197 protein-coding genes and 11 pseudogenes (2 of these 208 only partly in view) are annotated in these 227585 nt (G+C 71.0%); 95 read left to right on the top strand and 113 right to left on the bottom strand.

Translation table 11 applies throughout. The annotated features are described in order from the left end of the window. Both ACFVXA_RS01470 and ACFVXA_RS01465 read left to right on the top strand, forming a co-directional pair. A protein-coding gene (locus ACFVXA_RS01470) for a cryptochrome/photolyase family protein (protein WP_383744625.1) crosses the window boundary here: on the top strand, positions 1–43 show its final stretch. It extends 1331 nt beyond the left edge of the window; only the last 43 of its 1374 coding nucleotides appear in the window; its start codon lies beyond the left edge, outside the window; its stop codon occupies positions 41–43. Positions 44–241: 198 nt separating this feature from the next. Then, positions 242–982 (top strand): DUF4142 domain-containing protein, encoded by a 741-nt coding sequence (locus ACFVXA_RS01465; RefSeq protein WP_383744623.1) that lies wholly within the window; start codon positions 242–244, stop codon positions 980–982. A 10-nt stretch (positions 983–992) separates the two neighbouring features. Here the strand turns inward: ACFVXA_RS01465 and ACFVXA_RS01460 are convergent, their stop codons facing one another. Further along, entirely contained in the window at positions 993–2186 is a 1194-nt protein-coding gene (locus ACFVXA_RS01460; RefSeq protein WP_390023404.1) for a MerR family transcriptional regulator, read from the bottom strand. Positions 2187–2317: 131 nt separating this feature from the next. Between ACFVXA_RS01460 and ACFVXA_RS01455 the strand changes: the two genes are divergently transcribed. Further along, a complete protein-coding gene (locus tag ACFVXA_RS01455) occupies positions 2318–2911 on the top strand; it encodes an RNA polymerase sigma factor (RefSeq protein ID WP_390023402.1) in 594 nt (197 codons plus the stop codon). Between the two features lie 38 nt (positions 2912–2949). Here ACFVXA_RS01455 and ACFVXA_RS01450 read toward each other — a convergent pair whose 3' ends face one another. Further along, the gene (locus tag ACFVXA_RS01450; protein WP_390023400.1) at positions 2950–3765 is read right to left on the bottom strand and encodes an MBL fold metallo-hydrolase; all 816 of its coding nucleotides are present in this window, start codon (positions 3763–3765) and stop codon (positions 2950–2952) included. A 128-nt stretch (positions 3766–3893) separates the two neighbouring features. Between ACFVXA_RS01450 and ACFVXA_RS01445 the strand changes: the two genes are divergently transcribed. After that, entirely contained in the window at positions 3894–4496 is a 603-nt protein-coding gene (locus ACFVXA_RS01445) for a TetR/AcrR family transcriptional regulator (protein WP_362019436.1), read from the top strand. Between the two features lie 185 nt (positions 4497–4681). After that, positions 4682–5122, top strand: a complete 441-nt coding sequence (locus ACFVXA_RS01440) for an SPW repeat protein (RefSeq protein ID WP_362019433.1) — start codon at positions 4682–4684, stop codon at positions 5120–5122. 168 nt (positions 5123–5290) lie between these two features. Here ACFVXA_RS01440 and ACFVXA_RS01435 read toward each other — a convergent pair whose 3' ends face one another. Beyond that, the gene (locus ACFVXA_RS01435) at positions 5291–6058 is read right to left on the bottom strand and encodes an ArsR/SmtB family transcription factor (protein WP_389467666.1); all 768 of its coding nucleotides are present in this window, start codon (positions 6056–6058) and stop codon (positions 5291–5293) included. 169 nt (positions 6059–6227) lie between these two features. On the opposite strand from ACFVXA_RS01435, the gene ACFVXA_RS01430 reads away from it, so the two are divergent. The 3 genes from ACFVXA_RS01430 to ACFVXA_RS01420 are packed head-to-tail and all read left to right on the top strand — an operon-like array spanning position 6228 to position 8397. After that, complete coding sequence (locus ACFVXA_RS01430) at positions 6228–7487, top strand: aminoglycoside phosphotransferase family protein (RefSeq protein WP_390023397.1); 1260 nt, start codon at positions 6228–6230, stop codon at positions 7485–7487. After that, positions 7487–7846 (top strand): hypothetical protein, encoded by a 360-nt coding sequence (locus ACFVXA_RS01425; RefSeq protein WP_390023395.1) that lies wholly within the window; start codon positions 7487–7489, stop codon positions 7844–7846. Before ACFVXA_RS01430 ends, ACFVXA_RS01425 begins: the two co-directional genes overlap by 1 nt. Then, positions 7843–8397, top strand: coding sequence for a hypothetical protein (locus ACFVXA_RS01420; protein ID WP_384016847.1), 555 nt, complete (start codon positions 7843–7845; stop codon positions 8395–8397). Before ACFVXA_RS01425 ends, ACFVXA_RS01420 begins: the two co-directional genes overlap by 4 nt. A 91-nt stretch (positions 8398–8488) precedes the next feature. Here the strand turns inward: ACFVXA_RS01420 and ACFVXA_RS01415 are convergent, their stop codons facing one another. Further along, the gene (locus ACFVXA_RS01415; RefSeq protein WP_383903249.1) at positions 8489–9943 is read right to left on the bottom strand and encodes an APC family permease; all 1455 of its coding nucleotides are present in this window, start codon (positions 9941–9943) and stop codon (positions 8489–8491) included. A 181-nt stretch (positions 9944–10124) separates the two neighbouring features. Here ACFVXA_RS01415 and ACFVXA_RS01410 point away from each other — a divergent pair, with 181 nt between their 5' ends. Together ACFVXA_RS01410 and ACFVXA_RS01405 are read left to right on the top strand one after the other, a co-directional pair. Beyond that, positions 10125–11324, top strand: a complete 1200-nt coding sequence (locus ACFVXA_RS01410) for an ROK family transcriptional regulator (protein WP_362019419.1) — start codon at positions 10125–10127, stop codon at positions 11322–11324. Between the two features lie 453 nt (positions 11325–11777). Further along, positions 11778–14504: a sugar-binding domain-containing protein gene (locus tag ACFVXA_RS01405; RefSeq protein ID WP_390023393.1), complete on the top strand. Its 2727-nt coding sequence runs from the start codon at positions 11778–11780 to the stop codon at positions 14502–14504. A gap of 54 nt (positions 14505–14558) precedes the next feature. Here ACFVXA_RS01405 and ACFVXA_RS01400 read toward each other — a convergent pair whose 3' ends face one another. Then, positions 14559–16004 (bottom strand): hydrolase, encoded by a 1446-nt coding sequence (locus ACFVXA_RS01400; protein ID WP_390023391.1) that lies wholly within the window; start codon positions 16002–16004, stop codon positions 14559–14561. Positions 16005–16236: 232 nt separating this feature from the next. Between ACFVXA_RS01400 and ACFVXA_RS01395 the strand changes: the two genes are divergently transcribed. Further along, complete coding sequence (locus ACFVXA_RS01395) at positions 16237–16500, top strand: GlsB/YeaQ/YmgE family stress response membrane protein (protein ID WP_362019410.1); 264 nt, start codon at positions 16237–16239, stop codon at positions 16498–16500. Between the two features lie 234 nt (positions 16501–16734). Further along, positions 16735–17616, top strand: a complete 882-nt coding sequence (locus ACFVXA_RS01390; RefSeq protein WP_390023389.1) for a GNAT family N-acetyltransferase — start codon at positions 16735–16737, stop codon at positions 17614–17616. A gap of 255 nt (positions 17617–17871) precedes the next feature. On the opposite strand, the gene ACFVXA_RS01385 is transcribed toward ACFVXA_RS01390, so the two are convergent. Then, positions 17872–18645: a GNAT family N-acetyltransferase gene (locus tag ACFVXA_RS01385; protein WP_384016831.1), complete on the bottom strand. Its 774-nt coding sequence runs from the start codon at positions 18643–18645 to the stop codon at positions 17872–17874. Between the two features lie 489 nt (positions 18646–19134). Here ACFVXA_RS01385 and ACFVXA_RS01380 point away from each other — a divergent pair, with 489 nt between their 5' ends. Next, positions 19135–20406, top strand: coding sequence for a glycosyltransferase (locus ACFVXA_RS01380; RefSeq protein WP_389514738.1), 1272 nt, complete (start codon positions 19135–19137; stop codon positions 20404–20406). 177 nt (positions 20407–20583) lie between these two features. Here the strand turns inward: ACFVXA_RS01380 and ACFVXA_RS01375 are convergent. The 3 genes and pseudogenes from ACFVXA_RS01375 to ACFVXA_RS01365 all read right to left on the bottom strand — a co-directional run. Next, positions 20584–20937 (bottom strand): annotated as a pseudogene (locus tag ACFVXA_RS01375) (MFS transporter); the annotation flags it as partial. A 378-nt stretch (positions 20938–21315) separates the two neighbouring features. After that, positions 21316–22029, bottom strand: a pseudogene (locus tag ACFVXA_RS01370) (PIG-L deacetylase family protein); the annotation flags it as partial. Between the two features lie 202 nt (positions 22030–22231). Continuing rightward, a complete protein-coding gene (locus ACFVXA_RS01365) occupies positions 22232–22882 on the bottom strand; it encodes a GntR family transcriptional regulator (RefSeq protein ID WP_362019368.1) in 651 nt (216 codons plus the stop codon). A gap of 237 nt (positions 22883–23119) precedes the next feature. Here ACFVXA_RS01365 and ACFVXA_RS01360 point away from each other — a divergent pair, with 237 nt between their 5' ends. Further along, complete coding sequence (locus ACFVXA_RS01360; RefSeq protein ID WP_390023387.1) at positions 23120–23254, top strand: hypothetical protein; 135 nt, start codon at positions 23120–23122, stop codon at positions 23252–23254. Positions 23255–23434: 180 nt separating this feature from the next. Here the strand turns inward: ACFVXA_RS01360 and fusA are convergent, their stop codons facing one another. Both fusA and ACFVXA_RS01350 read right to left on the bottom strand, forming a co-directional pair. Further along, the gene (gene fusA, locus ACFVXA_RS01355) at positions 23435–25534 is read right to left on the bottom strand and encodes an elongation factor G (protein WP_384396803.1); all 2100 of its coding nucleotides are present in this window, start codon (positions 25532–25534) and stop codon (positions 23435–23437) included. 491 nt (positions 25535–26025) lie between these two features. Further along, a complete protein-coding gene (locus ACFVXA_RS01350; protein ID WP_390023385.1) occupies positions 26026–28032 on the bottom strand; it encodes a ricin-type beta-trefoil lectin domain protein in 2007 nt (668 codons plus the stop codon). 257 nt (positions 28033–28289) lie between these two features. Here ACFVXA_RS01350 and ACFVXA_RS01345 point away from each other — a divergent pair, with 257 nt between their 5' ends. Continuing rightward, positions 28290–29039 (top strand): MBL fold metallo-hydrolase, encoded by a 750-nt coding sequence (locus tag ACFVXA_RS01345; RefSeq protein WP_383745137.1) that lies wholly within the window; start codon positions 28290–28292, stop codon positions 29037–29039. Between the two features lies 1 nt (position 29040). Here the strand turns inward: ACFVXA_RS01345 and ACFVXA_RS01340 are convergent, their stop codons facing one another. After that, positions 29041–29439, bottom strand: a complete 399-nt coding sequence (locus tag ACFVXA_RS01340) for a MerR family transcriptional regulator (RefSeq protein WP_362019350.1) — start codon at positions 29437–29439, stop codon at positions 29041–29043. 188 nt (positions 29440–29627) lie between these two features. Here ACFVXA_RS01340 and ACFVXA_RS01335 point away from each other — a divergent pair, with 188 nt between their 5' ends. Together ACFVXA_RS01335 and ACFVXA_RS01330 are read left to right on the top strand one after the other, a co-directional pair. Further along, positions 29628–30938 carry an MFS transporter gene (locus tag ACFVXA_RS01335; RefSeq protein WP_390023383.1) on the top strand — a complete coding sequence of 437 codons (1311 nt, stop codon included), beginning with the start codon at positions 29628–29630 and terminating at the stop codon, positions 30936–30938. 134 nt (positions 30939–31072) lie between these two features. Then, on the top strand, positions 31073–31546 hold the full coding sequence (locus tag ACFVXA_RS01330) for a carboxymuconolactone decarboxylase family protein (protein WP_362019344.1): 474 nt from the start codon (positions 31073–31075) through the stop codon (positions 31544–31546). 243 nt (positions 31547–31789) lie between these two features. Here ACFVXA_RS01330 and ACFVXA_RS01325 read toward each other — a convergent pair whose 3' ends face one another. Beyond that, positions 31790–32647: a GNAT family N-acetyltransferase gene (locus ACFVXA_RS01325; protein WP_384396805.1), complete on the bottom strand. Its 858-nt coding sequence runs from the start codon at positions 32645–32647 to the stop codon at positions 31790–31792. A gap of 243 nt (positions 32648–32890) precedes the next feature. Between ACFVXA_RS01325 and ACFVXA_RS01320 the strand changes: the two genes are divergently transcribed. Continuing rightward, positions 32891–33076, top strand: a complete 186-nt coding sequence (locus ACFVXA_RS01320; protein WP_384396808.1) for a GNAT family N-acetyltransferase — start codon at positions 32891–32893, stop codon at positions 33074–33076. 59 nt (positions 33077–33135) lie between these two features. After that, positions 33136–34602, top strand: a complete 1467-nt coding sequence (locus ACFVXA_RS01315; RefSeq protein ID WP_390023380.1) for a glycoside hydrolase family 76 protein — start codon at positions 33136–33138, stop codon at positions 34600–34602. Between the two features lie 67 nt (positions 34603–34669). On the opposite strand, the gene ACFVXA_RS01310 is transcribed toward ACFVXA_RS01315, so the two are convergent. After that, positions 34670–35320 (bottom strand): chaplin, encoded by a 651-nt coding sequence (locus tag ACFVXA_RS01310; RefSeq protein WP_362019334.1) that lies wholly within the window; start codon positions 35318–35320, stop codon positions 34670–34672. A gap of 278 nt (positions 35321–35598) precedes the next feature. Here ACFVXA_RS01310 and ACFVXA_RS01305 point away from each other — a divergent pair, with 278 nt between their 5' ends. Next, positions 35599–37167 (top strand): alpha/beta hydrolase, encoded by a 1569-nt coding sequence (locus ACFVXA_RS01305; protein WP_390023377.1) that lies wholly within the window; start codon positions 35599–35601, stop codon positions 37165–37167. Positions 37168–37349: 182 nt separating this feature from the next. After that, positions 37350–37919 (top strand): DUF4232 domain-containing protein, encoded by a 570-nt coding sequence (locus tag ACFVXA_RS01300; protein WP_389757687.1) that lies wholly within the window; start codon positions 37350–37352, stop codon positions 37917–37919. Here the strand turns inward: ACFVXA_RS01300 and asnB are convergent. Then, the gene (asnB, locus tag ACFVXA_RS01295; protein ID WP_390023375.1) at positions 37912–39753 is read right to left on the bottom strand and encodes an asparagine synthase (glutamine-hydrolyzing); all 1842 of its coding nucleotides are present in this window, start codon (positions 39751–39753) and stop codon (positions 37912–37914) included. The two genes, ACFVXA_RS01300 and asnB, sit on opposite strands and share 8 nt — an antisense overlap. Positions 39754–40115: 362 nt before the next feature. Here asnB and ACFVXA_RS01290 point away from each other — a divergent pair, with 362 nt between their 5' ends. The 3 genes from ACFVXA_RS01290 to ACFVXA_RS01280 all read left to right on the top strand — a co-directional run bounded on the left by ACFVXA_RS01290 (position 40116) and on the right by ACFVXA_RS01280 (position 44329). Beyond that, complete coding sequence (locus ACFVXA_RS01290; RefSeq protein WP_383745279.1) at positions 40116–41684, top strand: FMN-binding glutamate synthase family protein; 1569 nt, start codon at positions 40116–40118, stop codon at positions 41682–41684. Between the two features lie 472 nt (positions 41685–42156). Continuing rightward, entirely contained in the window at positions 42157–43254 is a 1098-nt protein-coding gene (locus ACFVXA_RS01285; RefSeq protein WP_384016795.1) for a chemotaxis protein, read from the top strand. A 61-nt stretch (positions 43255–43315) separates the two neighbouring features. Beyond that, complete coding sequence (locus tag ACFVXA_RS01280; protein WP_390023372.1) at positions 43316–44329, top strand: Gfo/Idh/MocA family protein; 1014 nt, start codon at positions 43316–43318, stop codon at positions 44327–44329. 39 nt (positions 44330–44368) lie between these two features. Here ACFVXA_RS01280 and ACFVXA_RS01275 read toward each other — a convergent pair whose 3' ends face one another. Then, a complete protein-coding gene (locus tag ACFVXA_RS01275; RefSeq protein WP_390023370.1) occupies positions 44369–46405 on the bottom strand; it encodes a phosphocholine-specific phospholipase C in 2037 nt (678 codons plus the stop codon). A gap of 185 nt (positions 46406–46590) precedes the next feature. On the opposite strand from ACFVXA_RS01275, the gene ACFVXA_RS01270 reads away from it, so the two are divergent. Continuing rightward, positions 46591–47208 (top strand): MBL fold metallo-hydrolase, encoded by a 618-nt coding sequence (locus tag ACFVXA_RS01270; protein WP_362019313.1) that lies wholly within the window; start codon positions 46591–46593, stop codon positions 47206–47208. 82 nt (positions 47209–47290) lie between these two features. Here ACFVXA_RS01270 and ACFVXA_RS01265 read toward each other — a convergent pair whose 3' ends face one another. Further along, entirely contained in the window at positions 47291–47755 is a 465-nt protein-coding gene (locus ACFVXA_RS01265) for a zinc-binding dehydrogenase (protein WP_390023367.1), read from the bottom strand. Between ACFVXA_RS01265 and ACFVXA_RS01260 the strand changes: the two genes are divergently transcribed. Then, complete coding sequence (locus ACFVXA_RS01260; RefSeq protein ID WP_390023365.1) at positions 47682–47981, top strand: TetR-like C-terminal domain-containing protein; 300 nt, start codon at positions 47682–47684, stop codon at positions 47979–47981. The two genes, ACFVXA_RS01265 and ACFVXA_RS01260, sit on opposite strands and share 74 nt — an antisense overlap. Positions 47982–48365: 384 nt before the next feature. Continuing rightward, entirely contained in the window at positions 48366–49823 is a 1458-nt protein-coding gene (locus ACFVXA_RS01255) for a SpoIIE family protein phosphatase (protein WP_362019310.1), read from the top strand. Positions 49824–49896: 73 nt separating this feature from the next. On the opposite strand, the gene ACFVXA_RS01250 is transcribed toward ACFVXA_RS01255, so the two are convergent. Then, positions 49897–51396 (bottom strand): hypothetical protein, encoded by a 1500-nt coding sequence (locus tag ACFVXA_RS01250; protein ID WP_362019307.1) that lies wholly within the window; start codon positions 51394–51396, stop codon positions 49897–49899. Positions 51397–51629: 233 nt separating this feature from the next. Here ACFVXA_RS01250 and ACFVXA_RS01245 point away from each other — a divergent pair, with 233 nt between their 5' ends. Next, positions 51630–52772, top strand: coding sequence for an aminoglycoside phosphotransferase family protein (locus ACFVXA_RS01245; RefSeq protein WP_390023362.1), 1143 nt, complete (start codon positions 51630–51632; stop codon positions 52770–52772). Between the two features lie 301 nt (positions 52773–53073). Then, on the top strand, positions 53074–55053 hold the full coding sequence (locus ACFVXA_RS01240; protein ID WP_390023360.1) for an N-acetylmuramoyl-L-alanine amidase: 1980 nt from the start codon (positions 53074–53076) through the stop codon (positions 55051–55053). 82 nt (positions 55054–55135) lie between these two features. On the opposite strand, the gene ACFVXA_RS01235 is transcribed toward ACFVXA_RS01240, so the two are convergent. The 9 genes and pseudogenes from ACFVXA_RS01235 to ACFVXA_RS01195 form a co-directional block, all read right to left on the bottom strand. Next, positions 55136–55633 carry a hypothetical protein gene (locus ACFVXA_RS01235; RefSeq protein WP_362019298.1) on the bottom strand — a complete coding sequence of 166 codons (498 nt, stop codon included), beginning with the start codon at positions 55631–55633 and terminating at the stop codon, positions 55136–55138. Between the two features lie 103 nt (positions 55634–55736). Continuing rightward, complete coding sequence (locus ACFVXA_RS01230) at positions 55737–58625, bottom strand: ATP-binding protein (protein WP_390023358.1); 2889 nt, start codon at positions 58623–58625, stop codon at positions 55737–55739. A 168-nt stretch (positions 58626–58793) separates the two neighbouring features. Further along, positions 58794–59393 (bottom strand): ABATE domain-containing protein, encoded by a 600-nt coding sequence (locus ACFVXA_RS01225; RefSeq protein ID WP_362019293.1) that lies wholly within the window; start codon positions 59391–59393, stop codon positions 58794–58796. 251 nt (positions 59394–59644) lie between these two features. Next, positions 59645–59781, bottom strand: a pseudogene (locus ACFVXA_RS01220) (universal stress protein); the annotation flags it as partial. 85 nt (positions 59782–59866) lie between these two features. Next, positions 59867–60109, bottom strand: coding sequence for a DUF397 domain-containing protein (locus ACFVXA_RS01215; RefSeq protein WP_362019286.1), 243 nt, complete (start codon positions 60107–60109; stop codon positions 59867–59869). An 83-nt stretch (positions 60110–60192) separates the two neighbouring features. Continuing rightward, positions 60193–61359 carry a thiolase domain-containing protein gene (locus tag ACFVXA_RS01210; RefSeq protein WP_362019283.1) on the bottom strand — a complete coding sequence of 389 codons (1167 nt, stop codon included), beginning with the start codon at positions 61357–61359 and terminating at the stop codon, positions 60193–60195. Further along, positions 61356–62411: a thiolase domain-containing protein gene (locus ACFVXA_RS01205; protein ID WP_383745181.1), complete on the bottom strand. Its 1056-nt coding sequence runs from the start codon at positions 62409–62411 to the stop codon at positions 61356–61358. Before ACFVXA_RS01205 ends, ACFVXA_RS01210 begins: the two co-directional genes overlap by 4 nt. Beyond that, on the bottom strand, positions 62412–63353 hold the full coding sequence (locus tag ACFVXA_RS01200; RefSeq protein WP_390023356.1) for a Zn-ribbon domain-containing OB-fold protein: 942 nt from the start codon (positions 63351–63353) through the stop codon (positions 62412–62414). 22 nt (positions 63354–63375) lie between these two features. Then, positions 63376–64176 carry a crotonase/enoyl-CoA hydratase family protein gene (locus ACFVXA_RS01195; RefSeq protein WP_389932781.1) on the bottom strand — a complete coding sequence of 267 codons (801 nt, stop codon included), beginning with the start codon at positions 64174–64176 and terminating at the stop codon, positions 63376–63378. Positions 64177–64371: 195 nt separating this feature from the next. Between ACFVXA_RS01195 and ACFVXA_RS01190 the strand changes: the two genes are divergently transcribed. Then, complete coding sequence (locus tag ACFVXA_RS01190; RefSeq protein WP_390023353.1) at positions 64372–65994, top strand: acyl-CoA synthetase; 1623 nt, start codon at positions 64372–64374, stop codon at positions 65992–65994. Positions 65995–66027: 33 nt separating this feature from the next. On the opposite strand, the gene ACFVXA_RS01185 is transcribed toward ACFVXA_RS01190, so the two are convergent. After that, complete coding sequence (locus ACFVXA_RS01185) at positions 66028–66816, bottom strand: IclR family transcriptional regulator (protein WP_390023350.1); 789 nt, start codon at positions 66814–66816, stop codon at positions 66028–66030. A gap of 106 nt (positions 66817–66922) precedes the next feature. Here ACFVXA_RS01185 and ACFVXA_RS01180 point away from each other — a divergent pair, with 106 nt between their 5' ends. From ACFVXA_RS01180 to paaK, 4 genes are all read left to right on the top strand, one after another. Beyond that, a complete protein-coding gene (locus ACFVXA_RS01180; protein ID WP_389932773.1) occupies positions 66923–67897 on the top strand; it encodes a 5-dehydro-4-deoxyglucarate dehydratase in 975 nt (324 codons plus the stop codon). Between the two features lie 133 nt (positions 67898–68030). After that, positions 68031–69368 carry a gluconate:H+ symporter gene (locus ACFVXA_RS01175; protein WP_362019265.1) on the top strand — a complete coding sequence of 446 codons (1338 nt, stop codon included), beginning with the start codon at positions 68031–68033 and terminating at the stop codon, positions 69366–69368. A gap of 42 nt (positions 69369–69410) precedes the next feature. Next, positions 69411–70754, top strand: a complete 1344-nt coding sequence (locus ACFVXA_RS01170) for an enolase C-terminal domain-like protein (RefSeq protein WP_389932768.1) — start codon at positions 69411–69413, stop codon at positions 70752–70754. Positions 70755–70942: 188 nt separating this feature from the next. Then, on the top strand, positions 70943–72247 hold the full coding sequence (gene paaK / locus ACFVXA_RS01165; RefSeq protein ID WP_389932765.1) for a phenylacetate--CoA ligase PaaK: 1305 nt from the start codon (positions 70943–70945) through the stop codon (positions 72245–72247). On the opposite strand, the gene ACFVXA_RS01160 is transcribed toward paaK, so the two are convergent. The 4 genes from ACFVXA_RS01160 to ACFVXA_RS01145 form a co-directional block, all read right to left on the bottom strand. After that, a complete protein-coding gene (locus ACFVXA_RS01160; protein WP_389932762.1) occupies positions 72248–73744 on the bottom strand; it encodes an acyl-CoA synthetase in 1497 nt (498 codons plus the stop codon). 33 nt (positions 73745–73777) lie between these two features. After that, positions 73778–73891, bottom strand: coding sequence for an NAD-dependent epimerase/dehydratase family protein (locus ACFVXA_RS01155; RefSeq protein ID WP_383903482.1), 114 nt, complete (start codon positions 73889–73891; stop codon positions 73778–73780). Positions 73892–74018: 127 nt separating this feature from the next. After that, entirely contained in the window at positions 74019–75569 is a 1551-nt protein-coding gene (locus tag ACFVXA_RS01150) for an acyl-CoA synthetase (RefSeq protein ID WP_384397003.1), read from the bottom strand. A gap of 20 nt (positions 75570–75589) precedes the next feature. Continuing rightward, on the bottom strand, positions 75590–76717 hold the full coding sequence (locus ACFVXA_RS01145; RefSeq protein WP_390023348.1) for a nitronate monooxygenase: 1128 nt from the start codon (positions 76715–76717) through the stop codon (positions 75590–75592). 205 nt (positions 76718–76922) lie between these two features. Between ACFVXA_RS01145 and ACFVXA_RS01140 the strand changes: the two genes are divergently transcribed. Beyond that, positions 76923–78710 carry a serine hydrolase gene (locus ACFVXA_RS01140; protein WP_384396858.1) on the top strand — a complete coding sequence of 596 codons (1788 nt, stop codon included), beginning with the start codon at positions 76923–76925 and terminating at the stop codon, positions 78708–78710. 66 nt (positions 78711–78776) lie between these two features. Here ACFVXA_RS01140 and ACFVXA_RS01135 read toward each other — a convergent pair whose 3' ends face one another. From ACFVXA_RS01135 to ACFVXA_RS01100, 8 genes are all read right to left on the bottom strand, one after another. Further along, positions 78777–80333 carry an NAD(P)/FAD-dependent oxidoreductase gene (locus ACFVXA_RS01135; RefSeq protein WP_362019249.1) on the bottom strand — a complete coding sequence of 519 codons (1557 nt, stop codon included), beginning with the start codon at positions 80331–80333 and terminating at the stop codon, positions 78777–78779. Positions 80334–80618: 285 nt separating this feature from the next. Beyond that, positions 80619–82898, bottom strand: coding sequence for a tetratricopeptide repeat protein (locus ACFVXA_RS01130; RefSeq protein WP_390023345.1), 2280 nt, complete (start codon positions 82896–82898; stop codon positions 80619–80621). Between the two features lie 62 nt (positions 82899–82960). Beyond that, entirely contained in the window at positions 82961–83758 is a 798-nt protein-coding gene (locus ACFVXA_RS01125; RefSeq protein WP_362019789.1) for an oxygenase MpaB family protein, read from the bottom strand. 323 nt (positions 83759–84081) lie between these two features. Then, the gene (locus ACFVXA_RS01120; RefSeq protein ID WP_384396863.1) at positions 84082–85716 is read right to left on the bottom strand and encodes an amidohydrolase; all 1635 of its coding nucleotides are present in this window, start codon (positions 85714–85716) and stop codon (positions 84082–84084) included. A 43-nt stretch (positions 85717–85759) separates the two neighbouring features. Next, positions 85760–87115 (bottom strand): amidohydrolase family protein, encoded by a 1356-nt coding sequence (locus ACFVXA_RS01115; RefSeq protein ID WP_383745216.1) that lies wholly within the window; start codon positions 87113–87115, stop codon positions 85760–85762. Between the two features lie 37 nt (positions 87116–87152). Continuing rightward, the gene (locus tag ACFVXA_RS01110) at positions 87153–88124 is read right to left on the bottom strand and encodes an MBL fold metallo-hydrolase (protein ID WP_383745219.1); all 972 of its coding nucleotides are present in this window, start codon (positions 88122–88124) and stop codon (positions 87153–87155) included. Positions 88125–88144: 20 nt separating this feature from the next. Next, the gene (locus tag ACFVXA_RS01105) at positions 88145–89131 is read right to left on the bottom strand and encodes a zinc-binding alcohol dehydrogenase family protein (RefSeq protein WP_362019235.1); all 987 of its coding nucleotides are present in this window, start codon (positions 89129–89131) and stop codon (positions 88145–88147) included. 65 nt (positions 89132–89196) lie between these two features. Beyond that, a complete protein-coding gene (locus ACFVXA_RS01100; RefSeq protein WP_384396865.1) occupies positions 89197–90072 on the bottom strand; it encodes a dioxygenase in 876 nt (291 codons plus the stop codon). A gap of 122 nt (positions 90073–90194) precedes the next feature. Between ACFVXA_RS01100 and ACFVXA_RS01095 the strand changes: the two genes are divergently transcribed. The 10 genes and pseudogenes from ACFVXA_RS01095 (at position 90195) to ACFVXA_RS01050 (ending at position 101392) form a co-directional block, all read left to right on the top strand. Beyond that, positions 90195–91118 (top strand): LysR family transcriptional regulator, encoded by a 924-nt coding sequence (locus ACFVXA_RS01095; protein WP_362019230.1) that lies wholly within the window; start codon positions 90195–90197, stop codon positions 91116–91118. Positions 91119–91743: 625 nt separating this feature from the next. Continuing rightward, positions 91744–92037 (top strand): putative quinol monooxygenase, encoded by a 294-nt coding sequence (locus ACFVXA_RS01090; protein ID WP_383745226.1) that lies wholly within the window; start codon positions 91744–91746, stop codon positions 92035–92037. Positions 92038–92048: 11 nt separating this feature from the next. Further along, positions 92049–92570, top strand: a pseudogene (locus tag ACFVXA_RS01085) (ATP-binding protein); the annotation flags it as partial. Between the two features lie 370 nt (positions 92571–92940). Continuing rightward, positions 92941–93831, top strand: coding sequence for an ABC transporter substrate-binding protein (locus ACFVXA_RS01080; RefSeq protein ID WP_362019224.1), 891 nt, complete (start codon positions 92941–92943; stop codon positions 93829–93831). Beyond that, positions 93831–95435, top strand: a complete 1605-nt coding sequence (locus tag ACFVXA_RS01075) for an amino acid ABC transporter permease/ATP-binding protein (protein WP_390023342.1) — start codon at positions 93831–93833, stop codon at positions 95433–95435. Before ACFVXA_RS01080 ends, ACFVXA_RS01075 begins: the two co-directional genes overlap by 1 nt. Further along, complete coding sequence (locus ACFVXA_RS01070) at positions 95432–95863, top strand: RidA family protein (protein ID WP_383745232.1); 432 nt, start codon at positions 95432–95434, stop codon at positions 95861–95863. The genes ACFVXA_RS01075 and ACFVXA_RS01070 overlap by 4 nt, the downstream gene beginning before the upstream one ends. Beyond that, positions 95860–96975 (top strand): acetamidase/formamidase family protein, encoded by a 1116-nt coding sequence (locus ACFVXA_RS01065; RefSeq protein WP_383903154.1) that lies wholly within the window; start codon positions 95860–95862, stop codon positions 96973–96975. Before ACFVXA_RS01070 ends, ACFVXA_RS01065 begins: the two co-directional genes overlap by 4 nt. Before the next feature lie 104 nt (positions 96976–97079). Further along, positions 97080–97817, top strand: coding sequence for a FadR/GntR family transcriptional regulator (locus ACFVXA_RS01060; protein WP_362019215.1), 738 nt, complete (start codon positions 97080–97082; stop codon positions 97815–97817). 364 nt (positions 97818–98181) lie between these two features. Beyond that, entirely contained in the window at positions 98182–99558 is a 1377-nt protein-coding gene (locus ACFVXA_RS01055) for an acetamidase/formamidase family protein (RefSeq protein ID WP_390023340.1), read from the top strand. A 193-nt stretch (positions 99559–99751) separates the two neighbouring features. Next, positions 99752–101392 carry an amidase family protein gene (locus tag ACFVXA_RS01050; protein ID WP_390023337.1) on the top strand — a complete coding sequence of 547 codons (1641 nt, stop codon included), beginning with the start codon at positions 99752–99754 and terminating at the stop codon, positions 101390–101392. A 206-nt stretch (positions 101393–101598) separates the two neighbouring features. Here ACFVXA_RS01050 and ACFVXA_RS01045 read toward each other — a convergent pair whose 3' ends face one another. After that, positions 101599–101886: a hypothetical protein gene (locus ACFVXA_RS01045; protein ID WP_390023334.1), complete on the bottom strand. Its 288-nt coding sequence runs from the start codon at positions 101884–101886 to the stop codon at positions 101599–101601. A gap of 311 nt (positions 101887–102197) precedes the next feature. Then, complete coding sequence (locus ACFVXA_RS01040) at positions 102198–102761, bottom strand: dihydrofolate reductase family protein (RefSeq protein WP_390023331.1); 564 nt, start codon at positions 102759–102761, stop codon at positions 102198–102200. Positions 102762–103187: 426 nt separating this feature from the next. Here ACFVXA_RS01040 and ACFVXA_RS01035 point away from each other — a divergent pair, with 426 nt between their 5' ends. The 4 genes from ACFVXA_RS01035 (at position 103188) to ACFVXA_RS01020 (ending at position 106048) form a co-directional block, all read left to right on the top strand. After that, positions 103188–103658 carry a GNAT family N-acetyltransferase gene (locus ACFVXA_RS01035; RefSeq protein WP_383745248.1) on the top strand — a complete coding sequence of 157 codons (471 nt, stop codon included), beginning with the start codon at positions 103188–103190 and terminating at the stop codon, positions 103656–103658. 234 nt (positions 103659–103892) lie between these two features. After that, the gene (locus tag ACFVXA_RS01030; protein ID WP_389516217.1) at positions 103893–104126 is read left to right on the top strand and encodes a hypothetical protein; all 234 of its coding nucleotides are present in this window, start codon (positions 103893–103895) and stop codon (positions 104124–104126) included. A 486-nt stretch (positions 104127–104612) separates the two neighbouring features. Beyond that, positions 104613–105101, top strand: a complete 489-nt coding sequence (locus ACFVXA_RS01025; protein ID WP_389754230.1) for a hypothetical protein — start codon at positions 104613–104615, stop codon at positions 105099–105101. A gap of 230 nt (positions 105102–105331) precedes the next feature. Further along, positions 105332–106048, top strand: coding sequence for a tetratricopeptide repeat protein (locus ACFVXA_RS01020; RefSeq protein ID WP_390023329.1), 717 nt, complete (start codon positions 105332–105334; stop codon positions 106046–106048). 308 nt (positions 106049–106356) lie between these two features. On the opposite strand, the pseudogene ACFVXA_RS01015 reads toward ACFVXA_RS01020, so the two are convergent. The 4 genes and pseudogenes from ACFVXA_RS01015 to ACFVXA_RS01000 all read right to left on the bottom strand — a co-directional run. Continuing rightward, a pseudogene (locus ACFVXA_RS01015) lies at positions 106357–106467 on the bottom strand (IS481 family transposase); the annotation flags it as partial. 18 nt (positions 106468–106485) lie between these two features. Beyond that, positions 106486–107676, bottom strand: a complete 1191-nt coding sequence (locus ACFVXA_RS01010) for an acyl-CoA dehydrogenase family protein (protein WP_362019195.1) — start codon at positions 107674–107676, stop codon at positions 106486–106488. A gap of 158 nt (positions 107677–107834) precedes the next feature. Next, positions 107835–108236 (bottom strand): ferredoxin, encoded by a 402-nt coding sequence (locus tag ACFVXA_RS01005; protein WP_362019191.1) that lies wholly within the window; start codon positions 108234–108236, stop codon positions 107835–107837. A gap of 138 nt (positions 108237–108374) precedes the next feature. Beyond that, complete coding sequence (locus ACFVXA_RS01000) at positions 108375–108806, bottom strand: nuclear transport factor 2 family protein (protein WP_362019188.1); 432 nt, start codon at positions 108804–108806, stop codon at positions 108375–108377. 95 nt (positions 108807–108901) lie between these two features. Between ACFVXA_RS01000 and ACFVXA_RS00995 the strand changes: the two genes are divergently transcribed. From ACFVXA_RS00995 to ACFVXA_RS00985, 3 genes are all read left to right on the top strand, one after another. After that, positions 108902–109465, top strand: coding sequence for a PadR family transcriptional regulator (locus tag ACFVXA_RS00995; RefSeq protein ID WP_362019186.1), 564 nt, complete (start codon positions 108902–108904; stop codon positions 109463–109465). A 222-nt stretch (positions 109466–109687) separates the two neighbouring features. Continuing rightward, entirely contained in the window at positions 109688–110383 is a 696-nt protein-coding gene (locus ACFVXA_RS00990; protein WP_362019183.1) for a type 1 glutamine amidotransferase domain-containing protein, read from the top strand. Positions 110384–110388: 5 nt separating this feature from the next. Next, complete coding sequence (locus ACFVXA_RS00985) at positions 110389–110958, top strand: TetR/AcrR family transcriptional regulator (protein ID WP_383903134.1); 570 nt, start codon at positions 110389–110391, stop codon at positions 110956–110958. Positions 110959–110980: 22 nt separating this feature from the next. On the opposite strand, the gene ACFVXA_RS00980 is transcribed toward ACFVXA_RS00985, so the two are convergent. After that, positions 110981–112006, bottom strand: coding sequence for a LacI family DNA-binding transcriptional regulator (locus ACFVXA_RS00980; RefSeq protein WP_390023325.1), 1026 nt, complete (start codon positions 112004–112006; stop codon positions 110981–110983). A 219-nt stretch (positions 112007–112225) separates the two neighbouring features. On the opposite strand from ACFVXA_RS00980, the gene ACFVXA_RS00975 reads away from it, so the two are divergent. Both ACFVXA_RS00975 and ACFVXA_RS00970 read left to right on the top strand, forming a co-directional pair. Next, complete coding sequence (locus ACFVXA_RS00975) at positions 112226–113380, top strand: Gfo/Idh/MocA family protein (protein WP_383745259.1); 1155 nt, start codon at positions 112226–112228, stop codon at positions 113378–113380. Further along, a complete protein-coding gene (locus tag ACFVXA_RS00970) occupies positions 113377–113502 on the top strand; it encodes an LPXTG cell wall anchor domain-containing protein (RefSeq protein ID WP_362019170.1) in 126 nt (41 codons plus the stop codon). The genes ACFVXA_RS00975 and ACFVXA_RS00970 overlap by 4 nt, the downstream gene beginning before the upstream one ends. 16 nt (positions 113503–113518) lie before the next feature. Here ACFVXA_RS00970 and ACFVXA_RS00965 read toward each other — a convergent pair whose 3' ends face one another. From ACFVXA_RS00965 to iolC, 6 genes are all read right to left on the bottom strand, one after another. Further along, positions 113519–114319, bottom strand: a complete 801-nt coding sequence (locus tag ACFVXA_RS00965; RefSeq protein WP_384016707.1) for a GntR family transcriptional regulator — start codon at positions 114317–114319, stop codon at positions 113519–113521. A gap of 80 nt (positions 114320–114399) precedes the next feature. Further along, positions 114400–114630, bottom strand: a complete 231-nt coding sequence (locus tag ACFVXA_RS00960; RefSeq protein ID WP_383903124.1) for a hypothetical protein — start codon at positions 114628–114630, stop codon at positions 114400–114402. Positions 114631–114660: 30 nt separating this feature from the next. Further along, positions 114661–116532 carry a 3D-(3,5/4)-trihydroxycyclohexane-1,2-dione acylhydrolase (decyclizing) gene (iolD, locus tag ACFVXA_RS00955; RefSeq protein ID WP_390023323.1) on the bottom strand — a complete coding sequence of 624 codons (1872 nt, stop codon included), beginning with the start codon at positions 116530–116532 and terminating at the stop codon, positions 114661–114663. After that, positions 116532–117416 (bottom strand): 5-deoxy-glucuronate isomerase, encoded by an 885-nt coding sequence (gene iolB, locus ACFVXA_RS00950; RefSeq protein WP_389744593.1) that lies wholly within the window; start codon positions 117414–117416, stop codon positions 116532–116534. The genes iolD and iolB overlap by 1 nt, the downstream gene beginning before the upstream one ends. Before the next feature lie 83 nt (positions 117417–117499). Then, entirely contained in the window at positions 117500–118378 is an 879-nt protein-coding gene (locus ACFVXA_RS00945; protein WP_362019163.1) for a deoxyribose-phosphate aldolase, read from the bottom strand. Between the two features lie 360 nt (positions 118379–118738). Continuing rightward, entirely contained in the window at positions 118739–119725 is a 987-nt protein-coding gene (iolC, locus tag ACFVXA_RS00940) for a 5-dehydro-2-deoxygluconokinase (protein WP_384016698.1), read from the bottom strand. Between the two features lie 293 nt (positions 119726–120018). Between iolC and ACFVXA_RS00935 the strand changes: the two genes are divergently transcribed. Genes ACFVXA_RS00935 through ACFVXA_RS00915 form a run of 5 tightly spaced genes read left to right on the top strand, consistent with a single transcriptional unit; the run spans position 120019 to position 124988 of the window. After that, complete coding sequence (locus ACFVXA_RS00935) at positions 120019–121038, top strand: sugar ABC transporter substrate-binding protein (RefSeq protein WP_389932707.1); 1020 nt, start codon at positions 120019–120021, stop codon at positions 121036–121038. A gap of 6 nt (positions 121039–121044) precedes the next feature. Further along, positions 121045–122118 (top strand): ABC transporter permease, encoded by a 1074-nt coding sequence (locus ACFVXA_RS00930; protein WP_383735274.1) that lies wholly within the window; start codon positions 121045–121047, stop codon positions 122116–122118. An 8-nt stretch (positions 122119–122126) separates the two neighbouring features. Then, a complete protein-coding gene (locus ACFVXA_RS00925; protein ID WP_389744587.1) occupies positions 122127–123041 on the top strand; it encodes an ATP-binding cassette domain-containing protein in 915 nt (304 codons plus the stop codon). A 1-nt stretch (position 123042) separates the two neighbouring features. Continuing rightward, entirely contained in the window at positions 123043–123945 is a 903-nt protein-coding gene (locus ACFVXA_RS00920; RefSeq protein WP_390023320.1) for a sugar phosphate isomerase/epimerase family protein, read from the top strand. Between the two features lie 23 nt (positions 123946–123968). Then, entirely contained in the window at positions 123969–124988 is a 1020-nt protein-coding gene (locus ACFVXA_RS00915) for a Gfo/Idh/MocA family oxidoreductase (protein WP_362019145.1), read from the top strand. 551 nt (positions 124989–125539) lie between these two features. On the opposite strand, the pseudogene ACFVXA_RS00910 reads toward ACFVXA_RS00915, so the two are convergent. Then, a pseudogene (locus ACFVXA_RS00910) lies at positions 125540–126311 on the bottom strand (diaminopimelate decarboxylase family protein). Next, entirely contained in the window at positions 126308–126727 is a 420-nt protein-coding gene (locus ACFVXA_RS00905; RefSeq protein ID WP_384016687.1) for an SAV_915 family protein, read from the bottom strand. Before ACFVXA_RS00905 ends, ACFVXA_RS00910 begins: the two are co-directional and overlap by 4 nt. A gap of 552 nt (positions 126728–127279) precedes the next feature. Here ACFVXA_RS00905 and dhaK point away from each other — a divergent pair. The 3 genes from dhaK (at position 127280) to ACFVXA_RS00890 (ending at position 129471) form a co-directional block, all read left to right on the top strand. Beyond that, positions 127280–128272, top strand: a complete 993-nt coding sequence (gene dhaK, locus ACFVXA_RS00900; protein WP_362019139.1) for a dihydroxyacetone kinase subunit DhaK — start codon at positions 127280–127282, stop codon at positions 128270–128272. 190 nt (positions 128273–128462) lie between these two features. Beyond that, a complete protein-coding gene (gene dhaL / locus ACFVXA_RS00895) occupies positions 128463–129062 on the top strand; it encodes a dihydroxyacetone kinase subunit DhaL (RefSeq protein WP_362019136.1) in 600 nt (199 codons plus the stop codon). After that, positions 129055–129471: a PTS fructose transporter subunit IIA gene (locus tag ACFVXA_RS00890; protein WP_362019133.1), complete on the top strand. Its 417-nt coding sequence runs from the start codon at positions 129055–129057 to the stop codon at positions 129469–129471. The genes dhaL and ACFVXA_RS00890 overlap by 8 nt, the downstream gene beginning before the upstream one ends. Before the next feature lie 616 nt (positions 129472–130087). Here ACFVXA_RS00890 and ACFVXA_RS00885 read toward each other — a convergent pair. After that, positions 130088–130786, bottom strand: coding sequence for a glycoside hydrolase family 75 protein (locus ACFVXA_RS00885; RefSeq protein WP_362019130.1), 699 nt, complete (start codon positions 130784–130786; stop codon positions 130088–130090). A 204-nt stretch (positions 130787–130990) separates the two neighbouring features. Then, on the bottom strand, positions 130991–131194 hold the full coding sequence (locus ACFVXA_RS00880; protein ID WP_362019127.1) for a hypothetical protein: 204 nt from the start codon (positions 131192–131194) through the stop codon (positions 130991–130993). A 105-nt stretch (positions 131195–131299) separates the two neighbouring features. On the opposite strand from ACFVXA_RS00880, the gene ACFVXA_RS00875 reads away from it, so the two are divergent. The 3 genes from ACFVXA_RS00875 to ACFVXA_RS00865 all read left to right on the top strand — a co-directional run bounded on the left by ACFVXA_RS00875 (position 131300) and on the right by ACFVXA_RS00865 (position 134110). Continuing rightward, the gene (locus tag ACFVXA_RS00875; RefSeq protein WP_383735288.1) at positions 131300–132310 is read left to right on the top strand and encodes a fibronectin type III domain-containing protein; all 1011 of its coding nucleotides are present in this window, start codon (positions 131300–131302) and stop codon (positions 132308–132310) included. A 141-nt stretch (positions 132311–132451) separates the two neighbouring features. After that, positions 132452–133381 carry a LysR family transcriptional regulator gene (locus ACFVXA_RS00870; RefSeq protein WP_383903090.1) on the top strand — a complete coding sequence of 310 codons (930 nt, stop codon included), beginning with the start codon at positions 132452–132454 and terminating at the stop codon, positions 133379–133381. Positions 133382–133570: 189 nt separating this feature from the next. Continuing rightward, positions 133571–134110 carry a hypothetical protein gene (locus tag ACFVXA_RS00865; RefSeq protein ID WP_362019121.1) on the top strand — a complete coding sequence of 180 codons (540 nt, stop codon included), beginning with the start codon at positions 133571–133573 and terminating at the stop codon, positions 134108–134110. Between the two features lie 99 nt (positions 134111–134209). On the opposite strand, the gene ACFVXA_RS00860 is transcribed toward ACFVXA_RS00865, so the two are convergent. The 5 genes from ACFVXA_RS00860 to ACFVXA_RS00840 form a co-directional block, all read right to left on the bottom strand. Beyond that, on the bottom strand, positions 134210–134755 hold the full coding sequence (locus ACFVXA_RS00860) for a PadR family transcriptional regulator (RefSeq protein WP_383735290.1): 546 nt from the start codon (positions 134753–134755) through the stop codon (positions 134210–134212). Positions 134756–134842: 87 nt separating this feature from the next. Continuing rightward, positions 134843–136858: an FAD-dependent oxidoreductase gene (locus ACFVXA_RS00855; RefSeq protein WP_383735292.1), complete on the bottom strand. Its 2016-nt coding sequence runs from the start codon at positions 136856–136858 to the stop codon at positions 134843–134845. Positions 136859–137081: 223 nt separating this feature from the next. Further along, positions 137082–137882 carry an alpha/beta fold hydrolase gene (locus tag ACFVXA_RS00850; RefSeq protein ID WP_383735294.1) on the bottom strand — a complete coding sequence of 267 codons (801 nt, stop codon included), beginning with the start codon at positions 137880–137882 and terminating at the stop codon, positions 137082–137084. A 177-nt stretch (positions 137883–138059) separates the two neighbouring features. Next, positions 138060–138833, bottom strand: coding sequence for a putative protein N(5)-glutamine methyltransferase (locus tag ACFVXA_RS00845; RefSeq protein ID WP_362019109.1), 774 nt, complete (start codon positions 138831–138833; stop codon positions 138060–138062). Between the two features lie 209 nt (positions 138834–139042). After that, positions 139043–140152, bottom strand: a complete 1110-nt coding sequence (locus tag ACFVXA_RS00840; RefSeq protein ID WP_390023530.1) for a hypothetical protein — start codon at positions 140150–140152, stop codon at positions 139043–139045. 289 nt (positions 140153–140441) lie between these two features. Between ACFVXA_RS00840 and ACFVXA_RS00835 the strand changes: the two genes are divergently transcribed. Then, positions 140442–140858 carry a MarR family winged helix-turn-helix transcriptional regulator gene (locus ACFVXA_RS00835; RefSeq protein WP_390023528.1) on the top strand — a complete coding sequence of 139 codons (417 nt, stop codon included), beginning with the start codon at positions 140442–140444 and terminating at the stop codon, positions 140856–140858. A gap of 109 nt (positions 140859–140967) precedes the next feature. Here ACFVXA_RS00835 and ACFVXA_RS00830 read toward each other — a convergent pair whose 3' ends face one another. Continuing rightward, positions 140968–141699: a GNAT family N-acetyltransferase gene (locus tag ACFVXA_RS00830; protein WP_383735649.1), complete on the bottom strand. Its 732-nt coding sequence runs from the start codon at positions 141697–141699 to the stop codon at positions 140968–140970. A gap of 191 nt (positions 141700–141890) precedes the next feature. Continuing rightward, on the bottom strand, positions 141891–142820 hold the full coding sequence (locus ACFVXA_RS00825; protein WP_390023316.1) for an NADP-dependent oxidoreductase: 930 nt from the start codon (positions 142818–142820) through the stop codon (positions 141891–141893). 256 nt (positions 142821–143076) lie between these two features. Between ACFVXA_RS00825 and ACFVXA_RS00820 the strand changes: the two genes are divergently transcribed. Further along, on the top strand, positions 143077–143682 hold the full coding sequence (locus ACFVXA_RS00820; RefSeq protein ID WP_362019103.1) for a sulfite oxidase-like oxidoreductase: 606 nt from the start codon (positions 143077–143079) through the stop codon (positions 143680–143682). Continuing rightward, positions 143675–144430, top strand: coding sequence for a ferredoxin reductase (locus ACFVXA_RS00815; RefSeq protein ID WP_362019100.1), 756 nt, complete (start codon positions 143675–143677; stop codon positions 144428–144430). The genes ACFVXA_RS00820 and ACFVXA_RS00815 overlap by 8 nt, the downstream gene beginning before the upstream one ends. A 28-nt stretch (positions 144431–144458) precedes the next feature. On the opposite strand, the gene ACFVXA_RS00810 is transcribed toward ACFVXA_RS00815, so the two are convergent. Beyond that, positions 144459–145352: a universal stress protein gene (locus tag ACFVXA_RS00810; RefSeq protein WP_383735302.1), complete on the bottom strand. Its 894-nt coding sequence runs from the start codon at positions 145350–145352 to the stop codon at positions 144459–144461. Positions 145353–145648: 296 nt separating this feature from the next. On the opposite strand from ACFVXA_RS00810, the gene ACFVXA_RS00805 reads away from it, so the two are divergent. Continuing rightward, positions 145649–146614 (top strand): acetylxylan esterase, encoded by a 966-nt coding sequence (locus ACFVXA_RS00805; RefSeq protein WP_390023313.1) that lies wholly within the window; start codon positions 145649–145651, stop codon positions 146612–146614. A 39-nt stretch (positions 146615–146653) separates the two neighbouring features. Here the strand turns inward: ACFVXA_RS00805 and ACFVXA_RS00800 are convergent, their stop codons facing one another. Then, positions 146654–146935, bottom strand: coding sequence for a helix-turn-helix transcriptional regulator (locus tag ACFVXA_RS00800; RefSeq protein ID WP_390023310.1), 282 nt, complete (start codon positions 146933–146935; stop codon positions 146654–146656). A gap of 139 nt (positions 146936–147074) precedes the next feature. On the opposite strand from ACFVXA_RS00800, the gene ACFVXA_RS00795 reads away from it, so the two are divergent. Both ACFVXA_RS00795 and ACFVXA_RS00790 read left to right on the top strand, forming a co-directional pair. Then, positions 147075–148241: a serine hydrolase domain-containing protein gene (locus ACFVXA_RS00795; RefSeq protein WP_390023308.1), complete on the top strand. Its 1167-nt coding sequence runs from the start codon at positions 147075–147077 to the stop codon at positions 148239–148241. 163 nt (positions 148242–148404) lie between these two features. Next, complete coding sequence (locus ACFVXA_RS00790) at positions 148405–149130, top strand: GntR family transcriptional regulator (protein WP_362019089.1); 726 nt, start codon at positions 148405–148407, stop codon at positions 149128–149130. Between the two features lie 227 nt (positions 149131–149357). Here ACFVXA_RS00790 and ACFVXA_RS00785 read toward each other — a convergent pair whose 3' ends face one another. From ACFVXA_RS00785 to ACFVXA_RS00775, 3 genes are all read right to left on the bottom strand, one after another. Next, complete coding sequence (locus tag ACFVXA_RS00785; protein ID WP_390023306.1) at positions 149358–150824, bottom strand: MFS transporter; 1467 nt, start codon at positions 150822–150824, stop codon at positions 149358–149360. Further along, complete coding sequence (locus ACFVXA_RS00780; protein ID WP_389754272.1) at positions 150814–151713, bottom strand: acyl-CoA thioesterase; 900 nt, start codon at positions 151711–151713, stop codon at positions 150814–150816. The genes ACFVXA_RS00785 and ACFVXA_RS00780 overlap by 11 nt, the downstream gene beginning before the upstream one ends. A gap of 138 nt (positions 151714–151851) precedes the next feature. Further along, complete coding sequence (locus ACFVXA_RS00775) at positions 151852–152766, bottom strand: class I SAM-dependent methyltransferase (RefSeq protein ID WP_390023303.1); 915 nt, start codon at positions 152764–152766, stop codon at positions 151852–151854. A gap of 54 nt (positions 152767–152820) precedes the next feature. Between ACFVXA_RS00775 and ACFVXA_RS00770 the strand changes: the two genes are divergently transcribed. After that, positions 152821–154458 (top strand): alpha-amylase family glycosyl hydrolase, encoded by a 1638-nt coding sequence (locus tag ACFVXA_RS00770; RefSeq protein ID WP_389464299.1) that lies wholly within the window; start codon positions 152821–152823, stop codon positions 154456–154458. On the opposite strand, the gene ACFVXA_RS00765 is transcribed toward ACFVXA_RS00770, so the two are convergent. Further along, entirely contained in the window at positions 154403–155107 is a 705-nt protein-coding gene (locus tag ACFVXA_RS00765; RefSeq protein ID WP_383903058.1) for an alpha/beta fold hydrolase, read from the bottom strand. The genes ACFVXA_RS00770 and ACFVXA_RS00765 overlap by 56 nt on opposite strands. Before the next feature lie 178 nt (positions 155108–155285). On the opposite strand from ACFVXA_RS00765, the gene ACFVXA_RS00760 reads away from it, so the two are divergent. Continuing rightward, on the top strand, positions 155286–155564 hold the full coding sequence (locus ACFVXA_RS00760) for an SDR family oxidoreductase (protein ID WP_362019071.1): 279 nt from the start codon (positions 155286–155288) through the stop codon (positions 155562–155564). On the opposite strand, the gene ACFVXA_RS00755 is transcribed toward ACFVXA_RS00760, so the two are convergent. The 8 genes and pseudogenes from ACFVXA_RS00755 to ACFVXA_RS00720 form a co-directional block, all read right to left on the bottom strand. Then, positions 155539–156996: an MFS transporter gene (locus tag ACFVXA_RS00755; RefSeq protein ID WP_390023301.1), complete on the bottom strand. Its 1458-nt coding sequence runs from the start codon at positions 156994–156996 to the stop codon at positions 155539–155541. The genes ACFVXA_RS00760 and ACFVXA_RS00755 overlap by 26 nt on opposite strands. 52 nt (positions 156997–157048) lie before the next feature. Next, complete coding sequence (locus ACFVXA_RS00750; RefSeq protein WP_390023526.1) at positions 157049–158305, bottom strand: RNA polymerase sigma factor; 1257 nt, start codon at positions 158303–158305, stop codon at positions 157049–157051. Further along, complete coding sequence (locus ACFVXA_RS00745; RefSeq protein ID WP_362019065.1) at positions 158296–158637, bottom strand: YciI family protein; 342 nt, start codon at positions 158635–158637, stop codon at positions 158296–158298. Before ACFVXA_RS00745 ends, ACFVXA_RS00750 begins: the two co-directional genes overlap by 10 nt. Beyond that, positions 158634–159380, bottom strand: a complete 747-nt coding sequence (locus tag ACFVXA_RS00740) for a nuclear transport factor 2 family protein (protein WP_390023298.1) — start codon at positions 159378–159380, stop codon at positions 158634–158636. Before ACFVXA_RS00740 ends, ACFVXA_RS00745 begins: the two co-directional genes overlap by 4 nt. 253 nt (positions 159381–159633) lie before the next feature. Next, positions 159634–160857, bottom strand: coding sequence for a cytochrome P450 (locus ACFVXA_RS00735; RefSeq protein ID WP_390023524.1), 1224 nt, complete (start codon positions 160855–160857; stop codon positions 159634–159636). Between the two features lie 306 nt (positions 160858–161163). Beyond that, complete coding sequence (locus ACFVXA_RS00730; protein WP_362019056.1) at positions 161164–162141, bottom strand: aldo/keto reductase; 978 nt, start codon at positions 162139–162141, stop codon at positions 161164–161166. Between the two features lie 26 nt (positions 162142–162167). Beyond that, positions 162168–162581, bottom strand: coding sequence for a cupin domain-containing protein (locus ACFVXA_RS00725; RefSeq protein WP_362019764.1), 414 nt, complete (start codon positions 162579–162581; stop codon positions 162168–162170). 173 nt (positions 162582–162754) lie between these two features. Beyond that, positions 162755–163421 (bottom strand): annotated as a pseudogene (locus ACFVXA_RS00720) (aldo/keto reductase). Between the two features lie 212 nt (positions 163422–163633). On the opposite strand from ACFVXA_RS00720, the pseudogene ACFVXA_RS00715 reads away from it, so the two are divergent. Continuing rightward, positions 163634–164602 (top strand): annotated as a pseudogene (locus ACFVXA_RS00715) (helix-turn-helix transcriptional regulator). Between the two features lie 41 nt (positions 164603–164643). On the opposite strand, the gene ACFVXA_RS00710 reads toward ACFVXA_RS00715, so the two are convergent. Beyond that, positions 164644–165309, bottom strand: coding sequence for an SDR family NAD(P)-dependent oxidoreductase (locus ACFVXA_RS00710; protein WP_383903040.1), 666 nt, complete (start codon positions 165307–165309; stop codon positions 164644–164646). Between the two features lie 374 nt (positions 165310–165683). On the opposite strand from ACFVXA_RS00710, the pseudogene ACFVXA_RS00705 reads away from it, so the two are divergent. The 4 genes and pseudogenes from ACFVXA_RS00705 to ACFVXA_RS00690 all read left to right on the top strand — a co-directional run. Further along, a pseudogene (locus ACFVXA_RS00705) lies at positions 165684–166379 on the top strand (helix-turn-helix transcriptional regulator); the annotation flags it as partial. A gap of 145 nt (positions 166380–166524) precedes the next feature. Continuing rightward, positions 166525–167361 carry a class I SAM-dependent methyltransferase gene (locus ACFVXA_RS00700; protein ID WP_362019044.1) on the top strand — a complete coding sequence of 279 codons (837 nt, stop codon included), beginning with the start codon at positions 166525–166527 and terminating at the stop codon, positions 167359–167361. 301 nt (positions 167362–167662) lie between these two features. Then, positions 167663–168805, top strand: coding sequence for a transcription termination factor Rho (rho, locus tag ACFVXA_RS00695; protein WP_390023294.1), 1143 nt, complete (start codon positions 167663–167665; stop codon positions 168803–168805). A gap of 124 nt (positions 168806–168929) precedes the next feature. Next, positions 168930–169787: pseudogene (locus ACFVXA_RS00690) on the top strand (D-alanyl-D-alanine carboxypeptidase family protein); the annotation flags it as partial. Positions 169788–169870: 83 nt separating this feature from the next. Here the strand turns inward: ACFVXA_RS00690 and ACFVXA_RS00685 are convergent. From ACFVXA_RS00685 to ACFVXA_RS00630, 12 genes are all read right to left on the bottom strand, one after another. Beyond that, positions 169871–171253, bottom strand: coding sequence for a glycosyltransferase 87 family protein (locus ACFVXA_RS00685; RefSeq protein ID WP_390023522.1), 1383 nt, complete (start codon positions 171251–171253; stop codon positions 169871–169873). A gap of 56 nt (positions 171254–171309) precedes the next feature. Then, entirely contained in the window at positions 171310–172698 is a 1389-nt protein-coding gene (mptB, locus tag ACFVXA_RS00680; RefSeq protein WP_390023292.1) for a polyprenol phosphomannose-dependent alpha 1,6 mannosyltransferase MptB, read from the bottom strand. A 236-nt stretch (positions 172699–172934) separates the two neighbouring features. Beyond that, the gene (locus tag ACFVXA_RS00675) at positions 172935–173876 is read right to left on the bottom strand and encodes a glutaminase (protein ID WP_384016624.1); all 942 of its coding nucleotides are present in this window, start codon (positions 173874–173876) and stop codon (positions 172935–172937) included. A gap of 33 nt (positions 173877–173909) precedes the next feature. Further along, positions 173910–175325 (bottom strand): aspartate ammonia-lyase, encoded by a 1416-nt coding sequence (gene aspA / locus ACFVXA_RS00670; RefSeq protein ID WP_390023289.1) that lies wholly within the window; start codon positions 175323–175325, stop codon positions 173910–173912. Between the two features lie 70 nt (positions 175326–175395). Further along, positions 175396–176415 carry an asparaginase gene (locus tag ACFVXA_RS00665; protein WP_384397014.1) on the bottom strand — a complete coding sequence of 340 codons (1020 nt, stop codon included), beginning with the start codon at positions 176413–176415 and terminating at the stop codon, positions 175396–175398. 8 nt (positions 176416–176423) lie between these two features. Then, positions 176424–177872, bottom strand: a complete 1449-nt coding sequence (locus ACFVXA_RS00660; protein WP_390023286.1) for an amino acid permease — start codon at positions 177870–177872, stop codon at positions 176424–176426. After that, a complete protein-coding gene (locus tag ACFVXA_RS00655) occupies positions 177869–178546 on the bottom strand; it encodes a FadR/GntR family transcriptional regulator (protein ID WP_362015983.1) in 678 nt (225 codons plus the stop codon). The genes ACFVXA_RS00660 and ACFVXA_RS00655 overlap by 4 nt, the downstream gene beginning before the upstream one ends. A 227-nt stretch (positions 178547–178773) precedes the next feature. Further along, positions 178774–179610 (bottom strand): undecaprenyl-diphosphate phosphatase, encoded by an 837-nt coding sequence (locus ACFVXA_RS00650; RefSeq protein WP_362015926.1) that lies wholly within the window; start codon positions 179608–179610, stop codon positions 178774–178776. Positions 179611–179694: 84 nt separating this feature from the next. Then, a complete protein-coding gene (crcB, locus tag ACFVXA_RS00645; RefSeq protein ID WP_362015924.1) occupies positions 179695–180069 on the bottom strand; it encodes a fluoride efflux transporter CrcB in 375 nt (124 codons plus the stop codon). Further along, complete coding sequence (locus tag ACFVXA_RS00640) at positions 180066–180524, bottom strand: DUF190 domain-containing protein (RefSeq protein WP_362015922.1); 459 nt, start codon at positions 180522–180524, stop codon at positions 180066–180068. Before ACFVXA_RS00640 ends, crcB (ACFVXA_RS00645) begins: the two co-directional genes overlap by 4 nt. Further along, positions 180521–180997, bottom strand: coding sequence for a fluoride efflux transporter CrcB (gene crcB / locus ACFVXA_RS00635; protein WP_390023284.1), 477 nt, complete (start codon positions 180995–180997; stop codon positions 180521–180523). The genes ACFVXA_RS00640 and crcB (ACFVXA_RS00635) overlap by 4 nt, the downstream gene beginning before the upstream one ends. A 343-nt stretch (positions 180998–181340) precedes the next feature. Next, positions 181341–181628 carry a winged helix-turn-helix domain-containing protein gene (locus ACFVXA_RS00630; protein WP_362015981.1) on the bottom strand — a complete coding sequence of 96 codons (288 nt, stop codon included), beginning with the start codon at positions 181626–181628 and terminating at the stop codon, positions 181341–181343. 199 nt (positions 181629–181827) lie between these two features. Here ACFVXA_RS00630 and ACFVXA_RS00625 point away from each other — a divergent pair. The 3 genes and pseudogenes from ACFVXA_RS00625 to ACFVXA_RS00615 form a co-directional block, all read left to right on the top strand. Further along, a pseudogene (locus ACFVXA_RS00625) lies at positions 181828–182360 on the top strand (LacI family DNA-binding transcriptional regulator); the annotation flags it as partial. 661 nt (positions 182361–183021) lie between these two features. Continuing rightward, positions 183022–183375 carry a VOC family protein gene (locus ACFVXA_RS00620; protein ID WP_362015977.1) on the top strand — a complete coding sequence of 118 codons (354 nt, stop codon included), beginning with the start codon at positions 183022–183024 and terminating at the stop codon, positions 183373–183375. A 78-nt stretch (positions 183376–183453) separates the two neighbouring features. Then, complete coding sequence (locus ACFVXA_RS00615; RefSeq protein WP_390023281.1) at positions 183454–183858, top strand: MarR family winged helix-turn-helix transcriptional regulator; 405 nt, start codon at positions 183454–183456, stop codon at positions 183856–183858. Here ACFVXA_RS00615 and pqqB read toward each other — a convergent pair. Together pqqB and ACFVXA_RS00605 are read right to left on the bottom strand one after the other, a co-directional pair. Continuing rightward, on the bottom strand, positions 183855–184787 hold the full coding sequence (gene pqqB, locus ACFVXA_RS00610) for a pyrroloquinoline quinone biosynthesis protein PqqB (RefSeq protein ID WP_390023279.1): 933 nt from the start codon (positions 184785–184787) through the stop codon (positions 183855–183857). The genes ACFVXA_RS00615 and pqqB overlap by 4 nt on opposite strands. 61 nt (positions 184788–184848) lie before the next feature. Further along, positions 184849–185961 (bottom strand): hypothetical protein, encoded by a 1113-nt coding sequence (locus tag ACFVXA_RS00605; RefSeq protein WP_362015909.1) that lies wholly within the window; start codon positions 185959–185961, stop codon positions 184849–184851. On the opposite strand from ACFVXA_RS00605, the gene ACFVXA_RS00600 reads away from it, so the two are divergent. Then, the gene (locus ACFVXA_RS00600) at positions 185960–186616 is read left to right on the top strand and encodes an FAD-linked oxidase C-terminal domain-containing protein (RefSeq protein WP_383735352.1); all 657 of its coding nucleotides are present in this window, start codon (positions 185960–185962) and stop codon (positions 186614–186616) included. The genes ACFVXA_RS00605 and ACFVXA_RS00600 overlap by 2 nt on opposite strands. Before the next feature lie 18 nt (positions 186617–186634). Here the strand turns inward: ACFVXA_RS00600 and ACFVXA_RS00595 are convergent, their stop codons facing one another. The 6 genes from ACFVXA_RS00595 to ACFVXA_RS00570 form a co-directional block, all read right to left on the bottom strand. After that, entirely contained in the window at positions 186635–187054 is a 420-nt protein-coding gene (locus ACFVXA_RS00595) for an SseB family protein (protein ID WP_362015905.1), read from the bottom strand. Positions 187055–187310: 256 nt separating this feature from the next. Further along, positions 187311–188225: a PfkB family carbohydrate kinase gene (locus ACFVXA_RS00590; protein WP_390023277.1), complete on the bottom strand. Its 915-nt coding sequence runs from the start codon at positions 188223–188225 to the stop codon at positions 187311–187313. A gap of 4 nt (positions 188226–188229) precedes the next feature. Continuing rightward, positions 188230–189246 (bottom strand): ADP-ribosylglycohydrolase family protein, encoded by a 1017-nt coding sequence (locus tag ACFVXA_RS00585; RefSeq protein WP_362015901.1) that lies wholly within the window; start codon positions 189244–189246, stop codon positions 188230–188232. A gap of 44 nt (positions 189247–189290) precedes the next feature. Continuing rightward, positions 189291–189998 (bottom strand): GntR family transcriptional regulator, encoded by a 708-nt coding sequence (locus ACFVXA_RS00580; RefSeq protein WP_362015898.1) that lies wholly within the window; start codon positions 189996–189998, stop codon positions 189291–189293. Then, positions 189995–190558 carry a cysteine hydrolase family protein gene (locus tag ACFVXA_RS00575; protein WP_383735357.1) on the bottom strand — a complete coding sequence of 188 codons (564 nt, stop codon included), beginning with the start codon at positions 190556–190558 and terminating at the stop codon, positions 189995–189997. The genes ACFVXA_RS00580 and ACFVXA_RS00575 overlap by 4 nt, the downstream gene beginning before the upstream one ends. Next, positions 190555–192060 (bottom strand): purine-cytosine permease family protein, encoded by a 1506-nt coding sequence (locus ACFVXA_RS00570; protein WP_390023272.1) that lies wholly within the window; start codon positions 192058–192060, stop codon positions 190555–190557. Before ACFVXA_RS00570 ends, ACFVXA_RS00575 begins: the two co-directional genes overlap by 4 nt. Before the next feature lie 190 nt (positions 192061–192250). Between ACFVXA_RS00570 and ACFVXA_RS00565 the strand changes: the two genes are divergently transcribed. Together ACFVXA_RS00565 and ACFVXA_RS00560 are read left to right on the top strand one after the other, a co-directional pair. Then, positions 192251–193270 (top strand): permease, encoded by a 1020-nt coding sequence (locus ACFVXA_RS00565; protein WP_390023269.1) that lies wholly within the window; start codon positions 192251–192253, stop codon positions 193268–193270. Beyond that, positions 193267–194160, top strand: coding sequence for a TIGR03943 family putative permease subunit (locus ACFVXA_RS00560; RefSeq protein ID WP_390023267.1), 894 nt, complete (start codon positions 193267–193269; stop codon positions 194158–194160). Before ACFVXA_RS00565 ends, ACFVXA_RS00560 begins: the two co-directional genes overlap by 4 nt. Before the next feature lie 147 nt (positions 194161–194307). Here the strand turns inward: ACFVXA_RS00560 and pknB are convergent, their stop codons facing one another. Further along, positions 194308–196398, bottom strand: a complete 2091-nt coding sequence (pknB, locus tag ACFVXA_RS00555) for a Stk1 family PASTA domain-containing Ser/Thr kinase (protein WP_390023264.1) — start codon at positions 196396–196398, stop codon at positions 194308–194310. A 520-nt stretch (positions 196399–196918) separates the two neighbouring features. On the opposite strand from pknB, the gene ACFVXA_RS00550 reads away from it, so the two are divergent. Then, positions 196919–198658, top strand: a complete 1740-nt coding sequence (locus tag ACFVXA_RS00550) for a xylosidase (protein WP_383905847.1) — start codon at positions 196919–196921, stop codon at positions 198656–198658. 173 nt (positions 198659–198831) lie between these two features. On the opposite strand, the gene ACFVXA_RS00545 is transcribed toward ACFVXA_RS00550, so the two are convergent. Further along, positions 198832–199392 carry an NADPH-dependent FMN reductase gene (locus ACFVXA_RS00545; RefSeq protein WP_362015877.1) on the bottom strand — a complete coding sequence of 187 codons (561 nt, stop codon included), beginning with the start codon at positions 199390–199392 and terminating at the stop codon, positions 198832–198834. 214 nt (positions 199393–199606) lie between these two features. Between ACFVXA_RS00545 and ACFVXA_RS00540 the strand changes: the two genes are divergently transcribed. Together ACFVXA_RS00540 and ACFVXA_RS00535 are read left to right on the top strand one after the other, a co-directional pair. After that, on the top strand, positions 199607–201052 hold the full coding sequence (locus tag ACFVXA_RS00540; RefSeq protein WP_383735371.1) for a glyceraldehyde-3-phosphate dehydrogenase: 1446 nt from the start codon (positions 199607–199609) through the stop codon (positions 201050–201052). Positions 201053–201366: 314 nt separating this feature from the next. Further along, positions 201367–203379: an N-acetylmuramoyl-L-alanine amidase gene (locus tag ACFVXA_RS00535; protein WP_390023261.1), complete on the top strand. Its 2013-nt coding sequence runs from the start codon at positions 201367–201369 to the stop codon at positions 203377–203379. A gap of 255 nt (positions 203380–203634) precedes the next feature. Here the strand turns inward: ACFVXA_RS00535 and ACFVXA_RS00530 are convergent, their stop codons facing one another. After that, positions 203635–204114, bottom strand: coding sequence for a MarR family winged helix-turn-helix transcriptional regulator (locus ACFVXA_RS00530; protein ID WP_390023259.1), 480 nt, complete (start codon positions 204112–204114; stop codon positions 203635–203637). A 137-nt stretch (positions 204115–204251) separates the two neighbouring features. Between ACFVXA_RS00530 and ACFVXA_RS00525 the strand changes: the two genes are divergently transcribed. From ACFVXA_RS00525 to sbnA, 6 genes are all read left to right on the top strand, one after another. After that, a complete protein-coding gene (locus tag ACFVXA_RS00525) occupies positions 204252–204599 on the top strand; it encodes a hypothetical protein (protein WP_390023256.1) in 348 nt (115 codons plus the stop codon). 446 nt (positions 204600–205045) lie between these two features. Then, a complete protein-coding gene (locus ACFVXA_RS00520; RefSeq protein ID WP_390023253.1) occupies positions 205046–207580 on the top strand; it encodes a Pls/PosA family non-ribosomal peptide synthetase in 2535 nt (844 codons plus the stop codon). A 17-nt stretch (positions 207581–207597) separates the two neighbouring features. Next, a complete protein-coding gene (locus ACFVXA_RS00515) occupies positions 207598–210888 on the top strand; it encodes an amino acid adenylation domain-containing protein (RefSeq protein WP_390023250.1) in 3291 nt (1096 codons plus the stop codon). Positions 210889–210924: 36 nt separating this feature from the next. After that, on the top strand, positions 210925–211929 hold the full coding sequence (locus tag ACFVXA_RS00510; RefSeq protein WP_390023248.1) for a TauD/TfdA family dioxygenase: 1005 nt from the start codon (positions 210925–210927) through the stop codon (positions 211927–211929). After that, positions 211926–212984: a 2,3-diaminopropionate biosynthesis protein SbnB gene (gene sbnB, locus ACFVXA_RS00505; protein ID WP_390023245.1), complete on the top strand. Its 1059-nt coding sequence runs from the start codon at positions 211926–211928 to the stop codon at positions 212982–212984. The genes ACFVXA_RS00510 and sbnB overlap by 4 nt, the downstream gene beginning before the upstream one ends. Before the next feature lie 205 nt (positions 212985–213189). Further along, positions 213190–214275 (top strand): 2,3-diaminopropionate biosynthesis protein SbnA, encoded by a 1086-nt coding sequence (gene sbnA, locus ACFVXA_RS00500; protein WP_390023243.1) that lies wholly within the window; start codon positions 213190–213192, stop codon positions 214273–214275. Between the two features lie 45 nt (positions 214276–214320). On the opposite strand, the gene glpK is transcribed toward sbnA, so the two are convergent. Beyond that, on the bottom strand, positions 214321–215817 hold the full coding sequence (glpK, locus tag ACFVXA_RS00495; RefSeq protein ID WP_390023240.1) for a glycerol kinase GlpK: 1497 nt from the start codon (positions 215815–215817) through the stop codon (positions 214321–214323). A 57-nt stretch (positions 215818–215874) separates the two neighbouring features. Next, entirely contained in the window at positions 215875–216642 is a 768-nt protein-coding gene (locus tag ACFVXA_RS00490) for an IclR family transcriptional regulator (protein ID WP_362015844.1), read from the bottom strand. 197 nt (positions 216643–216839) lie between these two features. On the opposite strand from ACFVXA_RS00490, the gene ACFVXA_RS00485 reads away from it, so the two are divergent. After that, positions 216840–217265 (top strand): ATP-binding protein, encoded by a 426-nt coding sequence (locus tag ACFVXA_RS00485; RefSeq protein WP_390023238.1) that lies wholly within the window; start codon positions 216840–216842, stop codon positions 217263–217265. Between the two features lie 187 nt (positions 217266–217452). Here the strand turns inward: ACFVXA_RS00485 and ACFVXA_RS00480 are convergent, their stop codons facing one another. From ACFVXA_RS00480 to ACFVXA_RS00460, 5 genes are all read right to left on the bottom strand, one after another. Continuing rightward, entirely contained in the window at positions 217453–217902 is a 450-nt protein-coding gene (locus ACFVXA_RS00480) for a DUF1801 domain-containing protein (protein WP_362015838.1), read from the bottom strand. Between the two features lie 380 nt (positions 217903–218282). After that, positions 218283–218840 carry an FABP family protein gene (locus tag ACFVXA_RS00475; protein ID WP_383735390.1) on the bottom strand — a complete coding sequence of 186 codons (558 nt, stop codon included), beginning with the start codon at positions 218838–218840 and terminating at the stop codon, positions 218283–218285. 91 nt (positions 218841–218931) lie between these two features. Then, positions 218932–219378 (bottom strand): hypothetical protein, encoded by a 447-nt coding sequence (locus ACFVXA_RS00470; protein ID WP_383735392.1) that lies wholly within the window; start codon positions 219376–219378, stop codon positions 218932–218934. A 33-nt stretch (positions 219379–219411) separates the two neighbouring features. Then, positions 219412–219882 carry an SHOCT domain-containing protein gene (locus ACFVXA_RS00465; RefSeq protein ID WP_383735393.1) on the bottom strand — a complete coding sequence of 157 codons (471 nt, stop codon included), beginning with the start codon at positions 219880–219882 and terminating at the stop codon, positions 219412–219414. Positions 219883–220042: 160 nt separating this feature from the next. Then, complete coding sequence (locus ACFVXA_RS00460) at positions 220043–220714, bottom strand: HdeD family acid-resistance protein (protein WP_390023235.1); 672 nt, start codon at positions 220712–220714, stop codon at positions 220043–220045. Positions 220715–221095: 381 nt separating this feature from the next. On the opposite strand from ACFVXA_RS00460, the gene ACFVXA_RS00455 reads away from it, so the two are divergent. Then, positions 221096–222505, top strand: coding sequence for a DUF2252 domain-containing protein (locus ACFVXA_RS00455; protein WP_390023233.1), 1410 nt, complete (start codon positions 221096–221098; stop codon positions 222503–222505). Positions 222506–222648: 143 nt separating this feature from the next. On the opposite strand, the gene ACFVXA_RS00450 is transcribed toward ACFVXA_RS00455, so the two are convergent. The 4 genes from ACFVXA_RS00450 to ACFVXA_RS00435 form a co-directional block, all read right to left on the bottom strand. After that, on the bottom strand, positions 222649–222846 hold the full coding sequence (locus ACFVXA_RS00450) for a hypothetical protein (RefSeq protein ID WP_362015820.1): 198 nt from the start codon (positions 222844–222846) through the stop codon (positions 222649–222651). A 237-nt stretch (positions 222847–223083) separates the two neighbouring features. Next, positions 223084–223602: a hypothetical protein gene (locus ACFVXA_RS00445; RefSeq protein ID WP_362015818.1), complete on the bottom strand. Its 519-nt coding sequence runs from the start codon at positions 223600–223602 to the stop codon at positions 223084–223086. 17 nt (positions 223603–223619) lie between these two features. Further along, entirely contained in the window at positions 223620–225248 is a 1629-nt protein-coding gene (locus tag ACFVXA_RS00440) for an MFS transporter (RefSeq protein WP_390023230.1), read from the bottom strand. Between the two features lie 183 nt (positions 225249–225431). Then, positions 225432–227585 carry the 3' portion of a LuxR C-terminal-related transcriptional regulator gene (locus ACFVXA_RS00435; RefSeq protein WP_390023227.1) on the bottom strand. It continues 540 nt past the right edge of the window, so the window shows 2154 of its 2694 coding nt (coding positions 541–2694); its start codon lies beyond the right edge, outside the window — the gene reads right to left on this strand; it ends in the stop codon at positions 225432–225434.

Here is a 227585-nt window from a genome sequence, read left to right as displayed (position 1 = left end):
GGACGGGCTGGCCCGGTTCAGGAGCGCTCGGGGGCTCGGGTGAGTGGGCGGCAGGGGCGGCCGAGTCGGCGGCACCCGCTGAGCAGGGGGCGCCGAGGATTTTACCCGCAGTAGAGACTTCTTACCCGCGTACGGCCGTACTGGTGGGCGTCCGACACCCGTACCGGATCCGCCGACCTCGGATCCACACGCGGCGGAGCAGAGCGTCCGGCTCTGGGCCGCCGCCCCGCCAGGAGGCTCAATGCGCATTGCACGGAACGTGGGAACCCTCTTCGTGGCCGGTGCGTTGAGCATGACCGTCGCGGCCCTCGCCTACCCCGCCATGCTCGGGTTGCAGACCACGGCCAGTGCCCCGACGCGCGTGATCGCCCACACCTCGACGGGTCCGCTGACGGAGGCCGACCGCGACTTCGTCGTCAAGGTGCGGGCGGCCGGGCTGTGGGAATACCCCTCCGGACAGCTGGCCCTGCAGAAGGGCACCACCCCGTCGGTCAGAACCGCCGGTCAGCACCTGGTCACGGGCCATGCCGCCCTGGACGCCACCTGCCGCAAGGTCGCCACCCAGCTCGGCATCACCCTTCCCAACAAGCCGTCCCCGCAGCAGCAGGGCTTCGTGGCGACCCTGAGCGGGGACAGCGGCAAGCAGTTCGACACCGACCTGGCCAACATCCTGCGCGTGACGCACGGGCAGATCTTCCCGGTCATCGCGAAGATCCGGGCCTCGACCGAGAACACGTTGGTACGTCAACTCGCCGACCAGGCCAATGACACGGTGCTGGACCACATCACGGTCATGGAGAAGACAGGGCTGGTCAACTTCGATCAGGTGCTGTTCCAGGAGACCGCGAAACCGAATCTGCCCGCGCAGAACGTCACACCTCCGGCGCCCCAGCCCGGCGAACCGACCGTGGTGCTGACGCCGCCCGCGAACGGCTCCTCGGCGCCGCCGGCGACGCCCACGCCGACACCGACGGTGGGCTGAGCGGTTCCCGTCACGGCCCGACGGGCAGGCGGTTCCGAAGGACAGGACCGCCGGGCCCGTACAGGCTCGCGAGGGTGACGAGCGCGTCCCGCAGCCCCGGCGGGCGGAGCATGCCCGGCACCGGGCGCCCCGCCCAGCCCGGGCCGCCGAGCACGACGGCGGGGTGGTTGCGGGCCCCCTTGACGCCCCAGTGGGTGGCCGCGATGTGCCGGGCCAGCGGGCGGTCGGCCGTGGAACGCGTCTGGGCCCACAGCACGACGGCCATCGGGCCCAGCCGCCGTACGACCGCGGTGAGCGCCTCCACGGGGACGGCCGCGCCGAACATCCGTGTGGGCAGGCCGAGTTCGAGGAGTCCCGCGTGGAGCGCTTCCAGCGGGAGGCTGTGCTGTTCGCCCGGGACGCACGCCAGCACCACCGGGCCCGTCCCGGTGGCCGGGGTGCCGGGCCCCTCGGGTTCGACGGCCCGGTGGAGCACGCGGGAGATGTGCCAGGACAGCAGGTGCTCCACCTCCACGTAACGGTCGCCCGAGGACTCCCACTTGCGGCCGACCGCGTGCAACGTCGGCACCATCACCTCGTCCCAGGCCACGAGCAGGCCGTGCCGCGCCACCGCTGAGGTCAACTGGTCGTCCACGGCGGGCGCGTCGAGGCGCACCGCGGCGCGGGCGAGGCCCTTGCACTCCTGCCGGACATCACCGAGCGGCAGCGCGCCGGCGGCCCGCGAACGGTGACCGCCGGCGGCGAACGGAGTCGGACCGGCGGACGGCCGCTCGGTTCCCTCCTTGGCGGCTCGGGCGGCCTCGGCGGGTGGCACCCCTGCCGAGGTCAGGCGGCACATCTCCTCGAGCATCGCGACGTCCCCGGGCGTCCAGCGGCGGTGCCGCCCGTCGGACCGGACCTCGGGCCCTATGCCGTACCTGCGGTCCCAGGAACGCAGCGTGGTGGGCGACACCCCGAGACGACGAGCCAGAGCACCCGTGGTGAGCGCGGGCGGTGCGACCGGCCCACGTCGCTCCGGCGGGTGCTTCTCGCCCCTACGGCGACCGGTCGCCGGGCGGTCCTCGCCGGTACGGCGGCGACTGGTCGATGGGTACTTCTCGCCGGTACGGCGACTGGCCGGCGGGTGCTTCTCGCCCATGTGGCGACTGGCCGACGGGTGCTTCTCACCCGTACGGCGACTGGCCGGCGGTCGGTCCTCGCCCATACGGCGACTATACGACGCAGAATCGATGCGAGTTGTCGGGAATGTGCCCCTGTTCACACGATGGGGCTCACCGGGCGCGTCGAGGGAGGCGCCCGGTGACCGGAGCCCTCCCGAACCGAGGAGCCGTGGCCATGACCGCAGATCCGATCCTTGTCCGGCCCGTCGCCGGGCGGGAGGAGACACCGAGCGACGCGCAGACGGTGCAACGTCTCCAGAACAGCGACGAGGCCGGTCTCGCCGCCGCCTACGACCGCTGGGGTCCGCTCGTGCACACACTGGCCCGGCGTTCACTGGGCGACGCGCGGGAGGCCGAGGACGTCACCCAGCAGGTGTTCCTGGCCGCCTGGCGCGGTCGGCGGGGCTACCGGCCCGAGCGCGGCCCGTTCCCCGGGTGGCTGGTCGGCATCACCCGGCGCAAGATCGCCGACGCGCTGTCCGCACGGACCCGCCGCACCGAGCTGGTCCGCGCGGCCGGCGCCCTCCTGGCACTCGCCGACGACACGCGCGTCCGGCCCGAAGCCGCGCTGGACCGGGTCCTCATCCGGCAGGAGCTGGCCAGACTCCCCGCACCCCAGCGGCTGGTCCTCCGTCTCGCCTTCTACGAGGACCTGACCCAGACGCAGATCGCTCAACACACCGGCTGGCCACTGGGCACGGTCAAGAGCCACCGCAGACGCGGTCTCCACCAGTTGCGCCGCTGCCTTCGGCCGGAGTCCGACCGCTGAGGGCCCGCGCACGCCCGCCGCTGTCAAGGCCCGGCCGGTCAACCGCCCGTGTACCGGGCCAGTTCCCACGGGTCGTGGGCACTGAAGACGTCGACCTCGTCGCCGTGCAGCCGCACCAGCTCCCGCAGCCGGGCGTGGTTGCCGAGCCGCAGCGGCCGGTCCACCTCGGTGATCTGCTGGAGGACGTCCATGCCGGGGTGGCCCTGCGGGTGGTCGGGGTCGATCTCGCGGTGGAAGTAGTAGGCGTCGCCGCAGTGCAGGAGCCAGCGGCCGGAGTCCTCGACGGCTGTCGCGCTGTGTCCTGCGGTGTGGCCGCCGAGCGGGACGAGCAGGATCTCCGCGTCCAGGCCTTCCAACGGACGAACCGCGTCGAATCCGAACCAGGGATCGCCCTGCGGCTGGGCGTACGTCACCCAGTGCGGCCGGTGCGCCCACTGGGCGGGGCGGTAGCGGAGCCGGTCCTCGGGGTGGGCGCCGGGCGCCGCCATCGCCGCGCGGTGTTCGACGTCGCTCACATGGACCGTGGCCCAGGGGAAGTCGGCGAGGCCTCCGGCGTGGTCGAGGTCGAGATGGCTGAGCACGATGTGCCGGACATCGTCGGGCCGGAAACCCAGCGCCATGACTCGGTGCAGCGCGGTCTCCCCCAGGTCGAGGAGCGGCTGTGCCCGGCCGAGGAACTCCGCGCCGAGGTTCTCCTCGGGCCGTGCCACATCGGCCGTACCGATGCCGCTCTCGACAAGGACGAGTCCGTCGCGGTCGGTCTCGACGAGCAGGCAGTGACAGACCGCGGGCAGACTCCCCTCCTCGGTGTCGATCGTCCGCAGGGAACCGCAGTTCAGGTGGTGGATCTTCACGATGAGTCCCTTCGCGCGCCCAGGAATGCCGCTCCGGCACCGACGCGCCGTCGCCGCAAGGAAGCCCACTCTTAGATTACGAACGATCGTAAGCTAATGGCGAACGATCGTGAGGTTAAAGTGGCGGCATGACCCCGCGCAAGTCCGTCGCCGAGACCGCCGCCACCCGCGACCGGATCATCGAGAGCGCCCTCGCGCTGGCCTCGGCCGAGGGGCTCGAAGGCCTCACCATCGGCCGGCTCGCGGCCGATCTGGAGATGAGCAAGGCGGGTGTGATCGGCCACTTCGGCAGCAAGGAGGCGCTTCAACTCGCGGTGCTGGACGCGGCGATCGAGCGGTTCCGGCTGCGGGTGCCGGCCCGCGCCACGGGCGCCAGGCCCGGTGCCGAGCGGCTGGCGCGCGCCTTCGACGAGTGGATCGACTACATGGCCGAGGGCGAGGGGCACGGGGGCTGTTTCCTCACCTCGGTGGCGAGCGAGTTCGACGGCCGCCCGGGCCCGGTCCGCGATGCGGTACTCGAAGCGCTCGCCGCCTGGTCCGCGTATGTCACGTCGGAGCTGAACACCGCGGTCGAGAACCGCGAACTCCCGGAGCGCAGCGACGTGGACCAGCTCGTCTTCGAGCTCAACGGCGTTGCCCTGGCGGCCAATCAGTCCATCCAGCTGCACCGCGACCCACAGGCACCCACGCGCGCCCGGCGGGCCATAGCCCGCCTGCTCGTCGCCCCCTGAGGTTGTCCGCGGAGCGCCGCAGCGCGACGGCGCGGCCCATTCACGGCCCAGCGCACCGTCCAGCTCTACACATAAAGAAGAAATAAGAGCAGAATGGACGTACGCGACGCTCACCGCATATCGCACCGGAAGCGGTCGTGTCGCGGAGATCGGAAGAACTCGAAGGAGATCGAAGGAGACGAGTCATGGCCAACGTCTCGCACCCCAGGGGTGACATCACCAGCCACCCCGACGCATCCGAAATGCGGGCTCGCTACGACCGCATGCTCGGTGGTCGCGATGTGGCACTCGTGGACGGACCGGTGTTCCTGCTCGGCCTGTACTGCGCCGTGTCCCCGTGGATACTTCACTACACGACAAGCCAGCCCGCCCTGGTGACCCACAACCTGGTCATAGGCATCGCGATAGCCCTGCTGGCCCTCGGATTCACCGTCACCCCGGAGAGGATGTACGGATTGAGCTGGGCCATCTGCGCGATGGGCACGTGGATGATCATCTCGCCGTGGATCGTCGGCACCAGCCCGGACGCCGGAGTCGTAATCAACAGCATCATCATCGGCGCACTGGCCGTGGTGCTGGGGGCGTTGTGCGCGGTCACGGCAACGAAGAGCGTCTCCCGGGCGTAGACCCGGAAGCACCAGGCGACCGGGCGCGGGCCCGGCAGCACGGAAGGATTCGCAGGTCAGCAGCCCAGGCTGCATGAATGCGGCAGATGACCGCACATCTCAGCCGACGGCTGCGGGAAGAACCCGGCCGGCCCGCCGTGCGCGGACCGGCCTCGCCGTTGCCGTTCTTCAACGGCTCGGCATCAGCCACGGCTCCTGCGGCAGCGGGCTGCCGGTCTCCAGGAACGACTTCAGGTTGGAAAGGACCGCGGCCCAGCCGGCGGCCGTGTCCCTCAGCATGGCCTCGTGGGCGAGATCCTCATGGGTCACGGTGAGCCGGACGATGTCGCCGTGCGGCTGGATGTCGAAGGTGGCCCGGGAGTACTTGTCCTCCTGACCCTCTTCATCGGGCGCGACCCAGCTGGTCACCAGCCGGGTGGGGCGCTCGCTCTCGACCACGGTGCCGACCACGTCGGCGATGCCCGAGCCGTCCGTACGCCGGTGTTCCCACCGGGATCCGGGCTTCCAGTCCGAGACATTGCTGTGGCCCCAGTAGGCGGCGGTCATGTCGGCGTCGGTGAGCGCGTCCCAGACCCTCTCGGGTGTGCTCTCGATGTAGATGACGTACACGAAGGTCGGCTTGTCGGTCATGGTGTCCTCGGCTCGTCGCTTGAGGGAGCTGAGCGCGCGCAGCCGCGGGCGCTCGAACTTGTCGATCCACCGCTCCTGGATCTCATGGAGCGGCACGGGATTGAGGTAGTGCAGCTTCTCCCGGCCCCGCCGCACGGTGCTGACGAGGTTGGCGGCCTCCAGGACGGCCAGATGCTGGGTCACCGACTGTCGTGTCATGTCGATGCGCTCGCACAGCTCTCCGAGCGTCTGCCCGTTGTGCTCGTGCAGCCGGTCGAGGAGCCGCCTTCGCGTCCCATCGGCCAGCGCCTTGAAGACCTGATCCATCGCGGAGTCGCTGTCTGATCGCACACCCAACGTTATGCAGGCAGTTACTTGCATGTCAAGCCGGACCCACTGGGGGCTGCTCGAAACGCGTCGCGTGTACGTCGAACGGGCCGCCGGGAGCCGGGATATTCACTCGCCGGGGACGATCGCCGCCCCTCACACTGACGCCGTGAGCAGAACGGTGAGCGCGTGCGTGACTTCGGGCGAGGACTTCCTCGGTGTCATCGGCCCCTTCCCCGTGGACATCCCGTGGTGGTCGGAGGTGGAGCCGGTCGTCGGCCGCCTGGAGGGGGCGCTCGGCGTTCCGGTGCTCGTCCTGCGTCTCCTGCACGTGGAGGGTGGCGCGGGCGGGCGGGACGGCCATGTGACGTATCACGTCGAGGCGTTGGGGCGTCCGGAGGCGCGGTTGCTGGAGCAACGGCCCGTCGATCAGGGCTTGTTGCGAGAGCCGCACGTGCTGCGATCGCCATGGGCGCGGGCCGACGGTCTGCGCGACCTGCTCGACTGGGCGAGCGACACGCTGGCCTCGGCGGGACGGCCGGTGACCGGACCGGTCGAGCAGCGCCGTACATGGAACCTGGCCGGGCTCTTCCGCCTGCCGACCGCCCGGGGCACGGTCTGGCTCAAGACGACACCGCGCTTCGCGGCCGACGAGGCCACGGTCGTCGGCGCGTTCGCGCGCGTCGACCCCGGTCTGGTCGCGACGCTCGTCGGCTCCGGTGAGCACCGCGTGCTGATGGAGCACATCCCCGGGGAGGACTGCTGGCAGGCGTCGTCGGACACGGTGGCCGCCATGATGGAGCGCTTCGTGGCGGCGCAGGCCGCGCTCGCTGCTGGAGCGTCGGGGCGCCCGCCGGGCATCCGGGACTGGCGCGCGCCGGTTCTCGTCGCACGGGTCCACGAGCTGCTGGACGGACCGGTCGCGCGGGAGCTGAGTGCTCAAGATCTGGCCACGGCCCGCGAGTTGACGAACCGCTGGGACCTCCTCAGCGAGTGCGGGCTGCCCGACACGCTCGTGCACGGCGACTTCCATCCCGGCAACTGGCGCGGTGACGGCGGTCCTCCCGTGGTCGTGGACTTCGCCGACGCGCACTGGGGCAGCCCGGTCCTGGACGGACTGCGCGCCCAGGACTTCCTTCCCGAGTCGCGCCGTCCGCAGGCCGCCCGCGCCTGGATCGAGGCGTGGCAGGAGCGGGTCCCCGCCGCCGACCCGGCGCGCGCCCTCGCTCTCGCCGAGCCGCTCGCCCATCTCACGTACGCCGTCCGCTACCAGGAGTTCCTCGAGGGCATCGAGCCTTCGGAACGGCCCTACCACCAAGGCGATCCGGCGGTCGTGATCCGCGCGGCGGTGCGCTGCGCCAGGAAGCCGAGCCCGCACCTCACGGGGCCTTCTTGGCCACCGCCCGTTCCGCGCGGCACGATCAACTGATGGGCAGCCGACCGACGTTCGACTTCTCCTGGCCGCTGCGCATCGACGGCCCGGGGCTTCAGCCGCGCGCGTGGTCCGCCGACGGCGTGGCGGAACTCGTCGCGCTTGCGGGGGCGCGGGCCGGCGACCCGCGCGGTCCGGCTCGCGGTGGACCGCGCGAACCGTCGGGTCGGTGGGCGCCGCGTGGTGCCGTGTATCCAGAACGGGAACGCGGCGAGCGAAGGGTCGCCGAGGCCACCGGCTTCGTGCCGGCCGACGACGAGCCGGTCGTCCGCGAGGCGAAGGGGCGGGCGGTCGTCCTGCGTGCCTGGCGCCATCCGGAAAGCGACGACGTGCTGAGCCGAGGGCTCCGCCGATGACCCGCCGCCCGACCGGCCCCGCGGAAGCACTGCTCATCGGCGGCCGTGCGGGGGTCGGCAAGACCACCGTGGGCTGGGAGGTCTCGGCACAACTGCGGGCCGCGGGGGTCGCCCACGCGGTGATCGAGGGCGACTTCATGGGCCAGGTGCATCCGGCCCCGCCGGGAGACCCGCACCGCGCCGGGGTCACCGAGCGCAATCTCCGAGCGGTGTGGGGGAACTACACCGAGCTCGGCCACCGGCGTCTCGTCTACACCAACACCGTGAGCGTGCTGGCCGAGTCGGCAGGTCTGTTCGAGGGGGCGCTGGGCGCGGACGTACGACTCGTACGGGTGCTGCTGACCGCCACCGACGAGACAACCGCCGGGCGGCTCGAGCGGCGGGAGATCGGCTCTGAGTTGGGGCGCGAGCTGGAGAACAGCGTCCACAAGGCGCGACTGTTGGACGAACGGGCGACCGCGGACACCGTGCGGGTGGCGACCGACGACCGCGCGGTGACCGACATCGCACGTGAGATCGTGGCCGCCACCGGCTGGCTCACGGAGGGCTGACGGGCCCTCGCTCAGGCACCGGCAGCTCGCGGAGGGCTGACGGACCCTCGCTCAGGCACCGGCAGCTCACGGAGGGCTGACGGACCCTCGCTCAGGCACCGGCAGGTTCCACGTCCGGTGTCGGCACCGTCAGGTACTCCTCCGTGATCTCCTTCGGTCCGAAGGGCCACACCTTCTCGACGCGGGCCCAGAGGACGAAGGCGACACAGCCGAGGGCGAGCCAGGCCAGGGACCACTCGATGGGGTGGCGGCCCGGGGAGTTCTTGTCCGCGTATCCGTAGATCGTGAGCCAGCCCACCAGGGCGATGAGGCTGGGCACGGGGTAGAGCCACATCTTGTACGGGCGGTGCAGGCCCGGTTGCCGCTTGCGGAGCACCGAGAGGGCGACGATCTGGGCCAGCGCCTGGACGATCACCATGACGGTGGTGAGCAGTTGGATGAGCGTCGCCAGATCGGTGTGGCGGCCGATGAGGAAGCCGATCGCCGTGATGACGCCCATGGTCGCGAGGCCCAGCATCGGGAAGCGGTGCTTGGGGTGCAGCTTGGCGTACGGGCGGAAGAAGACACGGTCGCGGGCGGCGTCGTAGGGGACCCGGGAGCCGCCGAGCAGGCCGGTGAAGACCGAGGCGAACGCCGTGATCAGGATGAGGACGGTGACCGTGTCGGCGGCGCCCTTGCCCCAGGTCTTCTCCAGGACCGCGGAGGCCACCGACGTGGAGGCGATGTCGCCCGGGTCGGTCATCCGGTGCCAGTCGATGACGCCGAGGGTGCCGATCTGGAGCAGCAGGTAGATCGCCATGATGCCGAGGATGGAGAAGATGACGGAGCGGGGCAGGGTGCGGCCCGGGTCTTTGATCTCGGCCCCCATGTAGGCGGTGGTGTTGTAGCCGAGGTAGTCGTAGATGCCGATGGTCAGGCCCGCGGCGAAGCCGACCCAGAAGTGGCTGCCGGACAGCTCGAAGGCGTGCGCGGGGTAGGTGAAGGCCAGGTCGGCGCTGAAGTCGCTGGCCGCGGCGACGATCACCAGGAGGACGGATGTGATCATGACCGCCCACATCACGGCGGTGATCCGCGCGATGTGCTCGATGCCCCGCCACAGCAGGAGCACCACGAGGGCGACGATGCCGAGGCCGATGAGGTCCCCGGTGGTCTTGCCCATGCCGGGGGCGAGATAGCCCAGGTACTGGACGAAGCCGACCACACCGGTGGACATGATCAGCGGGATGAAGAGCATCGCCGTCCACACGAACAGGAACGGCATCAGGCGGCCGGTCCGGTACTGGAAGGCCTGGCGCAGATAGACGTAACTCCCGCCGGAGCCCGGCATCGACGCGCCCAGCTCGGCCCAGATGAGCCCGTCCGCGAGCGCCAGCACGGCGCCCGCGACAAAGCCGATGACCGCCTGCGGGCCGCCGAACGCGGCGACCATCAGCGGGATCGTCACGAACGGTCCGATGCCGCACATCTGGCTCATGTTGATGGCGGTGGCCTGGAACAGGCCGACGCGGCGGACGAAACCGCCGGTGGGTGGCGGGCTGCCGGACATGGGTCCTCCTGAAGCAAGACGCGGGGAGAGGTACGAAGTGACGGCCGACGACGAGCGGCGGCCGACGGATCAAGGGCGGCGGGCGACCGGCCGACGCTGGGCTCCCCTTGGCTCGCCCGGCGAGGCTGACTGGGCGATAAAGTTAAGGAGCCTTACTAGATGCGTCAAGAGGGTGTCATGAATGCGTGAGAATGGTGCGATGCCCGCCGTCGACGCCGCAGACCAGCCGGAACAGCCCTGGAACCGCCGACGGCTGCGCAGCACCAACGAGCGGCTGCTGCTCGACCGGCTGCGCACCGGCGGCGCCGCCTCGCGCGCCCAACTCGCCCGCGAGACGGGCCTGTCGAAGCCGACGGTCTCCAGCGCGCTCGCCGCCCTGGAGACGGCGGGGCTGGTCCACGAGGTCGGCACCCACGCGCCGGAGCGCGGCCGGGTGGCCGTCCTCTACGCCCCTGACCCCGCGGCCGGACACGCGCTCGGCATCGACATCGGCCGCGGCTGGCTGCGGGTGGCCCTCGCCGACCTGGACGGGTCGGTGGTCGCGCGCGCCGACGTACGCAACCGGGCCCGCAGCTCCGGCGCCATGGCCGAACTGGTGGTAGCCACGGCCCGGCAGGTCGTGGCCGGCTCCGGCGTCAAGGCGGACGAGGTGGCCCACGCGGTGGTGGGCACGCCGGGCGTGTACGACGAGAAGCGGCGCCGGGTGCGGTACGCGATGCATCTGCCCGGGTGGGGTCGTGCGGGGCTCTTCGACCGGATGCGCGAGGAGCTGGGCATCCCGCTGGAGGTGCACAACGACGCCAACCTCGCGGCGCTCGGCGAGTACACCTACGGGGTCGGCGCGGGCAGCCGGCTGTTCACGTACATCATGATCGGCACGGGTCTCGGCATGGGTGTGGTCAGCGAGGGGCGGCTGTTCACGGGCGCGCACGGCGGCGCCGGTGAGATCGGGTTCCTGCCCTGGCCCGGGCGGCAGAAGCCGGAGACGCTGGAGGACGCGGTGTCGGGCGTGGCCGTCGTCGAGGCGGCGCGGCACTTCGGCATGACCGGGCAGCTCACCGCGAAGGCCGTCTTCGACGCGGCACGCGAGGGACATCCCGCCGCGGTCCAGGCCGTTCAGCTGGAGGGCGAGCGGATCGCGCACACGGTGGCCGCGGCGGCCGCCGTGCTCGACCCGGATCTGGTGGTGCTGGGCGGCGGGGTCGGCCACAGCGTCGATCTGCTGTTGCGTCCCATACGCGAGACCTTGCGCACCCTCACCCCGCTGCGCCCCAAGATCGTGCCCAGCCGACTGGGTGAGGACGCGGTGCTGCTCGGCGCGGTGGCGACGGCGCTGGGGACGGCGCGTGATGTGGTGTTCGAGCGTCGGTCGGCGTATTGAGCGGGGTTCACCGCGCCGCCCTACGGAGCGGGTGGCTGTCGGTCCATTGGCGCGGGGCACGCTTCCGGTGGGGGCGTCGAGGCGACTCTCGTACCTGGCAAGCCCGGTGACCTCACATACGGTGGCCGACTTCCGAGCCGGGCAAGGCCGCCGACAGCACGAACGGTGGCCGACTTCCGAGCCGGGCAAGGCCGCCGACAGCACGAACGGTGGCCGTTCCCGAGCGGGCACGCCACCCGGTGACGGGAAGGACGTCCGGCTCCCCCGGCCTGGGCCCGCCCCCTGGCGACGGGACATACGGTCGGCCCCAACACGGAGGCTCGCCCCCGGCGGTGATTGACATGAATCACTCGCCCCCCTACCTTGTGGGACCAGTTAGTAAAGTTTCCTAACTTGCGGTCGGACTTGCAGTGCCGAAGCGCGGATGCTCCCCCACCTCCCAAGGAGACCACCGTGTTCCACCGCCCTGCCTCAAGACGGCGCAACACCACGGCCGCCGTCGCTCTGGGCCTCCTGTGCTCCCTCTCCACGAGCGCGTGGGCCGGAGCCCGTGACGCCGGGCCGGCCACCGCACCGCGCGCCCACGGCACCACCGTGAGCTCCGCACCGGGCGGCACCACCGCGCTCTCCGGATACACGATCCAGTCGACGGCGAAGGTCACCGACTCCGCGGCGGCCGTCTCGTCCCCCGGCTACCCGGCGAGCGGCTGGTACCCGGCGGGCTCCCGCTCCACGGTTCTCGCGGCACTGCTCGCGAACGGGAAGTACGCGGACCCGTTCTACTCGGCCAACCAGCAGAAGATCCCGAAGGCCGACTTCCAGGTTCCCTGGTGGTACCGCTCGGACTTCACGGTCGCCGACACCTCCGAGCGCAGCTATCTGGACTTCAGCGGGGTGATCTCGGCGGCCGACGTCTACGTCAACGGCCATCGGGTCGCCAAGGCCGCGGAGGTGACCGGCGCGTACACGCACCACGAACTCGACATCACCTCACTGGTGCGGGAGGGCACCAACACGGTCGCCTTCCGTATCCACCCCAATGAGCCCGACAAGGACCTGACGATGGGCTGGTTGGACTGGCTCCAGCCGCCGCCCGACGAGAACATGGGCATCGTCCGCGACGTCCTCGTCCGCCGTGGTGGCCCGGTGGCCCTGCGCGACGCACACGTGGTGACCGAGCTGGCCGTCCCGTCGCTCGCCTCGGCCGATCTGACGGTCAAGGCGACAGCGCGCAACGAGACGGGCGAGGCCCTCACGGCCACGGTCTCCGGCACCATCGGGTCGACGTCCTTCGCGAAGACCGTGCCCCTCGCCGCGCACGAGACGAAGACGGTCACCTTCGTCCCGGCCGACTTCCCCGGTCTGCACCTGACATCGCCGCAGGTGTGGTGGCCCGCGGGCATGGGCGGGCAGCCGCTGTACGGCCTCGACCTGACCGCCTCCGTCGCCGGCGCCCCCTCCGACACCGCCCACGAGGACTTCGGCATCCGTGAGGTGAAGGCGCCGCTCAACTCCGACGGCGCCCGGCAGTACAGCATCAACGGCCGCAGACTGCTGATCAAGGGCGGCGGCTGGTCACCGGACGAGTTCCTGCGCTGGGACCGGACGTACGTCGAGGACCGGCTGAAGTACGCGCTCGATCTTGGCCTCAACACCATCCGGCTGGAAGGGCACATCGAACCGGACGAGTTCTTCGACCTCGCCGACCGGTACGGCGTCCTCACGCTGCCCGGCTGGGAGTGCTGCGACAAATGGGAGGGGAACGTCAACGGCAGCGAGCGGGGCGACAAGTGGACCGCCGCCGACCGTCCCGTCGCCAAGGCGTCGATGACCGCCGAGGCCACGCGACTGCGCGACCACCCCAGTGTCATCTCCTTCCTCATCGGCAGCGACTTCGCACCGGACGCCACGATCGAGAAGAGCTATCTCGACGCGCTGAGGGCGGCCGACTGGCCGACCCCCGTGGTCGCCGCGGCCTCCGACAAATCCTCACCGCAGTTGGGCAGTTCGGGCATGAAGATGACCGGGCCGTACGACTGGATCCCGCCGAACTACTGGTACGCCAAGCGCGAGGGCGGCGCCACCGGGTTCAACTCCGAGACCAGCGCGGGCCCCGACATCCCCACCCTCGACACCCTGCGCCGCATGATGTCCCCCGCCGACCTGGAGACCCTCTGGAAGAACCCGGCCGCCAAGCAGTACCACCGCTCACCCTCGTCGACCTTCGCCACCCTCAAGATCTACGACGCCGCCCTGACCGGCCGCTACGGCGCGCCGACCGGCCTCACGGACTACGTACGCAAGGCCCAGCTCGCCCAGTACGAGAACGTGCGCGCGCAGTACGAGGCATACGGGCGCAACGCCACCGACTCCTCCAAACCCTCGACGGGAGTCGTCTACTGGATGTTCAACAGCGGATGGACCTCGCTGCACTGGCAGTTGATGGACCGCTACCTCGACCAGGGCGGCGCCTACTTCGGCGCCAAGAAGGCCAACGAGCCGCTGCACATCCAGTACTCGTACGACAACCGCTCGGTCGTGGTGGTGAACAGCCGGCACGCGTCAGCGTCGGGCCTGACGGCCCGCGTCACGCTCTTCAACACCGACGGCACCCAGAAGTACGACAGTACGGCGACCGGTGTGAGCGTGGGCGGGGACGGAGCGCGCAGCACCGCGCTCACCGTGCCGTCCTCGGTGAGCGGACTGTCGACGACCTATCTCGCGCGCCTGGTCCTGACCGACGCCGAGGGCGAGGAGGTGAGCCGCAACGTCTACTGGCTGTCCACCAAGCCCGACACGCTGGACTGGGCCCATTCCGACTGGTACTACACGCCCACGACGAGCTACGGGGACCTGAAGGGGCTCAACTCCATGGCGCGGGTGCCGGTTTCGGCCTCGGCGTCGACCTCCGCCGGCCCGGACGGCACCTCCACGACGACGGTCACCGTCAGGAACACGGGGACCGGCAAGACGCCGTCGCTCCTCACCGATGTGCACCTCGTGGACGCCAAGGGCAAGCCGGTGCTTCCGGTTCAGTGGTCCGACAACCAAGTCAGCCTGTGGCCGGGTGAGTCGACAACCGTGACGGCCACGTACCGGACGGCCGATCTGCACGGATCCGCACCTCAGGCGCGGGTATCGGGGTGGAACACGGCCGAGCAGACGGTTCCTGCGGCCTAGGCGGAGCGGGAAGGCAGGATGCGGGTCCGGAACCGGACCCGCCCCTTCGCGTGCTCAGCTCACGTTGAGCGCCGTGTCGTCGATCACGAACGACGTCTGGAGGGTGGAGCCTTCGGTACCGGTGAACTTGATCGTGACCGTCTGCCCGGCATAGGTGGTGCCGAGGCTGAAGGTGCGCTGCGCGTACCCCGACGCCGCATTCAGGTTCGAGTACGTGGCCAGGGTCGACAGGACCGTGCCGCTGCTGTTGACGACTTGGGCCTTCAGGGTGTCGTACGCCGTGCTGGTGCTCGTCTCGGCCGTATCGACGTGGAGGTAGAAGCTCAGGGTGGCGGAGCAGCCGGACGGGATGGTGACCGCCTGGGAGAGCGTGTCGGTGTTGGCCGATCCATAGCCGTTCAGCCAGGCCTTGTACGAGCCGGTGCGGGCAGCCTCACTGGTGCTGTTGGTGATGACGCCGCTGGTGGCGGTCCAGGAGGTGCTGCCGGACTCGAAGCCGGGGTTGGCGAGCAGCTGGGCCGCCGTGCAGGTGCCGCCGCCTCCGCCACCACCGCTGCCGCCGGCGCCCGCGAGCCATTCGGTGGCGTTCAGGGCGAGCGCGGCGTTGGTCGCACCGGTGTCGTTCCAGCCGTCGTACAGCGTGTTGCCGGACTGGCCGGTGCCGTCGTCGATCGGCGAACTGTCGCCCCAGAAGGCGACCTTGCCGCTGCCGAAGGTGCTCGTCGCGAAGAACGCGCCGGTGTTGCCGGAGTAACCGGTCCGGTAGAGCAGGCCCTTGACGGCCGAGTTGTCGGCGGGCTTGAGAGTGGCCGTCGTACCACTGGCGATCAGGCTCTTCGTCACGGTGCCGAACGAGCCGTGCAGAATCGTGTTGGTGCTGTCGCTGATAGCGCTCGGGTAGTCGGAGCTGATGCTCAGCGAGTCGATGGAGAAGCCGAACGGGTCGGTGCTGTCGACGCTGTTGTTGGTCATCAGGTCGTTGAAGATCTCGACCGCGTCATAGCCGTCGTTGTTGCGGTCGGCGCCCGTGTGGTCGGAGATCATGAACAGACCGCCGCCGTTCTTCACGAACGTCATGATCGCGGTCTTCTCGGCCGTGGTGAACAGCGTGTTGGGCTCGGGCAGCACCAGCTCGTCGAACTTCGACAGGTCGGTCGCGGCGGAACCGCCGTAGGTGAGATTGGAGCCCGAAGGCAGCGTCTTCAGGCTGTAGTTGCCGGTCTTCTGCAGGGCCACGCCCCAGGACGACAGGGCGCCGGTCCAGTCCGTCTCGGCGGACGGGGTGGAGTCCTGGCCGAGCGGGTCGGGCTGGCTGGTGGAGATGATCCAGTCCGCGTTGCCGGCCGTCTCGGCGTGGCCGTTGTCGAACAGGACCCGGTGCGTGGTCGCCGCGTGGGCGGGAGCGGCGGTGGCGCCCTGGACGGCGGCGCCCGTGACGAGGAGTCCGAACACGGCGAGCGCCGTGGTGAGTCTGTGGCGGGATCTTCTGAATCCGAGCATCCGGCGAACCTCCGTGAGGGGTGGGGAGAGGCGGTGGGGGCGCCAAGTCTGCGCGCGTAGAACGGGAGTTGGCCTACTACCACGCGACAGATTCTTGAACGGTACATGGCGAGATGGCGACTGAACAGGAGGGCGCCGGAGCGCATCCCGGGGCGCGCGAAGCGGAGCGGACTGCCTCCGCGTCAAGGGGGCACATACATAACTGCGGGGGAACCGACCAAGAGGGGCGGAGATGGAGATCTCAGGCATCATCAGTGCCATCCTCATCGGCATCATCATCGGCGTACTGGGCCGGCTGGTCGTCCCGGGGCGCCAGCGCATCGGCATCCTGTGGACGATCGCCGTCGGCATCGTGGCCGCGTTCATCGGCGCGGCAGTCGCCGCCGCGTTCGGCGTCGCCAACACCAAGGGGGTCGACTGGATCGAGTGGCTCATCCAGATCGGCCTCGCGGCGCTGGGCGTCGCGGCGCTGGACCGGGCGAAGGCGCGCCGCTGACGGACGCGCAGGACCCGCGATCATGGGGCCCCGTGTGGACGTGGGTGCCCATGTGGACGGTGGGTGCCATGAGGACGGTGGGTGCGGGCGCGGGTCGGTGTGCCGACGTGCGGGATCAAATTCTGTTGCGGGTGGCAGGTCAGCGCGGCTACGTTCTGCGAGCTTCGCCCCGCCCCCCGCAACCCCGCACCGCGCACCGCGCACCGCGCACCGCGCACCCGCCACGGAGAATCCTTGCCGCCGCGTATCACGCCGTTGACCGATCCCGAGCCCACACCGTCGAGCCGCCGGCTGGCATGGCTGGCCGCCGGGACCGAGGGAGCCCCCGTGGGCTCGGCCTTCCTGCGACTGTTCATCAAGGAGGGGCAGGAGCATCTCGCCGAGCTGCAGATCGCCGTGCACCCCGCCGAACGGCGACAGGGCGTCGGCAGCGCTCTACTGGAAGCGGCGGTCGTCGCGGCGCGCGGCGACGGACGCCGGTCACTGGTCGCGCAGGCCGAAACCGGGTCCCCCGGTGACCTCTTCCTGGCGGCGCGCGGCTTCCGCCGGGTGCTGGCGCTGACGTACGCGCGGCTCCCGATGGCCGACGTCGATCTCGCACGGATCACCGCGCTCGTCGACCAGCCGCACCCCGGTTATGAGTTGACGCACTGGGAGGGCGTCGTGCCGACGGAGCTGGCGCAGACCTTCGCGGACTCACGGCGCGCCATGGACGACATGCCGATGGAGGGCACCGACTACGGAACCGTCGCATGGGACGTGGAGCGGGTGGTGTCGGCGGCCGAAACCGTCGCGAAGCGTGGGGAGTTGCTCCACACGGTCGCGGTGGTGGACCGCTCGGACGGCACGATCGCCGGCTTCTCCGAACTCGTCGTGCCCGGCGACGGCCGGGGCGACGGCCAGCACTACGGCACCGGTGTGCTGCCCGAGCATCGCGGTCACGGCCTGGGGCTCTGGATGAAGGCGGAGTCGATACGCCTGGCGCGGCGTACGTATCCGGGACTCGGCGGCCTGCTGACCGACACCGCCGACAGCAACACCCCCATGCGTGGTATCAACGACGCGCTCGGCTATCTGCCCACGCACCGGGCGGTGGAGCACCAGCTCGATCTCTGACGACGTGCGGCAACCGGGCCGTGTCAGATCGGGTGGGTCGGGTTGTGCCGAGTCGCGGCGGGCCGGGTCGCGGCGGGCGATGCCCTCGGATCCCCGCCCTGCGGGGTTCGTTCACCACCTCAGGCGACTTGTTGGGCGGCCGGGGCCGGGATGTGACATCGCCTCCCGGGCCCCCCGGTATTGGCCCCCGAGTTGACGCGCAGCCGGCAGCGTTCCTCGATCGCTCGTACTACCCGTACAACCCGTACACCCGCACTACCCGTATACGTACGGCGTCGTCGTGGTCAGCGGCTGGAAGCCCAGGCGGGCGAGGATGGGGCGGCTCTGGCTGGAGGCGTCGACCTGGACATAGCGGTAGCCGCGCTCGGCGGCGACGCGGGCGCGGTGGGCGACGAGGGCACGATAGATGCCGCGGCCGCGCCAGGCCTCGACGGTGCCGCCGCCCCACAGCCCGGCGAACCGGGTGCCGGGCAGGAGTTCCATGCGGGCCGCGCTGACCGGTACGTCACCGGCGAGGGCCACGACCGCGACGACGGTGTCCGCGTCGCCGGTGAGCTGGGCGAGCAGTTGGTGGCGCAGGCGCGTGCCGTCCGTACCGAAGGCCTGTTCGTGGACGTCGGCGACGAGGTCGACGCCCACGCGGTCGGTCACGGGCAGCAGCCGTACGCCCTCGGGCGGCTCGGCGTCGAGGGCCAGATCGCCCAGTTCGGCGACCATCAGCGTTTCCTCGGGCTCGGCGGTGAATCCGGCCGTTCGCAGCCGGTGCCCGAGATCCTCCGGCTTGTCGTGCCCGTACAGCTTCCACTCGAACGCGCGCCCGAGTTCGGCGAAGTACCGGATCTGGTCGGTGATCGCCGCGTCGGCGCTCGCCTCGTCCAGGTCCGACCAGATCACCCCGTTCCACCCCTGTTCGGCGCCGACCTGGCGCACCACCTTGCCGACGCGCTCCACCCGGGCGTCCGGGGTGTCGGGCCGCGCCCCCTCCCGCATGTCCCGGTCGAACAGGGCCAGTACCGCCACGTGATCCATGGGATCACTCCAGCACCATGAGGCGACCGGGGCAATGGATATTCAGTAGCCCACAGTGAACCGATGGCCCAAGCGTTCGGGCTTCTCGTCCTCGCCGGCCGACGCGACCGCACAGTCAGGTTCTTCCTCACCTCGGATTCGGCCACGAGGCGACGGGGATTCGCGTTCCGGGCCAGGGCTGCATCCGACCGCAACTCCCGGTGCACAGCGCCTACTTCGGGTCCCGAGCCGTATCGCGGTGCCCGTCGGCCGGGCGGCTGCGATCGCATCCGGCCACCGGGCCGCCACCTCTCCGCGAATTCCCAGGTCACTGTCGCGAAGTTCCCTGCTTGGACCGCAATGGTTTCCACGGCTCGCATCTCCGGCCGGCGATCCGCGTCCCTGGGCCCTCGCGCCTTCTCCGCTCCTGCCCGGAGCCGCCCCCGCCCTCCCCCACTCCCGGCCGGACGACGCGCCACCCCCTCCGCCCCCACTTCGTACGAGGAATCCATGCCCCAGATCTCCAGCGACCCGAGCACCGCTCGCGACTTCCAGCCCGCGGCCCGGCCGGGGCCGGCCGAGGTGTCCGGCACGCACACCCCCACCGTCGAGATCGTCGTCCCCGTCTACAACGAGGAACGGGCACTGCCCGGCTGCCTGCGCACCCTGCACGCCCGGCTGCGCGACCAACTGCCGTTCCCCTGGCGGATCACGGTCGCGGACAACGCCAGCGTCGACCGGACCTTCGAGGTGGCGACGGAGCTGGCCGCCGAACTGCCCGGCGTCGGAGTGTTCCACCTGGACCGCAAGGGGCGCGGGCTCGCGCTGCGTACCGTCTGGGGCGCCAGCGAAGCCGACATCGTCGTGTACATGGACGTCGATCTGTCCACCGGGCTCGACGGACTGCTGCCGCTGATCGCGCCGCTCGCCAGCGGCCACTCCGATCTGGCCATCGGCAGCCGTCTCGCGCCGGGCGCGCGGACCGTCCGCGGGCCCCGCCGGGAGCTGATCTCGCGCTGCTACAACGGGATCATCCGGCTGACGCACGGAGCACGCTTCAGCGATGCGCAGTGCGGTTTCAAGGCCGCCCGTACGGAGGTGTTGCGGCCGCTCCTGGAGAAGACCCAGGACGACGCCTGGTTCTTCGACACCGAACTCCTGCTGCTGGCCGAGCACAACGGGCTGCGCATCCACGAGGTCCCGGTCGACTGGGTGGAGGACGTGGACACCCGGGTCGACGTCGTCGGCACGGCCACCGACGACCTGCGCGGGCTGTACCGGATGGCCCGGCTGAAGGCGTCCGGTGCCGCCCGGGTCCCGCTCCCCCGTCGTCCCGCCCCGGCCGCCGAGCACCCGGACGCGGTGCTGGCCCCCGACACCGGCCGTTCGCGGTTCACCTGGGAGGTCGGCTGTTTCATGGCGATCGGTGTCGCCTCGACCGCGGGGCAGGCGCTGCTCTACTGGCTGTTGCGCGGCTGGTGGCCGCCGGCCCTCGCGAATCTGGTGTCGTTGCTGGTGCTCACCGTGTTCAACACCGAGGCCAACCGTCGCCTGACCTTCCGCTGGTCCGGCACCGGAGTGGGGCGCGCGCACCTCGGGGCGGGCGGCCTGTTCCTCCTCGGCTACCTCGTCACCTCGGCGGCCGTCCTGCTGTTCCGGGCGAGCAGTCCGGACGCCTCGGCCGGAGCCGAGACCCTGGTGCTGACGGCCTCTTCCGTGCTGGTGACCGCCGTGCGCTTCCTCGTGCTGCGGCTGGCCGTCTTCCGGCGCCCCACGTCCTGAGCCCGTTTGGGAAGCCGGGCCGGAGCTGTCCGCTCCGGCCCGGCTTCCCGGGGGTGGTGCTGCGCCCCTCGTGTGTCCTGCCGCCCTCTCCGTCAGCCGGTGACGGTCAGTTGCTGCTGGGGGCCGCCCTGCGGGACCGCCGACTGGACGCGGCGCAGGCCGGTCAGGCTGACGAAACACCAGGGAGAAGACGCCCGCGAGGGCGAAGGCGGTGAAGCCCGCAGTGGTCGAGCCGGTGGCGAGCAACTGGCCGCCGAGCCACGGGCCGAAGACGGCGCCGAAGCGGCCCATGCCGGAGGTCCACCCGACCGCGGTGGCCCGGTTGTCGTCGTGGGAGCGGGCGGCCACGGTGGCGTAGATCATCGCCTGGGCGCTGAAGAGGAACATGCCGGTGAGGAAGACGACGGCGTAGGTGAGGGCCAGCGGCATGTGGACGCTGAGCGAGTAGATGCCGACGGCGGTGGCGCCGAACCAGATGGCGGAGATGCGCGAGCCGCCGAACCTGTGGGTGAGCCGGCCGCCGACCAGCATGCCGACGATGCCGCCGAGGTTGATGACGATGGCGAAGCCGATCGAGGATCCGAGGTCGTAGCCGTTGGCCTTCATCAGCGAAGGCAGCCACGGGGAGACGCCGTAGACCAGCAGGAGGCCGCCGAAGGAGGCCACCCAGAAGAGCAGGGTCTGGACCCATAGGCCACCGCGGAACAGGGCGGCGAGGGCGCTGAAGCGGTCCGCGGCGGCCGGGTGCTCCTTGTCCCGGGCGGCCAGTTCCACGCCGTAGCGGTCGGCCAGCGCCAAGGCCTCCGTGTCCCGGCCCTTGGCCTGCAGGAAGGCCATCGACTCGGGCAGGAACCTGACGGCCGGCGGAACACCGATGAAGAGCGGGATCACGCAGATCCAGAAGGAGACCCGCATGCAGGCCTCGGCCAGGCTCTTGTGGGCCAGGCCCAGTGGGCCGGCGTTGCGCTTGAGCTGGACCCCCCGGCGGACCGCGAGGTCGGTGTAGTAGTCCCACAGGTGCTGCTGGGCGCCGAGACATTCCATCGCCTTGCGCTTGGTCTCCCACACCTCGGTGATGTCGAGGAGGACCTCGGGCTTGAAGCCGCTCATCTCGGGCTGGTGCGGCTCGAAGTAGAAGACCGGAGCAGCGCCGATGATCTCGCCCGGGCCCGGGTAGCCGATGGCCTGGGCGAGGACGCGGGCCTCCAATGCCATCCGGTTGGCGGCCGGGTGGTCGCCGTTGTACGGGTCCTCGATGGGGTGCGTGAGGACGATGTCGGGCTGGGTCTCGCGGTAGACGGCCAGCAGTTGGTCGGTCAGCTCGGCGGTGGGGACCAGCGGGTAGTCGCCCGCGTCGAAGAAGCGGACCTCGGCGCCGAGGGCGGCGGCGGCCCTCTCGGCCTCCGCACGGCGAATCACCTTGATCTCCTCGACCTGCTTGCCCTCGCGCCACGCCTTGGCGGATTCGCCGCGCTCGCCGAAGGTCAGGCACACGATGGTGACCTTCTCCCCCCGGGAGGCGGCCAGGGCGATGGCTCCCCCGGCACGCCACACGAAGTCCCCGGCGTGCGCGGTCACGACCAGGGTCGATCGTGGGCCGGCGGGCGCTTTGCCGTGCGTCATTGCGGAAATCACTCCTCTTTCAGGCGGTTCGCCTCCGGGGTGCTCCAGCCGGTGTCGGGAGCGCGACCGTGCTCAGCCCTGCGGGCTTCCGCGTGGTCGTGCTCTCGCCTCCGGTGCGCCCCTTCGGCTCACTCGGCGTGGTGGACAGGTGCGCGCCCACCTCGGCTTCGCCTGTCGCACAGCGCGTCAGCCACGCGGTACGTCAGTCGCGCAGCGCGTCGATCACGCTGCCGAGGTGAACGCGGACGGCCGCTTCGGCCGCCTGCGGGTCCCTCGCCTGGATCGCTTCGATCATGGCCAGGTGTTCACTCAGGGACTGCTGGGACCGCCCCGGCCTGAGCGCCAACTGGAAGCGGTGGCGTACCAGTTGGGCGTTGAGGCGCTCCAGGAGCTCCACGGCCGTCTGCTGACCGGAGAACTCCCTGATCCGGGCGTGCACTTCGTGGTTGAGCTCCGAGTACGTCACCGGCTCGCCGTCGGCGACCGCCTTGGCCATCGCCTCGCCCAAGTCGCCCAGCTCGGCCAGCTGTTCGTCGCTGGCCGCGATGGCCGTCTTGGCCGCGCACAGCCCTTCGAGGGCCATGCGGCACTCGGTGATGGCCACCGCTTCCTCGACCGTCACCACCCGCACCCGCGATCCGCGGTTGCGGATCCGTTCGACCAGTCCCTCCGATTCCAGCTCGATCAGCGCCGCCCGGACGCTGGCCCGGGTGACACCGAACTGCTCGGCGAGTTCGTTCTCCACCAGCCGCTGGGCCGGTGCCATCTCGCCTTGCAGAATCGCCTGCCGCAGCTGCACCAGTGCGTGCTGCTTGGCCTGCTCTCCGGTGCCTGGACGGGCCTCCTTCTGCATTGCGCCCTCCCTGAGTGAGTGCCTGTCAAACGTAAATCTAGTCCAACAAGATTGTCAACAATTTTGTTCTCCATACTGCCGACATGTTTCGATGGTGGAGCGGACCTCTTCATGAACACGACGCGCCCACCGGCTTCGGCCGGTGGGCGCGTCGTGTTGAGGAGTGCCTCGCGCGTGCCCTACCGGCCGACCAGCTCACCCTCCGCCGCGTGCCCCGGCCCAGACCTTCGGCCGGTCATGAGCGTCAACCCGGTCCTCGCAGCCATGGTGGGGTGGATCGCCCTGGGCCGGCACCTGGACCGGCTCGACTGGACCGCGATCACGACCGTGGTCTGCACCAACGCGCTCAGCATCCGCACATCGCGCGGGTGACCCGTCGTCATACGGGCTCCGAGCGTACGGCGGCCGGGACCGCCCCGCCCTGGAGAGGGCGGGACGGCCACCGGGCGGCCTACCGGGCCACGGTCGTCGAAGCCACCGGGCCACGGTCGTCAGGCCTGCCGGGCCACGGTCGTCGGGCCGCGGTAGGCCCGACGGGCCGCGCTCATCGGGCTACCGGGCCGGTGTCTCGTGGGACGCCGGGCCAGGTGCCGGGGCGTAGCCCGCGGGTCGGGTGGTGAAAACCCCCCGGCCCTGGGTCCGGCTGCGCAACCGGGTCGCGTAGCCGAACAGTTCGGCCAGCGGCACGGTCGCGGTGATCACCGTCGCGCCCACGCGGCTGAGCGACCCGGAGACCCGGCCGCGCCGTGCCGCCAGGTCGCCGAGCACGCCGCCCACGGCGTCGTCGGGCACGGTGACGGTGACCTCGACCACGGGCTCCAGGAGTGCCATCGCGCAGGTGCGCAGTGCCTCGCGGAGCGCGAGGCGCCCGGCCGTGCGGAACGCCATCTCCGAGGAGTCCTTCGAATGGGTCGCCCCATCGGTCAGGGTGACGCGCAGCCCGGTCACCGGGTGTCCGCCGAGCGGGCCCTCGGCGAGCGCGTCCCGGCAACCGGCCTCCACCGCACGGACGTACTCCTGCGGCACCCGGCCGCCCACGACGGTCGAGCGGAACACGAAGCCCGTCGCGCTCCCTTCGCCGGCGCCCTCGTCGGCGTCCAGTGCCTCGACGTCGATGACCACATGGGCGAACTGACCGGCGCCACCGTCCTGTTTGACGTGTCGGTACACCAGCCCCGACACCCCTCGGAGGACCGTTTCCCGGTAGGCCACCCTCGGCCGGCCGACACCGACCTCCAGACCGTGGGCGCGCCGGATCTTCTCCACCGCGACCTCCAGATGGAGTTCTCCCATGCCCGACAGCACCGTCTGTCCGGTCTCGGGGTCGGTGCGCACGACCAGCGAGGGGTCCTCCTCGACCAGGCGCGCGAGCGCAGACACCAAGCGGTCGGTGTCCGTGCCGCGGCGCGCCTCGACCGCCATGGACACGACCGGATCGGCGACGGACGGCGGTTCGAGGAGCAGCGGCGCCGTGGCGGCGCACAAGGTCGCCCCGGCGCGGGCCGACTTCGGCCCGATCAGCGCGACGATGTCGCCGGCCACCGCGTGTTCCAGTTCCGCGTACCGGTCGGCCCTGACCCGCAGGATCCGGCCGATCCGCTCGGTGCGCCCCGCGCCCACGTCCCACACCGCCTCTCCCTTGCGAACCGTTCCCGAATACACCCGCACATACGTCAGCCGTCCCGTGGCGGTCGCGTTCACCTTGAACACCAGCCCCGCGAACGGCGCCGCCGGATCGGCGTGCCGCTCCTGCTCCGTGCCGCGGTGTGTACCGCGTACGGCCGGCACGTCCAGCGGCGAGGGCAGGTAGGCCACGACGGCCTCCAGCAGCGGCTCGATCCCGCGGTTGCGGTAGGCCGAGCCGCACAACACCACCACGCCCTCGCCGCTGTGGGTCAGGTCGCGCAGCGCGGCAGCCAGCGTCGCGGCGGAGACCGAGGAGTGGGCACAGAACTCCTCCAGCGCTGCCGGGTGGAGTTCCGCCACCGCTTCCTCCAGCATCCTGCGCCGCCGGTGCGCCTCGTCGCGCAGGGCTTCGGGTACCGGGCCCTCCTCGACCGTGTCGCTGCCGTCCGCCCAGACCGACGCCCGCATCCGCAGCAGGTCCACGACCCCGGTGAAGGCGTCCTCCGTGCCGATCGGCAGCTGGACGACCAGCGGGGCCGGGTGCAGGCGCTCCCTGATCGACTCGACGGCGCTGTCGAGGTCGGCACCTGCGCGGTCCAGCTTGTTGACGAAGGCGATCCGCGGCACCCCGTACCGGTCGGCGCGCCGCCAGACCGACTCGCTCTGCGGTTCGACTCCCGCCACGGCGTCGAACACCGCGATCGCGCCGTCGAGGACGCGCAGCGAGCGTTCCACCTCGTCGGAGAAGTCGACGTGGCCCGGCGTGTCGATCAGGTTGATCCGGTGGCCGTCCCAGGCGCAGCTCACGGCCGCGGCGAAGATGGTGATCCCACGGTCGCGCTCCTGGGAGTCGAAGTCGGTGACGGTCGTGCCGTCGTGGACCTCGCCCCGCTTGTGGGTGGTCCCGGTGACGTACAGGATCCGTTCGGTGACGGTGGTCTTGCCGGCGTCGACGTGGGCGAGGATGCCCAGGTTGCGGACGGCGGTCAGCGGACTGGTGAGGTGACGGTGCAGGTCGGTACGCACGGCCCATGGCCTTTCGGATGATGCGGAACGGGCGGCGCAATTCCCGGACGACAGGCCCGCGTTCGGGTGGCAGGCGGACCGAGGCGGCGCACCGCGTGGAGATACGCGAGTACGGCCGAATCGGCATCCGCCCGTACGGCAGGCCGAGGTCGGGTCAGAGGGTCGTCGCGGGCATCCGGTCCCGGCCGCGCAGCCGGTACCGGGCGGACGAGGACACGAGGATCACCTCGTACTGTGACCGGGGAACGACGACAGCGGTGCGGTAACGCACGGCCGGGCTCCCCTCATTCGTCACGACGCGCACCGCCGTGTCGGCGGCGCGCGCTTTCGTGGCGAGTCTAGGGAGCCCGACGCGGGCGGCGCACCGCATTTATCTCCGGCCGCCGGCGCCGATCGACGGTCTGCACGGGCCGACCGCCTGCACGGGCCGACCGCCTACACGGGTCGACCGCTCTCATCTCTCAATCCGGTCAATCCGGTTCAGCCGCCGCTCAGTTGCGGCTCCATTGCTGGTTCGTTCCTCCATTGCACGTCCACAGGTCGATCAACGTGCCGTTCGCCGTGCCGTTGTTGATCGCGTCGAGGCACAGGCCCGAGACGTTGTTGGTGAGGGTGCCGCCGGAGTTGAAGGTCCACTTCTGGTTGGTGCCGCCGTTGCAGTCCCACAGGACCACCTTGGTGCCGTTGGCGGTGCCGCTGTTGTAGGCGTCGAGGCATTTGTTGCCGTAGACGACGAGTTCGCTGCGCGCGGTGTAGGTGAAGGTCTGGTTCTGCCCTCCGCCGCAGTCCCAGAGTTCGGCCTGGCTGTTGTTGGAGATGGTGTTCCGGAAGAAGTCCAGGCAGCGGCCGGATCCCGCGCCGACGATCGCCGTGCCGTTGGTGCCGGGGACCGCGCGGACGGCGACGGCGTCGATGTCGGGCGCCGTGCCCGAGGTCCCGAAGGTGAGCTTGTTGGAGCCCTTCGCCAGGTGGGCGAGCACGGAGACGGTGCGGTACGTGCTCGCCGACCCGGTGGGCGGGAAGGCGAGCGTCTGCGGGTACTGGCCGTTGACCTGGAGGGTCGCCTTGCGGGCCGCGGAGCCGCTGTTGGCGTAGGTGACGTCGATCAGCTTCGTGCCCGCGGCGGCCGCGCTGACGCCGGTGAACGTCGGAGTCGTCGCCGAAGTCGTGTCCTCGTACGTCGTCCCGGAGCCCTCCGTGCCGGAGACGGTGAGCAGGACGGCCTCGCCCGCGGGCACGCCGGTGGTGTAACTCGTCGTGTACGAGCCGACGTCGGAGGCCGACCACACGTTGCGCACGGCGGCGGACGCGGTGGTCAGGCCCATGTCCTGCCAGCGGGCGGTGATGTTCGCCGCGGCGGACGTACGGTTCAGCAGCAGGACCGCGCGCTTGCCGGTGCCGGAAAGGATCTTGCTGTAGACCTGCAGCCCGGTGCTGTCCTCGGCGACCTTGACGCCCTGCAGACCGCGCGCGTCCTGGTCGATGGCGATGACCTCGGAGTTGGTGAGGACCGCGGCGGTCGAGGAGCTCATGGTGGCGAGGTTGTTGCCCGCGAGCAGCGGTGCGCCGGAGATCGCCCACAGACCCATGTGGGTCCGGTTCTGGGCGGCGCTCAGCCCGGTCATGCCGACCGTCATCATGTCCGGGTCGTTGTAGTAGCCGGTGTGCTGGGCGGCCGGATGCAGGGACTTGTCGAAGTTCGCCAGGATGCCGGACATCGAGGGGTTGTTCCCCCAGTAGACGATGTCGGTGCTGGTGCGCCACAAGTCACCCGTGCCGGCGGCCCAGTTCCAGGGATTGCCCGTGCCCCACTCGCACAGCGACAGGACGAGCGAGCGGCCGGTGACGGCGGTCGCCGCCGCGTTGGCGTCGCGGATCGCCTTGTACGTCGTCTCCTGATCGAGGCCCTCGGCGTCGCCACCGCACCAGTCGATCTTCACGAAGTCGAAGCCCCAGTTCTGGAAGGCCTCCAGATCCTGCTGGTTGTGGCCCTCCATCCCGGTGTTGGGCGTGGCGGGCGTCGTCGATGGCGTCGGGTAGTAGTAACCGCAGCCGTTCCTCCCCGCGTCGGTGTAGATCCCGGCCTTGAGGCCCTTGCTGTGGATGTAGTCGGCGATGGCCTTCATGCCGCCGGGCCACTGGGCGGTGTCGACGGTGATGTTGCCGCCGCTGTCGCGGGCCCCCTGCCACCAGCCCTCGTCGATGTCGACGTACCGGTAGCCCGCTGCCGCCATGCCCGAGGAGACGAGGGCGTCGGCCTGGGCCTTGATGGTGGCGTAGTCGATGGTGCCGGCGAAGCTGTTCCAGGACGCCCAGCCCATCGGGGCGGGGGTGACCCCGATCTGATGGGTGCTGACGGCGGTCGGCTCGGCGGTGAGCGGCGCTGCCGAGCGGCCGAGACCGGTCAGCCCGGCGACGGCGAGTAGCAGGACGGCGCATGGGATGCCCGCGCGTCTCAGGAGGCAGGCGAGACGCCTGGTGTTCGAAATAGGGGACATACGGCTCTCCCTTGAGCGGTTTGTTCGCAGACTCGAACAAAAGTCAACGAGACTCGCCATATAGGAGCGGTGTTGTCTGAGCCGCGTCAAGTCCCTTGCCCGAATGGGCCGTTCACCTTCGGACAGCGGCCGTTCACCTTCGGCCACCGGAGCTTCCGCCATCCGAGGGCGAAGGTGGCGTTCCCCCGCTCTCGCGGTACCTTCGCCCTGACACGGCCATGTCCGGCCGCGAACAGATCTCAAGCGTGGGGATGATCATGCGCGAGGATGCGATCGTCGAGGCGGCCGCCGGAGTACATCTGGTGCACGGCAGCAACACGAACTGGGTCGTCCTGACCGAGGGCGACGCCGTCACCCTGATCGACACCGGTTACCCCGGCGACCGCCAGGACCTCCTCGCGTCGCTGCACGCGCTCGGGCACGCGCCCGAGGCCGTCGGCGCCGTCCTCATCACGCACGCGCACAACGACCACCTCGGTTCCGCCGAGTACCTCAGCAGCACCTACGGCACCCCCGTCCACCTGCACGAGGCGGAACTCCCGCACGCCCGCCGCGAGTTCCTGCACCAGGTGAGCGTGGGGCAGGTGATGCGGCAGGCGTGGCGCCCCGGCGTGCTGCCCTGGGCGGTGCACGCCATCCGGTCGGGCGGCACGGCGGACGTCCGGATGACCCGGCCCGAGCCGTTTCCCGCCGAGGGCCCGCTCGACCTGCCCGGCCGTCCGATCCCCGTGCACACGCCCGGCCACACCCCGGGCCACTGCGTCTACCACCTGCCGGAGGCGGGAATCGTGATCTCCGGCGACGCCCTGGTCAGCGGCCATCCCACCTCACGCGTGCGGGGTCCGCAGCTGCTGCCCGCCATGTTCGACACCGAGCGCACCGGCGCGCTCGCCTCGCTCCAGCGCATCGAGGCGCTCGCGGCGGACGTCCTGCTGCCGGGGCACGGTCCCGTGCATCGCGGTCCGGTGCGCGAGGCGGCACAACAGGCGCGGGAACTCGCCGGTTGACCTACGGTCCCTCCGGCCGCGCGGGACTGGCGGGACTGTCCGGCCGCACGGCGGCCAGATAGGTCCGCAGCGCGTCCCGGTTGCGGGCCAGGCAGTCGATACGCCGCTGGATGCGGTCGATCTCGCCGCGCAGCAGGGCGGTGGTCTCCGGGGTGACGCACTCGGGGTGGAGATGGATGTCGCCGGGGCCGGACAGGAACGGCAGAATGGCGCGGATGATCTCGGTGGTGAGTCCCGAGTCGAGCAGCCCGCGGATCTGCTGGACGCACTGGACGGCTGAATCGCCGTACGCGCGATACCCGTTGTCCGCCCGCGCGGGATGGAGCAGGCCCTGCTCCTCGTAGTAGCGCAGCATCCTGGTCGGGACGCCGGTGCGGCGGGACAGTTCACCGATCTTCATGGCTCTCCTCGGGGGGCGCACTCGTCGCGGGGCGCACTGCCACGGCTACGGGCCACGCCTGGGGCGGGGGGCGCGCGTCGCAGGGCACGCGTGACATGGCCGCGCATCGCAGGGCCCGCGTGACATGGGCCGCGCTGTCGCAGGGCACCCTTGCCCTCACACTGATGTGAATGTTTCAGCATGGTCGCATGTCCGTCGCATCGCCTGCGCGGGGCACCGCCGTGCCCGCCGCCGCGCTCCCGCTGTCAGGGTTGCTCGCCCTGTCCACGGCCGCCTTCACCGCCGTCATGACCGAGCTGCTGCCCGCGGGCCTGCTGCCGCGGATGGCCTTGGCCCTCGGCGTCTCCGAAGGGCGTGTCGGGTTCCTCGTGACCGGTTATGCGCTCGCCTCCTTCCTCGCCGCCGTCCCTGTCACCACCGCGCTGCGCGGGCTGCCGCGCCGCCAGGTGCTGATCGGCACCCTCGTGGGCTTCGGCTGCTGCAACGCCGTCACCGCCGCCTCCTCCTCGTACGCGCTCACCTTCGTGGCCCGGCTGGCGGCCGGGGTGATGGGCGGCACGCTCTGGGCGATGCTCGTCGGGTACGCGGCCCGGATGGTGCCCGCCGAACGGCGCGGCCGCGCCATCGCGATCGTGCTGGCGGGGATCACCCTCGCGCTGTCCCTGGGTGTGCCCGCGGGCACCGCGCTGGCCGACGCCGTCGGCTGGCGGGCCGCCTTCGCCGTACTGGCCGTACTCGCCCTCCTGCTCGTGCTGTGGGTGCGGTGGCGGGTGCCCGCCTTCCCGGGAGAGACCGCGGGGGCACGCCTGCCGCTGCGACAGGTCACCGCGCTGCCGGGGATCGCGACCGTCCTGTCCGTCACCTTGCTGCTGCTCCTGGGACATCAGGTGATGTACACGTATGTGGCCCCCTTCGCGGACCATGCGGGTTTCGGCCGCACGGGAGTGGTCCTGCTCGTCTTCGGCATCGCCACCGTCGCCGGCATCTGGATCACCGGCGTACTGGTCGACGCGTACCTGCGCCGGACGCTGCTGGCCGCGCTCGCGCTGATCGCCTGCGCCCTGCTCGCGCTGGGGCTGTACGCCGCCGCCCCCGCCGTGCTCCTCGCCTCGGTCGCCCTGTGGGGCGCGGCGTTCGGCGGAGCGCCCACCCTGATCCAGACCGCCCTGGTGGACGCCTCGGGCCCCGCCCGCGCGGACGTGGCCACGTCGCTCCAGACCACGGTGTACAACGCGGGCATCGCGGCCGGCTCCCTCACCGGCGGGCTCGTCCTGGAGAGCTCGGGCGCCGGAGCCCTCCCCTGGACCTCGCTACCGCTGATCGCGGGCGCGCTGACCGTGGTGGCCGTGGGACGCCGGCGGGCCTTCCCGGCTCGTCGCCCCTGCGACAGTCACGCCCAAGCAGTTTCGTCCGGGCCGGGTGGAGGAGGAGCAGATGCCCGCGCGGGGAGTCGAGCCGGCGGGGGCGTCGGGGATCGTGGTGAGAGCGGGGTGGCCTGACGGCGGTACGGAACGTCGCCGTGGGTCTGCGCCGCGGTGCGACAGGGAGACGAGCGTCACATTCGCCGATGTCACATCCCACCGCGCTGTCTCGTCATAGAGATGTATCCGCCCACAACGGCAAGGAGTGCACCATGGAAGCCCGTTTGAACGTGCTCGGCAGCCCGCTCGCAGCCAAGTCCTTGAAGCACCTCATCTCGGCGGGCACGGTGTTCGCGGACTCGACGCTGCCGGTCGCGACCCAGGAGCTGGTGAAGCTCCGCGCCAGTCAGATCAACGGCTGCGGCTTCTGCACGGACATGCACACCAAGGACGCCGCGCACGCCGGGGAGACCTCGGTGCGCCTCAACCTGGTCGCCGCCTGGCGCGAGGCCACGGTGTTCACGGACGCCGAGCGCGCGGCCCTCGAGCTGGCGGAGCAGGGCACCCGCATCGCTGACGCGGCGGGCGGGGTCACGGACGAGGCCTGGGCGAACGCCGCCAAGCACTATGACGAGGAGCAGCTCGCCGCCCTGGTGTCGATCATCGCCATCATCAACGCCTTCAACCGCCTCAACGTCATCGTCCAGCAGCCCGCCGGCGACTACCAGCCCGGCCAGTTCGGATGACGAGGAGTGGCCGGCCGCTCGGCTGTGGTGCGGCCGGCCACTGCTTCTCGATCGAGGGAAAACAGCTCGCGGGGCCCTTCACGGTGTCCGTCACGTCGTGCTGTCCCCGGCCGTCCAAGCGGAGACGATCTTGGCGCGATCACCGCGCCTGCCGATACGACCGCGCGGGGCACGAGAACGCATGGCTCCGGCGCCGAGGAGGCGCGGCGCCGGTCCCGACGGACCGATCCAGGCCCGCAGGGCCTAGCCGAGTTCCAGCGTCGTGACGCCGTAGACCTGCTCCTGGGCGAACGGCCTGACCGGTCCGGTGTACATGCGGGCCGTTTCGAAGGAGGGGGCGAGACCGAGTCCCTCGACGAGCGCGATGGCCGGCGCGTTCGTCTCGGGCACGTCGACGGCGACCTCGCGTCCGTCGGCGTCGGCGGCCAGCGCGGAGAACAGCGCCCGGGCGTCGTCGGCGGTGTCCGCGAACAGCGGGCCGACGCGCAGCGAGTCGCGGGCCGGGCGGAGCACCCCGTAGCCGCTGAGGTGCCCGTCGGCGGCGCGACGGACGAAGGTGCGGTGCCCCGGGCCGGTCAGCCAGCGCTCCAGGAACGCCGGACGGTCGGCGGGGTAGCACGCACTGTCGTACGCCGTGATCGCCGCGAGGTCCGCCGCCTCGGCGGCCCGGACTCCCGACGGGGTCTCCCCCAGGGGGACCACTCCCCCGAACCGGACCGTACGGTAGGCGAGTTCGAAGCCGGACTGACGGTAGTTGTCCTGCTGCGCGACCACCCCGTCGAGCCCGACGGTGCGGCCGCCGGCGTGGGCCAGGGCGGTCTTCCAGGTGGTGATGCCGTAGCCGCGGCCGCGCAGATCGGGGCGTACGAGGTAGAAGCCCAGGAAGGCGTAGTCGGCGCCGTAGTTGACCACCGAGACGGCCGAGACGGGTTCCCCGCCGATCCGGCCGATGAAGAAGCCCTCGGGGTCCTGCGCGAAGAAGCTCGCGCTGTCGGACAGCCCGGGATTCCACCCCTCGTCCGCCGCCCATCCGCCGACCACCTTCCAGTCGTCGAGCGAGGCCTGGGAGACGACGAGGTCTGCGGGTCCCGGAGAGGTCATGGGGGCGCTCCATTCCATACGAGGTCGCTGCGGGTGCGACGGTCGGTCGCACCCGCAGCATCCTTCCCGATCTCCACGCCGTTCGCAGCGGCAACCACCCGGCGTGGGAGGTGATTTGGCCAGGATCCCCGCACCTGTGACGGGGTCCGGCCCGGCCACTGCCGACCGTCCGTCCGGCCCAGGGTTGCCCTTCATGAGCCTCGAACGCGTGACCTTGCACCCGGTGGCCGAAGACGACCTGACATGGTGATGCGCATCGAGGCCGACACCCAGACGGACAACATCGCCGAGCAACGCGCCCTCGGGAAGGCCGGATTCACCCGCGAGGGCGTGCTGCGCAGTGTCGTGTTCCGCGACGGGCGGTGGCGCGACGGCGTGAAATACAGCATCCTGCGCGACGACATTGACGCGGACGCGTCACGCGACTAGCTTCCGAGAGCGCTCTCATCCCTTCGCTCGCCCCTCTCTCGATCAGAGGCCGACTCAAGATGACAACGTTGTCTCACCTGTCGCACTGTTTACGAAGAGCTCTACCCCTCCTCCTCGCGATCTCCGCAGGAGTCGCCCTCCCCCAACCCTCCTCCGCCGCCCCCGCGGCGACCGTCTGCAACACGTACTGCGACGCCCGCGATCCCGCCCGCTCCCCGCAGGACCGCACCCCGGTCTCCACCACTCTCTTCTCGCGCTCCGTCACCCTCCACTTCGACGACACGGACGCGATGGGCTGGGCGTCGCTGGACAACGGCAGTCCGGGGGACGAGGTGTGGCTCGACCGGTCCTTCGACGGAGGGCGCACCTGGAGTGCGGGCAGCCGCCTCGGCGACACCACCGTGCCCGCGGGGCAACGGGGTTGGCGCACCCTCATGTACAACGTCGACGACTGGAACAACCACGGCGTCGGCGCCCTGCGCGCCTGCGGCAAGGCGGGCGACCGCAGCGACATCGCGTGCACCGCCTGGGCGCGTACGACATGGAACGCGGGCGAACGGCGTACGGCTGCCGCGACGGCCCAGATGATGTTCTACGACAACTCCACCGGCCTCTTCACCACGACCGGCTGGTGGAACTCGGCGAACGCGCTGACCGCCCTGATCGACAACATCCAGGTCACCGGCATGGGCAGTTACCGGTATGCCCTCGCCACCACCTACGATCGCCAACTGGGCGCCCAGGGCGGCCAGTTCCGCAACGACTACCTCGACGACACCGGATGGTGGGGTCTCGCCTGGGTGGCGGCGTACGACCTGACCGGGGAAAGCCGCTATCTCGACACCGCGCGGGCCGACGCCGACCACATGGCCGCGTACTGGGACACGACGTGCGGCGGCGGCGTGTGGTGGAGCACCGCGAAGACATACAAGAACGCGATCGCCAACTCGCTCTACATCCAGCTCAACGCGGCCCTGCACAACCGGGTCCCCGGCGACAGCGGCTACCTCGCGCGCGCCAGGGCCGGCTGGTCGTGGTTCCGGTCGACGGGCATGGTGAACTCCGCGCATCTGGTGAACGACGGCATCAGCCTGTCGACGTGCCGCAACAACGGCGGCACAGTGTGGTCGTACAACCAGGGCGTACTGCTCGGTGCGCTCACCGAGCTGAACCGTGCGACCGGCGACACCGCGCCGATCGGCACGGCACGACAGATCGCCGACGCGGCCACCACCTCGTCGGCGCTCAACACCGCGGACGGCATTCTGCGGGACCCCTGCGAGAGCGGGGACTGCGGGGCGGACGGCCCGTCCTTCAAGGGCGCCCATGTGCGCGGCCTGGGCAGGCTCAACTCCGCCCTGCCCGACCATCCGTACACCGCGTATCTGAGGAGGCAGGCCGACGCCGCGTACGGCCGCGACCGCAACGCTCTCGATCAGTACGGTCTGCGCTGGCCGGGCCCCCTGGACCGGATCGACGCGGCCCGGCAGCAGAGCGCTCTCGATCTGCTGAACGCCGCCGGGTGACGGTGTGCCCCGGAGGCCCCACCGGTCGCCGGCCCGGTGGGGCCTTCCGTCCTCGGTGGGCCAGGGGTCAGCGCACCGCGCCGGGCCGGAACCGCCGGTACAGCACGGCGCCGCTCAGGACGAGGGCCGCGCTGCCCGCGATCGCGGGCAAGGTCTGGTCCGCGCCCGTGTGCGCGAGGGAGGCCACGGGCCGCGCCGGGGCGTGCCGGAGCGGCGCGGGGCGTGGGTGCGCCTTGGGCGGGGCGGCCGGCTTGGGGGCAGGCTCGGGGGGCCGGCCGTCGGAGGTGTTCGCGGACTCATTGCCCACGGCCCCGTTGCCGACGCCGACCACCGACACGGAGTTGCCGCTCACGTTCACCGGCAGATGTACCGGGAGCTGGAGGCCGTTGCCGGAGAGCACGCCCGGCGAATCCTTTCCGCTGCTGTGTGCGACGGCGCCGCCGCTCGTCCGAGTGGACGCCGCCTGCCCGTCGCCGCCGCTCTCGTTGGCGCAGCTGTTGCCCGCCGCCGGATTGAGAAGTCCGACGACGTTCACGGTGTTCCCGCACACGTTCACGGGAACGTGCACCGGGAGCTGGATGGTGTTGCCGGAGATCAGCCCGGGTGAGCCGGCCGCGGCACCGTCCGCCGCGGAGTCGGCGTGCGCCGGCATGGTCACGGCCAGCGCGCCCGAGGCGGCGGCCGCGGCGATCAAACCATTTCGGGTAACCCGTTTCATAGGTTCCCTGCCTTCCAGACATGGTCACGAGCACTCGCCCGCATGGCGTAAAACGCGAGAGAACCATCCGAGTTATGGCTTATCGGCCTTTCACCCCTTCGAGCGTCTCCGTTTTCGAACGGGCTCACGGGCTCACGGGCGGGGCGGCGCGCCGTGCCGGCGGGCAGGGTAGGGCACGCCGCCCCGGTCCGCTCGCCCGGAGGCGTGGCCCCGGACCCGCGCTTATCGTGAGCGAGGGGGTATCGCCGGTCCACCGCCGGGGGTCCCTGGAGGCATGCATGCTGTCCGTGCACCAACGCTGGGCGTTCGCCGGAGCCGCGACCGCGACGCTGGCCCTGCTGGCGGCCGGACTCCCCGCGGTGGCGACGGCCGCCGACGGCCCGGATCTGACCCGGTTCTACCACCAGAAGATCAAGTGGGCGGCCTGCGAGGGCGACAGCATGCCCAAGGACCTGCGGTGCGGGAAGGTGACGGTCCCGCTGGACTACGCGCAGCCGGGTGCCGGGACCCTGGACGTGGCGCTGGCCCGCTATCGGGCGACGGGCACGTCGCGGGGTTCCCTGCTGCTGAACTTCGGCGGCCCCGGAGCCGCGGGCATACCTGAACTCGCCCTCGGCGGCAAGGACTTCATGGGCCTGACGAACGCCTACGACGTGGTGACCTTCGACCCCCGCGGCGTCGGCAGATCCTCGCCCGTCAGCTGCGGTGAGGGCGCCGACCAGGCCGCCGCCGCGACCGTCGACAGCGTGGACAGCCGCGATCCCCGGGCCGCCCTCAAGGTGGTGAAACAGGCCGCCGACCTGTGCGCCAAGCACTCCGGCCCCGTGCTGCCGCACATCGGTACGGTCAACGCCTCCCGGGACATGGACGTGATCCGGCAGGCGCTGGGCGACAAGAAGCTCAACTACCTCGGCTTCTCGTACGGGACGCGGCTCGGCGCGGTGTACGCGACCCAGTTCCCGAAGAAGACGGGACGGCTGGTGCTCGACGGCGTGGACACGCTCACCGAACCGCTGGCCGAGCAGGGGCTGGTCAGCGCCGAGGGGCAGCAGACCGCCCTGGAGGACTTCCTCACGTGGTGCACGAAGGACATGGCCTGTCCGTTCGGGCAGGATCGGCGGAGCGCCCGGGACCAGGTCGTCCAGCTCGTCCACTCGCTCGACGCGGACCCGGTCCCGACCGACCTGGGACAGCAGTTCTCCGGTCAGGACCTGGTCGGCGCCATCGGTCAGGCACTGTTCAGCGAGCAGCTCTGGTCCACCCTCGAACTGGCCCTCAACCAACTGGTACAGGACGGCGACACCCGTGGACTCACACAGTTGTCGGGAGGCATCGCCTTCCCCGGCGACGGCCCGGTGGCCCGTCGGAGCGGCGGCCTCGTCGACGAGCAGAACATCCCCGTCGACAACCTCCCCGCAGCCCTGATGGCGATCAACTGCGCGGACGACCCCGACCGGCCCACCGCCGACCGGATCGCCCAGGACATGGACAAGCTGCGCGCCTCGTACGAGGAGGCGTCCCCCGTTTTCGGCCGGTACCGGCTCACCCAGGTACTGATGTGCTACGGCCGCCCCAAGGGCACCGACTTCATACGGGACGAGGTGCGTGACGTGCACACCTCGAAGATGCTGCTGGTCGGCACCCGGGGTGACCCCGCGACGCCGTACCGCTGGACCGTGGAGACCGCCAGGCGGCTGGGCTCGTCGGCCGTCGTGCTCGACAACAAGGGCGAGGGGCACACCGGGTATTCGTCCTCCAAGTGCGTGCACCAGAAGGTCGACGACTTCCTGCTGTACGGCTCCCTGCCGGACAACGGCAGCTCGTGCGCGCCGGACTCCGAAGGCTGAACCCGGGCGGGCGTGCGTGCCGGCCCGCGCGTGCCACAACCGCGTAACACGGACATGCCGCCTACAACCCCTCGTACCCCCCGGCCGTCACACTGAGCAGGCGCCGCCCCGACCGGGCACGCCGCACCGCACCCGCACGTGACCACACCAGGCACGTGACCACACCAGGGGGAACACCACCGATGCGCATCCGAACCGTCCTTGCCCTGTCGACGGCGGCCACCGCCCTGCTCCTCGCCGTGCCGCAGACCGGCACCGCCGCACCGCAGACCGGCTCCGCCGCACCGCGGTCCGCGCAGGCGCCCACCCAGCCCGCGAAGGCCGCCGCTCAGCCCGCGAAGTGCGCGCAGAATGTCCTCAAGCTGCGGGCCGAGCAGTCCGCCGACCCCACCGTCGTGCACATCAGCGTCACCAACCGTTCTGCCCGCGCCTGCACTGTCGACCGTATCCCCACGGTCACCTTCGGTGACCTCGACGGCGCGGCCTTGCCGACGCCGGCCGGGGAGAGCGGGCCGTACCGGATCGGTGCGGGCAGGACGGTCTACGCGGCCGTGCGGACGATCGTCGACCCGGCGGACCCCGAGGCCCGCCGGGTGGACTCGATCACCGTCTCCGCCGATCCGGCCCGCTACGGGCGTTCCTTCACCGCGCGTGAGCTGGGAGCCGGTGACGCCGTCCTGGTGTGGGAGCCGGTGACGACCTGGTGGAAGCCGTCCGTGGCCGCCGCGGACAAGGCGCTCGGGCTCAGCTGAGCGACACCTCCGGCGCGTAGAGGTCCATCCAGAGCGCCAGGTCGAGGGTCCGTTCGAGGCCGCGCCGCGACGCCTGCGTGATCTGCGGGGTGTCGCGGAGGGCGGCCCGCTGGACCGCTTCCCGGTCGACCAGGTCGAAGACCGGGTGCGAGGGACTGGCCAGCAGGTCCTTGACGTGGTCCTGGAGGGCGATCGCGTACTTGGGGTCCTGGGTGGACGGATAGGGGCTCTTGACCCGGTCGTAGACGGACCGGGGGATCAGGTCCGCGGTCGCCTCCCGCAGCAGGCTCTTCTCCCGGCCGTCGAAGGACTTCAGGGACCAGGGCGTGTTGTAGACGTACTCGACGAGCCGGTGGTCGCAGAACGGCACCCGGACCTCGAGGCCGACGGCCATGCTCGCGCGGTCCTTGCGGTCGAGCAGGATCCGCACGAAGCGGGTCAGGTGGAGGTAGCAGATGCGGCGCATCCGGTACTCGAAGTCGCTCTCGCCGTCGAGGCGCCGGATCTCCGCCACGGCCGCGCGGTAGCCGTCGGCGATGTACGCCTCCAGGTCCAGCTTGTTGGTCAGGTCCGGGCGCAGGACGTCGGAGTCGTCCCCGAAGTGCTCACCGAAGCGAACCAGCCAGGGGTAGGTCTCGGCGCGGCGGGCCTCCTCGTCGAAGAACTGGAGATAGCCGCCGAAGACCTCGTCCGCCGACTCTCCGGAGAGCGCGACCGTCGAGTGCGCGCGGATGGCCTGGAACAGCAGATACAGCGAGGCGTCCATGTCGCCGAAGCCCATGGGGAGGTCCCGGGCGCGGATCATCTTGGCGCGTACGTCCGGGTCGGCGAGGGCGTTCGAGTCGAGGACGATGTCCTGGTGGTCGGTGCGGGAGGCGCGGGCCACGTCGTGCACGAACGGGGTGTCGGGGGTGCCGCGCAGCTCGTCGGCGACGAAGTGGTCGGCCTGGCCGACGAAGTCGACGGCGAAGCTGCGGACCTTCTCCCCGTGTTCGGCGAGCTGCCGCGCGGCGAGCGCGGTCATGGCCGAGGAGTCGAGCCCCCCGGAAAGCAGGGTGCAACGCGGCACGTCGGCGACCAGCTGGCGGCGCACGATGTCGTCGAGGAGCGAGCGGACGGTGGCGATGGAGGTGGCACGGTCGTCGGTGTGCGGCCGGGTCTCCAGCCGCCAGTACACGCGGCGGCCCAGGCCCGAGCGGTCGACGGTGACGAGGGTGCCGGGCTCGACCTCGTGCATACCGTCCCAGACGGCGTGTCCGGGCGTCTTGACGAAGGCGAACAGTTCCCTGAGGCCGTCGAGCCGCACTCGGGCCCGGGCGAGCGGGTTGGCGAGGATCGCCTTGGGCTCGGAGCCGAAGAGGACGCCGTCGGGGGTCGGGTAGTAGTAGAAGGGCTTGATGCCCATGCGGTCGCGGATCATCACGAGCTTGTCGTGGCGGCCGTCCCAGACGGCGAACGCGTACATGCCGTTGAGCCGCTCGGGCAGCTCCTCGCCCCATTCGAGGTAGCCGCGCAGGACGACCTCGGTGTCGGAGTCGGTGGAGAAGCGGTGCCCGCGGTCGGCGAGCTCGCGGCGCAGCTCGGTGAAGTTGTAGGTCTCCCCCGAGTAGACGAGCGCGACCGTGCCGTCCGGCGTCTCGGCGGTCATCGGCTGGCGGCCGCCGGGCAGGTCGATGATGGCGAGCCTGCGGTGTCCGAGGGCGGCGGGCCCTTCGGCCCAGGTGCCCCGGTCGTCGGGCCCCCGGCAGGACATCGTCTCGGTCATCGCATCCAATGTCGTGGCTTCGGCGCGCAGGTCACGGTCGAAGGAGACCCATCCGGTGATGCCGCACATGCGTTACCTCCTGCGTCCGGTTCGTGTGAAGCGTGGCGCCCACCTGCGGTTTTCAGGGGCATGGGCCACGTCCGCAAAACCAGTTGTATCTAGCAGCTATATGACAAGGCTGTTTCATGTACGGAGGTCCGTCAACACGTCCGTAACCTGCCCGGAGCGGCCACCCCCACGTTTCGGCCGCGCTTTGCCCGCACCGGACCCGCGGATTCCGCCGGCGCCAGGCCTCCGTCGGCGGGAATCGGCCATGGGCAAAGACTTGCTCAACATCCGGGGACGCCACCTGGGGCGTCCTGGGACACCCGAGCGGCACCTCCGCGATCGCCACTTTCCTCCTCGTGGGTTTCACTCATGGTGTGCGCCGGATGCTGTTGCTGCTACTCGTCGCCCTCGGTGCGGCCGGGGCGCTGGTCCTGGTGTGGGCCGTCTCGCCGTGGTGGTGGTGCGCGGCGGGCGTGCTGCTGGCGCTGACCGCGCTCGGCGGGTGGGACCTGGTGCAGCGCCGTCACTCGGTGCTGCGGAACTACCCCCTGCTCGGCCATCTCCGCTTCCTCCTGGAGACACTGCGACCGGAGCTTCAGCAGTACTTCGTCGAGCGGAGTTTCGACGGGCGCCCCTTCGACCGCGACGTGCGCAGCATCGTGTACGAGCGTGCCAAGGGCGTCGCGGCCGAGGAGCCGTTCGGCACCGAGCGGGACGTGTACGTGGACGGCTACGAGTTCCTGGAGCCGTCGATGCGCCCGGTCGACATGCCGGACGAGCCCCCCGTGGTCCGTGTCGGAGGCCCCGACTGCAGCCGGCCGTACGACATGGCCCTGCTCAACGTCTCCGCGATGAGTTTCGGGTCGCTGTCCTCGAACGCGATCCTGGCGCTCAACAAGGGCGCGGCGCTGGGCGGATTCGCGCACGACACGGGTGAGGGCGGCCTGTCGGAGTACCACTTGCGGGGCGGCGGCGACCTCATCTGGGAGATCGGCACGGGTTACTTCGGCTGCCGCACCCGCGATGGAGGCTTCGAGGAACGGGAGTTCACCGACAAGGCGGCGCTGCCGGAGGTCAAGTGCGTCTCGCTGAAGCTTTCCCAGGGAGCGAAGCCGGGCATCGGCGGGGTCCTGCCCGGCGCCAAGGTGAACGCCGAGATCGCCCGGACGCGCGACGTCCCGCAAGGCGAGACCGTGACCTCACCGCCGTACCACCGGGTGTTCTCGACCCCGCGGGAAATGGTCCGCTTCCTCGCCCGTATGCGGGAGTTGGCGGGCGGCAAGCCGACCGGCTTCAAGCTCTGCGTCGGCTCGCGCCGGCAGTTCCTCGCCGTCTGCAAGGCGATGCTCGCGGAAGGCGTCACGCCTGACTTCATCGTGGTCGACGGCTCGGAGGGCGGTACGGGGGCCGCGCCGCTGGAGTTCGCCGACAATCTCGGTACGCCGCTCACCGAGGGGCTGATCACGGTGCACAACGCGCTGGTCGGGACCGGCTTGCGCGACCGTGTCCGGATCGGCGCGAGCGGCAAGGTCGCCACCGGGTCGGACATCGTCAAACGGCTGATCCAGGGCGCGGACTACACGAACGCGGCCCGCGCGATGATGTTCGCCGTCGGCTGCCTCCAGGCCCAGCGCTGCCACACCAACACCTGCCCGGTGGGCGTCACCACCCAGGACCCGCGCCGGGTCCGCGCCCTGGACGTGGCCGACAAGTCCGAGCGCGTCCACCGCTACCAGCGGGCGACCGTGCGCAGCGCGAGCCGGATCATGGCCGCCATGGGGGTACGGGACCCGGGCGGTCTCACACCGCACCAGCTCCTGCGGCGTACGGACCCGACGACCGTCCGGTCGTACGCGGAGCTCTACGAGTGGCTCGCGCCCGGTGTCCTGCTCCAGGAGCCGCCGCCGTCGTGGGACGCGGACTGGGCGGCCGCCGATCCGGACGCCTTCTGAGGGGTGATGGTCGGGCAGCGCCGTGCTGACGCGCAGGAGCGAGCGCACCGCCTTCGCCGACAGTGAACCGGTCGCCCCCCCGTTGCCGACCGGCACGGTGTCATCGCCCTCGAACGTCGCCTGGCCCCAGTCCCGTTCAGGCGCGCCCCACCACACGGCGGAGCCCGCGCGTCCGCCGGTCGGCGCGCGGGCCGGCGCGAGGTAAGACTCCGGCCCCGGCCATCGGGCCCACGACCGTCGCGGTGAGGGTCGACGGCGTCCGTTTCACCGGCCGCGGCGCCTGGCTCTCGGTACCGGCCCGCGTCATGGGCGTCCTGCGTCATGGGCGTCCCGCGTCATGCCATCCAGCGTCAGCGGAGGCGGGCATCGTCATGCGGCCACCGCGGTGCGGAGCGTCATCCGGCGACCCGATCCACGCTGACTGCGGATTGCCCCAAATGCCCGACGGGCGAATCGGTCCTATGGTGCTGATATGGAGCACGCACTCAGCCCCGCGACCCTCACCGAGCTGCGCAGGCCGCGGCCCTATCCGGCGGTGTCCGTGCTGACGCCGACGCACCGCCGCGAGCCCGACAACGCGCAGGATCCGGTCCGGCTGCGCAATGTGGTGGCCGAGGCCAAGAAGCAGCTGGAGGCCGATCCCTCGGTCACCCGCGAGCGACGTACCGATGTCGTCGACCAGCTCGAACGTGCCCTGGCCGAGGTCGATCTGGCGCACGCCGAGGACGGTCTGGCGATCTTCGCGGCGCCGGGTGAGCACCAGGTCTGGTCGCTGGCCCGCACCGTGCCCGAGCGCGTGGTGCTCTCGGACACCTTCCTGACCCGCAACCTCGTCGCCGCACAGGCCTCGGAGCGGCCGTTCTGGGTGCTCTCGGTGTCGGCCGACCGGGTCACGCTGTGGAACGGCGGCGGCGGTCATGTCGTCGAGGATCACGCGGGCGGCTTTCCGCTGACCAGGGACCGCGAGAACTTCGACGCGGAGCGCCAGGAGCGGATCGGCGACATGCCGAGCACCTTCCGCGACGAGGGCACCCGCCGCTTCCTGCGCGAGGCGGACACGGCCGTCAGCGCCGTCCTGCGCGAGAATCCGCGACCGCTGTACGTCACCGGTGAGACCGCCGCCCTCTCGTGCCTCGACGAGGTCGGCACGGTCTCCAAGGACGCGGCGCACGTCCCGCACGGCGGCCTCGCGCACGGCACCCCGGACGCCGTGTGGCAGGCGGTACGTCCGCTGATCACCGCCGAGGAGCGCAAGCACACCGACGAGGTGGCCCGGGAACTCGAATCGGCCCGCGGACGCAAGGCGTTCGCCGCCGGTGTCGACGAGGTCTGGCAGAGCGCGTCCGAGGGCCGGATCCGGCTGCTCGCCGTCGAGGAGAACTTTCGCGTGACGGTCCGCGACGACGGCGGCGACCATCTCGTGCCGGCGGAGAGCGCTGACATGGACTCCCGGGAGGACATCGTCGACGAGATCGTCGAACAGTGTCTGGAGACCGGCGCGGAGGTCCGTTTCGTGCCCGACGGCAGCCTCGGGGACGCGAAAGGCATCGCCGGAGTACTGCGTTACTGATCTTTCCGGCCGACAATCGGATCACCAGGACAGGAATTGTCGGCGGAGAGGTGCGGAGCGCGTGAGCGAGCTGTTGGGAGTGGCAGTACTGGGTGCCGGTCACATGGGGGCCGACCATATACGGCGGCTCGACCGCGTGGTGAGCGGCGCTAGGGTCGCCGCGGTGGCGGACCCCGAGACCGGCCGGGCCGAGGACGCCGTGGCCGGAATCGACGGCGTCTCGGTCCATGCCGAGGCGTCGGCCGCGCTCGACGCACCCGGCGTACAGGCGGTGTTGATCGCCTCTCCCGGACCCGCGCACGAGGAGGCGCTGCTCGCGGCCTTCGCGCGCGGCCTGCCGGTCCTGTGCGAGAAGCCGCTGGTTCCGGACTCGGCCGGGGCGCTGCGGGTCGTGGAGGCCGAGGCGCGGCTCGGCCGACGGCTGACACAGGTCGGGTTCATGCGCCGCTACGACGCCGCGTACCAGCGCCTGAAGTCCCTGCTGGACGGCGGACGGCTGGGCCGCCCGCTGATGCTGCACTGCACGCACCGCAATGTGTCGTCGCCGCCCGGCTTCACCTCGGCGATGCTGGTCAACAGCTCCGTCTCGCACGAGATCGACGCGGCCCGCTGGCTGCTGGGCCAGGAGCTCACGGCGGTGACCGTGCTGCGCCCGCGCCCGTCCTCGCACGCCCCTCAGAGGCTGCTCGACCCCCAGTTCGTGGTGTTCGAGACCGACCGGGGCGCGCTGGTCGACGTGGAGATCTTCGTCAACTCCGGGTTCGGCTACCAGGTGTGCTGCGAGGCGGTCTGCGAGGCGGGGAGCGCGCGGATCGGGGACGAGCACACGATGGTGGTGACGGCGGCGGGCGGCGCGTACGAGGAGGTCGCCCAGGACTACCTCGTACGGTTCGCCGACGCCTACGACCGTGAGGTGCAGGCCTGGGTGGACGCCACCAGGGAGGGGCGGGTCACCGGACCCGGCGCATGGGACGGGTACGCGTCCTCCGCGGTGGCCGAGGCGGGGGTCCGGGCGCAGGAGAACGGCGGCCGGGTGACCGTCGAACTCGCCCCGCGCCCGGACCTGTACGCGTGAATCGCGGCGGCGGCCGCTCGGGCCCGCCGTCGTACCGGGTCAGCCGCTGACGCTCGCCGCGCCCGTCTCGATGTGCCCGGTGAACCGTCGCGACCAGCTCGCATCGGAGTCGACCGTGACCGTGAAGTCGTACCAACCGTCCTGGTAGGCCACCGCGTTGAAGAAATCCTCCGTCGAACCGCCCGCGGAGACGGTGTACGTCCAGGGGCCGTCACCGCGGTAGTGGTTCGAGGTGATGGTGAACTTCACCGACGAAGCCGAGGAGTTGGCCATCTTGAAGTAGAGGGCCGTCTTCCCGGTGCCGGGTTCGGTCGCGTAACGGGTGCTGACCTCGGCCGACTTGCCCGCCTGCGTCGCGTCGCCCCTGAAGCGGCGCAGGAAGCGGTTGGGGCCGACCATCGAGATGTCGTACTTCCCGTCGCCGTACCCGGAGCCGATGTTGAAGTAGTCGGAGGCGGTGCCGCCCGCGTCGACCGTGTACTGCCAGGGCGTGGTGTCGCGGTAGGCGTTCGGGTGGATGGAGAAGTGCGCGGCGCTCTTGGCCGGGGTGCCCTGGTTGGCCATGGTGAACCAGGCGAGGATCTTGCCGCTCGCGCCGAACTCCAGGTGGTCCAGATAGCCGGCCGGCTGGTAGGGCAGCGCGCGGGCGGGCCGGGTGCCGGGCTCCTGGGCGGGCAGCGCGTTGGTGGTGGGCACCGGGTTGGGCAGGGGGCCGCAGGTGTCGTACCCGATGACGCTCGTCGCGGGCAGCGAGGCCGCTCCGTGGACCGGATGCGCGAAGTCGAAGACGCCGGTCAGGTCGCCGGTGACCTTACGGCGCCAGGCGCTGATGTTGGGGCAGGCGGCGGGCTTGCCCAGGGCACTGGTCCAGGTCTCCAGGAAGCGCAGGACGGAGGTGTGGTCGAAGACCTCCGAGGAGACCCAGCCACCGCGCGTCCAGGGCGAGATGACGAGCATGGGGACCCGGAAGCCGAGACCGTACGGGACGCCGTTGAGGAACTCCCCGGCCGTGTTCGCCGGCGGGGCCGGGGGCGGGACGTGGTCGAAGAAGCCGTCGTTCTCGTCGTAGTTGAGGAACAGGACGGTCGAGTCGAAGACGTTCGAGTCGGCGGCGAGCGCCTTGTACACCAGGTCGACGAAGTGGGCGCCGTCGCCGGGCGGGGCGTACGGGTGCTCGGAGAAGGCCTGGTTGGCGACCACCCAGGAGACCTGCGGCAGGGTGCCGGCGACGACGTCGGCCTTGATGGCGGCGGCGATGTCGTCCGGGGTGGAACCGGTGACCTTCGGCACGGACGCCATGCCGCGGTCGTACAGCGGGTCGCCCGCCTTGGCGGCGGCGAACTTCTTGAAGTAGGCGCAGCCGTTGTCGCCGTAGTTGTCCTGCGCGTTCTGGTAGACCTTCCAGGTCACTCCGGCCGCCTGGAGCGCCTCGGCGTAGTTCTGCCAGGTCAGTCCGGACTCGTCGCCGCCGTCGTAGCTGGTGCTGTCGACCTTGCCGCTCCACAGGTAGGTGCGGTTGGGGCCGGTCGCGCTGAGCGTGGAGCAGAAGTAGGCGTCGCAGATGGTGTAGGTGTCGGCGAGCGCGTAGTGGAACGGGATGTCGGAGCGGTCGAGGTAGCCCATCGTGCGGATGTTGCCGACGCCCGAGACCCAGTTGTCGAGGCGTCCCTTGTTCCAGGCGGAGTGCTGCGAGGACCAGGAGTGCGGGAGGTCCCCGTTGCACTGCGCGAGGGTCTCGCCGTCCTTGCCGCCCGCGGCGGGCGTGGAGCTGAGCTTCCACGGGTACTGCCTGCCGCCGCCGTTCGGCTGGCTGAAGACCGAGTTGCCGCCGGACAGAGTGATGCCGCTGCGGTCGTCGAAGCCGCGGACACCCTTGAGACGGCCGAAGTAGTGGTCGAAGCTGCGGTTCTCCTGCATGAGGATCACGACGTGCCGTACGTCCGAGATGGTGCCGGTCGCCGTGGCCGACGCCGCGGTGGCGGCGGCCGCCGCCGGACGCGAACCGACGCCCATGGCGGCGCCTGCCGCCACGGATGCGCCGAGCCCCACAAAGCCTCTTCGGCTGATCGGTGTCATTCGCCCGCCCTCGTCACTGGAGTGCCCCTGCGGCACACCGCGCGCCAGCGTGCACGTGGTGATCGTCAAGGTCCATAGCCGTGCGGTGAGACGTGGGTGAACAGCCGTGGAACCTCACCGGTGGGGTCGCCCGGCCGGTTGGTGTCCGTGGCCGGGCTGATCGGCCGCGTCTGTAGATTGATCGCATGCGTCTGACGAAATACGGCCACGCCTGTGTTCGCCTCGAAGACGGCGACCGAGTACTCGTGATCGACCCGGGCACCTACTCCGAAGCGGAGTCCCTGGCCGGCGCCACCGCCGTCCTCATCACCCACGAGCACGCCGACCACATCGACGTCGACAAGCTCAAGGCGGCGCGCGACGGCAACCCCGCGCTGACCGTCCACACCCATCCCGCCCTGGCCGCGAGCCTTGGTGACGGTGTGATCCCCGTGGAGGTGGGTGACACCTTCAGCGCGGCGGGATTCACCGTCCGGGCGGTCGGCGGCGAGCACGCGGAGATCATCGACGGCCTGCCCGGCTGCCCCAACCTCGGCTTCCTGGTGGACGGCGTCTACCACCCCGGCGACTCGTACTTCGTGCCCGCCGAGTCCGTCGACACTCTGCTGGTCCCCGCGTCCGGCCCCTGGGCGAAACTCGGTGAGGCCATCGACTTCGCTCGTGCGGTCCGTCCCACGCGCGCCTTCCCCATTCACGACGCGCACTTCGGCGACATCGGGCTGGACTCCTTCGACTGGTGGCTGGAGACGAAGGGCGGGACGGACTACGCCCGCGTCCCGTCGGGCGAGTCGGTCGACCTCTAGTCAACGCGCCAGGCCGGTGTCCAGGGTCTCCTGCGGGGAGACCGGCGTCGGGCCGTGCGCGGCGCTGCGCCGCAGGGAGATGTCACTGGGCGTGGGGCGTGTCCTGGGTCGGGTCCGGGACAAGGATCACCTCGCCGGTGACGGTGCCGGACTCGGCCGGACTCATGGCTTCCGCGGCCCGGCTGAGCGGGATGCGGGCCGCGACCTGCGCGGTGATCGCACCGTCGGCGAGCAGGGCGAAGACCTGGCCCAGGTCGGTGCGCAGACGCTCGCGGAAGGCGGCCGAACGGCGCTTGCCGGCCCAGATGTTGTAGAAGTGCGTACGCCGGCCGTTGGGCAGGAGCCTCCAGAGGAAGAGCCGTCCGACGAGCTGGAGGATCGGCAGCTTGGAGGATCCGGCGACGTCCCGGGTGGCCGCGCTGCCGTACGAGACGAGTGCGCCGCCCCGGGTCGGCAGCCGGAAGGAGTCGACGATGCCGTCGCCTCCGACGCGGTCGAAGAGGGCGTCGACGCCGTCCGGCGAGGGGGTGGTGGGCGCCCTCGCCATGCCGGGTACGGCGGTTCCGGAAAGGCCGGCCGCACAGTTCCGGGAGTGGATGAAGCACCGCGGAATCGAGGACGTCTCGGAGGCGGTCGCCGCGCGGACCACGATGCTGTGGGCTCATCTGCACGGCCTGGTCGGCCTGGAGATCGAGGGCAACTTCGGCTCGATGGGCATCGACCCGGCCGCTCTCTACGAGACCGAGCTGGAGGGTTTCGTGCGGTCGCTCTGAGTACCGGCTCGGCCACCCCGATCCCCGGCTCGGCTCGCTCCGCGCACGGATTCGGCTCGCTCCGAGCGCCGGCTCGAACCCATCTCCGTTTGACAGACCCCGCAATGGAGCAGGCTTCGCACAAACGCCCCTCGAACAGAAGAATGAAATGCGGCCCCGCGCACTCCACGGACCGTCAAGTCACGTACGCCGTCTACGACTTGACCACGCCCGACGCGTACCGAATCAGGCCCATGCACCCGGTCCGTGAGGACTGCGGCATATGCCAGAAGCACCACCGTATCGTGTGTTGCCAAATCCCTTACAGCGCGTCGCAGGCTGTGCAACAGTCGTAACGGTCCTTCCGTCAGCCTTGGTCGTACCGTCCCCGCATCGGAGTACGTCATGCCCTCCCATCTCTCTGCGGACCGCTCCGCCGCCCAGCCGCCCCCGCGCGGCACGGTCGACGCGCTCATCTCGCAGACGCGGCGGCTGCGCGGCGAGGTGGACGCCGTACGGCGTGACGCGCCCGTCGACGGCGAGGACCCGCAGGGACGCTGGCAGCGCGCGCTGTGCAATCTGGCGATGCACCAACTCAACGATCTCGATGAGCACTTGGCCCAGCTGCGGGACGGTCCCCCGCCGGTGCCCCTGCAGCCCGTAGCCGCGCCCGCCGCCCACGCTGTGCCGCCCGCACCCCGGCGCGGCTCGTTGCTGAGCCGGGTCGGCAGCGCCGAGTGGAACCTGCAGACGGACGAGGCCAGTTGGTCCGGCGAGCTCTACCAGATCCTGGGCCGCGACCCGGCGGCTCCCCCGCTCACCCTCGACGAGCTGCCGTCACTGGTGCTCGACGAGGACCGGCCGATGCTGACGGCGATGGTCACGGACTGCCTCATCGACGCCAAGCCCATCGACGGCGAGTTCCGTATCGTGCGCCCCGACGGTGGTGTGCGGACCGTGCACATGATGGGCGAGCCCGTGCTCGACGCCGACGGCAGCACCGCCTCGATGTGGGCCGTGCTGCGTGACGTCAGCGAACTGCGGCGCAGCCAGCGGACGGTGCACGAGACCCGTGACTCGCTGCAGCGCGAGCGGCACTTCGCGCAGACCGAGCGCCGGCTCGCGGTCCAGCTCCAGGAGGCCGTGCTGCCGCCGTGGCGTGGCTCGCTGCGTCTCCCGCACCAGGGTCCGGAGACCCTGGACCTCGCCGCCCACTATCTGCCGTCCTCGACCAGCGCGCTGATCGGCGGCGACTGGTACGACGCTCTCGAACTCCCGGGCGGGGAGACCCTGTTGAGCGTCGGCGACCTCACCGGGCACGGAGTCGCCGTGACCTCGGGCATGGCGATGCTGCTCGGCGCCCTGCGCGGCATGGCCGTGACGGGCACCCAGCCGGGCCAACTCCTCTCCTGGCTCAACCAGTTGTTGGACGCCTCCGTCCAGCCGGCCCTGGGCAGCGCCGTCTGCTGCCGCTACCGGCCCGAGACGCGCACCCTCAGCTGGGCGCAGGCAGGACACCCCGCCCCGCTGCTGTTCCGCAACGGGACGGGGCGCGCGCTGGCCACACCCGACGGCGTGCTGCTCGGAGCGACATCGGGTGCCGTCTACGGGCAGGCCGAGGCGACCCTCGAAGAGGGCGACCTGCTGCTCCTGCACACCGACGGACTGGTGCCGTGGCGATGGGGGTCCCCCGAAGCAGGTAATGGGGGAGGAACGGCGGCCGCCCAGAGGCTGCTCGACCTGGCCCCGCGCTTCGACGGGGCCCGTACGGCCCAGGACTGTGTACGGATGGTTGTCGAGGAATTCGGCGAGACCGAGCGCGAGGACGACGCCTGCGTGCTCATCGCCCGGGTCGGTTCCTGACGACGCTGTCAGACGGAGTCATGCCGGCGACCCCGGATGGACAACCGACCCGTGTTGCCGACACGGGACCCCCTTACGCCCGCGCGCTGTTGCCGCCCCTGGGCTTCAACGAGCCCTTGGGAAGCGCGAGTTTGATCTCCTCACGCAGGTCGTGGATCTTCGGATAGCTGGAGTACTGCCCGGTGAGCCGGTACATCTCGCGCAACCGGTCCCAGGTGCGGTGGGAGGAGTTGGCCCCCATCGACGTCAGGGCCAGTCGCGCGTACCGGTCGGCCTGTTCGGGGTCGTCGGCGATGAAGCAGGCCGAGGCGAGGGAGATGTGGTCGAAGATCTTCGACCGCTCCCGGCCCGACTCGCGCAGCCTCAGGGCTTCCTTGGCGTGACGCTGAGCGGTGGCCGCCGCGGCCGGTTCGTGTTCGGCGAGGGTGCGGTAGGCGAGGGCCTGCATGCCGTGCATGTCGGCCTCGTCGAACAGCTGCATCCAACTCGGCGGAGGTACGTCGCCCCGGTCGGAGACGAACAGGTCCTCCGCCTGGCCGAGGGTGCGCCGCATGGCCTGGCCCTTGCCCATGGACGCCTGTGCCCAGGCCTCGATGGTGTAGAGCATGGCCTGGGTGCGGGGCAGCACCTCGTCGCCGGAACCGGACTTGGCGAGCTTCATGAGATCGAGTGCGTCGTCGGGCCGGCCCAGGTGCACCATCTGGCGAGCCGCTCGGGAGAGCGCCTCTCCGGCGCGGGGCCGGTCTCCGCCTTCTCGGGCCGCGTGGGCGGCGATGATGAAGTACTTCTGGGCCGTGGGCTCGAGGCCGACGTCGTGCGACATCCAGCCCGCGAGGACGGCCAGGTTGGCGGCGACGCCCCAGAGGCGCCGCTGCAGATGGTCGGGGTGTCGGTAGGAGAGCATGCCTCCCACTTCGTTGAGCTGGCCCACCACAGCCTTGCGCTGGAGGCCGCCACCGCGGGCGGCGTCCCAGGCCCGGAACACCTCGACCGAACGCTCCAGTTCCTCGATCTCCTGCGACCCGATGGGGGCGGCCTCGTAGCGGTCGAACCCAGCGGGGTCGGCGTGCAGGGGATCGTCGAACTGGGGAGCGTCGGCGGACAGGGTCGGATCGGTGTGCAGCCAGTCGTGCATGGCAGTACTGAGTGCGGATCCCGCGGCGAGCGCGGCACCCGCGCCCACCAAGCCGCGTCGGTTGAGCATGAGGTCCATTCCCGTGAATTCGGTGAGGACCGCAGCAGTCCGCTCGGGCGCCCACGGCACTCCGTCGGGATGTTCCGCATTCCCGCCGCTCTGCCGTTTCCCCACGCGCCCGTGCCGGACCAGACCGAGGTCCTCGATGGTCACGACACGGCCGAGATGCTCGGTGAACAGAGCCGCCAGCACCCGCGGCACCGGATCGCGCGGGATCTCTCCCATGTCGATCCAACGCCGTACCCGTGAGGTGTCGGTCGCCAGTTGGGGGTGGCCCATGGCCGCCGCCTGCCGGTTGACCATCCTCGCGAGTTCGCCCTTGGACCAGCCGGCCAGGCCGAACAGGTCCGCCAGGCGGGTGTTGGGTTGTCCGTTCACGTCAAGCCCCCAGGTTCTCGGCTGATTTGACAGTAACCGCCTGTCAGTTGCTGAGCGACTATTCGCCAGGGTTCGCCAGGGTGCGCCAGATGGTGTGCCAGTGGACATCGGGTGTCAGGTAGGAAAGCGCCACCCCGACCCGGTTGCCGCAGGGACATTCCCCAGGGTGCACCAGGGCGGCCGGGGCGGGTAGCGCGGCAACTTGCAGGCACACGAAGGGATCTGTTTCGCCCATGTACACAGCATCGTCCTCCGTGTCCGCTCCGCCCCGGTCGCTGCACCCCCGCCCGGCGGGCAGCGGCCCCTACCTCGACCCCGTGCGCCCGGCGGCGGCCCCCGTGCTCGGTGCCGGCAGGACGCGGCGCGTTCCAGGGCTCGGCACCCAACCGCTCAGCGGGAGACTCGACTTGTCCGGCCCCCAGGGCGCGCAGCTGCGCACGGCGATCGCGTCGGTGCACCGGATCTGCCCGGAGTTCGCTCCGGTCCAGGTGTTGCGCCGCAGCGGACGGTCCGTGCTCCTCGTCGGCACGACGGGGCGCAGCACGGCCGTCGCCAAGTGTTTACTGGACCACTCCCCTGTCTGGGCCGAGCGGTTCCGGCATGAAATAGCTGCCTACCGCTCGTTCGTCCGGCACCGGCCACCGGTCCGGGTGCCTCGGCTGATCGCGGCGGATCCGGACAACTGCACCTTGGTGATCGAGCGGATGCCGGGCCGGGTGGCCGCGCTGCAGCGGCATCCGGCAGAGGCCCCGCCCCGCGCGGACATCCGGGCGGCGCTGGGCTCGATCTGCCGGCTGAACGCGTGGCGGCCTCCGGCGGGGACGTTCGACGCCCCGCTGGACTACGCGGAACGGATCTCCCGTTTCCACGAGCTGGGTCTGCTCACGGACCGGGACATGGGCGATCTACAGAAGCTGGTGCACGGCATCGCCCATTCGGCGGGCCGGCAGGGCATGGGCCAGTTCTGTCACGGCGACGCACTCCTGTCGAACATCCTTCTCTCACCGGCCGGTCCAGTGCTGGTGGATTGGGAGCACGCGGGCTGGTATCTGCCGGGGTACGACCTGGCGACGCTCTGGGCGGTGCTCGGGGACGCTCCGGTGGCCCGGCGGCAGATCAGCCAGTTGGCGCAGTCGGCAGGGCCCGCGGCGCGTGACGCGTTCCTGGTGAACCTGATGCTCGTCCTCACCAGGGAGATCCGCACGTACGAGACGGCCGTGCAGCGTTCGATGCACGACACGACCCCGGCGGCACCGGGACCGGCCCACCCGGGTGCTGCGCCGTCCGGCGAGGAACAGCGGCTGCTGCTGAGGCGGCTGCACGACGACTGCCAGATGGCCCGGCGGGCCGTTCGAGCGGCGGTCGGCACTCGCTGAGGGGGATGACGGTCCGCGGTGCGCCTGGGACAGCGGCGCACCGCGGACCTTCGTCATGTCCGGACACCGCACGCGACGGGCGGGATCTCCTGTCCGGGCGTCCTCCGTTCGGGTTATTGGTCCACTCCACTGACGCCTCGCAGGCCGGGTCACCGCCGCCACGAAAACCCTTTCAGCCGCCGCTGACGTGGGAAATCGTCTCCCTCTGGGCATGATTGACGGATCGTCGGAGAGCGGGTACCACTGACGCACGTTCGGCCCCCGCACGCCCCACCGCGCTCGACCGTCCCAGGAGGCTGCTTTGCGAGGATCCGCCCCCGCCCCGAAGGCCACCGCCGGGCACAGACGCGCGCGCAGGACCGCGGGCGCCGTCGCCTCGGCCGCGCTGCTGCTGCCGCTGCTCGGCGCGGCCCCCTCCGGCACCGTCGAGGAGGCGTCCTCCGCACAGCTGCAGAGGGCCTTCGCCGGCGCCGCCGCCGAGTACCACGTGCCACAGAGCGTCCTGCTCGCCGTCTCTTATCTGCAGTCCCGCTGGGACGCGCACGCCGGTGCCCCGAGCGTCAGCGGCGGCTACGGCCCGATGCACCTGACCGACGCCCGCACGGCGATCGCCGAGGCACCACACCACAGCGAGGGCAAGGAGGACGCCCGCGGCGACAGTTCGCGCGCGGCCCTCGCCCCCGAGACGAAGGTGCCCCAGAACTCCGAACTCCCGGCCCGGCTCAAGACATTGACGAAGGCGGCCGAGCTCACGGGTCTCCCGGCTGATCGGCTGCGTACGGACACGGCGGCGAACGTGGCGGGCGGCGCCGCGCTGCTCGCCGCCGCGCAGAAGGACCTCGGCGAGCCGCTGAGCGACGACGCGGCCGACTGGTACGGGGCGGTGGCGCGCTTCTCGGGCGCGGACGACACCGCGACGGCGGCGACGTACGCCAATGACGTGTACGAGGTGCTGCGAGGCGGCGAGGAACGCACCACCGACTCCGGTCAGCGGCTGGCGCTCGCCGCCCAGCCCGGTCTGAGCCCCGACACGGCGCAACTCCGGCGGGCGGGGCTGCGGACCACCTCCGCCGCCGGCACGGAGTGTCCCAAGGACGTGTCCTGCGAATGGGTCCCGGCCCCGTACGCGGAGTTCGGCGAGGGCGACTACGGCAACCACGACCTCGGCGACCGGCCGGCGTCGCAGACCATCAAGTACATCGTCATCCATGACACGGAAGGCACCTGGGACGGCGTCCTGAAGCTGGTCCAGGACCCCACCTATGTGTCGTGGAACTACACCCTGCGCTCGACCGACGGTCACATCGCCCAGCATGTGAAGGCCAAGGACGTGGCCTGGCACGCGGGCAACTGGTACATCAACGCCAAGTCGATCGGCCTGGAGCACGAGGGCTTCCTGGCCTCGCCGGACGCGTGGTACACGGAGGAGATGTACCGGGCCTCGGCGCGGCTGGTGAAGTACCTCTCCGAGAAGTACGCCGTTCCGCTGGACCGGCAGCACATCCTCGGGCACGACAACGTGCCGGGCCCGACGACCTCCACCATCCCGGGGATGCACACGGACCCGGGTCCGTACTGGGACTGGCAGCACTACTTCACGCTGCTGGGGCACCCTTTCCAGCGCACCGTCAAGAAGGGCGGCGGGCTGGTCACCGTGCTGCCGGACTTCACCGACAACCGGCCGGTGTACACGGGCTGCGTCACCAGGGGCGAGCCCTGCGCGGCCCACGGCTCCAGCGAGGTGCGGCTCTACTCGCAGCCGGACGAGACCTCGCCGCTGATCAAGGACATCGGTCTGCGGCCCAATGGCGACAACTCGACGATCGACGTGAACGACGTCGGTTCACGGGTCTCCACCGGTCAGCAGTACGCGGTCGCCGACCGTGACGGCAACTGGACGGCGATCTGGTACCTGGGCCAGAAGGCGTGGTTCAAGAACCCGGAGAAGGAGCCGACGGCGGTGAGCGCCTCGGGTCTAGTCGTCACGCCCAAGGCCGGCCTGAAGGAGATCCCCGTCTACGGGCGCGCGTACCCGGAGAAAGCGGCGTACCCGACGGGTGTCCCCGTCCAGACGGTCTCGTCACTGCCGTACAAGCTCCTCGCCGGCCAGGAGTACGCGGTCGGCGAAAAGGTGCCAGGCGAGTACTTCTACGCGCCGACCTTCGACACGGCACCGCACAAGATCGTGATCGGCAAGGACATGTACTACGAGATCCAGTTCGGGCACCGGGTGGCGTTCGTACGTGCCGCGGACGTCGAGGTGGGTTCGTCCCACTTGTGAGAGTGACCGGGGCCGGGTCCGTGCGCGACGGGCCCGGCCCCCGGCCTGCCAGGCGCGGCCGGCCTGAACCGGTGTCAGGGGATCAGCCCTGCTGGAAGAGCTCCGCCGGGAGCGGCTTCAGCAGCGCGTACAGGTCGTCGGTGATGGGGCGGTCCCAGGCGGCGATGGTCACCAGGACGTTGTCGCTGCGGTCGAACTGGACGCACGAGATGCGGGTCTCGGAGAGCTTGAGGCGCCGCACGATCAGCAGGTTGTCGCCCTGCATCACCGGCATGTCCTCGGTCCCGGTGACGGTGACCTCCTCCTCGTTCTCCAGCGCGAGGAGCAGCTGGGCCACCTCGAAGGGGATCTCGCCCTCGGCGACGTCACGGGCCGCGGAGCCCTCCGGCAGATTGCCGATGATCATCGCGGGGCCGCGGCCGCCGAAGAGGTCGTAGCGCAGGAAGACGCCCTGGCAGCTGCCGTCGGGGGCGGGCAGCAGGCCCGCGCCGAGATTGCCCGGCCAGTCGCCCGGGTCCATGGCCAGAACATCGAAGTCGGGCCCGGCGGGGGTGGCGCTGCGGCGGCGGAGGAAGGACATGCCGCAATGGTACGTGCAGAGCCGTGAACCGGACCTCGGGGGCGCCCCCGGTGAGCGCCCAGGAAGATGGCCGCCCACCGGTGTTGGCGACCGCTGTGTCCGGCTACGGGGCCGGTGGTTCTCCCAGTGCGGCGGCGAGTCCGGTACGGTCCGTGCCGGCCTTGCGGTAGACCGCCGACAGCAGGCGTACGACGGTGGGCTCGTCGGTGCGCAGGTCCTTGGCGATCTCCGCCGTGCCGCGTCCTCGGACGGTGAGCGTCGCGGCGGCGCGCTCGCGGGCGGTCAGCGCCTCCGTCTCGGTGCCGTGCAGGCGACGCGGCCGCAGCCCGGCGGCGGCGAGCTCGTCACGGGCCTCGTCGACGAGTCCGTCGGCTCCGCACTGCACGGCGGCGTCGAGCCCGCGGTAGAGGTGTTCGGCGGCTTCCTTGGGGCGTCCGGCGCGGCGCAGTTCGGTGCCGAGCGCCACCAGGGCGCAGGCGAGTTCGTACGCGGCCGGGGAGCGCTCCAGGTGGCCGACGGACTCTTCGAGGTACCGGACGCGGGCCGGTCCGCAGGAGACCTCGGCGGCGGTGCGCAGGGCCTGGCCGATCGCGGAGGGCGTGCCGTACTGGCGTGCGCGGTGCACCGCTTCGAGAGCGGTGGTGACGGCTCGGTCCGGGGCGTCGTGGCTCTCGGCTCGGGCGAGGTGGAGCTGCCAGGGGCACCAGGCGGGATTGCGCATACCGCGCGGGTCGAGGCGGCGCCCGGCCGAGGCGAGCTCGGCGGCGGCGTCCTTGGTCAGGCCGCGGGCGAGCAGCAGCTCGCCGTGCACGGTCTGGACGTCGGGGAAGGTCACGGCGGCCGGGAAGGGCGCGCCGAAGGCGTGGTCCTCGGCGGTCCGCGCGGCCTCGGTGACCCGGCCGCGGGCGAGCAGCACCTCGATGAGCACGCCGACGGCGTACCAGTGCACGGGGGTGCCGGGCCCGACCCGCTCGGCGAGCCGGAGACCGGCGCGGACGAAGTCCTCGGCCTCGGCGAGCCTGCCGCGGCGGTAGCGGACGTACGCGAGCAGGGTGTACCCGAAGGAGAGGTGGGCGCCGTGCCAGCCCTGGGATTCGAAGTCGGCGATCCCGGCGGCGAACAGTTCCTCGGTGCGCCCCGGCCGGTCCGCGTACATGAAGGTGAGGGCGACCAGGACCGGCACCTCGAAGCCGCGGTCGGCCTCGGCCCAGCCGAGTCCCCCGGCCAGCGCGCGTTCGGCGTGGTGGAGGGCGACGGAGGCGGGTTCGCCGCGCAGGGTGGCATCCCAGGCGCGCAGGCCGATGACGTAGCGCTCGGTGAGGTCGCGGCCGGTGAGCCGGTCGGCGAGGCGGGTCAGCCGGCGGGAGCGGGCGGGCGAGTCGGGTTCGTCGGCGCGGAACGCGTCCCACATGAACTGCTCGGACTGCATGCGCAGCCTTACGCGGGCGTCACCGGTCACGCGGATCTCGCGGGCCAGCGTCTCGGAGGCCTCGGCGAGGCGGTCGCTGTGGGCGAGGACCTGGGAGAGGCGGTAGACGATGTGGTGGCGCAGTTCGGGGTCCGTGATGGGTTCTTCGAGGGCGGCGCGCAGATGGTTGACGGTGGTCGCCGGTTCGGTGAGCAGGGAGGCGCAGCCCAGTTCGTACAGGACGGCGGCCCGGTCCTCGAACGGCGGTGGTTCGCGCAGGGCGCGGGCGAGGTAGCGGCGGGCGGCGTCGGGTGCTCCGGCGCGCAGGGTCTCGCGGGCGGCGGCGCGCAGGTGCTGGACGATCCAGGTGTCGCCGTCGGGGTGGGTCTCCAGCAGGTGGCGGGCGGCTGCCGAGGCGCCGAGTCCTGCGTCGACCACGCACCAGGCGGCCTGGCCGTGCAGGGCCACGCGGACGCCGCCGGGGATGGCACGGTAGACGGCGGTGGCGATCAGCGGGTGGACGAACTCGAGGGTGTCGGCGCCGGTGAGGATGCGGGCGCCGCGCAGGGCATCGGCGGCGTCGGCGGCCTCCTCGGAACCGAGGCCCGCGACGGCGGCGGCGAGCGGGGGCGGGATCTCGGTGCCGAGCACCGCGCAGGCCCAGGCGAAGCGGACGGTCGAGGTGCCGAGGCGTTCCAGGCGGGCGACCAGGCCGCTGCCCTTGACGGCCGCTGCGAGGTCGCGCAGCAGATGGGCCCCGGCTTCGGTCGGTGTCAGCCCCCGGTCGCGGACCTTCGCGGTGAGTTCGACCGCCTCGAACGGGTTGCCCGCGGTGACCGCCCAGCACTCGCGGCAGAACGCGTCGTCGGCCTGGGTCCCGAGATCCTCGCGGACGAGACGGGCGACGGCTGCCGCGCTGAGCGGTTCGAGGTCGATGGGGCGTTGCCCGGCACGTCCCGGCAGCCCCCTGAACGCCACGGCGTGGCCTGGGAGTTCGTCGGGACGGTAGGCGACGACGAGCAGCAGCGGGAGTTGTTCGGCGCGTGGCGCGAAGGCGGCGAGCCAGCTCAGCGATTCCGGGTCGGCCCAGTGCGCGTCGTCGAGGACGAGCACCATCGGAGCGCGTCGCACCGCGAGATGTGTGAGCACCCAGTCGAGCCCGTCGCGCAGGCCCTGCTGGTCGGGCGGTGCGCCCTCGGCGGCCGCGCACAGGCCGAGTGCGGGGCCGACGATCGCGTACCAACTCCCCAGCCGGGCACGGACTTCTGCCTCCGGGGCCCCGGCGAGCTGCGGTTGCAGGAGCTGGCGGGCGACGTGGAAGGCGACACGCTGCTCCTGGTCGCCGCCGCGCGCGGACAGCACGGTGCAGCCTTCGGCGGCGGCGCGCCGCCGTACCTCTGCGAGGAGGGTCGTCTTGCCGATGCCGGCGCGTCCGGCGAAGGCGAGGAGCGCGCCGCGAGGGCGCTCCGGTTCTCCGCTGCTTCCGCGCGCTCCGGTGAGTTCGCTCAACGCCTCGTCGGCGGCGGCGAGTTCACTCTCGCGCTCGAATAGCGTCCGTCGACTGCGTACGCTGCGCTGCCCCATGGTGCACCCCCTGCCACGGTGACGCAGCGGCGCGGGGAGCGGGTGCGCACCGTGACCTACAGGCACCTCAGCGTACGCCGGGAGCGTGCCGACCGCGCCCGCCCGACCACTACTGACCGGAACGGTCGCTCACCTGCTCGCCCCAACGGTCGGGCAACGCCCGTCGGGCTACACCGAGTTCTTGTGCCGCTCGTGGTGCCGGGCCACGCGCGCCCGGTTGCCGCAGGACGGTTTGCACCATTCCTGGCGCGGATGTTCCTTGAGGAAGTAGCGCACGCAGCGCGGTGCGTGACAGGCACGCAGGCGCTGCCGGTCGGGGCTCGCGAGGAAGGCGATCGCGCCGCGGGCGAGCGCTGCCGTGAGCTCCGCGCGACCGTCCGCGGGCTCCTGTCGTACGACAGGGTCGGCGCCCTCAGCCCAGGTCAGGACGGGGACGGTCGGGGTGAGGGCGGCGGCCGCGTTGAGGAAGGCCACGGCGTCGGCCACGGGCAGCAGCCTCGCGGCGTCGGCGGGACTGGGCTCGCCCGGACGCACCGCGCGGGCGAACAGAGCGCGGACGGCGGCGCGCACGTCGCGGACGGCACGGAGCGCGGAGTCGTCGGCGACGTACGTCCCGGCGCCCGGCAGCGCTTCGGGACGGGCCCGCACCCAGGTGGTGAGCCCGGCCGCCTCGCTGAGATCGTCCGCGACTCCCCCCTCGCCGTCGTGCCGAATGGTCAGGGCGAGGTCGAGGGCGAGCCGCGCGTCCCTGTTGATCGAGTCGTCCATGGCGCTAATGATAGGTTCGCGGCCATCCATTAGGGCAGGAGGGGGAGAGCCGGTGGAGGAGCTGCGTCAGCTGCTGCGGGGTCTGGAAGTGTTCGCAGGCGAACTGCCCGTCTTCGACCCGGTCGCGACGCCGGACACGCCGTCCGAGCTGTTCATGGAGCGGCTCCGCCTGGACGAAGCAACTGCTGTGGGCGTGAACCGGTCCGCCCGCCGAGCGCTGATCCCCGGCGCGCCTCACCCTACCGCTCGGTCCTGCCCGCCCCGTGGGCGCGCGTCTGGTCGAGCACGGGGTCGTCGGCCGGGTCCGGCGGCCCGGCCACCAGGACGTCGGGCTGCCCCGGAACGCGTACTGCCGCGCATGGACCACCCGCAGGGGCGTCTCGCGTCTGCCACACTCCCGAAGGACGCATGGCGGCCGCGACTGCCGCCCCTCCCCCGTACGCGGGAGGCGGGGCGGCCAGGCCGCTGTCGGCTCAGGTCAGATCGAACTCGCCCTCACGCGCGCCCGACACGAACGCTCCCCACTCCGCGGGTGTGAAGATCAAGGAAGGGCTTTCGGGGCGGCCGCTGTTGCGCATCGCGATGAAGCCCTCGACAAAAGCGATCTGGACGTCTCCCCGCCCTCGGCTGCTGGACTGCCACTCGGCCTTGCTCAGGTCCAGCTCCGGCTTGTCCCAGCCCTTGAGCGGGTGCTGCTCGATGGTGCTCTCGGCCACGTCCGTGCTCCTCCCGGTTCGTCGTCCGCCGCCAGCCTAGCGATCGGGTCGGGCGGCGGACAGGCCACGTGAGGGGGTCGGTCTCAGGAGGCGGGCGGAGCGGCCCCGACCAGCCACATGGAGAAGAACTGGGATCCGCCGCCGTAGGCGTGCCCGAGCACCCTGCGAGCCCCGTCCACCTGGTGTTCTCCGGCCTGGCCGCGCACCTGGAGGGCCGCTTCGGCGAAGCGGATCATGCCGGAGGCGCCGATCGGATTGGTGGAGAGGACGCCGCCCGACATGTTGACGGGCAGGTCGCCGTCCAGCTCCGTCACCCCGGACTCGGTGAGTTTCCAGCCCTCGCCCTCCTCGGCGAAACCGAGGTTCTCCAGCCACATGGGTTCGTACCAGGAGAACGGCACGTACATCTCGACGGCGTCGATGTCCCGGCGCGGATCCGCGATGCCCGCCTGCCGGTACACGTCCGCCGCGCAGTCCTTGCCCGCCTGCGGCGACACGAAGTCCTTGCCCGCGAAGAGCGTGGGCTCACTGCGCATCGCCCCGCCGTGCATCCAGGCGGGTGGCCTGGGCGCACGGGCGGCTCCCGCTCGGTCGGTGAGGATCATCGCGCACGCTCCGTCCGAGGACGGGCAGGTCTCGGAGTAGCGGATCGGGTCCCACAGCATGGGCGAGGCCTGGACCTTCTCCAGCGTGATGTCGTGCTCGTGGAGATGCGCGTACGGGTTCTTCAGCGCGTTGCGCCGGTCCTTGTACGCGACGAGCGAGCCGACCGTGTCGGGCGCGCCGGTGCGCCGCATGTACGCGCGCACGTGCGGCGCGAAGAAGCCGCCCGCGCCGGCCAGCAGCGGCTGCTGGAAGGGAACCGGCAGGGACAGCCCCCACATCGCGTTGGACTCGGACTGCTTCTCGTAGGCCAGGGTCAGGACGGTGCCGTGGACGCGGCCCGCGATCAGGTTCGTGGCGACGAGGGCCGTCGATCCGCCGACCGAGCCCGCCGTGTGCACCCGCAGCATCGGCTTGCCGACCGCGCCGAGCGCGTCGGCGAGGTACAGCTCGGGCATCATGACGCCCTCGAAGAAGTCGGGCGCCTTGCCGATGACCACGGCGTCGATGTCGGCCCAGGTCAACTCCGCGTCTTCCAACGCCCGTCGGGCTGCCTCTCGGACGAGTCCCGCGATGGAGACGTCCCGTCGCGCCGCCACGTGCTTGGTCTGGCCGATGCCTACGACGGCCACGGGCTCCTTGCTCATCGGGCGTCCCCTTCGAGTACGGCGACCAGGTTCTGTTGGAGGCAGGGCCCCGACGTGGCGTGGGCGAGCGCCCGGTCGGACGCGCCGCGATGGATGCGCGCGGCGGCCTCACCGATGCGGATGAGCCCGGCCGCCATCACCGGGTTGGCGGCGAGTGCTCCTCCGGAGGGGTTGACGTGCACGCTGTCGTCGAGCCGCAGCGCCTTGCGCAGGACCACTTCCTGGGAGGTGAAGGGGGCGTGCAACTCGGCGGTGTCGACGGGTCGTTCGAAGGCTCCCGCCCGCTCGGCGGCCCCGCGGGTGGACGGCGAGTCGGTCAGATCGCGTACGCCGAGGCTGTGCGCCTCGATGCGGTGGTCGATACCCCGTATCCAGGCGGGCCGTTCGCACAGCTCACGCGCCCGGTCGCCCGCCGCGAGGATCACGGCGGCGACACCGTCGCCGATCGGCGGGCAGTCGCCGGTGCGGAGAGGCCGTACGACATAGTCGCCTTGGGGCACCGAACCGCGCAGCTGGGCATGGGAGTTGGCGTCCGCCGACGCTCGGCTGCGCGCCGCGATCCCGGCGAGCGCGGGCTCGTCGGTCTCGCCCGCGTCGATGAGCGCCTGCGCCTGGAGCGCCGCGAGCGCGACGGAATCCGGCCACAGGGGCGCCATGTAGTAGGGATCGAGTTGCCGGGTCAGCACGTCGCGTACGGAACCGGGCGACGACTTGCCGTACGCGTACACGAGGGCGGTGTCGGCGTCCCCGGTCAGCAGCTTGGTCCATGCCTCGTACAGCGCCCATGCCCCGTCCATCTCCACGTGCGACTCGGAGATCGGCGGCCAGGCGCCCACGCCGTCGAGCGCCATCGTGAAGGAGAAGGCGCGTCCCGCGAGATAGTCGGTGGAGCCGGAGCAGGTGAAGTCGATGTCGCTGGTCCTCAGGCCGGTCTGGTCCAGGACGTCGTGCAGGACCGGGAGGAGCATCTCCACCTCGGAGAGCTCGTCACTGGTGCGCCGGTGGTCGGTCTGCGCGAAGGCGACGACGGCGATGTCCCTGATGGGCGGCATCTACAACAGCTCCTTGTACGTCTCGTAGTCCGCGTCCGGTTCACCGGTCGGCCGGTAGTGGTCGGGGTGGCGGCCGCGCTCGGTCCACACCGGCTCCACGCGCAGTCCCATCCGCACCTGGTCGTAGGGGATGCCGCCGATCCGGCCGTGCAGCGCGAGGTCGGCGCCGTCGAGGGCGATGTGCGCGTAGACGTACGGCACCTCGATGTCGAGGTTCTTCGCCTTGATGTTGACGATGCAGTACGTGGTGACGGTGCCGCGCGGTCCGACCTCCACCCGTTCCGATGTGGCGACACCGCAGGTGGGACACGCGCCCCTCGGCGGGACGTACACCTTGCGGCAGGACGGGCAGCGTTCGCCGACGTTGCGTTGCTCGGAGAGGGCGTTGATGTAGCCGCTCTGGGCGCGACCGGGCGAGTGGACGTAGTCGAGGCGGGCGGGGGCGACGATGCCGGTCACCATGTCCGCGAACCGGCCGTCGTGACCGGCGGGCTTTCCCGGGTCGCCCTCGTACGGTTCGAAGCAGGCGATGTCCGTGATGGCTCCGGAGCGGTCCTCGGCCCAGCGGATCCGGACGCGCATGCCGGTGCGCACGGCGTCGGGGCCCGGGGCGTCGAGGGCGTGCAGAAGTGCGGTGTCGGCGCCGTCGAGTCGCACCAGGACCCAGGCGAAGGGGGTGTCGAGGGGCTGGCCGCGGCGGGGTTCATGGTTCCAGGCCCAGGTGGTGACGATGCCGGTCGGGGCGACCTCGACCAGGTCGCGTATCTCCTCGGCGGTGACCGGGTCGTACTCGACGGGCGGGACGAGCGTGCGGCCGTCACCGGTCCGCACGCCGAGGACGACGCGCTCGCGCAGTCCGGTGAGGAAGGCGCTCTGGACGGGGCCGAGCGAGCGGGTGAAGGGGAACTCGACGACGAGGGGGGCTTTGAGGACTTCAGGCATCCCGGATGTCTCCTTCGGAGGGTCAGGCGCGCCGGTAGACGGGCGGGCGCTTCTCGGCGAAGGCCCGGGAGCCCTCCTTGGCGTCGGCGGTGTCGAAGACCGGCCAGCCGCGCTCGAGTTCGGCGGCGAGTCCGTCGGTCTCGGTCATCTCCGCGGTCTCGTACACGGACGCCTTGACGGCCTCGACGGCGAGCGGGCCGCAGGCGTTGATCTGCTCGGCGAGGGCGAGGGCCTTGTCGAGGGCGGTTCCGTCGGGGACCACATGCCCGATCAGCCCGATGCCCGCGGCCTCCTGAGCCGAGTACGGGCGCCCCGTGAGCAGCATTTCGAGGGCGTGCGTCCGCGGGATCTGGCGTTGCAGCCGGACCGTGGAGCCGCCGATGGGGAACAGGCCGCGTCTGACCTCGAAGAGTCCGAAGGTCGCGGACGCGCCGGCGACGCGGATGTCGGTGCCCTGGAGGACCTCCGTACCGCCCGCGACACAGTGGCCCTCGACGGCCGCGATCACGGGCTTGCGGGGACGGTGGTGGCGGAGCATCGCCTTCCAGTGCAGATCGGGGTCGGCCTTGAGCCGGTCCCGGTACTGCTCGCCCGCCATGCCCTGTCCGGCGAGTGCCTTGAGGTCCATCCCGGCGCAGAAGGCACCGCCCGCGCCGGTGAGCACGATCGAGCGGACCGTGTCGTCCTCGTCGGCCTCGATCCAGCCGTCGTACAGGCCGACCAGCATCGGCAGCGAGAGCGCGTTCTTGGCCTCGGGCCTGTTGAGCGTGAGCACCAGTGTGGCGCCTTCGCGCTGCACGGTGAGGTGTTCCGTCCCACCCATCGCCGTCCTCCCGTCTCGGACCGTCGCGGACCGTCTCGGATGCGAGAACAGGTTGCAGGAGGCGCGGAGCCAGTACAAGGGTTTTCTGACAGTCAGTCAGATTTCTTCTGCCGGGCCCCTTCACAGTTGGGTGCGGCTTTGCTCTGATGACCGTCGAGCCGGGTGAGCCACGGACGTTCGGGGTCAGGAGGAGCGGTGGAGTACAACCTTGCCGACCTGTTCGAGTCGGTCGTCGACGCGGTCCCGGGCCGTGAGGCGCTCGTGTACATCGACCACCCCGGCACGGGCGCGGAGCGCCGGCTCACCTACGCGCAGTTGGACGCCGCCGCGAACCGCATCGCGCACCACCTGATCGACACCGGCGTCCGCCCGGGCGAGCACCTCGGGCTCCACCTCTACAACGGCGTCGAGTACGTGCAGACCCTGCTGGGCTGCCTGAAGGCGCGGATCGTGCCGGTCAACGTCAACTACCGCTACGTCGAAGAAGAGTTGGCCTACCTCTACCGGGACGCCGATCTGGTGGCGCTGGTCTTCGACGCGGAGTTCACGGACCGGGTGGCGGCGGCGCTGCCGCACGCGTCGGCGCTGCGGCATCTGATACGGGTGGGGACCCCAGCGTCCGACGTCGACGCGCCGCCTGCGGTGGATTTCACGGACGCCGAGGCGACCGGCTCCCCCGAGCGGGGCTTTCCGGCGCGCTCGGCGGACGACCAGTTCATCATCTACACCGGCGGCACGACGGGGATGCCCAAGGGGGTGATGTGGCGGCAGGAGGACCTGTTCTTCTCCGGCCTCGGCGGTGGCGCGCCGACGGGCGAGCCGGTCAAGAAGCCCGAGGAGCTCGCGGAGCGCGTGGCGGCCGGCGGCGAGGGCATCACGTTCTTCCCCACTCCCCCGCTGATGCACGGCACTTCGACGCTGACCGCCTTCATCGGCTTCAATTTCGGCCAACGCGTGGTGATCCACCGCAAGTTCGTGCCCGAGGAGGTCCTGCGCACGATCGAGAAGGAGAAGGTCACCAGCGTGTCGCTGGTCGGCGACGCGATGCTGCGCCCCCTGATCGACGCGCTGAACGGGCCCATGAAGGGCACGGACTGTTCCTCCGTGTTCAGCGTGTCGTCCTCCGGCGCGATCATGTCGGACACGGTGCGCGAGCAGTTCCAGGCGCTCGTCCCGAACGTCATGCTCCTGAACAACTTCGGTTCGTCGGAGTCCGGCTTCAACGGCACCGCGACGGCGGACTCGGGCCCGCGGCGCGGCTTCCGGGTGCGTGTCAACTCCCGTACCCAGGTGGTGGATCCGGCCACGCACGAGCCGGTCGCGGTCGGTGAGCCCGGGCGGGTGGCCCAGCGCGGTCACGTACCCCTCGGCTACTACAACGACCCCGAGAAGACCGCCGAGACCTTCTTCCAGAAGGGCGACGAACGGTGGGTGCTCCTCGGCGACATGGCCACCGTCGACGAGGAGGGCATCGTCACCGTCCTCGGCCGCGGCTCCCAGTGCATCAACACCGGCGGCGAGAAGGTCTATCCGGAGGAGGTCGAACAGGCCCTCAAGTCACACCCGGACGTGTACGACGCCCTGGTCGCCGGGGTGCCCGACGAGAAGTGGGGCAACCACGTCGCGGCGGTCGTCCAGCTCCGCGAGGGCGCCGGCCATCCCTCCCTGGAGGACATCCAGACGCACTGCCGCACCCACCTCGCGGGCTACAAGATCCCCCGCCAGCTCGTCATCACGGACGCCATCCAGCGATCGCCGAGCGGGAAGGCGGACTATCGCTGGGCGCGGTCGGTGGCCGCGGAGGCGGCGGCCGGCTGAGGAACCCTCCGGCGCGGACGGGTCGGTCCCGGGTCAACGCCAGTCGGGCGTGCCCGAGGCCGGCGGCAGCAGGGACTCGATCTTCGCCCGGATCTCGCGCATGACGGCGACGATGCGGGCCTCGTGGTCCGCGGTGAGGCGGTTCACGGGCACCGAGCAGCTGATGGCGTCGGTGGCCGGGGTGGCGTAGCGCAGGGCGAATCCGAAGCCGGCGATGCCGGGCACGGTCTCTTCGCGGTCGAGCGAGTAGCCGCGGGCGCGCACTCCGGCGAGGTCGGCGAGCAGGGTCACGCGGTCGGTGTGCGTGTTCTCCGTCAGCGCGGTGAACGGCACGAGGGGAAGCGGCAGTTCGTCGTCGGGGCGCTCGGCGAGGAGTGCCTTTCCGAGGGCGCCGGCGTGGGCCGGGACCCGGCGGCCGACGCGGCTTAGGGTGCGCGGGTACTCGTGGGACTCCCGGGTCGCGAGGTAGACGACGTCCGAGCCGTCGAGCCGCGCCAGGTGGATGGTCTCGCCGAGCGTGTCAGAGGCCTCGTCGAGGTAGGGACGGACCATCCGTACATACCGGTCGCTGTCCAGGTAGCTGGTGCCCGTGAGCAGCGCGCGGATCCCGATGCCGTAGAGGGAGCCGGTGGTGTCGGAGCGCACCCAGCCGCAGTCGACGAGCGTCTGCAGCAGCTGGTACATGCTGCTGCGCGGCACGCCCAGTTCGGCGGCGAGCTCGTCCAGGCGCGAGGGCCGGTCGCCGCGGTCGGCGAGCAGCTCAAGCAGCGCGACGGTTCGGGCCGCCGACTTCACTCCACGGACCCCTGTGCTCTCCGGCATGCGGCCCATCGTAAATCCGCGCTGTCGCACCCATTGACCTCTCACGGTTCACCGACCTAGCCTCAATTCTCATATATAGACGCCATCTGCATACAGGGATGAGATCATGACAGGGTTCAGCGTGGGGGCCATAGGCGTGCGCACCGAGGATGTGATGCGGCGGCTGCGGGAGGGCATGACCGGCGGGGTGCTGTCCTTCCCGCTCACGAGCTTCCGGGACGACGGCGGCCTCGACCTGGACTCGTACCGGACGTACCTGACCGCCCAGCTGGCCACCGCGCCGGGCGCCGTGTTCCCCGCCTGTGGCACCGGCGAGTTCAGCGCGCTGGACGAGGACGAGTACCGCGCCGTCATCGAGGCCACGGTCGAGATCGCCGGCGGCCGGCTGCCCGTGGTCGCGGGCGTCGGCTACGGCTGGGCGCAGGCGGTGCGGTTCGCCCGGATCGCGGAGGAGGCGGGCGCGGACGCCGCGTTGGTGCTGCCGCACTATCTGGTCGAGGCCCCGGAGGACGGCCTGGTGGAGCAGCTGCGCCGGATCGCCGCCGGCACCCGGCTGCCGCTCATCGCCTATCAGCGCGGCCCGGTCGCCTTCACCCCCGACGGCGTGCGCCGGATCGCGGAGATCCCCACCGTCATCGGCCTCAAAGACGGGCACAGCGACCTCGACCGGCTCCAGCGCCTCACGCTCGCCGCCCCCGACGGCTTCCTCTTCTTCAACGGCGCCGCCACCGCCGAGATCCAGGCGCGCGCGTACGCCACCGTCGGCGTCCCCGCCTACTCGTCGGCCGTCCACGCCTTCGCGCCCGAAATCGCGAACGCCTTCTTCACCGCGCTGCGCGACGGCGACGACGCCACCACGACCAGGCTCCTGCGCGACTTCTACGTCCCGCTGGTCGAGCTGCGCGACCGGGTGCCGGGCTACGCCGTCTCGCTGGTCAAGGCCGCCGCCCGGCTGCGCGGTCTGCCCGTCGGCCCGGTACGCGCCCCGCTCACCGACCCCGCGCCGGACGACCTCACCGAGCTGGAGAAGGTCCTCGACGACGGGCTCGCCCTCGTCGGAGCCGGGCGCCGTCCGGCCTGACACGCACCCGGACCCCCGGCGCGCTCCACACCCCTCGACCACCCCGCACGGCCCGGACGGGACCCGGGCCGTCCCCACGGGTGTGCTCCGGCTGCCCGCTCCACAGTTCACAACAGTTCAAAGGGGAACTGCCTTGCCTCTTGTCGTAGTCGGGATCAGCGTTCTGGTGCTGCTGCTCCTCATGACCAGGCTGAGGATGAACGGCTTCGCGGCGCTGCTGCTGGTGGCGGTGGGGGTCGGCGTCGTCCGGGGGATTCCGCTGGAGAAGATCCCGGACGTCCTCTCGGAGGGCATCGGCGGTCAGATCGGCGACACGATGCTCACCATCGGGCTCGGCGCCATGGTCGGCCGCGTCATGGGCGACTCCGGCGCCGCACAGCGCATGGCCGGCAAGCTCCTGGACGCCTTCGGCCCCCGCGGGGTCCAAGTGGCGATGGTCGTGACGGCCATGCTCATCGGCGTGACCATGTTCTACGAGGTCGCCTTCATCATCATCGTGCCGATCGCGTTCACCCTGGTGCGGGTCACCGGCGCGAAGCTGCTGTGGGTCGGGCTGCCGATGTCGATCGCCCTGTCCACCATGCACAGCTTCCTGCCGCCGCACCCCGGCCCCACCGCCGTGGCCTCGACCTTCCACGCGTCCATCGGACTGACGTTGTTCTACGGCCTGTTCATCGCCGTCCCGGCCGGCGCGCTCGTCGCGCTGGTGTGGCCGCGCCTTCCCTTCGTCGGCGCACTCGACCCCGCCATCCCCACGGGCCTGGTCAGCGCGCGCGAGTTCGCCGACGAGGAGATGCCCGGTCTCGGCTGGTCCCTGTTCGTGGCCCTCTTCCCCGTCGTCCTGATCGCGGGCGCGGCGGTGACCGACCTGGCCACCTCCGCGAAGACCCCTCTCCTGCACTTCGTCGCCTTCATCGGTTCGGCGCCGATCGCGCTCCTGCTGACCCTGCTCCTGGCCGTCTGGGCGTTCGGACCGCGGATGGGCCGCAGCCTCGCCGAGGTCAGCGCGTCCTGCACCGCGGCGGCCCAGGCGATGGCGATGATCCTCCTGGTGATCGGTGCCGGCGGCGCCTTCAAGAACGTCCTCGTGGAAGGCGGGATCTCCGACTACATCAAGGATCAGACGCAGAGCTGGTCCATCTCGCCGATCGTGCTCGGCTGGCTCATCGCGGTCATCCTCCGCGTCGCGCTCGGCTCGGCGACGGTCGCCGTCGTCACGGCCTCCGGCGTGGTGCTGCCGCTGCTGGCGGGCAGTGGCGTCCATCCGGAGATGATGGTGCTCGCCGTCTCCTGCGGCTCGATCGCCTTCTCGCACGTCAACGATCCCGGATTCTGGCTGTTCAAGGAGTACTTCAACCTGTCGGTCATCGACGCGATCAAGGTCCGCACCACCTATACGACGGTGCTCGCGACCCTCGGCCTGGGCGGTGTCCTGGCGTCCGAGTGGACCCTCGACGTCCTCAGCCTCTGACCCCAGCGCCCGCGCCACCCGCACCCAAGGACTTTGATGAGCATGAACACGAGCCCGAGCACACAGCCGATCGTCACCGAGTTCTCGGTCTATCCCGTCGCCGGCCGGGACTGCATGGAGCTGAACCTCTCCGGCGCGCACGGCCCCTACTTCACCCGCAACGTGGTGGTCCTCAAGGACTCCGAGGGCCGTACGGGTCTCGGCGAGGTCCCCGGCGGGGAGAAGATCACCCGGACGCTGCGGGACGCCGAGTCCCTCGTCGTCGGCGCCAAGGTGGGCGACTACCAGCGCGTGCTGCGCGAGATCGGGGACCGCTTCGCCGACCGCGACGCCGGCGGGCGCGGCGCGCAGACCTTCGACCTGCGGACCACCGTCCACGCGGTCACCGCCGTCGAGTCGGCGCTGCTGGACCTGCTGGGGCAGCACCTCGACGTACCGGTCGCGGCGCTCCTCGGCGACGGTCAACAGCGTGATTCCGTACGGGTGCTGGGCTATCTCTTCTACGTCGGTGACCCCGACCGCACCGATCTGGAGTACGCGCGCGAGCCCGCCACGGACGTGGAGTGGTACCGGATCCGGCACGAGGAGGCCCTGACGCCCGGGGCGATCGTCCGGCAGGCCGAGGCGGTGTACGACCTGTACGGCTTCCGGGACTTCAAGCTCAAGGGCGGCGTGCTGGAAGGCGCCGAGGAGGTCAGGGCCGTACGGGCGCTCAAAGAGCGGTTCCCCGAGGCCCGCGTCACCCTCGACCCGAACGGCGCGTGGTCCCTGCGCGAGGCCGTCGAGCTGTGCGGGCCGCTGGTCGGCACGCTCGCCTACGCCGAGGACCCCTGCGGAGCCGAGGGCGGCTACTCCGGGCGCGAGATCCTGGCCGAGTTCCGGCGCGCCACGGGGCTGCCGACGGCGACCAACATGATCGCCACCGACTGGCGGCAGCTGACCCACGCCCTGGCCCTGCAGTCGGTGTCCATCCCGCTGGCCGACCCGCACTTCTGGACCATGCAGGGCTCGGTGCGAGTGGCTCAGCTGTGCAACGCGATGGGGCTGACCTGGGGCTGCCATTCGAACAACCACTTCGACATCTCGCTCGCCATGGTGACCCACTGCGGGGCCGCTGCCCCGGGCGAGTACAACGCCCTCGACACGCACTGGATCTGGCAGGAGGGCCTGGAGCGGCTCACCGTCGCCCCACCACGCATCGTCGACGGCGAGATCGCCGTCCCCGACGCGCCCGGGCTGGGCGTCGACCTCGACATGGACCGGCTCCTCGCGGCGCACGAGCTGTACCAGGAGAAGGCGCTGGGGGCCCGCGACGACGCGATCGGCATGCGCTGTCTCGTCCCCGGCTGGGAGTTCGACGCGAAGCGTCCTTCCCTGGTGCGCTGACCGGGGCGGAGCCGCGGGGACGGTACGGGACGGGCAGGGGCGGAGGGGGCGAAAACCCCGGAGGCACCGCCCACCCACCCCGTCGCACACCTTGACGACTCCCCGACCCCCCTGAATTACTGATCCCGAACACCTCGACCGAATGATCGGTCGTCCGGATTGGCACGGTTGGCGAGGGAGGGGTCCTCATGGCGGATTCCACGGAGTCGAAGGGCCTGCTCGACGCGGGAGAGCGGCTCGACGCGGACGGGTTGCAGGCGCTCCAGCTGGAGCGGCTGCGGGCGACGCTACGACACGCGTATGAGAACGTGCCCTTCTACCGGGAGTCCTTCGACAAGGCGGGCGTCGGCCCGGACGACTGCCGTGCGCTCTCCGACCTGGCACGCTTCCCGTTCACGGTGAAGGCGGACCTGCGCGAGAACTACCCGTACGGAATGTTCGCCGTACCCCAGGAGCGAATCCGTCGCCTCCACGCGTCGAGCGGCACGACCGGCCGCCCCACCGTCGTCGGCTACACGGACAACGACCTCTCCCTGTGGGCCGACATGGTGGCCCGCTCGATCCGCGCCGCGGGGGGCCGCCCGGGCGACAAGGTGCATGTGGCGTACGGATACGGGCTGTTCACCGGCGGCCTCGGCGCGCACTACGGCGCCGAACGGCTCGGCTGTACGGTGATCCCCGCCTCGGGCGGCATGACGGCACGTCAGGTCCAGCTGATCCAGGACCTGAAGCCGGAGATCATCATGGTCACCCCCTCGTACATGCTGACCCTGCTCGACGAGTTCGAGCGGCAGGGCGTCGACCCGCGCGGCACCTCGCTGCGGGTGGGGATCTTCGGGGCCGAGCCGTGGACCGAGGAGATGCGGCGGGAGATCGAGGAGCGGTTCGCGATCGACGCCGTGGACATCTACGGCCTGTCGGAGGTGATCGGCCCGGGTGTCGCGCAGGAGTGCGTGGAGACGAAGGACGGGCTGCACATCTGGGAGGACCACTTCTATCCGGAGGTCGTCGACCCGTTCACCGGCGAGGTGCTGCCGGACGGAGCGGAGGGCGAGCTGGTGTTCACCTCGCTCACCAAGGAGGCGATGCCCGTCATCCGTTACCGGACCCGGGACCTGACGCGGCTGCTGCCGGGCACGGCGCGGGTCTTCCGCCGGATGGAGAAGATCACCGGCCGCAGCGACGACATGGTGATCCTGCGCGGCGTCAACCTCTTCCCGACGCAGATCGAGGAGATCGTGCTGCGCACGCCGGGAGTCGCTCCGCACTTCCAGCTGCGGCTGAGCCGTGAGGGACGGCTGGACTCCCTGACCGTACGGGCCGAGGCCCGGCCGGACGCCGGCCCCGCCGATCGCCACACGGCCGCGCAGGCCATCGCGGCGGCCGTGAAGGACGGGATCGGCGTGTCGGTCACGGTCGAGATCGTCGAACCGGAGTCGCTGGAGCGGTCGGTGGGAAAGATCAAGCGGATCGTGGATCTGCGCCCGCGTTAGTCACCGGCTGTACCGGTCCCGCAGCTCCCGCTTCAGGATCTTCCCGCTGGCGTTGCGCGGCAGCTCGTCCACGAACAGCACCCGCTTGGGTGCCTTGAAGGGGGCGAGCTTCTCGCGTGCGTGGGAGATGAGTTCGGCGTCCGTGACGTCGCCTCGGGCGACGACGACCGCGGTGACGGCCTCGATCCAGCGCTCGTCCGGAAGGCCGATGACGGCCACCTCGGCGACCTGTTCGTGCGCGTAGAGCGCGTCCTCGACCTGGCGTGAAGCAACCAGTACACCGCCGGAGTTGATGACGTCCTTCACCCGGTCCACGACGGTGAAGTACCCCTCGGCGTCCCGCACGGCGAGGTCCCCGGAGTGGAACCATCCGTCACGGAAGGCCTCGGCCGTCTCCTCCGGCTTGTCCCAGTACCCCTCGCACAACTGCGGTGAGCGGTAGACGATTTCGCCCGGTGTCCCGTCGGGCACGTCCTTGCCGTTCTCGTCGACCACCCGCGCGTCCACGAACAGCACCGGGCGTCCGCAGGAGTCCATCCGCCCCTTGTGCTCGTCCGGCCCGAGGACGGTGGCCAGGGGGCCGATCTCGCTCTGGCCGAAACAGTTGTAGAACGCCAGCCCCGGCAGCCTCTCGCGCAGCCGCTCCAGCACGGGCACCGGCATGATCGACGCCCCGTAGTACGCCTTGCGCAGCCCGCTCAGATCGCGGGTCGCGAAGTCCGGACGGTTCGACAGGCCGATCCACACGGTGGGGGGCGCGAACAGGCTGTCCGCTCGCCCCGCCTCGATCAGGTCGAAGAGCTGGTCGGCGTCGGGCGCGTCGAGGATGACGTTCGACGCGCCGACCGCGAGATACGGCAGCAGGAACACATGCATCTGCGCCGAGTGGTACAGCGGCAGCGAGTGCACCGGCCGGTCCCCCGCGCTCAGGTCGAGGGCGGTGATCGCGCTCAGGTACTCGTGCACCAGGGCGCGGTGCGTCATCATCGCGCCCTTGGGCAGGGCGGTCGTCCCCGAGGTGTAGAGCAACTGCACCAGCGTGTCGCCGCGCGCTTCCGCACCCTCGTACGGGGGCGCCGCGTCGAGCCGCGCGAGCAGCGAGTCGTCGGCGTCGCGCAGCGGCAACACAGGTACGCCGTCGGGGAGTCGGCCGGCGAGGTCGGGGTCGGCCAGGACCAGCGCGCTCCCCGACTGGCCGACGATGTACGCGAGGTCGTCGCCGGTCAGGTTCTGGTTGACCGGCACATGTACGAGGCCCGCGCGGGCGCAGGCGAGGAAGCCGATCAGATACGCGTCGGAGTTGTGGCCGTAGGCCCCGACCCGGTCGCCGGGGGCGAGCCCCTGGTCGAGCAGCACGCTCGCGGCACGGGAGACGGCCTCGTCGAGTTCCGCGTAGGTCCAGGAGCGCTCGCGGTAGTCGACCGCGATGCGCGCCGGGGTGCGCCGGGCGCTGCGCCGCAGCACCCCGTCCACCGTGCTGCCGTGTCCAGGCGTCATGACACAGGATCCTCGGTCCGTGACGCGGCGAGGTCAAGCCGGAGGCCGTCGCCCAGGGGTACGCGCGAGGGCTACGACGTCGTGGCCGACCGAGGTGAGCAGCGGTACGAGCGCCCGCCCGACGACTCCGGTGGCTCCGGCGACCAGTACACGCAGGGGAATCCATCTCCTGATGTCGGCCCCCCGGGTGGTCCGGTGAACGGTTCCCGGGGTCGGTTCGGCATCAGGACGGGCGAGTGTGTCGCCGCATGACAGGTCAGTGAAGTGACCTGAGTCATACCACTCGGGTGCGGCCCTGCCAGTACGGGTCCCGCAGCCGCCGCTTGTACAGCTTTCCGTTGGGATCGCGCGGCATGGCCTCGATGAAGTCGACGCTCTTGGGGCGCTTGTATCCGGCGAGCTGTCGCTCGCAGTGGCCGAGGATGTCGGCGGCGAGCGCTGGTCCTGGCTCATGGCCGGGGGCGGCCTCGACGACGGCCTTGACCTCCTCGCCCCAGTCGTCGTGCGGGATGCCGAAGGCGGCCGCGTCGGCCACGGCGGGGTGGCTGAACAGAGCGGCCTCGATCTCGGCCGGGTAGATGTTGACCCCGCCCGAGATGATCATGTCGATCTTGCGGTCGCGGAGGAAGAGATAGCCGTCCTCGTCGAGATAGCCGAGGTCGCCGACGGTGAAGAAGTCGCCGATGCGGTTCTTCTTCGTCTTGGTCTCGTCCTTGTGGTACGAGAATCCGCCGGTGCTCATCTTCATGTAGACGGTGCCGAGTTCACCGGGCTGCAACCGCTTGCCGTCGTCGTCGAAGACGGCGAGTTCGCTGATGGGCCAGGCCTTGCCGACCGTGCCGGGCTTCTTCAGCCAGTCCTCGGCGGTGGCGAAGGCGCCGCCGCCCTCGCTGGCCGCGTAGTACTCCTCGACGCTGTCGCCCCACCACTCGATCATGGACCGTTTCACATGGTCGGGGCAGGGTGCGGCGCCGTGGATGGCGTGCCGCATCGACGACACGTCGTAGCGCGCCTTCACCTCGTCGGGGAGCGCCAGCAGACGGTGGAACTGGGTCGGGACCATATGGGTGTGGGTGCACGTATGGGCGTCGATGACACGGAGCATCTCCTCGGGCGTCCACTTGTCCATCAGCACCAGCCGGTGGCCGATGTGCAGGGAAGCACCCGCGAATTGCAGCACGGCCGTGTGATAGAGCGGCGAGCAGACGAGATGCACGTTGTCGCCGAACGGCTTGATGCCGAAGATGCCGAGGAAGCCGCCGAGGTACGACTCCTCGGGCAGCTTGCCGGGCAGCGGGCGCCGGATGCCGCGCGGGCGTCCCGTGGTGCCCGAGGTGTAGTTCATGACCCAGCCGAGGGTGCGGTCGGCGGGCGCCGACTCGGGCTGCCCGTCGAGCAGTTCGGCGTACGGCCAAAAGCCCGCCGCGTCGCCGACCGCGTACCGACGCGCCGGGGGAAGTTTCGCCTCGTCGGCGGCGTGCCGGGCGGCGTCCGCGAACCGTTCATGGGCGATGAGGACCTTGGCGCCCGAGTCGGCGACGATCCAGGCGATCTCGGGGCCGACGAGGTGGTGGTTGACGGGGACGAGGTAGAGGCCGGCCTGTGAGGCGGCCAGGTAGGCGACGAAGAACTCGACGCCGTTGGGGAGCACGACCGCGAAGGAGTCGCCCCGTTCGAGGCCGGCGGCGCGCAGTCCGTGGACGAGCTGGTTGGCGGCGGCGTGCAGCCGCCCCGCGGTCCACTCCTCGCCGTCAGGGGTGATCAGGACGGTCCGTCCGGGGTCGGCGGCGGCCTGGGCCCAGAAGCCGTTCGCGGGCGTGTTCACAACCGGGTTTCCCACCGTGGTCACTGCTCGGCGCTCCTTCCGGCGATGCGGTTGATGCGGTCGACGGTCTGCTCGAATCCGCGGGTCAGGTCGTCGAAGACGGCCTGGACGCTGCGTTCGCTGTTCATCCGGCCGACGATCTGCGCGACGGGGGTGCCGAGCAATGGCTCCACCTCGTGCTTCTGGATGCGTGAGAGCGCCTCGGCGACGAGCAGACCCTGGAGGGGCATGGGGAGGGTGCCGGGTCCGTGCGGGTCGTCCCAGGCGTCGGTCCACTCGGTGCGCAGCTGGCGGGCCGGTTTGCCGGTCAGGGCGCGCGAGCGGACGGTGTCGCCGGACCCGGCGGCGAGCAGCTTCCGGGTCACGGCGCGGGAGTGCATCTCGGCCTCGGTGACGGTCAGCCACAGCGAGCCGAGCCACACACCCTGGGCGCCCAGGCTGAGCGCGGCGGCCACCTGCCGTCCGCTGCCGATGCCGCCCGCCGCGAGGACGGGCAACGGATCGACGGCGTCGACGACTTCGGGCGTGAGCACCATCGAGGCGATCTCCCCGGTGTGCCCGCCCGCCTCGTAGCCCTGCGCGACGACGATGTCGATGCCGGCCTCGGCGTGCTTGCGCGCATGCCGGGCACTGCCCGCGAGCGCGGCGACCAGGACGCCCTTCTCGTGCGCACGCTCCACCACATCGAGGGGCGGTGAGCCCAGCGCGTTGGCGAGCAGCCTGATCGGATAGTCGAAGGCGACGTCGAGCTGGGTACGGGCGACCTGTTCCATCCACCCCGTGATGCGCCACCCGGACGCCTCGCCCTCGGCGAGTTCGGGCACGCCGTACTTGGCGAGGGTGTCCTGCACGTACTGCCGGTGCCCCTCGGGGATCATCGCCTCGACATCGGCCTCGGTCAGTGGCTGATTCCCCGTGGCCTCGACCTTCTTGGCGGGCATCACGACGTCCAGACCGTAGGGCCTGCCGCCGACGTTCGCCTCGATCCAGTCGAGATCGCGTTTCAGGTCGTCGGGTGCCGTGTAGCGGACCGCGCCGAGCACACCGAATCCGCCCGCACGGCTGATGGCCGCGGCGACGGCGGGAAACGGCGTGAAGCCGAAAATGGCGTGCTCGACTCCCAGTTCCTTGCTCAGCTCCGTCTGCATGGCCGCAGGATGCCGCAGTCCCGCGGACGAGGGAAGAGGTTTTCTGATGCTCCGTCAGATTCGGTGGGGGCGAGGGATCCCTTTCCGTCAGGGCGGACTCACCCGAGTCCGTCAGGGTTGACACACCCGCCCCTGACGGGAAAGTTTCACTCCGCACGGCGAACCCGGAAAGATACTTTCAGGCGGCGCGGCGGGAGGCTCCTCGATGACCGAAGGCGCGAAGGACAGAGCGAATGGCGGACTGACCCGTCGTCAACTGGGTCGAGCAGTACTGGCTCTGGGGGGCGCCCTGGCCATCGCCCCGCTCCCCGCGGGGCCCGCGGCGGCTTCCACCGAGGTCGGTGGCCGGCCGCCCCTGCGGCACGGATCGGCCGCACAGGCGGGCCTGCTGCCGGAACATCTGCGCCAACTCGTCACCGACGCACAGGCTTTCCTCGGACCCTCCCCCCAACGCCCCTGGTACGCGGGCGCCGTGCTCCTCGCCGGACGTGGCTCCACCGTGGCACTGCACCAGCCCATCGGCATGGCGGTGCGCTACTCGGCGTACGACGAGAAGACGGACACCGGCGTCGAGTTCCCGGCCGACCAGCAGATTCCGGCCGCCGAGGACACCGTCTACGACCTCGCCTCCGTCTCGAAGCTGTTCACCTCGATCCTCGCCGTGCAGCAACTGGAGCGCGGCGCCCTGGAGCTGGAGGCGACGGTCGCCTCGTACCTCCCGCAGTTCGCGGGTGGCGGCAAGCAGGACATCACGATCCGTCAACTCCTCACCCACACCTCCGGTTTCCGCGCCTGGATCCCGCTGTACAACGCGCCGACCCGCGAGGGAAAGCTCCAGCTCATCTGGGACGAGGCGCCGCTCAACCCACCCGGCACCAAGTACCTCTACTCGGACCTGAACCTGATCTCGCTCCAGCTGGTCCTGGAGAAGATCACCGGCCGCACCCTCGACACGCTCCTGCACGACGAGATCACCGACCCGCTCGGCATGCACCGCACCCGCTACAACCCGCCCGCCTCCTGGAAGCCGGAGATCGCCGCCACCGAGGACGCGCGGCTGCCCTGGTCGGGCCTGAACCGCGGGCTGGTGTGGGGCGAGGTACATGACGAGAACGCGTACTCCCTGGGCGGCGTGGCAGGCCACGCGGGCGTCTTCTCCTGCGCCTGGGACCTCGCGATCCTCGGCCGTACGCTGCTGAACGGCGGCGTGTACGGCAGCGCGCGCATCCTCGCGCCGGAGACGGTCGACCTGATGTTCACCGACTTCAACACCGCCTTCCCCGGCGACGAGCACGGCCTCGGTTTCGAGCTCTACCAGCACTGGTACATGGGTGCGATGGCGACCCCGCGCACCGCGGGCCACACCGGCTTCACCGGGACCTCGCTCGTCCTCGACCCGACGACCGACTCCTTCCTTGTCGTCCTCGGCAACTCCGTCCACCCCGTGCGCAGTTGGCGATCGGGGTCCGCTCCCCGCGTCGCCACCGCGAACAACCTGGCGCGGGCTGTGGCGGTACGCCCCGCGCGCGGCCGTACGTCCTGGTTCTCCGGAATGGCGAGCGCGACGACGGCGACCTTGACCCTGCCCGCGCTCGACACCACCGCCGGCCCCGCGCGCCTGTCCTGCGCCCTGTGGTGGGACACCGAACCCCAGTCGGACCTCCTCTTCCTGGAAGCCTCGGCCGACGGGGCGACGACCTGGCAGCCGGTCCCCTTCACCACCACGGCCAAGGACGAGGAACCGCTGGAGCATCCGGCCGGCACGGCCGCCGGCTGGTCGGGGCGGGTGTGGCACCGGCTCACCGCCGACCTGCCCCGGGCGCCGCGGCTCGCCCTGCGCTGGCGGTACACGACGGACCGGCTGTACGTCGGCCGCGGCGCCTACGTCGACGCCCTGCGGGTCGAGGCAGGAGACCGGGTCGCCTTCGACGAGAGCCGCCCGGCGGACGCCGCCCGCATGGAGGCGGTGGGCTGGGCGGCGTCCCGGGACTGAGGGCCCGCAGGCGAGACGGGGGCGTCCTCGCCCCCGGCCACGCCGAGAGGGAGCCTCGGCCTGCGGTCAGCCCTTGTCCTCCAGCAGGGCCATGGCCGCGTTGTGACCGGGCACCCCGCTCACCCCACCGCCGCGCACCGCGCCCGCGCCGCACAGCAGCACGTTGGCGTGCCGCGTCTCCACTCCCCAGCGGCCCGTGCCCTCCTGGGCGTACGGGAAGGCGAGATCGCGGTGGAAGATGTTGCCGCCGGGCAGCCGCAGGTCGCGCTCCAGGTCGAGCGGCGTCTTCGCCTCGACGCAGGGACGGCCGTCCGCGTCGGTGGCCAGGCAATCGGCGAGCGGCTCGGCGAGGTGGGCGTCCAGTTGCGCCAACGTCGACTTCAGCAGCTCTTCCCGTACCGCGTCGTTGTCCCGCTCGAACAGCCGGGCCGGGGTGTGCAGGCCGAAGAGGGTGAGGGTCTGGTAGCCCTGCTCGACGAGGTCCTGGCCCAGGATGCTCGGGTCGGTGAGCGAGTGACAGTAGATCTCGGAGGGCGGCGCGCTGGGCAGCTCCCCGGAGGCGGCCTGCGCGTGGGCCCGCGCCAACTCCTCGTACCCCTCCGCGATGTGGAAGGTTCCGGAGAACGCCTCGCGTGGGTCGACCGAGGTGTCGCGCAGCCTGGGCAGCCGCTTGAGCAGCATGTTCACCTTGAGCTGCGCGCCCTCGGCCGGGGTGGGCGGCTCGTCGCCGGTGAGGTGCGCGAGCTCCTGCGGCGAGGCGTTGACGAGGACGTGCCGGGCCGCGACGACGCCTTCCCCGTCCGCGGTCCGGTAGGTGACCTCGGCCGCCTCCCCGTCCGTCTCGATCCGCAGCACCTCGTGGCCGGTGGCGATCACAGCGCCGGCGTGCCGCGCCGCCGAGGCGATCGCGTTCGTGAGGGCGCCCATGCCGCCGACCGGCACGTCCCAGGCGCCCGTGCCGCCGCCGATCACGTGGTAGAGGAAGCAGCGGTTCTGCCGCAGCGAGGGATCGTGGGCGTCGGCGAAGGTTCCGATGAGGGCGTCGGTGAGGACGACACCGCGGACGAGGTCGTCGGCGAAGTACTCCTCCACGGCCGCGCCGACCGGCTCCTCGAAGAACATCCGCCAGGCGTCCTCGTCGTCGACGCGGCGGCGCAGCTCGTCCCGGCTGGGCAGCGGCTCCGTGAGCGTGGGGAACACCCGTTGGGCGAGGCGGCCCGTGATCCCGTAGAAGCGCTGCCAGGCCTCGTACTCCTGGTTCGAGCCGGTCAGCCGCGCGAACGCCTCGCGGGTGCGGCGCTCGCCGCCCCCGACGAGCAGACCGGTGGGCCGCCCGTCCCGTTCGACGGGTGTGTACGAGGAGATGGTGCGCCCGCGGACGCGGAAGTCGAGGCCGAGATCCCGCACGATCTTCCGGGGCAGCAGGCTCACCAGGTACGAGTACCGCGACAGGCGCGCGTCGACCCCGGCGAACGGCCGGGTCGACACGGCGGCGCCCCCGGTGGTCCCGAGACGCTCCAGCACCAGTACGGACCGCCCGGCCCTGGCCAGATAGGCGGCGGCGACGAGTCCGTTGTGGCCCCCGCCGACGATCACGGCGTCGTATCCCTCGTGTGCAGGCATGGTTCTTCGTAGCACGTGATGATCTACGTCGGCCAGAGGTGCGTGGCAGCCGGCCGTATGGGGCTAGGTGTCGGCCGTCCGGCGTTGGAGGACGAGCGCGTCAGCGCCGTACGGGGGTCTGGGGGTGGAACCCCCGATACGGGAGTGTGGGGGGCTGAGCCCCGGATACGGGAAGTCTGGGGGCGGAGTCCCGATACGGGAGTCTGGAGGGGGTGGAGCCCCGGATACGAGCGTCTGGGGCGGAGTCCCGGATACGGGGCGGCGGGGGCGGGACACCGTCCTCGCTCAACGTCCCCCGGCCGCCCGCTGCTGCCGTAACGCCGCCACTCTCCGATACAGCTCGACGGCCTCCTGCCCGCGCCCCAGCTGTTCCAGGCAGTGGGCCTCGTCATTGCGGCTGGCGAGCGCGTCGGGATGGTCGGCGCCGAGGACCCGCTCACGGGCGGCGGCGACACGGCGGTACTCGGTCAGCGCGTCCGCCCAGCGGCCGAGCCACCCTAGCCCGACCGCGACCTCGCGGCGGCTGACGAGGGTGTCCGGGTGATCGGCGCCGAGGACCCGCTCACGGATCGCGGAGACGTCACGTGACTCCGCGAGCGCCTCTTCCCAGCGCCCCATGCGGCCGAGGTTCACCCCGAGGCCGTGCCGGGCGCGCAGGGTCTCGGGATGCGCGGGTCCGTGCACCCGGGTGCGGTCGTCGATCAGGTCGCGGTACAGCTCCAGGGCCTGCGCGCTGCGGCCGAGCCGGCCGAGGCTGATGCCGACCTCGTAGCGGGCGGCGAGCGTGTCCGGGTGGTCGGGACCCAGCGCCTGGGCGCGGGCCTCGGCCACCTCCTGGTAGGTGTGCAGGGCCTCCGGCCAGCGCCCCAACTGACCGAGCGCGTAGGCGACCTCGTACCGCGTGACGAGCGTGTCGGGATGGGCCGGGCCGAGCACCCGGGCACGCGCGGCGGCGACCTCCCCGGCCATCCGGTAGGAGTCCTCCAGGCGCCCGAGTCTGCTCAGGTTGAAGGCGAGGTTGTGGCGGCAGCGCAGGGTGTCGGGATGGTCGGTGCCCATGGAGCGTTCCCGCTCGGCGAGCACGGACGTATAGGCCTGGTGCGCCTCGAAGTGACGGCCCAACTGACCGAGCACATACGCCATTTCCTGCCGCGCGGCCAGGGTGTCGGGGTGATCGGGACCGAGCACCCGCTCACGGGCCTGGGCGACATGCGCGTATTCGCGCAGCGCCTCGGCGGGGCGGCCGGTCCGGCTGAGCGTGAAGCCGACCTCGTAGCGGCTGGCGAGGGTGTCGGGATGGTCGGGTCCGAGGGCGTGTTCCCGCTCGGCGGCGACCGCTCGGTGCACCTCGCCCGCCTCGGTCCACCGGCCGAGCCGCCCCAGGCTCAGACCGGCGTTGTGCCGCCCCGCCAGAGTGGTGATCAACTCCGGCGAGGGGGTGGGCCGTTCGTTCCGCTCGGGCTCGCGGGTTACGGCCGTGGAGGGGCGGGCGATCCACTCGCCGGTGAGGCCTGCCGCCGCTTGAGGCGGGGTGGTGCGCAGCCCGGCGCCGGTCGCCTTGTGGCCGGTGGTCATGCCCCGGGTCCAGGACGGCAGCCGGGGTTCGCGCGACGGCGGCTGCTCGGGGCGCGGCTGCGCCGAGGGCGCCAGGGCCCGCTGCTGCGAGGCGGGTTGGCGCACGGCCGGGGTCACCACGGTCGGCACGTACATCGGGGTGGTGCGGCCCGCGCTGATCCGGCGGCCGAGTTCGCGGGCGTCCCGGGGGCGGCCATCCGGCTCCTTGGCCAGCAGGTCCAGAATGATCCGCTCGAAGTACTCGGGGAGTTCGGCCCGGTGGGTGCGCGGCGGCTCGGGGGGCGTGTCCCGGTGGCCGACGAGCACCGCCCAGGCGTCGTCGAGGTCGAACGGCGGGGCGCCGGTGGCGATTTCGTAGAGCACGCATCCGAAGGAGTACAGGTCGCTGCGCTGGTCGACATGGGCGCCGCTGATCTGCTCCGGCGACATGTAGTGCGGGGTGCCCATCGCGATCCCGGTGCCGGTCAGCCGTGCCGTGAAGCCGATGTCGTGGCCGAGGCGGGCGATGCCGAAGTCGCAGATCTTCACCGTGCCGTCGGCCAGCCGCATGATGTTCGCGGGCTTCAAATCGCGGTGCACGATGCCCTGTTGATGGGTGTAGGCGAGCGCGGAGGCCACCTGGTCGGCGATGTCGACGACTTCGCCGACCGGCAGCGGATGCTGCTTGTTGTCCTCCAGGAGCTGACTCAGATTCCGCCCCTCCAGCAGCTCCATGACCAGGTACAGCACGCCGTCGGACTCACCGAAGTCATGGACGACGGTCACCCCGCGGTGCTGGAGGGCGGCGGCCACCCGGGCCTCGCGCCGAAACCGCTCCCGCAGGACACGCGTGAAGGACTGATCGTGGTGCGGACCGAGGGGCTTGAGACACTTGACGGCGACCTGCCGGCCCAGCGACTCGTCGCGCGCCCGCCACACCTCGCCCATGCCGCCCCGCCCGATCAGATCGAGCAGCCGGTACCGGCTCTGGATCAGCCTGGTCTCCGCCATCTCGTGCGATCGCCCCCGTCGCTCTTCGCCGCGCCCTCCCCTGGCCCGTCCAGTATGGCGAGTTATCTGCCGACTTTGTACGGCGCCGGGCGCGAGCCGGGGCCGAGCCGTGACACGGCGCGCAGAATGTGTTTGGGCGGGAGTTGCCAGCGCAGACGTGCGGGAACACCGCGCAGCAAGGTGCCCGTGACACGCAGCCGCCGGGTCACCGCGGTGGGCGACGGAACGGCCCTGCCGTACAACTCGTGGGCGTACGGCGGCAAAGAGGCGTACGCCAGGTGCGCCACGCGCCGCCACAGCAGTGCGCGCGCCGGTACGAGCAACGGGTGGGTCGGCGGACGCATCAGGAAGTCGTCCACGTCACGCGCCTCCGGCCCCGCCGTCAGCTCCGGCAGCACCTTCTCGAAATACGCGGCGAGTTGGTCCCGGTCCGCCGGTACGGCCTCGGGGTCGAGCCCCACCAGCCTTGCGCTGACCCGGTGTTCACCGATGTAGCGGTCGGCCTGCGCGTCCGTGAGCGCGAACCCGGAGCGGCGCAGCACGTGCAGATAGGAGTCGATCTCGGCACAGTGCACCCACAGCAGCAGTGCCGGCTCGTCGATCCGGTACCGCTCCCCCGTGTCCGGGTCCGTCGCCGTGAGCATCGTGTGAATCTTCCGTACCCGCGCCCCCGCCTTCTCGGCCGCCTCTCTGGTCCCGTACGTCGTCGTCCCCACGAAGTTCGCGGTCCGCATCAGCCGGCCCCACGCGTCGCGCCTGAAGTCCGAGTTCTGCATGACACCGCGCACCGCGCGCGGGTGCAGGGCCTGGAGGTAGAGCGCGCGGACTCCGGCGACCCACATCATGGGGTCGCCGTGCATCTGCCAGGTCACCGAGGAGGGACCGAAGAACCCCGGGTCACCTGCCTGAAAGGCCTCCACCCCAGTAGTGTGACCCAAGCCCGCTACTTGACACTAAGGTAACCATCCTGACCTGCGGTGATGCCAACAAGAATTGATAGCTTCCCTCTCGGCCCAGGTGACCTGTTTCGCCGTTGGCATCCCAACGGCACCTGGCAGCGGATCGGCACGGACCTGCAGCTGGACCGCGCGAAGGAACATGATCAGTGCCATGGGTCTACGCCATCGAGTTCATGGAGTTCCAGCAGTACAGGTCCCGATGCCACACACCGTGATGGCGGCCGTCAGGCGACGGTTCCGGTCGTGTGCGCAATCTCCCCTCCCACCACGGTGAGCTCGGAGCGGATCCATGGAATGCGGTCCTCCGGCACGGCGAAGTAGTCCTCGCTGAGCACCGCGAAGTCCGCGTACGCGCCGGGTCGCAGACGCCCACGACTGGTTTCCTCGAAGCTGAGCCAAGCGCTGCCCGCGGTGTAGCACTCCAGCGCACGGCCTCGGGCCATCCGGTGGCGGGCGGCGCGTCGCGGAACGCCGTCCGCGGAGTTCCCGGTGATCAGCCACCACAGCGACAACCAGGGATTGTGGGAGGAGGCGCGGGTGGCGTCGGTCCCGGCCGCCAGGGGAATCCCAGCGGCGATCATGTCGGCGATGCGCGGGGCTTCGGCCATCGCACCGTCGCCCCATGCCGCTTCCGAAAAGCCGGCCTTGAACACCTGGTGGTCGTCCAGCACCACGCCCGCGCCCAATGCCGCGAGCCGCCGCAGGTTGCCCGGACTGATGCGGTCGGCGTGGGACAGGGAGAACCGCAACCCGCGCAGCGGAATCCGCTCGTTCACCATTTCCCAACAGGTCAGGATCCTGTCGATGGACTCGTCGAGCACCGCATGGATGTTCACCGGCCAGCCCTGTTCGGCGGCGCGGTAGCTGATGCGGTACAGCTCCTTGGCCGCGTCGTCGGAGATCGAGAATTCCTCAAGACCCTCGAAGTCGTGGCAGCCGTAGTGCACCACCTCACCGATGCCCGCGAACCGCAGCATCGGGTCCCCGAACCGGGGCGGGGTGTGCCGCATCCACTCCTCGAGTTGCCTGTATTCCTGCCCGGGGTCCGCCGCGGACAGGAACAGCCGCATCCGCATGGACAGACCGCCGTCGCGCCAGAGCGCGAACAGGGATTCGTATCGTTCCGGCGGCATGCCGAACCCGCCGGCGTCGACTATTCCGGTCAGCCCGAGGGCATGCAGGTCGGCGAGCATCGCCGCCGTGGAGCGTTTTTCCCGGTCCGGGGTGGCGGGTGGAATCGCGCCCAGGATCCGGTTGAACGCGCCCATACCGAAGGCGCGGCCGGTGAGCTCCCCGGTCATCGGGTCCCGCTCGAAGTGCCCCCCGGGCGGATCGGAGGTGGTGGCGTCGATACCGGCCGCACGAAGCGCCGCCGAATTGAGTACCGCGACCTCGTAGAGCGCCTGCACGTACACCGGATGGTCCGGAGCGACCGCGTCCAACTCGGCACGGGTGGGCTCTCGCGATTCGGCGAACTGGCAGGGATGCCAGCCGCCGACGACCCGGATCCATTCCCCCGGGCGCGCGGTCTCAGCCGCGCCGTGGATCGTGGCAAGCGCCGTTCGCAGGTCGGGCACGTCCGTCCAGCGGAGTTCACTCTCCCAGGTCGCGCCCCCGCGCACGGCGTGCATGTGGCCGTCGATCAGGCCGGGTACTACGCGGCGGCCGCGCAGGTCGACGATGGTCGAGCGGCCGCCGGCCAGCTCGCGGATCTTCGCGTCGCTGCCGCACGCCACTATCCGGCCGTCGCGCACCGCCAGTGCGGTGGGTTCCGGTCCGGGTCCTCGCTCACCGCCCGTCCAGACCAGCCCGTTGAGGAAAAACTGGTCGGCGTGCGCGGTGCCGGGTGATGTGCTCATGAAACAACCTCGTTGTTGTTGATCGAGTCGGTTGGATACGGGGTCAGGCGCGAGGCCGGGCCGCCGTGGCGGCAGTGGAACCGGGCCCGGACCAGGACTCCAGCAGACGGTCCCGGGAATCTCGGGCCAGCGCCCCGAGGGCCGGCGTGTCGTGCCTCGATATCCTTCCGCCCTGCTTGACCACCCGGCCGGCGATCAGCACGGTGTCGACGTTCTCGTTGTCGGCGAGGGTGATTGCCGCGGACAGGTTGTTCACCGGCGACAGGTTCGGCCGGTCGGTGTCGAGCAAGACGATGTCGGCCTGCTTGCCGGGGGTCAGCGACCCGATCCTGCTCTCCAGCCCGAGGGTGCGCGCCCCTTCGATCGTGGCCATCCTGACCACGTCCCGGGTGGTGATCGTCAGCTCCGGCAGCGTCTCGTCACGGGAGAGCGCTGCATGGTGCTGCCAGCCACGCTCGGCTTCGAGGGTGCCGCGCATCTCGGCGAACAGACTGCCACCCACCCCGGAGACAACGTCGATGCTCAGGCTCGGCGCCACCCCAGCCGCGCAGAGCCGCCCGGTCGCCGGATAGCCGTGCCCCATCTGCATCTCCACCCGCGGCGAGATCGAGGCATGTCCTCCGGTGTCGGCGATCAGCCGCAGTTCTGCGTCGGTGCAGGTGTTGCAGTGGACGAAGATCAGGTCGGGACCCAGCAGGCCGCGTCGGTGCAGTTCGGTGATCGACCGCTGCCGGCCGAGCATGCCGACACCCACATGCAACGAGGTACGGATGCCCAGGCTGCGGGCCAGTTCGAGATCGGCCAGCGTGTCCTCGACCGGCCCGAACTCCGGACCCATGCTGGCCAGCGCGAATGTGACCAGCCCGGCATCGGAGGAGAAGTAGCGCTCACTCACCCTGGCGAGATCGCGTGCGTACCAGTCGGCGGGCGGCCCTCCGGGGTTGCCATAGCCGAACACCGCCCGGACGCCGGACTCCCGCAGCCCGCGCACTGCCTCGTCGGCGTGATCCGGGCTGCGCATGATGTGCGCCCAGTCCATGACGGTGGTGACGCCGGCGTCGATGGCCTCGATCGCACCGAGCAGTTCGGCCACGTACACGTCCTCGGGGGAGAACCGCGGGCCGAGTTCCAGCAGCATGTGGTCGATGTACTGGCCGAGGGTCCAGTCCGCCGCGATCTGACGCAGCGCCGCCTGCCACAGATGCCGGTGGGTGTCGATCAGCCCCGGCAGCACGATCTTGTCGGTGGCGTCGATGACGCGTGCGTCCGTCGCGGGAATGTGCTCGCCGACGGCCACGATCGTGTCGCCCTCCACCAGCACGTCACCCCGCGGGAGTTCGCCGATATCGGGGTCGACGCTGTAGACGATGCCGCCCTTGATGAGCGTTTTGTGTGTCACCTTTGACCTCTGGTTCGTTGCTCGAAGGGCTACGGCGTCATCGCCAGGTGCGGGTGTCGGCGGGCACCTCGCCGATGGTGAGCACGGTGCCTGCGGTGACGATGTCGAATGCTTCCGGGATGAGATCGGCGACGGCCTTCTTGAGCCGGAATCCGCTGCAGTGCATGGGAGCGACCAGCTGCGGCTCGTAGGCGGCGAGCGCCTTCGCCGTGTTGTCGATCCGGTTGGCGCTGATGCCGGGATGACCGGTGTGGAAACCGCCGAGGACGCCGTAGAGCTTGTCGGTGCCGGTGAGGGCCCGCATGTGTTCGATCGAGCTGACGACGCCGCGGTGCCCGCACGGGTCGAGGACGATCAGCCCGTGGCCTTCGACGTCGACGCCGAGGACCTGGTGGTCGTTGATTTCGTCCGCCTCCACGCGGCCGTCCGCGTGGACGCACAGGCGTCCGGCGGGAGCTTCGAACTCGAAGTCGGCGGTGGTCTGCATCTCGCCCGAGGTGTGCAGGCCCGGCCCGAGCGGGATGGAGCCGCGCGCCTCCATCAGGTGACCACCCGATTCCCGGATTCCCTCCCGCGTCAGCCCGATATTGATCATCGGCAGGGTGGTGTGCGGCTTGACGATCATCCGCGGGTTGAACGCGTCCGGATGCGCGACGACCGGGGTCGGGTGGCCAATCGCCTTGAGGACTCCGTTGATGCCGCCGAAGTGGTCCGGATGGCCGTGGCTGAGTACGACCGCCTCCACTTCGTTCAGGTCCACGCCGAGGTGTCGCGCGTTGTGCAGCACCACCTCGGAGGTCAGTCCCGCGTCGAACAGGATCGTGGTGGAACCGTTCTCGGTGAACGTCTCCACGAGGAAGCACAGCCCGTTCTCGGCGAGTAGTTCGCCGTAGCGCGAGTTGAAGTGCTGATCCATGTTGTAGCGGCGTATGCCCGGAGTCGAGGGCAGGAGGATGTCGATGAAGTTCTCGTCGAGAACGGTGATACGGGCGCCGGCGCAGCGTGTCATGGTGTCGCCTTCCTCGGTGGTTACGAACGGCCTTCGGGAACGATGACGACGCGGCCGGACACCCCGTCCGCCACCGCGGCATAGGCTTTGTGGCCCTCGTCGAGGCCGAAACGGTGCGTGACCGGCAGCGGCCGGAAATCGCCACGCTCGAAGTAGGCGGTGAGCCGGGTCAGGCGCTCGGCGGACTCGGTGACATCGAGCTTGCGGCTGTCCGCACCCAGCATCTGGGCCTCGCGGTGGTAGAAGTCCGGCAGGTTGATCTCCACCGTGGGCGTCCCGACCGCGCTGATCACCACCAGCCTGCCCCGCTGGGCCAGCGAGGCGAAGGCGGAAGCGGTGGTGACCCCGCCGACGGCGTCGTACACCACCTCGGCTCCCCGGCCGCCGGTGTGCGCCAGCAGGCTCTCCGCCACCTCGGCCGAGTCCGGGACGAAGGGAACGAACTCGTCGATGATCTCCGCCGCCGGGGTGCCGTCCACCGGGACGGCCCGGTCGACGCCGAGCACCCGGGCACCGCGAGTCCGGGCGATCTGGGCGACGGCGCCACCCACTCCGCCGGAAACGCCGAAGACCACGACGGTCTCGCCCTTGCTCAGGTGCCCCAACTCGACGGCGCCGAGCCAGCCGATCACGAAGTTGACCCCGACCGCCGAGGCCTCCTCGAAGCTCAACGTCGTCGGCTTGCGGGCAAGCGCGGTGACCGGCACGCGGATGTACTCCGCGTGCGAGCCGTCCAGGGTGAAGCCGACATCGCCGCCGGTGCCCCAGACCTCCACGCCGCGCCACTCCGGCGGACCGTCGACGACGACGCCGGCGAAGTCACGCCCGGGCACGCGGGGCAGCACCGTGCCCTCCATGACGCCGGCCACATTCTTCACGTCGGATGGATTGACCGAGGCGGCCCGGACGGCGACCACGGCGGTGTCCTCGGTGGCGACAGGATCCGGCAGCTCGACGACCTCCAGGACGTCGGGGCCGCCGAATCGGTCGAAACGTAGAGCGCGCACGCTGGGGTGTCCTTCCTGGACTGATGATCAGCGGGATGTACGGGTGGCGCCGTGACGCCGGGATGTCACCTTCGTCCCGGTTCCAGGACGAAGGTCCACTCGACGGTCTGGAACGGCTCGGCCATCACAGTGCCGTCGGGCGCGTCCTCGCCGGCCTCGTGCTGGACGAAGTCGGCGACCAGCGAGCGCTTGGCGCCGAACACCGCGTCCCGCTCCAGGTAGGGGTCGTCGCCCCGGAACAGCATCGTGACCAGCGGTTCGTAGCCCTGCGCGTGGAACCAGAAGTGGATGTGCTCAGGCCGCATCGGGGAGCGGCCGGCCGCGCGGATGATCTCGCCGCAGGGGCCGTCGGTCGGGACCGGGTAGTACCGCGGCACGATCGAGCGGAACGAGAACCGACCATTGTCGTCCGTGGCCAGCAGCCCCCGCATGGCCGGTTCGCCGTCCAGCTTGTCCGCCTGCTGTACGTCGTAGAAGCCGTCACCGTCGCTGTGCCAGGTGTCCACGTCCGCACCGGCCACCGGCCGCCCCTCGGGGTCCACGACGGTGCCGCCGAAGAACAACGGCATGCCTGCGACACCGCCCGAGATGTCGGCGCCGTTCTCGACGCGGGGCCGGCCTTCCACGTAGAACGGTCCGAGCAGGGTGGAGTCGGTGGCGGAGCCGTTGCCGTGGTTGATCTGGTCGACCAGGACGCTCAGTCCCAGGATGTCCGAGAGCAGCACGAACTCCTGGCGGGTGGGACTGGACACGTGACCAACCCGTTCCAGGAAGTTCACAGCGGTGAACCACTCGTCACCGGTCAGACGGACCTCCCGGGCGAAGTCGTGCAGATGCTGAACAAGGCTCACGAAGATCTCGCGCAGGCGATCGTCCTTGGACTCATCGAAGGTCTGCTGCACGGCGCCTGTGATCGTCTCTTCGGTCAGGTCGATCGACATCGCTCGACTCCCTTTGTTCACGTCAGGTTTCGCGGTCCGCCTGGCAAGCATGAGCTGGCCAAGGCCATCTCGTCTAACGAATCCCCTAGATGAAGACCATCTCGATATGAGATAGTCCTTGGGTGGAACTACGTCAGCTGGAGTACTTTGTCGCCGTCGCCGAGGAATGCAGCTTTTCTCGCGGTGCCGCACGGGCCCATGTCGTGCAATCGGCGGTGTCCACCGCAGTTGCGAAGCTCGAACGCGAGCTCGACATCCAGCTCCTCGACCGCGCCAGGTACCGGATCTCGCTGACGCCGGCAGGTGCCGCATTCCTGACCGAAGCCCGCAGCACCCTCGCCGCGGTCCGGCGCGCGAAGGACTCGGTGTCCCCGTATCGGGAGCAGCTCAGCGGCAGCGTCGACCTCGGGACTCTGCTGTCCTCGGGGCCGCTCGACCTGCCGACCGCATTGGGCCGCTTCCACACCCAGTACCCTCTGGTGTCGATTCGGCTGCACCAGAGCGTCGCCGGCACCGCCGGGCACCTAGCCGCGATCGCGGATGGTTCACTCGACCTCGCCCTGGTCGCCGCCACCACGGCACCGCCGCAAGTCACCCTCCGACCGATCGCCCGCGAACCCATGGTCCTGCTCTGCCGCCCCGACCACCGGCTCGGCGGCCGCAGCCAGATCCACGTGGCCGACCTTGCCGAGGAAACGGTCGTCCGGTTCGCCGCGGGCTGGGGCAGTCGCCGCCAGACCGACGATGCCTTCGCCGTGGCCGGCATCGCCCCGGACACCCCCTACGAGGTGGCCGACTATGACACCGCCGCCGGTCTCGTCCGCAACCGGCTCGGCATCACCCTGATCCCCGCCACGCCGGCCGGCCACTACCCGGACCTCCGCGCCATTCCGATCGTGCCCACCATCACGTGGACGCTGGCGCTCGCCACCGCAGCCCAACCCCCCGTGTCCCCAGCCGCGATGGCGATGGCCGACACACTCCTCGAGGCTTGCCAATTTCCCCGATCGCCGAGGGACCTGGCCTCCCAGGGACGGGACACGTAGGGCACGCCGATCAAGCGGTCGCACATCACAGTGGGCGTTCGAAGTGTCAGCGTTATGCCGAGCTCTCCGGCTCGCGGAAAACCCTGTTCCGATGACATGCCACATTCCGCGACGAGAAGAGCCACGGAAATGGCCGCACCCCTCGCCCGGCTCCTGCTCGCCGCCCGTGCGTTCAGGCGGCCGATCGCCTGCCTGAGCGACCGCGGACGTCGCCTGCTCGGTGCCCCCGTCGGCCGCCCATCCCGCGCCGCGGACCCGGTCGCGGCCGACGTGCCCGCCGGGCAGCGCCACGACGCATGCGGCGGTACGGCTGAGCCCTGCACCCGCGAAGATCACTATCGGAGTGTCCGGACGTCGACCGCCCCGCGGTGGCCGCGGTCAGCTGCGCCACCGGGTCGAACGCCGGCCCGCATCCAGCCCGCATCCGGCCCGCACCAGACAAGAAAGGTCCTTCAGACAGTGACCGCTGCACGTGCAGGTGAACGGCTGTCCCGATGCCCCGGAATGGCCAGCGGCGGGAACACTGCCAGGCATGACGGGTTTCACGTTGCGCCCACCTGCGTCAGTCTGCAGGATCAATTCGTCAGCGTATTCAGCCGGAGGGCATGACGTGCAGGTTTCCCTGGTGACTCTCAAGATCAAGCCGGACCAGCGTCCGCGGTTCCTCGCGGCCGTTGAGGACAACGCCACGTGCTCGGTACGTGACGAGCCTGGGTGCCTGCGCTTCGAGGCATTCCAGGACACCACCGACCCGGACACCTACCACCTCGTTGAGGTCTTCCGGGACGAACAGGCGGTGGCCGCACACCGCGAGACCGCTCAGTACGCCCGGTGGGCAAAGGCATCGCAGGAGTTCCTCGCCAAGCCCCTCACCGTGGTGCAGGTTCGTGACGTCCTGCCGCTGACCCTGCCGGCCTGAAGCTCCTGCTGAGGCACATCGACGTCGGAGTCGAGACACCGCGCCGCGCCCTTGCCGTCCCGGACCGCCCAGCGGAGGAGACGTGTGAGGCAACTCCGGAGGCCATGCCGCCCGCGCGGTCGAGCGACGACGTCTCTGCTCGTAGTGCGCACACGCACACTGGACGCGGAGCGGACCGCGTCCTGGGACGTGCCCTCGGACCCGGCCATGGTCTCCACCATGCGATCCGCCCTGACCCGCACGCTGACCGAGTGGGACCTGCACGAACTTGCCTTCACCACCGAGCTGATCCTCAGCGAGCTCATCACCAACGCCATTCGCCGTGCCACCGGCCCCATCGGGTGCGCATGCTCCGCACCAAGAGCCTGATCTGCGAAGTGTCCGACACCGGCAGTACGGCCCCCCACCTGCGACGCGCGGCCATCACCGACGAGGGCGGACGCGGCTTGTTCCTCGTCGCGCAGATCGCCCAACGCTGGGGCACCCGCTACACCGCCGACGGCAAGGTCATCTGGGCCGAGCTGGAGGTCTGACGTCCGTTGATGCTCCGTCACCCGGGGCGTCGCGCACGGCAAGCAGCGGGCCGGACAGGTCGATGAGCCCGTAACCGTGGTCGCCGCGCACCCTCCACGATCGACGCACCGCGCCGCCCTGCCTCAGGCCCGTGCGTAGCTCTCCGCCACGCCCTCGCCCGTTTCGTGAACTTCACGGCCCACGGTCGTCCGGTTTCTCCCGCGTGTCCGGGAGCACGGGAAAACCGGGATCTATTGCGTCCCCGTAAGAACGCCATGACGTTTACGCGCGGCTACTGACGCGCCTGCGGGCCGTTCGTAAGGTGAGGGCACTTGGTCGGACCATCGGACCATCCTCCCCAACCCCCCGCGAGCGAGAGGAATGCACTCCATGCGCCCCCTTCTGCCGATAGCGGCGGCGTCCGCCGCCTCCGTCGTTCTCCTGACGGCCTGCGGCGCAGGGTCGACGTCGAACGCCGCGGCCTCGACCGCCACTGTTTCGCCCGCCTGCAAGCAGCTGCAGTCCGCCCATCCGGAACTCGCGGGCAAGACGTTCGCCAACGCGATCAATCCGCACACGCCCGGCTACGAGGCGCTCGATCCCAATGATCCGAGCAGATACGTCGGGTTCGACATCGACCTCGGCAGCGCTCTGGGCCAGTGTCTCGGCTTCAAGCTCACCTACAAGCCGGTGGCCTTCCCCGCGCTGCTGCCAACACTGCAGAGCGGCCAGGCCGACCTCGTCATCTCCGATATCTACGCCACCAAGGACCGCGCCAAGGCCGCGGACTTCGTGACCTACTCGAAGGTCTACGACGGGGTGCTGGTGAAGAAGGGCAACCCCAAGAAGCTCACGGGCATCAACACCTCGCTGTGCGGATCCACCGCCGCGCTCAACACCGGGTTCGTCGAGGTGCCCCTCGTCCAGGACCTCGCTGGGGCGTGCAAGGCGGCCGGCCGTCCCGCTCCGCAGGTGCAGTTGTACGACAACAACGCCCAGTGCATCCAGGCGATCCTCGCCGGCCGCGCCGACACCTACATCAACGACGTGAACACGGTGACCCAGGCGGTCAAGGCACACCCGAACGAGCTGGGCAAGGCGACCGCCGTGACGCTGCCCTACTCCATCGGCATCGCCGTACCGAAGGGCAAGACGCAGTTCCGGGACGCCATCAAGGCCGCCCTCGTGGAGATCCAGAAGGACGGCACCCAGACCAAGCTGCTCAAGAAGTGGTCGCTGGAGACGGGCACGCTGGAGGCCCCGCGGCTGGTGACCGGCTGATGTCCCAGTTCCTCCACTACCTCGAACTGCCGTATCTGCTGCAGGGCATCCTCATCACCCTGGAGCTGACCGCACTGGGGCTGCTCGGCGGTCTGGTGCTCGGTTTCGTGCTGGCGAGCATGCAGCTGTCCCGGCACCGGTCGCTGTCCGCGGTGGCGCGCGGATACACGATCATCTTCCGGGGCACCCCCCTGATCCTCCAACTGGTCTTCGCCTACGACGCCCTGCCGCGCGCCGGGCTGACGCTCAGTCCCCTGATGGCGGCCGGGCTCGCGCTCGCGGCCAACGAGGCGACCTTCATCGCGGAGGTCTTCCGCTCCGGCGTACTCGGCGTGGACAAGGGCCAGGTCGTCGCCGGCCAGGCGCTCGGGATGAAACCGCTCGTGATCATGAGGCGGGTCATCGCTCCGCAGGCGATACGCCTCATGGTCCCGGCTCTCGGCAACGAAGCGGTGACGACGCTCAAGCACTCCTCGCTCGCATCCTTCATCGCCGTCCAGGAACTGACCCTGCGCAGCACCCAACTCGCCTCGTCCACCTTCGACTTCTTCTCCGTCTTCTTCGCCTCCGGGGCGATGTACCTCGTCCTCACCGGCGGCATCAGCGCCGTACAGCTGGCGGCCGAGCGCGCGCTCGATCTGGACCGCCCCGTCTCCCGGTCGTGGGCGCAACGGCTGCTGCCCGTGCGCCGGGCCGCCGCCGCGCCCGTACCGGTGCCGGCCATGGTGAAGGACGCCGTCGCCGACGACGAGCCGTGGGTGCCGCCCGCCCCGCCCGAGGCGTGGGAGCGGGAAGCCCGCGTGGCCGCCCTCGACGGTGCCCCGGCCGCGGTCGAGGTCCGCTCTCTGCACAAGGCGTACGGCGAGCACGTCGTACTCGACGGGCTGGACATGACGGTGCGTACCGGTGAGGTCGTGGCTCTGCTCGGTCCCAGCGGGTCCGGCAAGAGCACCCTGCTGCGCAGCATCAACCACCTGGAGGAAACGGACTCGGGGGCGGTGCTGATCGGCGGCCGCCGCATCGGCTACCGCGCCGACGGTAGGCCACTGTCCCCCGCGAAGATCGCAGACACCCGCGCGGAGGTCGGTGTGGGCATGGTCTTCCAGCACTTCAATCTCTTCAGCCACCTCACCGCACTCGAGAACGTGGCCGGGCCCCTGCGGTGGGTGCACCGGATGTCGGCCGAGGAAGCGGAACGGCGGGCGGCCGAACTGCTTGAGCGGGTCGGTCTCGCCCATAGAGCGGGGGCGCTGCCGCGGCACCTCTCGGGTGGACAGCAGCAGCGCGTAGCCATCGCCCGGGCTCTCGCGCCCAGCCCCCGGGTGCTGCTGCTCGACGAACCGACGTCGGCCCTCGACCCGGAACTCGTCCACGAGGTACTCGAGGTGATCCGCCGGCTCGCCCGCGAGGACGGACTGACCATGCTCATCGCCACCCACCAGCTGCGCTTCGCCCAGGAGGTGGCTGACCGGGTGGTGTTCATGAGCGACGGCTCGGTGACCGAGGAGGGGGCCGCCGAAGAGCTCCTCACCCGTCCCAGGCACCCGGCAACCGCGCGGTTCCTGCGGGTCATGGGAGCACAGACCATAGGAGGAGTGGCATGACGCTCCCGGCCGATGCCCCGGCGGTGAAGGAGACCTTCGTCTTCTCTCCGGAGGACGGCGTGCCCCCGCAGGTCGGTCCCTTCGCACACGCGACCCGCTTCGGGCCGATGGTCTTCGTCACCGGCCAGATGCCCACCGACCCGGCGACCGACCGTTTGGTGGAGGGCGATGTGCTCACCCAGTCGGAGCAGGTGCGCCGCAACCTGGAGGCCGTACTCCGACAGTTCGGCCTCACCTTCGACGACGTGCTGATGGTCCGCGTCTACCTGACCGACTTCGCCGACTTCGAGGCCTTCAACGCAGCCTACGAAACCTGGTTCGACGGCCCCCTTCCGAGCCGCACCTGCGTCGGTGTCACCGGTCTCGCCGTAGGGGCCGCCATCGAGATCGACCTCATCGCCGGCATCCCGGAGAGGAACCGCTCATGAGCATGCCCCTCCTTCAGCCCCACGAGGGGCCCATCCCCGGGCGGCACTACCTCGCGTCGACCGTAGACACGGTCACCTGGGGCTGGCTGCCCGCCGAAGGAGCCGCACCGGTCGCGCAGATCGGATCCGGGGAGACCATCACTGTGGACACCGTGTCCCACGAGGGCATCATGGAAGACCAGGGCAGGGATCCGGTGGCCTTCTTCGGACAGTTCGGGATCGACCCCGGGGACGTGCTGCGCGACGCCGTCGACATCGCGGCCGGTCACCCGGTCCGCGATGCCGTCGGCGACGGACCGCACGTCACCACCGGACCCATCGCGATCGGCGGCGCGAGACCCGGCGACGTACTGCGGGTCGACTTCCTGGAACTCGCGCCGCGCGCTCCGTACGGCGTCATCTCCAGCAGGCACGGGTACGGCGCCCTGGCCGGGGAGCTCCCTCCGCTGCCGCACCCCGACTTCGTGCCCGATCCGAGCGACCCGGAGAACGCGGGTTCCGTCTCCACGTTCTGCCGGGCCTCGGCGGACCTGGCGGGCAGCATCGCGGTGCCGGGGGGCAGGGAACTGCGCTTCCCCCTCGCGCCGTTCCTCGGGCTCGTCGGAGTGACGAACACCGGTGCCACTCCGCTCAACTCGGTGCCGCCCGGTCCGTTCGGCGGGAACATGGACGTCAAGGACCTCGTCGCCGGCACCAGCCTGTATCTCCCGGTGCAGGTGGAGGGGGCCGGGCTGTTCCTGGGAGACCCGCACTTTGCCCAGGGACACGGCGAGGTGGCCCTGACCGCGCTGGAGGCCCCCCTGCGTGCGACCTTGCGCGCGACGGTGCTGCCCGCCGCGGAAAGCCGTGCCCTGCTGGGGTTGCTGCGCCGGCCCCTCGGTGAGACCCCGGAGCACTGGATCGTGCTCGGTCTGCACCGCGACCTCAACGAGGCGTTCCGCGAAGCGGTCCGCGAGGCCCTCCGCGTGCTCGCCGACCTCTACGAGGTGCCGACGGAAATCGGGTACGCCTATCTGAGTGCCGCCGCGGACTTCGTGGTGAGCCAGGTGGTGGACGACGTCAAGGGCGTCCACTGCCTGATCCGCAAGAGCGACTTCGGCGCGTGGACATGATCGTGGAAGACTGTCGGAGCCGTACCCGGCCGCGGGCAGAAGCCCAGGCCGGAGGTGATCGGACACGGTACGCTGGCTGCACGTTCGGCGAGGAGGTAAAGGGCATGGGAGTGGCGAAAGTACCGCCGCTGCGGACCCGTGCTCACAGCGTCAGTGACGCCCTGGTCGCGCATCTGGAACAGATGATCGCGCTGGGCGAGATCGCCCCGGGCGACAGGCTGCCGTCGGAGCGCGAACTGGCCGAGTCGCTGTCCGTGTCACGAACCTCCCTGCGGGAAGCCCTGCACCAGCTGGAGGCCAAGCACCTCATCGAGCGGCGGCCGGGGCGTGGCACCGTGGTGCTGGCCCCGCCCACTCAGGTCGACGATCTCTACACCAATCTGGCCGAGTTGGCCGAGGCCGACCGGGAGCTGGCGAACGTGGCCGAGCTGCGGACGGTCATCGAACCGAAGATCGCCGAGTTCGCCGCCCTGCGCGCCACCAGCGCCGACCTGTTGCAGATGGACGACATCCTGCACGCCACGGACGAGAACCTGTTGGGTGCCAAGTCGCTGGAACTGGACATCCAGTTCCACCTGACGCTCGCCAGGGCGAGCCACAATCCTCTGCTCACCGCGCTCACCACGATGGTCAGTTCATGGACCACCCCGGTGCGGAAGGACTCCCACAGCACCCAGGAAGGGCGCCGGGCGTCGCTGGCCGGCCACCGGGCGATCCGTGACGCGATCGAGGCCCGCGATCCGGCGGCGGCTGCCCGTGCCATGAGCCTTCATCTGGCCGATGTCGACCAGCTGATCCGGCGCTCGCGGGACGACGGCGCGCCCTCCGCCGACCAGGCCTGACCTCGGGTACACCAGTCCCGCCCTCCGCCGATCAGGCCCGGCCCCCGACACACCCGGCTCCCTCCTCCCCTGACGAGGCGGGACCTTCGGCGGACCCGTCCCACCTGTTCACGGCCGGCCTGACGGCCTGTCCGAGTCCGGCTCATCCATTGCCACCCTCCCTCGCCGACCATGCCTGACGGTCTGTCGAATCAGCCCCACCTCTCCACCGCTGCGCCCCAGGGCGACGCGGCTTCCCCCGCACATCCCCTTCACCGGTTCTGTCGGCGCGTCCCCCGCACGGCGCTGCGATGTGTCCCCCCGCCGTGCCGGGAACCGCCGGTCGGCAGACCCGATTCCCACGACACGAACTCTGGAGAACCCCATGAACACGTCCCCCATGGAGCCGGGCGACACCCGCGAACTCCTCATCTCCGGCCTCGGACGCCGCGGTTTCCTACGCGCCGCCACCGCCGTGACCACGGCGGGCACCGCGGCGACACTGCTGTCGAGCGTCCCGGCACAGGCAGCGCAACCCGCGCTGCCGAAGGAGATCCTCCAGCCGGGCAAGGGACCCATCCACGGCAAGCACTACGTGCCGTCCCTGCCGGACCAGGTCCGGTGGGGGTACGTGCCCTCGGTCGGCAGCCGGCCGGTCCTGCGGATGCGGTCCGGGGAGTCGGTGACCGTGGACACGGTCTCCCACGAGGGTCTCCTCGAAGACCAGGGACGCGACCCCGCCGCCTACTTCGAGAGCCACGGTGTGCCGGCCGATCAGGTGCTGGGTGACGCGGTCGCCATCGCCCGCGACTACAACCGCACGCCCCGGAACTTCGACGTCGACGGCCCGCACGTGGTCACCGGCCCGATCCACGTCGAGGGAGCCCGCCGCGGTGACGTACTGAAGATCGAGATCCTCTCGCTGCTGCCGCGCGTGCCCTACGGCGTCGTGTCGAGCCGCCACGGGAAGGGCGCCCTCGCGCGCCAGGCCGGCGGCTCGGCCCCGACGGGGATCACGCTCGACGAGGTCATGCCTCCGGTGGCGACGGACGGGCGGTCCACCGGCGACCCCGTGCACTACGGCAACGTCGCGGTCTTCACACCGGTCCGCCGCGGTGGCTCCGGTGCTCTCAACGGCGTGGTGCCGCTGGGCACTTCGGGCGAGGTCAACTTTCCGCTCAAACCCCACATGGGCATGATGGGCGTCGCCTTCACCTCCGCGGACGCCCTGACGGCACCGGCGCTCAACTCGATCCCGCCGACCCTCGGCGGCGGCAACATCGACATCAACCGGCTCCAGCAGGGCTCGACCCTCTACCTCCCGGTCTTCTCCGAAGGCGCGCTGTTCTACACCGGCGACCCGCACATGGCCATGGGCAACGGAGAGGTGGCCCTCACGGCCATGGAGGGCTCGTTGCGCACCACCTTCCGTCTCACCGTGTGCCGTCCGGGTTCCGGCGACGCGCCGTCCGTCGCTTTCCACTATCCCTTCGCCGAGACTCAGGACGCCTGGGTGGCGGTGGGTCTGTCGGATCCCGACGGCGGTCTGAACGGCCAGATCAACGACCTCAACATCGCCATGCGGCGCGCGGTCGTCAACGCACTGGACTTCCTCGAGCACGACCTCGGCATGGACCGGGCCGTCGCGTACGCATATCTCTCGGCGGCCGCCGACTTCGAGGTCTCCCAGGTCGTGGACCGCACCGTCGGCGTACATGGCGTCATCGAGAAGGCGCACTTCCCCGCTCGGCACCGCGCATAAGGGTGCCAAGCGCACGCCGACCGCACTGCGATGCCGGGCGGGGCGCACTCGCCGGCATTCCGGGGCACGGGACACCGCCGACCCGTCGACGGTGTCCCGTGCCCTCCGTCCGCGGCGCCCGCCGCCGCGGACTCGACACATGCAGATTCCTTGCCGCCGCCCGACGGCGGTACCAGAGAGGACCAGTGGACGCGTGAGCGAGCACAGCAATCTGAACAGACGTGGCTTCATCGGTGCCGTGGGCGCCGTCGGCGCGCTGAGCATCATCGGCGAGACCGCGGGACCGGCCGCCGCGCAGGGGTCGACCGCCGCGAGGGCCACGACCGGTCCGTCCGCGGCGCGGTCCGGCACGGAGGACTTCGAGCTGATCGAGGCGACCGTCGCCGACATCCACGACGCCTTCCGCCGCGGCCGACTGACCTGCCGGGAGCTGGTGCAGCAGTACCTCGACCGGATCGCCGCGTACGACAAGCAGGGCCCGACCCTGAAGGCGCTCATCACCGTCAACCCGCGTGCCCTCGAGATCGCCGACGAACTCGACCGCCAGTACCGGCGTTCCGGCCTGATCGGCGCGCTGCACGGCATCCCGGTGATCCTCAAGGACAACTACGACACCCACGACATGCCGACCACGGGCGGCAACACGGCGATGCGTACGTCCATGCCGCCGACCGACGCGTTCACGGTCGCCAAGATGCGCAAGGCGGGGGCCATCATCCTCGCCAAGGCCAACCTTCAGGAGTTCGCCCGCGGCGGCAACTCCCTCAGCTCGCTGGGCGGCCAGGTCCTCAACCCCTACGACCTCACCCGCACCCCGGGCGGCTCGAGCGGTGGGACCGGGGCGGCGATCACCTCGAACTTCGCGGTCCTGGGCACCGGCAGTGACACGGGCCAGTCGGTCCGCTCCCCCGCCTCCGCCAACAGCCTCGTCGGAGTGCGCTGCACCAGGGGCCTGATCAGCCGCAGCGGCGTCATTCCGGCCAGCATCACCCAGGACGAGCTGGGTCCCATCACCCGCACGGTGGAGGACGCGGCCCGGATGCTCGACGTCATGGCGGGCTTCGACCCGACCGACCCCGTCACGGGGTACGGCGTCGGCCGTCCTCCGCACAGCTACACAGATCACCTGGACCGTCACGCTCTCCGCGGTGCGCGCATCGGCGTGATGACCAACCTGTTCGGCACCGAGGCGCGCCACGAGGAGGTCAACCGCGTGATGGAGGAGGTCATCTCCACGATGCGAACGCAGGGCGCGACCATCGTCCGGTTCAACCTGCCGGAGTACGACACCCTCCAGAACATCGTGGTGACCTCCACGTGGGAAGCGCACACGGCCATGGACGCGTACTTCGCGACACTCGGCCCCGACGCCCCGGTACACACCTTCGACCAGCTGGTCGCCTCCAAGACGGCGACGCCCGAGGCCCAGGCGGCGATGGAGCAGGAACTGGCCATCGCCGACGGCCTGAACAACCCAACCTACAAGGACCACTTCGTCAACCGCGAGAAGCTTCGGCTGGCGGTGTCGGCCAAGATGGCCGAGCTGGACATCCAAGCGATCCTGTATCCGCTGCAGAAGGTGCTCGTCTCTCCGGTCGGAGTGCCGCAGCCTGAGCGCAACGGCACCCTGTCAAACGGCACCGGCTTCCCGGCCGTCTGCTTCCCCGGCGGATTCTCGACCCCCACGTCCACCGCCCCGATCGGCGTGCCGGTGGGCGCGGAGCTGCTCGGGCGTGAATTCGACGAGCCCCTGCTCCTCTCGCTGGCCTACGCCTACGAGAAGGCCTCGAAGACCCGGAAGCCGCCGCGCAGCACCCCGCCACTGGCGCGATGACCGAAGCCTCCGGCTCAGTAACGCGCAGCAGAGGGTACCGAGGCTGGACGTGCTCACCCCTCCTTCGATGCCCGGTGTGGGCCGGACCTTGTCCGGCCCACACCGGGCATCGGCAGTGACGACGCGCCTTTCAAGGATTGCCAAGAGATCGAGGAGGTCGAGGAGGTGATTCCGGGGGCTGAATCCCACGGGGTGAGAGAAGCTGATCAGTGCCCCTTGGCGGCCGCACTCTTGAGCACCCGTCTCAGGGTCTCGTCGCTGCCCAGGCCGCTGCGAACGGCGGCGCTGGCGACGCTCGCCCCGGAAAGGATCAGTGCCTTGGCCGCCTCCAGCCGTATCCGTGCGACGTAGGCGCTGGAGGTAAGTCCCTGCGGCCGGTAGGGCCGGATGCGTTTGTGGGCGATCCCGGCAGAGCTGAGGAGGTCGCGCCAGTCGCGGGAGCGGTAGCAGGAGCCGTGTGCGCAGGTTCGAATCCTGCCGGGGGCACCCCTCATGAGGTGCCCAAAGACCCCGTCACCAGCGGAAACGCTGAGGCCGGGGTCTTCGCGTATGTGCAACCGTATGCAGCCCTGAGCGGCCCTAGGACAGGGTCTGCGGACTATTTGTGGACAGAATCTTGGAGCATCTGCCCAGGTGTAGGGTCTCAGATTTCGTGGCACAGTCTCAGCCGTGATGGCACAACGGTGGCACTCATGCCGACGTTGTGAGACTTCCTGGTCGGAGCTTTCACCTTTCGGGTGGCGGGGAACTGGCGGGCGAAGTGCGAGGGCGACATCAGGGCGGCCCGTGACTCCCGGACGGGCGCTCAGCGCCTCGTCTCGTACCTGGTCAGGATCACGCCGCAGGGAAGCGTCCGCGTCTCCACCAGGTTCAGGTTCACCCAGCTGTCCAGCACGGTGAAGAACGGCGTGCCGCCGCCCACCAGGACCGGCGCGGTGGCCAGCACGTACTCGTCAATCAGCCCGGCCCGCATGGCCGCCCCGGCGAGCGTCGCGCCGCCGATGTCCATCGGGCCGCCGTCCTCGGCCTTGAGCCGGGTGATCTCGGCGACCGCGTCGCAGGTGACCAGGCGGGTGTTCCAGTCGACCTTGTCGATCGTCGAGGAGAACACCACCTTCGACATGTCCCGCCAGCGGCGCGCGAACTCGATCTCCGCCGGGGTGGCGTTGGGCTGCTGGTCGCCGGTCGGCCAGTAGGAGCTCATCGTCTGCCACAGCTTGCGCCCGTACAGCGACAGGTCGGTCGCCTGCAACTGGTCGGACCAAAACTGGAACAGCTCGTCGCTCGGCACGCTCCAGCCGATGTCGTCGCCGGGCGCGGCGATGTAGCCGTCCAGGGACAGGTTCATGCCGTAGATCAGTTTCCGCATGGCGCCGGCCTTCCGTGAGTCGGTCTCACGCGTACAGACCGGCGCGGCGCGGGAAACTCATCGGTGCGCGATCTGAGCTCGCATGTAGTCCTCGTGCTCGGTGGCTCAGCCGCAGACTCAACGTTCCGCCGAGGAAAGGGCATCGATCTGAGACTGATCTTGGGTGACATCGCGGTGAGACAACAGAGAACCAGCAGGTCACAGAAGATCGACATGTCATCGGCGGCGAGACCCTACACCAGGTCAAGGCTGCTACCTCGGAGCAGACATAGCCCGGCGTGCCAGTCCCGCTCCAGATCCGCTGCGTCGAATACGCTGCGAAGACGTCCAACCTGACGTCCCTGATATTGCGTGCACTGCCGCACGACGGCGGCTCTTCACGTCGGACCGGATGACGCAGCCGCCGGACGCAGGAAGGGGTGTGACATGCGGTCCCCAGGCGTGCACCTGCGGGAGATCACCGACGACAACCGGGATGCCGTTCGTGCCCTCCGCGTCCGACGCAACCAGAAGCAGTTCGTCGCCTCCGTGTCCAAGTCACTCAAGGAGGCGACAAGGAAACCGGAGACCAATCCCTGGTACCGCGCCATGTACATCGGCGACGAGCCAGTCGGCTTCGTGATGCTGTCGTGGAAGCCGCCGGCTGGTCCTTACAAAGGGCGACACTTCATCTGGCGCCTCCTCGTCGACAAGCGGCACCAGAGGCGAGGGATCGGCCGAGAGACGCTCACCCAGATCGCCGCCCTGGTTCGCGCGGACGGCGCCACCGAGCTGCTGACCAGCTACGATCCCGGCGACGGCGAACCGTGGCCCTTCTACCAGAAGTTCGGCTTCGAACCCACCGGGGAGATCGACGACGGCGAGATCGTTCTGCGGCTCATCTTCCCCGCTCAGTGAGCTCATACCGCAGACAGTTTTCCGGTGGTCACATGACCAAGCCTTTGGTGAACCCTGGAAGTCGACCAGCCTCCGACGCCCTGCGGCCAGGACACGACGAAGCCCCCGGCCCGCGCACGGACCAGCGGCAAGGCTGTACTCGGGATCCCAGCACTGAGTGCGGGGTACATTGCGCACTGCCACCGCCAAACGCCGCCGCCCCACAGGCAGAGCTACCGTCCGAGGGGGCTCCGCATGCGCAAGGCCACAAGGATCATTGGCTACTTGATCGCCGCCGCTGCACTAGTCGGGGCGGCTCTCGCCGGCTACACGGTCTACGACCGCCACCAGACGGAGTGCGCGCCTTCCCGTGACAAGGCCGCAGAGCTCAGCAAGCAGATCGCCGCGGACGCAACACAGGGGTTCCCCACGCCGGATCTGTCCACCCCAGGGCCTTCGACGAAGCCCTCAATGACCTCGAATCACTGACTCAGGAAGACCAGGCCGTAACTGCGGAGTACTTCACGGTCGTCGTGACCAACGCCTCCTGCTTCGACGATGATGAGGTCGCGTCAGGCCGCCTGTGGCTTCGGCAACAGGAGCGTCGGGACGAAGATGTGCAGAGCTACTGGTACTGCTGGGACTCGGGACCTAAGGACCCACACCACATCGGGCATCGCGTCTCTGGTGACCACCTCTGCACGCGGGGAGAGCTACGGCAAGCTGGCATGGTGGACTGGAACGGCAGATGCTGAGGTGAGCGTTCACCGCCAAAGCCCAGGAACCGTCTCAGTAATCCGGGGGCCTGACGGCTCCACCCGGTGGGCGTGAAGGCAGTCCCGTACCGATCGCAGCCTGATCTCCCCGAACGACACCGCGAGAACTGCCGATCGGCCGTACCACTGCTGCCGCCGATCGCCCCACCAGCGCCGCCACTCCGCGCTACGGTCTGCGCTGAACGACTTGGGGGGCACCATGAACATCAGACACGCGGCACTCGCCGCCACCGCCATCTGCGCACTCACCACCGCCGGCTGCGGCGCCAGCCACTCCCAGGAACCCGCCCTGACACCCGTAGCCATCGGCGGGCTGCCACATACCCTCGTCGGCGAGGACTACAACTCCGTCACCCTCATCGAAACGACCACGCAAGACGGCAACATCACGGGCACCTTCGACACAACGGAGATTCGCTACAACAGCCCCGAGCATTTGCGCGCCACCCTCACTGGAACCGTGAAGGGCAGCCAGGTCACCCTCAAGGCCAGCTTCACGCTGGGCAGCACGGTCTTCAACGGCACCCTCGACGGCAACACCCTCACGCTCCAAGTGCCGCAGCAGAACGGTCAGATCGAGGACTACGTGCTGAATCCCGGCACCCTTGACGACTACAACCAGCGTGTCAGCCAACTCGAAAACGGTGGGAGCCCCAGCCCAACAGCCCAGCCGTCCAAGTTCTACTGAGCCCGCTCACAGAGCAGAGCAGCGCCCGTCGCGGCGGGGGAGTGTGGCCGCCGCGCAACCCAGTTGGTCCATCCGGTGCTGCCGGTCATTCCCGCCCCTTGGTCGAACACCAGCCGCAATATCCATATCCTCCGGCCATGAGACTCTTCCGACCGCGCGCCAAGCGGACGACTGAACCCCCTGTGTCGCGGGCCATGGCCCTGTACAGGGCCGGGCGCTACGCAGAGGCGGTGACCGAGGCCCGTGCCGTGGCCCGGTCACTGCCACACGATGACACGTACGCCCCGCTGGCATGGAGCATCGTCGCAAACGCGACGGGCGCCCAGGGCCGCGACGCCGACGCTCTCGCCATATACGACGAAGTGCTGCCGGCCCTCGGAAAGACTTTCGGAGCTGATCACTGGCAGACCCTGAAACTGCGCTCCGACCGTGCCCAGACGCTGGCCAAGCTCGGTCGGTACGCCGAGTGTGAGGCGGAATGTGCGGCCGTCGCCCAGACCGCGAGCGGCGGTACAGGGGAGTTGCAAAACGTAGTAAGGGCCGCCAGTAACGGGCTGGTCTTCGCGCTCAGCGCGCAGGAGCGCCACCCGGAGGCCGAGGCACGCGCCCGCGAGATCCTGGCCGCCCATCCTGAACCGGACCGGCTGACTCTGGCATTGCGGCTCGGCCTGGCACGCAGCCTCAACGGTCAAGCCCGCCACGAGGAGGCCCTCGTCGAGGCGGAGGGCGCCCGTGAGCTGTGCCGCAGCCTGCCCGCGGAAGAGATCCGCCCGGAGACGGGCGCCATCGAGCTGGCCGTGGCCACCGCCCTCGTGGGGCTACGCCGCGGCGCCGAAGCTCGCCTTCAGGCCGCAGCTGTTCACGATGCCTGTCTGGCCTCATTCGGCCCGGACCATCACCGCACAGTCGAGGCTCAGGCCCTGCTCGACCGAATCGACGGCGCCTGATCGGACGGGCACCGCGACTCCGAACAGGGGTGTCCCCGGTGTCCGACTGTCCGGTTATGGCCCTCATCTGCACAAACAGCCCGGACAGCTCAGGGTGGCGGTGTCCGGGCTGTCCGGTCACAGACGGGCTGTAACACCCACGGGGGTGTTGCAGCCCGTCGGCGAAGCCGACCTCTCCATGGGCGCAGGAGCCGGAGGCGACTTCCGACTTCGCACCATCTGCGATACACGCGGGCACCAGACGCCTCCGGAGATCAAGGAACCCGCTGATCAGAACCCATTCACGAGCCGAACTCTGATTGTGCTCCGGAGCCGTTGTCGGTCAGGACCCGCTCGACGGTGATCCCGGCCTGGGCGAAGAACGCGTGGGCGCGGGTCCAGAAGGCAGTGGCGGTCTCCTTCTTCTCCTCGGTGAGGAGTGCCTCGTCACAAGCAGGCTAACGCCGGACCCGTGGCATCCCCAGACCGATCCACGAGATGATCTCGCGCTGGATCTCGTTGTTCCCGCCGCCGAAGGTGAAGATCACGGCCGAGCGGTAGCCGCGTTCCAGTTCGCCGTGCAGGACCGCGCCCGCGGAGCCCTCCTTCAGGACGCCCGGCGCGGCGACGATCTCCATGAGCCAGGCGTACGCGTCGCGGCGCGCCTCGGAGCCGTACACCTTGACGGCGGAGGCGTCCTGCGGGGTGAGGGTGCCTTCCTGGACGGCGTTCACCATCTGCCAGTTGAGGAGTTTCATGGCGTCGAGCCTGGTGTGGGTCTGGGCGAGGCGGCGGCGCACCCAGGGGAGGTCGACGACACGGCGGCCGTCGGCGAGTTTGGTCTCCATCGCCCAGCGCTGGACGTCGTGCAGGGCGCGGATCGCCATGGTGCCGTGGGCGGCGAGCGTGACGCGTTCGTGGTTGAGCTGGTTGGTGATCAGCCGCCAGCCCTTGTTCTCCTCGCCGACCCGCCGCGATACGGGGACGCGGATGTTCTCGTAATAGCTCGCGGTGGTGTCGTGCGACGCGAGGGTGTTGATGATCGTGCACGAGTAGCCGGGGTCGGAGGTCGGCACCAGGAGCATGGTGATGCCCTTGTGCGGCGGGGCGTCCGGGTCGGTACGGACGGCGAGCCAGACCCAGTCCGCGGTGTCGCCGTTGGTCGTCCAGATCTTCTGCCCGTTGACCGTGTAGTGGCCGGTGGTCTCGTCGCCGTCCCGTACGGCCTTGGTCTTGAGCGCGGCGAGATCCGTGCCAGCGTCGGGCTCGCTGTACCCGATCGCGAAGTCGATCTCTCCGGAGAGGATCTTCGGCAGGAAGTACGTCTTCTGCTCGTCCGTACCGAACTGCATGATCGTCGGGCCGACGGTGTTCAGCGCCATCAAGGGCAGCGGGACCCCCGCCTGCGCCGCCTCGTCGAAGAAGATGAACTGCTCCATGGGGCTCAGCCCGCGCCCGCCGTACTCCGTCGGCCAGCCCACCCCGAGCCAGCCGTCCGTGCCGAGCCGGCGGATGGTGTCACGGTAGAACCGCTTCTGCGCGGCCGGGTCGGCGTACCGGGCGTAGGCGTTGTCCGGCACCAACTGGGCGAAGTAGCCGCGCAGTTCGGTGCGCAACCGCTGCTGCTCTGGCGTGTATTCGAGATGCACGGCGCCTCCTGGCTCCCAGTTTCTGAGCTGGTTCTCCCGGCTTGACGGCGCACACAGTAGAACGCGTTCCAGAAATAGGGAATGCCGATGACGCGGCGAGGGTCCGTCACAGCGCGGTACTCGCCCGCGACTGCCCTCGGCGCACGCGTCCCGCTCCCTCAGTGCAGGGTGGCAAGGAAGTCCGTGCACGCCTGAGCGCATTCGCGGCAGGCCTTCGCCGCGTCCTCCCCGCCGGCGAAGCCGTCGCAGACCTCGGCGTACTCCAGGCAGACGGTGCGGCACCACTCCACCTGGGCACGGATGCCGTTCTCGTCCAGACGGAGCTGCTCCGACAGCACGAGGCAGGTCGCGTCGCACACTTCCGCGCATATGACGCCCTTGCGGCGCGCGAGTACCTGCCACCGCGGCCCGTCGGGGTCCATGGCGCTCGCGCGCAGCGCGCACGCCCGCGCGCACTCGGTGCAGGCCTGGGCGCAGGCGAAGCGGTCCTCCAGGAACTGGACCGACTCCCGCCAGGACTGTCCCGACTGGCCGGGGTGCGCGCGGCGCTCGGCTCGCACCGATCGCGCCGAGTGCTCTGACTGCTCTGACTGCGCCGAGCGCTCTGCTTGCTCTGATTGCTGAGATGTCGTTGATGTCACAACGCGCGGGTAGCCGGGAGGAATCGCGTCAAACCCTGAGCGTCACAGGGCCGTTGCTCACGCGCCCGCCTTCTGCGCCGCATCCGCCGCCCCCGCCGCTTCCGCCGCTTCCCGCGAGATCCGCTCGAACTGCGCCCCCATCGCCTCGGAGAGCGCCTGGGCCGCCGACAACGGGCGGACCATGACCGTCAGCTCGTCGATCCTCCCCTCCGCGTCGAAGTGCAGGAAGTCGCAGCCGCTGATCTCCTTGTCGCCGACCTTCGCCTCGAAGACCAGCGCGTGGTCGCGGCCGTCGGCACCGGCGATGTCGCGGACGTACCGGAAGTCGGTGAAGACGCGGGAGACACCGCGCAGGATGGCGGCGGTGATCGCCTTGCCGGGGTACGGCTTGAAAGCGACAGGGCTGGTGAACACGACATCGTCGGCCAGCAGGTCCTCGACCGCGGCGAGGTCCCCGGCTTCCACGGCCTTGCGGAAGGGATGCGTCACGCCCGCCCACCTCTCTCATAGTCTCTGCTACTCAATTAATTGATTAGGTGCGGATCAGATTAGTCGCGGGCGTGTCCGGCGTCTAGCCTTGGGCCATGGCATTGCGCAACGCGGTCCTGGCCGCGCTTCTGGAGGGCGAGGCGTCGGGGTACGACCTGGCCAAGGGCTTCGACGCGTCGGTCGCCAACTTCTGGATGGCGACCCCGCAGCAGCTGTACCGGGAGCTCGACCGCATGGAGTCCGAAGGGCTCATCGAGGCCCGGCTCGTCCAGCAGGAACGCCGCCCGAACAAGCGGGTGTTCACCCTGACCGAGGCGGGCCGCCATGCCCTGCGCGGCTTCACGGCCGAGCCGTCGAGGCCCACGGCCATCCGCGACGAACTGATGGTCAAGGTCTACGCCGTCGACGAGGGGGACGACCAGGCCGTACGGGTCGCGATCACCGAGCGGCTGGAACGGTCTCGCGGGAAGCTGGCCCACTACGACCGGATCCGCGCACGGCTCCTCGGCGGGCGCACCGAGGAGGAGTACCTGGCGGCGACCGAGCGCGTCGGCCCGTATCTCACGCTCCTGGGGGGACGCGCCTTCGAGCGCGCGAACATCCGTTGGGCTGAGCAGGCGCTGCGCATCCTGGAACAACGCGCCTCGGTCACGCGGTAGGTCCGCGCCCCTGGCGCTCCTCGCGTCGCGTCCCGGTCGCCGCGCACTCCGCGGCGTCATTGGATTTCCTATGTCTGCGAGCGGCTTCCCTATTGGTCACCTATGTCCGATCCGCATACCGTCGAGGGCATCGCCGCCCTGACGATCTGAGCGCAGAGCGTCAGGGCGTACGACCGGAAACCTCCCCAGGTCCCTCAGGGCCCGCACCCACGGAGACACACCATGTCGAAGATCCTTTTCGTGATGACCGGCGTCGACCACTGGACGCTCGCCGACGGCACCCGGCACCCGACCGGCTTCTGGGCCGAGGAGGCCGTCGCCCCGTACGAGGCGTTCAGGGCCGCGGGTCACGAGGTCGTCGTCGCCACGCCGGGCGGGGTGGTGCCGAGCGTGGACAAGGGCAGCCTCGCGCCCGAGGTGAACGGCGGCCAGGAGGGCGCCGACCGGATCGCGCACGTCCTCGCGTCGATGGACGAGCTCCAGCGGCCGGTCAAGCTGGCGGACGTGGACCTGGACGACTACGCGGCGGTCTTCTACCCGGGCGGCCACGGACCGATGGAGGACCTCGCGGTCGACACGGACTCCGGCCGGCTCCTCACCCTGGCGCTCGACTCGGGCAAGCCGCTCGGTGTGGTGTGCCATGCCCCGGCCGCGCTGCTCGCCGCCACCCGCGAGGACGGCGGCAACGCCTTCGCGGGCTACCGCGTGTCCGCCTTCACCAACGCCGAGGAGACCCAGGCGGGCCTCGCGGACAAGGCGAAGTGGCTGCTCCAGGACCGGCTGACCGCGGCGGGCGTCGACTTCCAGGAGGGCGAGCCGTGGGCGCCCAAGGTGGTCGTCGACCGCAACCTGGTCACCGGCCAGAACCCCTCCTCCTCCGCCCCGCTCGCCGCCGAACTGCTGAAGAAGCTGGGCTGACCCTCATGGCCACCGACCGGCTCGACGAGGTCCTCGACGCCGCCTACGAGTGCCTGACCCGGTACGGCGTACGGCGCACGACGATGGACGACATCGCCTCGGCCATGGGCGTGTCCCGGTCAGCGGTCTACCAGTACGTCCGCAGCAAGGACGACGCGTTCCGCCGCCTCGCCGGCCGCCTGCACGAGCAGGCGCTCGGCCGGGCCCGGCATGCGGCGGCCGAGGAGGCCCCACCCGCCACACGCGTCCGGGGCGTCCTCGCCGCGAAGCTCGACCTGGTGAGCCGACTGGCCGGGGACTCGCCGCACACGGCCGAACTCCTCGACGAGAAGGCCCGGTTGTTCGGCGACATCTGCCACACCTTCACCGCCGACCTGCGCCGCCTGCTGATCACCCTCTTCGCCGAGGCGGAGTCCCCGGCCGGCGTGGAACCGGCCGAGGCCGCGGACATCTGCCTCGCCCTGGTCACCGGCCTGGAATCGGCACCCGACGGCAGACAGCTGCTGGCCCCGGCGACCGAGGCCCTGCTGACGGGCCTGTTGGGCGCCCCGGCAGGAGCCGGCGGCAGGAACTGAGAGACCAGCAGGGGCCCGTGGCCTACGGGTTCGGCCTCGCCCGATCCTGACCGCGCGGCGCTGCCGTCGTGCCGCGGACTTCGAGGGCCGGGGTGGTGAGCACGACCTCGCCAGGGCGGGTGGGGTCGTCGAGGCGGTCGAGGAGGCACTGCGCGGCGCGGCGGCCGACGTCGTGGCCCGCGTTGTCGACGGTGGTCAGCCACAGGTGCCGCAGCCGGGCGAGGTACGTGTTGTCGTAGCCGACGAGGGAGAGGTCGCGCGGCACCTGGAGGCCGAGTTCCTCGGCGGCGGACAGGGCGCCGACACAGGCGATGTCGTTGAACGCGAAGACGGCGGTGGGCCGTTCGGCGGCGCTGAGCAGGCGGACCGTGGCCCGGTAGCCGCCCTCCTCGGTCAGGTCGCCCTGCTCCACGATCGCCGAGTCGGCCAGTCCGCGTTCCCGCATGACGGCCGCGAAGCTGCGGCGGCGCAGCTCGCCGACCTTTCCCTGCCCGGCGATGTGGGCGATCCGCCGGTGGCCGAGGCCGATGAGGTGCTCGGTGGCGAGGCGGGCGCCGTGCTCGTCGTCGTTGGCGACGATGTCCACGCCAGGCAGTACCGGCTCCCGAGCGCCCGCCACGACGGTGGGGATCTGTCCGGCCGCCGTGCGCAGCGCCTCGGAGACCGGCAGCGTGCCGACGGCGATCAGGCCGTCGACCCGCAGATCCATGAACGTACGGGTGAGGTCCTCGCCGAGGCGCCGGTTGAGGTGGCCGTCGGCGAGCAGCATGTGCAGACCGGAGTCGTGCAGCCGGGAGTTCAGGCCATCGAGCAGTTCCACGAACCAGGGGTTGCGCATGTCGTTGAGCAGCACACCGACCGTGCGGGTACGCCGCTCGCTGAGGCTGCGCGCCGCGGCGTTGGGCCGGTAGCCGAGCTCCTCGACCGCGGCCAGCACGGCGCGCTGTTTCTCGTCACGCACCTGATCGGAGCCGCGCAGCACGAGGGAGACCAGCGACTTCGACACCCCGGCCCGTTCGGCGACGTCGCGAATCGTCGGTGCTCTCATGAACTGGACCGTTCCATATGGCGCGTGAGCTTGTCAAAGGGGTTGACACACACCTGAACGGCCACCAGTGTGAAGCCGGGCTTCTTGGACCGGTCCAAGAACGGCCAGTCGAAGAGTTCGCCAGTCGAATGGTTCGCCGGTCAAATGGTTCGCCGGTCGAACGGATGACCCGTCGGACAGAGGACAGTCGGACCGAGGGCAGAGGACAGAGGGGCAGTCATGGTGCGTACGCTCGGCGTTGCCGTCGTGGGGTTCGGGTGGATGGGGCGGGTACACACCCAGGCGTACGCCCGCGTGCCGCACCATTTCCCGCACGTGCCCGTACGGCCCCAACTGGTCACCGTCGCCGACGAGGTGCCCGGCCGCGCCGAGGAAGCCGCGGCCCGGTACGGGTTCGCCACCGCGGCGCGGGACTGGCGTGAGGTCGCCGCCGACCCGCGGGTCCGGGCGGTGAGCATCGCCGCCCCGAACTTCCTGCACCGCGAGATCGGCACCGCGATGGCGGAGGCGGGCAAGCACATCTGGATCGAGAAACCGGTCGGCTTGACCGCCGAGGACGCCCGTGCCGTGTCGGACGCGGTGGCCAAGGCAGGGGTCCAGGGCACGGTCGGCTTCAACTACCGCTGCGCGCCCGCCGTCGCGGCCGCCCGCGAACTGATCGCCTCCGGTGAGATCGGCACCGTCACTCATGTCCGCATCCGGCTGTTCAGCGACTACGCGGCGGACCCGCAGGGGGCGCTCACCTGGCGCTACGAACGGAAGCGGGGCGGCAGCGGGGTCCTCGGCGACCTGGCCTCGCACGGCGTGGACCTGGCGCGTTTCCTGCTCGGCGAGATCGCGGCGCTGGCCGCCGACACCGCAGTCTTCCTGCCGGAGCGGGCCCGCCCGACCGGGGCGACCGCGGGGCACGCGCGCGCGGTGGGCGGAGAGTCGGGCGCCGTGGAGAACGAGGACTACGTCAGCTGTCTGCTGCGCTTCGTCTCCGGCGCCCGGGGCGTGCTGGAGGCCTGCCGGGTCTCCGTCGGCGAGCAGAACAACTACGGCTTCGAGGTGCACGGCACCAAGGGCGCGGTCTTCTGGGACTTCCGGCGCATGGGCGAGCTGGGCGTCAGCCGGGGCACGGCGTACCAGGACCAGCCCGTCAGCACGCTGTACGTCGGCCCCGGGCACGGCGAGTACGCCGCCTTCCAGCCGGGCGCGGCGAACAGCATGGGCTACGACGACCTCAAGGTCATCGAGGCGCACAACTTCCTGCGGTCGATCGCCGACAACGCCTCCTACGGCGCGACACTGCTTGACGCGGTTCACAGCGCGGCCGCCCTTGACGCCATGTCACGCTCCGCCGAACTGGGCACGTGGGTGTCACCGACATGAGCGACGCGCACGGTTCCTCCGACCCGCCCGCCTGGACCGCCGCCACCGGCGTCGCCGCCCTCGCGGGCGGTCTGCTCCTGCTGCGCCGCCGCGGGCAGGCCCGCCGCGACACCGGGGAGTGACCGGCCAAGATGTGCCTCATGGCCGTACGAGGAGCTGGAACTCGAAGGCGTATCGCGACGCCCGGTAGATGTGGGTGCCGTACTCGACCGCGCGGCCGGTGTCGTCGTAGGCCGTCCGCCGCATGGTGAGCAGGGCGGCGCCCGTGGGCTCGCGCAGCCGCTCAGCCTCCTCGGGGGTGGCCGAGCGGGCTCCCACGGACTGCCGTGCGCTGTGCAGGTGGATGCCGGCGGCGCGCATCACGCGGTACAGGCCGGTCGACTCCAGCCGGGCCGTGTCGACGTTCAGCAGCCCTTCCGGAAGGTAGTTGCACAGGGCCGCCACCGGCTGGCCATGGGTGAGCCGCAACCGCTCGACGCGGTGCACGCCGCTGCCCTCGGCGACGTCCAGGGCGGCGGCCACCTCTGCGCAGGCGGGCACGATCCCGTGGTGCAGCACCTGGGTCGTGGGGCTCTGCCCTGCGCTCTCCATGTCGTCGTAGAGGCTGCTGAGTTCCAGCGGGCGTTTGACCTGGCTGTGCATCACCTGGGTGCCCACGCCACGGCGGCGGACCAGGAGCCCCTTGTCGACCAGCGTCTGAATGGCCTGGCGGACGGTGGGCCGGGACAGACCGAGCCGCCCCGCGAGCTCGACCTCGTTGCCCAGCAGGCTGCCCGGCCCCAGCACACCGCGCTGGATCGCGGACTCCAGCTGCTGCGCCAACTGGTAGTACAGCGGGACGGGGCTACTGCGGTCGAGGGAGAAGTCGAGGCCCACCCGCGGGGCCGCGGCCGGCGCGCGGGGGGATCCGGCGGCCCGGCGTACGGGAACTCTTGCCATCGCATCGTCCTGACGGTCGGTAGGTCCTGAAGGCGGCCGATGCGGGAGACCGAGGGTCCGTGCCCGCACCCGGCCACCGCTTACAGTCGGAAGAACGGCTCAGGAGTTGCTGGGAAAGCCGAGGTCGATGCCGCTGTCGGACCGGTCCGGCCCAGCCGACTTCGGGCGGCGACGGCGGGGTCCACCCCGTCGACGGAGGCGAAGCCGACCTGCTTCTCCTGGGCGCCGGTGGCCGGGTCGCAGACCGCGCCGTGGCGTCCGGAGGCGGACTCGACGGGCTTGCCGCCGATCCACTGGGTGACGGTCTGCATGGTGCGGGGCCCTTTCCACGGCGGAGGAGGTCAGAGGTGGCGGCGGCGGGCGGCGACGTGGCCGTCGTAACGTGCACGGGCGCTCACCGCGGCTTCGCGCGTGGCCACTTCGGCGACGGGTACGTCCCACCAGGCCTCGGCGGGCGGTGCGGTGGGCGTCGGGTCGGTCTCGACGTACACGCAGGTCGGCCGGTCCGAAGCGCGCGCACTGGCGAGGGCGTCACGCAGTTCCCCCAGGGTCTTGGCACGCAGGACGTCCATGCCGAGGCTGGCCGCGTTGGCGGCCAGGTCCACCGGGAGCGGGGCTCCGGAGAAGGTGCCGTCGGCGGCGCGGTAGCGGTAGGCGGTGCCGAAGCGCTCGCCGCCGGTCTCCTCGGAGAGGCCGCCGATGGAGGCGTAGCCGTGGTTCTGGATCAGGACCAGATTGACGGGCAGGCCCTCCTGGACGGCGGTGACGATCTCGGTGGGCATCATCAGGTAGGTGCCGTCACCGACCAGCGACCAGACCGCCGTGTCCGGGGCGGCCTGCTGGACGCCGATGCCCGCCGGGATCTCGTAGCCCATGCAGGAGTAGCCGTACTCCAGGTGGTACTGGCGCGGGCTGCGCGCCCGCCACAGCTTGTGCAGGTCGCCGGGGAGGGAGCCGGCCGCGTTGATGACCACGTCGTCGTCGCCGACGACCGCGTCCAGGGCGCCGAGGACCTGTGTCTGGGTGGGCACGACGGAGTCCTCCGCCCGGTAGGCGGCCTCGACGACCTCCTCCCAACGCGCCTTGCCCGCGCGGTACTCGTCCTCGTACGCGGCGCTGACGCGGTGGCCGGCCAGCGCCTCGCTCAGCGCCTCCAGGCCCGTACGCGCGTCGGCGACCAAGGGGCGGGCCGCGAGCTTGTGGGCGTCGAAGGCGGTGATGTTGAGGTTGACGAAGCGGACGCCGTCGCCGCGGAACAGTGTGTTCGACGCGGTCGTGAAGTCGGTGTAGCGGGTGCCGACGCCGATGACCAGGTCGGCGGTGCGGGCGATGGCGTCGCAGACGGCGGTGCCGGTGTGGCCGATGCCCCCGAGGTCGGCGGGGTGGTCGTACCGCAGGGAGCCCTTGCCCGCCTGGGTGGAGGCGACCGGGATGCCGGTGGCGTCCACCAGCGCCTTGAGCGCGCCCTCCGCCTCGCTGTGGTGGACTCCCCCGCCGGCCACGATCAGCGGGCGCTCGGCGGCGCGGATCGCCCGTACGGTGTCGGCGAGTTCGACCGGGTCGGGACCGGGACGACGGACGTGCCAGACGCGCTCGGCGAAGAACTCCGCGGGCCAGTCGTACGCCTCCGCCTGGACGTCCTGCGGCAGGGCGAGGGTGACGGCGCCGGTCTCGGCCGGGTCGGTCAGGACGCGCATCGCGTTCAGGGCGGACGGGATCAGCGTCTCCGGGCGGGTGATCCGGTCGAAGTAGCGGGAGACCGGGCGCAGTGTGTCGTTGACGGAGACGTCGGCCCCGACGGGGTGTTCCAGCTGCTGGAGCAGGGGGTCGGCGGAGCGCGTCGCGAAGTAGTCGCCGGGCAGCAGCAGTACGGGCAGGCGGTTGATCGTCGCGAGGGCGGCGCCGGTGACGAGGTTGGTGGCGCCGGGGCCGATGGACGTGGTGACGGCCTGCGCGGAGAGCCTGTTGAGCTGGCGGGCGTAGCCGACCGCCGCGTGCACCATGGCCTGTTCGTTGCGGCCCTGGTGGAAGGGCATCGTGTCCTCGCCGGCCTCCAGGAGCGCCTGGCCGATGCCCGCCACGTTGCCGTGGCCGAAGATGCCCCAGGTGCCGGCGATCAGCCGGTGGCGTACGCCGTCGCGCTCGCTGTACTGCGCGGACAGGAAGCGCACCAGTGCCTGGGCTGTGGTCAGGCGGCGGGTGGTGGGGCTCATCAGGACCTCTCGGGGGCGGTGTAGAGGGGCAGGCGGGGGTCGACCGGCTGCTCGGGCCAGGTGCCCCGGATCCAGGCGTGCTCCGGGTGGTCGCAGATCAGCCAGGCGCGGTCGGCGCCGGGGCCCGCCATGACGTTGAGGTAGTACATGTCGTGTCCCGGCACGGCCATGGACGGTCCGTGCCAGCCGTCCGGGATGAGCACGACGTCGCCGTCGCGCACCTCGGCCAGTACGTCGGTGTCGCTGCCGTGGCCGGAGGGCGAGACCCGCTGGTAGCCGAGGCCCGGCGTGCCCTCGTGGGCGGCGAACTCGAAGTAGTAGACCTCCTCCAGCTCGGATTCCTCGCCGGGCCGGTGCTCGTCGTGCTTGTGCGGCGGGAAGGAGGACCAGTTGCCGCCCGGGGTGATCACCTCGACGGCGATGAGCTTGTCGCACTCGAACACCCCTGTCGCCGCGAAGTTGTTCACCTGGCGCGAGCAGGTGCCGGTGCCGCGCAGCTCGACCGGTACGGCGGAGGCGGGCCCGTAGCGGGCGGGCAGCCGGCGGGTGCAGCGGGCGCCGGTCAGCGCGAACCGGCCGCCGTCGCGCGAGTCGATCGAGACCTGGGCGTCCCGGGGCACGTACGCGAAGTCGCTCACCCCGCTGAAGACGCTCTCGCGCCCGGCGAGCCGGAAGGTGTCGCCGCCGACGGCGACGGTGCAGCCACCCGAGAGCGGGAGAACGATCCACTCGCTGTCGCCGGTGTCCAAGATGTGCCGGCCGCCGGCGGGCAGGTCGAGCACCCGCAGGCTGGAGTGGCCCCAGCCGGCCGACTCGGGGGTGACGTCCACGGCGTAGGCGCCGACGGCGGCCTTGCCCGCGGGAAGGTGGTGCGTGGTGGTCATCGGGTGGCTCCTGTACGGGGGTTCAGAACAGGCCTAGAGGTTGACGGAGCAGAGCGAACGGGGACCAGGTGGGGTGACAGGGTTCAGAGCAGGCCGACCGCCGTGTCCACCGCGGTCTCCACGCTGCCTTCGGCGGGGTACAGCAGGGACCGGCCGACGACCATGCCCTGGACGGTGGGCAGCCGCAGGGCCTTGCGCCATCTCTCGTACGCGCCCTCCTGGTCTCCGCCGACCTCGCCGCCGAGCAGCACGGCGGGCAGCGTGGACGCTTCGAGCACCTCGCCCATGTCGTCGGGGTCATGGGTGACCGGCAGCTTGAGCCAGGTGTAGGCGGAGGTGCCGCCGAGGCCGGAGGCGATGGCGATGGACCGGGTGACGGCTTCGGCACTCAGGTCGTTGCGGACCGTGCCTTCCACCCGGCGGGATATGAACGGCTCGACGAACAGTGGCAGTCGGCGTGCGGCCATGTCGTCGACGGCGCGGGCCGTGGTCTGCAGGGTCTCCAGGGAGCCGGGGTCGTCGTAGTCGATACGCAGCAGCAGCTTCCCGGCGTCGAAGCGGAGCCGCTCGATGTCCTCGGCACGGTGGCCGGTGAAGCGGTCGTCCATCTCGAAGGACGCTCCGGCGAGCCCGCCCCGGTTCATGGAACCCATCACGACCTTGTTCTCCAGGACGCCCAACAGCAGCAGGTCCTCCAGGATGTCCGCGGTGCCCAGCACCCCGTCCACCCCGGGCCGGGACAACGCGACGCACAGGCGTTCGAGCAGGTCCGCGCGGTTGGCCATGGCCAGTCGGTGGTCGCCGACGCCGAGGGCGCCCCGCGCGGGGTGGTCGGCGGCCACGATCATCAGGCGGCCGCTGTCTGGGAGCAGCGGTCGGCGCACCCGGCGGACAGCCGCTTCGGCGATGGCCTCCGGGTGCCGGGCGCGCACCGTGACGAGGTCGGGGATGCTGATACTCAAGACAGGCTCCGTTCAGGGGTGGCGTCGGTCGGCCGCGCAGGAGAGGGTCCCCGGCCTCGGCTCGGGGCCGGCCGCGTACGAGGGGATCCCTCGGCCTCGGACTCGGTCGGCCGCATGCGAAGCGCCCCTCGGGCCCGGCACGAAGAGCCTTCGGATTCGGTACGGACGAGACCCTCGGACTCGGTACGGAAGACAACTCGGTACGGACGAGACCCTCGGACTCGGTGCGGAAGACAACTCGGTACGGACGAGCCCCTCGGACTCGGTACGGACGAGACCCTCGGACCCGGTACGGACGGGGCCCTCGGACTCGTGAGGGAACGGCCCTCGGACTCGCGAGGCAACGACCCTCGGACTCGGTCAACCGCGCGCGAGGAGGTCCTCGACCTCGGACGCACTCGGCATCGCGGAGGAGCAGGCCAGACGGGAGGCGACGAGGGCGCCGGCCGCGTTGGCGTACCGGATGGTCTTCTCCAACTCCCAGCCGGACAGCAGACCGTGGCAGAGCGAACCGCCGAACGCGTCCCCGGCGCCGAGGCCGTTGACGACCTCCACCGGCACCGGCGGGACCTCGGCCAGGGTGCCGTCGCGGTGGACGGCCAGGACTCCCTTGGGGCCCTGTTTGACGACGGCGAGTTCCACCCCGGCGTCCAGCAGCGCGTCGGCGCAGGCACGTGGTTCGCGTACGCCGGTGGCGATCTCGCACTCGTCGAGGTTGCCGACGGCGACGGTGGCGTGGCGCAGGGCCTCGGCGTAGTACGGGCGGGCCGACTCCGGGTCCTGCCACGCTGCGTCTTTCCAGAACGCGGGGCGCCAGTCCAGGTCGAACACCGTGGTGCCGGACTTGGCGCGGGCCTTCAGCGCGGCCAGCGTGGCCGAGCGGCTCGGCTCCTCGCTCAGGCCGGTGCCGGTGATCCAGAAGATGCGGGCCGCGCGGATGGCGAAGAAGTCCAGCTCGTCGGTGCGAATCTCCAGATCGGGCGCCTTGGGCTGCCGGTAGAAGTAGAGCGGGAAGTCGTCGGGCGGGAAGATCTCGCAGAAGGTGATCGGCGTGGGGTACGCGTCGACGGGCGTCACCCAGCGGTCGTCGACGCCGAACTCCTTGAGCGCCTGGCGGAGATACACGCCGAAGGGATCCCGTCCGGTGCGGGTGATGACCGCGGTGGTTCGGCCCAGGCGCGACGCGGCCACCGCGACATTGGTCGCTGAGCCGCCGAGGAACTTTCCGAAGGACTCGACCTGCGCGAGCGGCACACCCGTCTGCAGGGGATAGAGATCGACGCCGATGCGTCCCATGGTGATGACGTCGAAGGACTCGGCGTCGGAGGATTCAGCGGACTCAGGCATGCGTGACGCTCCTGATGCGTGGGGTGCGGGCAACGGGGCGCCCGATGCCTCCTAGGTGTAGGTCCCGCGGCGAGCCCCTGTCAAGAGTTTGTACTGACATTCGGACCTGCTCAGGAAATGATGTCTTAACAAAGTCTTGACAGGTGGGTGCGTCAGGGACTTGTATCCCGTCCCAACGAAACAGCCGCGTCACCGGCACATGACCCGGATCTCCCGTCCGGGCCCCCGCACGGGCCTCGCGCCCAGCGTCGTCCCGTTCCCTTTCCCCCGTCGCACAGTGAGGTGCTGGAAAGATGGACCGCACGTTCCACCCCCGTTCTCGGAGAATCGCCCCACTCGTCGCGACCGTCGCGGCATCCGCGCTGCTGATAGCCGGCTGCTCCAGCGGCTCCGGAGGGAAGAAGGCGGAGGAGAGCGGGACCAACGCCTCCGCGGGCAAGGCCAACACCCCTCGTATGACCGTCGCGTTGGTGACCCACGCGCCTCCCGGCGACACCTTCTGGGACACCGTCCGCAAGGGTGCCGTCGCCGCCGCGGCCAAGGACAACATCAAGCTGGTGTACTCCAGCGATCCGAACGCGGGCACCCAGGCCAACCTGGTCCAGAACGCGATCGACCAGAAGGTCGACGGCATCGCGATCACCCTGGCCAAGCCCGACGCCATGAAGGATGTGGTGAGCAAGGCGCGGAAGGCCGGCATCCCCGTGGTCGGCCTCAACTCGGGCCTGAGCGACTGGAAGAAGCTGGGCCTGACGGAGTTCTTCGGGCAGGACGAGAGCGTGGCGGGCGAGGCGTTCGGCAACAAGCTGAACACGACGGGCGCGAAGAAGATCGCCTGCGTCATCCACGAACAGGGCAACGTCGGGCTCACGCAGCGCTGCAACGGCGTGAAGAAGACCTTCAAGGGCACGACGGAGACGCTCTACGTCAACGGCACCGACATGCCCTCGGTGAAGTCGACGATCACCGCCAAGCTGAAGCAGGACAGCGCCATCGACCACGTGGTCACCCTCGGCGCCCCGTTCGCGCTGACCGCCGTGCAGTCGGTGGCCGACGCGGGCAGCAAGGCGAAGGTCGCCACCTTCGACCTCAACAAGGACCTGGTGAAGGGCGTCCAGGACGGCTCCATCGAGTTCGCCGTCGACCAGCAGCCGTATCTGCAGGGCTACCTGGCGGTCGACTCCCTCTGGCTCTACAAGAACAACGGCAACTACAGCGGCGGCGGTGTGCAGCCGGTGCTGACCGGCCCGGCCTTCGTCGACAAGACCAATGTCGCGACGGTCGCCGAGTTCGCCGCGAAGGGCACCCGGTGATCTGAGATGACCCATGCAACGGCACCGGCGGCGAGCCCCTCGTCGCCGGCCCCGCCGGCCGTCCAGAAGGACGGCCGCACCTCTGAGCGGTCGGTGGGCCGCAGGCTGCTCGCCCGCCCGGAGGTCGGTGCGCTGATCGCCGCGGTGGGCGTGTACGTCTTCTTCTTCGCGGTGGCCCCGTCCTTCCGCGATGTGAGCGCGCTGTCCACCGTGCTGTACCAGGCCTCGGTCATGGGCATCATGGCGCTGCCCGTGGCCCTGCTGATGATCGGCGGCGAGTTCGACCTGTCCGCCGGTGTCGCGGTCACCACCTCGGCGCTCACCGCCGCCATCCTCAGCTTCCAGCTGACGATGAACGTGTGGACCGGCGTCTTCGTCGCGCTGCTCGTCTCCCTCGCCGTCGGGGCGTTCAACGGCTGGCTGCTGATCAAGACCGGACTGCCCAGCTTCCTGGTCACGCTGGGCTCCTTCCTGGTCCTGCAGGGCGCCAACCTCGCGGTCACCAAGATCTTCACCGGTAACGTCGCCAGCGACTCGATCGCCGACATGGACGGCTTCGACCAGGCCAAGAAGATCTTCGCCTCCGACTTCAGCATCGGCGGAGTGAGCTTCAAGATCACCATCGTCTACTGGCTGGTGTTCGCCGCGGCCGCCACCTGGCTGCTGCTGCGCACCAAGTTCGGCAACTGGATCTTCGCGGTCGGCGGCAGCAAGGACAGTGCCCGCGCCGTCGGCGTACCGGTCGACTTCACCAAGATCGCCCTGTTCATGGGTGTGGGCGCCGGCGCCTGGTTCGTCGGCATGCACCTGCTGTTCTCGTTCAACACCGTGCAGTCCGGCGAGGGCGTGGGCAACGAGTTCCTGTACATCATCGCCGCGGTCATCGGCGGTTGCCTGCTCACCGGCGGCTACGGCTCCGCGATCGGCCCGGTCATCGGCGCCTTCATCTTCGGCATGGTCTCCCAGGGCATTGTCTACGCCAACTGGAACCCGGACTGGTTCAAGGCCTTCCTCGGCGTGATGCTCCTCGTCGCCGCCCTCGTCAATCTGTGGGTCCGTCGCCAGGCGACCCGGAGGTGAGCTGACTCATGACAAGCAACGGATCCGGACCGGCCGGCGCCATCCTGAAGGACCCCCCGCACGAGGACGGCACGACCCCCATCGTCGAGCTGCGCGACGCCGGCAAGTCCTACGGCAACATCCGCGCCCTGCACGGCGTCGGCCTCGCCGTCCGCCCCGGCCAGGTCACCTGTGTGCTCGGCGACAACGGTGCCGGCAAGTCCACCCTCATCAAGATCGTCTCGGGGCTGCACCAGCACACCGAGGGCGCGTTCCTCGTCGACGGCGAACCGGTGCGTTTCACCAGCCCGCGCGAGGCGCTCGACAGGGGCATCGCCACGGTCTACCAGGACCTGGCGACCGTGCCGTTGATGCCGGTGTGGCGGAACTTCTTCCTCGGCTCCGAGATGACCAAGGGCCCCTGGCCGGTGCGCCGCCTCGACATCGCGCGGATGAGGCGGACCGCCGACGAGGAACTGCGCAACATGGGCATCGTCCTGGACGACCTGGACCAGCCCATCGGCACCCTCTCCGGTGGCCAGCGGCAGTCCGTGGCCATCGCCCGCGCCGTCTACTTCGGTGCCCGCGTACTCATCCTCGACGAGCCGACCGCCGCGCTCGGCGTCAAGCAGTCCGGTGTCGTCCTGAAGTACATCGCCGCCGCCCGCGACCGCGGCCTCGGCGTCATCTTCATCACCCACAACCCGCACCACGCCTACATGGTCGGCGACCACTTCAGCGTGCTCCGGCTCGGCACCATGGAGCTCAGCGCCGCCCGCAGCGAGGTCAGCCTGGAAGAACTCACCAACCACATGGCGGGCGGCGCCGAACTCGCCGCGCTCAAGCACGAGTTGGCGCAGGTCCGCGGTGTCGACGTCGATGAGCTCCCCGAAGCGGAAGACCTCCAGAAGCCGGTGCCGGCCTCCTCCGAAGGGATCTCCTGAGATGACCACCCCCCTCGACCGCATCCGGGTCGGCTCGGCCCCGGACTCCTGGGGCGTCTGGTTCCCCGACGACCCGCGGCAGGTCCCCTGGGAACGCTTCCTGGACGAGGTCGCCGAGGCGGGATACTCCTGGATCGAGCTCGGCCCGTACGGCTATCTTCCGACGGACCCGGCCCGGCTCACCGACGAGGTGGACAAGCGCCGACTGAGGGTGTCGGCGGGCACGGTCTTCACCGGCCTGCACCGCGGACCCTCCGTCTGGGAGTCCACCTGGAAGCACGTCAGCGAGGTCGCCTCGCTCACCCGGGCCATGGGCGCGAAGCACCTGGTGGTGATCCCCTCCTTCTGGCGGGACGACAAGACCGCCGAGATCATCGAGCCGCCGGAGCTGACGGCCGAGCAGTGGGCCCACCTGACCAAGGGCATGGAACGGCTCGGCCACGAGGTCAAGGAGACGTACGGCCTCGACATCGTCGTCCACCCGCACGCCGACACGCACATCGACACCGAGGCCCACGTCGAGCGCTTCCTCGACTCCACCGACTCCGGCCTGGTCAATCTGTGCCTGGACACCGGGCACTACGCCTACTGCGGCGGCGACAGCGTCAAGCTCATCGAGACGTACGGCGAACGCGTCGGCTATCTGCACCTCAAGCAGGTCGACCCGGAGATCCTCGCCGACGTCGTCAAGAACGAGGTGCCGTTCGGCCCCGCCGTCCAGCGCGGTGTGATGTGCGAACCCCCTGCGGGCGTACCCGAGTTGGAGCCGGTGCTGGTCGCCGCCCAGCGTCTGGGGGTGGACCTGTTCGCCATCGTCGAGCAGGACATGTACCCCTGCGAGCCGGACAGGCCGCTGCCCATCGCCGTACGCACCCGCACGTACCTCCGCTCCTGCGGCGCCTGACCCCGAAGGGACCACGAACCACCATGACCCAGCGCGGAACGCTCGGCATCGCCGTCATCGGCACCGGCCGGATGGGGGCCGACCACGTACGCCGTATCACCGAGGTCATCAGCGGGGCGCGGGTGGCCGCCGTCGCGGACCTGGACGCGGAACGCGCCAAGCGGCTCGCGGACGGTGTCGACGGCTGCACCGCGTACACCGACCCGGCCGCCGCCATGGCCGCGGACGACATCGACGCCGTGATCATCGCCTCGCCCGGACCGGCCCACGAGGCGGCCCTGCTCACCGCCTTCGCGCACGACCTGCCGGTGCTGTGCGAGAAGCCGCTCACTCCGGACGCGGCCTCCGCGCTGCGTGTCATGGAGGCGGAGCAGAAGCTCGGCCACCGGCGGGTGCAGGTCGGGTTCATGCGGCGCTACGACGCCGAGTACCTGAAGCTCAAATCGCTGCTGGACAGCGGCGAACTGGGCCGCCCGCTGATGCTGCACAACCGGCACCGCAACGCCGACGTCCTGCCGTACTTCACCGAGCAGATGCTCATCAACGACTCCGTGGTGCACGAGATGGACGCGGCCCGCTGGCTCCTCGGCCAGGAGATCACCGCGGTCACGGTGATGAAGCCCCGGCCGTCCGGCAACGCGCCCGAGGGCCTGTCGGACCCCCAGTTCGTCGTCCTCGAGACGGCCGGCGGCGTGCTGGTGGACGTGGAGATCTACGTCAACTGCCGCTTCGGCTACCAGGTGCAGGCCGAGGCCGTCTGCGAGAACGGGACAGCCCGGATCGGCGAGGCCCACGGGATGCTCGTCAACACGGCGGGCCGGTGGGGCGGTTCCATCGCCCCGGACTTCGTGGAGCGGTTCGCGGACGCGTACGACCGAGAGGTGCAGGCCTGGGTCGACGCCACGCTGCGCGGCGAGGTCACCGGCCCCGGCAGCTGGGACGGATACGCCGCGGCGGCCGTCTGCGAGGCGGGCGTCCGCGCCCAGACCGAGGGCCGCAGGACCGAGGTCGAACTGATCGAGCGCCCCGCCCTCTACCGCTGACGCCTCCGGGAAGGCCCTGAACGAGGCCCCCGGCGTCATCGCCTGCGCCGCAGAAACCCACGGCGGCCTTCGGCGCGAAGGAGGTGTGGTGCCCCGTCGGCGCGACGGGCGTGCGGTCCTCGGGCCGGCGCGGTTCACGGCACACGGCACACGGCACACGGCAAGCACGCCGCCACCCACTCGGCCGAGGTGCGCCTCGCCTACTCCCCTGGCCGACTGGGCATCACCGTCACCGATGACGGACCCGCGCAACCGCTGCCCTCCCCCGCCCCGGCCGGCGGTTACGGCCTCGTCGGCATGCGCGAAAGACCCCGCTCCGTCGGAGGCTTCGTCCGTGCGGGCCACCGGCCCCAAGGCGGTTTCGAGGTCGTGACCGAACTGCCACTGCCTCACCACGTCCCCGAGGACACCGCGGCTGCCTGACGCCTGACCCTGGCAACCGCGGCGGACGACGTACGAGGCGATGCGCTGTGCCACCTCCGGGCGGGGCCCTGCTGTCACTCGCCCGGAGGTGGGGTCCGCTGGGACACGTCGGCCAGGGGACACCCCGGCTAAGGGCCCACGTCTCGGCTGCGGATGTCGTCCAGCGACTCGCGGCGGACGAGGAGCCGTGCGTGACCGCCGGCCACGGCGACCGCGGGCGGACGGCCGACCAGGTTGTAGCCCGAGACCATGGACAGGTGGTAGGCGCCCGCGACCGGCACGGCCAGCAGGTCTCCCGGGTGTATGTCACCGGGGAGTGCGACGTCGCAGGCCAGGACATCGCCGGCCTCGCAGTGTCTGCCGACCACGGACATCAGGGCCGGCGCCGCGATGGAGTACCACCCGCACCATGACCTTCTGGTGTCCGCCGGGGCCGACCGCCGCGGCCAGCCGGGCGATCTCCGACGGGCTGTCGATCACGATGCGCCCGACGCCGAGCCGCAGCGGGGTCTCCAGGTCGCGCGGGGACTTGGCGTTGCCGTGCAGCACGATCTTCTCGGGCGGGAACCCGGTGGTGACGGCGAGTTCCAGTTCGCCGGCGGAGCAGACGTCGAGGCCCAGGCCCTCCTCCTCCACCCATCGCGTCATGGCACGGCACAGGAGCGCCTTGGCCGCGTAGCGGACTTCGGCATCGGGAAAGGCGGCACGGTAGGTACGGCAGCGCTCGCGCACCTCGCCCTCGCCCAGTACGTAGACAGGGGTGCCGAACCGGTCGGCGACCTCGGCGAGCGGTACGCCGCCCACGGTGAGGTCGCCGTCGGCCTGCGGGGCCGTCGAGGCCGGCCACACCGTCAGGTCGTCGACGAGGCGCGCGGCCGCGGGTTCGTGAAGAGTGGTCATCGCGTGGTCCGTTCCCGGCCGGCCCGCAGCGCCGGCACCTCGACGAGCGCGGGGGCCTTGGTCGCCCGCAACGCACCGACGGCCTCGACGGCCCGAGGAGCCCAGCCGAGAGGCGCCGGCTCGGGCGTGGGCGCCGGGGCGCGGAGCTGAGGGTCCACCGTCACGGTGGTGACTCCGAGCGGTGCGGCCAGAGCGCGCAGTGCGGGTTCGGCGAGCCTGATCCACTCCTGACCGGGACCCAGAGTCGCGATGAGCCGGCGCTCGGACGTGAAGCCGACGGCGGTACGGCCGCCGAGGGGCGTACGGAACATACGGGCCGCACACCCTGCTGGCCCCGGCCGGACGGGAACGTACAGGGGTCCGGCCGGGAACCGTTCGGAAGGCTCCGGGTCTTCACCGCACGAGAGGTCTGCCATGAGATGCCTCCTGGAAAGTCCGTGGGGAGTCCACGGAAGTGGCTGGCGCCCCGGCGCGGGGAGGCGGACCGAGGCATGCATCTGACGTTGTGCCCCTGTCTCCCGGTGCTCCGACCCCTCATGACGCAACGCTGACGGCAACCGGCTCAGCGCTGACGCGTTACTGACGGGCTGCTCACGCCCCACCTGAAGAACGCCGAGGAACGCCGAGGGGAGACGCAGGGCGCTGGGCGGCGCCCCGGATGAACCCGAAAGCGTCCCTGCACGTGACCCCCGTGTCCTGAGCGCCGATACTGCCGAGAGTGGACCGCTCGGCTCGCCCATCCGCACAACACCAGAAACTGACGACCCATCAGTAAAGTCGGCGACACGTCAGCACGAGCACACCAGCACCAGGACCGGCACCAGCACCAGCACCAGCACCAGCACCAGCACCGCCGAACCCTGCTTCCGGGCGCCGTGGAACGCCAACGTCAATAGCCGGTCATACCCACTCTGACCAGGGAAAGCGTGGGTCAGAGGCTAAACTGTTAGTCACCCCAGGAGGTTCCCATGAAGATGCTCATCAACGTGGCGGAGACGGTGGTCGCGGACGCGCTGCGGGGTATGGCGGCAGCGCATCCGGAGCTGACGGTGGACGTCGAGAACCGGGTGATCGTACGGCGGGACGCCCCCGTGGCCGGAAAGGTCGGTCTCGTCTCCGGTGGCGGGTCGGGGCACGAACCGTTGCACGGCGGATTCGTGGGTCCCGGAATGCTGTCGGCGGCCTGCCCGGGCGAGGTGTTCACCTCTCCGGTGCCGGACCAGATGCTGCGGGCCGCGGCCGCCGTGAACAGCGGTGCGGGCGTGCTGTTCATCGTGAAGAACTACACGGGTGACGTGCTCAACTTCGACATGGCGGCCGAACTCGCCGATGACGAGGGCATCCAGATCGCGAAGGTCCTCGTCAACGACGACGTCGCCGTCACCGACAGCCTCTACACGGCCGGTCGGCGCGGCACCGGCGCGACGCTGTTCGTGGAGAAGATCGCGGGCGCCGCCGCCGATGAGGGCGCACCGCTGGACCGGGTCGAAGCGCTCGCGAAGCAGGTCAACGAGAACTCCCGCAGTTTCGGCGTCGCCCTCAGCGCCTGCACGACTCCGGCCAAGGGCTCCCCGACCTTCGACCTGCCGCCCGGGGAGCTGGAGCTGGGCGTCGGCATCCACGGCGAGCCGGGCCGGGAGCGGCGCGCGATGATGACCTCGCGGGAGATCGCCGATTTCTCGGTGCACGCGATCCTGGAGGACCTCACTCCGCGCAATCCCGTCCTGCTCCTGGTCAACGGCATGGGCGCCACGCCGCTCCTGGAGCTGTACGGCTTCAACGCGGAGGTCCATCGCGTGCTCGGCGAGCGCGGGATCCCGGTGGCCCGCACGCTGGTCGGGAACTATGTCACCTCGCTGGACATGGCCGGCGCCTCGGTGACGCTCTGCCAAGTGGACGAGGAGCTGCTGCGGCTCTGGGACGCGCCGGTGAACACACCGGGCCTGCGCTGGGGCGTGTGAACCCGGTCAACATGCGGTCGGCTGCCGCCGGCCGGCAACCGATCGACATGTGCACCGAGGAATCAACGCGCGCTCCAGACGTGCGCTCCCGCGTCAAGGCACGTACCGCACAGGTGACGGATGCGAGCATCGCAGAGCATCGCGCCCGTCACACCCCCGCAGTCCCGCTCGTACCACGCAAGGAGTTCCCGTGCTCGACGCCGATTTCTTCCGCCGTTGGATGACGGTGACCGCCGCATCCGTGGACCGCGAGGCCCAGCGGCTCACCGAACTGGACTCGCCGATCGGTGACGCCGACCACGGCAGCAATCTGCAGCGCGGGTTCACCGCCGTGGTCGCCGCCCTGGAGGAGGAGTCGCCGGGCACCCCAGGCGCCGTCCTCGCGCTCGCCGGACGGCAGCTGATCTCGAAGGTCGGCGGTGCGTCGGGCCCGCTGTACGGCACCCTGCTGCGCCGGACCGGCAAGGCGCTCGGGGACGCCCCCGAGGTCACCGAGGAGCAGTTCACGGATGCGCTGCGCACCGGCGTCGACGCGGTGATGGCACTGGGCGGGGCCGCGCCCGGCGACAAGACCATGATCGACGCGCTGGTGCCCGCGGTCGACGCGCTCGCGGACTCCTTCGCCGCGGCGAAGGCCGCCGCCGAGGAAGGTGCCGTGGCGACGACGCCGCTGCAGGCCCGCAAGGGCCGGGCGAGCTATCTGGGCGAGCGCAGCATCGGGCACCAGGACCCGGGCGCCACGTCCTCGTCCCTGCTGATCGCGGCACTCGTGGAGGCGGCCGGTGAGTGACACCAAGGACACCCTCGTAGGGATCGTGCTGGTCTCGCACAGCGCGGCCGTCGCCGCCTCCGTGGCCGAGTTGGCGACGGCGCTCGCGGGCGGCGGCACCACAGCTCCCGTCGCTCCGGCGGGCGGCGCCGCGGACGGTGGCGTCGGCACCAGCGCCGAGCTGATCGCCGCCGCGGCCGCCTCCGTGGACCGCGGCGCCGGGGTCGCCGTCCTCACCGACCTGGGCAGCGCGGTCCTCACCGTGAAGGCGCTGCTCGCCGAGGGCGACGAACTCCCGGACGACACCCGCCTGGTCGACGCGCCTTTCGTCGAGGGCGCGGTGGCCGCGGTCGTCACGGCCTCGGCCGGCGCGGATCTCGCCGCGGTGGAGGCGGCGGCCGCGGAGGCGTACGAGTACCGAAAGGCGTAAGACCTGGAGCAACAGGACGACCGGGAGCCCTGGAACGATCAGGGCCACCGGTCCGGCCGGCCCCCCGGTGGTGTCGGCCCATCGGCACGCCGGTACCACCGGCTTGCCTGAACCACCTGACCTGAATGTGAGAGTGAGCCGATCCGTGGCCCCGGGCTCCGTCAGGCGAGCCCTTCCGCCGCGACGGCCGGCGCCGAGCGCATCGTCGCCCCTCGTCATGGGCCCGGAGCCAGACGGCCCGCAGGCCCGGCTCGGTGCGGGTCGGTCTCACCAGCGCGCGGACCTTGGGGAGGTGCGGCCTCGCCGTCGCGTGGTTGCCCGTCATGACCGCCTCAAGTGCGTCTTCCAGCGGCCGGCCGGGACGCCAGGCGCGCAGGGCGGAGGCGATCTCGTCGATCCCGGCCTCGAACCAAGGGCTGACGCAGCTCTCCTTGCTCGGGAAGTAGCGCCACTCGGACGCGGCGAGCAGCATCAGCGGCGTGATCCTGCCCGTCGACAACGGCTGGGCCGCCGCCTGACGGCCCCTCACGCCACAGCCCGTCACGCCGCGGCCCCTCACACCGTGGCCCACCAGACCGTGGCCCTACGAACCATGAGATCTGCGCCGCTGGGCGGCTCAGCGGCCGCGGACGAGTTGCCGGGCCAGCCGGTCCCCGGCCGCCACGGCGGCGGCGTGGTTCTCGATGGGTGACACCCGGGACTTCTTGAAGACGATGTACGTGACCCCGGAGTCCGTCCCGCCGCGCCGCGGATCAGGGCTGATGCCGAGGGCTTTGGCGGTGGCGTACGAGGCCTCACCGATGATCTCGCGCGGCCCGGTGTCGCCGACGACGGCGTACTGGACTCGGCCCCGGTAGATCACGGCGGCCACCGAACCCCCGTGGACGCCGTGGTCCCGGTGGTTCCAGATGCCGCTCGGGGAGGGGACGACGATGTAGGGGAGGGTCTCGGCGTTCAACGGGCGTCCGTCGGACTGCTGGTAGGCGGTGGCGCCGGAGAAGAGCGGGTCTGTGCGACGGTTGCAGCGACGGCCCGGTCTGCCGTCGCAGTCGATGTCCATGTCGGCCTTCCAGAACACGGCACCCCGCGTGCCACAGACGGGAACGTCGGCGCGGGCCCCGTCGTCACTGCGGTAGCGCGCCTTCGAGACGGGAGCGCAGCCGCGCACCTTCGCCAGCAGGTCGGCGGCCGGGACATGTCCCTCGCTCACCGCCACCACGGGCCGACTCGGTGGGGTGGTGGTGAGCACCGCCGCCGGAGCGGGAGCGAGCAGGGCGGCGCCGGCCGCGGCCAGCGTCAGCGACTGGACACGCACGATGAGAGACCCTCTCCTGGGGGACATGAACGGTCATTTGCCTAAACTTGGTGGGCATCTGACGGTGCGTCCACCGGAAAGGGGCCGGACGGGGGTGCACGGCCACCTCGACGGGGGGCCGAGGAAACCCCCTCGCCGTACGGGCCGAGAAGCCGCCTCGACGGACGGAGCGATGTCGCCTCGGCGAAGGGAGCGATACCGCCTCTACGGACGAAGCGATGGCGCCTCGGCGAACGGGCGGCGCACCGCCGGCTCGACCGGCGCCGTGCGGCCGAGGGCCCGAGCCGTGATCGACTCCGGCCACTCGACCGCCTTCGCCGGCGCGGGATCAGCGACGACAGCGGACCGCGCCATGGGCGTGAACTCCCCTGAGAAAGGGGTGAGTTCACGCCGCGTCAGGATCAGCATACGTATGTTCCCCGCGGTCCGACCAACGGCCGTCCACCCTCTTGATGTGATCGCCTCAGCCGTGTCTTATAGGTACAGACCAATCCCGTCGAGGGAAGGCAGACCGTGCGACGCGTTGAAGCCGGCTCCGTACGACGCGTTCCCCCCGCCCTGACCCGGGCGTTGACGTGCGGCACGCTGTTCGCGCTCGCGTCCTGTGGGTGGGGCGGACAGGACACGGGCCAGGGCGAACGGCTGCCCTCGGCACCCTTGGGCGTCACCGCCGCCGCGGGCAGCGCGACCAGCGTGCACGTCATGTGGAACCGGGCTTCCGACGATCCGGAGGTCACCCGTTACGAGGTGTATCGCGGAACCACGAAAGTCAAGGAAGTGCCCGGCGCGGAGCACATGGTGGACATCACCAGACTCAAGCCGTCCACCACGTACGTGTTCACGGTCCGGGCCCGCAACGCCGCCGGGGACTCCGGACCACCCAGCAAACAGGTCCGGGCCACCACACCGGCGGCGGTCGCGGCCGATCACACGGCTCCGGGCCGCCCCGGCCGGCCGCACGGCAAGGCGATCGGAAGCCGGGCGGCCCAGCTGTCCTGGGAGAAGTCGACGGACGACCGGGGCGTAGCGTCGTACGACATCTACCAGGGCAATTCGAAGATCCACAGTGTGGGCGGCGCACAGACGGCGACTGTGGTCACCGGGTTGCGGCCCGGCACCCGCTACTCCTTCACCGTGCGGGCGCGCGACGCGGCGGACAACGTCTCGCCCGCGAGCGACACCGTCCGGCTCAGCACCGCGCCCGGTACGGACGACGGCCGGGGCACCGCGCCGACCGACTTCCGCGCGACGACCCACCGTGCGGACGGCGCGTACTACATCGATCTGTCCTGGCTGGCCCCGGAGGTGGACGGGGTGATCACGGAGTATCAGATCCATCTCGACGGCCGTCCGGTGACCTCGCTGGTGTGGGGCGGCGACCCACCGCGCGGGAAGTCCACCTACAGCTTCTACGTGGGCCGGGACGCCGGGGAGTCACACCGTGTGCGGATCAGGGCGAAGCTGCCGGACGGCACGTGGGGCGGATTCTCGGCGCAGCGGACGGTGACGACCGGCAGCCGGTGAGGCGCACGGCGCCGCCTTGCACGCGGTGCAGCGCACGGCGCGGAGCGGCACGCGGTGCAGCGCACGGCGCGCAGCGGCACACGGTGAAGCGCACGGCCCGGGCCGGGCGGTCAGCAATAGCCCCGGCATAGAGTTACCCGTATGGCCCATAGGGAACCCAATGTCGCGACTCCGCTCGATCTCTCCCTGCTGCGCACCTTTCTCAGCGTGCACCGGACGGGATCGTTCACGGCGGCGGCCCGGCTGCTGGGCCTTTCCCAGCCGACGGTGACGACGCAGATGCGGTCGCTGGAGGAGCAGATGGGCCGGGACCTGTTCGAGCGGGGGCCGCGGGGTGTGCTGCCCACGGCGGTGGCGGACGAGCTGGCCGCGCAGGTCGCGGCACCCCTGGACGCGCTCGCGGTGGTCGCGGACCGCGGCGGCTTCGGCGCCGACCAGCCGCCGGATCCCGTCCATGTGGCCGGTCCCGCCGAGCTGCTGTGCACCAAGGCGCTGCCCGCGCTGGCGCCGCTGACGCGGCGCGGCGTGCGGCTGCGGATCAGCACCGGACTGACCGACGACCTCCTGGAGGGACTGCGGGGCGGCCGCTTCGATCTGGTGATCGCCACGATCCGGCCACGCGGGCGCACCCTCACTTCCGTGCCGTTGATGGACGAGGAGTTCGTGCTGGTCGCCGCCCCGCAGTGGGCCGAGCGCATCGGTCCGGGCAGGGTGGCGGCCGAGGGCGCCGCCGCGCTGCACGGCGCACCCCTGGTGACATACGCCGAGGATCTGCCGATCGCGCGCCGCTATTGGCGGCATGTCTTCGGGGTACGGCTGTCCGGGCAGGCCGCGATCACGGTGCCCGATCTTCGGGGCGTCCTCGCGGCGGTCGCCGCCGGCGCGGGGATCACGGTGCTCCCCCGCTATCTCTGCCTCGACGAACTGGCCTCGGGTGCCCTGGTGCCCCTGCTGTCGCCCGAGGACCCGCCGATCAACACCGGCTATCTCACCCAGCGGCCCGGGGTCTCGGACAACCCCCATGTGGCGCTGGTCCGGGAGCGGCTGCTCCAGGCGGGCCGCACCTGGTGACGGGAGGCACACGGCGGCCGTAAACCCTGCGCAGTCGGCCGGACGAAGGAATTCGTCACCTGCCCGGTCCCCGTCCGCATGCGGGCCCGGCCGAGGCAACGTTGGCTCTCCCTGAGACAGCACGGGCCTTCCAATCCTCGGCGGCGCATGGGATGTGCCGCCAACCGTGCCGCTGGAGGGCAGTCCTTGATGCGTACTACTCAGACACTTCTCCGCTCCGGCCTGACCGCGGCCGCCGCCGCTGCGCTGCCGCTCGCTCTGGCCGCCCCGTCCGCCGTTGCCTTCGGTTCCGGAATCTCGGTGAGCACCACCGGTTCCAATGTTTCGGTCACCACCAGCGCGTGTCAGAGCAACGGCGCCAGCTTCGGCAGCGCCTCCTTGCTTTCCAGTGGACAGGCGAACTTCTCCCAAGGGCGCCAGGCGCCCTTGAGGGGGACGACCACCAGTCAGTCCGCGTCCTGGTCAGGTGTGAGCCCAGGCACCTATACGGTGGTCGTGGTCTGCTACAACGGGACGACGGCGGGCACCCAGTCCATCATCGTCTCGGCCCCCGCGACCCCCACGATCTCGTCGACGGCCTCGCCGTCGCGCGGTGTCATGGGTGGATTCGGCGGAGCGGTCAAGGACTACGGGACCGTCACGCTCGTCGGCGGGGCGGTGCTGGTCGCCACGGGCACCGTGGCGGCGGCCTGGTTCCTGCGCCGCCGGTCCAAGCCCTACCGACTCTGACCGGTCCAAGCCCAACCGACTCCGACCGGTCCAAGCCCTACCGACTCCGACCGGGCCGTGCCCTACGGACTCCGACCCGGCCGTGGGGACTCCGACCTCCTACTCGGGCGCGGGCAGCTGCTCGAACTCCTCCAGTGCATGCGTAAGCCACTGGGTCCAGAAGGTCTCCAGGTCGATTCCGGCGCGCAGTACGAGGTGCCGGAGGCGGTCCTGCGGGGTGTCCTTGCCGGGCGGGAAGTCGCGCTCCTGGATTTCCTCGTACTCTGCCAACTGCCGCTGGTGGAGGGCGAGATGGCGGCGCAGGTCGGCCTCGACGCCCGTGGTGCCGACGACGGCCGAGGCGCGCAGCCGCAGCAGCATGATGTCGCGCAGCGGCTTGGGGTCCTGGGAGGCGGCGGTCCAGCGGGCGAGTTCCGCGCGGCCCGCGGGCAGGACTTCGTAGCTCTTCTTCTGCCCCCGGGCCGGCTGTTCGGAGGGCAGGGCTCGGATGTAGCCCTCGGCCTCCAGTTTTCCCAGCTCGCGATAGATCTGCTGATGCGTCGCCGACCAGAAGTAGCCGATCGACTTGTCGAACCGCCGGGTCAGTTCGAGGCCGGACGAGGGCTTCTCGAGCAGGGCGGTGAGGATCGCGTGCGGGAGTGACATGGGGTCATCCTAGGGAGGACCGCCCACGGGACCGGGCGCCTGAGTGCGGCCCGCCGGACGGTGCGACGGCCCTCCCGGGCGGCGTGCCTACAGCGCCGCCGCCAGCTCCGTGCCCTGCTTGATGGCGCGCTTGGCGTCCAGCTCGGCGGCCACGTCGGCGCCGCCGATGAGGTGCACGCTGCGGCCCGCCGCGAGCAGCTCGTCGTACAGGTCGCGGCGCGGCTCCTGCCCGGTGCACAGCACGATGGTGTCGACCTCCAGGACCTGGCTGTGCCCCTCGACGGTGACGTGCAGCCCGGCGTCGTCGATCCGGTCGTACTGGACTCCCGGGACCATGGTGACGCCCCGGTGCTTGAGCTCGGTGCGGTGGATCCAGCCGGTGGTCTTGCCGAGTCCGGCGCCGACCTTGGAGGTCTTGCGCTGGAGGAGGTGGACGGTGCGCGGCGGGGTGGGACGCTCGGGCGCGGCGAGGCCGCCGGGTGCCCGGTAGTCCATGTCGACGCCCCAGTTCCGGAAGTACGTCGCCGGGTCCTCGCTCGCCTTGTCGCCGCTGTCGGTGAGGTACTCGGCGACATCGAAGCCGATGCCGCCGGCGCCGAGGATCGCGACCCGGTCGCCGACGGGGGCGCCGTCGCGCAGGACGTCGAGGTAGCCGACGACGCTGGGGTGGTCGACTCCGGGGAGCTCGGGGGTGCGGGGGCTGACACCGGTGGCTACGACGACCTCGTCGTGGTCGTCGAGTCCGTCCGCGGTGACGGGGGTGTTCAGCCGGACGTCCACGCCGTGCAGTTCGAGCTGCGTACGGAAGTAGCGGATCGTCTCGTCGAACTCCTGCTTGCCGGGGACCTTGCGTGCGACGTTGAGCTGGCCGCCGATCTCGGGCGCGGCGTCGTACAGGGTGACGTCGTGGCCGCGCTCGGCCGCGCTGACCGCGCAGGCGAGTCCGGCGGGACCGGCGCCGACGACGGCGACGCGCTTGCGCAGCCGCGTCGGCGCGAGGACGAGCTCCGTCTCGTGGCAGGCGCGCGGATTGACCAGGCAGGAGGTGATCTTGCCGCTGAACGTGTGGTCGAGGCAGGCCTGGTTGCAGCCGATGCAGGTGTTGATGGCCTCCGGTTGCCCGGCCGCCGCCTTCGCGACGAAGTCGGGGTCGGCGAGCATCGGACGGGCCAGCGACACCATGTCGGCGTGGCCGTCGGCGAGCAGCTGCTCGGCAAGCTCGGGGGTGTTGATGCGGTTGGTCGTCACCAGCGGGACGGAGACGGCGCCCATGACCTTCTTGGTCACCCAGGCGTACGCGCCGCGCGGCACCGAGGTCGCGATGGTGGGGATGCGGGCTTCGTGCCAGCCGATGCCGGTGTTGATGATCGTCGCTCCGGCGGCCTCGACGGCCTTGGCGAGCGTGATGACCTCCTCGAGGGAGGAGCCGCCCGGCACCAGGTCCAGCATCGACAGGCGGTAGATGATGATGAAGTCCTCGCCGACCGCCTCGCGTACGCGCCGGACGATCTCGACGGGGAAGCGCATCCGGTTCTCGTACGAGCCGCCCCAGCGGTCCTCGCGCCGGTTGGTCTGGGCCGCGATGAACTCGTTGATGAGATAGCCCTCGGAGCCCATGATCTCGACACCGTCGTACCCGGCCCGCCGCGCCAGGCGGGCGGCGCGGGCGTAGTCGTCGATGGTCTGCTCGACCTCGGCGTCGGTGAGCGCGTGCGGCGGGAAGGGGCTGATCGGGGCCTGCAGGGCGCTCGGGGCGACCAGGTCCTGGTGGTAGGCGTACCGGCCGAAGTGCAGGATCTGCATCGCGATCCTGCCGCCCTCGCGGTGCACCGCGGCGGTGATCCCGGCGTGCTGCTCCGCCTCCGCCTCGGTGGTCAGCTTGGCGCCGCCCTCGTACGGCCGTCCCGCCTCGTTGGGCGCGATGCCGCCGGTGACGATGAGGCCGACGCCGCCGCGCGCGCGGGTGGCGTAGAACTCCGCCATCCGCTCGAAGCCGCGCTCGGCCTCCTCCAGGCCCACGTGCATGGAGCCCATGAGCACGCGGTTGGGCAGGGTGGTGAAGCCCAGGTCGAGCGGGTTCAGCAGGTGCGGGTAACGGCTCATCGGGCCCTCCGTGCGCGGTGTCGTGTCTCTGTTGTAGACGACGACACCCTCTTTATGCAACTAGTTGCATAAGCGGGCTCGCGTCCGCGGGGCGGGTCAGCGGACCCGGTTCAGCGGGCTCGGGTCGGCAGGTGTGGTTCAGCAGGCCCGGGTCGGCAGGCACGGGTCGGCAGGTGCAGTTCAGCAGGCCCGGGTCGGCAGGCGCGGATGTGGCGGGCCGGCGTCAGCCGAGGGCGACCCGGGCGACGAGTTCGGCGACCGGTGCCGGCTGGTCGACCATCACCAGGTGGCCCGCGCCGGGGACGGTGACCATCGTGACGTGGGGACTGTCGTCGAGGCCCGCCCGCTCCTCGGCGGTCAGCCCGATCTCGTCGTGATCACCGCGTACGACCCAGGCGGGCGCGCCCGACGCGCGGAGCCGGGACACCAGTGATCCGTGCCGGTCCAGGTAGTCGAAGTAGTGCCGGATCTCCCGTCGGCAGAACGCCGGGTCGTTCTTCCGGAACTCGGCGACCAGCGCCTCACGGCGGGCCGCGGGCAGGCCGGCCGCCATGAGGCGCGGAAGCACCTTCATCAGGGCCGGCCAGGTCAGGGCCCCGATGCCCGGCAGCCGTCCGAGGCGGTCGGCGACGCCGAGTGCCTTGGGCTCGTCGGTCCGCGAGAAGGTCGGGGACAGCAGGACGAGCGGGCCGGTGAAGTGCCCGGCCGCCGCCATCTCCAGGGCGACGTTGGCGCCGAGGCTGTGGCCGACCACGACCTCGCAGCCGCGCTGCGCCGCGAACGCGCCGAGGAGTGCCGCGTAGTTCTCCATGGCGAGATCCCGCGGGGGCACGGTCCCCGCGTGGCCCGGTAGCGTCACGGCCACCAGCCGCACCGGCGCCGAGGCCAGTGCCGGTGCGGCCGTCATGTCGTCGTAGAACGCCGTGCTGCACATCCCGCCGGGCAGCAGCAACACCCGCCTGCGCGCGTCGGCCGGCCCGGACTCGCGAACGTCCCACGCGTGGAACTCCTCGGGACTGCTCACGTTCGGCCTCCGTCTCCCGGCACGGTCAGCCACAGTGTGGCGCGCCGGGCGGGCCGACCGGCCCATCGGGGACCGAACGTGGCATGTCGGACGCACCCCCTCCCCGGACAGACCCTCCCGCTCCCCGGACAGGCCCTCCCGTTTCCCGGACCGACCCTCCCGCTCCCCGGACAGACCCTAGGGCCGCACGCCGATCACGACGTTGGCGTACATCTCCTCGCAGACGGCGAGCCGGCCGATCAGACCGCTGCGGGCGAAGAGCTCGACGGCCAGGGGCGCCTGGTGTTCGCTCGTCTCGACGAGGAGGAAGCCGCCGGGGGCCAGCCACTGGGGCGCCGCCGCGGCGACCCTGCGCACGAGGTCGAGGCCGTCGCCTCCGCCGTCGAGCGCGACCCGGGGTTCATGGTCGCGGGCCTCCGCGGGCAGCAGGCCGACCTCCTCGGTGGGCACGTAGGGCACGTTGGCGGCAAGGACGTCGACACGGCCGCGCAGGGTGTCGGGCAGGGCCGCGAAGAGGTCGCCCTGGTGGACGTGACCGGCGAACGGTGCGACGTTGCGGCGGGCGCAGCGCACGGCGGCCGGGTCGATGTCGGCGGCGTGCAGTTCGGGCCCGCCGAGGGCCGCGGCCAGGGCGGCGCCCACCGCACCCGAGCCGCAGCACAGGTCCACGACGAGAGACGCGCCGCGTGCGAGGGCGACGGCCTGGTCGACGAGGAACTCCGTGCGGCGGCGCGGCACGAAGACGCCGGGTTCCACCGTGACGCGCAATCCGTGGAACTCCGCCCAGCCGAGGACATGTTCGAGGGGGAGACCGGCGACGCGCCGGTCCACCATGGCGGTGACGTCGTCCGGGGTCCGCGCGGTGGAGAGGATCAACTCCGCCTCGTCCTCGGCGAAGACACAGCCCGCGGAGCGGAGCGCGGAGACGACGGAAGCGGCGAGAGGGGTCATGAGAACGAGAGCCTTTCGAGGGGCCGAAGGGCGCTCTCGCGGCCCCGCCTACAGGCGGTGAGCCGCGTTGCCTCGAGGTGAGAGCACCCGACCTGACACAGCGGTAATGGGTCTCACCTCCTCGACAACTCCTGGGCTGGGGTGGTCCACAGCCGGGACGGCCACCTTACAGGAACGCTCAGACCGATCACACGCCGCTCACACGCCGGTCACACGGCGACCGACTCCTCCAGCTCCTGCTCGATCTCTTCGGACTCTCCGGCACCCTCGGCCCCCCGCTCCGCGCGCCCAGGCTCGGGAACAGGCTCATGAACAGGTTCGGGAACAGATTCGGGAACGGGCTCTTCCTGTACGGCACGACGGGCGCGCGCATGCTCGATGGCGCCGGCGACGGCCGTGACCAGCAGGCCGATCACCAGCCAGCCGAACAGCGTCCCCACGTTGCCGGACAGGCCGTCGCGGTCGAAGTAGAGGAGGCTGCGGACCCCCTCGACGAAACCGGCGCCGTTCCAGAAGGAGTGCAGGGCGCCGAAGAATCCGTTCTGGAGCTCCGGCCGGAACAGGCCTCCGGAGCTGGTGAAGTTGAGCATCACGAAGAGCACCATCATCGCGAGCGTGGTCCACCGCTTGAGGAAGGTGTGGAGCCCGACGCCGATGAACAGGATGCCGGCGGAGTAGAGCCAGCTCATTCCCCACACGCTCGCGAGGTCGTGGTGCGCCAGGTGGAAGACGGGCCCGGCGAGCGCCGCACCGATGACACTCACGGCACCGGAGACCCCGACGGCCAGCAGCGCGCGGATCCGCATGGGCAGGCCGGCGCCCGCGGCGCCGAGCGCGGCGACGGAGGCGTACGAGCCGATACTCACCGCGATCAACAGGAAGAACAGGCCCTGGCCCGTGGGGTCGTCGGGGACCGGCGGGGCGACGTCGGTGACCTTCAGTGGCACGCCCTGCCGGGCCGCGACCGGTGTGAAGACCTTCTCGACGGCCGTGGCGCCCATGTCGGACGCGGCGGTGGCGACGACCAGCTCGGGAGTCTTCGCGCTGAGCACGTAAGCGCCGGTGACGTCACGGGACTTGAGCAGGTCCACCGCCTGGCTGCGGTTCGCGACGGTCCGGACGTCGAGCTGGTCCCCCGCCCGGTCCTTGACCGTCTGGGCGAAGACCTTCGTCTCGGGGCCGGCACCGACGACGGCGACGGGCAGGTGATGCGGCTCCGGCGTCACGAACGCACCCATGTAGGCCAGCCCCATGCCGAGACACATCAACAGCGGGGTGACCAGGTGCGTGAGCACATGGCGTAGGGCCGGTGAACGCAGGCCGGTGAACACGAGTCCTCCTCTGGCCGGAAGATTGACCGAACCATTGGTTGGCATATACAACTCTCTATCAAGTTGTACTATACAACCAGAAGGATGGGAGGAGGAAGCCGTGAAGGCATCAGAAGAGACCGATGAGACGGTTGTCACTGCCGGCGGTCCGGCCGCGGAGGTCATCGACGGCGGGCCGGACGCCGAGCGCGGGGCCTGCGGGGCCGGCGGGGCCGAGGGCACGCCGACGGCCATCGAGACGGATGCCGACACCGCCGTCGAGACCATTCAGCGCGAGATGACCGCATTCGCGCGCCGCGCCCGGGCCTCGGCGGGACGCATGCACCCCGAGCTGTCCCTGGTCTCGTACACCCTGCTCGGTCATCTGGAGGAGAGCGGCGGCTGCCGTGCCACCGATCTCGCCTCGCACTACGCGCTGGACAAGTCCACCGTGAGCCGTCAGGTGGCCGCGCTGGAGCGGGCCGGGCTCATCGAGCGGCGGCTCGACCCCGAGGACCACCGGGTGCAGGTGCTGCATCTGACGGAGGCGGGCACGCGGATCCTCGCCCAGGTGACGCAGAGCCGCCGCGTGGCTTTCCGTGAGCGGCACACGGGCTGGCCGCAGGAGGATCTCGCGCGCTTCGCCTCGTACTTGCTGCGGTACAACGCGACAGTGGCCCAGGAGGAGCCGGTCAGGCAGCCGCCCGCCGACTGACCTGCCCGCCCCCGCCGCACCACCGGTCGCTCGCGCCTCGACGACGCGGTGTCTTCAGACGCCCACGCCCACGGCCCGCCCCCCGTCGGCGTCTGACGACGCGATGTCATCAGACACCCACGGTCCGCTCCTCCCCCAGGCGCTCGGGGACGCGCGCCGCCAGGAAGCGGGTGCTGCGGCGCAGTCGGAAGCCGAGGGATTCGTAGAGGCGGATGGCGTTGGTGTTGCCCGCGCCGGTGTGCAGGAAGGGGATCTCGCCGCGCTCACGGATGCCGTGGGCGACGGCCAGGATCAGCCGGGTGGCCAGGCCCTCGCCACGGAAGCCGGGGTCGGTGCACACCGCGCTGATCTCGGTCCAGCCCGGCGGGTGCAGCCGCTCCCCCGCCATGGCGACGAGGGCGCCGTTCCGCCGTATCCCCAGATAGGTGCCGAGCTCGACGGTCCGCGGCAGGAAGGGGCCGGGGCGGGTCCGTTCGACCAGGTCAAGCATGTCGGGTACGTCGGCCGGGCCGAGCCGCACGGCCTCCGCGTCCGGTGCCGCGGCGATCCCGTCGTCGACGAGCTGGACGCCGTCGATGTCGAAGGTCACCTCCCAGCCGTCCGGGATCCGCCCGTTGAACCCGGCCAGCGGCGCCTCCCCACCCGGGCCCACCAGGGCCGCCAGATCCGCCCAGTCGCCGGCTTCCGGCTCGTCGGGCAGCGCCAGCCACGGCGATACGTCCACCGGGTAGCGCAGGACGCGACCGCGCCGCTCGGCGAAGTAGGCGTGCGGGCCGGTCAGCGAACCGAGGGCGGGGTTGTCGAGGGGGTGGGCGGCGCCGATGGCAGGGCCGTCGAGCACAGGCGCCGCCGTCGGCGAACAGGGCGCGCCGTCCGGAGCATGCGGGACGGTCGCCGAACGGGCGGCAGGGTTGTCCAGTGGGCCCGCACCCGTCGGCGGGCCGGAGGCCCCTGTGCCGCCCGCGCCCGTCGACGAACCCGGCGCGAGGCCGTCCAGCGCGCCCAGCGCGGAATCGTCCAGCGGAGACGCGCTCACGCCGACACCTCGATCACGATCTTGCCGCGGGCGTGACCGTCCTCGACGGCGCGCAACGCCTCGCCGGCCCGGTCGAGCGGGAAGGTCCGGGTGACGAACGGCCGCAGCGTCCCGTCGACCGCGAGCTTCGCGACCTCGTCGAGGACGGCGGCGGTGCGGGCCCGCTCGACGGCGCCGCCACCGAGCCGCGCGGCGGTCTCACGGTCAGCGCCGGTGATCAGCTTCGTGCGGTCGGTCAGCAGCGTCGCCGCGGCTTCCAGGACCTCGCCCCCGACGAGGTCGAACACGGCGTCCACCCCGTCCGGCGCCGCCGCGCGCACCCGCTCCGCGAGGTCCGGCCCAAAGGGCGCCGACGGGACGTGCACGGCTCCGAGCGACTCGACGAAGTCCTTCTTCCCGTCGCTCGCGACCCCGATCACGCGCAGCCCGAGGGCGCGCGCGATCTGCGTGGCGGCGACGCCGACTCCGCCGCCCGCGCCGGTGATCAGCACGGTCGCGCCGGACGGCAGGTCGAGCTGGCGGATTCCGTCGTACGCGGTCGCCGCCGCGACGGGCAGGGTCGCGGCGTCGGTGAACGACAGCGCGGCGGGCTTGTGCGCGGTGAGGGCGACCGGAAGGACGGTGTACTCGGCGTAACCGCCGGTCGCCGGGTTGCCGAACACCGCGTCCCCCGTGGTGAAGCCGGTCACGTCGGGGCCGACGTCCTCGACGATCCCCGCGACCTCGTTGCCGAACACGGCGGGCAGCTCACGTGCCGGGCCGCCCACCCGGCGGTATCCGGTCCGCTGCTTCCAGTCGACGGGGTTCACGCCCGCCGCGCGCACCGCGACGAGGATCTGGCCGGGGCCCGGGCTCGGCCGGTCCTGCTCCACCAGGGCCTCGGTCTCCGGGCCGCCGTACCGCGTGAAGACGTACGCCTTGGGCATCTGTATCCCTCACTCTCCTTCGCTCGCACTAGCGGCAAGGAAGATCACCGCACGGCTATTCCCCGGCCTCGGGAGAGTTCATGTGCCCGCAATGATCGGAGCCCCGCTCCGGCCCGGAGCACGGTCCACAGCCACGTACGGTTGAATGCGTAAGCACTGCCGCTGTGTCTGTGCGAAAGCGCTGCACCTGCGTCCGCACCGATCACGCTCGATCCGCGGGCCCGCCGTCCCCGGCGGCCCTGGAGGCACCACCCCTATGAACGTCACGCGAGGCTTCACCGGGCGTCCGCGCGCTCACCACGCCGGACTGCCGCCCGGCCAGTACGACGCGGGCGACGACTGGCCCGTCCTGTCCGCCGAGGTCACGCCCGAGCTGGCGGCCGCCGACTGGAGCTTCCGGATCGACGGTCTGGTGGCCGGGCCGCGCACCTGGAACTGGGAGCAGGCGCACGCGCTGCCCGGTTCGGCGTACGAGGGCGACATCCACTGCGTGACGAGCTGGTCGAAGTTCGGGGTGCGCTTCGCCGGTGTGTCCCTGGACGCGTTCCTGGACGTCGTACGCCCGGACGCCACCGCCACCCACGCGGTCGCGTACTCGCACACCGGATACACCACGAACCTTCCGCTCGCCGACCTCACCGGCGGACGGGCCTGGATCGTGTGGGAGTACGACGGCAAGCCGCTGCCCGCCGAACACGGCGGCCCGGCGCGGCTGATCGTGCCGCACCTGTACTTCTGGAAGAGCGCCAAGTGGATCGCGGGCCTGAGCATCCTCGACCACGACGAGCCGGGCTTCTGGGAACAGAACGGCTACCACGCCCGCGGCAACCCCTGGGAAGAGCAGCGCTACTCCGGTGACTGAGACCTTCGTACCCCCGACGCGCTTCGCCGTGCCCGGCCGGATCGCCGTGAGCAACCGTGCCGCGAGCACATGGCAGACCGCCACACTCACCGAGATCCGCCGGGAGACACCGCACGCGGCGACCTTCCGGTTCGCGGTTCCGCGGTGGGCGGGGCATCTGCCCGGGCAGCATCTGATGCTGCGGCTGACCGCCGAGGACGGATATGTGGCGCAGCGCCACTACTCCATCGCGTCACCGCCCGACGACGCCGGTCATATCGAGCTGACCCTGGATCATGTCGAGGGCGGCGAGGTCTCCGGCTGGTTCCACACCGTCGCGGAGCCCGGTGACTCGGTCGAGGTGCGCGGCCCGCTCAGCGGCTTCTTCGCCTGGCCCGGCGACCGGCCCGCGCTGCTCGTCGGCGCCGGCTCCGGTGTCGTACCGCTGATGTCGATGCTGCGGCAGCATCGCGCGCGGGGCCTGGAGGTGCCACTGCGGTTGCTGGTCTGCGCGCGCAGCCCCGAAGAGCTCATCTACGCGCGGGAGTACGGCGAGGAGACGACGCCCGTCTTCACGCGGAGCGCGCCGGACGGTGTGCCGGTCGGACGTATGGCCGCGGCACATGTGGCACCCCTCCTGGCCGAGCAGCCTCCCAGTGGATGGGAGGCCTATGTGTGCGGCTCGAATGGGTTCGCGGAGCACGCCTCGCGGCTGCTGGTGGAGGCTGGTCAGCCGGTGGACCGGATTCGTATCGAGCGGTTCGGCTGAACCCCTTCGCGGTCGGCTGGCCGCCCCGTCAGGCGTGCGGCACGACCGCCACGGGACACCCGGCGTGGTGGACGAGCCAGCGTGCCGAGCGGCCCAGGCGCTCACCGGTGCGGCGCCCCGTGACCAGCAGACCGGCCCCGGTGGACGCCTTCAGCAGATGGTGTCCAGGGTGGCCGTGGAAGACCCGCTCGGAGACGGGCGTCTCGGGGAACTTGCGGCGCCACGGCTGCACGGTGCCGGTCAGCACCTGCCGCTTGCCGTCCTCCCGTTCGGCCGTGCCCTCGGGCACGGGTGAGCCGGGCGCGTGACCGTGGTGCGGGGGCAGCGTCCAGGTGTGCACCACGTGCAGCGGCGCGGAGCGGACGGCGGCGGTGTCGAAGGCGTAGCGGATGAGATCGTCGGCGGGGTGGTCCAGGTCCAGGCCGAGCACCACCGGCAGGTAGGGGGCGGTGCTCGGGGGCGTGCCGTCGCCGGTGGGCATCCGTTCGTCCTCGGGGAGCTCGCCCGCGCGGACGAGGACGACAGGGCGCTGGGCCCGTGCGGCGACCCCGAGGGCGACCGAGCCGACCGGGAAGCCTGCGCACCCGGTGGAGCCGCGTGAGCCGAGCACCAGGGTCTGGGTCTCCGCGGCCGCCGCGAGCAGCGCCGGGACGGCAGGGGTTTCGGTGCTGCGGGCGATGATGTCCAACGCCGGGTGGGCGTACGACAGTTGAATGGCGGCCCGGTCGAGTGCGGAGCGGGTGCGCCCGACGGGGACGTCGACGTCGGGGATCCGCGCGGGCATGGCCGGCGCCGATTCCGCGTGCAGCAGACGCAGCGGGAGACCGCGGCGCCCGGCCTCGCGGGCCGCCCAGTCGGCGGCGTCCAGACTGGCGCGCGAGCCGTCGATTCCTGCGGTGATGGTGCGCGTACCGGAGGTCATGTCTCCCGCCTTCCGGGGGCCTTCTCGGGGATTTCTGGGGGCTTCGTGGGGGCTTTCTGGGGGCCTTCTGAGGGCTTTTCCGGTCTTGGGGGCCGGACGGTGCGGGTCGCCGTACGCCGCGCGGAGCGCTGCGCGGGTTCCACGGCGGACGGGGATCAGTCCTGTGGGGCCGGAATCGGCGCACGGCGCGGGGTCCGCCGTGGAGCGGGCCCGACCGAGGGACGAGGCTTGTTGGCCCTTCGATGGCACCCGTACGGTGTGATCATCCGCGCCCCTGACGCCAAAGGTGGTCCTTCATGGCCCTCTTCGATCTCCCCCTCGACGAACTCCGTGACTACCGCAGTGCGTCCGCCGAGCCCGAGGACTTCGACGCCTTCTGGGCCAAGACGCTCCAGGAGGCCCGTGCGCACGACCTCGCCGCCCGCTTCGAGCCGGTCGAGACACCCCTCAAGACCGTCAAGGTGTACGACGTCACCTTCGCCGGATTCGGCGGGCACCCCGTCAAGGGCTGGCTGACCCTGCCGGCGTGGGCGAACTCGCCCCTGCCCGCGGTCGTCGAGTTCGTCGGGTACGGCGGCGGCCGCGGCCTCGCTCACACGCATCTGCTGTGGGCCTCGGCGGGCTTCGCGCACTTGGTGATGGACACGCGCGGCCAGGGCAGCGCCTGGGGCGGCGGCGAGACCCCGGACCCGGTGGGCAGCGCGCCCGCCTACCCCGGATACATGACCCGTGGGATCGAGGACCCGGAGAGTTACTACTACCGGCGGCTGTTCACGGACGGCGTGCGCGCGGTGGAGACGGCCCGCTCGCATCCGCTGGTGGACCCGACACGCACGGCGGCCGTCGGCGGGAGCCAGGGCGGGGGCATCACCCTCGCGGTGGGCGGGCTGGTGCCCGACCTGGCCGCGATCGCGCCCGACGTGCCGTTCCTGTGCGACTTCCCGCGCGCCACGGTTATCACGGACCGCAATCCCTACCGGGAGATCGGCAACTACCTCAAGACCTACCGCGGCCGAACCGACCAGGTCCTGCGTACGCTCTCGTACTTCGACGGGGTGCACTTCGCCGCGCGCGGCAGTTCGCCCGCCCTGTTCTCGGTGGCCCTGGAGGATCAGACCTGCCCCCCGTCGACGGTCTTCGCGGCGTACAACGCGTGGGCGCACGAGGACAAGAAGATCGAGGTGTACGACTTCAACGACCACGAGGGCGGCGGCACCTACCAGGAGGCGGCCCAGCTGCACTGGCTGCCCTCCTACCTCTGAGGCCCCGTCCGGTGCTCCTTCGGGGGGCAGAACGTTCTCTCAGGCGCCGCCAGGGCCGCCGCTGAGCAGGACTCTGTCGAGCTGGCTGCGCGAGCTGATGCCGAGCTTGGTGAAGACCTTGCGCAAGTGGGAATGGACGGTGCATGTGCTGATGAACAGGCGGGTGCCGATCTCCGGGTTCGACAGGCCGTCGCGGGCCATCCGGGCGATCTGAGCCTCCTGAGCAGTCAGTTCCTCGTGCCGGGCCGGGACAGCACGCCGGCCGGGGCGATGGCCGAACCGGGCCCGCTCCCGACTTCCTCGCCGGGCCCGGCCGTGCATCGACGGGCCCCACCAGGCCGCTGATTCCCACTCAGGCGGACGGATGGCGTCCGGCGACTTCCCTCCAGTCCGACCAGTCGGTACGTTCGGCGGGTCCGGATCCTTCCAGGTTCACCCGCGGATGCATGACGGAGGTCTGATGTCCCAGCTCGCGCCTGATGTGCAAGGCCATTGCGACGCGCGATTCTCGGCGGTGCGCGCCGCGTTCGAGGAGAACTTCCGCGACCGCGGTGAGCTGGGCGCGGCCGTGTCGGTCACGCTCGGCGGAGAGACCGTGGTGGACCTGTGGGGCGGCTGGGCCGACGCGGCTCGCACCCGTCCCTGGGAGCGGGAGACACTGGTCAACGTGTGGTCGACGTCGAAGGGGCCGACCTCGCTGTGCGCGCACATCCTGGCCGACCGGGGGCTGCTCGACTTCGACGCCCCGGTGGCCGCGTACTGGCCGGAGTTCGCGGCGGCGGGCAAGGAGTCCGTTCTCGTACGGCATCTGCTCTCCCACCGCGCGGGCCTGGCCGGGCTGCGCGAGCCGCATACGTTCGCTCAGCTCTGCGACTGGGAGCAGACCGTCGAGCGCCTCGCGGCGCAGGAGCCCTGGTGGGAGCCGGGGACACGGTCCGGCTACCACGCGCTGACGTTCGGGCACCTGGTCGGCGAGGTGGTGCGGAGGATCTCGGGGATGAAGCCGGGGGCTTTTCTGGAGCGCGAGGTGACCGGGCCGCTCGGGATCGACTTCACCATCGGGCTGCCGGAGAAGGAGGCCCACCGGGCGGCCGAGCTGGTGCGTTCGTCGGCCGCGCCCAGCACCGAACAGGCCGCGATCTTCGCCCAGTTGGCACCCGCGGCGCTGGCCGCCCTCACCAACCCGGTCGTCGGCGCCGCCGAGGCCAACACACCAAAGTGGCGGGCCGCCGAGATCCCGGCCGCCAACGGCCACGGCACGGCCCGTGCGGTCGCCGCGCTGTACGGAGTCTTCGCCGGGCGGGGCACGTACGGCTCCCGGCAGGTGCTCTCGCCCGAGGCCGCCGGGCGGGTGCGCGAGGGGCAGGGCAGCTGCCGTGACCTGGTGCTGGGCGCCGGGTTCGCGCGCGAGACGGAGATCGGGCTCGGACTGTGGCTGAGCGGGCCGAACCGCTCGTACGGACCCAACCCGAAGGCTTTCGGACACGACGGATTCGGCGGCTCCTGCGGCCTTGCCGACCCGGAGGCGGGTGTCTCCCTGGGGTATGTCATGAACCGCATGGGCCCGCACATCGCCGACGACCCAAGAAAGATGGCGCTCGTGGATGCCCTGTACAGCGCGCTCTGAGCGGGCTCGCGCCGCGCGGAGGGTGCGGGCCGGGCCGACGGGCGCGGGCTGAAATCGGCCGAACTGCCCAGCCGCTCTTCCCTGGTGGTTTAGACCAATGCTAGATGTGGTCGCGCAATGAGCCCGCACGGCTACGTCTTGTCACCACGCAGGAGGCGCGGACATGGCCCGCACCACCCATCCATCCGACCACGAGCCGCTCTACGCGCGGATCGCCACACAGCTGCTCGGCGAGCTGCGCGACGGTTCCATTCCGCCCGGTGAACGCCTGCCGGGAGAAAGGGAGTTGGCCCACCGGTTCGGCGTCAGCCGGGAGACCGTACGGCAGTCGCTGCAGATGCTGCGGCGCGGCGGTCTGGTCTCCACCGACCGGCGGGGCAGTCACGCGACGCTGCCCGACAGCGTCGCCGAGCACGTCCCGTCGCTCGACTTCCCCGTCGGGGCGCACAGCGGCGAACCGTGTGCCGTCCAGCGGACCACCGTGAACTGGGAGGCTCCCCCACCGGAACACGCGCAGGCCCTTGGACTCGCCCCGCGGCGGCCGACGCTGGTCCACCGCTACGAGTCGGCCGCGCCGGACGGCACCGGGCTGCGGACGGCCGTCACGTCCTTCTCCGCGGTCGCGGTGGCCGAGGTCGAGGAGCTGGCCCGCTACCGCGACCGCGCGGACGGCACCGCGTCGGCGCAACTCCAGCGGGCATACGACTGGATGCGCAAGGCGGGGCTGACCCTGCACCACCGGGACTCGATCAGCCGGCTCCCGCAGTCCGTACGGGTGACCCGGCGCGTGCACGACCAGTACGACCGGCCGCTGGAGATCACCGACCTGATGGTGGACGCCCAACAGGACGCCCTGGTCTACGAGTTCACGCTGCCGGCGGCCGGATGACCTCCCCGGAGCGGCGGACGTGCCTGCGTACGGTGGACGGGGGCCGTCGGGGACACATGGGCGCCGTTGACCACCGCCTCGTGCGTCACCGCCAGAGCCACCCCGGCCTCCTGGACTTCGTCCGCAGCTGAGGGAACGGACGGGCCCGCCCGCTCTGGGCGGCGCGGACCCGTCCGCCCTGCTCAGGGCGGCGCGGACCCGTCCGCCCTGGCCGGGGCGGACTCTTCTCAGCTTTCCTCGGCCGGCACGGAGGTGAGCCGCGTGGCACGTCGGGACCACACAGAGGACGCGAGTGAGACTGCCGTGCCGACCAGCAGCACCGTCACCACGACCCCCGCCGCGTAGCCGACCGCGTCGGTGAAGGCGACCCGTGGGTCGTGGACTTGGCCGGCGCGGTCGCCGAAACGCGAGGTCATCAGCGTGCCGAGGACGCTGGTGCCGAGGACGGCGCCGATCTGCCGGGCGGCGTTCACCGTGCCGCCCGCCTCGCCCTCGCGACCGTGCGGTACGTGGCTGACGGCGAGCGCGGTGGACGGCGCGTTGGCCAGACCGCAGCCGAGGCCGAAGACGGCGAGGGCGGCGGCGTATCCGCTGAACGTCGTGCCCGGATCGACGCGCGCGAAGAGCGTGGCCCCGACGGCCGCGAGCAGCAGTCCCACGGTGATCAGCGTGCGTGGCCCGACTCGCCGTACGAGCGCTCCCGCGAGCACCGAGGCGGCGATGAACGTGCCGAATTCCGCGAGGAGTTGGGCGCCCACCTGCAGGGCGCTCAGCCCGCGCACCCGCTGCAGCCACAGCACCTCCAGGAGGGAGAGCCCGACGAAGCCGAACAGGACGGTCGCGGCGAGCAGCAGAGAGGCCGCGTAGGACGGATCGCGCATCAGGCGGAGGTCGACCATGGGTGCTGTACGACGCAGTTCGACCACGACGAAGGTGGCGAGGAGGACGACCGCCGCGGTGGCCGCCGCGAGGGCGCGTCCGGAGCCGTAGCCGTGGTGGCCGCCGTCGATCAGCCAGAAGACCATCAGGGCCAGCCCACCGATGGCGGTCAACTGGCCTGCCCAGTCGAGGCGTTGGGGTGCCGGGTTCCGCGACTCCGGCACGAACCGGAGGGCGGCCGCCGCCCCGAGCGCGGCGACGACGAGGTTGAGCCAGAACGCGCTGTGCCAGGTCCACCAGCGCAGGGCGAGGCCCGCGGTGACGGGCCCGATGGCGAGGCCGAGTCCGGAGGTGGCCGCCCAGGCGGCGATCGCTCCGGCGCGGCGCCGGGGGTCGGGGACGGCATGGGTGATGAGCGCGAGCGAGCTGGGCGTGATGAGCGCACCGCCCAGGCCCGCGACCGCCTGTCCGGCGAGGACGGTCGCCAGGTTCCCGGCGAGGACCAGCACCACCGCGCCCGCAGCCATCGTGGCGGCCCCGGCGAGGAAGACGCGCCGCCGCCCCCACCGGTCGGCGAGCGCGCCCGCGCCCAGCACGCAGGAGGCGACCACCAGCGTGTACATGCTGGGCACCCACACCAGGTCGGCCGAGGCGATGCGCAGATCGTCCTGGACGGCGCTGAGGGTGCCGATCGTCTGGGTGGTCTGCAGGAAGACGGTGAACAGGCCCAGGCAGGCGGCGATCAGGACCGGCACGGGGCGCACCGCCTGGGCCGGGCGCCGCTCGGTCACCGGGGAGCGCAGGTCAGAGGCCATCGGACACTCCTCCGGACAGTGCCGCGTCGACCGAATGGGTGAGGCCCTCACCCACCGAGGCGTCGCCCCGGTCAGGGCTGCCGTCGCGGGAGTCGGCATCCCGCGCCTCCTGGACGACCCGGGCCTGTCTCGCGACGGCCAGCAGGCGGCCGTCCGCCGCCCAGACGGCGCTGTCGTCGACGGCCCAGCCACTGCCGGCCTGCTCGGTGCGGATCCGGACGAGGGCCCAGCCCTCCGGGGTGCCGCCGTCCAGCGCGTCGGTGAAGTGGACGGTCAGTTCGGCGGTCGGTACGGGGCGCGGGGTGCGCCAGCGCACATAGAGGGCGGGGGGCAGGACGTCGGTCAGGGTGACGACGGCGCCCGCGTCCAGGGGCCGGTCATCGGCGAACCGCACCCAGGTGACCAGTTCGGCGTCCTCGCCTCCGGCCAGTGGCAGGGAGTCGGTGGCCGGGCGTATCTCCACCTGCTTCGCGAAGGGCACCAGCTGGCCGGGCAGTTCCAGGGGCCGGCAGTCCGCCGCTCCCGGGACGTCCGGGGCGGTCTTCCCCTCGTACGACGGCCCAGGGCGGACCGGGCCGAACACCGCCGAGCCGACGAGCACCGGGCGCCCGCCCTGGGCGGCGGTGAAGGTGCAGGTCGAGGCACGGCGTCCGGCCGACGGCACCGTCACGGAGAGAGCGAGCGGGCGCGTGTCGACCGGGGAGAGGTAGTGGGTCGTCAGCGCGCGGACCGGGCCCGACCGCTCGGTGCCGACCCGGTCCTGTACGGCGGAGAGCGCGACAGCCGCGGCATGTCCGCCGTGTGCGCCGCGCCAGGACCACCACAGGGGGTCGATACGGGCCACGGCTTCACCCGTGTGGTGTGTGATGACGGATGGTGGGGCCTTCATGGTTTTCCTCGCACGGTCGGTCTTGCAGGCAGGCATGGAGCCGGTTAGTTTGAAAAACAGACTCACTATAGCCGGTGAGTTTGGAAAACAAATCAACTCAGGGACAGAGCCCTGCCTCGACGAGTGGACCTGGAGTGTCTAGACGGGCGGCGTTCCGGGGCCCCTCCTGGCCACGACCATCCGGCAGCGCGGGCTGCCGTCCCGGCGTTCGCCGAATTCGGGCAGGGCGTGGAGGTCCACCTCGAACCCGACCCCGGCCAGCTCCCGGTGTACGTCGTCGAGCCGGAACGCCCGGTAGTACATGACGAACGGCGGGCGCCAGAAGGCGTTGCGTACCCGCATCATCGTGTCGAAGCCCAGCAGGCCCCAGTACCAGGGCGAGCTCGGCCCGGGCGGCGCCATGATCGGGAACGCGAACCGCCCGCCGGGGCGGAGTACGGCGTGGACCTGGGCGAACAGGCCCGGCAGCTCTCCCGGCAGGAAGTGCCCGAAGGCACCGAAGCTCACGACCAGGTCGAACGCGGAACCGAAGGGGAGGGCGCGGGCGTCACCGCGCACCCAGTCGACGGCCGGCGGCGCCCCCGCGGGACGCGACCGCTCGGGACGGTCGACACGCGACGGCCCGGAATCGCCGGCACTCGGCCGAACGGAAACGTCGGCACACAGCCGCCCCGCATCGTCGGCACTCGGCCCAGCGCAAACGTCGGCACGCAACCGCCCCGGATCATCGACACCCGACCGCACGGATTCGGCGCCACACAACCGCTCGCGCCCGACCGCCAGCATCCCGGCACTGATGTCGACCCCGGTGACCCTCTCCCGGCACAGCCCCCGCAGCACCTCCATGCCCGCCCCCGTACCGCAGCACAGGTCGAGCCCGGCGTCGAACGGCCCGAGAGGGCGCAGCGCCCGCCCCACCGCGTCGAGGATCGAGTCCGGTGTGCGGAACGGGGTGTGGTCGAACTTCGGCGCGAGCAGGTCGTAGCCGTGCTCGACGGACGAGAGGGCCTGGACGGCCAGTTCGCGGAGGGTGGGACCTTGCGGGGAGAACATCGCCTTCAGCTTAGGGGCAGCGGGCGCCGGGTGTGCTGATCTATGGTCCCCTGCATGACTTCGTTCCGTCCCGCCCCCGCCTGGCTGGCCGACGCCGTCTTCTATCAGATCTACCCGCAGTCGTTCGCGGACTCGAACGGCGACGGCATCGGCGACTTCGACGGGATCGCCGAGCGCCTCGACCACCTCGCGTGGCTGGGCGTCAACACCGTGTGGCTCAACCCCTGCTTCGTCTCACCGTTCCGCGACGCCGGATACGACGTCTGCGACTACCTGAACGCCGCGCCCCGCTACGGGTCGAACGACGACCTCGCTAAGCTGGTGGACGAAGCGGGCCGCCGCGGCATCCGCGTCCTGCTGGACCTCGTGGCGGGTCACACCTCCGACGAACACCCGTGGTTCAAGGCCGCCGCGAACGATCCGAACGACCACCGGTACATCTGGACGTCCGAGGACCGGCCGCCCGACGGCTTCGTCCCGTCCCCCGGGACCCGTCCGGGCGCGTACCTCCCGAACTTCTTCGCCTTCCAGCCCGCGCTCAACTTCGGCTACGCGCAGGACAATCCGGCCGAACCCTGGCGCCTGCCCGTGGACGCCGAGGGCCCGCGCGCCAACCGGGCCGCCCTGCGCACGATCATGGACCACTGGCTGGGTCTCGGCCTGGCCGGCTTCCGGGTCGACATGGCCGCCTCGCTGGTGAAGGACGATCCCGGCAAGACGGAAACCGCCAAGATCTGGGCCGAGTTGCGCCACTGGCTGGACGGCGCGCATCCGGACGCGGTGCTGCTCTCGGAGTGGGGCGAGCCCGAGGTGTCCGTTCCCGCGGGCTTCCACGCCGACTTCTTCCTCCAGTTCGGCGGCCCCACCGACGGCCTCGCGCTGCGCTCGCTGTGGAGCAATGGCGAAGGCACGGTCAACGACGCCTGGGACCCGCTCGACTGCTTCTTCGACCCCAGCGGCAAGGGCTCGCCCCGCCCCTTCGTGGAGGCCTGGCACAAGGCCTCCACCACCCTCGGCGACAGCGGCTTCATCTCCCTGCCCACCGCCAACCACGACTTCTCCCGCCTCAACTGCGGCCCCCGCACGGCCGATCAGCTCCCCGCCGCCTTCGCCTTCCAGCTCACCTGGCCGACGCTTCCGGCGATCTACTACGGCGACGAGATCGGCATGCGCTACGTCCCGGGTCTGCCCGACCGGGAGGGCAGCGTGCTGGGCCCCCGCTACAACCGCGCGGGCTCCCGCACCCCGATGCAGTGGGACGACGGCCCGAACGCCGGTTTCTCCACCGCCGAGCCGGACCGCCTCTACCTCCCCGTCGACCCGTCCCCCACTCGCCCCACCGTCGCCGCCCAACGCGCCGACGAGACCTCGCTCCTCCACCTCGTACGCCGCCTCATCACCCTCCGCACGCACACCCCGGAGCTCGGCTCCCGTGGCTCGGTGGAGGTGCTGCACGCCGGCCATCCGTTGGTGCATCTGCGCGGCGGACGGTATCTGGTGGTCATCAACCCCCAGCGGGGAAAGGCGAGTTACGTCCACGAAGGCGTCGGCGCCGCGACGCCTCTTGAGGCCGACAGGGTCAAGGTGAACGGCTCCACGATCACCGCCGAGGGCTTCGCGTACGGAATCTTCGACCTCAGCCGCCAGGCCGCGTCCCGGCATCATCCAGGAACGCCGAAACCTCCTCGGTGAACGCCTCCGGCGCCGCGCTGTGGATGAGGTGTCCGACGGGAAGGGTGACGACTCGCCCGCAGGGGACGCGGCGGGCGAGTTCGGCGATGCCGTCCTGGGGCACATGGCTGCCCGGGCCGCCGGCCAGCACCAGCGTGTCGGCGGTGATCCCGCTCAGCCGCCCCAGCCACCGGGGGTCGGGCGTGTCGATCTGCCTTCTGATGGCCGGCACCACCTCCCAGTCAAAGGTGAGGTCGCCGTCCGGCCTGGCCGGGGTGGTCTTCTCGCGGGGCCGAGGAACCGGTACGTCCTCCAGGACCAGCCGGCTCACCCGCCGCGGCTGGTCCTGCGCGAGCAGGTAGGACACCACCCCGCCCATGGAGTGCCCGATCAGGTCCACCGTGCCGAGCCCCAGCCCGTCGAGGAACCGGAACACGTCGGCGCGCATGAGTTCGAGCGAGTACTCCCCCGGCCAGTCGCTCCGGCCGTGACCGCGCAGATCGAGGGCGTACACCCGTCGTCGGCGGGCGAGGGCGGGCACCACCCCGGCCCAGTCGGTGCTGTCCTCGCCCAGCGCGTGCAACAGGACGAGCGGCGGAGCGGCCTCCGGACCGGCCACCCGATAGGCGAGCCGGACCCCGCCCACGTCGACCGAACGATGATCAACCATGCGCGGAGGATATGTGACGACCGCGGAGGGCCGACGTGGCAGGTGCGGAGGATCTGCGACGACCCTGGAGGGCCGGCGTGGCAGGCGCCCCGTGCGCCCTCCGGGTCCGCAGCCCGGCGCTGTGCTGCTGCGCGGTGTTGGTGACCTGGCCAACTCGTAGAAATTGGAGGAGTCGATCGTGCTGGAGCTCGCGCCCCGTGGCATCCGTACGAACGTGATCCATCCCGGATACATCGAGACCCCTTTGATGGCGACCGCGAACCCGGTCTTCGCCCAGGCGCACCTCGCGATGTCTCCGCAGGGCCACCCGGGCACCTCCGAGGAGGTGGCGCCGCTGGTCGTGTACCTCCTCTCGGACGAGTCGTCGTACGTGAACGGCGCCGAGATCACCGTGGACGGCGGCTACTCCGCGCACGGCGGGGTGAAGGCGATCACGAACGCGCTCGACGCGTCGTGACCACGCGGTCCGGAGCCGGTCGTCCGGGCCCGCGCAGCAGGGCGAGCGCGCAGCCCAGGCCGAGCGCGGCGAGGACGGCACAGGCTGTGAACGCGGCCCGGTAGCCGGCGGTCAGGCCCGCGAGACCCGTCCCGCCGGCGTAGGACACGGCGACCGAGGTGACGACGGCGACTCCGAACGCGCCGCCGATCTGGAAGGCCGCGGTGTTGATGCCGGACGCCACGCCCGACTCGCGTTCCTCCACGCCGGTCAGCGCCGCGATCGACCCGGCGACCGCGCAGGCGCCCAGGCCGGGCCCGAAGAGCAACAGCCCGGGGAACAGGTCACGGACGAAACCGCCGTCCACCGGGACCCCGGCGAGCAACAGGCTGCCCACGCCGACCAGCGCGAGGCCGCCGGCCGCGACCGGGCGGGCGCCGACGCGGGTGACCAGGGCCTGGCCCGCGTACGAGCCGATGACGGCGGTCGCGGGCATCACCACGTTGTAGAGCCCGAACCGCAGCGGCGAGTAACCGAGCACGCCCTGCCCGTACTGAGAGAGCGTGTACGACATCCCGAAGGCGCAGCTGCCGAGCAGGAACACCACGAGGTTGCCGCCGCTCACCGACCGTGCGCGCAGCAGCCGCAGCGGCACCAGCGGCCGCGCGGACCGCGCCTCGACCCGGACGAAGAGCAGCGTCAGCACGCCGGCGACGGCGAACAGGCCGAGCGTCTGCGCGGACAGCCAGCCGGCGCGGGGTGCCTCGACGACGGCGTACACGCAGGCGACGAGGGCCGCGGTGACGGTGAGCGCGCCCGCCGGGTCGTACGAGCGGGTGCGCGCCTCGGTGCGGCTCTCGCGCAGCAGGACGGGGCTGAGGGTGAGGAGCAGCAGGGCGACCGGCACATTCAGGAAGAAGACCCACTGCCAGCCGAGTACGTCAGTGAGGGGGCCGCCGATCAGCAACGCGGCCGTGGCGCCGAAGCCGCCGCTGCCGGACCAGATGGCGAGCGCCTTGTTGCGCTCGGGGCCCTCCTCGAAGGTGTTGAGGAGGAGCGACAGGGCGGTGGGCGCCATGACGGCGGCGGACACGCCCTGGACGGCACGCGCCGCCACCAGCACGCCCGCGCTCCAGGCGAACCCGCACAGCAGCGAGGACAGCCCGAACAGCAGGGTGCCGGTCATGAAGACGCGGCGGCGGCCCAGCAGATCGGCGATCCGGCCACCGAGCAGCAGCAGACCGCCGAAGCTGAGCAGATAGGCGCTCATGACCCACTGTGCGCCGCCCGTCGAGAAGCCCAGTCCGTCCGCGATGGACGGCAGCGCGAGGACGACAATCTGCGAGTCCAGGATGACCATGAATCCGGCCAGGCAGAGCAGTGCGAGGGCGCGCCATCGGCGGGGGTCGGGGGTGGTGACGTGCAGGTCCGCGGAGGTGGTGGTGGCGGTCACGAGAGTCTCCAGGGTCGGGATCGGGTCCTTTCACCCCACCGACGAACGGCCGTTATGCCGATCGACACTCCGCGAGCCGTTTCTCCAGGAAATGCCGCTCGGCGTCGTTCTCCACCAGCGCCAGCGCCCGCGCGTACGCCTCGGCGGCCTCGGCCGTGCGCCCCATACGGCGCAGCAGGTCCGCGCGGGTGGCGGGCAGCAGGTGGTAGGCGTCCAGCGCTCCCTCCTCCTCCAGCTCCGCCACCAGGGCGAGGCCCGCCTCGGGGCCTTCGGCCATGCCCACGGCCACGGCCCGGTTCAACCGCACCACCGCGGAGGGCACGAAGCGCAGCAACTCGCCGTACAGGGCGGCGATATCGGCCCAGTCCGTGTCCTCGGCCGCGGCGGCGGTGGTGTGGCAGGCGGCGATGGCCGCCTGGATCTGGTACGGCCCCGCCCGCCCCCGGCGCAGGGCGGTCTCCAGCAGCGCCGCGCCCTCGTCGACCGCCGTCCTGTCCCAGGCCGTGCGGTCCTGGTCCTCCAGCGTCACCAGTTCACCCGCCGAGTCGACCCGGGTGCCTCGCCGGGCGTCGTGCAGCAGCAACAGTGCGAGCAGTCCGAGCACTTCGGGCTCGTCGGGCATCAGACGGGCCAGCACACGGGCGAGCCGGATCGCCTCCGCGCACAGGTTCGTGCGCACCAGATCGGCGCCGGCCGTGGCGGCGTACCCCTCGTTGAAGAGCAGGTAGAGCACGCCGAGGACGCCCGTGGTGCGTTCGGGCAGGAGGTGCGCGGGCGGTACGCGGTAGGGGATGCCCGCGTTGCGGATCTTCCGTTTGGCGCGCACCAGTCGCTGCGCCATGGTCGCCTCGGGGACGAGGAAGGCGCGGGCGATCTCGGGCGTGGTCAGCCCCGCGAGGGTGCGCAGGGTCAGCGCCACCCGGGCCTCGATGGGCAGCGCGGGGTGGCAGCAGGTGAAGAGCAGCCGCAGCCGGTCGTCCCCGAGCCCGCTGTCGTCCCCGTGTTCCGGGTCGTACGGCCCCTCGTCGCGCGCCAGCACGGCCACCTCCCGCAGCTTCTGTGCCCCCACCGTCTCCCGGCGCAGCACGTCCAGGGCGCGGTTGCGCGCGGTCGTGGTCAGCCAGGCGCCGGGGCGGCGCGGCACACCGTCGCGCCGCCACCGTTCCAGGGCCTGCGCGAAGGCGTCCTGCGCGCACTCCTCGGCGAGGTCCCAGTCGCCGGTCACCCGGATCAGGGTGGCGACGACCTGGCCCCACTCCTCGCGGAAGGCGGCGGCGACCGCCGCCTCCACCGCGTCGTTCACTCCCAGACCGGCCGCACCTCCACCGAGCCGCCGCCCAGCGCCGCCGGGTGCCGGGACGCGAGCGCGATGGCCTCGTCGAGGTCGGCGACCTCGATGATGTCGAGGCCCGCGACGTACTCCTTGGACTCCACGAACGGACCGTCGCTGAGCAGGACTTCGTCGCCCTGGACGCGGACGGTGGTGGCGTCGGTGGACGGCCGCAGCCGCGCGCCGCCCTTGACGATGTCGCGGGCGCGCACCTCTTCGATGTACGAGGTGAAGCGGGGGTCGTCGGCGATCTCCTCGGGGCTGAGCTCCTCGCCGCCCACGGGGGTGCAGATGAACAGGACGTACTTCATGACCGGTCCTCCTCGTCTCCCGCGATTCCGGCGTCGAACGGGACCGACGCGTGCTCGTGGGCGATCAGCCAACGGTCGCCCACGGCACGGTAGCCGGTGGTCACCCGCGCCGTGCTGTCCAGCGGCTCGCCCGAAGTGAACGTGCCGCGGATCCGGACGAGCCCGTGGCTGAACGCGACGCTCTCGTCGACGCGGAGCCGGAATGCGAGCACCTCGCGCCGTACGGGCCCGGTGACGGTGGAGAGGAACCACTCCTGGGCCTTGCGGAGGGCGTCGATCCCCTGCTCCTCCAGACCGCTCATCGGGTGGAACACCTCCGTGTCGGCCGTGTAGCAGGCCAGCCTCCGGTCGATGTCCCGCTCGCGCAGCGCCTCGGTCAGCTCGTCGTCGAGCCGGCGGATCTCCCCCTGGGCGTCCTCGTCCTCCCAGAACGCGCGCACCTCCATGGCTCCGACGGACGCCACGGGATGCTTGGCGGCCGCCTCGATCGCCTCCTCCATGGTGGCGCACTCGAGGATGTCGTAACCGGCGACGTACTCCTTGGTCTCCGCGAACGGGCCGTCGGTGCGCAGCACCTCACCGTCGCGCACCCGTACGGTGACCGCGTCGGCGGGCAGCCGCAGCCGGTGGCCGTGCAGCCGTACGCCGCGTTCGACGCCCAGCTCCTCGACCCAGGGTTCGACGGGTGCCATGCCCGAGGAGTCGGCGGTGTCGTCACCGCAGACCAGCAGCATGTACTTCATGGTTCCTCCCGGTGCTCATGAGCTTCCTACACCCCACCGACGAACGAGCGGGCGGCGAATCGACACCCTGCCCTGATTCTTTTGCGTACGGCCGGACAGGCGAGGGAGCCGAGGCGCGGGCCCCGGCTCCTGTTCCGGCTCCGCTCCTCCCGCCCTCCCGTACCACTGACGTCGGGGTCGGCTCAGGGCCATCGCGGTGTCGTATGGGTGGAATGCGCGGGGTCAGCGACGGGACTTCGGGCACCCCGTGGGGTCAGCCGCGTGAGGTTCCCGGCCGCACCGGGAGCGCCCGCACGCTGTTGCCCACGAAGCTGGAGTGACGGGAGAGTTCCGCCTCGGGCCCGGCGAGGTCGAGGTCGGGGAAGCGGGTGAACAGCCGCTCCAGGGCGATGGTGGCCTCCAGGCGCGCCAGCGGGGCACCTAGGCAGTAGTGGGCGCCGTACCCGAGCGAGAGATGCCGGACGGCACCGGGCCGGCCCGGGCGGGTGACGTCGAAGCGGTCGGCGTCGGGTCCGTGCGCGGCCGGGTCGCGCCCCGCGGCCGAGTAGCCGGCGAGCACCGGCGTGCCCTGGGGGATGACGGTCCCGTCGACGGTCATGTCCCGTACCGGATAGCGGAACGGGAAGTAGCTGACGGGCGCGTCCCAGCGCAACGTCTCCTCGACGACGTCCGCCCAGCTCGCGTCGCCCTTCGTGACCAGGTCCAGCTGGTCACGGTGGCCGCACAACGCCCGTACGGCGTTGGTGATGAGGTTCAGCGTGGTCTCGTGCCCGGCGATGATCATCAGCACCAGGGTGCCGATGAGTTCCTCCTGGCCGAGCCGGTCGCCCTCCTCGTCCCGGGCGGCGATCAGGGCGCTGGTGAGATCGTCGCCGGGTGCCGCGGCCCGCCGGGCGGCCACGGTGGCGAGGACGGCCACGAGCTCTCGGTTCGCGGCGACGGCCTGCTCCGGGCCGATGTCCGTGGCCACCACCTGGTTCGACAGATGGTGCAGTCGGTCGCGGTATTCGGCGTCGACCCCGAGCAATTCGCAGATGACGCCCATCGGCAGCGGCAGCGCGAAGTGCCCGCGCAGATCGGCGACTCCCCCACCGTCCCGCGCCGCACGGTGCAGGGCGTCGAGCAGGACGGCCGTCAACTCCTCCACACGCGGCCGCAGTTCCTCGACGCGCCGCGCGGTGAACGCCCTGCTCACCAGCGAACGCAGCCGCCGGTGGTCCTCTCCGTCCGCGGTCGTCATCCCCCGCACGGTGGCGAAGGTCAGCAACGGCCACCCGGCCGTGATCCGCCCCTCCCGCAGAGCGGTGAAGTGCGCCGCCCCCTTGGCGACTTCAGGGTGTGCGAGGAACTCCCTGAGCGCGTCGTGCCCGAGCACCGCCATGCCCGCCACCTCACCGGGCAGCACCACCGAAGTGACGGCGCCCCGCGCGAGCAGCCGCGCGTTGTCCGCGTGCGGGCAGCCGCCCGCGGGGTCCATGCGGTGCGGCGCGGCGGGTGACGTGTCCACCGGGTGCTCCTTACGGGGATGCGGACTTGGGCTGTAGTCCGACTGGCTTGCGGAGACGACGGATTGAACCGTACGACGTTCGATTCTGCCCGCTCACCACACCGTACGCAGCGGCACCGCGAGCCAATGCCGGGCGCATCTTTTGAGCAATGGCAGGAAGGTGGCAGCACGGCCTCCGGCGGCAGCCGCGTCGCCGGCGCCGTACATGGGTGTTGCTCGCATGAGTTTCTTCCGGTTCTCGGCCGTTCGACGAGGAATTGACCGGGCGTCGGTCGTTCAGTACCGGCCGCCCTGCGGCGCGGGCAGGGCGTCCAGCGCTGCCAGGTCCGCGGCGCTCAGCTGGACGTCGGCCGCGCCCGCGTTGTCGGCGAGGTACTTCGGGGTCTTTGTCCCGGGGATGGGAATGACGAACCGCCCCTGGGCGACCACCCACGCCAGCGCCACCTGTGCCGCAGTGGCCTCCGCCCGTTCGGCGATCTCCCGCACCCGGCCGACGATGGCCAGGTTCGCGCGCAGCGCGTCCTGCTGGAAGCGCGGCAGCCTGCGCCGGAAGTCGTCCTCGGGCAGGTCGTCGAAGGACGTGAACCGTCCGGCGAGGAAGCCCCGGCCCAGGGGTGAGAAGGGCAGGAAGGCGATGCCCTCCTGCTCGCAGTACGGCAAGACCTCGTCCAGTGCGTCCCGGGTCCACAGCGACATCTCGGACTGCACGGACGCCACCGGGTGCACCGCCTGTGCCCGCTCGATCTGCTCGACGGTCACCTCGGACAGGCCGATGAACCGCGCCTTGCCCGCGGCCACCACCTCCGCCATGGCGCCCCAGGTCTCCTCGAGCGGTACCTCGGGGTCGACGCGGTGGAGCTGGTAGAGGTCCACGTGATCGGTGCCGAGCCGGCGCAGGCTCTCGTCGATCGACTGCCGGACGTGCTCGGGGCGGCCGTTGTTGACGATGAGCGGCGAGTTGTCGGGACCGCCGGTCGGGTCGGCGACATACAGGCCCACCTTGGTGGCGAGGAGCGCCCGCTCGCGTCGGCCGCCGGCGAGCGCCCGGCCCACCAACTCCTCGTTGGTGTACGGCCCGTACACGTCGGCGGTGTCGATGAGCGTGGAGCCGAGGTCGAGGGCCTGGTGGATCACGGAGACGGAGGTGGCGTCGTCCCGTGGGGCCTTCATCTCGTAGGCGAAGGTCATGCCCATGCAGCCCAGGCCGATGACGCCGGTCTCGGGGCCCTTGCTGCCCAGGGTGGTGGTACGCATGTGTTCGTGCCTTTCGGGTTCGTGGCTCAGCGGGTGCTGCTGCGCGGTGCGCGGTACTCGGCGTCGTCGACCTTCTCCAGCCAGGTGGTCTCGGGGCTGCCGTCGCCCTTGCCCTCCCACATCGCGAGGTGCTCCATGAAGCGGTCGGGGGCTGCGCCGTGCCAGTGCTCCTCGCCCGGCGGGGTGTGGATCGTGTCGCCGGGGTGCGCCTCGATGACCGTGCCGTCGCGCGTGCCGATCAGCGCGATTCCGGACACGATGTGCAGGGTCTGGCCGAGCGCGTGCGCGTGCCAGTCGGTTCGGGCGCACGGCGCGAAGCGGACCAGGTTCACGCGCATCCGGGACGGCTCCTGGCCCGCGTGGACGACGTCCCACCACACGTCACCGGTGAACCAGTCGGCCGGGGCCTTGCTGGTGGGCTGCTGCTTCAGGATCTCCAACGTTCTTCTCCTCGCGCTGATCGTGCTGCTGGTGCTGGCCGTGCGGGTCGAGCGGGTCGAGCGGGTCGAGCTGATCGTGCTGGCCCAGCTGACCCAACTGACCCAACTGACCCAACTGACGATGCTCGGCGCACCGGGACGCCGTGCGGTCTTCCCGGGGCAGTCGTGTTCGATCATGCCCATGTGGTCCTTGCCGAGGCGATCGCCGACGGCCCGGCCGGAGTGAGCCGGTCGAGCCGATGGAGCACGGCGGCGGACAGCTCGATGCCGTCGGCGGCGACGTTCTCCTCCAGGTGGGAGACGCGCCGGGTACCGGGGATCGGAGCGATGTCGTCGCCCTGCGCCACCAGCCAGGCCAGGCACAGCTGCCCCGGAGTGATGCCGACCTCGTCGGCCATGGCCTTCACCTCGTCGGCGACGCGCGGATTCTGCTGGAAGTACTCGGGGTCGTTGAAGCGCGGCATGGTCGCGCGCGGGTCGACCTCGGTGTCGAACCAGTCCGTCGTACGGAATCCGCCGGCCAGGAAGCCGCGGCCCAGCGGCGCCACGGCACGAAGCCGATGCCCAACTCACGCGTCACCGGCAGGATCTCCCGCTCCGGCTCCCGGAACCACAGGGAATACTCCGTCTGGAGGCCGCTGTCGAGCGCGCCCTCCGGGGGCCCGAGTACGACACGAAGCCGAACTTCGACGCCGGCACCATCCCGTCACGGCGGCCCTTCAGCGCCTTGCCGAGCAGTTCCTCGTCCTCGGTGTTCGCGCCGGTGCAGAGGGCCTTGATCGGCATGGCGCCCATGCCGATCCGGCTGACGTCCAGCTGTCCCGGTTCGATGTGCTGCATGGTGGTGCTCCGTCTGGTTCTCGGGTCCCCTCGGACACGTGGCGCCCTGCGCCGGAGGTGATCTCCAACGACGTCAACCCTCCCCGACGGAACCTCCGCGTGGCAGACCGCGCGGTGCCGGGGAGCCGTGTTCCGGGGAGCCGTGTTCCGGGGTGTGACAGGGCCCCTCAAGCGCCTGTCGCCCAGGTCACGGCCTTGCCACACTCGATGGCATGACGAGCGAGCCGGACAACGGCACCGAGCTCGGGCGCTACCTGCGCGCCCGCCGGGCCCGGGTGACCCCCACCGAGGTCGGCCTGACGGCCGGCACCGGCCTGCGCCGCACACCGGGGCTCCGCCGTGAGGAACTGGCCACCCTCGCCGGGATCAGCATCGACTACTACACCCGCCTGGAACGGGGCAGGGAGACCCGCCCCGGCCCAGCCGTCGTCGACGCCCTCGCCCGCGCCCTCCTGCTGGAGGAGGACGAGCACGAGCACCTGCGCGACCTGGCCGCCCGCGCCTCCCTCCCCCAAGCTCTCGGCTCCGCCCGAGCAGGGGGTACCCCCATCGCGCCCGAACCGCCGACTGTGCCCCGGCCGGACCGTACGGCCCGGCGTGAAACTGCTGCTGGAGAGACTGCGGCCGTATCCCGCGCACGTAGTCAGCCGCACCGACGACCTGCTCGCCTGCAACCCGGGCGGGCTGCGTCTGCTGGCCGGGCTGGAGGACTGGCCTGCCACGCAGCGCAACATCGCGCGCTTTGTCTTCCTGCACCCGGCGGCCCGCGAGCTGTTCCACGACTGGGGCACCAGATCCGCGGCTGCGTCGCCCGCCTGCGCGCCCTGGCCGGCACCGACCCCGACGCGCCCGGCCTGACCCGGCTCGCCGGTGAACTGCTGCTCAAGAGCCCGGAGTTCGCCCGCCTGTGGGAGCGGTACGACGCGCTGGGCAGCACCCACGGACGCAAGACCTTCCACCACCCCGAGGTCGGCGACCTCACCCTCGGCTACCAGGCCATGGAACTGGAGGGCACCCCCAGCCACCGCCTGATCACGTACTACGCCGAACCCGGCACCCCGGCGTACGACGCGCTGCTCCTCCTCGACCTGCTCGCCTCCCAGTCCTCCACGGACAGGAGCGGGACGACGGCCGCGCCACCGGACGCCACGCCGAGCGGGACCGCGTCCTCGTCGCCCTGATGCCGTCGCCCGGTATCGCGGCGCACACCGACGACAGACGGCTATGAGTCCAGGTCGTCCGCGAAGTGCCGGAACCCGTGTCGGTCCTGGTGGAGGTCCCACAGCGTCCCCGCGAGAACCCCCGGATCCTTCCTCCGGTGTCCTGGGATGATCGCGCCCGGGATGATCAGCTGGGCGACATGGATGCCGTCGGCGGCGAGTGTGTCGTGCAGCAGATGGCCGTACGCGCTCTCGGCGGCGAAGGCGATCGACGTGCCGGCGCGGTCGGGATGCGGGACCACGGCGGTGCCGCCGTTGACGAAGAGGATGGTGCCGCGGCCGAGAGCGCGCATGCCGGGCAGCACCTGCTGCACGGCGGCGACGGGACCGTACACGGAGAACTCGATCGGGCCGGTGAGGTCGTCCGGGGTGGTCTCCAGGACCGGCCGCATGAAGTCACGGTGCGGGATCGGGCTGTACTGCAGAACCTCGATCGGGCCCAGGGTCGCGGTCGCCGCGTCCAGGGCGGCCCCGAGGGCCTGCGGGTCCCGTACGTCAGCGGCGAAGCCGCGCGCCGTGATGCCCTCTCGGGCCAGGTCGGCGGCGAGTTCCTCCGTCCGCTCCTGGGTGCGCGCGACGAGCGCTACGTCGAAGCCCTCGCCGCCGAACCGCCGTGCGACGGCGGCTCCGAGCCCGGGTCCCGCTCCGATGATGGCGATGGTGGTCATGGTCCTGGCTTTCTTGGATGGCCCGATGGTCCTGGAGCTGTCGGTGGTCCTCGTGGTTCCAGCGTGGAGGAATCGACGACGAAGGGGTACCGCCCGTCGGAGGCAGTACACGTTCGTACACCTCAATGATCTGCTCCGAGGGGACGACTGTCAGCGAAGCGGCCGGCGAAGCGGCCGACGGCCGCCTTCCACCACCGCGACGGCCAGGGCGCCACCGAGCCGGTGGCAGCCCGCCGTGCCGGGGAGCCCGGTGGTACCCCGCCGTGTCAGAGAGCCCCGTGGCACCCCGCCGTGCCAGGGAGCCGTGTTCCGGGGTGTGACAGGGCCCCCACATCGCTGTCGCGCAGGTCACCGGGGCCTTCACACTGGAGGACATGGCACGTGAGCAGCAGACGGGCGGCAACGGCGGCAGCGAGCTGGGGCGGTTCCTGCGGGCCCGCCGCGCCCGGGTGACCCCCGCCGAGGTCGGCCTTCCGCAGGGCCCCGGGCTGCGCCGCACCCCCGGCCTGCGCCGTGAGGAGCTGGCCACCCTCGCCGGGGTGAGCATCGACTACTACTCGCGCCTCGAACGAGGCAGGGAGAAGAACCCCAGTCCGTCCGTCGTCGACGCCCTCGCCGCCGTCCTCCGCCTGGAGGGGGACGAGCGCGAGCACCTGCGCGTCCTCGCCGCACGCGCCGCACGCTCCACGCCCGAGCCGTCGGCCGCCCCCAGCCGGACCGTGGCACCCGGCGTCCAGCTGCTGCTGGAGAGCATGCGGCCCTACCCCGCCCATGTGGTCAGCCGCACGATGGAGGTGCTCGCCTCGAATCCGGGCGGACTGCGGCTGATGGCCGGCATGGAGGACTGGCCGGCCGGGCAGCGCAACGTCGTGGGCTATGTCTTCCTCCACCCCACGGCACGCACGCTCCTCGACGACTGGGAGAACCAGATCCGCGGCTGCGTCGCCCGCCTGCGCACCCTGGCCGGCACCGACCCCGACGCGCCCGACCTCACCGGCCTCGTCGACGAACTCCTGCTCAAGAGCCCGGACTTCGCGCGACTGTTGCTCGACGCGACCGCGGGCGCCCGGCCGTCGAAGGGAGCGACGCTCGGAACGAGCCCGTGACGCCGCGCCACCGGGACCCTGCCCCGGCTTCAGGCCGCGTGAGAGGTTCCTTCTCTGCGTTCCGCAGATCTGTCCACCGATCACCGGTCGCGCACGGTTGGATGGCCCCATGACCGACGAGCACGAGCACGAGCGGATGATGCGGGCCAACCAGGCCAACTGGGACGCCCGCACCCCCGTCCACCTCGCCAGCCGGTTCTACGGGCTGGACGGAAAGCTCGACCCGTCCCGCTGGTTCGCCGCCTTCGAATGGGAGGACCTCGGCGAGCTGGCGGGCCTCGACATGCTCCACCTCCAATGTCACCTCGGCACCGAGACGATCGCCTTCGCCGAGCGCGGCGCACGCGCGGTCGGGCTCGACATCTCCGAGGCGTCCGTGGCGGCCGCCACCGACATCGCGGCCCGGGCGGGCGCCGACGTCTCGTACGTACGGGCCAATGTGTACGACGCCGTCGAGGCCCTGGACGGGCGGCAGTTCGACGTGATCTACACCGGCAAGGGCGCCCTGTGCTATCTGCCCGACCTGGAGCGCTGGGCCGCCGTCATCGCTCGACTCCTGCGCCCGGAGGGGCGGTTGTACATCGCCGAGTTCCATCCCCTGCTCAACTCGCTGGGCCCCAAGCCCGCCGAAGGCGAGGGCGAGGAACTGCTGTTGCGCCACGACTACTTGGGCGGCCGGGACGCCGTCCACCGGGACGCGACGTACACCTACACGGACGGTCCCGCCGTGCGGGGCGCGACCGACAGTTATGAGTGGATGCACGGGCTGGACGACGTCATCAACGCCCTGATCGGGGCGGATCTGCGCATTCGGCGACTGCGGGAGAGCGACGAACTGCCCTGGCCCCGATGGCCGCAGATGACCCGCACCCCGTCCGGATGGTGGCGCCTGCCGCAGAACGAGCCGCGCATCCCCCTGCTGTACGGCCTGCTCGCGAGCCGCTGAGACGCACATCACGGCCGGCGCCGGGCGACGGGTGGTACAGTGCTGTCAGCACTTGTGTACGCCCCGTCCCGGGCGCCGGTGCCGTTTCCACCTCATCTCGCTGACACGCCCGTCGCTCGTGGACCGGCGGACCAGCTTCTCGTCACCACCTCCTGACCACGGCCACGGGCAGTTCGTTCCGTCCGCCGTACCCGAGGTGATGTCTCCCCGCCGCACCGAGGCGTGAGCACGCCGCCTCCCCCGGCACACCCCCCTCCCTTCCTCATGACCTCATGCATCCGTCCTGGAAAGGACCCCCACCATGACCACCACACTCGAACGCCCTCCTGTAGGGCAGCAGCCTCCGGCCCCGGCCGCCGGTGTCCTCGACATCGCGCACAACGGGCAGGGGTACCTGCGCGCCGCCGACAGCTGCCTGCCCACACCGAACGACGTCCAGGTCTCCGCCGCGCTGATCCGCCGGCACGGCCTGCGCAAAGGCGACACCGTCGAAGGCGTACGCGGCGGACCCCGCGCGCTCGCCGAGATCGAGCGGATCAACGGCCGCACGCCCCAAGAGCTGCGCCACCGCCCGCACTTCGGCGACCTCACCCCGCTGCACCCCCACACGCGGCTCCGCCTGGAACACCCGGCGAGCGGCCTGGCCGGACGCCTCGTCGATCTGGTCTCGCCGGTCGGCAAGGGCCAGCGCGGCCTGATCGTCGCCCCGCCCAAGACCGGCAAGACCGTGCTGCTCCAGCAGATCGCCGCCGCCGTCGCGGGCAACCACCCCGAATGCCACCTGATGGTGCTGCTGCTCGACGAGCGGCCCGAAGAGGTCACCGACATGCGGCGCTCCGTCCGGGGCGAGGTGTACGCCTCGACCTTCGACAAGACGCCGAAGCAGCACATCGCGCTCGCCGAGCTCGTCATCGAGCGGGCCAAACGGCTCGTCGAGCAGGGCGAGGACGTCGTCATCCTGATGGACTCCCTGACCCGGCTGTGCCGGGCGCACAACAACGCGGCCGCATCCGGTGGCCGCACCCTCAGCGGCGGCGTCGACGCGGCCGCCGTGCACGGCCCCAAGCGGTTCTTCGGCGCCGCCCGCCTCGCCGAGGAGGGCGGCTCGCTCACCATCCTCGCCACCGCCCTGGTGGAGACCGGCTCCCGTGCCGACGACTACTTCTTCGAGGAGCTCAAGAGCACCGGCAACATGGAGCTCCGCCTCGACCGGGCGCTCGCCGCCCGGCGCGTCTTCCCCGCCGTCGACATCACCCCGTCCGGCACCCGTCGCGAGGAACTCCTGGTTCCCGCCGCCGAATTGACGGCTCTGCGCGGGCTGCGGCGCGCCCTGCACACGCGGGACGGGCAGGCGAGCCTCGAAACCCTCCTGGACCGGATGCGCGCCACCCCGGACAACGCGACCTTCCTGCGCCAGGTGCAGCCCACCCTGCCGGGCGCCTGACCCCTCTCGTCTCCCCGACGACAGTCGCCGGACAACGCCTCTCACGTGCGGCATCCGGGTGCTCGATCCCGCCGCTCGGGCCTGGCACCCCGGTGTACGGCGCCTCGGTTCCTACGTTTGCGGTATGACCATCGGATCCTCATCCCGCGTCGCCGCCTCCCGCACCGGCATCCCCCGCGTCGCCGTCTCGTGTGCCGCCCTGTGCGTGGTCGGCGCGCTGGCCCTCGCTCCCAGTCCGGCCGTCGCCCTGGCCCACAGGGATCCCGGCGCGCCGAGGCCCACGGCCTCGCAGCCGCCGCCGCTGTACCGGTCCGGGACGCAGGTACGGCCGCGAGCCGGGGCACCCGAGGTCCCCCAGGACGTCTCCGCACTGTCGTGGCTGGTGGCCGACGCCCGCACGGGCGCCGTCCTCGCCGCGCACGACGCCCACCTCAAACTGCCGCCCGCCAGCACCTTGAAGACCCTCTTCGCCCTCACGGTGCTCCCGGTGCTGCCCGGCGGCGTCCGGCACACCGTCAAGGAGGCGGAGCTGGAGGGCATCGGCGACGGCAGCAGCCTGGTGGGCGTCACGGAGGGGCACACCTACCGTGTGGCCGACCTGTGGCGGGGTGTCTTTCTCAACTCCGGCAACGACGCCGTGCACGTGCTGGCCGCGATGAACGGCGGCTGGGAGACCACGGCCACCCGGATGCAGGCCAAGGCCCGATCCCTCGGCGCGCTCGACACCCACGTCGTCTCACCCGACGGGTATGACGCACCCGGCCAGGTCTCGTCGGCGTACGACCTGGCGGTCTTCGGGCGCGCGGGGCTGCGCAACCCGGACTTCGCACGGTACTGCTCCACCGCCCAGGCCATGTTCCCCGGCGACGGCTGGCCGTACGAGATCGAGAACACCAACCGGCTGCTGACCGGCGCCGACGGGGTGGAGCGGTACCCGGGCCTGATCGGTATCAAGAACGGCTACACCAGCAACGCGGGCAACACGCTCGTCGCCGCCGCGCGGCGGGGCGGGCGCACCCTCGTCGTCACCGTGATGAACCCTCAGGAAGGCGGCGGATTCGCCGTCTACGAGGAGGCTCGCTCGCTGCTCGACTGGGGCTTCAAGGCGTCCGGGCACGTCGCCCCCGTCGGATCGCTGGTCGACACCCGTGCCGTGGCGCCGTCGGCACCGGCCGCGCTGCCCGCGGCCCTCACCGTGCGCGGGGAGCCCGCGGACGGAGGGGACGGCTGGCCCGACGCGGCCGGCATCGCGGGCGCGGCCGGTCTGGGCGCCGGTGGCGTGGCGCTGGCCCTGCGGCTCAAGAACGGGCGGGCCAGCCGCGACTGACCGGCCGGCAGCCAGAGCAGCAGCCCGAGCGTGATCCACGTATACGTGTTGCTGCCGAGAAAGCCGCCGAGGCCGGACGCGTCGTCGAACCACAGCCACACCACGCTGCTGCACAGCACCGCGTACAGTCCGGCGGCGACCCGCAGTCGGCGCCGGTGCAGCAGGACGGCGAAGGACGGCAGCAGCCAGACGAGATGGTGGACCCAGGTGACCGGGCTGACGAGGCAGGCCGCGAGTCCGGTGAGGGCGAACGCGGCCGCCCAGTCCGCGTCGGCCAGCGCGCGGGAGGTCCGCCACGCCCACACGCACAGGACCAGCAGGACGGCCGTGGTCCAGGCGGCCCTGCTCGGTTCGCCCGGTGCCGCGAGCCGGGCCAGGACGCCCTGCACGGACTGGTTGGACACATAGGCGAGCCGCCCGATGCGGCCCGTGTCCCACACCGCGTCGGTCCAGTAGAAGCGGGAGGCGTCCGGTGCCACCCAGGCGGCCAGCGCGGTGGCCGCCGTCGCGACGGCCGTCGCGACCCCGGCGGCGCGCCCGCGGCGGGCGAGCAGCAGCAGGACGATGAAGAGCGCGGGGGTGAGCTTGACCGCCGCGGCCAGGCCGATACCGACACCCGTCCACCGGCCCCGGCCGGTGGACAGCAGCCACGCGTCGCTCAGCACGAGGGCCAGGAGCAGCAGGTTCACCTGGCCGAAGCTGAAGGTGTCGCGGACCGGTTCGAGCAGGGCCAGCAGACAGGCCGTCAAGGCGTAGCCGAACCAGCCGTAGCGGCGCAGCGCGGGCCCGACCAGGATCCACACCACGGCCGCGAGGGCGGCGAGGTTGAGCAGCAGCCCGATGGCGATGGCCGTCCGCAGGCCGACCAGCGCCATCGGCAGCATGCCGAGGGCCGCGAACGGCGGATAGGTGAAGCCGTATGTCGTTCCCGGCACCCGGTAGTCGTAGATCCGGCCGCCATGGTGGACCCAGGTGTCGATCGTCCCGTAGTAGACGCGCAGGTCGAACCAGTCGCGCAGGAGCGGCACGGTGGCGGTGAACACGGCCACGGCGACGGCGAGTCCGACCACGAACACGAACCGCCGGCGATCGGTGTCCAGCCCTCTGACGCCGCTCAGCATCCTGGTCCTGTCATGCCCTCTCACACCGCTCATCCCTCTCGTGCCGCCCAGCCCTCTCATGCCGTCCGCCCGAGCACCGGTGTCTGCGCCGCCTGGTGGGCCTGCCAGAGCACGACCAGGGCGAGTACGCCGCCGGACACGGCCAGGACCACCTGTTCGACGTCCGGTGGGCTCCCGCTCGGCAGTACGGCGAGCGCGAGCACCGCGCTGGCGGCCGCGACCCGGTGCCGTACCGGACCGCTCGGCGCGGCGGCGGCGATGAGGAACAGGCCCCACAGCGCGTACCAGGGCCGGATCGCCGGGCCGAACACGGCCACGGCGGCCAGGCTCAGGCCCAGCGCGTAGACCGGGCCGGGCCTGAGGCGCAGCCATATGAACAGGACCGCGATCACGGTCAGCGCGAGTCCCGCCGTGTGCCAGAAGGGCTGGGCGAGGGGCGCGAGGCCGCTGCCGAGTCTTTGCAGCACGGTGCCGGTGACGCGGCCGAGGACGCTGGTGGGCGACCAGTTGTGCGGGGAGACGGGGGTCTGCAGGGCCGCGATCCAGCCGTATCCCGTACCGGTCGCGGCGGTTGCCGCGGCGGTGGTGGCGAGGGCGACCACCGACGTGGTCAGGACGGTCTTCACCCACCCCCGGCGCCCGCGCAGTGCGACGACCGCGAGCAGGCCGAGCGCCGCGGGTGCCTTCACCAGCGCGGAGAGCGTGACGAGGACGACGCCCAGGACGTGCCACCGGCCGCGCGCGGCCACCAGTCCGACGCCGAGCAGGCCGAGCATGATGGCGTCATTGTGCGCGCCGGCCACCAGGTGGAGCAGGACGAGGGGGTTGAGTGCGCCCAGCCACAGCGCGGCGGCCGGATCGGCGCCGCTGTGCCGGGCGAGGCGGGGCAACGCCGCCGCCATCAGGGCGACGCCGAGCAGCGCGACCAGACGCATCCCGAGCAGTCCGGCCGGGATCTCCCCGCGGGTGAGTCCGGACAGCGCGGAGGCGACGGCGAGGAAGACCGGCCCGTACGGCGTCGTGGTCTGCTGCCACACCGGTGCCACCTCGTCGGCGAGCGGGCCGCCGAGCTGCGCCGGCCCGTGCGCGTACACGTCGATGTGCGCGTCGACCATCGCGCCCTGCGCGAGATAGCTGTACACGTCCCGGCTGAACAGCGGCGGTGCCAGCAGCAGGGGCGCCGCCCACACGGCCAGAACCAGCAGCAGGGCGCGTGGAGTCGGCGGTTCCGGGCCCCGTACCACCGTGCCGAGGAGCGCCCACGCCGCTATCAGCAGGACGACTCCGAAGTACACGCCGACCACGCCGAGCACGGCCCGCCCGGAGTCGGGGGCGAGGAGGTCGCGCACGGGCAGGGCCCCGGCCGCCTCACCTCCCAACGCGAGGAAGGCGGTACCGGCCAGGCCCAGGGCCTGGCAGCGGCGGAGATCGACGGGAAAAGCCATGGCCAACACTCGGAAAGCGTGTCAACGCCGGGTGGCCGGAAGGCGACGCGGTGCCTTCCGGGCGGGGGCCTTCGCGTGACCGCCTCGTGGTCACCCTGCGAAGTGCGCCGAGAAGCGGCGATTCGTTCGTGATCTGCGGGGTGCGACGAATATCCGCGGATCGTACGTGATCTGCGGGCCGGTCTCGGCCGGCCGCGCAGTTCCCCGCGCCCCTGGGGGCGCTTGACCTCCCGTCCTCAGAACACCGACACGCCCGTTAGTGTCGTGAAGCGGTCCAGGGCCGCCACGCCTGCCACGGAGTTGCCCCGCTCGTCCAGGCCGGGGCTCCACACGCACAGCGTGCAGCGGCCGGGGACGACCGCGATGATGCCCCCGCCGACGCCGCTCTTGCCCGGCAGGCCGACGCGGTATGCGAAGTCGCCCGCCGCGTCGTAGGTCCCGCAGGTGAGCATCACCGCGTTGACCTGCTTGGCCTGGCTCTGGGTCAGCAACCGGGAGCCGTCGGCGCGGCTGCCGTGGCGGGCCAGGAATCCGGTGGCGAGGGCGAGGTCGGCGCAGGACGCCTCGATCGAGCACTGCCGGAAGTACTGGTCGAGGAGGACCGGCACCGGGTTGTCGATGTTGCCGTACGACGCCATGAAGTGGCCGAGTGCTGCGTTGCGGTCGCCGTGCAGGGCCTCGGAGGCGGCGACGCCGTCGTCGAACGTCAGCCGGGGGTTGCCGCTCTCGGTGCGCAGGAACTCCAGCAGGGTGCCCGCCGCGTCGCCGGTCCGGGTCTGCAGCCGGTCGGTCACGACGAGGGCGCCCGCGTTGATGAAGGGGTTGCGCGGGATGCCGTTCTCGTACTCCAGCTGCACCAGGGAGTTGAAGGGGTTGCCGGAGGGCTCGCGGCCGACGTGCTCCCACAGCTCGTCGCCCTCGCGGGCCAGGTCGAGAGCGAGGGTGAAGACCTTGGTGATCGACTGCGTGGAGAACGGCTGCCGCCAGTCCCCCACGCCGTACACCGTGCCGTCGAGCTCCGCGACGGCCATGCCGAAGCGGCGCGGGTCGCAGGCGGCGAGCGCCGGGATGTAGTCGGCGGGCCGCCCGCGCCCCGGCGTCTGCGCGATCTCGGTGGCGATGCGCTCCAGGACCGGCTGGAAGGTGAAGGACGACGGAGACGCGGACATGATCACCATTGTGCCGCCCGGCCGGTCCGGGTGCTCATCGGGTCAGACCGCCCGTGGGGTGCCGTTGCCGGCGACGACCTCGGGCCGCAGCAGCTCGGCGAGCCGCTCGGCGGGCAACAGCCCCTTCTCCAGGACGAGTTCGGCGACGCCGCGCCCGGTGGCGAGGGCTTCCTTGGCAATGTCGGTGGCGGCCGTGTACCCGATGTGCGGGTTGAGGGCGGTCACCAGTCCGATGGAGTTCTCCACGGCCGCCCGCAGCTCCTCGGTGTTCGCCGTGATGCCCGCGACGCAGCGCTCGGCGAGCGTCAGGCACGCGGTGCGCAGATGGGTGAGGGACTCGGACAGGGAGTGCAGGATGATCGGCTCGAAGGCGTTGAGCTGGAGCTGCCCGGCCTCCGCGGCCATGGTGATGGTGACGTCGTTGCCGATCACCTCGAAGGCGACCTGGTTGACGACCTCGGGTATGACCGGGTTGACCTTGCCGGGCATGATGCTCGAACCCGCCTGCACCGGCGGCAGGTTGATCTCGTTGAGGCCCGCGCGCGGCCCGGAGGACAGCAGCCGCAGGTCGTTGCAGCTCTTGGAGAGCTTGACCGCGATCCGCTTCAGCACGCCCGACATCTGGACGAACGCGCCGCAGTCCTGCGTCGCCTCGACCAGGTTGGCGGCGGTGACCAGCGGAAGACCGGTGATCCCGGCGAGGTGGCGGCGCGCGGATTCCGCGTACCCGGCGGGGGCGTTGAGGCCGGTGCCGATCGCGGTGGCGCCGAGGTTGATCTCGTGGATCAGCTCGACCGCCTCGGAGAGCCGGCTGCGGTCCTCGTCGAGCATGACGGCGAACGTCGAGAACTCCTGCCCGAGCGTCATGGGCACCGCGTCCTGGAGCTGCGTGCGGCCCATCTTCAGGACATCGCGGAACTCCACGGCCTTGGCGGCGAAGGCGTCCTGGAGCACGACCATCGCCGTGAGCAGCCCGCGCACCGCGAAGACGGTGGCGACCTTGACGGCGGTCGGGTAGACGTCGTTGGTGGACTGGCCGAGATTGACGTCCTCGTTGGGGTGGAGGTGCGGATAGTCGCCCTTGTCGTGGCCGAGCAGTTCCAACGCCCGGTTGGCGACGACCTCGTTGGCGTTCATGTTGGTCGAGGTGCCGGCGCCCCCCTGGATGACGTCGACGACGAACTGGTCGTGCAGTTTGCCGTCCCGGATCTCCCGGCAGGCCTCGACGATGGCGGCCGCCTTGCGCGGCTCCAACAAGCCGAGTTCCTCGTTGGCACGGGCGGCGGCCTCCTTGACGGCGGCGAGGGCGTCGATCAGGTGCGGGTAGGCGGAGATCGGCGTGCCCGTGATGGGGAAGTTCTCCGTGGCGCGCAGGGTGTGGATGCCCCAGTACGCGTCGGCGGGGACGTCGCGGTCTCCGAGCAGGTCGTGTTCGCTGCGGTGGGCTGCGGCGGTCATATCGGTGCGGGTCTTCTTTCGGAAGGGGTGAGTCAGGCGTACGGAGGTGCCTGCCTCTCAGGTGGGCGGTTCAGGCGTACGTGGGGTGCGTGCGGGGATCGAGGGCTCGGGCCGGCCGGATGTGCCCGACCACCGCGCCGCCCCCGAGGAGCGGTGCGCCCGCGAACTCGGCGAGCGCCGCCGGGTCGACCCCGCTGCGCGCGAGGGCGGCCGCGGCGACCGGGACGCGCGCCCGGTCGGCGCCGTCGGCGATCTTCACGGCGACGGCGCGGCCGTCCGGCAGCGCGGCCACCTGCACGCCTTCGAAGCCGTCCTTGACGAGCAGCCCGGGCACGGCCCGCATCAGCGCGGCAACGTCGCGTCCGGAGCCCGAGGCCATCTCGGCGTGCTCACGCATCGCGTCGGCCACCCGTGCCTCGGGGGTGCCCGGCGCGGCGGTGGTGATTCGGGCGGCGGCGCGGGCGAGCCCGTGCAGCGAGACGGAGAACAGGGGCGCGCCGCAGCCGTCGACGGTCACCTGGGCGATGGCCTGTCCGGTGAGGTCCTCGACGATCTCCGCGATGGCCTGCTGGAGCGGGTGCGCCGGGTCGAGGTAGTCGTCGAGCGACCAGCCGTTGAGGTGGGCGGTGTACAGCATGGCCGCGTGCTTGCCCGAGCAGTTCTGGGCGAGCCGGGAGGGCAGCCGGCCCTCGCGCACCCAGGCCTCTCGGACGACCGGGTCGAAGGGCAGGTCCCGTACGTTGCGCAGCCGGTCCTCGGCGAGGCCGGCGAGCTCCAGGATGCGCCGGGTCCCGGCGAGATGCCGCTCCTCGCCGGAGTGGCTGGCGGCGGCCAGCGAGAGCAGTTCGCCGTCCAGGGGCAGCCCGGCCCGCAGCATGGCCACGGCCTGGACGGGCTTGAGCGCCGAGCGCGGATAGAAGGCGGCCTCGATGTCGCCGAGTTGCAGTTCCACACCGCCGTCGGCGGCCAGCACGACGACGGAGCCGTAGTGGATGCCCTCGATGACACCGCCGCGTAGGAGATGGGCGACGGGGGCGTGCAGGGGTTCGCGGACGGCCGGGGCCGCGGCGAGCGAACTGCCGTCGGTCATGATGGGGTTCACGCGTCGGTCCCGCCGCGTATCCCGGCGACCCGGCGGCGCACTCCGTACCAGCCCGCGACGAGCGCGGCCACGATCAGCGGCAGACACAGCACGGTCGTGCGGCCCGCTCCCCCGTCGGCGTACATCAGCGCGAGCACGGAGGCGAGGAAGCCGAGGGTCACGATCTCGGTCCACGGCGAGCCGGGAAGGCGGTAACCCGGCCTGGACAGCTCGCCGTTCCGGGTCTTCCGCCAGAACAGCAGGTGACAGAGCATGATCATGCCCCAGGTGGCGAGGATGCCGATCGCCGCGAAGTTCAGCACGATCTCGAAGGCGTCGGCGGGTACGACGAAGTTGAGGCCGACGCCGAGGACGCAGATGCCGCTGGTGAGCAGGATGCCGCCGTACGGGACCTGGCTGCGGCTCATCACGCCGGTGAACCTGGGTGCCGAGCCCGACATCGCCATGGAGCGCAGGATGCGGCCGGTGGAGTACAGCCCGGAGTTGAGGGACGACATGGCGGCGGTGAGGACGACCAGGTTCATGACGCCGCCCGCGGCCGGGATGCCGACGTGGGACAGCACGGTGACGAAGGGGCTCTGGTCCGCGCTGTACGTGCTCCAGGGCAGCAGCATCGACAGGAGGACCACGGAGCCGACGTAGAAGAGGCCGACGCGCCACATGATCGAGTTGATGGCCTTCGGCATGATCTTTTCGGGGTTCGCGGTCTCGCCCGCGGCGACGCCGACCAGCTCGACGGAGGCGTAGGCGAAGACCACGCCCTGGATGATCAGCAGCATCGGCAGCAGTCCGTTGGGGAAGACGCCGCCGTTGTCGGTGATCAGGGACGGGCCAGGGTGGTGGCCGTCGACCGGGTGCTGGGTGACCAGCAGGAAGATGCCGATGAGCATGAAGGCGACGAGCGCGCTCACCTTGATGATCGCGAACCAGAACTCCAGTTCGCCAAACATGCGTACGGATATCAGGTTCACCGTGAGGACGACGGCGAGCGCGATGAGCGCGATCACCCACTGCGGGATGTCGGAGAACATGCCCCAGTAGTGGGTGTAGACGGCCACCGCGGTGATGTCGGCGATACCGGTGGTGGCCCAGTTCAGGAAGTACATCCAGCCCGCGACGTACGCGCCCTTCTCGCCGAGGAATTCCCGGGCGTAGGAGACGAAGGCGCCGGACGAGGGCCGGTAGAGGACGAGTTCGCCGAGCGCGCGGACGACCAGGAAGGCGAACAGGCCGCAGACCGCGTACGCGACGAAGAGGGAGGGGCCGGCGTCGGCGAGGCGGCCGCCGGCGCCGAGGAAGAGGCCGGTGCCGATGGCTCCGCCAATGGCGATCATGTTGACGTGCCGGGACTTCAGTGACTTGCTGTAGCCCGCGTCTCCGGCGTCGACGTGCGCGGTCGGCTTCGCGGCCGGGGTGGCCTCTTGCTGGAGGGACTGCTCGCTCACGCCTCGGGTCCGCCTTCCGTTGGGGTGTCCGTGTGCGCGGGGCGCACGATGTCGGTGAGGGTGGTCTCCACGCGGTCGAGGTGATGGGACATCGCCTCCACCGCGTCGTGTTCACTGCCGTCGATCAGCGCCTCGACGATGGCCCGGTGCTCGCGGTTGGACTGCTCCCGCCGGCCGCCGAGTTCGTTCAGGAACGCCGACTGACGGGCCAGCGCGTCGCGGATCTCCTCGATGACCCGGCGGAAGACCGGGTTCTGGGAGGCCTCGGCGACGGCGATGTGGAAGATCGTGTCCATCGCGACCCACGCGGTGGTATCGGTCTCCCGCTCCATCCGGTCCAGGAGGTGGGCCAGGTGGTCGAGGTTCTCCGGGGTGCGGCGCACCGCCGCGTACCCGGCGACCGGGATCTCGACATGGCGGCGCACTTCCAGCAGGTCGCTCGCCGCGTAGTCGCCGAAGGTCGGGTCCTCGACCGTGTTGGCGATCACGAAGGTGCCCTTGCCGGTGCGGGACACGGTCAGGCCCATCACCTGCAGGGCCCGCAGCGACTCGCGGAGCACCGGGCGGCTGACTTCGAGGCGGCGGCAGAGCTCCGCCTCGGAGGGGAGCTTGTCGCCGATGGCGTACTCGCCGCGCTCGATGGCGCCGCGGAGGTGGGTGAGCACCGCTTCCATGGCGCTGACGCGCCGCGGTACCGACCCACCTGTCTGGCTGTCTGACAGGTTCACGGGGCCGATCCTCCGGGTGACCGGAGGGGGCTGTCAAGGGCGACGAAAGAAAAAATTCAGGGGGTGCAAAGCCTGAAAACCGGCTTTACACCCCCTGTGATCAGCGGTTTCCGTGATCAGCGCTTTCCGCGATCGGTCGCCGCTTCGGCTGTCTCGGTGATCAGCCGGCTGCCTCAGCTGTCGAGGACGCCGGTGGTCAGCAGCCCGAGCAGCGCCACACCGATGACGATCCGGTAGATCACGAAGGCGTTGAAGGAGTGCTTGGCGACGAACTTCAGCAGCCAGGAGATCGAGCCGTACGCGACCACGAAGGAGACGACGGTGCCGACGGCCAGCGGAGCGGCACCGACGCCCGTGCCCAGGGCGTCCTTCAGCTCGTAGATGCCGGCTCCGGTCAGGGCGGGGATACCGAGAAAGAAGGAGAGCCGGGTGGCCGCGACGCGGTCCAGGTCGAGGATGAGCGCCGTGGACATGGTCGCACCGGAGCGCGAGAAGCCGGGGAAGAGCAGCGCGAGGATCTGGGAGCTGCCGACCAGCATCGCGTCCTTGAACGAGGTGTCGTCCTCACCGCGCTTGTGCCGGCCCATCTGGTCCGCCGCCCACATCACACCACTGCCGACGATCAGCGAGGCCGCGACCACCCACAGCGAGGCGAGCGGGCCCTCGATGAGGGGCTTGGCGGCGAGACCCACGATGACGATCGGGATGGTCGCGTAGATGACCCACCAGGCGAACTTGTAGTCGTGGTTCTGGCGCTCCTGCCTGTTGCGCAGCCCGCGCCCCCAGGCCGAGACGATCCGCACGATGTCCTTGAAGAAGTACACGAGCACGGCGGCGATCGCGCCGACCTGGATGACCGCGGAGAACCCGACGACGGCGTTGTCGTCGACGGGGATGCCCATCAGCCCTTCGGTGATCTTCAGGTGGCCGGTGGACGAGACGGGGAGGAATTCGGTCACCCCCTCGACGGCTCCGAGGACGACGGCCTGACCGACGTTGATGACGCTCATGGGATCCAGTTCTGAGGAGTTGGTCGACAGTGCTGTAGACGGTGCTGGGGGACAGTCTTACCTATGCGTGCGAACGCCCTGCGCCTAGGTCCACAAAGCTTGCGCGAACGAGACCCCGGCGAAGGCCGCGCCCAGCCCGGCGGTGACGCTCAGCACCACGTTGGCGGCAGCGTAGAACCCCGCGCCGGTCTCGGTCAGCCGCAGTGTCTCGTACGAGAAAGTCGAGTACGTGGTCAGGGCCCCGCACAGGCCCGTGCCGATCAGGAGTTGCAGGTGCGGGGAGGCGTGGCCCGCCGAGGCCGCGCCGGTGAGGAGCCCCAGGACCAGACAGCCTGTCACGTTGACGACGAGGGTGCCCCACGGGAAGACCGTGTCGTGTCTCAGCTGCACCGCCCGGTCGGTCAGATAGCGCAGGGGCGCTCCGACCGCGGCGCCGACGATCACCAGCAGCCAGTTCACAACGACTTCTCACCTTTCCCACCCGAGTCTTTCCCACCGAAGTCTTTCCGATCCGAGCCGCCGGGGATGTCGTGCGGGGTGTCCTGAAAGGCGGCGCGAGCAGTGTCCTCGACAGCGCCGCCCCGTCCGGCGTACCGGATGACCTCGCAGTCGTCGAGAATCACCAGGCCCTCGGTGACGAGTTCGTCGAGCTGGGGCAGGAAGCCGCGGACGCGCTCCTGGGTGTCCACGATCACGATGGCCACCGGGAGGTCCTCGCTGAGCGACAGCAGCCGGGAGGTGTGGATCAGAGAGGAGGCGCCGAAGCCTTCGATGCCCCGGAAGACGCTGGCGCCCGCGAGGCCGGCCGCGTGGGCGCGATGCACGATCTCCGTGTAGAGCGGTTTGCGGTGCCAGGTGTCGTTCTCGCCGATGAAGATCGTCACCCGCAGGGCGCTGCCCGTCAGTCTTGTCATCGTTGCCTCCGTGCCAGGGCCCGGCGCCCCGCCGTCACCGCGAGCCACACCGCCGCGAGCGCCGCGCACAGGGTCGCGGCGAGGTAGGAGAGCCCCGTCCCGGGGTGGCCCCCGTCCACCAGCTTCTGGATGTCGACGGCGTACGTCGAGAAGGTGGTGAACCCGCCGAGCACACCGGTGCCGAAGAAGGGCCGGACCAGCCGGTGGGCCGCCCACACGTCGGTGATGAGGACCATGAAGACGCCGATCACCGCGCAGCCGATGACATTGACCCAGAACGTGGTCCAGGGGAATCCGCCCGTCTCGCCCGGCCACAGCTGCGCCGCGCCGTAGCGGGCCGTGGCGCCGAGGGCGCCGCCGAGAGCCACCATCGCAACGACCGGGCCCTGGCCGTGCCAGGGGGAGGCCCGCCGCGCGGGCACGCGGAAGGGTGTGCCGGGTTCGTCGACTCGTTCGGGGTGCGGGACTGTCATGGTCGTACGTCTCCTACTCGCCGGGCCCCGGACGCCGGGGCGCACGTCATCGCAAGTAGGGACCGTTGGCGGCAGCCGTGCCGCGGTTCGGGTACGGCGGGCCCCACCGCCGCGCCGCGACACAAGATCGCGGCCGGTGAACAGGGTAACGCCGGGGATGCCGGCCGCGCATACCCGGATCGGCCCGTGACCACCGGCCACACCCGCCGCCTCAGCCGCCGCGCGGCCCCGGACGCAGCCGTTGCGCGGCCCGGGCAGCAGCCGGTGCGCGACCCCGGGCAGCGGTGCGCCGCGGCACGGGACCGCACCGGTGGAGCCTTCGTGGCGCCAGTGGCCCGAGCCGCTACCAGCCCTTCTCGAAGAAGTGGCTGACCTCTGCGATGCGGTACTCGTCGCGGCGGTAGAAGGTCCGCCGTCTGATCTTCTTGGCCCGTAGCAGCCCGACCCCGGTGAGCACGTCGAGGTGCGTGCGTGCCACGGCGCGGCTCACGCCGAGCTTGGCGGCGAGGGCCGCGGGGCTGACGCCGTCCTCGACGAGGTCGCCGTAGCGCTGCGGTGGGAAGTGCGCGGCGGGATCCCGCAGCCACTCCAGAATGTCCAGGCGTTGCCCACTGACGGGAACCTTCAGCATCTCGTCCCCCTCCGTCACGGCGGTCTCCCGCTACTGTCCCGCAGCCCGGGGCGACACGCACGGGCTTCCGCGACCCTGGCCGGAGCCGAGGGGTCCCGGGGGACGCCGAGGGCCCGGCCGCCGCGGCGGCGGGGCCCTCCAGGCTCAGCGGTGGCTGAACACGGACATGGCCGAAAGCGCCTTGTCGTCGAAGCCGAACAGGGCGGTGAGTTACGTCGCCGCGGACGACCGGCCGGCCGCCGGCATCTTGGCCCCCCACCTCCACCCCCCCGCCCCCCGGCGCATCGCCGTCGCCCCCGGCCCGCACCCCCCCCCCGGGGGTGTCGAGCGGCTGGCCGGCTACCGCGAGGTGCTCGCCGAGGCGGGCATCGAGGCCGACGACCGCCTCGTCGTCTCCGGCGACTACAGCCGGGCCAGCGGGGAGGCGGGCGCAGAGCGGCTCCTTGAGCGGGTCCCGGACATGGACGCCGTGTTCGTCGCCTCGGACCTGATGGCGCAGGGGGTGCTGGTGGCGCTGCACCGGGCCGGGCGCCGGGTCCCGCAGGACGTGGCGGTCGGCGGTTTCGACGACTCCCCCGCCGCCACGGCGTCCACCCCGCCCTCACCACGATCCGCCAGCCCTGGGACCGCATCAGTGCCGAGATGGTCCGGGTGCTGCTCGCCCAGATCGGGGGCGAGGACCCGGCGGCGGTGATCCTGCCGACGGAGCTGGTGCGGCGCGAGTCCACGTGAGGCGCTCCGGGCCCCCGCGAGCACGCCCGTGAGCGGGACTGCGTCCGTCCCGCTCACGCCGGTGCCCCCAGGACTGCCGACCGTCCCGCTCACGCCCGTTGCCCAAAGGCTCCGTCCGTCCCGCTCACGCCCATACCCCCAGGACCGGCGCCCGTCACCGTGAGGCTGCCGTCCTTCCCACGCACAACTCGTAGCCCCAAGGCTCCGTCCGTCCCGCTCACGCCCATACCCCCAGGGCCGGCGTCCGTCACCGTTGGGCTGCCGTCCGTCCCACGCACACTCGTAGCCCCAAGGCTGCCGTCCGTCCCGCTCACACCCGTAGCCCCAAGGCCGCCGGCCGTCACCGTGGGTGTTCGCTCGAGTGGGTGAGAGACCTCGCCTTCCGCGACCGGCTCCGCGTGATCACCGGCGCCGGGCGCGTAGGCCACATCGCCTTCCGCGGCACGGAGTGTGACCGTAGGCCGCTACCCGGTCGCCGGGGCGAGCCGCTGGTCGAGCAGTACCTCGCGGCACGGGAGACACGGCGCCCGCGCTTTTCTACCGGTCAGGATTCGAGAAGCGGGCCGGGGCTCCTCCGCCCTAGCGTGAAAGCGCCGACGAGATCCCCCGTCGGCGCGACCGGCAGTTCGCACGCACTGCCCAGCACCACGGAGGAGTCGCCATGACCGCCGGCCTCAACACCATCATCTACCCCGTCAAGGACGTCACGCAGGCCAAGGCCCTGTTCGGCGCGCTTCTGGGCGTGGAGCCCTACGCGGACGAGCCGTACTACGTCGGCTTCAAGGACGCGGGCCAGGACGTGGGCCTCGACCCCAACGGCCACGCCAAGGGGATGACCGGGCCCGTCCCCTACTGGCACGTCGCCGACATCAGGGGCACGCTTGCGGCTCTGCTCGACGCCGGTGCCGAGACGCTTCAGGACGTCCAGGACGTGGGCGGCGGCAAGCTGATCGCCTCGGTCAAGGACGCGGACGGCAACCTCATCGGGCTGACCCAGGACCCCTCCGCCGAGTAGGGCGGCCGGCCGGCCACTGGATGCAGCCGCACTAGTTGCACACTCAACCACTGGCCGGATCTCTGTTACCGTTCAGATATGGCAACGAAGACGCCCGGATCCTCCCTCGAAGAGCGGTGGCGGGGGATCCTCTCGGTGCACGCGCGCACGATGTGCGAGATCGACCGAGCGCTGCACCCGCACGGTCTCGGAGCCAGTGACTTCGAGGTCCTGGACATCCTCGCCTCGGGCGTCGCCGCCGAGCCCGGCGAGCAGTGCCGGGTGCAGAACATCGCGGGCCGGGTGCATCTGAGCCAGAGCGCCCTGTCCCGTCTGATCGGCCGGCTGGAGAAGGACGGCCTGGTGGAACGCACCGTCTGCCAGGAGGACCGACGCGGAGTCTGGGTCGCGCTCACCAGGAAGGGACGCGACCTGCACTCCGAGGTACTCCCCCTGCAACGCGCCGTCCTGGCACGTGTGTTGACCGACCGGCAGGACGGCTAGACCACGAACTCCGCACCGTCCGGCAGGACTTCGACCCCGGCCTCGGTCACCCGTGCATGGGCGTCCGAGGCCGGGTCGAGCAGCGGGTTCGTGTTGTTGAGGTGGGTGTAGATCCGGCGCGGGCCGGGGTGCCGGAGGAGAGCGGCCAGGCTGCCCCGCGCCCCGGAGACGGGTAGATGCCCCATCGTGGCCTGCGCGGTCGCCGGCATCACGGCCTGGCCGTGGAACGCCGTCCGGGGCCGGCCGTCGGGCGCCCGCACCGCCGTCCCCATCTCGTTTGCCGCGTAGAAGGTGCCGTCGAGCAGCGCGCAGGTCGCCGTGGAGAGCAAGGCGTCCAGTGCGGGTGCCCAGCGGCCCAGGCAGGGCGCGTAGACGAGCACTCCCCCGCCGGCCAGGTCCTCGATCCGGTACGCCGTCACCCAGTGGGCGTCCGGGGCGGTTCCGGCGACGTACTTCGGTGCCTTGGGGCCGACCGGGTGCGCGCTGACCACCAGACCGCCGGCCAGCACGAACCCGCCCTCGGTCAGGCTGTCCTCCCACTCCCAGGGGGCGTAGCGGTCCAGCATCGCGCGCAGCGGGGCCAGGGTGGCGAGCACGGGAGGAGCGGCGTAGACCTTGAGTCCCGCGCCGCCGCGCAGGATCGTCAGCCCCATGACGTGGTCGGCCTCGGCGTCGGTCAGGAGCACTCCGCGCACCGGTGTGTCCCTGGGCCCGGGACCGGGTGCGAGCGCGGGCGTGCCGGTGAGCTGCGTACGGATGTCGGGTGAGGCGTTGAGCAGCCACCAGTCGCGGGAGTTGCCGCTGACGGCGACGCACTCCTGTGTCCGCGCGGGCAGTGTGCCGTCGCGGGCGGCGGAGCAGAGCGCGCAGGCGCAGTTCCACTGCGGGAAACCGCCACCGGCGGCCGTGCCCAGCAGGACGACTCGCAACGGAATCCCACCCCTCCGTATCGGACCCTCCCGGGGGATCTTCCCGCCAGGACGGGCCGGACTACCCGGCGGCAGGGGGCAGTTCCGGACGACCTTCGCCCGGGCGCCGGTCCTTCGGCCGCTGGGGCGGGATCGGGTGGGTCGGGAAGTCCCGGGGACCGGTCCACAGCGCGGGGACCGCGTCGCCGCGACGGCACAACTCGTACGCGATCGCCTCGTAGTTGACCCGCCAGCCACGGAAGTGCGGCCACGCCTGCCGCGCGGTCCGCTCGGCGGGGAAGCTCGCCGCCACCACCATCGCCACGGCCGCGTCGAACTCCACGAAGGTCAGCTGGATCGGCGCCTCGGGGGCGGGGTCGGTGTCGAAGTCGAAGCGCAGCGAGCGGGCGATGTCGCGCAGTGCGGTGAAGCCCGCGCGCAGCACCAGCCGGGCCTCGGGCGGGGCGCTGCGCGGGGTGAGCGCCAGCTGCATGGCCGCGGCGTCCATGACGGCGACGAGACCGACGATCCAGCTGCGGTACGGTCGCGGCGATCGGAACGCCAGCAGGATCGGGTACGTCGAGTGGCTCTCGCCGATGTCCGAGGCGAGCCGCTCCCAGGCGCGGTACAGCTCGGGCAGCGCGGTCTCGGTGTCGACCAGCCACTGCCGGGCCAGGATCTCCGGGCCCCAGGCGGGATCGCCCGCGCGGGACTGGAGGAGGGTCACCTCCAGTTCGCGGCGGTTGTAGGCGGCGTACAGGGTGGGCAGATAGGCGATCTGGAGGGCGATCACGATCGGTCCCATGGCCGCCGCCAAGAAGTCCACGACGGACAGGTGCAGCCGCGCTCCGCTGGCGAAGCCGAGGGTGAACAGGCTGGAGCCGGCCTCCTGGACGGCCTGCGCCCAGGTCAGCGAGGACAGGGCGTGCAGCAGCAGCCCGAACCCGAGCAGCGCCCCGCCGAGCCAGGTGCCGAGCATGCCGACCAGCATGAGCGGGGCCAGCCAGGTCTGCACGCGGTCGATGGCGTAGTAGCCGCCGCTGGGAGCGGCCAGGCGCAGCGCCAGGCGCAGCGAGCGCCACCAGCGCATCACCAGCGGGGAGTACAGCCCGCGGGGCACCACGAGGGTGCGCAGGATGCTGACGAGGACCACCGCCAGGAGCAGTCCGCCGGCCACGCCGGAGATCCATTTCATGCGGTCATTGTCACGCGGGGCACGGATCGGTTCAGCGCAGCAGATCCCGTACGGCCTCGAACGCGGCCGTGACCGTCGCCGGGTCCGCTCCGGGGCGGGCCAGCGCGCTCATCGGGATCGGGGTGACCGGGGGGCAGCCGGGGGCGCGGCGGCGGAGGCGCAGGCGGTCGCCCGGCTGCTCGCGCCGCTGGCCACGACGGTCGAGACGACGGCGGACCCGGCCGAGGCCGACGCGCTGCTCGCCGCCCGCCGTCTCGCGCTGCCCGCGCTGGAGCGCCTCGGCCGCCCGCTGATCGAGGACATCGCGGTGCCCCGCTCCCGCCTCGCGGAGGCGGCCCGCGAGATCCGCGCCATCTCCGCCCGCCATGACGTGCCGGTGTTCACCATCGCGCACGCGGCGGACGGGAACCTGCACCCCATCATCGTCGTGGATCCGTCACTGCCCGGTCTCCCCGATGCCGCCTGGGAGGCGGCCGGCGAGATCTTCGCGCTCGCCCTGCGGCTCGGCGGCACACTCACCGGCGAGCACGGTGTGGGCATCCTGAAGCGGCTGTGGGTGGCGGACGAACTGGGGCCCACGGCCCACGCGTTGCAGCGACGGCTGAAGGAGGCGTTCGATCCGCACGGGATCCTCAATCCCGGCAAGAGCCTCTGAGGTGTGGTGCGGGGTGCGTCAGGCCTGCGGTCGGGCCAGCAAGGTGCGTACCCCCTCCGAGTTCAGGGTCAGGCCGTGCGGGGAGCTGGCGTCGATGGTGAGGGAGAGGTCGCCGGAGGGCCACTGGGAGGCGAGCGCGCCGAGCGGCACCAGGCGGTAGCGGGAGACGAAGGGAAGCAGCTCGGCCATCTCCAGCTCCGAGGTGAACACCGGCACCACCTGTTCGCCGCCCGGCTGGTCCAGGACGGGCAGCGCGACGGCCGTCGGGTCGGCGATGTCCTCCTCCCTGGCGTCGTCCGGCACGGGGACCAGCACCTCGCTGCCGGCGAGGGTGTCCAGCGCCGCCGTGTCCTCGGTGTTCTCGGAAAGGGTGTTCAGGGCCTCCTGCGCCGGTGTCGCGGCGGGCGGCAGCTGGTGGTCGTTCGAGGGTGTTTCCATCACAGATTCCCAGGTAGTGGAGGTCGGGTCAGCCGGTTCCTGTGCGGTCCCGGGCGCAACTCCCGTCGCGTACCCACCCCGGACCCGGACATTCATTGCTCACCGTCACCGAATGGCGTGCCGTACCGATGTCGGGGGTCCTCCTCACCCGGTCCGCACGGCCCGTCGCTGTCCGCACACCCCTCGCGGTGGCCCAGGAGCCACCGTCCGACGCGCAGGAGGCCGTGGGCAGCAGGGCGCGACCGAGGCTCGTCGCCTATCGGCGACCGAGGAACTCGTCCAGCGTCCGTGCGTCGGGCGCGGTGGCGGGACCGGCCGCCGTGACGGCCAGCGCGGCCGCCGCGTTGGCGCGGCGCGCCGCGTCGGCCGGGGTGAGGCCCCGTGCGAGGGCGGCCATGAAGACGCCGGTGTGCGCGTCACCCGCGCCGTTGAGGTCGACGGCGCGGACGGCGAACCCGGGGACCGCTTCGAACGCCCCGTCGTGGTGCAGGAGGCACCCGTCGGGGCCCGTACGCACCAGGGCCGAGCCGCGCTTCAGACGGGACTGTACGGCGTGGGCGGCGGCGGTCGGGTCGTCGGCCCCGGTGAGCAGCGCGGCCTCGCGGGCGTTGCAGCTCCACCAGTCGGCGCGCGCCAGGAGCGACTCCAGCGCGGCCGCGGGGATGTCTCGCACCAGCGGCCCCGGATCCACGATCACGGTGACGGCCGGGTCCAGCCGGGGCAGCCACGCGGTGAGGGCGGCGCGATTGGGCTCGTAGAGCAGGCTGTAGCCGGAGACGTAGACCAAGTCGCCTGCGGCGGGCTGGAGTTCGGTGAGGTCGTCGAGGGTCAGTGTCGCCTCGGCACCGGGGCTCGTGACGAAGGTGCGCTCGCCCTCGGCGTCCACCAGGCAGACCACGAAGCCGGTGTCGGGTCCGGTTCGGGGTGCGAGGAGCACGTCGATGCCCTCGGCGCGCAGCGCGGTTCGCGCCCGGTCGCCGAAGGGGCCGCTGCCGTGGGCTCCCGCGTAGGTCACCGGCAGGCCCTGACGGGCCGCGGCGGCCATGACGTTGAAGCCGCCGCCAGGTGCGCTCCGCGTGTCCGTGGCCAGCACGTCACCGCCCCGCTCGGGCAGCGCAGGCACGGCGAGGACCAGGTCCATCATCACGTTGCCCAGGTGCAGAAGTCTCATACGATCACGGCCGTCCGCGCAGCGCGAGCAGAGCCGTGGCCGTCGCGTCGAGGTCGATCTTGTTGACTCGGTCCAGGGTGGCTCGCGCGTCGGCGGGGAAGGCCTCCACCCCGTGACAGGCGCCGCCGATCGCGCCCGCGATGGCCGCGATGGTGTCGCAGTCCCCGCCGACGGAGGCGGCGAGCAACACCGCCTGCCACGGGTCGTCCTGACAGGCCGTCAGTACGGCGAAGGCGGCCGGGACCGACTCCTGTGTCGCCAGGCTGGTGCCCACCAGCGTGTACACACGCTCGCCCACTTCGGCCGGCGACAGCCCGCGGACGAGTCGGGTGGCCCAGACGATGCGCTCGGCGACGTCGGCGGCGGCCACCCAGTGCCCGCGCGCGGCCCCGAGGCGGGCCGCACCGACCGCCGCCTCCACCGCCTGGGGAACCGACGCCCCGTCAAGTCCCGCGCTGACCGCGGCGGCGACGGCTGCCGCGCCCGCGAGCGCGACCCCGGTGTGGTGGGTCAGTCTGCTGGCCTCCACCACCCGGTCGACCAGGGCGACCGGGTCCGCCGAGGACACGGCGATGCCCACGGGCGCGATACGCATCGCGGCGCCGTTCGTCGTGCCGTACCGGCCGACCTCGTCCACCGATGTGCCGGCCAGCACCAGCTCCACCGCGCGCTTGGTCGACGGCCCCAGCAGGTCGAGCGAGCCACGGGCCCGCATGTCGTCCTCCCAGGCCACCAGGCGCCGGGCCAGCTCCGCCGCGTCGACGGTTCCGGCGCCGTCGATCAGCAACTGGGCCAGCAGCAGGGCCTGTTCGGTGTCGTCGGTGATCGCTCCCGCCGGCATTCCGGCGGCCAGCGGATGGTCGGGCGCGGCGGCGTGGAAGCCGGTCAGGACCGGCCCGTAGCGGGCGACGATCTGCGGGCGGGACAGCATCTGCGTCGGCATGCCGAGGGCGTCGCCGAGCGCGAGCCCGTAGAGGGCTCCGGTGGCGCGGCTGTGCGGGGTGGGGGTGACGGTGTTCATGGGTGCTTTCCGTGGTGGGGCGGCTGGCCTTGGCGCGGCAGGGCTCAGCCGAACTCGAGCGACAGCTGGAAGTGGTCGGGGTCGAGCAGGCTCACGACATGTTCGACGAAGGAGCCGTCGGCGGCGCGGCTGGTGCGCCGCGTGTCGAGGAACCAGTCGCCCGCCGCGCGTCGCAGCACCTCCGCCTCCGGTGCGTCGATCCGACGCCCGGCCAGCCGCTGCTCTCCGTGGTCGGCGCGCAGGCCGGCCCGCCGCATCACCTCGGTGAGGGACAGCTCGTCGAGACCGCGCCCGGGAAGTTCCCTGATTCCGGGAACAGGCGGCAGGAAGCTGCGTTCGTACGACACCACGGAGCCGTCCGCCACGAGTTCCCGTGTCCGCTCCACCCGTATGAACGTGGCCGTGTCCAGGCCGAGTTCACGGGAGAGCTCCGGGGCGCGGACCTCCCGCACGGAAAGGGTCCGTACGTGCGTGTCGATCCCCTGGACGGCCAGTGCGTGCGCCCAGCCGAGCCGGTCGTCCAGCGGGCGGCCGTCGAAGAGGACGTACGAGCCCTTGCCGGTGCGGGTGGCGATCAGGCCGGCCTCGTTCAGCTCGGCGAGCGCGGCCCGTACGGTGGTGCGGCTGACGCCGAAGCGCTGGGCGAGGGCGTGCTCGCCCGGCAACTGCTCCCCCGCCGGACGGTCTCCGCTGCGGATCTCCTTGGCGAGGACCTCGGTGATCCGCTGGTGCTTGAGCCGGACCTCGGTCATACCGCGCTCCCGGTGAGCACCTCGTCCACGGTGACGACGCGGATCAGCGGCCGGTAGAGGTCCATCACCTGGAGGGCCCTGATGTGCGAGTCGTCGTCCACGCCCGCGCAGGCATCGGCCACCACCAGCACCTCGGCTCCCGCGTCGGCGGCGGCGAGCGCGGTGGACAGCACGCAGCAGTCCGTGCTGACTCCGGTCAGGACCAGCCGGCCTTCGGGGCCGACGCGCTCGGCGAGTTCGGGGGTCCACTTGCCGAAGGTGGTGGCGTCCAGCACGTGCGGGGCACCGGCCGCGAAGTCGTCCGTCAGCTCCCACAGCGGGGCGTCCGGCGGCCGGAGCGCGAAGGGCCACTGGTCGTAGTACGCACGCCAGGCGCCGACGGGCTTGTCGGGCGCCAGGAAACGGGTGAAGGTGACCCGGTCCCCGAAGGCCGGCAGCAGTCGCCGTACGCCGTCCGCCGCCTCGTCGAACCGCGGAGTCGCCCAGGGACTGTCGGGCTCCGCGAAGACGCGCTGCATGTCGATGACGGCGAGCAGGCCGTGCGTCACCCGGGCGCTCATGCGCTCACCACCTCCTCGCTCGCCGTGGGGCTCGTGTCCTGTCGCTCCTGGACGCGCACCCGGCCGCGATCGAGGGCCAGGGTGCCGAGGAAGCCGAGGGCGAGCGCGACCAGGACGCCCAGGTTGGCGTAGGCCCAGGCGCCCGTCTTGCCGCCGAGTCCGAACGGGTCGAGCAGATAGCCCTGCCAGTCCAGCCAGCTGGCGGCCGAGTTGGTGACCAGGCCCCAGCCGAGCACGGTGGCGACGAGGGTGAGCAGCAGCGGCCTGAGCGGGACATCGCCGTACCGGCCGTGCGGACGGAACAGGTCCCCCTCGTCGTAGTCGCGGCGGCGCAGCGCCAGGTCGGCCAGCATGATCCCGCACCAGGCGGCGACGGGCACGCCCAGCGTGGTGAGGAAGCCGATGAACTGGCCGAGGAAGTTGTCGGTGAAGAAGACGATGTAGACGGAGCCCGCGATCATCAGGACGCCGTCGACGAGGGCCGCCAGATAGCGCGGCACGCGCAGGCCCGCGGAGAGCAGCGCCAGGCCGGACGAGTAGATGTCCAGGACCGCTCCGCCGACCAGGCCCAGCACGGCGACCACCGCGAAGGGGACCAGGAACCAGGTGGGCAGGATCGTGGTCAGCGCGCCGACCGGGTCGACGGCGATGGCCTTGCTGAGGTCCCCGGAGGAGCCCGCGAGGAGCAGCCCGAAGACCAGCAGGAGCAGCGGTGCCACCGAGGCGCCGAAGGTGGTCCAGCCGATCACGCCGCGGCTGGAGGAGGCGCGCGGCAGATAGCGCGAGTAGTCGGCGGCGGCGTTGACCCAGCCGAGTCCGAAGCCGGTCATCATGAACACCAGCGCGCCGATGAACTCCTGCGCGGAGCCCGCCGGTACGGCGCTGACGGTGTGCCAGTGGATGTGGTCGGCGACCAGCGCGATGTAGACGACGGTGAGGACGGCGGTGACGACCGTGATGACCGTCTGCAGCCGCATGATCAGGTCGAAGCCCATCACACCCCCGACCACGATCAGCGCGCCGACGACGATCAGGGCGACCACCTTGGTCTCGGTGCCGCCGCCCCAGCCGAGCCGCCCGAAGACCGTCGCCGTGGCCATGGTGGCGAGCGCCGTGAGTACGGTCTCCCAGCCGACGGTCAATACCCACGAGATCACCGACGGCAGTCGGTTGCCCCGTACCCCGTACGCCGCCCTGCTGAGCACCATCGTCGGCGCGGAGCCGCGCTTGCCCGCCACCGCGATGAAGCCGCAGAGCAGGAAGGAGAAGACGATGCCGATCACTCCGGCGGCCAGCGCCTGCCAGAAGGAGATGCCGAAGCCGAGCGCGAAGGCGCCGTAACTGAGGCCCAGAATCGAGACGTTGGCTCCGAACCAGGGCCAGAACAGCGTCCGAGGGGTGCCCTTGCGCTCGGCGTCGCCGATCACATCGAGCCCGTGCGTCTCCACCTGGAGCCGTCGGTCCGCGGATCTGTTGTCGAGGGAATCGAGGGAGTCTGCCATCGTCGACCTACCTGTCTAGACGTGTTCAGTGGAGGCTAGGTCGGCCCGCCCCGGGCGTCAAGGGACGCCGGCGAACCGGGAACCGGGCCACAGAGGTTGCGGCCACGGTGAGAAGCTGTGCCCGAACCGGCGTACTGAAGGTGGAGGGGCACCAGCCACCGAGCCCTTCCCTACCGGAGGTACCTCACCCGTGACCATCACCAAGGCGGCCCCGCCCCCGGTCGACCACCGCGACGCGGAGGACCGGAGGGCGCCGCGGGGCTGGCAGTTCAACTCGCCCCTCGTCCTGACCATGCTGCTGCTTTTGGTCGTCGCCGCGCAGGGGCCGATCCGCCGGGCTTTGTCCGCTCCGGTCATGCAGAGCTGGATGACCGTGTTCGTCGCGGTGGTGATCCAGGCCCTGCCGTTCCTGGTTCTCGGTGTGCTGCTGTCGGCGGTCATCGCGGTGTTCGTGCCGCCGTCGTTCTTCGCCCGCGCCCTGCCGAGCCGGCCCGCCCTCGCGGTGCCGGTCGCCGGGATGGCCGGTGCGGTGCTGCCCGGCTGCGAGTGCGCCTCCGTGCCGGTGGCCGGGGCGCTGGTCCGCCGGGGTGTCGCGCCCGCGGCCGCGCTCGCCTTCCTGCTGTCCGCCCCGGCGATCAACCCGATCGTGCTGACCGCCACCGCCATCGCCTTCCCCCGCGATCCGGAGATGGTCCTCGCCCGGTTCGTGGCGAGTCTCCTCGTGGCGTGCGCGATGGGGTGGCTGTGGCAACGGCTCGGCCGTAGCGACTGGCTGCGTCCGCCGGACCGCCCGGCGCACGACGGCCCCGGCAGGGGGGCGGCGTTCTGGGGGTCCGTGCGGCACGACGTGTTGCACGCCGGCGGCTTCCTCGTCGTCGGCGCGATGGCGGCGGCCACGCTCAAGGCCGTCGTACCGGCGAGCTGGCTGCACGCCGCGGCCGGCAACCCCGTGGTCTCGGTCCTCGCCCTGGCGATTCTGGCCGTGCTGTTGTCGATCTGCTCCGAGGCCGACGCGTTCGTGGTCGCGTCGCTGACCCAGTTCTCACTCACCGCCCGGCTGGCGTTCCTCGTCGTCGGTCCGATGATCGACCTGAAACTGTTCGCCATGCAGGTCGGCACGTTCGGCCGGGGGTTCGCGCTACGGTTCGCGCCCGCCACGTTCGCCCTCGCGATCCTCATGTCGGTCCTGGTCGGGGCGGTGCTGCTGTGAACCGGCAGGCACAGGCGGCCGTGCTCTTCCTGGTCGGCGCGGCGGTGTTGCACGCCGGGTCCACCGATCTCTATCTCCGTTACGTCAAGGCGGGGTTGCAGCCGCTGCTGCTGGGCGCGGGGGTCGTACTGATCGTCGCGGCGCTCGCCACGGTGTGGTACGAGGTGCGCGGGGCGCGCGCGGCGAAGGGGAGCCGGGGCGAGGGGGGCCACGGGGGCGACCTGGAGGGGGGCCGGTACGGGGACGGGCAGGCGCACGGGGACCGGGACGAAGACCGGCTCGGGCATCGGGACGGACAGGAGCACGGGGACCGGCTCGGACATAGGGACGGGCAGGCGCACGGGGACCGGCACGAGGACGGGGAGGAGCAGGGGCACGTCCACCGCGAACCGCGTATCTCGTGGCTTCTGATCCTCCCGCTGCTCGCCCTGATCCTGGTCGCCCCGCCGGCCCTCGGTTCGTACAGCGCCATGCGCACCGGCACCGCTCTGCAGGCGCCCTTCGCCTACCCCGCTCTCCCCGCCGGTGACCCGCTCCCGCTCAGCCTCGTCGACTACGCAGGCCGCGCGGCCTACGACCACGGCCGCTCACTCGGCGACCGGCGGATCACGATCACCGGCTTCGTCGCCCTCGACCGCGCCGGTACGCCCTACCTCGTCCGTATGGCGCTCAACTGCTGCGCCGCCGACGCCCAGCCCGTCAAGATCGGCCTGACCGGGCGGATCCCGCCCGTCCTCCAACCCGACACGTGGCTCGAAGTCACCGGCACCTACACCGGCGAACGAACGAAGGATCCCGTCAACGGCGGCATCATCCCGTTCCTCGACGTGAGCCTGGCGCGACCGGTGGCGACGCCACACGACCCGTACGACGAGAGTTGGAACAACTGAGCCCCGGCGCCGAGGCCCGGAACGGGACCGAAGGTCACCGGACCGGCGATGCGGCACATGGACGTCACCACGCACTCACGCCATACCGCCTCGCCCGGACCAATGCAGCGCGACCGTCCTGTGCCCCACCCGCCGTGACGCGGTCCCCTACCCGCTCGTCGTCGACGGCGACGCGGTCGACGTCGCCGTCGCCGTCGACGCACCGTCCGAGGGCTGGTCGCCGGCCTCCTCGGTGGCGACGATCACGGTGCTTCCCGTCGTGACCTCGCTCCCCGCCTGCGGAGTGGTCGAGGTCACGACGGCGTCGGACGCCTGGGAGGAACCGGAGGCGACGCTGACCTTAAGGCCCAGACCGCCCAGTTCGTCCTGGACCTCGGCGAGTGTCCTGCCGACGATGTCGGTGGGTATCCGGACGGTCTGCTCCGCCTTGGCGACCTGAACGTCGACCGCGGATCCGGACGCGACCTCCTCGCCCTGCGCGACGCTCTGACCGACGACGGTCCCGGACTCGGCACTGCTGTCCACCTCGGTGGTGTTCCCCAGCTTCAGACCGTGCGCGGCCAACAGCTCCCGGGCCTCGCCCGGTGTCAGGCCGGTGAGATCGGGGACCGCGGCCTTCCCGGGCGCCTTGGCCGCGCTGAGGGTGATCTCGGTCCCCTTCTCCGCCTTGGCGCCGCCCTCCGGGTCCTGTGTGAGGACGGTCCCGGCGTCATGCTTCGTGGACTCCACGTGCCGGACCTTCACCTTGAATCCCTTGTCCTGGAGGATCCGGGTCGCGTCGTCCTCGTTCTTGTCGGTGACGTCCGGTACCTCGACCTTGGGCGCGCCGGTGGACACGGTGACCGAGACGGCCTCCCCCTCGGCGAGTTCGCCGTCGGTCGGGGTCTGCTCGCAGACGTAGCCCTTCGGCTGGTCGTCACAGGGCTGCCGCTTGGCGACGGTGACCGTGAGGCCACTGTTGTCAGCCGCCCGCCGGGCGTCGTCGAGCGTCCGGCCGACCAGATTCGGTACCTCCGCCCTGCCGTCGTCGGCCGTACCGCGCCCGAAGAGGAACCAGCCGAGCACGAGCGCCATGCCGACCACGACGACGCCGGCGACTGCCAGCACGACGCCCGCCCTTCGGCTGCCGCCCGGGGCCTCCTCGCCGCCGTCACCGTCGACGTCGTAGGTGTCGCTCGGGTCGTACGGGTTCTCCGTGGCGTACGGGCGCTCGGGCCCGGGTTCCGGTCCCGGCTCGGCACCCGTCGTGAAGGCTGACTCGAAGGCTCCCGTGCCCAGGCAGGCCGTCACGTCGGCGAGCATCTCCTCGGCGGACCGGTAGCGGTACGCGCGGTCCTTCGCCAGGGCACGCAGGACGGTGGCGTCCAACCGCGGCCCGATCTCGGGGTTGTAGAGACTCGGCGGTCGCGGCACTTCCTGGATGTGCTGGTACATCACCGCCATCGGCGAGTCACCCGTGAACGGCGGCCGGTAGGTGAGCAGTTCGTACAGCAGACAGCCGACGGAGTAGAGGTCGGAACGCGCGTCGATCTCCTCTCCCAGCGCCTGCTCCGGCGAGAGGTACTGCGCGGTGCCGATGACGACCGAGCTCTGCGTCATGCCGACGTCCCGCAGGTCACGGGCGATCCCGAAGTCCATGACCTTGACCTGACCGGCGTGGGTCAGCATGACGTTGGCCGGCTTGATGTCCCGGTGCACGATGCCGTGGTGGTGGGAGTGGGCGAGGGCCTGGAGAACGCCGGCGGCGATCTCCAGGACGCGGCCGAGGGTCAGCGCCGGGCCGGAGTACAGGATCTCTCGCAGCGTCATTCCGTCGACGTACTCCATCACGAGGTACGGCAACGGCACCGCGGAGGCGACGCCGTACGCCATCTCCTCCCCCGTGTCGTACACCGCGGCGATGGCCGGGTGGTTGAGCGATGCAGCGGACTGTGCCTCACGGCGGAACCTCGCCTGGAACGTCGGGTCCTGAGCGAGATCGGCGCGCAGCGTCTTCACGGCGACGCCCCGGTCGAGCCGGGTGTCGTGGGCGAGGTGCACCTCGGCCATGCCGCCACGGCCGAGCAGTCGACGCGGTTCGTAGCGGCCGCCGTAGGCGGTCACCGGGCTCGGCTGAGCCTGCTGCCAGGAGCCCCACGCCGAGTCACCGGCTTCGGCCGGGCCGAGGCCGTCGGGGTACCACTCCGGGGACGGCTCCGGGTGGGAGAAGGTCAGATCGTCTGGTCCGCCGAGGTTCACTGCGCTTCTCCACGGGGGTAGGAAGTCCGGGCCGGATCGGTGGGCGCTGCGCCGGCAGCTCCGCGCTCCCGTCGCACCGACGGCCTGGCGGCACCTCTCCGTGCCAGGAGCGCGGGAACGATAATTGCACATCGCCGGGTAACTAGTTTCACCCCTGTGGAAAAGTCGAGGCGGACGCCCGCCAAGGACCTTCGGGCAGCGGCGGTCCCACTCCGGACGCGACGAAGCGACCGAGCATCCGGCCGGGTCCACAGGCCGACTCCGGCCGAGCCCCGTTCGTGCCTGGGCGTCCGCCGAGCGGGCGGTGCCACCGGCCCGCCCGTGCCGCCCGTGCCGCCCGGCCCACCCGTGCCCTCCGTGCCACGCGTACCACCCGAGCCACCCGAGCCACCCGAGCCACCCGAGCCACAAAAGCGGCACGATTGCCGATGACCGGCCGACGCCCCGCCGTTGCCGCCCCCGCGCCAGGGCCGCCGACCTGTCGTCGAGCGCCGCGAAAAATTACCCGGCGTTTTCTGTTATGCCGAGGCCGCGGCCGGTCCCTCCCCCAGTCATGAGCGAGATTTCACACCGCGTGGACGATGGGAGCCCTTCCGTGTCTTTGTCACATCGCAAGAAGTCCTGGTCGCGTCGTAAGGTTCTGGGCGCGACCGCCGCCGGCACGGTGGCCGCCGCGGTCGGGGCGTTCGGCGTGGCGAAGGCGGCGACCACCTCCTCGACCGCCGCGGCCGGCAGCGCCCCGGGCGACGTCGTCGGGAAGATCTCCGTCGGCTACCAGGGCTGGTTCGCCGCCAAGGGCGACTCCTCCCCCATCAACGGCTGGTGGCACTGGGCCAAGGACATGAGCAAGGCCCCCTCGCCGTCGAACACCGGCATCAAGTCCTGGCCCGACATGCGCGAATACACCCAGACCTACCAGACCGCCTACGCGGCCCTCGGCAACGGCGACCCCGCCACCCTCTTCTCCTCGTACGACCAGCAGACCGTCGACACGCACTTCAAGTGGATGAAGCAGTACGGCATCGACACCGCGGCCCTCCAGCGCTTCAACCCGACCGGCGGCGAGGGCCCGACGCGCGACGACATGGCGGCCAAGGTCCGCAGCGCCGCCGAGGCGCAGGGTGTGAAGTTCTACATCATGTACGACGTCACCGGCTGGACGAGCATGCAGTCGGAGATCAAGACCGACTGGACCGACAAGATGAAGGCGTACACCTCCTCGTCCGCCTACGCCACGCAGAACGGCAAGCCGGTGGTCTGCGTCTGGGGATTCGGCTTCAACGACGACAAGCGCGACTTCTCCGCCTCCGCCTGTCTGGATGTCGTCAACTGGTTCAAGAACCAGGGCTGTTACGTCATCGGCGGCATCCCGCACGACTGGCGGACCGGCGGCACGGGCACCCGGGCCGGCTTCACCGACGTCTTCCACGCGTTCAACATGATCTCGCCGTGGATGGTCGGCGCCATCGGCAAGGCCGCCGACTCGGACAACTACTACGAGAACGTCAACAAGGGCGATCAGGCCGAGTGCGACGCCAAGGGCATCGACTACCAGCCCTGCGTCCTGCCCGGAGACGTCTCCGAACGCCAGCGCGCCCACGGTGATTTGATGTGGCGTCAGTTCTACAACATGGTGCGCCTCGGCGCGCAGGGCATCTATATCTCGATGTTCGACGAATACAACGAGGGCAACCAGATCGCCAAGACCGCCGAGACCCAGGCGTCCGTCCCCTCCGACTCGGGGATCCTGGCCCTCGACGAGGACGGCACCGCCTGCTCCTCGGACTACTACCTGCGTCTGACCGGCGACGGCGGCCGCATGCTCAAGGGGCAGATCGCCCTCACCGCCACCCGCCCCACGCTCCCCGTCGCCGGCCAGGTGGTCAGTTTCAAAGCGGGCGTGAACGGCAAGTACGTCACCGCCGAGAACACCGGGACCTCCGCACTGATCGCCAACCGGACGGCCGTCGGCACCTGGGAGAAGTTCGACATGGTCGACGCGGGCAGCGGCACGATCGCGCTGTACTCGCACGCCGACTCCCGTTTCGTCACGGCCGGCTCCTCGCCGCTGATCGCGGACAGCACCTCGGCGGGCCGGGCCCAGACCTTCCAACTCGTCCACAACAGCGACGGAACGGTCAGCCTGCTGGCCTCGGCCACCGGCAAGTACGTCACCGCCGAGGACGCCGGCGACTCCGCGCTGATCGCCGACCGGACCGCCATCGGCCCGTGGGAGAAGTTCACCCTGATCACCGCGTAACCCGGCCTGTGCGGCTGTGATGTGAGCGGTCGCGCCCGGCGAGGGGCCGAAGCGCGACCGGATCTGTCCGCGCGCCCGTGGTTCCACAAGGTGCAGCGGGCGCGCGCCGACCGGACGAGGCGCGTGCGCACCGTCGTCGACGGTCTCACCGACGGCGCGTCACGGCCGGGGCGTCACCGGCCGGCCGCCGCGGACCGTTCGGACGACGCCGCCAACAGCCCCAGTACGTCGCCGAGTTGCCGACGCACCCCGGGATCGGTGAGGAGACCGTCCTCGCCGACCATCCCGCGGTCCATGGGAAGGTGCACACAGGCCGCCTCCACGATGTCGGCACCGGTGTAGCCGAGCACCGCCCGCAGGGTGGCCTCCGCGCCGTGGCCGCGGCCCTGGGCGGCGGCGTTGACCCAGGCCACCGGCTTGTCGCAGATCTCCGTGCCGCCGACCGTCCAGTCCAGCAGGTTCTTGAAGGAACCCGGCAGGGTGCCCGCGTACTCCGGGGTACAGATCAGGATCCCGGCCGCCTGCTCGATCGCCTGCCGCAGACCGGCCACGGGCATCGGCAACGGATCTTGGTCGTCATCAGGGTTGAAGTGCGGAAGCGCCGCCAGGCCGTCGTACAGGACGGTGCGCACCCGCCCGGGCGCCACGGTCCGCGCGGTGCGCAGTACGGACTCGTTGGTGGAGCCGGATCTCAAACTCCCTGACAACAACAGGATCACGGGCAGCGTGGACATCCGCTCAACCTACCGCCCTGCCGCCGCGGTCCGGCAATGGACGAGCGCCTCCGTACAGGGGCGCCGATGCCAGGAAACGCACCGTGTGCGGTGGACGGAGCGCCCTTTCCCACCACGCCTCCCCACGCCGTTCCGCTCGGGGTGGGCACCCCGTACATGATCAACACGGCGACGGTTTAGCATATGAGCGCCGCCTAGCTCGAAAGATAAACTTGTGACTGTCAACGACGACTCGTTCACCAACTGGAAGAACCGCGAGGAGATCGCGGAGTCGATGATCCCGCTCATCGGGAAGCTGCACCGCGAACGGGACGTCACGATCCTGCTTCACAGCCGCTCCCTGGTGAACAAGTCGGTGGTCAGCATCCTCAAGACGCACCGATTCGCCCGGCAGATCGCCGGTGAGGAGCTCTCGGTCACCGAGACGCTGCCTTTCCTGCGGGCTCTCACCGCGCTCGATCTCGGCCCGTCCCAGATCGACATCGGCATGCTCGCCGCCACGTACAAGACCGACGACCGCGGTCTCTCGGTGGAGGAGTTCACCGCCGGGGCGGTCGCCGGCGCCACGGGTGCCCACAAGATCGAGCGGGGCGAGGGCCGGGACGTCGTCCTCTACGGGTTCGGCCGCATCGGCCGTCTCGTGGCCCGCCTGCTCATCGAGAAGGCCGGCTCCGGCAACGGCCTGCGGCTGCGCGCCATCGTCGTCCGCCGGGGCGGCGAGCAGGACATCGTCAAGCGCGCCTCGCTGCTGCGCCGCGACTCCATCCACGGCCAGTTCCAGGGCACGATCACCGTCGACGAGGCGAACAGCACGATCATCGCCAACGGCAACGAGATCAAGGTGATCTACGCGAGCGACCCGTCGGAGGTCGACTACACGGCGTACGACATCAAGGACGCCATCCTCATCGACAACACCGGCAGGTGGCGCGACCGCGAGGGACTGTCCCAGCACCTGCGCCCCGGCATCGACAAGGTCGTCCTGACCGCGCCCGGCAAGGGCGACGTCCCCAACATCGTGCACGGCGTCAACCACGACACGATCAAGCCGGACGAGCAGATCCTGTCCTGCGCCTCCTGCACCACCAACGCGATCGTCCCGCCGCTGAAGGCGATGGCCGACGAGTACGGCGTGCTGCGCGGCCATGTGGAGACCGTCCACTCGTTCACCAACGACCAGAACCTGCTGGACAACTACCACAAGGCAGACCGCCGCGGCCGCTCGGCGCCGCTCAACATGGTCATCACCGAGACCGGTGCCGCCTCCGCCGTCGCCAAGGCGCTGCCCGACCTCAAGGCGCCGATCACCGGCAGCTCGATCCGCGTCCCGGTGCCGGACGTCTCGATCGCGATCCTCAGCCTGCGGCTGGGGCGGGAGACCACCCGCGAGGAGGTCCTCGACCACCTTCGCGACGTCTCGCTGACCTCGCCGCTCAGGCGCCAGATCGACTTCACCACCGCCCCCGACTCGGTCTCCAGCGACTTCATCGGCTCGCGCCACGCCTCGATCGTCGACGCCGGGGCCACCAAGGTCGACGGCGACAACGCGATCCTGTACCTCTGGTACGACAACGAGTTCGGCTACTCCTGCCAGGTCATCCGCGTCGTCCAGCACGTCTCCGGGGTGGAGTACCCGACGTACCCGAGCCCGGCGATCTGATCTCTGCCGAGCCTGACCCACGCTCCTCTTCCTCTGGCCCGGATGCGCGCACGCATCCGGGCCAGAGGACTGTTCGGGGCCGGGCGGCCGCCCGGCGCCGAAGAGTCGCCACCGGCCGCCGGCCTGCTCTCGCCGTCCCGACCTGCCGCGGGAGGGGCCGGGCTACCGCCGACCGGGTGGCCTATGCCGTGCGGCTGGTCCACGCCGGTGACACTTGGCGCGACGTGGCGTGACAGGCACGGAAACGTACGACGGGAGGCGTGAAGGGCAACTCCTTTGTCCTTATTGCGACGAGCAGGTAGGAGACCCTTGCAATGAGAAAACCTGTCGCCCCCCGAGTCCCCAGGACCATCTGCGGATGCCGCCGTATCGCCTGCGTGACCGCCGCGTCGGCGGCGCTCCTGCTGCCGGTGCTGATCGGCCCGCCGGCGTTCGTGGGCACCGCGGCCGACCAACGCCTCCAGAACGCCTTCACCGCCGCCGCGGACGAGTACCACGTGCCGCGGAGTGTGCTCATGGGCGTGTCCTACCTCCAGTCGCGATGGGACTCCCATCCGGGCGCCCCGAGCGTCGTCGGCGGCTACGGCCCGATGCACCTGGTGGACGTCCGTCAGGCCCAGGCTCAAGCCCAGGCCCAGGCCGCGCCGAACCACAAGGGTGCCCAGCCGCTGGCGGGGTCGGCGGGGGACCCGTCCGCCCCCGAGGCGAACTCCTCGGGCGGCGGCTCCGAGGAGCCGGCGGACCTGCGGCGGGCCGCCCGTCTGATCGGAGCGCCGGCGGGGCGGCTGCGGACGGACGCCGCCGCCAACGTGCGCGGCGGCGCGGCCCTCCTGGCGGCGACGCAACGAAAGCTCGGCAAGCCGCTCAGCGCCGACCCGGCGGACTGGTGGGAGGCGGTGGCGAGCTTCCCGGGCACGAGCGACACCGCGTCGGCGGCGACGTACGCGAACGACGTCTTCGCGCTGATCCGCCGGGGCGCGCAGCGCACCACCGACGCGAAGCAGCAGGTCACCCTCCCCGCCAGCCCGGGCGTGCACCCCCGCACCCCGCGCCCGCAGGGCCCGAAGCGGCCCAAGGAGGTCGAGTGCCCGTCCGAGCTGTCCTGTTCCTGGCTCAGCGCGCCGTACGTCGAGATCGATGACGGCGACTACGGCAACCACGACCTGGCCGACCGGCCCAGGGACCAGAAGATCGAGTACATCGTCATCCACGACACCGAGGCGCCCCTGGCGTCCATGCTCATGACCGTGCAGGATCCGACCGAGGCGTCCTGGCACTACTCGATCCGCTCCAAGGACGGCCACATCACCCAGCACGTCAGGACCAAGGACACGGCCTGGCACTCCGGGAACCAGTTCGTGAACGCCCGCTCGATCGGCATCGAGCACGAGGGATTCCTCAGGCAGCCGAACACCTGGTACTCGGAGAAGATGTACCGGGCTTCGGCCCGCCTGGTGCGGTACCTGGCGAAGAAGTACGACATCCCGCTCGACCGGCAGCACATCTTCGGCCACGACAACGTCCCGTCCCCGACCGCCGACTCCATCCCCGACATGCACGACGACCCCGGCCCCTTCTGGGACTGGCGGCACTACTTCGATCTCCTGGGCGCGCCCCTGCATGCCACGGCCGCCTCGAGGAGCGACATGGTGACCATGCTGCCGGACTTCGCCACCCACAAGCCGCCGTTCACGGGGTGCACCAAGGGCGGGGTGCCGTGTGCGCCGCACGGCTCCAGCGCCGTCCGCCTGTACACCGAGCCGCACGAGGACGCCCCGCTGATCCAGGACCCGGGCCGGCGCCCGGACGGCGAGGACTCCACGGAGGACGTCAACGACCTCGGGTCGCGGGTCTCCGCCGGCCAGACCTTCGCGGTCGCCGATCGCAGCGGCGACTGGACGGCGATCTGGTACCAGGGCCACAAGGCGTGGTTCAAGAACCCGGAGAAGCACCCGACCGCCGTCGGTGCGAGCGGCCAGATGGTGACGCCGAAGGACGGACTGAGCGAGATCCCGGTGTACGGGCGTGCCCTCCCGGAGGAGGAGGCCTACCCGGAGGACGTGCCGGAGCAGCCCGAGGCACCGCTCCCGTACAACCTCTCCGCGGGCCAGCGGTATGTGACCCAGGCCCGCCTCGCCGGTTCGTACATCGACAGGTCGTCCTTCGGCGACACCCCCAACCCGGTGGTGAAGGGCCAGGAGCAGTACTACGAGATCCAGTTCGGCCACCGGATCGCCTACGTCCGGGCGAACGACGTGGATGTGGTGAGGGCACCGGCCGCGGCAGGACCGCAGTCCGGACGCTCGGCACCCCGCCCTCGGCACTGACACCCGAAGCCGGGGGTCCGCACCACCCCACCCGACGGACGGATCCGGAACGGTCCTCCCACCGTGCCGGTCACTTCGCAGACCCCATGCCATCACCGCCGTGCCGGTAACAGCGCGGACCCGACGCCGTCCCGCCGGTGCCCTGCACCGGCGGGACGCTGCTTCCAGCCGACGTACGCGCATCCAGCCGACGCAGGAGCACCCAGCCGACGCAGGAGCATGCAGCCGACGCAGGCGCCTTCCGGCGAGCCGCCGTCAGGAGGCGCGAGTCAGCGGCGGGTCAGCCTCGTGCCCAGGAGTGGCCGCCGCCAGGCCCGCCTCGATCGCGTCGAGAAGTCCGTCCAGGTCCGCCAGCCGTTCGGGCCCCATCGCCCCGAAGACCTCGCGCAGTATGCGCTCGCCCGCCGCCGTACCGGCAGCCAGCGCCGCCGCGCCCTGCGGGGTGAGGCTGACGAGCTTGGAGCGTCCGTCGTCGGGGTCCGCCGCCCGTTCGACCAGCCCTTCGCGCTCCAGCGCCTCGACGGCCTGCGTGACCGACCGGGGAGCCTGGCCGAGGTCTGCCGCGAGTGACGTCTGTCGTACGGCACCGCGGCGGTCGAGCACCCGCAGCACCTTGGTCCGGGCGAGGGACAGCCCTCCGGCAGTCATCGCGTCGTCGACGACCCTGCGCAGACGGTGGCCGATCGTGAGGTACCGCAGTCCCGACTCGACGGGCGCCGCTGTCGCATCACTCATGGTCATCGCTCCTCAGCACGGTCAACCAATGAGGTACCTCAGCACATGTCCCGTTAATGAGGTACCTCAACATAAAGCGGAGGCAGACCCATGGAGACTCCCGCGCGGCCCGTCATCGTGATGGCCTGTGGGACATCATGTTCACCCAGGAACTCGGCCGGCAGCTCGACGGCACCGGCGTCGCGGTGACCTGCCTGTGCCCGGGTTTCAACGCCACCGGGCTCGGATGTGAACTCCCGCTCGCCGGAGCCCTGGAGAAGGCCCTCACCGGAGTGGGCACCGGCACTCCACGGCACGGTGCCGACATCATCGTGCGGCTCGCGACCGACCCCGCGTTCGCCGGCATCACGGGGGGCTACTTCGCCGCCAGGACCGCCGAGCCCCTGGAGTGCCCGGAGACGGGCCGCGCCGAATCGGCCCAGCGCACCCTGTGGTCGGTGACCGCTCAACTTCTCCGCGACGAACGGCTGCCGCACGGCGCCTGAGGACGCGGCGACTCGACGTGTCGCGCCGCGCGCGGATGACGGCGCCTCGGCACGTGGGGGCCACTCCGACTCAACCTTCCTCCACCGGTCGGGCGCACGCCACTCGTATGCAGTAGGGCGCGACCCGTGCCCAACTCAGTGCCGTCCCCGTAGGACGGAATCGCAGGTGAGGCCTGAATCGGGCGGCGAGCGCCGTGCGCCGCCGACGCCAGGCGTCCGGCGGCGCGCCCCCGTCGGCGCCGTGGAGTGCCACTGCCGCGACCACGTGATCGTGTTCGAGTGGCAGCCCGCCGGTGGACATTGGAGACTAAACACCGGTTTAGGAACCGGCCATCAGACCCCCACCTCATGACTTCCGGATCACTCGCTCCGGACATCGAAAAGCGCGAGTACCGGGCGCCAGCCGTAGTGGCCGACGGCGCTCGAAAGTTCCTCAAGGAGCTCGCATGGAGGAGAAGTCCGTCGAAGTCCTGACGCCTGGGCCGGAGGAATCTGCGATCGGCAAACGTGGGCGCACAGGCCCGAAGACCGGCATCGAGACAGACCTCGCCGAGGTGCTGGCCGACGTCATGTCCGTCGAGCGGGTGCCGGTCGACAGCCACTTCTTCGACGACCTCGGCGCCAACTCGTTGGTGATGGCACAGTTCTGTGCACGGGTCAGGAAGCGCCCGGACCTTCCGTCGGCGTCGATGAAGGACATCTACCGGCACCCGACGATCCGCGGCCTGGCGACCGGGCTCGCGGACGCCGCGCCCGCCCCTGCCGAGTCGCCGGTCCCGGCGCCGGCCGAGGTGGTGACACCGGCCAGCACACTGCGGTACGTGCTGTGCGGAACCCTGCAGTTCCTGCTTTTCCTGGGATATTCCTTCCTCCTCGGATTTGTTGCCGACCGAGGTTATGCCTGGATCTCCGCCGGCTCGGACGTGATCCACATCTATCTGCGGTCGGTCGTCTTCGGCGGCGCCGGCTTCGTCGCTCTGTGCACCTTCCCGATCGCGGCCAAATGGCTGCTCATCGGCAGGTGGAGAGCGCGCGATTTCCCGATCTGGGGTCTGACGTATCTGCGCTTCTGGACCGTCAAGGTGCTGATCCACGCCAACCCGATGATCTTCTTCGTCGGCAATCCCCTGTACGTGCTGTATCTGCGAGCCCTGGGCGCACGGATCGGCAAGGGGGTCACGATCCTGTCCCGCACCATTCCCGTCTGCCCCGACCTCCTGACGATCGGCGCCGGCACGGTCATCCGCAAAGACTCGTTCTTCCTCTGCTACCGGGCACACGCCGGCCGTATCCAGACCGGCCGGGTCACCCTGGGCCGGGACGTGTTCATCGGTGAGAAGACCGTGCTCGACATCGACACGTCGATGGGCGACGGCGCTCAACTCGGCCACACGTCGACCCTTTACAGCGGCCAGGCGGTCCCGGACGGCCAGCACTGGCACGGATCCCCGGCACAGCTCACGGACCATGACTACGTCCGGATCGGGCCGGCCAAGTGCGGCACGCTGCGCCGGGCCGGCTTCGGCCTCGTGACCGTGCTTCAGCTGTTCTTCCTGTACGTGCCACTGACCGTCGGGGGCGCCTACATGCTGGTGCACCTGGTTCCGGTGCTGCACGACCGGCTGGGCCCGGGCTCGGTGGGGTTCACCTCGCCGACTCTCTACATCGACGCGCTGACCCTGTCGTTCGTGCTGTTCTTCGGCTTCGTCGTACTGGGCATGGCCGTACTGTTCACCGTTCCGCGTCTGCTGAACCTGGTCGTCGAACCGGGCAAGGTCTATCCGCTGTACGGCTTTCATTACTCGACGCAGCGGGCGATCGCGCGCATGACCAACATCAAGTTCTTCAAATGGCTTTTCGGTGACAGCTCCTACATCGTCCTCTATTTGCGGGGCCTCGGATACGACTTGTCCCGGGTCGAGCAGACCGGGTCGAACTTCGGCACGGAAGTGCAGCACGAGACCCCGTATCTGGTGTCCGTCGGCAGCGGAACGATGGTCGCCGACGGCCTCTCCATCGTCAACGCCGACTACTCCAGCACGTCCTTCCGGGTGTCCCGCGCCTCGATCGGGCCACGCAACTTCATCGGGAACAACATCGCCTACCCCGCCGGTGCCAGGACGGGCGAGAACTGCCTCCTCGCGACGAAGGTGATGATTCCGCTCGACGGTGAGGTGCGCGAGGGCGTGGGCCTGCTCGGCTCGCCGTGCTTCGAGATTCCCCGGTCGGTCGAGCGCGACTCGCGGTTCGACCATCTCCGCAACGGCGAGGAGTTCCGCCGCAGTCTCGCCGCGAAGAACCGCTACAACATCCGCTCGATGGCCCTGCTCCTGCTCGTGCGGTGGCTCTACTTCTTCGTACTCACGGTGGTCGGCCTCGCGGACGTCGATCTGTACGACTCCTACGGGCATGTACTGATCGCAGTGTTCCTGGTTTTCAGCCTTGCATTCACCCCCGTCTTCTTCGTACTGGTGGAACGCGGGGTCGTGGCATTCCGCGGGCTGCGACCACAGTTGTGTTCCATCTACGACCCGTACTTCTGGTGGCACGAGCGCCTCTGGAAGGTCCCCGAGACGTACCTCAACGTCTTCAACGGCACCCCCTTCAAGAACGTGATCTGGCGGCTGCTGGGTGTCCGGCTCGGCAGCAGGGTCTTCGACGACGGCTGCCATCTGACGGAGCGGATGCTCACCACCATCGGGAACGACTGCACGCTCAACGCGGGAAGCAAGATCCAGTGCCACTCGCAGGAGGACGGCACGTTCAAGTCCGACCGCAGCACGATCGGCGTCGGCTGCACCCTCGGTGTCGGCGCGCACGTCCACTACGGCGTGACGATGGGCGACGGTGCGGTGCTCGCGCCCGACTCCTTCCTCATGAAGGGCGAGGAAGTCCCGGAACACGCTCGGTGGGGCGGAAACCCCGCCGTGGAGATGCGAGACGCCCCCGACCAGCGGCCTGCAGCACCGTGCCGACCGTGAGTGGAGGGGAGGATTCGATGGGAGCGCAAGTGGACGCAGCCGACCGGGACTTCTGGCGCGGTGAGCTCGTAGCCGGTGGATTCACCGCCCTACCGCGGTGGACGTTCGATCCGGTGCCGGGCGTCGCCGACCACGAGACGACGATCCCGGAAGACGTCGTAGGACCGTTGCGCCGGCTGGCGGAGGGCATGGCCGTGCCGCTCGACTCGGTGCTGCTGGCCGCGCACGCCAAGGTGCTGGCCGCGCTGTCCGGTGAGCGCGAGGTCGTGTCCGGCTATGTGACCGCCGAGGGCGACCGGCCGTTGCCCTGCCGTCTGACGACCGAACCCGATACGTGGCGGACGCTGCTGCTGAACGCCCGTCGAGCCGAGTCGGAACTGCTGTCACACAAGGACTTTCCGGTCGATGAGCTCAGGCGCGAGCTGGGCCTGACCGAACCGCCGTTCGAGGCCGTCTTCGATCCGAGCGGGTTCGGGGACGACCTGGCCGAGGGCACCGTCCTGAGGGTGGGGTTCTCGCAGCAGGCCGGCCGGCTCGTATTGCGGCTGCGGTACCGGACGGACGTACTGGACGCGGACGTCGCCGGCCGCATCGCCGGGTATCACGTCACCACGCTCGCGCTGATCGCCGCCGATCCGGATGCCGAGCACGGGCGGGAGAGCCTGCTCTCCGCCGAGGAACTCCACTTCCAGCTCGAAGGGCTGGCCGGGCCGCGCCGGGAGCTGCCGGATCTGCGGGTGCACGAGCTGTTCGAGCAGCGGGTCAAGGCACACCCGGAAGCCGTCGCGGCCGTACACGGCGAACGGCAGTGGACCTACCGCGAGCTCAACTCCCGGGCCAATCGGCTGGCCCGCGCCCTCCTGACGCGAGGGCTGCGCCGGGAGGGGGTGGTCGCGGTGGTGACCGAGCGCAACCTGGACTGGCTGGCAGCGGTACTCGCGGTCTTCAAGGCCGGAGGCGCGTACCTGCCCATCGAGCCGCATTTCCCCGCCGGTCGCATCGCCACCACGCTCTCCCGTGCCGAGTGCGCCCTCGTGCTGACCGAACACGGCAGCACCGCCACCCTCGACCAGGCCCTCGGCTCGCTGCCCGGCATCCGGACGGTGTTCATCGACGCGGCCTACGAGGAGGATCACGCCGACACTGATCCGGGCACCGAGGTCGGCCCTGACCAGCTCGCCTACATCTACTTCACCTCGGGGTCCACCGGGGAGCCCAAGGGCGCCATGTGCGAGCACGCGGGCATGCTCAACCATCTCTACGCCAAGATCGACGACTTGGAGATCGGCGAGGGCCAGGTGGTCGCCCAGACCGCACCCCAGTGCTTCGACATCTCGCTGTGGCAGCTGGTGTCCGCGCTCCTCGTCGGGGGCCGGACCCTGCTGGTCGAGCAGGAAGTGATCCTGGACGTCCAGCGGTTCGTCGACAAGGTCGTCGAAGGCCGGGTCGCCGTCCTCCAGCTCGTGCCCTCGTATCTGGACGTCGTCGTGTCCTGTCTGACGCAGCACCCGCGCGAGCTGCCGGACCTGCGGTGCGTGTCGGTCACCGGCGAGGCGCTGAAGAAGGAGCTCACCCAGCGCTGGTTCGACGTCCAGCCCGGGATCAAACTGGTCAACGCCTATGGGCTCACCGAGACTTCGGACGACACCAACCACGAGGTCATGGACCGCGCGCCCGACGGAGACCGGGTCCTGCTGGGCCCCGCGGTCAACAACGTGCGCGTGTACGTCGTCGACGAGCACCTGAACCCGGTGCCGCTCGGCGCCCCCGGTCTCATCGTCTTCTCCGGTGTCTGCGTCGGCCGCGGATACGTCAACGATCCGGAGCGCACCCGGCAGGCCTACCTGACCGATCCGCACCGGGCGGGCGCCCGGCTCTACCGGGGCGGCGACTACGGCCGCTGGCAGCCCGAGGGCAAGCTGGAGTTCCTCGGCCGCCGGGACAGCCAGGTGAAGATCCGTGGCTTCCGGATCGAGATCGGCGAGATCGAGAACACCCTGTTGCGGGTGCCCGGTGTGCGCGACGGGGCGGTGGTGGTCGCCGAGCGGGCCGACCAGAGCAAGCATCTGGTGGCGTTCTACTCCGGCCGTGAGCCACTCGAAGTCGACGTCCTGCTGGACCGGCTCGGTGACTCCCTGCCCGACTACATGGTCCCGTCGGCCTTCCACTGGCGCGAGAGTCTGCCGCTGACGGCCAACAGCAAGATCGACAAAAAGGCCTTGCGGGCGCTCGCCGGTGAACTCGACGTCGTCCAGGCCGACTACCACGCGCCGAACACACCGACCGAGCAGCAGCTCGCGGCCGCGTGGGCGAAGGTGCTCGGCATCCCGCAGAACCAGATCGGACGGCGGGACCACTTCTTCGACCGGGGCGGCACATCGCTGTCGGCGGTGAAACTGGCGGTCACCCTGAACCGTGTCGTGTCCCTCAAGGACGTCACCCGTCACCCGGTCCTCGCCGATCTGGCCGGGGTGGTCGACGGCAGGTCCCGGCCGAGCTCCGGGCCGGCCGCCGGCAGATCCGAACCGCGCTCCACACTCCTCCAGCCTCTGTCGCAACCGGACGGGGCGCAGGCCACGGCCCTGGTGTGCTTTCCCTACGCCGGTGGCAACGCGGTGAACTTCCGGCCGATGGCGGGGGCACTGCAGGGCGGTGGCCCCGCGGTCTACGCCGTCGAACTGCCCGGTCACGACGTGGCCGCCGAGCGCGAGCCCTTCGCGCCGATGACTCAGGTGGCCGACCAGGTCGTCGCCGAGATCACCCGGCGGGGCCTGACCCGGGTCCTGCTGTGGGGTCACTCCTCGGGCACCGCGCTGGCCGTGGAGACCGCCAGAAGGCTGCAGGAACGCGGAGTGGACGTCCAACGGGTGTTCCTCGGCGCGCAGTTGCTCGGCGACTCCACCGACCGGCGCGCCACCATCACCGAGCTGACCGGGCGAAGCAACGCCGAGATCGCCGCGAAGCTCACCGCGGACGGCGGGTACACCGAACTCGGTGAGCTGGACGCGCAGCACGCCGAGCACGTCGGTGCCGCCTACCGGCACGACTGCGTCAGCGCGCACCGCTACTTCGCCGACGCCCTGGACTCCCCGCCGGCGCCGAGGCTGTCCGCCCCGGTCACCGTGGTCGTCGCCGCCGACGACCCGAGCACGGCGGGGTACCGGCGCCGGTACCGCGACTGGCGGCTCCTGGCCGAACAGGTCGATCTGCACGAACTCGCCGACGGCGGCCACTACTTCCCGCGCACCCGTCCGACCGAGGCGGCACAGGCGGTGCTGCGCGCCGCCGAGTTGTTCGCTTCGTCCTGAGTGCTTCTTCCTGAGTGGCAACGGAAAGGAATCGAGATGTCGTCCCTCTCCACGGCGTCGCTGGCCGACGTGGAACTGAAACCCGGCAGACCTCCGCTCCTGCGGGCCGAGGCGACCGTCTCCGCGCCGAGCTGGGCGGCCGAGCACCGGGACGCGCTGCGCGCTGTCGTCGCCGAGCACGGCTGCGTCCTCGTCCGCGGCCTCGGGCTGCGCGAGGCGGCCGAGACCGGCGCCGTCTTCTCGGCGCTGGCCACCGGTCTGATGACCGAGAAGGAGGTCTTCGCTCCGCGGCAGACCTACTCCGACGGCGTGTACTCCTCGACGAAGTGGCCGCCGAACCAGCCGATGTGCATGCACCACGAACTGAGCTACACGCTCGAGTTCCCCGGCCTGATGATGTTCGCCTGTCTCACCGCGCCCACCGACGGCGGGGCGACCGCGGTGGCCGACGCACCGACCGTACTCGACGCGCTGCCCGCCGAGTTGACCGAGCGGTTCGAGCGGGAGGGCTGGCTGCTCACCCGCAGCTACAACGACGAGATCGGGGCGTCGGTGGCCGAGGCGTTCGGCACCGAGGACCGTGCCGCCGTCGAGAGCTACTGCCACGCCAACGGGATCACGTTCGAGTGGCAGACCGACGGCGGACTGCGCACCAGACAGCGCCGCAGCGCCGTGGTGCGCCACCCTGCCACCGGCCGACGCTGCTGGTTCAACCAGATCGCGTTCCTCAACGAGTGGACGATGGCCGCCGAGGTGCGCGAGTACCTGGTGGACGTCTACGGCGCCGACGGGCTGCCGTTCAACACCCGCTTCGGCAACGGCGACCCGATCGGCGAGGACGTCGTGCAGCTGCTCAACAACGTCTACGAGTCCCACACCGCGCGCGAGCCGTGGCAGGCCGGCGACCTGATGCTCGTTGACAACGTTCGCACCGCACACAGCAGGGAGCCCTTCGAGGGACCGCGCGAAGTGCTCGTCGCCCTGGCCGACCCGGTGCGTCTGGCCGACTGCTCTCCGACCGTCGAGGTGACCTCAGAATGACCGCAACCGGTTCCCCCGCACCGCAGTCCGCGACGACCGTGCCGCCGTTCGCGGTGATCTCCGGTGCCCAGGTCCAGCGCGCGCTGGACGGACGTCAGAAACAGATCGTGGATTTGGTCGAGGCCACCTACCGGGTGCACGGCGCCGGAGATTCGGTGAACCCACCGTCGTACTTCCTGCGTTTCCCCGACCGCCCGTCCTCCCGGATCATCGCGCTGCCCGCCTCGATCGGCGGGGAGACGCGGGTGGACGGCGTGAAGTGGATCTCCAGCTTCCCGGACAACGTGGCGTCCGGAATCCCGAGGGCCTCGGGCGTGCTGATCCTCAACGACCATGAAACCGGCTACCCGTTCGCCTGCCTGGAGAGCTCGATCATCAGCGCCACCAGGACGGCCGCGTCGGCAGCGGCGGCGGCGGACTGGCTCAGCCGCGACCGGCCGCGACCGACACGGGTCGGGTTCTTCGGGGTGGGCTTGATCGCCCGCTACATCCACGCCTTCCTGGCCGACACCGGCTGGTCGTTCGACGACATCGGCGTGCACGACCTGTCCGCCGACAGCGCGGCGGGCTTCCGGTGCTACCTGGAGCAGTCGGGCACCCCCGGCCGGGTCACCGTGCACGACAGCGCCGAGCAGTTGATCCGCAACAGCGACCTGCTGGTCTTCGCCACCGTGGCAGGTCAGCCGCATGTCGGTGACCGGTCCTGGTTCGCGCACAACCCGCTGGTGCTGCACGTGTCGCTGCGCGATCTGGCGCCGGAGATCCTGCTCGCCTCGACGAACATCGTCGACGACATCGAGCACTGCCTGAAGGCCAACACCTCGCCGCATCTGGCCGAGCAGCTCACGGGCAACCGGGACTTCGTGCACGGCACGCTGGACGACGTGATGGCCGGGCGGGTCACGGTTCCGGCGGACAGGCCGGTGGTGTTCTCGCCGTTCGGCCTCGGGGTGCTCGATCTCGCGGTCGGCAAGTACGTCTACGACGAAGTGGTCCGCAGCGGGGAGCTGCACGTCGTCGACGGCTTCTTCCACGAACTGAGCCGGTACGGATGAACCCAGAGCCCAGGAGGCTTGCGCAGGCCTGATCCCAGGAGAGATCACCGGTCAAGTCGCCGCAGATCAGACCCCACGAGACAGCGGCCGCTGACGCAGGGCCCCGTACGGCTCGGTTGACCGAGGCTCCCGCCCACAAGAGCGGGAAGCCCATCCAGGTCGGACGGACATTCCGAAAGCTCTGCTCCAGATAGAGGAGACCGTCGTGCCCGTCATATCCGTTCCCCACGCCTACAACGAAGACGATCTCTATGTCGACCTACGGTCGATCCTCGGGCACTCGCTCTTCCTGAAGTGTGAGGGCTTCAACTTCGCCGGCTCGATCAAGCTGAAGGCCGCGATCGAGATGGTGGAGGCCGCAGAGCGGGAGGGCGTCCTCACCCCGGAGTCGATCCTGGTGGAGTCCTCCTCCGGAAACCTCGGCGTGGCGCTGAGCATGATCGCGGCAAGCAAGGGTTACCGGTTCCTGTGCGTGACGGACTCCCGCGGCAATCTGTCGACCAGGATGATGATGGAGGCATTGGGCAGTCAGGTGCACATGATCGCCGGGCAGGAGGCCAACGGCGGCTATCTCGGCGCGCGGATCGAGTACGTCCGCGCCCTGTGCGCCTCCGACGACCGGTACGTGTGGCTCAGCCAGTACACCAACCCGAGCAACTGGAAGGCGCACCACCGAAAGACGGCGCCGGAGATCGCCCGCCAGTTCCCGCGGCTGGACGTGCTCTTCGTCGGTGCCGGCACCACCGGGACCCTGATGGGCTGCGCGCGCTACTTTCGCGAGTGGCACCGGCCGGTGCGGATCGTCGCGGTGGACAGCGTCGGCTCGGTGTCCTTCGGCGGTCCGCCCGGCCGGCGGATGATTCCCGGCCTGGGCATGAGCATGCGCCCCCCGCTGCTCGACGAGTCCTTTGTGGACGAGGTGATCCGTGTCGAGGAGGCGGACACCATTCGTATGTGCCATCGACTGGCCAGGCGCGGATTCCTGTTCGGCGGCTCGACCGGCACGGTGGTCAGCGGCGCCACGGACTGGTTGGCCCAGAACGACGCGGGTGAACTCACCGCCGTGGCGATCGGCCCGGACCTCGGCGAGCGCTACCTCGACACCATCTACCAGGCGAACTGGCTCCAGGATCTCTACGGCGCCGAGGTGCTCGACTCCAACGAGGTGACGGCCCGTTCGTGGGCCCCCTCCCCCACGCCACCCGCACGGTGGGGCCGGCGGCTGGACCTGAAGAGCGGCGACCACAAGGGCGGCCACCGCCCTCAGGTCCAGGAACGCAAGACCCGGTGAGCCGCTCCGGCCGGGTCCCGGGCAGGACGGGAGTCCGGCCCGGGATCAGGTGGACCCCGGCGGCTTGATCCACCCCAGCGACCGCTCGACGGCTCGCTGCCAGTCGTCGTACTCCGACTCCCGCCGCTCAGGGTCCATGTCCGGCAGCCACTGGGCGGCCCGGTGCCAGTTGCGGCGCAGAACTTCCAGGTCCGGCCAGTAACCGGCGGCGAGGCCGGCGGCGTAGGCGGCGCCGAGCGAGACCGTCTCGGAGACCATGGGCCGTACCACGGGCACGTCGAGCACATCGGCCACGAACTGCATGAGCAGGTTGTCCGCTGTCATGCCGCCGTCCACCTTGAGCTGCTTCAGGGGGACCGAGAAGTCGGCGTTCATGGCGTCGACGACCTCTCGCGTCTGCCAGCCGGTGGCCTCCAGGACGGCTCGGGCCAGGTGCCCCTTGGTGATGTACGAGGTGAGGCCGACGATGACGCCGCGTGCGTCGCTGCGCCAGCGGGGAGCGAACAGACCCGAGAACGCGGGGACGATGTAGCAGCCACCGTTGTCCTCGACCGTCCGCGCGAGCGTCTCGATCTCCGGTGCGCTGCTGATCAGTCCCAGCCGGTCACGGAACCACTGGACGAGCGATCCGGTGACGGCTATCGAACCTTCCAGGGCGTAGACCGGGGGCTGGTTCCCGATCTTGTAGGCGACGGTCGTGAGCAGTCCGTGCCGGGACCGTACGAGATCGGTGCCGGTGTTGAGCAGCAGGAAGCCGCCCGTTCCGTACGTGCACTTCGCCTCGCCCGGGGAGAAACAGGTCTGGCCGAACAGGGCGGCCTGCTGGTCACCGAGGGCGGCCGTGATACGGACGCCCGGAAGGACCGAGCGGGCCTCGCCGTAGCCCTCCGCCGATGACCGGATCTCGGGCAGCATGGCGCGGGGCACCCCGAAGAACGCCAGAAGCTCCTCGTCCCAGGTGAGCGTCCGGATATTCATCAGCATGGTGCGGCTGGCGTTGGTCGCGTCGGTGATGTGCAGGCCGCCGTCCGTGCCGCCGGTCAGGTTCCAGATCAGCCAGCTCTCGATGGTGCCGAACAGCACCTCGCCGGCCTCGGCGCGCCGGCTCAGGCCGTTCACATGGTCGAACAGCCAGCGGATCCGTGGCGCCGAGAAGTAGGTCGAGGGGGGCAGGCTGCAACGCTCGAGGAAGAGCTCGTCTCCGGGTTGCTCTCTCAGGCCGTCGACGAGCGGTGCCGTGCGCGTGTCCTGCCAGACGATCGCCCTGCCCACCGGAGCACCCGTCCGCCGGTCCCAGAGCACCGTCGTCTCCCGCTGGTTGGCAATGCCGATGGCGGCGATCTCTCCCGCGCCGACACCGGCGTCGGACAGCGCCTCGGGCACGATGCGCTGAAGATTGCGCCAGATCTCGACGGCGTCGTGCTCGACCCAGCCGGACCTGGGAAAGTGCTGCTGATGCTCCCGCTGGGCGACCGACACCAGCCGCCCGTGGTGGTCGAAGAGGATGCATCGGGTGGAGTTGGTGCCCTGATCAATGGACATCACATACCGTTCAACCATGATCGGGTCTGCCTTCCGAGGTGTCGAGCAGGCGGGGATTCACCAGCGAGCCGCTCCCAGGTCTCTGGAGATCGCCCGGGCGGCCTCACGGAGCAGGGTGATCAGGTTCGGCCGGGGACGGCCCTGGTTGTCGCAGATCCTCTCGACCGGGCCGGACAGGCTGATGGCGCCCACCACGAGGCCGCCGTGCCCGCGGATCGGCGAGGCGACGCCGGCTTCGCCCATGCTCATTTCCTGGACCTCGGCGGCCCATCCGAGCTCCCGGACCTCGGCGAGCGCCCGGGTGAGCTGCTCCGGGGCGACCAGGGTGTGCCGGGTGTACGCCTCCAGTCCGGCTTCCAAAGCCGAGTCGACAGGCGCGGTCCCGAAGGCCAGCAGAACCTTGCCGAGCGAGGAGGCGTGGAGCGGCAGCAGCGAACCCACGTCCAGGGTCTGGAGGGTGTCGTCGGGCCGGAACACGTGGTGGATGACGAGCACCCTGCCCTCCAAAGGAGTGCCCAGGCGGACCGCTTCGCCGCTCCGGGCGGCCAGGGCGTCGGCCCAGTTGATGGAGCGCGACCGCAGCTCGTTGACGTCGAGGTAGCTGGTACCGAGGTGGAGCAGAGCGGCCCCGAGCTGGTATTTTCCAGTGGCTGCGTCCTGCTCCACGAAGTCCACGTGCTGGAGAGTCCGCAGGATGCCGTGGGCGGTGCCCTTCGCCAGCCCGAGCGAGGCCGCCACCTCGCCGAGCCCGAGTCGACGGGGCCCACCGGCGAGCAGACGCAAGATCGCCGCCGCCCGTTCGATCGACTGGACTGGGCCCGCCATAAAGCGAGCGTAGTACCGCCGGAGATGTACCGCTTTACGTGCACGGCGCCGGTGCGCCACCAGGCGAGCGTCGGCGTTCGGTAATGCCGACCCCCATTCATTGACCTGCGCGGCTTCGCTTCCTAACGTGCACTGAGGCCCGGCAAAGCGCGCCGAGGCCCGGCATCCGGCCGACATCGGTCACCGGAGGAGAGCACATGGCCGTACAGCTCAATACGTTGCCTCGGGAGGCAGTCGAACACGTATGTCCGCTGCCGCACGCTCCCGGGGCCGTCTCGGCCGCACGCCGACGGGCGAGGGACGTCCTCGCCGGCTGGAACGTGTGCCCGGCGATCGTCGAGGACTCACTCCTGGTGGTCTCGGAGCTGCTCACCAATGCGATCGTCCACGCTCTGCCCCCGGCGGAGCTGCGGCTGTCATGGGTCCGGGGCCACCGGCTCAGCACGCTGCATGTCGAAGTCTCCGACGGCGGACCGGCGCTCCCGGCCGGGCAGTCGCTCATGGGCGTCGACCCGGACGAGCACGGCCGGGGCGAGGGGATCGTCCATGCACTGGCGACCCGGCACGGCATACGGGTCCACCCCGGCGGAATCACCCGCTGGGCCGACCTCATCACGGCATGAGCACGCAAGCGGTCGGCGGTGCGACGGCCGCGGACGCCGGGTGCCGAAGCCCGGCCGCCGGCCGAGGAACGCGGCCGTCAACCGCACCGGGGCCGCCGTGAGCCGAGCACCCGTGCGCCGCCGTGAGCCGAGCACCCGTACGCCGGCGTGAAGATCCCGCCGGCCCGGCCCGATCGCCGGGCGCGCCTCAGCTCACCGCCTGCTTGACGAGCGCACCGATGCGCGCCTCCACCTCGTCCGTCACCTCGGTCAGGGCGAAACCGGCCGCCCACATCGTGCCCTCGTCCAGCTTCGCCTGGTCGCTGAATCCGAGCGTCGCGTAGCGCGCCTTGAACTTCGCCGCGCTCTGGAAGAAACAGACGACTTTGCCGTCCAGCGCGTAGGCGGGCATTCCGTACCAGAGCTTCGGCGCGAGGACCGGGGCACTGGCCGTGATAACGGCGTGGACGCGCTCCGCCATGATCCGGTCCGAGTCCTGCATCTCGGCGATCTTCGCGAGCACGTCCCGCTCCGCCTCCGCCGCCTTGTCCGTGCGCGCGGTGCGGCGGGCTGCCGTCTTCAGCTCTTGGGCGTGGTCCTTCATCGCGGCCCGCTCTTCGGCCGAGAAACCCTCGTGCGTGCGTTCCGTGCTGCTCATGGCAGATCTTCCCCTTGCGGATCTGATGTGCGGGATCTTGAGTGGGGACTTGTCCCGGCTCACCCACACCGGGCTCACCGGCGACCAGAACATACAGCAGCCGTTGGACCCGGACTGTCGTTTTTGGTCATCTTCGGGTCCAGCCGTGTATGGCCGCGAGGTGGGGAGCTTTCACCGCGTGGACCGCGCCGCAGCGGGTCACGGACCTGCCACATCCGGCAAGGTCCGCGGGCGCCCGCCGCGGGCGATGGGCCGGGCGGACGGTCGAGTCCACCGCCGCTCACAGGCCGGATCGGCCGGCGGCAACGGCGTGATCCGGTCCCCCCGTCCCCTCACTGATCACCGACCGGACCGACGTATCCGATCGACTGCTCAGCCCGTCACGCGGACGTGCCCCAGCTCCTGCGGAGCAGCTGTGCCGAGAGATGGTGCTGCAACGGCCGGCCGACCGCCTCGAGGTCGTGGTCGAACGTGAGCGTGCCGTCGTCGGTGAGCGTGTAGCGGCGGCGGGTGGCGTCGACCTTCTTGGCGGTGGGCGCGAGGGCCACCTCGTGGGTGGAGAGGTCGACCGTGTTGTCGCGCGCACGGCCGACCATGATCTCCGCGATGCCGGTGGGCTGGGTGATCAGTGCCTCCACCCGGCCGTCGGGCTGAAGCCGCCACCAGCCGCTCTCCCGGGCCGACGGACGCAGTGGTGCGCCATCGGCGTCGAGCAGCCAGGCCCGGGCCTCGTACCGCAGGAAGGGGCGGCCGTCGTGGCTGAAGGTGACCTCCTGCGCGTACGCGAAGTCACCGGTGAGCGTCGGGTACCCGCCCTGGCCCCGGCCGTGCCAGCGGCCCAGCAGGCCGAGCACCGGTTCGAGCAGGGCGTGCGGTGCGGGGGCGTCGTCCGGCCGATGGCCGTCCGGGTACGGGTGCTCCGGTGCGGGGTCGAACACGGTGCGCGCTCCTGGGGTCGGTGCCGGTGCCGGGTGGAAGCCTAGGCTGTCCGCCCCGCCGCACCCGGCCGGCACCCGTCCCAGGTCTCGGTCACATGCCGCGCGACGAGCCGGCGAACGAGTCTGCGGACTCGTCGTCGCGAGCCACGCACAGGGCCCAGATGATGAACCCCGAGAAAGCGATCATGACGATCGACCAGACCGGGGAGTACGGCAGGGAGAGGAAGTTGGCGATGATGATGAGACCGCCGATGACCACCCCGGCGACGCGCGCCCACATGGCCGACTGGAAGAGCCCGAAACTGACGATCACGGCCACGGCGCCCAGAATGAGGTGGACCCAGCCCCAGCCGGTGAGGTCGAACGCGAAGACGTAGTTGCGTGTCGTGACGAAGACGTCGTCCTCGGCGATCGCCATGACGCCCCGACAGATGTCGAGTACGCCGGCGATCATGAGCATGACGGCTGCGAAGGCCGTCAGTCCTTCGGCCCAGTGCCGTTTGGCCGTGTGCGCGTGTGTGGTGTGTGTAGCGGTCATCTTGCTGCCTCGCTTCCGTCTCGTGCGGTTCCCTCAGCCACCGGATGTGGAGGTGCCCGCGCCCGCGGGTTCCGACGGGCCGGCGTTGCTCAGGACCAGTGCCTTCGCCCTGCGGAACTCCTCGTCCGTGATGTCGCCGCGGGCACGGATCTCGGACAGCCTGGCGAGTTCGTCGACGCTGCTGGGCCGGCCGTCTCCGCCCTTGGCGGTGTCCCGGATGTAGCTGTCGAAGGCCGCCTGCTGCTCACGTGCCTGCGCCACCTCCCGGCGGCCCATGTTCTTGCCACGGGCGATCACGTAGACGAGGACGCCCAGGAAGGGCAGGACGATGACGAACACCAGCCAGCCGGCCTTGGCCCAGCCTCCCAGGGTGTCGTCACGGAAGATGTCGGCGATGATCCGGAAGAGCAGGATGAACCACATGATCCACAGGAAGAACCACAGCATGGACCAGAAGACGCTCAACAACGGATAGTCGTACGCGAGGTACATCTGCCCGCTCATGTCTCTCCTCCGTCCCGGGCGTTCGCCCGACTGCCGTTGTCTGCCGTTCCAGCCTGCCCACGTCAAGGACGGGACGGCCTCACCCGGTGCGGGTGAGGAGCCGGACCACGGACCGTCCTGGGCGCTCGCGAACGGTCCGTCTCTCGTCCGGCGGCGGGTGTCATGCTGCCCCGCCGGGGCCTTCGGGACCGTACGGCCCCGCGGTGCCGGCCCTGCGGAGGGCGGCTCGCCATGCGAAGGCGATCGCCACCTCGACCAGCCCGAGGAGCACGAGCCACAGACCGAGCAGCCGGGTCAGCGCCCGGGCCGACTCGAAGGGAAGGGCCAGCACCACGATCCCCGCGAGGATGCCGATCACCGCGGCACCGATGACGAAGCCGCGGTGCGGCAGGTCCTTGGCGGCGATGCCCGCGTAGAGGGTGAGCATGCCGGACACCAGCCACACGATCCCGACGATCAGCGAGAGCGTGGAGATCGTCTGCAGCGGGTTCCGCAGGCACAGCACTCCGGCCAGGACATACAGCACCGCGAGGAGCAGTCCGGGCAGCCGTTCACCGTGCTCGTCGCGGGCGAAGGCCGCGACGAACCGGAACGCCCCGGCCACGAGCAGGTACAGGCCGATGAGGACCGCCAGGATGTGCAGGGTCTCGTCCGGCCAGACCAGCACCAGGATGCCCGGCACGAGCGTGGCGAGAGCAGAACCAAGGATCCACGTCCATGAGCGCCCGAGTTCCGCCATCATGTCCGCGGCGTCGCCCCCCGGCTCGGGGGCCGCCCCGTCGGGCATGTGTTCCGGTCCGGTACGCGGTGCCGGACCACGCGACACGGTCATGGCTCCTCCTTGCGCGATCGAGCGGGTCGCTCCCGGACCGCCGACGGGGCGGTGTGCGGGGTCTCATGGCCAGCGTCCCGCCCTCCGTCGGCCACCGGGTCACCCCCGGCGGGTGATCCGTGCGCACCGCCGGAGCGATGAGGTGGGTGTCTGAGGACGACAGGCGCAGCACAGGCGGCTCTTCGGCTCCGCTCGCGTGCCGCGCGCACCGCGGCCCCCGCGGCGCAAACGTGGGCGCGCCCGCCTGCCTGCGGTCGTCCTGGCCTCGGGCGGGAGGCGCGGGCCACTGAGCGCCGCCCCGTCCCGGGCTGAGGCCGCCGAGGCCCTGGACCGCTGCGCCGGGCCGCTCGACACGAGGACAGCGGTCCAGGAGGTTGAGCCATGGCCGTACCGAACGCATTCACGGCGTCCCTGTCACCGGCCGAGAGAGCGGCGTACGGCAGGAACGCGCGCAAGCACGTTACGCGTTCGCGCCACGAGTGGTTCGACGCGCCAAGAGAACGCCCGGACCCCGTCGAGGTGATAGAGCGTCAATCAGCCACCCGGCTGCCCGAGTTGGTGCCGATCCGCTACGGCCGCATGCTCGAGTCCCCGTTCCGCTTCTACCGAGGTGCGGCGGCGATCATGGCGACGGACCTCGGGGCCGCCCCGAACACCGGCCTGACGGTGCAGCTCTGCGGAGACGCCCACCTGCTCAACTTCCGGCTGCTGGCCTCGCCCGAGCGTCATCTGGTCTTCGACATCAACGACTTCGACGAGACCCTGGCCGGCCCGTTCGAATGGGACGTCAAGCGGCTGGCGGCCAGCTTCGCGATCGCGGGCCGGGCCAACGGCTTCTCGGTCGAGGAACAGAACGGCACGGTGCGGGCCTGCCTGAAGGCGTACCGGCAGCGGATGTGGGATTTCGCCGGCATGCGCACCCTGGACATCTGGTACGCCCAGGATGACGCCGACCGGATGCGAGAACTGCTGGCTTCGTCGATGGACAGGGCGGCCAGACACCGTACCGCCGCGGCGACGGCGCGAGCCCGTACCCGCACCCAGCTCCAGGCCTTCGCGAAGATCACCCGGGTCACGGCCGAGGGACGGCGGATCGCACCGGACCCGCCGCTGGTCACTCCGCTCGGGGACCTGTTGACGGACCCCTCCGGGGACGGGGAGGAGACGGAGCTCCAGACCATCCTGGACGGCTACGCGCGGGCCCTGTCGTCCGAGCGCCGGCATCTGCTGCGCCGCTACCACCTGGTCGACATGGCCAGGAAGGTGGTGGGCGTCGGCAGTGTCGGAACGCGCTGCTGGATCCTGCTCCTGCTCGGCAGGGACGACGCCGACCCCCTGCTGCTGCAGGCCAAAGAGGCACAGGAGTCGGTCCTGGCCGCCCACACGGGCGGCGACCGCTACGACAACCAGGGCCGCCGTGTGGTGGCGGGCCAGCGGCTGATCCAGACGACCAGTGACATCTTCCTGGGCTGGACCCACGTCGTGGGCCTCGACGGGCGCGGCCGGGACTTCTACGTCCGCCAGCTGCGGGACTGGAAGGGCATCGCGCGGCCGGACACCATGGACCCCCGCCTGCTCCGCCTGTTCGCACAGCTGTGCGGGGCCTGTCTGGCGCGGGCCCACGCCCGCTCCGGCGACCCCGTCGCCATCGCCGCCTACCTGGGCGGGAGCAGCCGCTTCGACCACGCGCTCACCGGGTTCGCCCAGGCCTATGCCGACCAGAACGAACGGGACTTCGAGGCGTTGGGCGCCGCCGTCCGCTCCGGCAGGATCCACGCCGGGAGCCTGTGACCGCTCGTCGTACAGATCGGCGCAGGGCCGTCGTGAGACAGATCGTCGTACGGCCCTCCGTTACAGGTCGTCGTACGGCCGTCGTGACAGATCGCCGTACGGCCGTCCGTGGCAGATCGTCGTACGGCCGTCGTACGGACGCCTCACTCCGGCAGCTGGCGCATCTCCAGGACCCGTAGCCCCAGCGACTGGCAGCGGGCCAGTAGCCCGTACAGGTGCGCCTCGTCGATGACGGGCCCGAACAGAAGTGTCTGACCGGACATCGCCACGTGGTCCAGTTCCGGGAAGGCTCTGGTCATCGTCTCCGACAGGCGTCCTTCGACGCGGATCTCGTAGCGCATCAGCTGCTCTCCCCCGGGTGGCCTGGGACAGGCGGGCTGCGCCTTCCCTGCGATCGTCCGCCCCCGGCACACCGCCCGGCCTCACCCCTCAGAGGTGATACGTCGCCCGGCACACTCTTCACCTGCGCCAATGCGTCTGCGCCAATGCGTCTGCGTCAATGCGTCTGCGTCAATGCGTCTGCGTCAGTGCGTCTGCGTCAGTGCGTCAGTGCGTCAGTGCGTCAGTGCGTCAGTGCGTCAGTGCGTCAGGAAGATCTTGAACGCGATGATCAGCAGGCCGAGCAGCAGATTCACCGAGGCGGTGGCGGAGACCAGGCGCCACGAGGCACCGGCACGACGGGCCGCGGCCGCCGACCAGCCCACCTGGCCCGCCACGGCAACCGAGAGCGCCAGCCAGTAGCCGCCCGCCGCATCGAGGCCCAGGAGGGGGCTGACGGCCACGGCGGCGGCCGGCGGGACGGCGGCCTTGACGATCGGCCACTCCTCGCGGCAGACATCCAGCGTGATCCTGCGGTTCAGGCCGTGCTGTGCCATGCGTGCCCCGAACAGCTGGGCGTGCACATGGCCGATCCAGAACACCACTCCGGTCAGCAACAGCAGCAGCACCAGCTCCAGGCGTGGGAACGAGCCCGCGGCGCCGGCGCCGACGACCACGGAGGCGGCGAGCATGGACCCGTAGACGGCACCCGTGTAGTCGGCGTGCGCTCGACGCTCGACGGCGCGCGCCCGGGCCATGACCTGATCGGGCTTGGACATCGCGACCCTCCTCGAAGTCAGCTGGCCGAGCCGATCGCGTCGCTCGGCGCGCCGGTGTCCGGTTGCTTCGGACCGCCCGGCGCCCGGGACGGCAGATGCGTCGTGACCAGGAAGCTGACGAGGGTGATTCCCCCCGTGGCGAGGATCGCCGCCTTCAGGCCGTCGAGCTGCGCCGACGCGTACGAGTCCGCGAGGGCGTCGACCTCGGACGGCGGCAGCCCGGCCTGTTCGGCCGCCGAGCGCACCTGCGCGGTGGGGACGAAGGTGATCCCGGCTTCGAGGGCGACACCGGTCCGCTGACGGGTTTGCTCCGACAACCTCGGGTGGTCCGCCACCTGTGTGGTGAAGGCGTGGGCCAGGGCGCCGATGAGTATCGATCCGATGAGCGCGGTGCCCAGCGCGGAGCCCAGGTTCTGGGCGGTGAACTGCAGCCCGCCGACCTCGCTGCGTTCCTGCTCGCCCACGCTGGACTGGACGACGTTGCCCAGCTGCGAGGCGAGCAGACCCATGCCCACGCCGAGCAGGGCCATGGCTCCGGCGAACTGTGCGTCGTCGATGACCGGATCGATGGTGGCCAGCAGCCACACGATGGCGCCGGCCAGGGTCAGCAGGGCCAGTCGGACCACCCAGCGCGGTCCGGCCACCCGCCCCAGCCGGGCGGCGAGCATGGAGGCCGCGAGCATGGTGACGGACACCGGGAGCAGCCGCAGACCCGTCTGGAAGGCGTCGAAACCCTGAACCACCTGCAAGTACAGCGGGATGGTGAAGAAGAGTCCGAGCAGGATGAGGTTCTGGCTCAGCAGCGACATCAGGCCGGAGCGCAGCACCGGCTTGCGCAGCAGGGGCAGATGCACCAGGGGCTCGGCGCCGCGGGCGTCCCGCCGCGCCTCCACGTGCGCGAAGACGGCCAGCACGGCCACCCCGGCGGCGATGACGAACAGCGTCGGCGCGAAGCCCAGGACGGTGAAGGGCGGGTTGCGGGGCTGCACCCACCCCCAGGAGCTGCTCTGCAGCACACCGAGCACGCCCAGCGCCAGCCCGGTGGCCGAGAGTGCGGCGCCGACCCCGTCCAGCCGGGGGCGCGGACCGGCCCGGGGGGATTCCGTGATCACCCGGTGGAAGCACAGGACGGCCAGGACGACCACGACCTCACCGGCGAACACCAGCCGCCAGGTGAGGTACGTGGTCACCCAGCCGCCCAGCAGCGGACCGACGGCGATTCCGGCCCCGGCGAGTCCGCCGATGATTCCGTAGGCGACGGCCCGGTCCCGGCCGCGGTAGGACTCGGCCACGAGGGCCGCCATGGCCGGCAGCACCATCGCGGCACCGAGTCCTTCGATGACCGACCAGCCCAGCGTGAGGACCCACAGGCTGGGAGCCGCGGCGGTCAGGGCTGACCCCGTGCCGTAGACGACGAGGCCGAGGAGGAAGAGGCGGCGGCGTCCGAAGATGTCCCCCAGCCTGCCACCAATGATCATGAACGCCGCCATGACCAGCGCGTACAGCGTGATGACGGCCTGGATGGCGGTGACCTCGGTGTCGAAGTCCTCCACCAGTTGGGTGATGGACACGTTCATGACGGACGTGTCCAGGACCATCAGGAACTGGGCGGTGCCCAGGACGATCAGCGCCCGCCAGTGCGTCACGGTGCCCACCTCGCCCAGTCGGCCCGGGACGTCGGCGGAGTCGGCCGGGCAGCGGCCGGCCCATGTCCTGCCGCCTCCCCCATCGCATCCGAAGAACTCACCGTGCGCCTCACCCGCCAAGGGCGAGCCGGACGTGCCCGCAGGCTGCCTCTGCGCGACCCCGGGGGCGTCGCGGCCGCACGGTCACAGCAGCCCCAGTTCGCGTGCGCGGCGCACCGCGTCGTGGCGCCGGCTCACCGCCAGCTTCCGGTAGACGCTCTTGAGGTGGGTCTTGACCGTGTTCACCGACACGAACAGATCGGCTGCGATCTGTTCCGTCGACATCATCTGGGCCAGCCGTTCCACGACATCGCGCTCGCGTCCACTCAGCTCCTCCACCACCGGCACCGGCGGCTGCTCCTCGTCGTGCCGAGGCGGCCCGCCGTGTGGTGGCGGCCCGAGGGGCAGCCAGCCCTCGGCCAGCCGTCGCAGAGGCACCGTGTCCAGCAGAGGCCGGATCCACGGACCGGCTTCGAGGAAGGGGCGCCGCAGCCGCTCGCGCCGCGCCTCGTGGAGAGCCTGGGCGACGAGCCTGCGCGAGGTCGCGAAGTCGCCCGCTGCGTCCGCGGCCTGCGCCCTCAGCAGCGAGGCCCGGACGGTGACCGCGGGCCCGGTGCGGCACCCGGGGCGCAATCCGTCGAGCAGGTCGATCGCCGCGGCGGACTTGCCCGCGGCGAGCTGCGCCCGCGCGGCCCCCACCACACACGCCGGCTGGCCCTCGGACACCGCTCCCAGGAGCTCGGCTGCCGTCTCGGGCCGGCCTTCGGCCAGGTGAGCGGCGGAGGCCACGAGCGCCATGTGGCCCTCCGCCCAGGGGGAGACCACGTCGGCGGCGACGGTCGCTCGCGCGGTTTCGAGCGCGGCGCGTGTGTCGCCGCGGGCCAGGTGCAGGCGTGCGGTGGCGATGGCCCGCCCCGCCTCCCTCACCGGGTCCCGCATCACGCGGCGCGCGTCGGCAGCCGCGTCGAGGAGCTCTCGGGCCTGGCCCAGTTCGTTGCGGTCGACGGCCACTGCGGCCAGGACCAGCAGCTCGATTCCGGAGCCGGAGGCCTGGGGCAGGCTGAACCGCTCCGTCTTGGTCAGCGCCGCCCGGGCCTTGCGCTCCGCCCTGCCGAGCCAGCCGTTCAGGTAGTCGATCAGGGCCAGGTGGGCCAGGGACTCCTCACGCGGGAGCGCCGTCGAAGCTCCCCCGGAGCAGCCGGCCACCGTGGTCAGGGCGCCCCGGGCGTCCTCCAAGCGCCCGGCCCACAACCACGTGGCGCCCAGATGGGTCAGCAGGAGGGCGGTGAGCTCCGGATGGGCGTCCAGAAGGTGGGCGGGCACCTCCTCCTGGAGTCTCTCGGCCGCCTCCGCGGCCCTTTCCGCCCTTCCCGGCGAGCCGGTCAACCGGGCCGCCAGGGCTTCCAGCAGGGCACAGCTCAGCCGGGCCGCCGCCGGGCCGGGTGAGTCGTCTCCCGTCGACAGCGGCTCGCCCGCCAGGCTGCGCTCGGCCTGCCGTAGGTGCGACAGGCCGCGGTCGAGGTCGCACCGGGACAACTCACGGGCCGCGCGGACGAGGTCCGCGGCGGCACCCGTGGTCCCGGGCCCCATCCGTGAGAACAGCTCGGCGAGGTCGTCGGAGCGCAGACCGGTGAACAGCTGGCCGATGGCGAGGTCGTCGACGAGGGCGGCGGCGGTGAACTCCCAGTCGTACGCGGCAGCGCCGTGACCGAGGCTCTCCGCGAGGGATCCGGAGCGCCGCAGCCATGCCGCCGCCCGCCGGTGGAGATCGGGCTCCAGACCGGGACACCGCACTCGCAGATGGGCATGGAGGATCTCCCCGAACAGCGGGTGGAGGCGGTACCAGGTGTGCCCGAGGTCCTCGACGAACGCGTTCTCGCGGTGCAGCGCCGCCAGGGCGGACTCGGCGTCGGTGCGCTCCGTCAGCGCGTTCGCCAGGTCGGGGCAGAAGCGATCGAGGACGCTGACTCGCAGCAGGAGGTCCTGCGTCTCTGGGCTCTGCCGCTTGAGCACCTCCGCCAGCAGGAAGTCGGCGACGGCGGTGCGGTCGGCCTCGAACTCCTTCAGATACGTCTCCGGATCCGGGCTGTCCTGCGCGGCCAGCGCGCACAGCCGCAGACCGGCGGCCCATCCCCGGGTGCGCTCCACGAGCCCGCGCGCCGCGTGCACCGGAAGGCGCAGCCCGTGCAGCTCCAGCAGCACGGCGGCTTCCTCGGGAGTGAAGGCCAGCTCGGCGTTCCTGATCTCCGTCATCTCACCGGCCGCCCGGTAACGGTGCAGCGGCAGCAGCGGTTCGGT

Source organism: Streptomyces sp. NPDC058246, assembly GCF_042881985.1.
Classification (GTDB): domain Bacteria; phylum Actinomycetota; class Actinomycetes; order Streptomycetales; family Streptomycetaceae; genus Streptomyces.
Note: the sequence above shows the minus strand (reverse complement) of the source record. Positions and strands in the feature narration are given on the sequence as shown.

Excerpts from the sequence above, each read along its gene's own strand:
- ACFVXA_RS01415 (WP_383903249.1), bottom strand. The coding sequence starts at position 9,943 with ATGTCCGGCAGCCCGCCACCCACCGGCGGTTTCGTCCGCCGCGTCGGC.
- ACFVXA_RS00980 (WP_390023325.1), bottom strand. The coding sequence starts at position 112,006 with ATGAGAGCACCGACGATTCGCGACGTCGCCGAACGGGCCGGGGTGTCG.
- ACFVXA_RS01305 (WP_390023377.1), top strand. The coding sequence starts at position 35,599 with ATGCTGTCCGTGCACCAACGCTGGGCGTTCGCCGGAGCCGCGACCGCG.
- ACFVXA_RS01290 (WP_383745279.1), top strand. The coding sequence starts at position 40,116 with ATGCTGTTGCTGCTACTCGTCGCCCTCGGTGCGGCCGGGGCGCTGGTC.
- ACFVXA_RS00490 (WP_362015844.1), bottom strand. The coding sequence starts at position 216,642 with ATGGCGGGCCCAGTCCAGTCGATCGAACGGGCGGCGGCGATCTTGCGT.
- ACFVXA_RS01055 (WP_390023340.1), top strand. The coding sequence starts at position 98,182 with ATGAACACGTCCCCCATGGAGCCGGGCGACACCCGCGAACTCCTCATC.
- ACFVXA_RS00595 (WP_362015905.1), bottom strand. The coding sequence starts at position 187,054 with ATGGAAACACCCTCGAACGACCACCAGCTGCCGCCCGCCGCGACACCG.
- ACFVXA_RS01130 (WP_390023345.1), bottom strand. The coding sequence starts at position 82,898 with ATGGCGGAGACCAGGCTGATCCAGAGCCGGTACCGGCTGCTCGATCTG.
- ACFVXA_RS00995 (WP_362019186.1), top strand. The coding sequence starts at position 108,902 with ATGGCATTGCGCAACGCGGTCCTGGCCGCGCTTCTGGAGGGCGAGGCG.
- ACFVXA_RS01350 (WP_390023385.1), bottom strand. The coding sequence starts at position 28,032 with ATGTCCCCTATTTCGAACACCAGGCGTCTCGCCTGCCTCCTGAGACGC.
- ACFVXA_RS00615 (WP_390023281.1), top strand. The coding sequence starts at position 183,454 with ATGGCAACGAAGACGCCCGGATCCTCCCTCGAAGAGCGGTGGCGGGGG.
- iolC (WP_384016698.1), bottom strand. The coding sequence starts at position 119,725 with ATGCCTGAGTCCGCTGAATCCTCCGACGCCGAGTCCTTCGACGTCATC.
- ACFVXA_RS01285 (WP_384016795.1), top strand. The coding sequence starts at position 42,157 with ATGGAGCACGCACTCAGCCCCGCGACCCTCACCGAGCTGCGCAGGCCG.
- ACFVXA_RS01195 (WP_389932781.1), bottom strand. The coding sequence starts at position 64,176 with ATGGGTGGGACGGAACACCTCACCGTGCAGCGCGAAGGCGCCACACTG.
- ACFVXA_RS00485 (WP_390023238.1), top strand. The coding sequence starts at position 216,840 with ATGGCCGTACAGCTCAATACGTTGCCTCGGGAGGCAGTCGAACACGTA.
- ACFVXA_RS01325 (WP_384396805.1), bottom strand. The coding sequence starts at position 32,647 with ATGACCTCTCCGGGACCCGCAGACCTCGTCGTCTCCCAGGCCTCGCTC.
- ACFVXA_RS01365 (WP_362019368.1), bottom strand. The coding sequence starts at position 22,882 with ATGCAGAAGGAGGCCCGTCCAGGCACCGGAGAGCAGGCCAAGCAGCAC.
- ACFVXA_RS00805 (WP_390023313.1), top strand. The coding sequence starts at position 145,649 with ATGGCCCTCTTCGATCTCCCCCTCGACGAACTCCGTGACTACCGCAGT.
- ACFVXA_RS01125 (WP_362019789.1), bottom strand. The coding sequence starts at position 83,758 with ATGCACGGCGACCCCATGATGTGGGTCGCCGGAGTCCGCGCGCTCTAC.
- sbnB (WP_390023245.1), top strand. The coding sequence starts at position 211,926 with ATGACCGCAACCGGTTCCCCCGCACCGCAGTCCGCGACGACCGTGCCG.
- ACFVXA_RS00520 (WP_390023253.1), top strand. The coding sequence starts at position 205,046 with ATGGAGGAGAAGTCCGTCGAAGTCCTGACGCCTGGGCCGGAGGAATCT.
- ACFVXA_RS01160 (WP_389932762.1), bottom strand. The coding sequence starts at position 73,744 with ATGACGCCTGGACACGGCAGCACGGTGGACGGGGTGCTGCGGCGCAGC.
- ACFVXA_RS01225 (WP_362019293.1), bottom strand. The coding sequence starts at position 59,393 with ATGGACGACTCGATCAACAGGGACGCGCGGCTCGCCCTCGACCTCGCC.
- ACFVXA_RS00770 (WP_389464299.1), top strand. The coding sequence starts at position 152,821 with ATGACTTCGTTCCGTCCCGCCCCCGCCTGGCTGGCCGACGCCGTCTTC.
- mptB (WP_390023292.1), bottom strand. The coding sequence starts at position 172,698 with ATGGCTTTTCCCGTCGATCTCCGCCGCTGCCAGGCCCTGGGCCTGGCC.
- ACFVXA_RS01440 (WP_362019433.1), top strand. The coding sequence starts at position 4,682 with ATGGCCAACGTCTCGCACCCCAGGGGTGACATCACCAGCCACCCCGAC.
- ACFVXA_RS01345 (WP_383745137.1), top strand. The coding sequence starts at position 28,290 with ATGCGCGAGGATGCGATCGTCGAGGCGGCCGCCGGAGTACATCTGGTG.
- ACFVXA_RS01140 (WP_384396858.1), top strand. The coding sequence starts at position 76,923 with ATGACCGAAGGCGCGAAGGACAGAGCGAATGGCGGACTGACCCGTCGT.
- ACFVXA_RS00790 (WP_362019089.1), top strand. The coding sequence starts at position 148,405 with ATGGCCCGCACCACCCATCCATCCGACCACGAGCCGCTCTACGCGCGG.
- ACFVXA_RS00905 (WP_384016687.1), bottom strand. The coding sequence starts at position 126,727 with ATGGCAGACCTCTCGTGCGGTGAAGACCCGGAGCCTTCCGAACGGTTC.
- ACFVXA_RS01465 (WP_383744623.1), top strand. The coding sequence starts at position 242 with ATGCGCATTGCACGGAACGTGGGAACCCTCTTCGTGGCCGGTGCGTTG.
- ACFVXA_RS01200 (WP_390023356.1), bottom strand. The coding sequence starts at position 63,353 with ATGCCTGAAGTCCTCAAAGCCCCCCTCGTCGTCGAGTTCCCCTTCACC.
- rho (WP_390023294.1), top strand. The coding sequence starts at position 167,663 with ATGACCACCACACTCGAACGCCCTCCTGTAGGGCAGCAGCCTCCGGCC.
- ACFVXA_RS01380 (WP_389514738.1), top strand. The coding sequence starts at position 19,135 with ATGCCCCAGATCTCCAGCGACCCGAGCACCGCTCGCGACTTCCAGCCC.
- ACFVXA_RS01230 (WP_390023358.1), bottom strand. The coding sequence starts at position 58,625 with ATGGGGCAGCGCAGCGTACGCAGTCGACGGACGCTATTCGAGCGCGAG.
- ACFVXA_RS00835 (WP_390023528.1), top strand. The coding sequence starts at position 140,442 with ATGACCGCATTCGCGCGCCGCGCCCGGGCCTCGGCGGGACGCATGCAC.
- ACFVXA_RS00780 (WP_389754272.1), bottom strand. The coding sequence starts at position 151,713 with ATGAAGGCCCCACCATCCGTCATCACACACCACACGGGTGAAGCCGTG.
- ACFVXA_RS00975 (WP_383745259.1), top strand. The coding sequence starts at position 112,226 with ATGGTGCGTACGCTCGGCGTTGCCGTCGTGGGGTTCGGGTGGATGGGG.
- ACFVXA_RS00965 (WP_384016707.1), bottom strand. The coding sequence starts at position 114,319 with ATGGCAAGAGTTCCCGTACGCCGGGCCGCCGGATCCCCCCGCGCGCCG.
- ACFVXA_RS00795 (WP_390023308.1), top strand. The coding sequence starts at position 147,075 with ATGTCCCAGCTCGCGCCTGATGTGCAAGGCCATTGCGACGCGCGATTC.
- ACFVXA_RS00810 (WP_383735302.1), bottom strand. The coding sequence starts at position 145,352 with ATGACCTCCGGTACGCGCACCATCACCGCAGGAATCGACGGCTCGCGC.
- ACFVXA_RS01460 (WP_390023404.1), bottom strand. The coding sequence starts at position 2,186 with ATGGGCGAGGACCGACCGCCGGCCAGTCGCCGTACGGGTGAGAAGCAC.
- ACFVXA_RS01330 (WP_362019344.1), top strand. The coding sequence starts at position 31,073 with ATGGAAGCCCGTTTGAACGTGCTCGGCAGCCCGCTCGCAGCCAAGTCC.
- ACFVXA_RS01045 (WP_390023334.1), bottom strand. The coding sequence starts at position 101,886 with ATGAGGGGTGCCCCCGGCAGGATTCGAACCTGCGCACACGGCTCCTGC.
- ACFVXA_RS01335 (WP_390023383.1), top strand. The coding sequence starts at position 29,628 with ATGTCCGTCGCATCGCCTGCGCGGGGCACCGCCGTGCCCGCCGCCGCG.
- ACFVXA_RS01040 (WP_390023331.1), bottom strand. The coding sequence starts at position 102,761 with ATGCGGAAACTGATCTACGGCATGAACCTGTCCCTGGACGGCTACATC.
- ACFVXA_RS00640 (WP_362015922.1), bottom strand. The coding sequence starts at position 180,524 with ATGACAAGACTGACGGGCAGCGCCCTGCGGGTGACGATCTTCATCGGC.
- ACFVXA_RS00650 (WP_362015926.1), bottom strand. The coding sequence starts at position 179,610 with ATGAGCGTCATCAACGTCGGTCAGGCCGTCGTCCTCGGAGCCGTCGAG.
- ACFVXA_RS00915 (WP_362019145.1), top strand. The coding sequence starts at position 123,969 with ATGACCCAGCGCGGAACGCTCGGCATCGCCGTCATCGGCACCGGCCGG.
- glpK (WP_390023240.1), bottom strand. The coding sequence starts at position 215,817 with ATGTCCATTGATCAGGGCACCAACTCCACCCGATGCATCCTCTTCGAC.
- ACFVXA_RS00765 (WP_383903058.1), bottom strand. The coding sequence starts at position 155,107 with ATGGTTGATCATCGTTCGGTCGACGTGGGCGGGGTCCGGCTCGCCTAT.
- ACFVXA_RS00620 (WP_362015977.1), top strand. The coding sequence starts at position 183,022 with ATGACCGCCGGCCTCAACACCATCATCTACCCCGTCAAGGACGTCACG.
- ACFVXA_RS00630 (WP_362015981.1), bottom strand. The coding sequence starts at position 181,628 with ATGCTGAAGGTTCCCGTCAGTGGGCAACGCCTGGACATTCTGGAGTGG.
- ACFVXA_RS01320 (WP_384396808.1), top strand. The coding sequence starts at position 32,891 with ATGGTGATGCGCATCGAGGCCGACACCCAGACGGACAACATCGCCGAG.
- ACFVXA_RS00930 (WP_383735274.1), top strand. The coding sequence starts at position 121,045 with ATGACCCATGCAACGGCACCGGCGGCGAGCCCCTCGTCGCCGGCCCCG.
- ACFVXA_RS01025 (WP_389754230.1), top strand. The coding sequence starts at position 104,613 with ATGAACATCAGACACGCGGCACTCGCCGCCACCGCCATCTGCGCACTC.
- ACFVXA_RS00470 (WP_383735392.1), bottom strand. The coding sequence starts at position 219,378 with ATGACCGCTACACACACCACACACGCGCACACGGCCAAACGGCACTGG.
- ACFVXA_RS00960 (WP_383903124.1), bottom strand. The coding sequence starts at position 114,630 with ATGCAGACCGTCACCCAGTGGATCGGCGGCAAGCCCGTCGAGTCCGCC.
- crcB (WP_390023284.1), bottom strand. The coding sequence starts at position 180,997 with ATGACAGTCCCGCACCCCGAACGAGTCGACGAACCCGGCACACCCTTC.
- ACFVXA_RS00870 (WP_383903090.1), top strand. The coding sequence starts at position 132,452 with ATGGCCCATAGGGAACCCAATGTCGCGACTCCGCTCGATCTCTCCCTG.
- ACFVXA_RS00535 (WP_390023261.1), top strand. The coding sequence starts at position 201,367 with ATGAGAAAACCTGTCGCCCCCCGAGTCCCCAGGACCATCTGCGGATGC.
- ACFVXA_RS01075 (WP_390023342.1), top strand. The coding sequence starts at position 93,831 with ATGTCCCAGTTCCTCCACTACCTCGAACTGCCGTATCTGCTGCAGGGC.
- asnB (WP_390023375.1), bottom strand. The coding sequence starts at position 39,753 with ATGTGCGGCATCACCGGATGGGTCTCCTTCGACCGTGACCTGCGCGCC.
- iolB (WP_389744593.1), bottom strand. The coding sequence starts at position 117,416 with ATGACCACCACGCACCACCTTCCCGCGGGCAAGGCCGCCGTCGGCGCC.
- ACFVXA_RS00865 (WP_362019121.1), top strand. The coding sequence starts at position 133,571 with ATGCGTACTACTCAGACACTTCTCCGCTCCGGCCTGACCGCGGCCGCC.
- ACFVXA_RS01265 (WP_390023367.1), bottom strand. The coding sequence starts at position 47,755 with ATGGCGAGGGCGCCCACCACCCCCTCGCCGGACGGCGTCGACGCCCTC.
- ACFVXA_RS00970 (WP_362019170.1), top strand. The coding sequence starts at position 113,377 with ATGAGCGACGCGCACGGTTCCTCCGACCCGCCCGCCTGGACCGCCGCC.
- ACFVXA_RS00600 (WP_383735352.1), top strand. The coding sequence starts at position 185,960 with ATGCGGTCATTGTCACGCGGGGCACGGATCGGTTCAGCGCAGCAGATC.
- ACFVXA_RS00740 (WP_390023298.1), bottom strand. The coding sequence starts at position 159,380 with ATGAAGTACATGCTGCTGGTCTGCGGTGACGACACCGCCGACTCCTCG.
- ACFVXA_RS00545 (WP_362015877.1), bottom strand. The coding sequence starts at position 199,392 with ATGTCCACGCTGCCCGTGATCCTGTTGTTGTCAGGGAGTTTGAGATCC.
- ACFVXA_RS00700 (WP_362019044.1), top strand. The coding sequence starts at position 166,525 with ATGACCGACGAGCACGAGCACGAGCGGATGATGCGGGCCAACCAGGCC.
- ACFVXA_RS00585 (WP_362015901.1), bottom strand. The coding sequence starts at position 189,246 with ATGAACACCGTCACCCCCACCCCGCACAGCCGCGCCACCGGAGCCCTC.
- ACFVXA_RS01065 (WP_383903154.1), top strand. The coding sequence starts at position 95,860 with ATGAGCATGCCCCTCCTTCAGCCCCACGAGGGGCCCATCCCCGGGCGG.
- paaK (WP_389932765.1), top strand. The coding sequence starts at position 70,943 with ATGGCGGATTCCACGGAGTCGAAGGGCCTGCTCGACGCGGGAGAGCGG.
- ACFVXA_RS00845 (WP_362019109.1), bottom strand. The coding sequence starts at position 138,833 with ATGACCCCTCTCGCCGCTTCCGTCGTCTCCGCGCTCCGCTCCGCGGGC.
- ACFVXA_RS01275 (WP_390023370.1), bottom strand. The coding sequence starts at position 46,405 with ATGACACCGATCAGCCGAAGAGGCTTTGTGGGGCTCGGCGCATCCGTG.
- ACFVXA_RS01420 (WP_384016847.1), top strand. The coding sequence starts at position 7,843 with ATGACCCGCCGCCCGACCGGCCCCGCGGAAGCACTGCTCATCGGCGGC.
- ACFVXA_RS00445 (WP_362015818.1), bottom strand. The coding sequence starts at position 223,602 with ATGTCCAAGCCCGATCAGGTCATGGCCCGGGCGCGCGCCGTCGAGCGT.
- ACFVXA_RS01070 (WP_383745232.1), top strand. The coding sequence starts at position 95,432 with ATGACGCTCCCGGCCGATGCCCCGGCGGTGAAGGAGACCTTCGTCTTC.
- ACFVXA_RS01100 (WP_384396865.1), bottom strand. The coding sequence starts at position 90,072 with ATGTCGATCGACCTGACCGAAGAGACGATCACAGGCGCCGTGCAGCAG.
- ACFVXA_RS01270 (WP_362019313.1), top strand. The coding sequence starts at position 46,591 with ATGCGTCTGACGAAATACGGCCACGCCTGTGTTCGCCTCGAAGACGGC.
- iolD (WP_390023323.1), bottom strand. The coding sequence starts at position 116,532 with ATGAGCCCCACCACCCGCCGCCTGACCACAGCCCAGGCACTGGTGCGC.
- ACFVXA_RS01340 (WP_362019350.1), bottom strand. The coding sequence starts at position 29,439 with ATGAAGATCGGTGAACTGTCCCGCCGCACCGGCGTCCCGACCAGGATG.
- ACFVXA_RS00460 (WP_390023235.1), bottom strand. The coding sequence starts at position 220,714 with ATGACCGTGTCGCGTGGTCCGGCACCGCGTACCGGACCGGAACACATG.
- ACFVXA_RS00580 (WP_362015898.1), bottom strand. The coding sequence starts at position 189,998 with ATGACCGAGGTCCGGCTCAAGCACCAGCGGATCACCGAGGTCCTCGCC.
- ACFVXA_RS00920 (WP_390023320.1), top strand. The coding sequence starts at position 123,043 with ATGACCACCCCCCTCGACCGCATCCGGGTCGGCTCGGCCCCGGACTCC.
- ACFVXA_RS00570 (WP_390023272.1), bottom strand. The coding sequence starts at position 192,060 with ATGGCAGACTCCCTCGATTCCCTCGACAACAGATCCGCGGACCGACGG.
- ACFVXA_RS00730 (WP_362019056.1), bottom strand. The coding sequence starts at position 162,141 with ATGCGTACCACCACCCTGGGCAGCAAGGGCCCCGAGACCGGCGTCATC.
- ACFVXA_RS00985 (WP_383903134.1), top strand. The coding sequence starts at position 110,389 with ATGGCCACCGACCGGCTCGACGAGGTCCTCGACGCCGCCTACGAGTGC.
- ACFVXA_RS01395 (WP_362019410.1), top strand. The coding sequence starts at position 16,237 with ATGGAGATCTCAGGCATCATCAGTGCCATCCTCATCGGCATCATCATC.
- ACFVXA_RS00575 (WP_383735357.1), bottom strand. The coding sequence starts at position 190,558 with ATGAGCGCCCGGGTGACGCACGGCCTGCTCGCCGTCATCGACATGCAG.
- ACFVXA_RS01235 (WP_362019298.1), bottom strand. The coding sequence starts at position 55,633 with ATGTCCTTCCTCCGCCGCCGCAGCGCCACCCCCGCCGGGCCCGACTTC.
- ACFVXA_RS01180 (WP_389932773.1), top strand. The coding sequence starts at position 66,923 with ATGACAGGGTTCAGCGTGGGGGCCATAGGCGTGCGCACCGAGGATGTG.
- ACFVXA_RS00450 (WP_362015820.1), bottom strand. The coding sequence starts at position 222,846 with ATGCGCTACGAGATCCGCGTCGAAGGACGCCTGTCGGAGACGATGACC.
- ACFVXA_RS01300 (WP_389757687.1), top strand. The coding sequence starts at position 37,350 with ATGCGCATCCGAACCGTCCTTGCCCTGTCGACGGCGGCCACCGCCCTG.
- ACFVXA_RS00525 (WP_390023256.1), top strand. The coding sequence starts at position 204,252 with ATGTTCACCCAGGAACTCGGCCGGCAGCTCGACGGCACCGGCGTCGCG.
- ACFVXA_RS00735 (WP_390023524.1), bottom strand. The coding sequence starts at position 160,857 with ATGGACCCCGCGGGCGGCTGCCCGCACGCGGACAACGCGCGGCTGCTC.
- ACFVXA_RS00820 (WP_362019103.1), top strand. The coding sequence starts at position 143,077 with ATGAACGTCACGCGAGGCTTCACCGGGCGTCCGCGCGCTCACCACGCC.
- ACFVXA_RS01080 (WP_362019224.1), top strand. The coding sequence starts at position 92,941 with ATGCGCCCCCTTCTGCCGATAGCGGCGGCGTCCGCCGCCTCCGTCGTT.
- ACFVXA_RS00860 (WP_383735290.1), bottom strand. The coding sequence starts at position 134,755 with ATGTCACTCCCGCACGCGATCCTCACCGCCCTGCTCGAGAAGCCCTCG.
- ACFVXA_RS00675 (WP_384016624.1), bottom strand. The coding sequence starts at position 173,876 with ATGGTGATCATGTCCGCGTCTCCGTCGTCCTTCACCTTCCAGCCGGTC.
- ACFVXA_RS01255 (WP_362019310.1), top strand. The coding sequence starts at position 48,366 with ATGCCCTCCCATCTCTCTGCGGACCGCTCCGCCGCCCAGCCGCCCCCG.
- ACFVXA_RS00855 (WP_383735292.1), bottom strand. The coding sequence starts at position 136,858 with ATGAGCCGTTACCCGCACCTGCTGAACCCGCTCGACCTGGGCTTCACC.
- ACFVXA_RS00530 (WP_390023259.1), bottom strand. The coding sequence starts at position 204,114 with ATGAGTGATGCGACAGCGGCGCCCGTCGAGTCGGGACTGCGGTACCTC.
- ACFVXA_RS01210 (WP_362019283.1), bottom strand. The coding sequence starts at position 61,359 with ATGAGCAAGGAGCCCGTGGCCGTCGTAGGCATCGGCCAGACCAAGCAC.
- ACFVXA_RS00590 (WP_390023277.1), bottom strand. The coding sequence starts at position 188,225 with ATGAGACTTCTGCACCTGGGCAACGTGATGATGGACCTGGTCCTCGCC.
- ACFVXA_RS01445 (WP_362019436.1), top strand. The coding sequence starts at position 3,894 with ATGACCCCGCGCAAGTCCGTCGCCGAGACCGCCGCCACCCGCGACCGG.
- ACFVXA_RS00825 (WP_390023316.1), bottom strand. The coding sequence starts at position 142,820 with ATGCCCAAGGCGTACGTCTTCACGCGGTACGGCGGCCCGGAGACCGAG.
- ACFVXA_RS01060 (WP_362019215.1), top strand. The coding sequence starts at position 97,080 with ATGGGAGTGGCGAAAGTACCGCCGCTGCGGACCCGTGCTCACAGCGTC.
- ACFVXA_RS01135 (WP_362019249.1), bottom strand. The coding sequence starts at position 80,333 with ATGCCTGCACACGAGGGATACGACGCCGTGATCGTCGGCGGGGGCCAC.
- ACFVXA_RS01260 (WP_390023365.1), top strand. The coding sequence starts at position 47,682 with ATGCCGTCGCCTCCGACGCGGTCGAAGAGGGCGTCGACGCCGTCCGGC.
- ACFVXA_RS01360 (WP_390023387.1), top strand. The coding sequence starts at position 23,120 with ATGAGCGTCAACCCGGTCCTCGCAGCCATGGTGGGGTGGATCGCCCTG.
- ACFVXA_RS00745 (WP_362019065.1), bottom strand. The coding sequence starts at position 158,637 with ATGAAGTACGTCCTGTTCATCTGCACCCCCGTGGGCGGCGAGGAGCTC.
- ACFVXA_RS01110 (WP_383745219.1), bottom strand. The coding sequence starts at position 88,124 with ATGACACGCTGCGCCGGCGCCCGTATCACCGTTCTCGACGAGAACTTC.
- ACFVXA_RS01145 (WP_390023348.1), bottom strand. The coding sequence starts at position 76,717 with ATGCAGACGGAGCTGAGCAAGGAACTGGGAGTCGAGCACGCCATTTTC.
- ACFVXA_RS01425 (WP_390023395.1), top strand. The coding sequence starts at position 7,487 with ATGGGCAGCCGACCGACGTTCGACTTCTCCTGGCCGCTGCGCATCGAC.
- ACFVXA_RS01385 (WP_384016831.1), bottom strand. The coding sequence starts at position 18,645 with ATGGATCACGTGGCGGTACTGGCCCTGTTCGACCGGGACATGCGGGAG.
- ACFVXA_RS00510 (WP_390023248.1), top strand. The coding sequence starts at position 210,925 with ATGTCGTCCCTCTCCACGGCGTCGCTGGCCGACGTGGAACTGAAACCC.
- ACFVXA_RS01205 (WP_383745181.1), bottom strand. The coding sequence starts at position 62,411 with ATGCCGCCCATCAGGGACATCGCCGTCGTCGCCTTCGCGCAGACCGAC.
- ACFVXA_RS00465 (WP_383735393.1), bottom strand. The coding sequence starts at position 219,882 with ATGAGCGGGCAGATGTACCTCGCGTACGACTATCCGTTGTTGAGCGTC.
- ACFVXA_RS01455 (WP_390023402.1), top strand. The coding sequence starts at position 2,318 with ATGACCGCAGATCCGATCCTTGTCCGGCCCGTCGCCGGGCGGGAGGAG.
- ACFVXA_RS01120 (WP_384396863.1), bottom strand. The coding sequence starts at position 85,716 with ATGAGCACATCACCCGGCACCGCGCACGCCGACCAGTTTTTCCTCAAC.
- ACFVXA_RS01400 (WP_390023391.1), bottom strand. The coding sequence starts at position 16,004 with ATGCTCGGATTCAGAAGATCCCGCCACAGACTCACCACGGCGCTCGCC.
- ACFVXA_RS01435 (WP_389467666.1), bottom strand. The coding sequence starts at position 6,058 with ATGGATCAGGTCTTCAAGGCGCTGGCCGATGGGACGCGAAGGCGGCTC.
- ACFVXA_RS01035 (WP_383745248.1), top strand. The coding sequence starts at position 103,188 with ATGCGGTCCCCAGGCGTGCACCTGCGGGAGATCACCGACGACAACCGG.
- dhaK (WP_362019139.1), top strand. The coding sequence starts at position 127,280 with ATGAAGATGCTCATCAACGTGGCGGAGACGGTGGTCGCGGACGCGCTG.
- aspA (WP_390023289.1), bottom strand. The coding sequence starts at position 175,325 with ATGACCGCCGCAGCCCACCGCAGCGAACACGACCTGCTCGGAGACCGC.
- ACFVXA_RS00550 (WP_383905847.1), top strand. The coding sequence starts at position 196,919 with ATGCCGAGGCCGCGGCCGGTCCCTCCCCCAGTCATGAGCGAGATTTCA.
- ACFVXA_RS00775 (WP_390023303.1), bottom strand. The coding sequence starts at position 152,766 with ATGTTCTCCCCGCAAGGTCCCACCCTCCGCGAACTGGCCGTCCAGGCC.
- ACFVXA_RS01315 (WP_390023380.1), top strand. The coding sequence starts at position 33,136 with ATGACAACGTTGTCTCACCTGTCGCACTGTTTACGAAGAGCTCTACCC.
- ACFVXA_RS00925 (WP_389744587.1), top strand. The coding sequence starts at position 122,127 with ATGACAAGCAACGGATCCGGACCGGCCGGCGCCATCCTGAAGGACCCC.
- ACFVXA_RS00935 (WP_389932707.1), top strand. The coding sequence starts at position 120,019 with ATGGACCGCACGTTCCACCCCCGTTCTCGGAGAATCGCCCCACTCGTC.
- ACFVXA_RS01030 (WP_389516217.1), top strand. The coding sequence starts at position 103,893 with ATGCGCAAGGCCACAAGGATCATTGGCTACTTGATCGCCGCCGCTGCA.
- ACFVXA_RS00880 (WP_362019127.1), bottom strand. The coding sequence starts at position 131,194 with ATGCTGATCCTGACGCGGCGTGAACTCACCCCTTTCTCAGGGGAGTTC.
- ACFVXA_RS00800 (WP_390023310.1), bottom strand. The coding sequence starts at position 146,935 with ATGCACGGCCGGGCCCGGCGAGGAAGTCGGGAGCGGGCCCGGTTCGGC.
- ACFVXA_RS00455 (WP_390023233.1), top strand. The coding sequence starts at position 221,096 with ATGGCCGTACCGAACGCATTCACGGCGTCCCTGTCACCGGCCGAGAGA.
- ACFVXA_RS00710 (WP_383903040.1), bottom strand. The coding sequence starts at position 165,309 with ATGACCACCATCGCCATCATCGGAGCGGGACCCGGGCTCGGAGCCGCC.
- ACFVXA_RS00785 (WP_390023306.1), bottom strand. The coding sequence starts at position 150,824 with ATGGCCTCTGACCTGCGCTCCCCGGTGACCGAGCGGCGCCCGGCCCAG.
- ACFVXA_RS01245 (WP_390023362.1), top strand. The coding sequence starts at position 51,630 with ATGTACACAGCATCGTCCTCCGTGTCCGCTCCGCCCCGGTCGCTGCAC.
- ACFVXA_RS00990 (WP_362019183.1), top strand. The coding sequence starts at position 109,688 with ATGTCGAAGATCCTTTTCGTGATGACCGGCGTCGACCACTGGACGCTC.
- ACFVXA_RS00655 (WP_362015983.1), bottom strand. The coding sequence starts at position 178,546 with ATGGAAGCGGTGCTCACCCACCTCCGCGGCGCCATCGAGCGCGGCGAG.
- ACFVXA_RS00515 (WP_390023250.1), top strand. The coding sequence starts at position 207,598 with ATGGGAGCGCAAGTGGACGCAGCCGACCGGGACTTCTGGCGCGGTGAG.
- ACFVXA_RS01170 (WP_389932768.1), top strand. The coding sequence starts at position 69,411 with ATGAACACGAGCCCGAGCACACAGCCGATCGTCACCGAGTTCTCGGTC.
- ACFVXA_RS00605 (WP_362015909.1), bottom strand. The coding sequence starts at position 185,961 with ATGAAATGGATCTCCGGCGTGGCCGGCGGACTGCTCCTGGCGGTGGTC.
- ACFVXA_RS01310 (WP_362019334.1), bottom strand. The coding sequence starts at position 35,320 with ATGAAACGGGTTACCCGAAATGGTTTGATCGCCGCGGCCGCCGCCTCG.
- ACFVXA_RS00665 (WP_384397014.1), bottom strand. The coding sequence starts at position 176,415 with ATGACCGACGGCAGTTCGCTCGCCGCGGCCCCGGCCGTCCGCGAACCC.
- ACFVXA_RS01185 (WP_390023350.1), bottom strand. The coding sequence starts at position 66,816 with ATGCCGGAGAGCACAGGGGTCCGTGGAGTGAAGTCGGCGGCCCGAACC.
- ACFVXA_RS00685 (WP_390023522.1), bottom strand. The coding sequence starts at position 171,253 with ATGCTGAGCGGCGTCAGAGGGCTGGACACCGATCGCCGGCGGTTCGTG.
- ACFVXA_RS01410 (WP_362019419.1), top strand. The coding sequence starts at position 10,125 with ATGCGTGAGAATGGTGCGATGCCCGCCGTCGACGCCGCAGACCAGCCG.
- ACFVXA_RS00480 (WP_362015838.1), bottom strand. The coding sequence starts at position 217,902 with ATGAGCAGCACGGAACGCACGCACGAGGGTTTCTCGGCCGAAGAGCGG.